The sequence below is a fragment of the Pseudomonas fluorescens genome (assembly GCF_000730425.1).
Lineage (GTDB): Bacteria > Pseudomonadota > Gammaproteobacteria > Pseudomonadales > Pseudomonadaceae > Aquipseudomonas > Aquipseudomonas fluorescens_X.
Genome location: NZ_CP008896.1, coordinates 4,349,995 through 4,580,680 on the forward strand (window position 1 = coordinate 4,349,995; position 230,686 = coordinate 4,580,680).

General features: G+C 61.5%; 185 protein-coding genes, 2 tRNA genes, 5 pseudogenes and 1 riboswitch (1 of these 193 cut by a window edge). Of the genes and pseudogenes, 107 read left to right on the plus strand and 85 right to left on the minus strand.

Annotated elements, in window-relative coordinates; translation table 11 throughout:
- The 18 genes and pseudogenes from hutU to HZ99_RS19540 all read left to right on the plus strand — a co-directional run.
- Positions 1–824 carry the final stretch of a urocanate hydratase gene (hutU, locus tag HZ99_RS19455; protein WP_038445335.1) on the plus strand. 862 nt of this gene lie to the left of the window's left edge, so only the last 824 of its 1,686 coding nucleotides appear in the window; its start codon lies off the left edge, out of view; it ends in the stop codon at positions 822–824.
- A 177-nt stretch (positions 825–1,001) separates the two neighbouring features.
- Positions 1,002–2,471 (plus strand): purine-cytosine permease family protein, encoded by a 1,470-nt coding sequence (locus HZ99_RS19460; protein WP_038445337.1) that lies wholly within the window; start codon positions 1,002–1,004, stop codon positions 2,469–2,471.
- A 68-nt stretch (positions 2,472–2,539) separates the two neighbouring features.
- The gene (locus tag HZ99_RS19465; protein ID WP_038445339.1) at positions 2,540–3,508 is read left to right on the plus strand and encodes an ABC transporter substrate-binding protein; all 969 of its coding nucleotides are present in this window, start codon (positions 2,540–2,542) and stop codon (positions 3,506–3,508) included.
- Positions 3,509–3,580: 72 nt separating this feature from the next.
- Positions 3,581–4,432, plus strand: coding sequence for an ABC transporter permease (locus HZ99_RS19470; protein WP_038445341.1), 852 nt, complete (start codon positions 3,581–3,583; stop codon positions 4,430–4,432).
- On the plus strand, positions 4,429–5,253 hold the full coding sequence (locus HZ99_RS19475) for a quaternary amine ABC transporter ATP-binding protein (protein WP_051903191.1): 825 nt from the start codon (positions 4,429–4,431) through the stop codon (positions 5,251–5,253). The genes HZ99_RS19470 and HZ99_RS19475 overlap by 4 nt, the downstream gene beginning before the upstream one ends.
- Before the next feature lie 136 nt (positions 5,254–5,389).
- On the plus strand, positions 5,390–6,913 hold the full coding sequence (locus HZ99_RS19480) for an HAL/PAL/TAL family ammonia-lyase (protein ID WP_038448126.1): 1,524 nt from the start codon (positions 5,390–5,392) through the stop codon (positions 6,911–6,913).
- A gap of 19 nt (positions 6,914–6,932) precedes the next feature.
- Positions 6,933–8,471 carry a histidine ammonia-lyase gene (gene hutH, locus HZ99_RS19485; RefSeq protein WP_115284001.1) on the plus strand — a complete coding sequence of 513 codons (1,539 nt, stop codon included), beginning with the start codon at positions 6,933–6,935 and terminating at the stop codon, positions 8,469–8,471.
- 110 nt (positions 8,472–8,581) lie between these two features.
- Positions 8,582–9,991: an amino acid permease gene (locus HZ99_RS19490; protein WP_038445343.1), complete on the plus strand. Its 1,410-nt coding sequence runs from the start codon at positions 8,582–8,584 to the stop codon at positions 9,989–9,991.
- 15 nt (positions 9,992–10,006) lie between these two features.
- The gene (gene hutI / locus HZ99_RS19495; protein ID WP_038445345.1) at positions 10,007–11,212 is read left to right on the plus strand and encodes an imidazolonepropionase; all 1,206 of its coding nucleotides are present in this window, start codon (positions 10,007–10,009) and stop codon (positions 11,210–11,212) included.
- An 11-nt stretch (positions 11,213–11,223) separates the two neighbouring features.
- The gene (gene hutG / locus HZ99_RS19500; protein WP_038445347.1) at positions 11,224–12,024 is read left to right on the plus strand and encodes an N-formylglutamate deformylase; all 801 of its coding nucleotides are present in this window, start codon (positions 11,224–11,226) and stop codon (positions 12,022–12,024) included.
- Between the two features lie 192 nt (positions 12,025–12,216).
- A complete protein-coding gene (pip, locus tag HZ99_RS19505; protein WP_038445349.1) occupies positions 12,217–13,188 on the plus strand; it encodes a prolyl aminopeptidase in 972 nt (323 codons plus the stop codon).
- Complete coding sequence (dtd, locus tag HZ99_RS19510; protein ID WP_038445351.1) at positions 13,185–13,622, plus strand: D-aminoacyl-tRNA deacylase; 438 nt, start codon at positions 13,185–13,187, stop codon at positions 13,620–13,622. The genes pip and dtd overlap by 4 nt, the downstream gene beginning before the upstream one ends.
- 267 nt (positions 13,623–13,889) lie before the next feature.
- Positions 13,890–15,626, plus strand: coding sequence for a glucan biosynthesis protein G (locus HZ99_RS19515; RefSeq protein ID WP_038448129.1), 1,737 nt, complete (start codon positions 13,890–13,892; stop codon positions 15,624–15,626).
- Positions 15,619–18,191 (plus strand): annotated as a pseudogene (gene mdoH / locus HZ99_RS19520) (glucans biosynthesis glucosyltransferase MdoH); the annotation flags it as partial. The gene HZ99_RS19515 and the pseudogene mdoH, both read left to right, overlap by 8 nt.
- Before the next feature lie 227 nt (positions 18,192–18,418).
- Positions 18,419–19,219: a transporter substrate-binding domain-containing protein gene (locus tag HZ99_RS19525; RefSeq protein WP_038445355.1), complete on the plus strand. Its 801-nt coding sequence runs from the start codon at positions 18,419–18,421 to the stop codon at positions 19,217–19,219.
- 222 nt (positions 19,220–19,441) lie between these two features.
- Positions 19,442–20,239 (plus strand): transporter substrate-binding domain-containing protein, encoded by a 798-nt coding sequence (locus tag HZ99_RS19530; RefSeq protein ID WP_032862246.1) that lies wholly within the window; start codon positions 19,442–19,444, stop codon positions 20,237–20,239.
- 127 nt (positions 20,240–20,366) lie between these two features.
- A complete protein-coding gene (locus tag HZ99_RS19535) occupies positions 20,367–21,326 on the plus strand; it encodes an amino acid ABC transporter permease (RefSeq protein WP_038445357.1) in 960 nt (319 codons plus the stop codon).
- Entirely contained in the window at positions 21,319–22,053 is a 735-nt protein-coding gene (locus HZ99_RS19540) for an amino acid ABC transporter ATP-binding protein (protein ID WP_038445359.1), read from the plus strand. Before HZ99_RS19535 ends, HZ99_RS19540 begins: the two co-directional genes overlap by 8 nt.
- Before the next feature lie 15 nt (positions 22,054–22,068).
- Here HZ99_RS19540 and HZ99_RS19545 read toward each other — a convergent pair whose 3' ends face one another.
- The 12 genes and pseudogenes from HZ99_RS19545 to ubiE form a co-directional block, all read right to left on the minus strand.
- Positions 22,069–23,976 (minus strand): methyl-accepting chemotaxis protein, encoded by a 1,908-nt coding sequence (locus HZ99_RS19545; RefSeq protein ID WP_038445361.1) that lies wholly within the window; start codon positions 23,974–23,976, stop codon positions 22,069–22,071.
- 169 nt (positions 23,977–24,145) lie between these two features.
- Positions 24,146–25,018 carry a methyl-accepting chemotaxis protein gene (locus HZ99_RS29630; RefSeq protein WP_404942438.1) on the minus strand — a complete coding sequence of 291 codons (873 nt, stop codon included), beginning with the start codon at positions 25,016–25,018 and terminating at the stop codon, positions 24,146–24,148.
- Positions 25,001–26,062: pseudogene (locus tag HZ99_RS29635) on the minus strand (methyl-accepting chemotaxis protein); the annotation flags it as partial. The pseudogene HZ99_RS29635 and the gene HZ99_RS29630, both read right to left, overlap by 18 nt.
- A gap of 181 nt (positions 26,063–26,243) precedes the next feature.
- The gene (locus HZ99_RS19555) at positions 26,244–26,951 is read right to left on the minus strand and encodes a 16S rRNA (uracil(1498)-N(3))-methyltransferase (protein ID WP_038445365.1); all 708 of its coding nucleotides are present in this window, start codon (positions 26,949–26,951) and stop codon (positions 26,244–26,246) included.
- On the minus strand, positions 26,948–27,739 hold the full coding sequence (gene tatC, locus HZ99_RS19560; protein ID WP_038445367.1) for a twin-arginine translocase subunit TatC: 792 nt from the start codon (positions 27,737–27,739) through the stop codon (positions 26,948–26,950). Before tatC ends, HZ99_RS19555 begins: the two co-directional genes overlap by 4 nt.
- Positions 27,736–28,143, minus strand: a complete 408-nt coding sequence (gene tatB / locus HZ99_RS19565) for a Sec-independent protein translocase protein TatB (protein ID WP_038445369.1) — start codon at positions 28,141–28,143, stop codon at positions 27,736–27,738. The genes tatC and tatB overlap by 4 nt, the downstream gene beginning before the upstream one ends.
- A gap of 10 nt (positions 28,144–28,153) precedes the next feature.
- The gene (locus HZ99_RS19570; RefSeq protein WP_038445371.1) at positions 28,154–28,432 is read right to left on the minus strand and encodes a twin-arginine translocase TatA/TatE family subunit; all 279 of its coding nucleotides are present in this window, start codon (positions 28,430–28,432) and stop codon (positions 28,154–28,156) included.
- 29 nt (positions 28,433–28,461) lie between these two features.
- Positions 28,462–28,794 carry a phosphoribosyl-ATP diphosphatase gene (locus HZ99_RS19575; RefSeq protein ID WP_038445373.1) on the minus strand — a complete coding sequence of 111 codons (333 nt, stop codon included), beginning with the start codon at positions 28,792–28,794 and terminating at the stop codon, positions 28,462–28,464.
- Between the two features lie 2 nt (positions 28,795–28,796).
- Positions 28,797–29,189, minus strand: coding sequence for a phosphoribosyl-AMP cyclohydrolase (gene hisI / locus HZ99_RS19580; protein ID WP_029296001.1), 393 nt, complete (start codon positions 29,187–29,189; stop codon positions 28,797–28,799).
- A gap of 63 nt (positions 29,190–29,252) precedes the next feature.
- The gene (gene ubiB, locus HZ99_RS19585) at positions 29,253–30,857 is read right to left on the minus strand and encodes a ubiquinone biosynthesis regulatory protein kinase UbiB (protein WP_038445374.1); all 1,605 of its coding nucleotides are present in this window, start codon (positions 30,855–30,857) and stop codon (positions 29,253–29,255) included.
- Positions 30,854–31,477 (minus strand): ubiquinone biosynthesis accessory factor UbiJ, encoded by a 624-nt coding sequence (locus tag HZ99_RS19590; RefSeq protein ID WP_038445375.1) that lies wholly within the window; start codon positions 31,475–31,477, stop codon positions 30,854–30,856. The genes ubiB and HZ99_RS19590 overlap by 4 nt, the downstream gene beginning before the upstream one ends.
- Entirely contained in the window at positions 31,477–32,247 is a 771-nt protein-coding gene (ubiE, locus tag HZ99_RS19595; RefSeq protein ID WP_038448130.1) for a bifunctional demethylmenaquinone methyltransferase/2-methoxy-6-polyprenyl-1,4-benzoquinol methylase UbiE, read from the minus strand. Before ubiE ends, HZ99_RS19590 begins: the two co-directional genes overlap by 1 nt.
- A gap of 155 nt (positions 32,248–32,402) precedes the next feature.
- Here ubiE and HZ99_RS19600 point away from each other — a divergent pair, with 155 nt between their 5' ends.
- The 3 genes from HZ99_RS19600 (at position 32,403) to HZ99_RS19610 (ending at position 34,123) form a co-directional block, all read left to right on the plus strand.
- The gene (locus HZ99_RS19600; protein WP_038445377.1) at positions 32,403–32,678 is read left to right on the plus strand and encodes a polyhydroxyalkanoic acid system family protein; all 276 of its coding nucleotides are present in this window, start codon (positions 32,403–32,405) and stop codon (positions 32,676–32,678) included.
- A gap of 138 nt (positions 32,679–32,816) precedes the next feature.
- Positions 32,817–33,239: a phasin family protein gene (locus HZ99_RS19605; RefSeq protein ID WP_038445379.1), complete on the plus strand. Its 423-nt coding sequence runs from the start codon at positions 32,817–32,819 to the stop codon at positions 33,237–33,239.
- Between the two features lie 11 nt (positions 33,240–33,250).
- Positions 33,251–34,123: a phasin family protein gene (locus HZ99_RS19610; RefSeq protein ID WP_038445381.1), complete on the plus strand. Its 873-nt coding sequence runs from the start codon at positions 33,251–33,253 to the stop codon at positions 34,121–34,123.
- 89 nt (positions 34,124–34,212) lie between these two features.
- Here HZ99_RS19610 and HZ99_RS19615 read toward each other — a convergent pair whose 3' ends face one another.
- From HZ99_RS19615 to HZ99_RS19640, 6 genes are all read right to left on the minus strand, one after another.
- Complete coding sequence (locus tag HZ99_RS19615) at positions 34,213–35,163, minus strand: fimbrial protein (protein WP_038445383.1); 951 nt, start codon at positions 35,161–35,163, stop codon at positions 34,213–34,215.
- A gap of 70 nt (positions 35,164–35,233) precedes the next feature.
- The gene (locus HZ99_RS19620) at positions 35,234–37,711 is read right to left on the minus strand and encodes a fimbria/pilus outer membrane usher protein (protein ID WP_235205605.1); all 2,478 of its coding nucleotides are present in this window, start codon (positions 37,709–37,711) and stop codon (positions 35,234–35,236) included.
- A gap of 74 nt (positions 37,712–37,785) precedes the next feature.
- Positions 37,786–38,553: a molecular chaperone gene (locus tag HZ99_RS19625; protein ID WP_038445386.1), complete on the minus strand. Its 768-nt coding sequence runs from the start codon at positions 38,551–38,553 to the stop codon at positions 37,786–37,788.
- 20 nt (positions 38,554–38,573) lie between these two features.
- Positions 38,574–39,338: a molecular chaperone gene (locus HZ99_RS19630; protein WP_038445388.1), complete on the minus strand. Its 765-nt coding sequence runs from the start codon at positions 39,336–39,338 to the stop codon at positions 38,574–38,576.
- Between the two features lie 54 nt (positions 39,339–39,392).
- Entirely contained in the window at positions 39,393–39,974 is a 582-nt protein-coding gene (locus tag HZ99_RS19635) for a fimbrial protein (protein ID WP_038445391.1), read from the minus strand.
- A 327-nt stretch (positions 39,975–40,301) separates the two neighbouring features.
- Positions 40,302–41,198: a LysR family transcriptional regulator gene (locus HZ99_RS19640; protein ID WP_038445393.1), complete on the minus strand. Its 897-nt coding sequence runs from the start codon at positions 41,196–41,198 to the stop codon at positions 40,302–40,304.
- A gap of 97 nt (positions 41,199–41,295) precedes the next feature.
- Between HZ99_RS19640 and HZ99_RS19645 the strand changes: the two genes are divergently transcribed.
- Together HZ99_RS19645 and HZ99_RS19650 are read left to right on the plus strand one after the other, a co-directional pair.
- Positions 41,296–41,709, plus strand: coding sequence for a VOC family protein (locus HZ99_RS19645; protein WP_038445397.1), 414 nt, complete (start codon positions 41,296–41,298; stop codon positions 41,707–41,709).
- Positions 41,710–41,740: 31 nt separating this feature from the next.
- Positions 41,741–43,036, plus strand: coding sequence for a cation:dicarboxylate symporter family transporter (locus HZ99_RS19650; RefSeq protein WP_080727732.1), 1,296 nt, complete (start codon positions 41,741–41,743; stop codon positions 43,034–43,036).
- A 7-nt stretch (positions 43,037–43,043) separates the two neighbouring features.
- Here the strand turns inward: HZ99_RS19650 and HZ99_RS19655 are convergent, their stop codons facing one another.
- From HZ99_RS19655 to HZ99_RS19700, 10 genes are all read right to left on the minus strand, one after another.
- On the minus strand, positions 43,044–43,670 hold the full coding sequence (locus HZ99_RS19655; RefSeq protein WP_038445400.1) for a TetR/AcrR family transcriptional regulator: 627 nt from the start codon (positions 43,668–43,670) through the stop codon (positions 43,044–43,046).
- A gap of 32 nt (positions 43,671–43,702) precedes the next feature.
- The gene (gene phaC, locus HZ99_RS19660) at positions 43,703–45,385 is read right to left on the minus strand and encodes a class II poly(R)-hydroxyalkanoic acid synthase (RefSeq protein WP_038445403.1); all 1,683 of its coding nucleotides are present in this window, start codon (positions 45,383–45,385) and stop codon (positions 43,703–43,705) included.
- 101 nt (positions 45,386–45,486) lie between these two features.
- A complete protein-coding gene (gene phaZ / locus HZ99_RS19665) occupies positions 45,487–46,344 on the minus strand; it encodes a poly(3-hydroxyalkanoate) depolymerase (protein ID WP_038448132.1) in 858 nt (285 codons plus the stop codon).
- Between the two features lie 102 nt (positions 46,345–46,446).
- Positions 46,447–48,126, minus strand: coding sequence for a class II poly(R)-hydroxyalkanoic acid synthase (gene phaC, locus HZ99_RS19670; RefSeq protein ID WP_038445406.1), 1,680 nt, complete (start codon positions 48,124–48,126; stop codon positions 46,447–46,449).
- A gap of 249 nt (positions 48,127–48,375) precedes the next feature.
- Complete coding sequence (locus tag HZ99_RS19675; RefSeq protein WP_038445409.1) at positions 48,376–48,753, minus strand: gamma-butyrobetaine hydroxylase-like domain-containing protein; 378 nt, start codon at positions 48,751–48,753, stop codon at positions 48,376–48,378.
- A 162-nt stretch (positions 48,754–48,915) separates the two neighbouring features.
- Positions 48,916–50,253 (minus strand): ATP-dependent protease ATPase subunit HslU, encoded by a 1,338-nt coding sequence (gene hslU / locus HZ99_RS19680; RefSeq protein ID WP_038445413.1) that lies wholly within the window; start codon positions 50,251–50,253, stop codon positions 48,916–48,918.
- Between the two features lie 38 nt (positions 50,254–50,291).
- The gene (gene hslV, locus HZ99_RS19685; protein ID WP_017738857.1) at positions 50,292–50,822 is read right to left on the minus strand and encodes an ATP-dependent protease subunit HslV; all 531 of its coding nucleotides are present in this window, start codon (positions 50,820–50,822) and stop codon (positions 50,292–50,294) included.
- 256 nt (positions 50,823–51,078) lie between these two features.
- The gene (locus HZ99_RS19690) at positions 51,079–51,780 is read right to left on the minus strand and encodes an SPOR domain-containing protein (RefSeq protein WP_038445415.1); all 702 of its coding nucleotides are present in this window, start codon (positions 51,778–51,780) and stop codon (positions 51,079–51,081) included.
- Between the two features lies 1 nt (position 51,781).
- Positions 51,782–53,518 carry an arginine--tRNA ligase gene (gene argS / locus HZ99_RS19695; protein ID WP_038448133.1) on the minus strand — a complete coding sequence of 579 codons (1,737 nt, stop codon included), beginning with the start codon at positions 53,516–53,518 and terminating at the stop codon, positions 51,782–51,784.
- Positions 53,519–53,741: 223 nt separating this feature from the next.
- Entirely contained in the window at positions 53,742–55,961 is a 2,220-nt protein-coding gene (locus HZ99_RS19700; protein WP_038445417.1) for a primosomal protein N', read from the minus strand.
- Between the two features lie 202 nt (positions 55,962–56,163).
- Between HZ99_RS19700 and rpmE the strand changes: the two genes are divergently transcribed.
- The 3 genes from rpmE to HZ99_RS19715 all read left to right on the plus strand — a co-directional run bounded on the left by rpmE (position 56,164) and on the right by HZ99_RS19715 (position 58,667).
- Positions 56,164–56,394 (plus strand): 50S ribosomal protein L31, encoded by a 231-nt coding sequence (rpmE, locus tag HZ99_RS19705; protein ID WP_029296053.1) that lies wholly within the window; start codon positions 56,164–56,166, stop codon positions 56,392–56,394.
- A 14-nt stretch (positions 56,395–56,408) separates the two neighbouring features.
- Positions 56,409–57,215: a thermonuclease family protein gene (locus tag HZ99_RS19710; RefSeq protein WP_038445419.1), complete on the plus strand. Its 807-nt coding sequence runs from the start codon at positions 56,409–56,411 to the stop codon at positions 57,213–57,215.
- A gap of 183 nt (positions 57,216–57,398) precedes the next feature.
- Positions 57,399–58,667 (plus strand): malic enzyme-like NAD(P)-binding protein, encoded by a 1,269-nt coding sequence (locus HZ99_RS19715; protein WP_038445421.1) that lies wholly within the window; start codon positions 57,399–57,401, stop codon positions 58,665–58,667.
- A gap of 96 nt (positions 58,668–58,763) precedes the next feature.
- Here the strand turns inward: HZ99_RS19715 and HZ99_RS19720 are convergent, their stop codons facing one another.
- Positions 58,764–61,205 (minus strand): penicillin-binding protein 1A, encoded by a 2,442-nt coding sequence (locus tag HZ99_RS19720; RefSeq protein WP_181883243.1) that lies wholly within the window; start codon positions 61,203–61,205, stop codon positions 58,764–58,766.
- A gap of 220 nt (positions 61,206–61,425) precedes the next feature.
- On the opposite strand from HZ99_RS19720, the gene pilM reads away from it, so the two are divergent.
- The 11 genes and pseudogenes from pilM (at position 61,426) to hemE (ending at position 76,074) form a co-directional block, all read left to right on the plus strand.
- Positions 61,426–62,079: a type IV pilus biogenesis protein PilM gene (gene pilM, locus HZ99_RS19725; protein ID WP_038445425.1), complete on the plus strand. Its 654-nt coding sequence runs from the start codon at positions 61,426–61,428 to the stop codon at positions 62,077–62,079.
- The gene (locus HZ99_RS19730; RefSeq protein ID WP_038445427.1) at positions 62,079–62,630 is read left to right on the plus strand and encodes a PilN domain-containing protein; all 552 of its coding nucleotides are present in this window, start codon (positions 62,079–62,081) and stop codon (positions 62,628–62,630) included. The genes pilM and HZ99_RS19730 overlap by 1 nt, the downstream gene beginning before the upstream one ends.
- On the plus strand, positions 62,627–63,247 hold the full coding sequence (locus HZ99_RS19735; protein ID WP_051903194.1) for a type 4a pilus biogenesis protein PilO: 621 nt from the start codon (positions 62,627–62,629) through the stop codon (positions 63,245–63,247). Before HZ99_RS19730 ends, HZ99_RS19735 begins: the two co-directional genes overlap by 4 nt.
- A 128-nt stretch (positions 63,248–63,375) precedes the next feature.
- A pseudogene (locus HZ99_RS19740) lies at positions 63,376–63,759 on the plus strand (pilus assembly protein PilP); the annotation flags it as partial.
- Positions 63,760–63,828: 69 nt separating this feature from the next.
- The gene (locus HZ99_RS19745) at positions 63,829–65,160 is read left to right on the plus strand and encodes a type IV pilus secretin PilQ (protein WP_038445429.1); all 1,332 of its coding nucleotides are present in this window, start codon (positions 63,829–63,831) and stop codon (positions 65,158–65,160) included.
- Between the two features lie 4 nt (positions 65,161–65,164).
- Positions 65,165–65,683 (plus strand): shikimate kinase AroK, encoded by a 519-nt coding sequence (gene aroK / locus HZ99_RS19750; protein ID WP_038445430.1) that lies wholly within the window; start codon positions 65,165–65,167, stop codon positions 65,681–65,683.
- A 147-nt stretch (positions 65,684–65,830) separates the two neighbouring features.
- Positions 65,831–66,931: a 3-dehydroquinate synthase gene (gene aroB / locus HZ99_RS19755; RefSeq protein WP_038445432.1), complete on the plus strand. Its 1,101-nt coding sequence runs from the start codon at positions 65,831–65,833 to the stop codon at positions 66,929–66,931.
- Between the two features lie 10 nt (positions 66,932–66,941).
- A complete protein-coding gene (locus HZ99_RS19760) occupies positions 66,942–68,516 on the plus strand; it encodes an SPOR domain-containing protein (protein WP_038445434.1) in 1,575 nt (524 codons plus the stop codon).
- Positions 68,517–68,866: 350 nt separating this feature from the next.
- Positions 68,867–73,312: a glutamate synthase large subunit gene (gltB, locus tag HZ99_RS19765; protein WP_038445436.1), complete on the plus strand. Its 4,446-nt coding sequence runs from the start codon at positions 68,867–68,869 to the stop codon at positions 73,310–73,312.
- A 32-nt stretch (positions 73,313–73,344) separates the two neighbouring features.
- Positions 73,345–74,763, plus strand: a complete 1,419-nt coding sequence (locus tag HZ99_RS19770; RefSeq protein WP_038445438.1) for an FAD-dependent oxidoreductase — start codon at positions 73,345–73,347, stop codon at positions 74,761–74,763.
- 243 nt (positions 74,764–75,006) lie between these two features.
- Complete coding sequence (gene hemE / locus HZ99_RS19775; RefSeq protein ID WP_038445440.1) at positions 75,007–76,074, plus strand: uroporphyrinogen decarboxylase; 1,068 nt, start codon at positions 75,007–75,009, stop codon at positions 76,072–76,074.
- A 119-nt stretch (positions 76,075–76,193) separates the two neighbouring features.
- On the opposite strand, the gene HZ99_RS19780 is transcribed toward hemE, so the two are convergent.
- Positions 76,194–77,468 carry an MFS transporter gene (locus tag HZ99_RS19780; RefSeq protein WP_038445442.1) on the minus strand — a complete coding sequence of 425 codons (1,275 nt, stop codon included), beginning with the start codon at positions 77,466–77,468 and terminating at the stop codon, positions 76,194–76,196.
- Positions 77,469–77,592: 124 nt separating this feature from the next.
- Here HZ99_RS19780 and HZ99_RS19785 point away from each other — a divergent pair, with 124 nt between their 5' ends.
- Positions 77,593–78,486, plus strand: coding sequence for a LysR family transcriptional regulator (locus tag HZ99_RS19785; RefSeq protein ID WP_038445444.1), 894 nt, complete (start codon positions 77,593–77,595; stop codon positions 78,484–78,486).
- 118 nt (positions 78,487–78,604) lie between these two features.
- On the opposite strand, the gene HZ99_RS19790 is transcribed toward HZ99_RS19785, so the two are convergent.
- The 20 genes from HZ99_RS19790 to HZ99_RS19885 all read right to left on the minus strand — a co-directional run bounded on the left by HZ99_RS19790 (position 78,605) and on the right by HZ99_RS19885 (position 96,073).
- Positions 78,605–79,054: a hypothetical protein gene (locus HZ99_RS19790; RefSeq protein ID WP_038445446.1), complete on the minus strand. Its 450-nt coding sequence runs from the start codon at positions 79,052–79,054 to the stop codon at positions 78,605–78,607.
- Between the two features lie 27 nt (positions 79,055–79,081).
- A complete protein-coding gene (locus tag HZ99_RS19795; RefSeq protein WP_038445448.1) occupies positions 79,082–80,308 on the minus strand; it encodes a beta-ketoacyl-ACP synthase in 1,227 nt (408 codons plus the stop codon).
- Entirely contained in the window at positions 80,308–81,036 is a 729-nt protein-coding gene (fabG, locus tag HZ99_RS19800; RefSeq protein WP_038445450.1) for a 3-oxoacyl-ACP reductase FabG, read from the minus strand. Before fabG ends, HZ99_RS19795 begins: the two co-directional genes overlap by 1 nt.
- Positions 81,029–81,493: a hotdog family protein gene (locus HZ99_RS19805; protein ID WP_038445452.1), complete on the minus strand. Its 465-nt coding sequence runs from the start codon at positions 81,491–81,493 to the stop codon at positions 81,029–81,031. The genes fabG and HZ99_RS19805 overlap by 8 nt, the downstream gene beginning before the upstream one ends.
- Positions 81,490–82,656 carry a beta-ketoacyl-[acyl-carrier-protein] synthase family protein gene (locus tag HZ99_RS19810; RefSeq protein ID WP_038445454.1) on the minus strand — a complete coding sequence of 389 codons (1,167 nt, stop codon included), beginning with the start codon at positions 82,654–82,656 and terminating at the stop codon, positions 81,490–81,492. Before HZ99_RS19810 ends, HZ99_RS19805 begins: the two co-directional genes overlap by 4 nt.
- Positions 82,653–83,135, minus strand: a complete 483-nt coding sequence (locus tag HZ99_RS19815) for a hypothetical protein (protein WP_038445456.1) — start codon at positions 83,133–83,135, stop codon at positions 82,653–82,655. The genes HZ99_RS19810 and HZ99_RS19815 overlap by 4 nt, the downstream gene beginning before the upstream one ends.
- The gene (locus HZ99_RS19820) at positions 83,132–83,881 is read right to left on the minus strand and encodes a class I SAM-dependent methyltransferase (RefSeq protein ID WP_038445458.1); all 750 of its coding nucleotides are present in this window, start codon (positions 83,879–83,881) and stop codon (positions 83,132–83,134) included. The genes HZ99_RS19815 and HZ99_RS19820 overlap by 4 nt, the downstream gene beginning before the upstream one ends.
- Positions 83,878–85,125 carry an NAD(P)/FAD-dependent oxidoreductase gene (locus HZ99_RS19825; RefSeq protein ID WP_235205535.1) on the minus strand — a complete coding sequence of 416 codons (1,248 nt, stop codon included), beginning with the start codon at positions 85,123–85,125 and terminating at the stop codon, positions 83,878–83,880. The genes HZ99_RS19820 and HZ99_RS19825 overlap by 4 nt, the downstream gene beginning before the upstream one ends.
- Before the next feature lie 57 nt (positions 85,126–85,182).
- Positions 85,183–87,495 carry an MMPL family transporter gene (locus tag HZ99_RS19830; RefSeq protein WP_038448136.1) on the minus strand — a complete coding sequence of 771 codons (2,313 nt, stop codon included), beginning with the start codon at positions 87,493–87,495 and terminating at the stop codon, positions 85,183–85,185.
- Entirely contained in the window at positions 87,485–88,168 is a 684-nt protein-coding gene (locus tag HZ99_RS19835; RefSeq protein WP_181883195.1) for an outer membrane lipoprotein carrier protein LolA, read from the minus strand. The genes HZ99_RS19830 and HZ99_RS19835 overlap by 11 nt, the downstream gene beginning before the upstream one ends.
- The gene (locus HZ99_RS19840) at positions 88,162–88,590 is read right to left on the minus strand and encodes an acyl-CoA thioesterase (RefSeq protein WP_038445464.1); all 429 of its coding nucleotides are present in this window, start codon (positions 88,588–88,590) and stop codon (positions 88,162–88,164) included. Before HZ99_RS19840 ends, HZ99_RS19835 begins: the two co-directional genes overlap by 7 nt.
- A complete protein-coding gene (locus tag HZ99_RS19845) occupies positions 88,583–90,127 on the minus strand; it encodes an HAL/PAL/TAL family ammonia-lyase (RefSeq protein WP_038445466.1) in 1,545 nt (514 codons plus the stop codon). Before HZ99_RS19845 ends, HZ99_RS19840 begins: the two co-directional genes overlap by 8 nt.
- Entirely contained in the window at positions 90,108–91,046 is a 939-nt protein-coding gene (locus HZ99_RS19850) for a glycosyl transferase (RefSeq protein ID WP_038445468.1), read from the minus strand. The genes HZ99_RS19845 and HZ99_RS19850 overlap by 20 nt, the downstream gene beginning before the upstream one ends.
- A complete protein-coding gene (locus HZ99_RS19855; protein ID WP_038445470.1) occupies positions 91,043–91,777 on the minus strand; it encodes a glycosyltransferase family 2 protein in 735 nt (244 codons plus the stop codon). The genes HZ99_RS19850 and HZ99_RS19855 overlap by 4 nt, the downstream gene beginning before the upstream one ends.
- A gap of 68 nt (positions 91,778–91,845) precedes the next feature.
- Positions 91,846–93,516 carry an acyl-CoA synthetase family protein gene (locus HZ99_RS19860; protein ID WP_038445472.1) on the minus strand — a complete coding sequence of 557 codons (1,671 nt, stop codon included), beginning with the start codon at positions 93,514–93,516 and terminating at the stop codon, positions 91,846–91,848.
- Positions 93,513–94,058: a membrane protein gene (locus HZ99_RS19865; protein WP_038445474.1), complete on the minus strand. Its 546-nt coding sequence runs from the start codon at positions 94,056–94,058 to the stop codon at positions 93,513–93,515. The genes HZ99_RS19860 and HZ99_RS19865 overlap by 4 nt, the downstream gene beginning before the upstream one ends.
- On the minus strand, positions 94,055–94,309 hold the full coding sequence (locus HZ99_RS19870; protein ID WP_005784088.1) for an acyl carrier protein: 255 nt from the start codon (positions 94,307–94,309) through the stop codon (positions 94,055–94,057). The genes HZ99_RS19865 and HZ99_RS19870 overlap by 4 nt, the downstream gene beginning before the upstream one ends.
- 9 nt (positions 94,310–94,318) lie before the next feature.
- The gene (locus tag HZ99_RS19875; RefSeq protein WP_038445478.1) at positions 94,319–94,588 is read right to left on the minus strand and encodes a phosphopantetheine-binding protein; all 270 of its coding nucleotides are present in this window, start codon (positions 94,586–94,588) and stop codon (positions 94,319–94,321) included.
- Positions 94,566–95,378, minus strand: a complete 813-nt coding sequence (locus tag HZ99_RS19880; protein WP_038445480.1) for a lysophospholipid acyltransferase family protein — start codon at positions 95,376–95,378, stop codon at positions 94,566–94,568. The genes HZ99_RS19875 and HZ99_RS19880 overlap by 23 nt, the downstream gene beginning before the upstream one ends.
- Positions 95,354–96,073 (minus strand): beta-ketoacyl synthase chain length factor, encoded by a 720-nt coding sequence (locus HZ99_RS19885; RefSeq protein WP_038445482.1) that lies wholly within the window; start codon positions 96,071–96,073, stop codon positions 95,354–95,356. Before HZ99_RS19885 ends, HZ99_RS19880 begins: the two co-directional genes overlap by 25 nt.
- A 346-nt stretch (positions 96,074–96,419) precedes the next feature.
- Here HZ99_RS19885 and HZ99_RS19890 point away from each other — a divergent pair, with 346 nt between their 5' ends.
- On the plus strand, positions 96,420–97,190 hold the full coding sequence (locus HZ99_RS19890; RefSeq protein WP_038445484.1) for a ParA family protein: 771 nt from the start codon (positions 96,420–96,422) through the stop codon (positions 97,188–97,190).
- Positions 97,191–97,283: 93 nt separating this feature from the next.
- On the opposite strand, the gene trxC is transcribed toward HZ99_RS19890, so the two are convergent.
- The 6 genes and pseudogenes from trxC to HZ99_RS29645 all read right to left on the minus strand — a co-directional run.
- Complete coding sequence (gene trxC / locus HZ99_RS19895) at positions 97,284–97,718, minus strand: thioredoxin TrxC (RefSeq protein ID WP_038445485.1); 435 nt, start codon at positions 97,716–97,718, stop codon at positions 97,284–97,286.
- A 75-nt stretch (positions 97,719–97,793) separates the two neighbouring features.
- The gene (gene selO / locus HZ99_RS19900; RefSeq protein ID WP_038445487.1) at positions 97,794–99,257 is read right to left on the minus strand and encodes a protein adenylyltransferase SelO; all 1,464 of its coding nucleotides are present in this window, start codon (positions 99,255–99,257) and stop codon (positions 97,794–97,796) included.
- A 48-nt stretch (positions 99,258–99,305) separates the two neighbouring features.
- Complete coding sequence (mscK, locus tag HZ99_RS19905; protein ID WP_038445489.1) at positions 99,306–102,644, minus strand: mechanosensitive channel MscK; 3,339 nt, start codon at positions 102,642–102,644, stop codon at positions 99,306–99,308.
- A gap of 70 nt (positions 102,645–102,714) precedes the next feature.
- Positions 102,715–104,457: a potassium/proton antiporter gene (locus HZ99_RS19910; protein WP_038445491.1), complete on the minus strand. Its 1,743-nt coding sequence runs from the start codon at positions 104,455–104,457 to the stop codon at positions 102,715–102,717.
- A gap of 131 nt (positions 104,458–104,588) precedes the next feature.
- Positions 104,589–105,461 (minus strand): methyl-accepting chemotaxis protein, encoded by an 873-nt coding sequence (locus HZ99_RS29640; protein WP_404942439.1) that lies wholly within the window; start codon positions 105,459–105,461, stop codon positions 104,589–104,591.
- Positions 105,462–105,491: 30 nt separating this feature from the next.
- A pseudogene (locus HZ99_RS29645) lies at positions 105,492–106,214 on the minus strand (MCP four helix bundle domain-containing protein); the annotation flags it as partial.
- Positions 106,215–106,488: 274 nt separating this feature from the next.
- Between HZ99_RS29645 and HZ99_RS19920 the strand changes: the two are divergent.
- Both HZ99_RS19920 and HZ99_RS19925 read left to right on the plus strand, forming a co-directional pair.
- Positions 106,489–106,719 carry a hypothetical protein gene (locus tag HZ99_RS19920; RefSeq protein WP_032862136.1) on the plus strand — a complete coding sequence of 77 codons (231 nt, stop codon included), beginning with the start codon at positions 106,489–106,491 and terminating at the stop codon, positions 106,717–106,719.
- Entirely contained in the window at positions 106,716–107,009 is a 294-nt protein-coding gene (locus tag HZ99_RS19925; protein ID WP_038445498.1) for a cell division protein ZapA, read from the plus strand. Before HZ99_RS19920 ends, HZ99_RS19925 begins: the two co-directional genes overlap by 4 nt.
- 40 nt (positions 107,010–107,049) lie before the next feature.
- On the opposite strand, the gene HZ99_RS19930 is transcribed toward HZ99_RS19925, so the two are convergent.
- Positions 107,050–108,852 (minus strand): acyl-CoA dehydrogenase, encoded by a 1,803-nt coding sequence (locus HZ99_RS19930; RefSeq protein ID WP_038445500.1) that lies wholly within the window; start codon positions 108,850–108,852, stop codon positions 107,050–107,052.
- 272 nt (positions 108,853–109,124) lie between these two features.
- Positions 109,125–113,078 (minus strand): trifunctional transcriptional regulator/proline dehydrogenase/L-glutamate gamma-semialdehyde dehydrogenase, encoded by a 3,954-nt coding sequence (gene putA / locus HZ99_RS19935; protein WP_038445501.1) that lies wholly within the window; start codon positions 113,076–113,078, stop codon positions 109,125–109,127.
- Between the two features lie 458 nt (positions 113,079–113,536).
- On the opposite strand from putA, the gene putP reads away from it, so the two are divergent.
- Positions 113,537–115,021 (plus strand): sodium/proline symporter PutP, encoded by a 1,485-nt coding sequence (putP, locus tag HZ99_RS19940; protein WP_038445504.1) that lies wholly within the window; start codon positions 113,537–113,539, stop codon positions 115,019–115,021.
- A 402-nt stretch (positions 115,022–115,423) separates the two neighbouring features.
- Positions 115,424–116,260, plus strand: a complete 837-nt coding sequence (locus HZ99_RS19945) for a 23S rRNA (adenine(2030)-N(6))-methyltransferase RlmJ (RefSeq protein WP_038445506.1) — start codon at positions 115,424–115,426, stop codon at positions 116,258–116,260.
- Positions 116,261–116,380: 120 nt separating this feature from the next.
- Here HZ99_RS19945 and msrA read toward each other — a convergent pair whose 3' ends face one another.
- The 4 genes from msrA to aceE form a co-directional block, all read right to left on the minus strand.
- Positions 116,381–117,028, minus strand: a complete 648-nt coding sequence (msrA, locus tag HZ99_RS19950) for a peptide-methionine (S)-S-oxide reductase MsrA (RefSeq protein WP_038445508.1) — start codon at positions 117,026–117,028, stop codon at positions 116,381–116,383.
- A 67-nt stretch (positions 117,029–117,095) separates the two neighbouring features.
- Positions 117,096–119,786, minus strand: a complete 2,691-nt coding sequence (locus HZ99_RS19955) for a putative bifunctional diguanylate cyclase/phosphodiesterase (protein WP_038445510.1) — start codon at positions 119,784–119,786, stop codon at positions 117,096–117,098.
- A 380-nt stretch (positions 119,787–120,166) separates the two neighbouring features.
- Entirely contained in the window at positions 120,167–121,810 is a 1,644-nt protein-coding gene (gene aceF / locus HZ99_RS19960) for a dihydrolipoyllysine-residue acetyltransferase (RefSeq protein WP_038445512.1), read from the minus strand.
- An 11-nt stretch (positions 121,811–121,821) separates the two neighbouring features.
- A complete protein-coding gene (gene aceE / locus HZ99_RS19965; RefSeq protein WP_029299202.1) occupies positions 121,822–124,467 on the minus strand; it encodes a pyruvate dehydrogenase (acetyl-transferring), homodimeric type in 2,646 nt (881 codons plus the stop codon).
- Between the two features lie 383 nt (positions 124,468–124,850).
- On the opposite strand from aceE, the gene glnE reads away from it, so the two are divergent.
- From glnE to HZ99_RS20005, 8 genes are all read left to right on the plus strand, one after another.
- Positions 124,851–127,790: a bifunctional [glutamate--ammonia ligase]-adenylyl-L-tyrosine phosphorylase/[glutamate--ammonia-ligase] adenylyltransferase gene (gene glnE / locus HZ99_RS19970; protein ID WP_038445513.1), complete on the plus strand. Its 2,940-nt coding sequence runs from the start codon at positions 124,851–124,853 to the stop codon at positions 127,788–127,790.
- Positions 127,791–127,951: 161 nt separating this feature from the next.
- Positions 127,952–128,986 carry a lipopolysaccharide heptosyltransferase II gene (waaF, locus tag HZ99_RS19975; protein ID WP_038445514.1) on the plus strand — a complete coding sequence of 345 codons (1,035 nt, stop codon included), beginning with the start codon at positions 127,952–127,954 and terminating at the stop codon, positions 128,984–128,986.
- A 1-nt stretch (position 128,987) separates the two neighbouring features.
- Positions 128,988–130,049, plus strand: coding sequence for a lipopolysaccharide heptosyltransferase I (gene waaC, locus HZ99_RS19980; RefSeq protein ID WP_038445516.1), 1,062 nt, complete (start codon positions 128,988–128,990; stop codon positions 130,047–130,049).
- Entirely contained in the window at positions 130,049–131,170 is a 1,122-nt protein-coding gene (locus tag HZ99_RS19985; protein WP_038445518.1) for a glycosyltransferase family 4 protein, read from the plus strand. The genes waaC and HZ99_RS19985 overlap by 1 nt, the downstream gene beginning before the upstream one ends.
- Complete coding sequence (gene rfaP, locus HZ99_RS19990; protein WP_038445520.1) at positions 131,170–131,976, plus strand: lipopolysaccharide core heptose(I) kinase RfaP; 807 nt, start codon at positions 131,170–131,172, stop codon at positions 131,974–131,976. Before HZ99_RS19985 ends, rfaP begins: the two co-directional genes overlap by 1 nt.
- Positions 131,976–132,710: a lipopolysaccharide kinase InaA family protein gene (locus HZ99_RS19995; protein ID WP_038445522.1), complete on the plus strand. Its 735-nt coding sequence runs from the start codon at positions 131,976–131,978 to the stop codon at positions 132,708–132,710. The genes rfaP and HZ99_RS19995 overlap by 1 nt, the downstream gene beginning before the upstream one ends.
- Positions 132,707–133,459 (plus strand): lipopolysaccharide kinase InaA family protein, encoded by a 753-nt coding sequence (locus tag HZ99_RS20000; protein WP_038445524.1) that lies wholly within the window; start codon positions 132,707–132,709, stop codon positions 133,457–133,459. Before HZ99_RS19995 ends, HZ99_RS20000 begins: the two co-directional genes overlap by 4 nt.
- Positions 133,459–134,910 (plus strand): lipopolysaccharide kinase InaA family protein, encoded by a 1,452-nt coding sequence (locus HZ99_RS20005; protein ID WP_038445526.1) that lies wholly within the window; start codon positions 133,459–133,461, stop codon positions 134,908–134,910. Before HZ99_RS20000 ends, HZ99_RS20005 begins: the two co-directional genes overlap by 1 nt.
- A 109-nt stretch (positions 134,911–135,019) precedes the next feature.
- On the opposite strand, the pseudogene HZ99_RS20010 reads toward HZ99_RS20005, so the two are convergent.
- Positions 135,020–137,101, minus strand: a pseudogene (locus HZ99_RS20010) (TonB-dependent receptor family protein).
- A gap of 448 nt (positions 137,102–137,549) precedes the next feature.
- Between HZ99_RS20010 and HZ99_RS20015 the strand changes: the two are divergent.
- The 3 genes from HZ99_RS20015 (at position 137,550) to HZ99_RS20025 (ending at position 141,836) form a co-directional block, all read left to right on the plus strand.
- Positions 137,550–139,304: a carbamoyltransferase gene (locus tag HZ99_RS20015; protein ID WP_038445528.1), complete on the plus strand. Its 1,755-nt coding sequence runs from the start codon at positions 137,550–137,552 to the stop codon at positions 139,302–139,304.
- Positions 139,297–140,202 (plus strand): glycosyltransferase family 2 protein, encoded by a 906-nt coding sequence (locus HZ99_RS20020; protein WP_038445529.1) that lies wholly within the window; start codon positions 139,297–139,299, stop codon positions 140,200–140,202. Before HZ99_RS20015 ends, HZ99_RS20020 begins: the two co-directional genes overlap by 8 nt.
- A gap of 197 nt (positions 140,203–140,399) precedes the next feature.
- Positions 140,400–141,836 carry a hypothetical protein gene (locus tag HZ99_RS20025; protein ID WP_235205536.1) on the plus strand — a complete coding sequence of 479 codons (1,437 nt, stop codon included), beginning with the start codon at positions 140,400–140,402 and terminating at the stop codon, positions 141,834–141,836.
- A 2-nt stretch (positions 141,837–141,838) separates the two neighbouring features.
- Here the strand turns inward: HZ99_RS20025 and HZ99_RS20030 are convergent, their stop codons facing one another.
- Positions 141,839–142,495 (minus strand): phosphotransferase, encoded by a 657-nt coding sequence (locus HZ99_RS20030; RefSeq protein ID WP_038445532.1) that lies wholly within the window; start codon positions 142,493–142,495, stop codon positions 141,839–141,841.
- 124 nt (positions 142,496–142,619) lie between these two features.
- Between HZ99_RS20030 and msbA the strand changes: the two genes are divergently transcribed.
- The 3 genes from msbA (at position 142,620) to HZ99_RS20045 (ending at position 146,923) form a co-directional block, all read left to right on the plus strand.
- Positions 142,620–144,440 carry a lipid A export permease/ATP-binding protein MsbA gene (gene msbA / locus HZ99_RS20035; RefSeq protein WP_038445534.1) on the plus strand — a complete coding sequence of 607 codons (1,821 nt, stop codon included), beginning with the start codon at positions 142,620–142,622 and terminating at the stop codon, positions 144,438–144,440.
- 105 nt (positions 144,441–144,545) lie between these two features.
- Positions 144,546–145,982: a bifunctional D-glycero-beta-D-manno-heptose-7-phosphate kinase/D-glycero-beta-D-manno-heptose 1-phosphate adenylyltransferase HldE gene (gene hldE / locus HZ99_RS20040; RefSeq protein WP_038445536.1), complete on the plus strand. Its 1,437-nt coding sequence runs from the start codon at positions 144,546–144,548 to the stop codon at positions 145,980–145,982.
- Between the two features lie 11 nt (positions 145,983–145,993).
- On the plus strand, positions 145,994–146,923 hold the full coding sequence (locus tag HZ99_RS20045) for an NAD-dependent epimerase/dehydratase family protein (RefSeq protein WP_038445538.1): 930 nt from the start codon (positions 145,994–145,996) through the stop codon (positions 146,921–146,923).
- Between the two features lie 41 nt (positions 146,924–146,964).
- Here HZ99_RS20045 and HZ99_RS20050 read toward each other — a convergent pair whose 3' ends face one another.
- The 4 genes from HZ99_RS20050 to HZ99_RS20065 form a co-directional block, all read right to left on the minus strand.
- Positions 146,965–147,930: a hypothetical protein gene (locus HZ99_RS20050; protein WP_038445540.1), complete on the minus strand. Its 966-nt coding sequence runs from the start codon at positions 147,928–147,930 to the stop codon at positions 146,965–146,967.
- Positions 147,931–147,971: 41 nt separating this feature from the next.
- Complete coding sequence (locus HZ99_RS20055) at positions 147,972–148,784, minus strand: aldo/keto reductase (RefSeq protein ID WP_038445542.1); 813 nt, start codon at positions 148,782–148,784, stop codon at positions 147,972–147,974.
- Positions 148,781–149,956 (minus strand): NAD(P)/FAD-dependent oxidoreductase, encoded by a 1,176-nt coding sequence (locus HZ99_RS20060; protein ID WP_038445543.1) that lies wholly within the window; start codon positions 149,954–149,956, stop codon positions 148,781–148,783. Before HZ99_RS20060 ends, HZ99_RS20055 begins: the two co-directional genes overlap by 4 nt.
- A 75-nt stretch (positions 149,957–150,031) precedes the next feature.
- Positions 150,032–150,367: a DMT family transporter gene (locus HZ99_RS20065; RefSeq protein WP_029299169.1), complete on the minus strand. Its 336-nt coding sequence runs from the start codon at positions 150,365–150,367 to the stop codon at positions 150,032–150,034.
- A 104-nt stretch (positions 150,368–150,471) separates the two neighbouring features.
- Here HZ99_RS20065 and HZ99_RS20070 point away from each other — a divergent pair, with 104 nt between their 5' ends.
- Complete coding sequence (locus tag HZ99_RS20070) at positions 150,472–151,362, plus strand: LysR family transcriptional regulator (protein ID WP_038445547.1); 891 nt, start codon at positions 150,472–150,474, stop codon at positions 151,360–151,362.
- Positions 151,363–151,385: 23 nt separating this feature from the next.
- On the plus strand, positions 151,386–152,663 hold the full coding sequence (waaA, locus tag HZ99_RS20075; RefSeq protein ID WP_038445549.1) for a lipid IV(A) 3-deoxy-D-manno-octulosonic acid transferase: 1,278 nt from the start codon (positions 151,386–151,388) through the stop codon (positions 152,661–152,663).
- A 110-nt stretch (positions 152,664–152,773) separates the two neighbouring features.
- On the opposite strand, the gene HZ99_RS20080 is transcribed toward waaA, so the two are convergent.
- Positions 152,774–154,213, minus strand: a complete 1,440-nt coding sequence (locus HZ99_RS20080) for a TolC family outer membrane protein (protein WP_038445551.1) — start codon at positions 154,211–154,213, stop codon at positions 152,774–152,776.
- Between the two features lie 196 nt (positions 154,214–154,409).
- Positions 154,410–154,515: riboswitch (TPP riboswitch) on the plus strand.
- Between the two features lie 150 nt (positions 154,516–154,665).
- Here HZ99_RS20080 and thiC point away from each other — a divergent pair.
- Positions 154,666–156,555, plus strand: coding sequence for a phosphomethylpyrimidine synthase ThiC (thiC, locus tag HZ99_RS20085; RefSeq protein WP_038445553.1), 1,890 nt, complete (start codon positions 154,666–154,668; stop codon positions 156,553–156,555).
- A 185-nt stretch (positions 156,556–156,740) separates the two neighbouring features.
- On the opposite strand, the gene HZ99_RS20090 is transcribed toward thiC, so the two are convergent.
- A complete protein-coding gene (locus tag HZ99_RS20090) occupies positions 156,741–157,487 on the minus strand; it encodes an RsiV family protein (RefSeq protein WP_038445555.1) in 747 nt (248 codons plus the stop codon).
- A 202-nt stretch (positions 157,488–157,689) separates the two neighbouring features.
- Between HZ99_RS20090 and HZ99_RS20095 the strand changes: the two genes are divergently transcribed.
- The 9 genes from HZ99_RS20095 to HZ99_RS20135 all read left to right on the plus strand — a co-directional run bounded on the left by HZ99_RS20095 (position 157,690) and on the right by HZ99_RS20135 (position 167,034).
- On the plus strand, positions 157,690–158,307 hold the full coding sequence (locus tag HZ99_RS20095) for an NUDIX domain-containing protein (protein WP_038445557.1): 618 nt from the start codon (positions 157,690–157,692) through the stop codon (positions 158,305–158,307).
- Positions 158,298–158,747 carry a DUF1249 domain-containing protein gene (locus HZ99_RS20100; protein ID WP_038445559.1) on the plus strand — a complete coding sequence of 150 codons (450 nt, stop codon included), beginning with the start codon at positions 158,298–158,300 and terminating at the stop codon, positions 158,745–158,747. The genes HZ99_RS20095 and HZ99_RS20100 overlap by 10 nt, the downstream gene beginning before the upstream one ends.
- A 97-nt stretch (positions 158,748–158,844) precedes the next feature.
- Entirely contained in the window at positions 158,845–159,660 is an 816-nt protein-coding gene (cpdA, locus tag HZ99_RS20105) for a 3',5'-cyclic-AMP phosphodiesterase (RefSeq protein ID WP_038445561.1), read from the plus strand.
- A 144-nt stretch (positions 159,661–159,804) separates the two neighbouring features.
- Positions 159,805–160,413 carry a YqiA/YcfP family alpha/beta fold hydrolase gene (locus HZ99_RS20110; RefSeq protein ID WP_038445564.1) on the plus strand — a complete coding sequence of 203 codons (609 nt, stop codon included), beginning with the start codon at positions 159,805–159,807 and terminating at the stop codon, positions 160,411–160,413.
- A 44-nt stretch (positions 160,414–160,457) separates the two neighbouring features.
- Complete coding sequence (gene parE, locus HZ99_RS20115; protein WP_038445566.1) at positions 160,458–162,362, plus strand: DNA topoisomerase IV subunit B; 1,905 nt, start codon at positions 160,458–160,460, stop codon at positions 162,360–162,362.
- Positions 162,362–163,357 carry an esterase-like activity of phytase family protein gene (locus HZ99_RS20120; RefSeq protein WP_038445567.1) on the plus strand — a complete coding sequence of 332 codons (996 nt, stop codon included), beginning with the start codon at positions 162,362–162,364 and terminating at the stop codon, positions 163,355–163,357. Before parE ends, HZ99_RS20120 begins: the two co-directional genes overlap by 1 nt.
- Positions 163,354–163,875 (plus strand): retropepsin-like aspartic protease family protein, encoded by a 522-nt coding sequence (locus HZ99_RS20125; protein WP_038445568.1) that lies wholly within the window; start codon positions 163,354–163,356, stop codon positions 163,873–163,875. Before HZ99_RS20120 ends, HZ99_RS20125 begins: the two co-directional genes overlap by 4 nt.
- 10 nt (positions 163,876–163,885) lie before the next feature.
- Positions 163,886–166,150 (plus strand): DNA topoisomerase IV subunit A, encoded by a 2,265-nt coding sequence (gene parC / locus HZ99_RS20130; protein WP_038445570.1) that lies wholly within the window; start codon positions 163,886–163,888, stop codon positions 166,148–166,150.
- Positions 166,151–166,326: 176 nt separating this feature from the next.
- Positions 166,327–167,034, plus strand: coding sequence for a PqiC family protein (locus HZ99_RS20135; protein ID WP_038445572.1), 708 nt, complete (start codon positions 166,327–166,329; stop codon positions 167,032–167,034).
- A gap of 206 nt (positions 167,035–167,240) precedes the next feature.
- Here the strand turns inward: HZ99_RS20135 and HZ99_RS20140 are convergent, their stop codons facing one another.
- The gene (locus HZ99_RS20140; protein ID WP_038445574.1) at positions 167,241–168,773 is read right to left on the minus strand and encodes an AhpA/YtjB family protein; all 1,533 of its coding nucleotides are present in this window, start codon (positions 168,771–168,773) and stop codon (positions 167,241–167,243) included.
- Between the two features lie 133 nt (positions 168,774–168,906).
- On the opposite strand from HZ99_RS20140, the gene serB reads away from it, so the two are divergent.
- Positions 168,907–170,118, plus strand: a complete 1,212-nt coding sequence (gene serB, locus HZ99_RS20145) for a phosphoserine phosphatase SerB (protein ID WP_038445576.1) — start codon at positions 168,907–168,909, stop codon at positions 170,116–170,118.
- A gap of 133 nt (positions 170,119–170,251) precedes the next feature.
- Here the strand turns inward: serB and asd are convergent, their stop codons facing one another.
- The 3 genes from asd to HZ99_RS20160 are packed head-to-tail and all read right to left on the minus strand — an operon-like array spanning position 170,252 to position 173,537.
- Positions 170,252–171,112, minus strand: a complete 861-nt coding sequence (gene asd, locus HZ99_RS20150; protein WP_038445577.1) for an archaetidylserine decarboxylase — start codon at positions 171,110–171,112, stop codon at positions 170,252–170,254.
- A 16-nt stretch (positions 171,113–171,128) separates the two neighbouring features.
- A complete protein-coding gene (locus tag HZ99_RS20155) occupies positions 171,129–171,944 on the minus strand; it encodes a rhodanese-like domain-containing protein (RefSeq protein ID WP_038445578.1) in 816 nt (271 codons plus the stop codon).
- Positions 171,945–172,001: 57 nt separating this feature from the next.
- Positions 172,002–173,537, minus strand: coding sequence for an HDOD domain-containing protein (locus HZ99_RS20160; RefSeq protein WP_038445579.1), 1,536 nt, complete (start codon positions 173,535–173,537; stop codon positions 172,002–172,004).
- A 166-nt stretch (positions 173,538–173,703) separates the two neighbouring features.
- Between HZ99_RS20160 and motA the strand changes: the two genes are divergently transcribed.
- Both motA and motB read left to right on the plus strand, forming a co-directional pair.
- Positions 173,704–174,555 (plus strand): flagellar motor stator protein MotA, encoded by an 852-nt coding sequence (motA, locus tag HZ99_RS20165; protein WP_038445580.1) that lies wholly within the window; start codon positions 173,704–173,706, stop codon positions 174,553–174,555.
- 3 nt (positions 174,556–174,558) lie between these two features.
- A complete protein-coding gene (motB, locus tag HZ99_RS20170) occupies positions 174,559–175,581 on the plus strand; it encodes a flagellar motor protein MotB (protein ID WP_038445581.1) in 1,023 nt (340 codons plus the stop codon).
- Between the two features lie 133 nt (positions 175,582–175,714).
- Here the strand turns inward: motB and rsgA are convergent, their stop codons facing one another.
- Entirely contained in the window at positions 175,715–176,746 is a 1,032-nt protein-coding gene (gene rsgA, locus HZ99_RS20175) for a small ribosomal subunit biogenesis GTPase RsgA (RefSeq protein WP_038445582.1), read from the minus strand.
- 106 nt (positions 176,747–176,852) lie between these two features.
- Between rsgA and orn the strand changes: the two genes are divergently transcribed.
- Positions 176,853–177,395: an oligoribonuclease gene (gene orn / locus HZ99_RS20180; RefSeq protein ID WP_034105723.1), complete on the plus strand. Its 543-nt coding sequence runs from the start codon at positions 176,853–176,855 to the stop codon at positions 177,393–177,395.
- Positions 177,396–177,570: 175 nt separating this feature from the next.
- Positions 177,571–178,185 carry a trimeric intracellular cation channel family protein gene (locus tag HZ99_RS20185; RefSeq protein ID WP_169851492.1) on the plus strand — a complete coding sequence of 205 codons (615 nt, stop codon included), beginning with the start codon at positions 177,571–177,573 and terminating at the stop codon, positions 178,183–178,185.
- Here the strand turns inward: HZ99_RS20185 and queG are convergent.
- Complete coding sequence (gene queG, locus HZ99_RS20190) at positions 178,167–179,246, minus strand: tRNA epoxyqueuosine(34) reductase QueG (RefSeq protein ID WP_038445583.1); 1,080 nt, start codon at positions 179,244–179,246, stop codon at positions 178,167–178,169. The genes HZ99_RS20185 and queG overlap by 19 nt on opposite strands.
- A 63-nt stretch (positions 179,247–179,309) precedes the next feature.
- On the opposite strand from queG, the gene HZ99_RS20195 reads away from it, so the two are divergent.
- The 12 genes from HZ99_RS20195 to HZ99_RS20250 all read left to right on the plus strand — a co-directional run bounded on the left by HZ99_RS20195 (position 179,310) and on the right by HZ99_RS20250 (position 193,661).
- Complete coding sequence (locus HZ99_RS20195) at positions 179,310–180,170, plus strand: NAD(P)H-hydrate dehydratase (protein ID WP_038445584.1); 861 nt, start codon at positions 179,310–179,312, stop codon at positions 180,168–180,170.
- The gene (gene tsaE, locus HZ99_RS20200) at positions 180,158–180,625 is read left to right on the plus strand and encodes a tRNA (adenosine(37)-N6)-threonylcarbamoyltransferase complex ATPase subunit type 1 TsaE (RefSeq protein ID WP_038445585.1); all 468 of its coding nucleotides are present in this window, start codon (positions 180,158–180,160) and stop codon (positions 180,623–180,625) included. The genes HZ99_RS20195 and tsaE overlap by 13 nt, the downstream gene beginning before the upstream one ends.
- A 17-nt stretch (positions 180,626–180,642) precedes the next feature.
- Positions 180,643–182,064, plus strand: coding sequence for an N-acetylmuramoyl-L-alanine amidase (locus tag HZ99_RS20205; protein ID WP_038448137.1), 1,422 nt, complete (start codon positions 180,643–180,645; stop codon positions 182,062–182,064).
- 14 nt (positions 182,065–182,078) lie between these two features.
- Positions 182,079–183,977 carry a DNA mismatch repair endonuclease MutL gene (gene mutL / locus HZ99_RS20210; RefSeq protein ID WP_162473205.1) on the plus strand — a complete coding sequence of 633 codons (1,899 nt, stop codon included), beginning with the start codon at positions 182,079–182,081 and terminating at the stop codon, positions 183,975–183,977.
- Positions 183,977–184,948 (plus strand): tRNA (adenosine(37)-N6)-dimethylallyltransferase MiaA, encoded by a 972-nt coding sequence (gene miaA, locus HZ99_RS20215; protein ID WP_038445587.1) that lies wholly within the window; start codon positions 183,977–183,979, stop codon positions 184,946–184,948. Before mutL ends, miaA begins: the two co-directional genes overlap by 1 nt.
- 95 nt (positions 184,949–185,043) lie before the next feature.
- On the plus strand, positions 185,044–185,304 hold the full coding sequence (gene hfq, locus HZ99_RS20220; protein ID WP_010221594.1) for an RNA chaperone Hfq: 261 nt from the start codon (positions 185,044–185,046) through the stop codon (positions 185,302–185,304).
- A gap of 12 nt (positions 185,305–185,316) precedes the next feature.
- Complete coding sequence (gene hflX, locus HZ99_RS20225) at positions 185,317–186,618, plus strand: ribosome rescue GTPase HflX (RefSeq protein WP_038445588.1); 1,302 nt, start codon at positions 185,317–185,319, stop codon at positions 186,616–186,618.
- Positions 186,619–186,714: 96 nt separating this feature from the next.
- Complete coding sequence (hflK, locus tag HZ99_RS20230; protein WP_038445589.1) at positions 186,715–187,893, plus strand: FtsH protease activity modulator HflK; 1,179 nt, start codon at positions 186,715–186,717, stop codon at positions 187,891–187,893.
- Positions 187,893–188,759: a protease modulator HflC gene (gene hflC, locus HZ99_RS20235; protein WP_010213607.1), complete on the plus strand. Its 867-nt coding sequence runs from the start codon at positions 187,893–187,895 to the stop codon at positions 188,757–188,759. The genes hflK and hflC overlap by 1 nt, the downstream gene beginning before the upstream one ends.
- Before the next feature lie 296 nt (positions 188,760–189,055).
- On the plus strand, positions 189,056–190,243 hold the full coding sequence (locus HZ99_RS20240) for an ATP phosphoribosyltransferase regulatory subunit (protein ID WP_038445590.1): 1,188 nt from the start codon (positions 189,056–189,058) through the stop codon (positions 190,241–190,243).
- A gap of 54 nt (positions 190,244–190,297) precedes the next feature.
- The gene (locus tag HZ99_RS20245; RefSeq protein ID WP_038445591.1) at positions 190,298–191,587 is read left to right on the plus strand and encodes an adenylosuccinate synthase; all 1,290 of its coding nucleotides are present in this window, start codon (positions 190,298–190,300) and stop codon (positions 191,585–191,587) included.
- A 139-nt stretch (positions 191,588–191,726) separates the two neighbouring features.
- Positions 191,727–193,661 carry a methyl-accepting chemotaxis protein gene (locus HZ99_RS20250; protein WP_038445592.1) on the plus strand — a complete coding sequence of 645 codons (1,935 nt, stop codon included), beginning with the start codon at positions 191,727–191,729 and terminating at the stop codon, positions 193,659–193,661.
- A gap of 90 nt (positions 193,662–193,751) precedes the next feature.
- Here the strand turns inward: HZ99_RS20250 and HZ99_RS20255 are convergent, their stop codons facing one another.
- From HZ99_RS20255 to HZ99_RS20270, 4 genes are all read right to left on the minus strand, one after another.
- A complete protein-coding gene (locus tag HZ99_RS20255; RefSeq protein ID WP_038445593.1) occupies positions 193,752–195,317 on the minus strand; it encodes an ABC transporter permease in 1,566 nt (521 codons plus the stop codon).
- Positions 195,317–196,342 carry an extracellular solute-binding protein gene (locus tag HZ99_RS20260; protein ID WP_038445594.1) on the minus strand — a complete coding sequence of 342 codons (1,026 nt, stop codon included), beginning with the start codon at positions 196,340–196,342 and terminating at the stop codon, positions 195,317–195,319. Before HZ99_RS20260 ends, HZ99_RS20255 begins: the two co-directional genes overlap by 1 nt.
- A 146-nt stretch (positions 196,343–196,488) precedes the next feature.
- A tRNA-Leu gene (locus tag HZ99_RS20265) sits at positions 196,489–196,575 on the minus strand.
- 177 nt (positions 196,576–196,752) lie between these two features.
- Positions 196,753–196,839 (minus strand) — tRNA-Leu (locus tag HZ99_RS20270).
- A gap of 224 nt (positions 196,840–197,063) precedes the next feature.
- Here HZ99_RS20270 and rnr point away from each other — a divergent pair.
- The 11 genes from rnr to HZ99_RS20325 all read left to right on the plus strand — a co-directional run bounded on the left by rnr (position 197,064) and on the right by HZ99_RS20325 (position 213,883).
- The gene (rnr, locus tag HZ99_RS20275; protein ID WP_038445595.1) at positions 197,064–199,694 is read left to right on the plus strand and encodes a ribonuclease R; all 2,631 of its coding nucleotides are present in this window, start codon (positions 197,064–197,066) and stop codon (positions 199,692–199,694) included.
- Complete coding sequence (gene rlmB / locus HZ99_RS20280) at positions 199,691–200,446, plus strand: 23S rRNA (guanosine(2251)-2'-O)-methyltransferase RlmB (RefSeq protein WP_032862039.1); 756 nt, start codon at positions 199,691–199,693, stop codon at positions 200,444–200,446. Before rnr ends, rlmB begins: the two co-directional genes overlap by 4 nt.
- Before the next feature lie 307 nt (positions 200,447–200,753).
- On the plus strand, positions 200,754–201,176 hold the full coding sequence (rpsF, locus tag HZ99_RS20285; RefSeq protein ID WP_003217491.1) for a 30S ribosomal protein S6: 423 nt from the start codon (positions 200,754–200,756) through the stop codon (positions 201,174–201,176).
- Positions 201,177–201,205: 29 nt separating this feature from the next.
- The gene (gene rpsR / locus HZ99_RS20290; RefSeq protein WP_003171373.1) at positions 201,206–201,436 is read left to right on the plus strand and encodes a 30S ribosomal protein S18; all 231 of its coding nucleotides are present in this window, start codon (positions 201,206–201,208) and stop codon (positions 201,434–201,436) included.
- A gap of 36 nt (positions 201,437–201,472) precedes the next feature.
- Entirely contained in the window at positions 201,473–202,366 is an 894-nt protein-coding gene (locus HZ99_RS20295) for a hypothetical protein (RefSeq protein ID WP_038445596.1), read from the plus strand.
- 18 nt (positions 202,367–202,384) lie between these two features.
- The gene (gene rplI, locus HZ99_RS20300; protein ID WP_003171376.1) at positions 202,385–202,831 is read left to right on the plus strand and encodes a 50S ribosomal protein L9; all 447 of its coding nucleotides are present in this window, start codon (positions 202,385–202,387) and stop codon (positions 202,829–202,831) included.
- Between the two features lie 108 nt (positions 202,832–202,939).
- Positions 202,940–204,334 carry a replicative DNA helicase gene (dnaB, locus tag HZ99_RS20305; protein WP_038445597.1) on the plus strand — a complete coding sequence of 465 codons (1,395 nt, stop codon included), beginning with the start codon at positions 202,940–202,942 and terminating at the stop codon, positions 204,332–204,334.
- A 179-nt stretch (positions 204,335–204,513) separates the two neighbouring features.
- Positions 204,514–206,817, plus strand: a complete 2,304-nt coding sequence (locus HZ99_RS20310; RefSeq protein WP_038445598.1) for a YgiQ family radical SAM protein — start codon at positions 204,514–204,516, stop codon at positions 206,815–206,817.
- A 307-nt stretch (positions 206,818–207,124) separates the two neighbouring features.
- Positions 207,125–210,421 carry a DUF2126 domain-containing protein gene (locus HZ99_RS20315; protein ID WP_038445599.1) on the plus strand — a complete coding sequence of 1,099 codons (3,297 nt, stop codon included), beginning with the start codon at positions 207,125–207,127 and terminating at the stop codon, positions 210,419–210,421.
- 85 nt (positions 210,422–210,506) lie between these two features.
- The gene (locus HZ99_RS20320; protein WP_038445600.1) at positions 210,507–212,993 is read left to right on the plus strand and encodes a circularly permuted type 2 ATP-grasp protein; all 2,487 of its coding nucleotides are present in this window, start codon (positions 210,507–210,509) and stop codon (positions 212,991–212,993) included.
- Positions 212,993–213,883, plus strand: a complete 891-nt coding sequence (locus HZ99_RS20325) for a transglutaminase family protein (protein ID WP_038445601.1) — start codon at positions 212,993–212,995, stop codon at positions 213,881–213,883. The genes HZ99_RS20320 and HZ99_RS20325 overlap by 1 nt, the downstream gene beginning before the upstream one ends.
- 110 nt (positions 213,884–213,993) lie before the next feature.
- Here the strand turns inward: HZ99_RS20325 and HZ99_RS29025 are convergent, their stop codons facing one another.
- Positions 213,994–214,170 carry a hypothetical protein gene (locus HZ99_RS29025; protein ID WP_181883196.1) on the minus strand — a complete coding sequence of 59 codons (177 nt, stop codon included), beginning with the start codon at positions 214,168–214,170 and terminating at the stop codon, positions 213,994–213,996.
- 383 nt (positions 214,171–214,553) lie between these two features.
- On the opposite strand from HZ99_RS29025, the gene azu reads away from it, so the two are divergent.
- Positions 214,554–215,000, plus strand: coding sequence for an azurin (gene azu, locus HZ99_RS20330; protein WP_038445602.1), 447 nt, complete (start codon positions 214,554–214,556; stop codon positions 214,998–215,000).
- A gap of 110 nt (positions 215,001–215,110) precedes the next feature.
- Here azu and nadE read toward each other — a convergent pair whose 3' ends face one another.
- From nadE to HZ99_RS20345, 3 genes are all read right to left on the minus strand, one after another.
- On the minus strand, positions 215,111–215,938 hold the full coding sequence (nadE, locus tag HZ99_RS20335) for an ammonia-dependent NAD(+) synthetase (RefSeq protein ID WP_038445603.1): 828 nt from the start codon (positions 215,936–215,938) through the stop codon (positions 215,111–215,113).
- Between the two features lie 3 nt (positions 215,939–215,941).
- The gene (gene pncB, locus HZ99_RS20340) at positions 215,942–217,156 is read right to left on the minus strand and encodes a nicotinate phosphoribosyltransferase (protein WP_038445604.1); all 1,215 of its coding nucleotides are present in this window, start codon (positions 217,154–217,156) and stop codon (positions 215,942–215,944) included.
- Positions 217,157–217,281: 125 nt separating this feature from the next.
- The gene (locus HZ99_RS20345; RefSeq protein ID WP_038445605.1) at positions 217,282–218,172 is read right to left on the minus strand and encodes a LysR family transcriptional regulator; all 891 of its coding nucleotides are present in this window, start codon (positions 218,170–218,172) and stop codon (positions 217,282–217,284) included.
- 153 nt (positions 218,173–218,325) lie between these two features.
- On the opposite strand from HZ99_RS20345, the gene HZ99_RS20350 reads away from it, so the two are divergent.
- The 9 genes from HZ99_RS20350 (at position 218,326) to HZ99_RS20390 (ending at position 229,378) form a co-directional block, all read left to right on the plus strand.
- The gene (locus tag HZ99_RS20350) at positions 218,326–219,816 is read left to right on the plus strand and encodes an aldehyde dehydrogenase family protein (RefSeq protein WP_038445606.1); all 1,491 of its coding nucleotides are present in this window, start codon (positions 218,326–218,328) and stop codon (positions 219,814–219,816) included.
- A gap of 146 nt (positions 219,817–219,962) precedes the next feature.
- On the plus strand, positions 219,963–221,246 hold the full coding sequence (locus HZ99_RS20355) for an NAD(P)/FAD-dependent oxidoreductase (RefSeq protein ID WP_038445607.1): 1,284 nt from the start codon (positions 219,963–219,965) through the stop codon (positions 221,244–221,246).
- A gap of 390 nt (positions 221,247–221,636) precedes the next feature.
- The gene (locus tag HZ99_RS20360) at positions 221,637–222,773 is read left to right on the plus strand and encodes a branched-chain amino acid ABC transporter substrate-binding protein (RefSeq protein WP_038445608.1); all 1,137 of its coding nucleotides are present in this window, start codon (positions 221,637–221,639) and stop codon (positions 222,771–222,773) included.
- 222 nt (positions 222,774–222,995) lie between these two features.
- Positions 222,996–223,910 carry an ABC transporter permease subunit gene (locus HZ99_RS20365; RefSeq protein WP_029300506.1) on the plus strand — a complete coding sequence of 305 codons (915 nt, stop codon included), beginning with the start codon at positions 222,996–222,998 and terminating at the stop codon, positions 223,908–223,910.
- Positions 223,911–223,912: 2 nt separating this feature from the next.
- Positions 223,913–225,190 (plus strand): high-affinity branched-chain amino acid ABC transporter permease LivM, encoded by a 1,278-nt coding sequence (gene livM / locus HZ99_RS20370; RefSeq protein ID WP_038445609.1) that lies wholly within the window; start codon positions 223,913–223,915, stop codon positions 225,188–225,190.
- A complete protein-coding gene (locus HZ99_RS20375) occupies positions 225,187–226,062 on the plus strand; it encodes an ABC transporter ATP-binding protein (protein WP_038445610.1) in 876 nt (291 codons plus the stop codon). The genes livM and HZ99_RS20375 overlap by 4 nt, the downstream gene beginning before the upstream one ends.
- On the plus strand, positions 226,059–226,775 hold the full coding sequence (locus HZ99_RS20380; RefSeq protein ID WP_032862008.1) for an ABC transporter ATP-binding protein: 717 nt from the start codon (positions 226,059–226,061) through the stop codon (positions 226,773–226,775). Before HZ99_RS20375 ends, HZ99_RS20380 begins: the two co-directional genes overlap by 4 nt.
- Positions 226,776–227,514: 739 nt before the next feature.
- A complete protein-coding gene (locus HZ99_RS20385) occupies positions 227,515–228,279 on the plus strand; it encodes an SDR family oxidoreductase (protein ID WP_038445611.1) in 765 nt (254 codons plus the stop codon).
- A gap of 193 nt (positions 228,280–228,472) precedes the next feature.
- On the plus strand, positions 228,473–229,378 hold the full coding sequence (locus tag HZ99_RS20390) for a cation diffusion facilitator family transporter (RefSeq protein WP_038445612.1): 906 nt from the start codon (positions 228,473–228,475) through the stop codon (positions 229,376–229,378).
- Between the two features lie 120 nt (positions 229,379–229,498).
- Here HZ99_RS20390 and HZ99_RS20395 read toward each other — a convergent pair whose 3' ends face one another.
- Positions 229,499–230,620, minus strand: coding sequence for an AGE family epimerase/isomerase (locus HZ99_RS20395; protein ID WP_038445613.1), 1,122 nt, complete (start codon positions 230,618–230,620; stop codon positions 229,499–229,501).
- Positions 230,621–230,686: the final 66 nt, after the last annotated feature.

Sequence of the window (230,686 nt, forward strand, 5' to 3'; positions counted from 1 at the left end):
AGTACCGCGCCCGCGCCAAGACCGAGCCCGCCGCCGTGATCAAGGCTGCCAAACAGTCGATGGCCGTGCACGTCAAAGCGATGCTCGCGTTCCAGAAACAAGGCATTCCGACCTTCGACTACGGCAATAACATTCGTCAGATGGCGCAAGAAGAAGGTGTGGAAAATGCCTTCGACTTCCCGGGTTTTGTGCCGGCCTATATCCGCCCGCTGTTCTGCCGTGGCATCGGCCCGTTCCGTTGGGCGGCCCTGTCGGGCGACCCGCAAGATATCTACAAGACCGACGCCAAGGTCAAAGAGCTGATCCCCGACGATGCCCACCTGCACAACTGGCTGGACATGGCCCGTGAGCGCATCAGCTTCCAGGGCCTGCCGGCGCGTATCTGCTGGGTCGGCCTGGGCCAGCGCGCCAAGCTCGGCCTGGCGTTCAACGAAATGGTGCGCAGCGGCGAGTTGTCGGCACCGGTGGTGATCGGTCGTGACCACCTCGACTCCGGCTCGGTGTCGAGCCCGAACCGCGAAACCGAATCCATGCAGGACGGTTCCGATGCCGTGTCCGACTGGCCACTGCTCAACGCCTTGCTCAACACCGCCAGCGGCGCGACCTGGGTTTCGCTGCACCACGGCGGTGGCGTGGGCATGGGCTTCTCCCAGCATTCGGGCATGGTGATCGTGTGTGACGGCACCGACGAAGCTGCCGAGCGGATTGCCCGCGTACTGCACAACGACCCGGCCACTGGGGTGATGCGCCACGCCGATGCGGGCTATCAGATCGCTATCGACTGCGCCAAGGAACAGGGCCTCAATCTCCCGATGATCAAGTAGCGCCTGGCTCGGTTCCTGTGGGAGCCGGGCTTGCCCGCGATGGCATCACTGGGGTCTGCCTGACGGACCACAGTGATGCCATCGCAGGCAAGCCAGCTCCTACATTTGACCGGCTGTGTACACAAGACCTGTTTTATCCGCATCACCGAATAACAATCCATTAGAGGTTGAACACCCATGGCTGCAAAAGACGCGCGTGCAAGCTCCACCCCGTTGATCGAAAGGCGTTCGATCGACTACATCCCGCAAGCGGAAAGACACGGTCGTCTATTTAGCCAGTTCACCCTGTGGATGGGGGCCAACCTGCAAATCACCGCGATTGTCACCGGGGCCCTGGCGGTGGTGCTGGGCGGCGACGTGTTCTGGTCGTTGATCGGTCTGTTGATCGGTCAACTGCTGGGCGGCGGCGTGATGGCGTTGCATGCAGCACAAGGGCCGAAGCTTGGCCTGCCGCAGATGATCTCCAGTCGGGTGCAGTTCGGTGTGTATGGCGCGGCGATTCCGATTGTGCTGGTGTGCTTGATGTACCTCGGTTTCACCGCAACCGGCACCGTGCTTTCCGGCCAGGCCCTGGGCCAGTTGTTTGGAGTCAGCGACAGTGTCGGCATCCTGATCTTCGCCAGCGTCATCGTGCTGGTCACGGTGCTCGGTTATCGGGTGATCCATTTCATTGGCCGTGTCGCCAGCGTCATTGGGGTGATCGCCTTTGTCTACCTGTTCAGCCGCTTGATGAGCCAGACCGACGTTGGCGCGCTCCTGCAAATCCGTCACTTCAACGGGAGCAGCTTCCTGCTGGCGGTGTCGCTCGCGGCGTCCTGGCAAATCGCCTTCGGGCCTTACGTGGCGGACTATTCCCGCTACCTGCCGCGCAAGACGTCCTCGGTGAAAACCTTTCTGGCCGCAGGCGCAGGGTCGGTCATCGGTGCTCAGGTGGCGATGATTCTCGGCGTGTTTGCCGCCGCCATGTCCAACGGGCAATTTGTCGGTAATGAAGTGGCCTACATCGTTGGCCTGGGCGGCACGGGGGCCGCGGCTGCGCTGCTGTACTTCAGCATCGCGTTTGGCAAGGTCACCATCTCCACGCTGAACTCCTACGGCAGCTTCATGTGCATTGCGACCATCGTCAGTGGTTTTCGTGGGCGCCTGGAAGTCACGCGCTTGCAGCGCCTGGTTTTCGTGCTGCTGATTGTCGGTGCTGCGACCCTGATCGCGTTGCTCGGCCAGCACGCGTTCCTCAGTGCGTTCAAGTCCTTCATTCTGTTTTTGCTGGCGTTCTTTACGCCATGGAGTGCGATCAACCTGGTGGACTACTACTGCATCACCCGTGATCGCTATGACGTGCCGGCACTGGCCGATCCGAACGGTCGCTATGGCCGCTGGAACCCGCTGGGTATCAGCGTCTATGTCTTCGGGGTGCTGGTGCAGCTGCCGTTTATCGCCACCAAGTTCTACACCGGTCCTCTGGTCGCCGCCTTGGGTGGGGTGGATATTTCCTGGATCATCGGCCTGGTACTGCCTGCCGCCCTGTATTACGTGTGCGCGAAAAAATGGCATGGCGCGATTCCCGAACGACTGATCCTGCCGGCAGAGCAGGGCGCTACACCCGTAGTTACCCCTAAAAACAATGGGCTGATTGCACAAGCCTGATGGGACGTGGACAAGGCAGGATGCCTTTTGACTGCCGTAATCCATTTCATGATTGGGAGCGTCACCTAATGAGAATGCATAAGACCCTGCTGACCACACTGTTCGCCGCAGGCCTGCTGGCAGGCGCTGGCGCCACCCAGGCGGCCGGTTGGTGCGAGTCGGGCAAGCCGGTGAAGTTCGCCGGCCTGAACTGGGAAAGCGGCATGCTGCTGACCGACGTCCTGCAAGTGGTCCTGGAGAAAGGCTACGACTGCAAAACCGATAGCCTGCCGGGCAATTCCATCACCATGGAGAACGCCCTGGGCAGCAACGATATTCAGGTCTTCGCCGAAGAGTGGGTTGGCCGTAGCGAAGTGTGGAAAAAGGCAGAAAAAGCCGGGAAAGTCGTGGGTGTCGGCGCACCCGTGGTCGGGGCCGTTGAAGGCTGGTACGTGCCGCGCTACGTGATTGAAGGCGACGCCAAGCGCAAGCTCGAAGCCAAGGCCCCGGACCTGAAGAACATTGCCGACCTGGCCAAGTACTCTGCGGTATTCAAGGACCAGGAGGAGCCATCCAAGGGGCGCTTCTACAACTGCCCGGCTGGCTGGACCTGCGAGCTGGACAACAGCGAAATGCTCAAGAGCTATGGGTTGGAAAATTCCTACACCAACTTCCGCCCAGGCACCGGCCCGGCGCTGGATGCGGCGGTGCTGTCGAGCTACAAGCGTGGCGAGCCGATCCTGTTCTACTACTGGTCGCCCACGCCGCTGATGGGCCAGGTGGACCTGGTGAAACTCGACGAAAAACCCGGCGTGGATAAAAGCGTGACCATCAAGATCGGCCTGTCCAAGACCTTCCACGAGCAGGCCCCGGAACTGGTGGCGGTGCTGGAGAAGGTCAACCTGCCGATCGACCTGCTCAACCAGAACCTGGCGCGCATGAGCAAGGAACGCATTGAGTCGTCGAAGTTGGCGAAGATTTTCCTCAAGGAACACCCGGAAGTCTGGCACACCTGGGTCAGTGAAGACGCAGCCAAGAAAATCGACGCGGCCTTGTAGGCACAGTGCTCCCGGCTACCCTGAAAAGGCAGCCGGCCACCCGGCCACACTCCACTGAATCGAGAGCACCCTATGTTTCCTGAGAGTTTTACGTTTTCCATCGCCGACTGGGTCAATGGTTGGGTCGATGGGTTGGTGACCAACTACGGCGATGTGTTCCGGCAGATTTCCGACACCTTGCTGTGGGCCATCGTCAACCTGGAAGGCCTGCTGCGCATGGCGCCCTGGTGGCTGATGCTGGCGATCGTCGGTGGCATTGCCTGGCACGCCACCCGCAAGTTAGTGACCACGGCCGTGATCGTCGGCCTGCTGTTCCTGGTGGGGGCGGTCGGCCTGTGGGACAAGCTGATGCAGACCTTGGCGCTGATGATGGTGGCCACGGTGATCTCGGTGCTGATCGGCATTCCCCTGGGCATCCTCTCGGCACGTAGCAATCGCCTGCGCTCGGTACTGATGCCGTTGCTGGACATCATGCAGACCATGCCCAGCTTCGTGTACCTGATCCCGGTATTGATGCTGTTTGGCCTGGGCAAGGTGCCGGCGATTTTCGCCACGGTGATCTACGCCGCGCCACCGCTGATTCGCCTGACCGACCTGGGCATTCGCCAGGTGGACCGTGAAGTGATGGAAGCCATCAATGCCTTCGGCGCCAACCGCTGGCAGCAACTGTTTGGCGTGCAACTGCCGCTGGCCCTGCCGAGCATCATGGCCGGGATCAACCAGACCACCATGATGGCCCTGTCGATGGTGGTGATCGCCTCGATGATCGGCGCCCGTGGCCTGGGTGAAGATGTACTGGTCGGCATCCAGACCCTTAACGTCGGGCGCGGGCTTGAAGCCGGCCTGGCGATTGTGATTCTCGCAGTGGTCATCGACCGCATTACCCAGGCCTACGGTCGTCCACGGCATGAGGCGAGCAAATGACTATTGTCAGCAAGATTGAAGTGAAAAACGTATTCAAGATTTTCGGTGCACGGGACAAAGAAGCCCTGGCTCTTATCGGCCAGGGCAAGACCAAGGACGAAGTCCTGGCGCAGACCGGTTGTGTGGTGGGGGTCAATGACCTGTCCCTGAGCATCGGCACCGGCGAGATCTTTGTGATCATGGGCCTGTCGGGTTCTGGCAAGTCCACCCTGGTGCGCCACTTCAACCGCCTGATCGACCCCACCAGCGGCGCGATCCTGGTGGACGGCGAAGACATTCTGCAACTGGATATGGGCGCCTTGCGCCAGTTCCGCCGGCACAAGATCAGCATGGTGTTCCAGAGCTTCGGCCTGCTGCCCCACAAGAGCGTGCTGGACAACGTCGCCTATGGCCTGAAAGTGCGCGGCGAAAGCAAGCAGGTGTGTGCCGAGCGCGCCTTGCACTGGATCGCAACCGTGGGCCTGAAGGGTTACGAAAACAAATACCCACACCAGCTGTCGGGTGGCATGCGCCAGCGTGTGGGCCTGGCCCGGGCCCTGGCGGCCGACACCGACATCATCCTGATGGACGAGGCGTTCAGTGCCCTCGACCCGCTGATCCGCGCCGAGATGCAGGACCAATTGCTGGAACTGCAAAAGACTCTGCACAAGACCATCGTGTTTATCACCCACGACCTGGACGAAGCCGTGCGCATCGGCAACCGCATCGCGATCCTCAAGGACGGCAAGCTGATCCAGGTCGGCACGCCGCGGGAAATTTTGCATTCGCCGGCGGATGAATATGTGGATCGGTTTGTCCAGCGGCGGGCGGCGGTGGTCTGAGCCGGGTTTTGTGGTGAGTTGGCTGGCCTCTTCGCGAGCAAGCCCGCTCCCACAGGGGAGCGCATTGCAAATGTGGCCGCGGGCTTGCCCGCGATGAGGCCGACAAGGCTGCACAAGAATTGAAGAAGGTATGAAGATGTCCCAGGCTAGAAAAATCATTATCGCCGACACGCCCCTGCGCTGGCAGGACGTGGTCGCCGTCGCCCGCTTCGGCGCCGAGCTGGAGCTGTCGGGCCAGGCCTGGGCACGCATCGACAATGCCCAGGCCATCGTGCAACGCATCGTCAGCAGCGGCGAGCGCGCCTATGGCGTCAATACCGGCCTGGGCGCCTTGTGCAACGTATCGCTCAAGGGCGAGCAATTGAGCCAGCTGTCGCGCAACACCCTGCTCAGCCATGCCTGTGGCGTCGGTGCGCCGCTGAGTGATGAACAGACCCGCGCCATCATCTGCGCGGCCATCCTCAACTACACCCAGGGTAAGTCCGGCCTGCATCCACAGGTGGTGCATTCGCTGCTGGCGCTGCTCAACCATGGCATCACCCCGCAAGTGCCGTCCCAGGGGTCGGTGGGCTACCTGACCCACATGGCCCATATCGGTATTGCCTTGCTGGGTGTGGGCAATGTCAGCTACCGCGGCCAGATCGTTGCCGCCCAGGCAGCCTTGGCCGCCGAAGGCCTGCAGCCGGTGGTACTCGGCGCCAAGGACGGCCTGTGTCTGGTCAACGGCACGCCGTGCATGAGTGGCCTGAGCTGCCTGGCCCTGGCCGATGCCCACCATTTGCTGCAATGGGCCGATGTGATCGGGGCCATGAGCTTTGAAGCACAGCGCGGCCAGATCGACGCGTTCGACGAGCAGATCATTGCCCTCAAGCCGCACCCGGGCATGCAGCAGGTCGGCAGTAACCTGCGGGCCTTGCTCGACGGCAGTGAGGTCATTGCTGCCAGCAGGGGCATTCGTACCCAGGACGCGCTGAGCATCCGTTCGATTCCCCAGGTCCACGGCGCCGCCCGCGATCAACTGGAACACGCCACCCGGCAGATCGAAACCGAACTCAACGGCGCCACCGACAACCCGTTGCTGCTGGGCACGCCGGACAACTACCGCGTGGTGTCCCAGGCCAACCCCCACGGCCAGTCCGTGGCTCTGGCGGCAGACATGCTGGCCATCGCGCTGGCCGAGATCGGCGCCATCGCCGAGCGCCGCCTCGACCGCCTGATCAACCCCCACGTCAGCGGCCTGCCGGCGTTCCTGGTGAGCAACCCCGGGGTCAACTCGGGGATGATGATTGTGCAGTACGTCGCCGCGTCCCTCTGTGGGCAGAATCGTCAACTGGCACAGCCGGCGGTCCTCGACAATTTCGTCACCTCGGGCCTGCAGGAAGACCATCTGAGCATGGGCACCAATGCCGCGCTCAAGCTGCATGCCGTGCTGGGCAACGTCACCCAGATCCTCGCCATCGAATACCTGCTGGCGGCCCAGGCCTTTGAGTTTTTGAAGGACCAAGGCTTCGGCACCGGTACCGACATTGCTTGGCGCCTGCTGCGCGAGCACGTCCCGGCCTATGAGCAGGACCGCTGGCTGGCGCCGGATATCGCGACCACCGCAACGCTGCTCAAGAACACCGATTTGCTGAATCACGCTTTACCGAATGTGCACTGAACCCTATTTCAAAAGGAGCATGAATGTGACTGCGCTAAATCTGATCCCAGGCCAACTGAGCCTTGCCCAACTGCGTGCCATCTACCAGCAGCCGGTAACCCTCAGCCTGGATGACAGCGCCACGGCGCAGATCGAAGCCAGTGTGGCCTGTGTCGAACAGATCCTCGCCGAGAACCGTACCGCCTATGGCATCAACACCGGTTTCGGCCTGCTGGCCTCGACCCGTATCGCCAGCGAAGACCTGGAAAACCTCCAGCGCTCCCTGGTGTTGTCCCATGCCGCGGGCGTTGGCGAGCCGATCAGCGATGCGCTGGTGCGTCTGGTGATGGTGCTCAAGGTCAACAGCCTGAGCCGGGGTTTTTCCGGGATTCGTCGCCAGGTGATCGACGCGTTGATCGCGCTGGTCAACGCCGAGGTTTACCCGCATATCCCGCTCAAGGGCTCGGTGGGGGCTTCCGGTGACCTGGCGCCGCTGGCCCACATGTCCCTGGTGCTGCTCGGCGAAGGCAAGGCCCGTTACAAAGGGCAATGGCTGGAGGCCACCGAAGCGCTGAAAGTTGCCGGCCTTACGCCTCTGACCCTGGCCGCCAAGGAAGGCCTGGCGCTGCTCAACGGCACCCAAGTCTCCACCGCCTACGCCCTGCGCGGTTTGTTTGAAGGTGAAGACCTGTTCGCCGCCGCCATCGCCTGTGGCGGCCTGACCGTGGAAGCGGTGCTGGGCTCGCGTTCACCGTTCGATGCACGCATTCATGCGGCCCGTGGCCAGCGTGGGCAGATCGATTCGGCGGCGGCTTATCGCGACCTGCTCGGTGACAGCAGCCAGGTGTCCCAGTCCCACCAGAACTGCGACAAGGTACAAGATCCCTACTCCCTGCGTTGCCAGCCACAAGTCATGGGCGCCTGCCTGACCCAGTTCCGCCAGGCGGCAGAGGTGCTGGTGGTCGAAGCCAACGCAGTCTCGGATAACCCGCTGGTCTTCGCCGCTGAAGGCGACGTGATCTCCGGCGGTAACTTCCACGCTGAACCGGTGGCGATGGCCGCTGACAACATGGCCCTGGCCATCGCCGAAATTGGCTCTCTGAGCGAGCGCCGCATCTCGTTGATGATGGACAAGCACATGTCGCAACTGCCGCCGTTCCTGGTAGGCAATGGCGGGGTGAACTCCGGTTTCATGATTGCCCAGGTGACGGCAGCGGCGTTGGCCAGCGAGAACAAGGCGCTGTCCCATCCCCATAGCGTCGACAGCCTGCCTACGTCGGCCAACCAGGAAGATCACGTGTCCATGGCCCCAGCTGCCGGTAAGCGCTTGTGGGAAATGGCTGAAAACACCCGTGGCATTCTCGCGGTGGAATGGCTGGCCGCGTGCCAGGGCCTGGACCTGCGCGATGGCCTGAAAACCTCGCCGAAGCTGGAACAGGCCCGTGGCATCCTGCGCGCCAAAGTAGGGTTCTATGACAAGGACCGCTTCTTCGCCCCGGACATCAACGCCGCCAGCGAACTGTTGGCCAGCCGCTGCCTGAACGAGCTGGTACCCGCCAAGCTGCTGCCAAGCCTCTAAACACTCCCCCGATCCCGTGTGGGAGCTGCCTCGCCAAGGCTCGACAGCTCCCACAGGTGATCGTCCATAGGTTCGGATTCTCTCTGGATAACAATAATTAGGGACGAGAAATGCACCAGCAAGCACAAGGTTTGAAACGCGGACTGACCGCCCGCCATATTCGCTTCATGGCACTGGGGTCGGCGATCGGCACCGGGTTGTTCTACGGCTCTGCCTCGGCTATCCAGATGGCGGGCCCGGCGGTGTTGCTGGCCTACCTGATCGGTGGCGCCGCTGTGTTCATGGTCATGCGCGCCCTCGGCGAAATGGCCGTGCACAATCCGGTGTCCGGTTCCTTTGGCCAGTACGCCAGCACCTACCTGGGGCCGATGGCCGGTTTTATCCTCGGCTGGACCTATGCCTTCGAGATGATCATCGTCTGCCTGGCCGACGTCACCGCCTTCGGCATCTATATGGGCTTCTGGTTTCCCGAGGTCGCACGCTGGGTCTGGGTGCTCGGCATTGTCCTGCTGATCGGCGGGCTGAACCTGTGCAACGTCAAGGTGTTTGGCGAAATGGAGTTCTGGCTGTCGCTGCTCAAGGTCGGCGCGATTGTCGCGATGATCCTCGGTGGCTTCGGCATCATGCTGTTCGGCGTGCATTCGGCCGGTGATGCGCCCGCCAGTGGGTTGAGTAACCTGTGGGCCCATGGCGGCTTCATGCCCAATGGCGTGGGTGGCTTGATCGCCTCGTTTGCGGTGGTGATGTTTGCCTTTGGCGGCATCGAAATCATCGGCATCACGGCCGGTGAAGCCAAGGACCCGCAACGGGTGATCCCCAAGGCGATCAATGCGGTGCCACTGCGCATCCTGCTGTTCTACGTGCTGACCCTGTTTGTGCTGATGGCCATCTATCCATGGCCGCAGATCGGCAGCCAGGGCAGCCCGTTCGTACAGATCTTCAGCAACCTGGGGATTGGCTCGGCGGCGACCATTCTCAATATTGTGGTGATCTCGGCGGCAGTCTCGGCCATCAACAGTGACATCTTCGGCGCAGGCCGCATGATGTACGGCCTGGCCCAGCAAGGGCAGGCGCCCAGGGGCTTTGCGCAACTGTCGCGTCATGGCGTGCCGTGGATGACCGTGGTGGTGATGGGCGCCGCGCTGCTGGGCGGCGTGGTGTTGAACTACCTGATCCCGGAAAACGTATTCCTGGTGATTGCCTCGATTGCCACGTTCGCCACCGTGTGGGTCTGGCTGATGATCCTGGTCACGCAGGTGGCGATGCGCCGCTCGATGAGCAAGGAACAGATCGCCGAACTGAAATTCCCGGTACCGTTCTGGCCCTATGCGCCGGCGGCGGCCATTGTCTTCATGCTGTTTATTTTTGGCGTACTGGGCTATTTCCCGGACACCCAGGCGGCGCTATTGGTGGGGGCGGCGTGGATTGTGCTGCTGGTCGTCGCCTACCTGCTGTGGGTCAAGCCGGCAGCCGGGCAAGCGGCCAAGGTCCATTACGACCCGGCTTTGTCTCATCGATAATTTAGGGAGGCGTTGATGAAAACGCTTTGGCAACACTGCCACATCGCAACCATGGCCCGGGGCGAGTACTCGATCATCGAGGATGGCGCCATCGTCACGGCCGGTACGCTGATCGAGTGGATCGGCCCCCGGGCCGAGCTGCCGGCTGGCGACTACGCGCAGACCCATGACCTGCAAGGTGCGTGGGTCACGCCGGGATTGATCGACTGCCACACCCATACGGTGTTTGGCGGCAACCGCAGCGGTGAATTCGAGCAGCGCTTGCAGGGCGTGAGCTACGCCGAGATCGCCGCGGCCGGTGGTGGCATTGCCAGCACTGTGCGTGCCACCCGCGCGGCGACCGAGGACGAGCTGTTCGACAGCAGCCGCAAGCGCCTGCGCAGTTTGCTGCGCGATGGTGTGACCACGGTAGAGATCAAGTCCGGCTACGGCCTGGACCTGGCCAACGAGCGCAAGATGCTGCGGGTGGCCCGGCGCCTGGGCCAGGAGTTGCCGGTCAGCGTGCGCGCCACGTGCCTGGCGGCCCATGCGTTGCCGCCGGAGTACAAGGACCGCGCCGACGACTACATCGAACATATCTGCAATGAGATGCTGCCAGCCCTGGCCGCTGAAGGGTTGGTGGATGCCGTGGATGCGTTCTGCGAATACCTGGCGTTTTCCACCGAGCAGGTCGAGCGTGTGTTCAAGGTCGCCCAGCGTTTGGGCTTGCCGGTAAAACTGCACGCCGAGCAATTGTCGTCCCTGCACGGCTCCAGCCTCGCCGCGCGGTATCAGGCATTGTCGGCGGATCATCTGGAATTCATGACCGAAGAAGATGCCATCGCCATGGCCGCCTCCGGCACTGTCGCCGTGCTATTGCCGGGGGCGTTCTACTTCCTGCGTGAAACCCAATTGCCACCGATGGACGCCTTGCGCAAGCACGGGGTGAAGATCGCCATCGCCAGCGACCTCAACCCCGGTACCTCGCCCGCCTTGTCACTACGGCTGATGTTGAACATGGCCTGCACGCTGTTTCGCATGACCCCGGAAGAAGCCCTGGCCGGCGCCACCCGGCATGCCGCCACGGCGCTGGGCATGGGCGACACCCACGGTTCGCTGGAAGTGGGCAAGATTGCGGATTTTGTCGCCTGGCAGATCGATCGCCCTGCCGACCTGGCCTACTGGCTGGGCGGCGAGCTGGATAAACGCGTCGTGCGCCATGGCGTCGACGCCACTGTGTAAGGAGTCGTGTTGTGGATAAGGTTCTGAATTTCAAACAAGGCCGCGTGCCACTGCTGGTCAGCATGCCCCACGCCGGCCTGCGCCTGACGCCTGCGGTCGAGTCGGGCCTGATCCCTGAGGCGCAAAGCCTGCCGGATACCGACTGGCATATCCCCACGCTGTACGATTTTGCCCAGGAGTTGGGGGCCAGCACCCTGGCGGCCGAGTATTCGCGGTTTGTCATCGACCTCAATCGGCCCTCGGACGATAAGCCGTTGTATGCCGGTGCGACCACGGGCCTTTATCCCGCAACGCTGTTTGACGGCGTGTCGCTGTTTCGTGAGGGGCTGGAACCGTCGAAGGCGGAGCGGGCAACCTATCTGGAGCAGATCTGGACCCCGTACCACCGCACCCTGCAAGAGGAACTGGCGCGACTCAAGGCCGAGTTCGGCTATGCGCTGCTGTTCGACGCCCACTCCATCCGCTCGGTGATCCCCCATCTGTTCGACGGCAAGCTGCCGGACTTCAATCTCGGCACTTTCAACGGCGCCTCCTGCGACCCGCAACTGGCCAGCCAGCTGGAAGCGATCTGCGCGGCGCACCCGCAGTACAGCCATGTACTGAACGGGCGTTTCAAGGGCGGGCACATCACCCGGCACTATGGCAACCCGGCCGAGCATATCCATGCGGTACAACTGGAGCTTGGGCAGTGTACGTATATGGAGGAGTTCGAGCCGTTCAGGTATCGGCAGGATTTGGCCGAGCCGACGCGGGTGGTGTTGAAGCAGTTGTTGCAAGGATTCCTGGCCTGGGGCCAGAAGCACTACACCTGAGCCAACGAAGATCAACCTGTGGGAGCGGGCAAGCCCGCTCCTACATGTGGTTGCGTGAATCTTCCTGGCGGATGGCTGACACAGATCCAAGCCCTCAAGAACATGCTCATTGCACAATTCGGGTTTATGATGCCAGACGGCAAAATAATAGACGTCCCCCCAGGGATGGAACCGACCCTTACGGAGCGCGCAATGCAGACTTTGTACCCGCAGATCAAACCCTACGCCCGGCACGATCTGGCCGTCGATGAAACCCATACGCTGTATGTCGACGAAAGCGGTTCCCCGCAAGGTTTGCCCGTTGTCTTCATCCATGGTGGCCCCGGCGCCGGCTGTGACGCCAACAGCCGCTGCTATTTCGATCCCAATCTGTACCGCATCGTCACCTTTGACCAGCGCGGTTGTGGGCGTTCCACCCCACGGGCCAACCTGGAAAACAACACCACGTGGGATCTGGTCGCCGACCTTGAGCGGATCCGTGAGCATCTGGGCATCGAGAAGTGGGTGTTGTTCGGCGGCTCCTGGGGCTCGACCCTGGCCCTGGCCTATGCACAGACTCACCCCGAGCGCGTGCATGGCCTGATCGTGCGCGGCATTTTCCTGGCGCGCCCCCAGGATATCCAGTGGTTCTACCAGGCCGGTGCGAGCCGCCTGTTCCCGGATTACTGGCAGGACTACATTGCGCCGATCCCTGTGGAAGAGCGTCACGACATGATCAGCGCCTACCACAAGCGCCTGACCGGCAACGACCAGATCGCCCAGATGCATGCCGCCAAGGCCTGGTCCACCTGGGAAGGCCGCATGCTGGGCCTGTGCCCCAACCCACAGTTGATCGACCGCTTCTCCGAGCCCCAGCGTGCCTTGTCCATTGCACGCATCGAGTGCCACTACTTCACCCATAACTCCTTCCTGGAGCCCGGCCAACTGATTCGCGACATGCACAAGATTGCCCATCTGCCTGGCGTCATCATCCATGGCCGCTACGATATGATCTGCCCGCTGGATAACGCCTGGGAGCTGCATCAAGCTTGGCCGAACAGCGAATTGCAGGTGATCCGCGAGGCGGGGCATTCTGCTGCCGAACCTGGAATCACCGATGCGTTGGTGCGTGCAACGAACGAGATGGCACGGCGCCTGCTTGATCTGCCACCTGAAGAAGCATGAAAGGCCTTTTGCAGCGGGTGCGTGGCGCCCGGGTCGAGGTGGCGGGGGAAGTGGTTGGCGCGATAGACCAGGGTTTGCTGGTGCTGGTGGCCGTCGAACCTTCAGATACAGCCGCCAGTGCCGACAAGCTGTTGCATAAGCTGCTTAACTATCGGGTGTTCAGCGACGACGAGGGCAAGATGAACTTGTCGTTGAAGGACATTGGCGGCGGTTTGCTGCTGGTATCCCAATTCACGCTGGCCGCCGATACCAAGAGTGGCCTGCGTCCCAGCTTCTCCACAGCGGCTGCTCCGGCGTTGGGCGAGGCGCTTTTCGCGCACTTGCTGCTACAAGCGCAACAATTGCATGGCACGGTGGCGTCGGGGCGTTTTGGCGCGGATATGCAGGTGCATTTGGTCAATGACGGGCCGGTCACCTTCCTTTTGCAGACCTGATTGTATGAAAAACGACTTTTAATGCGCAAAAACGCAGGTTTTCGCTACAAATACTTCGCTGCCCCTGCTGCGTTATCTCACGGGCTACTAGATAATCGCGCGCTACGGGGATCAGCGTAAATTGATCCATTTTTGACTTAGGTAGAGACTTGTCCGCTCGCCCATGGGGAATCATTTAGCCCCATCGGAGTCGGAACAATGCTCGCCAACCTGGCATATAGATAGCTGGCCGTTGGTTTTTTGATCTGTTTTCGGCGAGGGTTGCTCGTGATTGTTAGTCCCTGTAATGCACCAAAATTGTCTGCCAAACGGTTACGAAACGCACTGGTGACGGGCTCTGCCCTGTTTTGCCTGTTCGGCGCGGGTCAACTGTGGGCATTCAGTCTGGATGATGTGTCGGCCAAGGCAAAAGAGCTGGCCGGGCAGAAATACGAAGCCCCGCGCAGCAATCTGCCGAACGAATTCCGCGAAATGAAGTTCGCTGACTACCAGAAAATTCGTTTCCGCAATGAAAAAGCCGAGTGGGCCGATCAGAAAACCCCGTTCAAGCTGTCCTTCTATCACCAGGGCATGCACTTCGATACGCCGGTGAAGATCAACGAAGTCACGGCGACCGACGTCAAGGAAATCAAGTACGACCCGACGCGTTTCGATTTCGGCGACGTCAAGTTTGATCCCAAAGCCACCGATCAGTTGGGTTATGCCGGCTTTCGTGTGCTGTACCCGATCAACAAGGACGACAAGCAAGACGAAATCATGACCATGCTCGGCGCCAGCTATTTCCGCGTCGTGGGCAAGGATCAGGTCTACGGCCTGTCCGCCCGTGGCATGGCGATCGATACTGCGTTGCCGTCCGGCGAAGAGTTCCCGCGTTTCACCGAGTTCTGGATCGAGCGTCCAAAGCCGGGCGACAAGCACCTGGTGATCTTTGCCCTGCTGGACTCGCCACGGGCCACCGGCGCGTATCGCCTGATCCTGCGCCCGGGCACCGACACCATTGTTGACGTCAAGTCGCAGATGTTCCTGCGCGACAGGGTCAGCAAACTGGGCGTGGCCCCGTTGACCAGCATGTTCCTGTTCGGCGCGAACCAGCCGTCCAAGGTCCTCAACTACCGCCGTGAACTGCACGATTCCAGCGGTCTGTCGATCCATGCCGGTAACGGCGAGTGGATCTGGCGCCCGCTGAACAACCCCAAACACCTGTCGGTCAGCAACTTCTCGGTAGAAAACCCGCGTGGTTTCGGCCTGTTGCAACGCGGTCGCAACTTCAGCCAGTACGAAGACCTCGACGACAACTACGACAAGCGTCCAAGCGCCTGGATCGAGCCTGAAGGCGACTGGGGCAAGGGTTCGGTCGATCTGGTAGAGATTCCGACCGCCGATGAAACCAACGACAACATCGTTGCGTTCTGGAGCCCGGCCGAACTGCCCAAGCCGGGTGAGCCGCTCAACGTGGCCTACCGTCTGCACTGGACCCTGAACGACGCGCCGTTCCACTCGCCAGAGAGCGCCTGGGTCAAGCAGACCCTGCGTTCTACCGGTGACGTGAAACAATCGAACCTGATCCGCCAACCAGATGGCAGCGTGGCCTACCTGGTGGACTTCGAGGGCCCCTCCCTCAAGGCCCTCAAGCCAGATGCGGCAGTGCGCAGCCAGGTCAGCGTCGGTGAAAACGGCGAAATCGTGGAAAACAGCGTGCGCTACAACCCGCACACCAAAGGCTGGCGTTTGACCCTGCGCTTGAAGATCAAGGATGCAGGCAAGCCGACCGAAATGCGTGCGGCCCTGGTCCAGGACATCGTCAAGGCCGAGCCAGAGCAGGCTTCCACCCAGGTTCTGAAGGCTGACAAGGTCTTGGCCAAGCAGCACGAAAAACAGGCCAAGAAAGACGCCAAGGATAAGCAAGACAAGCAGCCAGAAGCTGCCCCAGCCACCCCGGAACCGGTCAAGACAGAGCAAGTCCTGACCGAAACCTGGAGCAATCAGTTGCCTGCCGATGAGTAACTCTCAAGTCCAGCCAGAGACGCTTGCCGAGTACCTGGCGCACCTTCCGATGACTGATGAGCAGCGCGCCGAACTGGCGGGCTGCAAGTCCTTCTCCGAGCTGCACGAGCGCTTGTCGTCGTCGACCTTTGATGCACCGGTGGACGCCGCGCAGGCGTCGGTTGGTCGTCGGTTGACCCTTAGCACTGCCGAAGAACTGCAAGAAGCCGAAATGCTGGTGCTCGATGCCAGCGGTCGGGTTTGCCTGAAGGCTACGCCGCCGATCCGTCGGACCAAGGTGGTGCCCGAACCTTGGCGTACCAATATCCTGGTGCGCGGCTGGCGCCGGTTGACCGGTCGCAGCAACCCGCCGGAACCGAAAAAAGACGAGCGCGTGCTGCCCGCTGCCCGCTGGCGCACCGTCGGTTCGATCCGCCGCTATATCCTGCTGGTGCTGATGCTTGGCCAGACGATTGTGGCGGGCTGGTACATGAAAGGCATCATGCCGTACCAGGGTTGGTCCTTCGTCGACTTTGACGAGATCCGCAACCAGACCTTGCTGCAAACAGCCACCCAGGTGCTGCCGTACGCCCTGCAAACCAGCATCCTGATCATGTTCGGGATTCTGTTCTGCTGGGTCTCGGCGGGTTTCTGGACCGCGTTGATGGGCTTCCTCGAATTGCTCACCGGCCACGACAAATACCGCATTTCCGGTAAAAGCGCAGGCGACGAGCCGATCCCCAAGGATGCCCGCACTGCGTTGGTCATGCCGATCTGCAACGAAGACGTACCGCGGGTGTTTGCCGGTTTGCGTGCGACCTTCGAGTCGGTGGCCGCTACCGGTGACCTGGATCGTTTCGACTTCTTCGTGCTCAGCGACAGTAACGACGCCGATATTTGCATCGCCGAGCAGCAGGCCTGGCTTGACGTCTGCCGCGAGGCCGGTGGCTTTGGCAAGATTTTCTATCGCCGCCGTCGCCGCCGCGTCAAACGCAAAAGCGGTAACCTTGACGACTTCTGCCGTCGCTGGGGCGGTGACTACAAGTACATGGTGGTCCTCGACGCCGACAGCGTGATGAGCGGCGAATGCCTGACCAGCCTGGTACGCCTGATGGAAGCCACGCCGGACGCCGGGATCATCCAGACCGCGCCACGTGCATCGGGCATGGACACCCTGTATGCGCGCATGCAGCAGTTCGCCACCCGCGTCTACGGTCCGCTGTTCACCGCGGGCCTGCACTTCTGGCAGTTGGGCGAATCCCACTATTGGGGCCACAACGCGATCATCCGCATGAAGCCGTTTATCGAGCACTGCGCCCTGGCGCCATTGCCCGGCAAAGGCGCGTTCGCCGGTTCCATCCTGTCCCACGACTTTGTTGAAGCCGCGCTGATGCGTCGTGCCGGCTGGGGTGTGTGGATTGCCTATGACCTGCCGGGCAGCTACGAAGAACTGCCGCCGAACCTGCTGGACGAACTCAAGCGTGACCGTCGCTGGTGCCACGGTAACCTGATGAACTTCCGCCTGTTCCTGGTCAAGGGCATGCACCCGGTACACCGTGCGGTGTTCCTCACCGGTGTGATGTCGTACCTGTCGGCGCCGTTGTGGTTCCTGTTCCTGGTGCTGTCCACGGCCCTGCTGGCGGTCAACACGCTGATGGAGCCACAGTACTTCATGGCGCCGCGCCAGTTGTACCCGCTGTGGCCGCAATGGCACCCGGACAAGGCCGTGGCACTGTTCTCCACCACGATTGTGCTGCTGTTCCTGCCCAAGCTGCTGAGCATCATCCTGATCTGGGCCAAGGGCGCGAAAGAGTTCGGTGGCAAGTTCAAGGTGACCTTGTCGATGCTGCTGGAGATGCTGTTCTCCATGCTGCTGGCGCCGGTGCGGATGATTTTCCACACCCGCTTCGTACTCGCCGCGTTCCTCGGCTGGGCCGCGACCTGGAACTCGCCGCAACGTGACGACGATTCCACGCCATGGAGCGAGGCGGTCAAGCGCCACGGGCCGCAGACCCTGCTGGGCTTCTTCTGGGCGCTGCTGGTGGTGTGGTTGAACCCCAGCTTCCTGTGGTGGCTGGTGCCGATCGTCGGTTCACTGATGCTGTCGATCCCGGTGTCGGTGATTTCCAGCCGGGTCAAGCTGGGTCTCAAGTCCCGCGACGAAAGCCTGTTCCTGATCCCTGAGGAATACAATCCGCCGCAGGCGCTGCTGTCGACCGACCGCTACACCCACGAAAACCGTTGGCATGCACTTAATGACGGGTTTGTGCGGGCCGTGGTCGACCCGCAGCAGAATGCCCTGGCTTGTGCCCTGGCAACCTCCCGCCATGGCCAGGCTGAGCCGATCGAGTGGCTGCGTACCGATCGCGTGCGGCATGCGTTGAAAGTCGGCCCGGCGGGCCTGAACAACAACGAACGCGTGGCCTTGCTCAGCGACCCTGTGGCCCTGGCGCGCTTGCATGAGCAGGTCTGGAGCGAAGGGCATGCCGAATGGCTTGGCGCCTGGCGTGAATCGGTCAACTCTGACCCCCATGCGCCGTTGCTGCCGCTCCAACCGCTGTCACCCCAGGCTCAACCGGCCTGATTCAGACGCCCCCGAGACCTGTCTCGGGGGCGCTTGATACGCCCTTCCTACAGCGCCTGTCTCTTCTGGGCTGGCCTTCTAACTTCGATACAAAAGACCCTGGCTCAAGGCGTATTGCCGTGCCTGCCAGTGGGTTAGGATCGCCCCCCAAATCTGAACTGACCGCCTCTGGTTTGCGCTAACGCCGCAACGCCCGGTGTGCGGCTGCTTAATGAAAAAGGGGCTTTTCATGATCAAGGGTTATTGGTCGATGCTGTTGCTGGGCATATTCGCATGGGTGCATGTGCAGATGGCACAGGCAGGCGCCATCGATGAGGCCGTGCGGCGCGGGGCACTGAAAGTAGGGACCGATCCCAACTACGTGCCCTTTGAAATGACCGACAAACACGGGCGTGTCATTGGCTTTGAAGCCGACCTGCTGGAAGAAATGAGCAAAGCCCTGGGGGTGACGCTGGAATGGATCCCGGTGGCCTACAACGAACTGATCCCGGGCCTGCTGGCCGGCCGGTTCGACATGATCGGCAGCGGCATGACCGTGACCCAGGAGCGCAACCTGCAGCTCAACTTCAGTGATTCATTCATCATTGTCGGTCAGACTGTCCTGCTCCACCCGCGCCTGGCCGGCAAGGTCAGCAGCGTTGAAGACTTGAACGAAGCCGGCTATCGGATCGCCGCAACGGAAGGCACTACGGGCGAAGCAGCAGCGCGGCGCTTCCTGGGGGCTGCACAGCTGCGCAGCTTTGCCACGGCAGAGGAAGGCGTACGCCAGGTGGTCAGCGGTGAGGTAGATGCGTTTATCCATGATGCGCCCTATAACCTGATCGCCCTGGCCAAGCCGCAAAACCGTGAGCTGCTGGCCCTGGAGCAGCCCTTCACCTATGAGCCCCTGGCGTTCGGGGTGCAGAAGGGCGATTACGACAGCCTGAACTGGATCAACCACTTCCTCAATCAGATTGCCCAGGACGGCACCTACGATCGGCTGCATGACAAGTGGTTCCGGGACACGGACTGGCTCTCGGAGATCGAATGATGGTCACAACTGCTTACATAACTCGTTGGCGCGGACCCTGCGTGGCAAGCCGTCTAACAGCGCTTTTCTCTGGGGTTATGTGGGGTTTTTCTGTCATATCCGCCAACAAATGCCGGCTAGACCTTTGTGCCGGTGGGCGAGTGGGTTAGCATCGCTCCCCGAAGAAATAGTGCAGCCTTGCAAAGGCCTGCATCAAAATAAAATGAGTCAGGGGACTTGGTGATGAAAAAGTATCTTTCGATGCTGATGCTCGGCGTGACGGCCCTGCTGGCAGTCAATACGGCCCAGGCCGGGGCGATTGACGAAGCGGTCAAGCGCGGCACCTTGAAAGTCGGTATGGACCCGACCTATATGCCGTTCGAGATGACCAACAAGCGCGGCGAAATCATTGGTTTCGAAGTCGACCTGCTCAAGGCGATGGCCAAGTCCATGGGCGTCAAGCTGGAGCTGGTCTCCACCGGCTACGACGGCATTATCCCGGCTTTCCTCACCGGCAAGTTCGACATGATCGGCAGCGGCATGACTCTGACCCAGGAGCGCAACCTGCGCCTGAACTTCAGCGAACCGTTCATCGTAGTTGGCCAGACCCTGCTGATTCGCAAGGAGCTGGAAGGCACCATCAAGTCCTACAAAGACTTGAATGACGAGAAATACCGCCTGACCTCCAAGCTCGGCACTACCGGCGAGATGGTGGCCAAGAAACTGATCTCCAAGGCCAAGTACCACGGCTACGACAACGAGCAGGAAGGTGTGCTTGATGTGGTCAACGGCAAGGCCGACGCCTTTGTCTACGACGCGCCGTACAACGTGGTTGCCGAGAAAAAAGTCGGCAATGGCAAGCTGGTGTACCTCGAAGAACCCTTCACCTACGAGCCTTTGGCATTCGGCCTGAAGAAGGGCGACTACGACAGCATCAACTTTATCAACAACTTCCTGCACCAGATCCGTAACGACGGCACCTACGATCGCATCCATGACAAGTGGTTCAAGAGCTCCGAGTGGCTCAAGGACATGGAATAAGCCAGACACCGCGTCGCGCCCATCGCAGGCAAGCCCGCTCCCACATTTAACGGTGTTCACAAAAAATGTGGGAGCGGGCTTGCCCGTGATGGCGGCCTGACAGCCGATACACATCCCGGAACCTGCAATGAAACAGAAAAAAGCCCAATGGCCCTGGCACCTGCTGACGGTGCTGGTGCTGGTCGGCATGGCCGGCGCGTTGTACTACGCTACCTCGCTGATGTCCTACGAATGGCGCTGGAACCGCGTGCCGCAATACTTCGCCTACCAGGCTGAAGAGTCCAAGCGGGCGGCGGACATTTCCACGGTGGTCGAGTTGGTGCGCAAGGGCGACGTGGCTGAAGTCACCCTGCGCAATGACGCGGGCGCCGAGCAGCACCTGACGGTGGCCGAAAACAGCCTGCAAGTGGCCCGTGGCGATGATGTGGCCGAAGGCGATGTGATCGGTGTAACCCGGCATTGGGCACTGGGCCCTTTGATGTGGGGCTTGTGGACCACCCTGTGGTTGTCCCTGGTCTCGGGGGTACTGGGCCTGTTTATCGGCCTGGCGACAGGCCTGTGTCGTTTGTCGAGTAACCCGACTTTGCGTGATCTGTCGACGATCTACGTCGAACTGGTACGCGGTACGCCGCTACTGGTGCAGATCTTCATCTTCTATTTCTTTATCGGCACGGTCCTGAACCTGTCCCGTGAGTTCGCAGGTATCGCTGCGCTGTCGCTGTTTACCGGGGCTTATGTGGCCGAAATTGTGCGCGCCGGTGTGCAGTCGATTGCCCGTGGCCAAGGCGAAGCTGCCCGGTCCCTGGGCTTGAGTGCCAGCCAGTCGATGCGCCACGTGGTATTGCCGCAGGCCTTCAAACGCGTACTGCCGCCGTTGGCCGGGCAATTTATCAGCCTGGTCAAGGACACTTCGCTGGTCTCGGTGATCGCCATTACCGAGCTGCTCAAGAGTGGCCGTGAAGTCATCACCACCTCGTTCTCGCCGTTTGAAATCCTGTTCTGTGTCGCAGGCCTGTACCTGCTGATCAACCTGCCGCTGTCGAAAATGGCCAGCCGGCTTGAGCGGAGGCTCGCCCAAAGTGATTGAAGTCCGCGATCTGGTAAAAGTCTTCGACACCCGTGGGCATGTGGTCCGCGCGGTGGATCACGTCACCACCCAGGTGGCCAAGGGCGAAGTGCTGGTAGTGATCGGTCCGTCCGGTTCCGGCAAGTCGACATTCCTGCGCTGCCTCAATGGCCTGGAAGCGTTCGATTCGGGCTCGGTGAGCATCGATGGCCTGCAACTGGCCGACCCCAAGACTGATGTAAACGCCTATCGTCGTGAAGTCGGCATGGTGTTCCAGCACTTCAACCTGTTCCCGCACATGACCGTGCTGGAGAACCTGTGCCTGGCACAGAAAGTCGTGCGCAAGCGCGGCAAGAAAGAGCGTGAGGCCAAGGCCCTGGCGTTGCTGGAGAAGGTCGGCATTGCACAGAAAGCCAATGAGTTCCCCTCGCGGCTTTCCGGTGGCCAGCAGCAACGTGTGGCGATTGCCCGGGCGTTGGCGATGGAGCCTAAGGTCATGCTGTTTGACGAGCCTACCTCGGCGCTGGACCCGGAAATGGTTGGTGAGGTGCTGGACGTCATGAAGACCCTGGCCCTGGAAGGGATGACCATGGTCTGCGTCACCCACGAAATGGGCTTTGCCCGGGAAGTGGCGGATCGGGTGTTGTTCTTCGATCACGGCAAACTGCTGGAAGATGCTGCGCCCGCGCAGTTCTTCGATGCGCCGAAGGACCCGCGGGCACAGGCGTTTTTGCGTCAGGTTCTGTAAGTGGCATGGGCAGGTTCATACCTTGAACTTGCCCACGCACTGCTGAAGATTGGTTCCCAATCGCGCCAATTCAATACTTGCCGTCGCCGTCTGTTCACTGGCCGTGGCGGTTTGTTCCGATACATCGCGGACTTTCAACACGCTGCGATTGATTTCCTCGGCCACCGCACTTTGTTGTTCGGCGGCGGCGGCGATCTGTGGATTCATTTCCTGGATGACCAGCACGGTGCGCGCGATTTCCGTCAGGGCGTCCCCGGCGTTGCGGGTCAGGCTGACACTGCGATCGGTCAGGGTGCGGCTGTTGTCCATGATATCGGCGACCTGTTGCGTGCCGCTGTGCAGCCCGCCAATCAACTCTTCGATTTCCTCGGCGGACTGCTGGGTACGCTGGGCAAGGCTGCGCACTTCGTCGGCCACCACCGCAAATCCCTGGCCGGCTTCACCGGCACGTGCGGCCTCGATCGCGGCATTGAGCGCCAGCAGGTTGGTTTGCTGGGATACCGACTTGATCACCTCCAGCACACTGCCGATCTTCTGGCTTTCCCGTTGCAGGCCCAGCATCGCCTGGCTGGAGCGCGCCATCTCGTGGGCCAGGTGTTCAATGTGCGTCACCGCATCCGTCACCACCTGGTCGCCCAGTTCGGTCTGTTGATTAGCCTGGCTGGCGGCAATCGAGGCCTGTTCGGCATGCCGGGCGACTTCCTGGGCGGTGGCGAGCATCTGGTTCATGGCGGTCGCCACCTGCTCGGTTTCTTCACGCTGATTATTGACGCCCGTCCGGGTTTGCTCGGTGACGGCCGAAAGCTCCTCGGCGGCGCTGGCGATTTGCCGGGCATTGTCGCTGATGCTGCCAATCAGCCCCCGCAGGTTCAGGGTCATTTGCGCCATGCTGCATTGCAACTGGCCCAGTTCATCTCGGCGCCGGGTCTGGATATCGTGGCTCAGGTCGCCATCGGCAATATGATTGGCCACTGCCAGGGCCCTGCGCAGCGGCTTTACGATCTGCCCTGCGATGGTCCAGGCGGCCAGGGCGCCAAAGAGCAAGGCTGCACCCGTAATGGCCAGGGTCCGGTTGCGGGCTTGTTCGGCTTCCTGGTCGCGGCGTTGGGTTTGGTCCTGGCTCAGCAGATCACTCTGCGCCAGCAATTGATCCAACTGCTGCTCCAGTTGGTTCTGTGAAGTCTCGATGGTGAGCTGGGTCTCCTTGAGACGTGTCAGGTGCGTGCGCAGCCTAAGCACCGCATCGCTTAAGGCAGTGCTGTCTACCGGCAGCTTCGCCACAGTGGCCAGGGCCTGTTCAAGGCTGCGCACTGCATCGCTGACGGTCTGGGCGTATGTGTCCAGGGAGCTGGCAGCCCAGGCGGGACTGCCGGCCCGTTCTGCGGCCTGTTCCATGGCCTGGCGCAGGTTTTCGATGGCATCTAGGGCTTTTTCATCTTCTTGATCAGGCAGGTTGCTGGCCAGTTGCGCGAGGAGGTCGCTGGCCCGGATGGAGCTTTGTCTCAACTGCTCGCGGGCAGTCTCCCGCTGTTTGACCTGCGCGGGGACATCCTTGAGTGTGGTTTTGAAGGTGTCGCCAATACGGGCCATGTTTTGCAGGTATTGGATGGACTTCAGTATTTTGAGGCGGTTTGAAAGCTCGCCCAGGTAGGCTTCGACCTTCTCCATACTCAGGTTCAGCCTGTCGAAATTCTCGGCATCGTCAAGGGTGCGGTAAAGGATTCTGTCTGTGCGCAGTTCTTCACCGGTTACCGCCAGTTGCGACAGAACAGTGAGGGTCTGTGAACGGTACAGCGAGGCGGCGAGCGCCTGCCAACCGGTCAGGGCGATGACAAGACTGAGGGCCAAAACCAAGGCGAAACCCGAGGCCAGTTTGAGGGTGACGCTGGCGTTACCCAGCAGATGACTCATTCGACGGAACATGGTCAACCTCCGACAAGGGGGCACAAGATGCTCAAGGTGCAAGCACATTGAATCAACTTGAACGCTAGTTCCCTTGATCGTCAGGTGTGCCCATCACGGGCTGAAAAACATGTAGGAAGTTTCACAAGATGAAAGCGGCGACCCGGACAGGTCGCCGCGAGGGGAGGTATCAAACCCGGAAGCGACCGACCAGGCTTTGCAGATGGGTACCCAGGCGTGCCAGTTCGGTGCTGGACGCAGCGGTTTCCTCGCTGGCGGCGGCCGTCTGCTCTGAAACATCACGCACGTTCAGGACGCTGCGGTTGATCTCTTCGGCCACGGCACTTTGCTGCTCGGCAGCAGTAGCGATCTGCTGATTCATCGCCTGGATAGCCGAGACCGTGCGGGTGATGTTTTCCAGCGCATGGCCGGCCCGGCGGGTCAGTTCGACACTGCTGTCGGTGAGGCCGCGGCTGTTGTCCATGATGGTGGCGACCTGCTGAGTACCACTTTGCAGGCCGACGATCAGTTCTTCGATTTCTTCAGTGGATTTCTGTGTGCGCTGCGCCAGGCTGCGCACCTCATCGGCCACCACCGCGAAGCCACGACCGGCTTCCCCGGCGCGTGCTGCTTCAATCGCGGCGTTAAGGGCCAGCAGGTTGGTTTGCTGGGCCACGGACTTGATCACATCCAGCACGCTGCCGATCTTATCGCTTTCGCGCTTGAGGTGGCCCATGGCCTCGGTGGAGTTGCCGACTTCGCCGGCCAGGCGCTCGATCTGGGTGATGGCTTCGCTGACTACCCTGTCACCTTCCCGGGCCTGCTGGTCGGCGGCGACGGCGGCTTCCGAGGCTTCCTCGGCGTTGCGAGCCACTTCCTGCACGGTGGCGGCCATTTCGTTCATGGCGGTGGCGACCTGATCGGTCTCGACCTTTTGGCTGTTGACCCCGGCGCTGGTCTGTTCGGTCACGGCCGACAGCTCTTCGGCGGCGCTGGCGATTTGCGTCACGCCGTCGCTGATACCGCCGATCAGGTCACGCAGGCCCATGGTCATGCCTTGCATGGCGCGCTGCAACTGGCCCAGTTCGTCCTGGCGCTGCGAGATCAGGTCGTGGGTCAGGTCACCGGCGGCGACGTGCTCGGCGACCTTGAGGGTCTGGCTCAATGGAATCACGATCTGCCGGGTAATCGCCCAGGCGGCGAACAGACCGAACGCCAGGGCCAGGGCGGTGGCCAGCATCAGCAATTGTTTGGCCTGTGCGGCATCGTTGTCGCGGACTACGGTTTGCGAAGCGGTGAGTTTCTTGCTGCGATCAAACAGCAGGTCGCCTTGTTCGACCATGGCCTTGAGGGCCGCAGCGCTGGCGACTTGTGAGTCGCGAAACTGGCTGACAGCGGCAAGGTAGGCCTTGAGGGAGTCACTGGCCTCTTGCAGGTTGGCACTGTATTGCTCTGGCAATTGACTGCGCAGGCTATCGGCGGCTTTCAGGGCATTGGCGATGGCGTCCAGGGCGGGCTGCTCGGCGTCGGCCTTGGCGCTGTAGGTGTAGCCCCGAACCTGGAAACGCGCCTGCTGGATCAACTTGCTCAAGTCGACCACGCTGTTGAACTGGCTGACGCTGTCACCTTGCAGCAGGATCTTTTCGATCTGTGAAACCTGTGCGACAGCGTTGTCAGCCGTGGCGCCGAGTTTGCTGCGCGCATCTTCGCGATGGGCGCCGGCCTGGACCATGGCACCGAAGGCCTGTCGATACTTGGCGACAGCGGCCAGTTGCTCATCGATGATGGCGACGTCGGCCGGCTGCTCGATCTGGCTGCGCGCGGTCTTCAGGCCGCTGTCGAGTTTGTCCATCAGCTCGTTGACCAGCCCAGGGCCCTGTTCACCGCGGCGCATTTCATAATCCAGGCGGGCCTGGCGCAGGTCTTTGGTCAATTCATTGAGGCTGGAAATAAAGCCCAGCTTGTCGCCACGGCTGATCACGCCACTGAGGCCCGTCCAGCCGGTGAAGGTGATCAGGAGCGTGAGGACCAATACCAGGCCAAAGCCCATGCTCAGCTTGCGATTGACGCTTACATTCCCCAGTTTTTCAGCTAGCCAACGGTACATGCGGTGAACTCCCCTGAACAAGGCTTGGACTTATCTTCGGAGTATCGGCCAGGCGCGGAGAATCTGTAGGCGCCGGCATGCCGGCGATGGCGGTGGGTCAGTCAATAGAGATGTTGGCTGATTGATCGCTATCGCTGGCAAGCCAGCTCCTACAGGGTTTGAGGCGTTTGGCGGGGCGGGGTCAGAAGAGGCGGGCGAGCAGGGCGGTGACGGCGGTTTCGACCCGCAGGATCCGCGCCCCCAGTTGCACCGGCTGCAAGCCGGCCTTGGCCAGCAGGTCCACTTCATAGGGAATCCAGCCGCCTTCCGGGCCGATGGCCAGGGTCACCGGCTCATCCAGGCCGCGTGGGCAGGGCGGGTAATCACCGGGATGACCGACCAGGCCGAGAGTGCCCTGGGCCAGGGCCGGCAGGCGGTCTTCGACGAAGGGCTTGAAGCGTTTTTCGATGTGGATCTCCGGCAGTACGGTATCGCGCGCCTGTTCCAGGCCGAGGATCAGTTGCTCGCGAACCGCCTCCGGCTCCAGGAACGGGGTCTGCCAGAAGCTTTTCTCGACCCGGTAACTGTTGACCAGCACCACCCGCGGCACGCCCATGGACGCTACGGTCTGCAACACCCGGCGCAGCATTTTCGGGCGGGGCAGGGCCAGCAGCAGGGTCAGTGGCAACTTGTCCGGTGGTGGCTGGTCGAGGGTGATTTGCAGCTCTGCCTCGCCCGCCTCCAGGCGCAGCAGTTGGGCATTGCCCATCAGCCCGCCAATACGCCCGACGCGCAAGCTGTCGCCGACCGCCGCGCGATGCACCTCTTGCATGTGCACCAGGCGCCGGTCACGCAAGATCACCCGGTCGGACGCGATAAAGTCGGCCTCCTCAAGCAGCAGCAGGTTCACGGTTGGGTCGCTGGCGGCTGGTCGTCGTCGGCGGGTTGGTCATCCGGGTGTTCGCCACGTTTGCTCACCAGGCTGCCAAACAGGATGCCCACTTCAAACAGCATCCACATCGGCACGGCCAGCAAAGTCTGCGAGAAGATGTCCGGCGGGGTCAGGATCATGCCGACCACGAAGCAGCCGATGATCACGTATGGACGGATCTTGCGCAGGTATTGCACGTCGACCACGCCGATCCACACCAGCAGCACCACCGCCACCGGGATCTCGAAGGCCACGCCAAAGGCAAAGAACAGGGTCATCACGAAGTCGAGGTAGCTGGTGATGTCGGTCATCATCTCCACGCCGGCCGGGGTGGCGGCGGCGAAGAACTTGAAGATCAACGGGAACACCAGGAAGTAGGCGAACGCCATGCCGGTGTAGAACAGCATGATGCTCGACACCAGCAGCGGCACGGCGATGCGTTTCTCATGCTTATACAGGCCGGGTGCGATAAAACCCCAGATCTGGTGCAGGATCACCGGGATCGCCAAAAACAGCGAAACCATCATCGTCAGCTTGAGCGGCGTGAGGAACGGTGAGGAAACGTCGGTGGCGATCATCGTCGCGCCCACCGGCAGGTACTCGCGCAGCGGCGTCGAGACGAAGGTGTAGATCTGCTGGGTAAAGGCAAACAGCCCGGCAAAGATCAAGAAGATCGCCGCGATACACCGCAGCAGGCGGGTGCGCAACTCGGTGAGGTGCGAGACCAGCGGCATATGCTGGTCGTTTTCCGGTTTATCAGCGCTCATGGGACTCGCGGCGGCAATGTAGGGTCGTGGGGGGCGGGCGACGCGGCGGGCGTCGGCACTGGCTCTGCCGGGGGCACGGGCGTGGCGGTCGGAGTGGTTTCGACCACTGGCGCACTGTTCTGCCCGGCCACCGGCTCAACCGGTGTCGGCGTCTGTTGCTGGGGCGCGAGAATTTTGCGCGCCTCCTGCTCCAGGGACAGGATGTGTTCGTTGTGCAGTTGCCGGCGAATCTCGTCGGCGCCGATTTCCCGTTCAACTTCCTGTTTGATGGCGTTGAAACTGCGTTTCAGGCGCCCGACCCACAGGCCGGCCGTGCGCGCGGCGCCGGGTAGGCGTTCAGGCCCCAGCACCAGCAGGGCGACGAGGCCGACGAGCAGCAGTTCAGAGAAGCTGATACCAAACATTAGTCTGTGCTCACGAGTCTTTGCGGGACGGCTCTTCGACTTTCTCGGCCTGCACGTCGAAGGTGCGACGCTCAGTGATCGGCTGTGCCGCCTGCGGGTGTACAGGCTGCGCCGGCGGGACCGGGTTGGCGCCGGTATCGGCCGGTTTTTCGTCGTCGTTCATGGCCTTGCGAAAGCCCTTGATGGATTCGCCGACGTCAGTGCCCAGGTTCTTCAGTTTCTTGGTACCGAACACCAGCACGACCACCACGAGAATGACGATCCAGTGTTTCCAGTCAAAAATGCCCATGCTGCAATTCCTTAAAGTCAGAAAGTTATTCAGGCGGACGGGCGCGAGGCCTTTTCGGCATGCCCGGACAAGCCGAAGCGACGGTCCAGTTCATCCAGCACGGCCTGTGGGTGCTGCCCCAGTTGGGCGAGCATGACCAGGCTATGGAACCATAGGTCGGCGGTCTCATAGATTACATCACTGTAATCTTTGCTGATTTCGGCATCCTTGGCGGCAATGATGGTTTCGACGGATTCTTCGCCGAGTTTTTCCAGAATCTTGTTCAGGCCCTTGTGGTACAGGCTGGCGACATAGGAACTGTCGGCGTCCGCACCTTTGCGGTCCTCCAGTACCTGGGCCACACGGTTCAGGGTATCGCTCATGTTCAATGTCCTGCCGAGTAAATGGCGTGCGGGTCTTTGAGCACCGGCTCGACGGTTTTCCACGCGCCGTTCTCGAACACCCGGTAGAAGCAGCTGTGACGGCCGGTATGGCAGGCGATGTCGCCGATCTGCTCGACCATCAGCACGATCACGTCGGCGTCGCAGTCCAGGCGCATCTCGTGCAGTTTTTGCACATGCCCGGACTCTTCGCCCTTGCGCCACAGTTTGCCACGGGAACGTGACCAGTAGATGGCACGCTGCTCGGCGGCAGTCAGGCTCAGGGCCTCGCGGTTCATCCAGGCCATCATCAGGATACGCCCGGTCTTGTGGTCCTGGGCAATGGCCGGCACCAGGCCGTCACTGTCCCATTTGATCTCGTCCAGCCAGTCTTTCATCTTCGACTCCGACAGCCGTGCATGACCGCCCCGGCAATGTGCAACAGTGTATAACCGGTCGGCCTATCGACGCACGACCAGATAAAGACCCACGGCAACCATGATCCCGGCTGGCCAATGGCCCAGCCCGTTCAGCGGCCCACCGGCTGCGAGCACCGCGCCACCACCCAAGTGCGCTGCACCCAGCAGGCGCAGGAACCAGTCGTCCTTGCGTTGGTGCCAGGGCGGCGTCGGGTCCTTGGCGTGGGGCTGGGACATGCGCTCCAGCAGGTCGCGGGTCATGTTGGCCAGGTGCGGTAGCTGCTCGACCTGGCTTTGCAGGTTGCCCAGCAGGGTTTTTGGGCTGACGCGCTCGCGCATCCAGCGTTCAAGGAAGGGTTGCGCGGTGTTCCACAGGTCCAGGTCCGGGTACAGCTGGCGGCCCAGGCCTTCGATATTGAGCAGGGTCTTCTGCAGCAGCACCAACTGCGGTTGCACTTCCATATTGAAGCGCCGGGCAGTCTGGAACAGACGCATCAGTACCTGGCCGAAGGAAATATCTTTTAACGGTTTTTCGAAGATCGGCTCGCACACGGTGCGGATCGCCGCCTCGAATTCGTTGAGCTTGGTTTCGGCCGGCACCCAGCCCGAATCGATGTGCAGTTGCGCCACGCGGCGGTAGTCACGCTTGAAGAAGGCAAACAGGTTGCGCGCCAGGTAGTCCTGGTCCTCGGGGGTGAGGCTGCCGACGATGCCGCAGTCGATCGCGATGTACTGTGGGCTCCATGGGTTCACCGTGCTGACGAAAATATTGCCGGGGTGCATGTCGGCGTGGAAGAAGCTGTCGCGAAACACCTGGGTGAAGAAAATTTCCACGCCGCGCTCGGCCAGCATCTTCATATCGGTGCGCTGGTCGGCCAGGGTCGCCAGGTCCGTGACCTGCACGCCGTAGATACGCTCCATCACCAGCACTTTTGGCCGGCACCAGTCCCAATGGACCTGCGGCACGTACAGCAGCGGCGAGCCCTCGAAGTTGCGTTTGAGCTGGCTGGCGTTGGCCGCTTCGCGCAACAGGTCGAGTTCGTCGTAGATGGTTTTTTCGTAGTCGGCGACTACGTCCACCGGGTGCAGCAGGCGCGCATCGGCAGAGAAACGCTCGGCGGCGCGGGCGAGGATAAACAGCCACGCCAGGTCCTGGCCGATGATCGGCTTGAGGCCGGGGCGGATCACCTTGACCACCACTTCTTCGCCGGTTTTCAGCTGTGCGGCATGCACTTGGGCAACCGAAGCCGAGGCCAGGGGCTCGACGTCGAAACGGCTGAACACTTCGCTGATTTTCTTGCCCAGCTGTTCTTCGATCAGCTTCATCGATTGCCGGGAATCGAATGGCGGCACGCGGTCCTGCAGCAACATCAGCTCGTCGGCGATATCTTCCGGCAGCAAATCGCGACGGGTGGACAGGATCTGCCCGAACTTGATGAAGATCGGCCCCAGGTCCTGCAAGGCCAGGCGCAGGCGGGCACCACGGCTCAGGTCCAGGGCCCTGCGTGGGAACCAGCGCCACGGCAACACATAGCGCACCGCCAGTAAGAACCATGGCAGTGGCAGGGCGAACAGCAGGTCATCAAGGCGGTAACGGATTACGACGCGCTGGATACGGAACAAACGGCGGACGGCGAGCAGCTTCATGCGTTATCGCTTGGATCAAGGGAGCGGCTCAGGCGCTCGAAGCGCGCCTCAAGCCGATCCAGGTCGAGTTTGGCCTGGTCGAGTTCGCGAAAGCGCGCTTCGGCTTCCCGTTGTCCGACGAGGGTTCGCGATTCTTCGCTCAGGTATTCGGCGAGGTTCTGGTTCAGGCTGGCAAACCCCTGCTGGTACCAGCGCGAACGGCTGCGCAGGTGCCCGCTGATCAGTTGGGTGGCCACCGGGCCGAGCCAACGGGACAGCTCGTATTCCCAGTCCAGCTCCAGGTCTTGCAACACGGCGGCCAGGTCCATCAGCACCGCGCTGTCGCCCTCCAGGGTCACGTCCGGACCATGCAGGATCGCGGTCTTGTCGCGGCTCAGGGCCAGGCGCAGCAGGCTGGCAGCCGGTGCGCGCAGGGTGCAGTCGGCGTCGGCGGCCCAATGCGCGGCGAACATAAGGCCTTCATCGCTGGGCAGGATATACAGCTGCAGGGCCGGGCTGGTGCAGTCGACGGCAATGATCTTGCCGTTCAGGTGCGCCAGCCGCGCCAGGGCGGTGCTGTCCAGGCGCAGGACACGGTTGAGGCCGTGTTCGACACTGGCAAGAAGGCCCGTGAACAACATCAGGGCTTGATGCCGCGATGCAGGGCAACGATACCGGAGGTCATGTTGTGGTAGGTCACGCGGTCGAAACCGGCCTCTACCATCATCGACTTCAGGGTTTCCTGGTTGGGGTGCATGCGGATCGATTCGGCCAGGTAGCGATAGCTCTCGGCGTCATTGGTGATCAGCTTGCCCATCAACGGCATGAAGGCGAACGAGTAGGTGTCGTAGACCTTGGACATCAGCGTGTTGGTCGGCTTGGAGAACTCCAGCACCAGCAGGCGACCGCCCGGCTTGAGCACCCGCAGCATCGAGCGCAGGGCGTCTTCCTTGTGGGTCACGTTGCGCAGGCCGAAGGCGATGGTCACGCAGTCGAAATGGTTGTCGGGGAACGGCAGTTTTTCAGCGTCGGCCTGGACGAACTCGATGTTGCCCGCCACGCCCTTGTCCAGCAGGCGATCGCGACCGACCTTGAGCATCGAACCATTGATGTCGGCCAATACCACCTGGCCGGTCGGGCCCACGAGCTTGGAGAATTTGGCGGCCAGGTCGCCCGTGCCGCCGGCGATATCCAGTACCCGGTTGCCGGTGCGCACGCCCGACAACTCGATGGTGAAGCGTTTCCACAGGCGGTGCATGCCGCCCGACAGTACGTCGTTCATCAGGTCGTACTTGGCGGCCACGGAGTGGAACACCTCAGCGACTTTTTCCGCTTTCTGGCTTTCCGGGACATTCTTGAAACCGAAGTGAGTGGTGGGTTCGGCATCGCTGCCTTTGCGCTGATCAGTCATATCGCTGTCACCAAAAGAGAATGGGGGCATTCTAATCCCCAAGGCATGCTTTGTCTTGGCAAGGCTGAAGGTAAGATAGGCGGTCACCGAGACCTTTTGCCGCATGGCGGGTGAGCAGGGTGCTCAATACGCCTTAATAACGAGGAGTCATTCAAATGGCCCGCATACAGATTGAACGCGCCCATGCACTGGGTAAGGAAGCTGCCAGGGCGAAAGCCGAGAAGTTGGCGCATAAACTCAAGGAACAATATGGCCTGGAGCCTTCATGGTCTGGCGATACGTTGAACCTCAAGCGTTCCGGGGTCAAAGGCACACTGAAAGTGGCCGAGGATTCGTTAAGGATCGACGTGGAACTGGGCCTGCTGATGTCGGCCATGAGTGGCACCATCAAGTCCGAAATCGAGAAGGCCCTGGATAAGGCCCTGGCCTGATCTGCGACTGCGCGCCGCATTGGTTGCCGGCCAATTGCTTTGTTCTTAGGGTGCCGATTCTAATTTTTCTCCCTACTTTGTAGTCAGCCCTCAACTCCTGTGGGCAGTTCCTCCACCCTTTTATGCGTGAGGTGCACCATGGCCAAAGTTATTTTGAAGAAAAAAATCGACACCCAAACCAACGCTCTGAGCGACGTTAAAATCTATGCTCGCAAGATCTGGTTGGCGGGTTTGGGGGCTTACGCAAAGGTCGGCAGCGAAGGTAGCGAATACTTCAAAGAGCTCGTTAAGACTGGTCAACATGTTGAAAGTAAAGGTAAAAAAGTTGTGAATGAACAACTTGATGCCGCCAACAGTCAGATTGATTACGTTAAGAGCAATGTCTCCAGCGTCAAAGGTCGCGTCGAAGTGCAACTGGATAAAGTCGAGAAGGCTTTTGACGCGCGTGTTGCAAGTGCCTTGAATCGAATCGGCATTGCGTCTAAACATGACGTGGAGACACTCTCTGCTAAGCTCGATGAGCTAACGGCATTGCTCGAACGTGTCGCGCGTAAACACTAAGGAGACATCGGATGGCTGTTAAAAAGACTACTCAGAAAGAAGGCAGCTCTTGGGTCGGGAAAGTTGAAGAATACTCCCGCAAGATCTGGCTGGCTGGTTTAGGCGTGTACTCGAAGATCGACAGTGACGGGAGCAAACTCTTCGAGACTTTGGTTAAAGACGGCGAGAAGGCCGAGAAGTTGACCAAGAGCACAGTCGGTAAACAAGTTACTGCGGCCAAGGCAACTGCCGGCTCGCGCATCAGTGATGCGAAGAAGCAGGTGTTGGGTACTTGGGGTGAGCTTGAAGGCGCTCTCGACAAGCGCCTCAACAGTGCCATTTCGCGACTGGGCGTGCCGAGTCGTACTGAAGTGAAGGCGCTGCACAGCAAGGTCGATACCCTGACCAAGCAAATCGAAAAACTCACCGGCGCTAAAGTTGCTCCAGTCAAGGCAGCGGCCAAACCTGCAGCCAAGCCGGCCGCGAAGACGGCTGCGGCCAAGCCTGCGGCGAAAACCGTGGCCAAGCCACTGGTCAAGGCCGCTGCCAAACCCGCAGCTAAACCTGCGGCCAAGGCAGCAGCCAAGCCGGCGGCGAAGAAGCCAGTAGCGGCCAAGCCTGCTGCAAAACCTGCAGCGAAACCCGCCGCCAAACCAGCGGCCAAAACCGCTGCCGCCAAACCCGCTGCCAAACCGGCCGCCGCCAAGCCAGCAGCCAAACCTGTTGCAAAGCCAGCGGCGAAAAAACCGACCGTAGCCAAGAAACCGGCAGCGCCCAAGCCAGCGGTTGCGGCCAAGCCTGCAGTCCCCCCGGCACACGGGACCAACTCGGCCGCCGCGCCGACGCCAGCCGCAGCAACCCCGACTGTAACGCCGGCAACCCCGACGCCTACCAGTCAGTCCTGATTCTTTGGGGCACCCAAGACGCCCGTCCTGCGAAGGTCGGGCGTTTTTTATGCGCACTATTCCAGTCTCGACAGCTGCACCACACTCCGTCAGTTGTAAGTGATCGAAACGGTAACGACGCTGGTCAGGGTGCCTGGGCCAACGGTGCCGTTTTTATGGTAGGCAGCGCCGAGCGGCAAGACTGCCCGATTGCCGGAGACAACTACCGTGCGCGTGTTCTCGGTGCCATTGGCAAAAATGTTCTGGGTGCTCCCATTGATGCGGGAGTACAGCCACAGGGCCACTCCGTCGGCACTGCCGGTGTTGGCGAAGAGCCGATCATTCCCGGGGGCGGGCGTGCCGGAAAAACGGAAGGTAACGTTGGAGGCATCTTTGCAGTGTGCGGTTAACTCGAAGTTGTTTGCACCCGCAGTAGTGGCGCTTTGAAATGTGCTAGCTGGCACGGGATCGAGCAGGATCATGCGGTTGATGTCACCGGCTGCCAGGTCACAGGTGGCAATGGCGGTGACAAAACGCACAGAGGTGTTCAGCAGCAATTGAGAAATTTTTCTGCCGTTCCAACTCAGTTCCTGAAGGTTTCCGCTGGGGAACGTACCCGCCAATACAGGCCCGACTTTGTAAAATTCCGCCGTTATATTGGTTTGGGTATGCTCATAACTCTCAGGGCGAAGCAAAACGCTGCTGTTTTGCAGCGGATGATAATATTTTATGCCGCCGCGGAGCGTTGAGTGAACTAGCATGCCAACCCCCTCAACATTGGTCTGATACACGCTGTGAGGCCCTGGCAGCATTACCAGGGTTGTAAAGCGGCCAATCGCTACCTGTTGGACCGGAGAGGGGCAGATACTCACACCGGAACGTACGGAGCCCGTAAATGACGCGCGGGCGATCAGCCCACCCACAGGCAAATTGTCCGGCACCATGATCGTGTCTGCAAAAGAGACGCTGTTGGTGAAGTCGGGATAGTAATTGCAAGCCTGGACAGCGCTTGGCAGGCAAAGGGCAGTCAGCATCGAAATGAATCCGGTGGAGTATTTCATCTTCAGTCCCGCATCAAAGTAAGGGGGGGCAAGGCGCTTTCAGGGCATGCGGGCCACACTGGGCCCGCTGTCAGTGGGTTCTTGCATCGCCTGCACCTGCTTGTGCTGCGATAGCTGCGTCGGCGTGGCAGGTACCTGCATTCAGGTGATGCAAACGTGAAGCGCCTCCAGTGCCATGCTCCACATCCAGGTCGTAGTGGAGCTGGCACATGGCGCCAGTTTTGGAGCCCCACTTGACGGTCAACTGCCCTTGCTTGTCTGGCACGCGCACAAATGCCTTTCCGCCTTGCCCGACCATACCGACGTTGACGCCTTTCTCATCGAACATATCCGCGCCAAATGGCAGTGGGCTGCCATCTTCACGCACTGCCGTAATCATCAGGGCCTGCCCACTGACCGCGTCGAACCCCAGCATCACCACTGAACCCGCCCGAGGTGCCACGGTCTTTGCGGCCGTCTTGAGTTCCACGTCGACGGGCAGGTTCTTGGGGTCCAGTTCGACAACGTTCTTGCGGTATGGCGTGAGATGGGGCACCACGGCAAAACCGTTGCTCCCTACTTGCGAGCCTTGGCTACCGTTGACCTGTGCCCCCTGTGCGGCGGGTGCCTGGACGATGCCAAGGGTGTCTCCCAGTTCCGGGGCCAGGGTGACGCCACCGGGGTGGGCAACGATGCCTCCTGTCACACCCAGCGAAACCGAGCGGTATGCGTTGCTTTGGCCGTAACCTGCGAAAAGCACACCTTGGCTGGCCTGATACTTCACGTCGGCGCTGGCGGCGCTGCCATTTCCCGGGGAGCGGCTGGTACTGAGGCCGTAGCTGAACTGGCTGCGTTCGCCGGCGGTACCGCCCAGGCTGAGGCGTTCGCCGTGGCCCTGATCACCCTGGTAGGCCGATGCAGTGAGGGTCGGCGAACGGGCACCGCTGCCCAGTGGCATGCTCAAGGTCAGGTCGATTTGTTTGTCGATTTTGTCACTTAACAGGTCACGGATACGCTGGGCGCTGAGGGTGTAGTGAATGCCCTTCCAGGCGCTGCTATAGCCCGTGGTGAACGTCAGGTTGCCGCTCTTGCGGTTCCAGTAGTTTTGCGAGGATCCGGTCAGATAGACCGAACCATTGCTCAATTGCTGGTTGAGGCTGATGTCCATGCGGTCGTGAAGACGCGATACGTTATCGACGTTGAGGCCTTCTATGGCCAGATCGCGCAGTTGTGCTGCGTCACGCACGCTCAGGAAATCCTCCGTGGAATAACGGTATGCACCGAGGGCAAAGTGGGTGCCGGTATTGGTGAAGTTCTTGCTGTAGCGCAACTGCAAGCTTTGCCCCTGATGCGTGCCGTGTTTTGGTATGTGTGCGTTGGAGTTGGTCATGTCGAGCGACAGCGCGCCGAATGAGGTATTGAATGCCGCGCCGAACAGCTGTGAGCGGTAGTCATCGCCGACGACAAACCCGGTGTAGCCCGTGAGCAGATTGCTCAGACCCTGCTGGTAGGTCGCTTGCAGCAGGGTGGGCGGGTGCAGCAGGCCCACCTCATCCAGTTGCCCGGCACTCAATGAGTAGCGGTTGCGGCCAGGGCGCAGCAAGTGGGCATTGGCGGCGAATGGCACAATGAACTGCCGCTGGCGGCCATCGGCTTCAGTGACGGTCACGTTCAGGTCGCCTCCAAAGCCGGTGGGCGATAGGTCATCGAGCACAAACGGGCCAGGCGCTACGGAGAACTCGTCCAGGAGGATACCCCGTTGGCGCACGCTGACCCTGGCGTTGGTCTCCGCGACGCCCCGCACCACTGGCGCAAAACCGTTTTGGGAGTCGGCAAACATGCGCTCATCGCTGGTCAGGCTTGCCCCGCGCAAGCGGACACTGTCGAACAGTTCGCCAGGGGTATAGATCTCGCCTGCCATCAGCTGCGACTGCAATGTGCTCAGTTCGTGTTGCACATAGGTGGCGCTGCTTTGGTAGGTGGAGGTACCACTGGAGTAGCTGTAGCTGCCATTGTGCCGAAAGTGCCAGTCGCCGAGATTGAGCCCGCTGTTCAAGCCCAGGTAGCTGGACGTGAGCGAACGTCCGCCGGTCTGGGAAGTGAAGGTGTTGGCGTTGTAGCGTACAAAAGCCGCATTGACGCCGCTGTCCCATTGCCGGGGGTTGACGTATCCCCTTGCCTGGCGCGTCAGGTACAGCTGCGCGATTTGCAGGTGCAACTGGTTTTCAGCGGGATCGAAGCGAGCACTGGCGCCCGGTATGTAGTTGGCAATATCACCACAGATGGGGAACGGTGGTGCGGGATGGGTGAGGCTGCCCAGGTCGATGCCAACCGTGAGCAACATGTCATGCTCCAGGCACAGCTGCGCGGAGTCCTGGCCTTCGACTGCTGCAAAGGACAGGGTTTGATGCCCCATCCACTGCCCGTTTAGGTAGAGGTCTGAACGGTAGCTGCCGGGCAGGATCACGTTCCCCTGGTTGAACTTCGAAACATCGATTTGCAAGCCCCTGGCTCTATCTGGAAAAAATGCCGGGTCGAACTCGACATGCTCCACACCCAGCGCGGCCATCGCTTGAGCGCCGGTGAGCAGCAACAGCCGACTGACGGTCAGTTTCAGTGGGGTAAGGCGGCGCACTTGGAGGTTCATTGCGAAACACTGGCCTTGTGCGAAACCCTGGTTCCAAAATCGTCGAGGGTCTGGAACTCGACTGCCGTTGCTGTGTACGGTGCCGATTTCAGGCCGGGCAACAGCAAGCGCATGTGGCCATTGGGCTCGACCATGCTATCGGCACCCGATGTACTGGGGGCTCGGGTATGGCGCTGCCCTGCGGCGAGCATGTCGACTTGATCGAAACTTACGTAGTAGGGCGTTGGGTTGTAGAGCTCCAGCCCTTGACCCTGATCGGTCGAAAAGTGCCGCCATTGCAGCTTTGCAGGCGCCGCGTCTGGCGTGTAAGGCAGGTTGTGCGGGCGAAAAAAAACCTTGATCCGTGAACGAAAGGCCAACTGCAAGCGATTGCTCTGCTCCCCACTCACCTGCTGTGAGGGCACCTCCAGAACGTTGAGCCAGAAGAGGCTTTCGCGTTCTGGCGGCAAGGGCTCACCGGTATACGCCAGGCGGATAACCTGTTGTTGTTCTGGCTCCATGCGCAAGATCGGCGGTGTCGCGACGAAAGGGACATCACCCACTTGGGGTGTCGAGTTTTCGTCGCCGTTGTCCAGCCACACCTGGATCAGCACCGGTTTGTGGTTCTTGCTCTCAAGCCTTACGGTCACTTCCCTGTCATTTTGTGGGTAGATCACGCGGGTGCTGCTGATAATCACGCTGGCCTGCGCTGAAATGCAGGCCAGCAGTGTTATCACCAGAGCGATGATTTTCGCCAAGGGGCTTAAAACGCTGGAGGTGTTCATGTAACGGGTTGTCCGGGGTATTAAAGAATGAGGGGGACTGAGTGATGGACACGGGCACCAAAGTCGCTGACGACAGTAAATTCAACCCTCGCCCTGCCAGCGGGCCGGGCTTGCAACTCAGGCAGTGCAAACCATTTGATATCGCCGGCTGGCAGCAGCAGGCTGTCGTTGACATCTTTGTTCACGGCCTTTTTGAAACGTCTGCCTTTGCTCAGTAAGTCCACCGCGGCGAGAGAGAGGTGGTACGGCGTCGGGTTTGTGACTTGCAAGGCATGACCGGTGCCATGAGGTACCAGTTTCCACTGCAGTTTCGAGACCGCATTGTCGATCGGGTAGGGCAAATCCTGTGGTCGCAGGAACACGCGCAAACGCGTACGGAAAGACAATTGGATCTGGTTCTTTTGCGTGGCCTCGGTAGGCGACGGTGGTATTTCCAGAACATTCAACCAGAACAGGCTCTCGCGATCGGATGGGACCGGTGCGCCGGAGTAGCGCAGGCGCAAAGCCTGTTGCTGCTCAGGTTCAATACGAAAAATAGGCGGCGTCAGCGTAAACGGTGCCTGGCTCTTGGCGGGTGTCGATTGCCGGTCTCCGGCATCCAGCCAGGCCTGGACGAGTGTCGGACGGCTGCCCTTGTTCTCCAGGCGCACGATGACTTCCTGCTGCTCTGCGTAATAAACCACACGGGTGCCGTGAATGATGATGCCGGCATCGCAGGGCGGCGTCCGCAGCACGAACAGTACGAAAGCACCACAGGTAAGCGCGAAACGGGCCATGCTTTTCATCGTCCGGGCTCCGTTCTGGGCAAGGTTGAAATGACCTTGCGCAGTGAATGTCCCTCAGTCGGCGTACTCAACCATGAAGCCAACCCGGGTCTTGATCGTGCCTTCGCTGGCGGGACCTGTGGCGTAGATTTGCGCAGCCAGTGAAATCACTGCCTGGTTTTCGGCGATGACCACGCCTGCTGACTTCTCGGTGTAGAGGTGGATCGGGCTGCCATCGCGGTTGGTCACTTCGACCTGGATGTTTTTGGCGGCGGTGGTGTCGGCCGGGTCGTTGTAGCCATCAATGTTCAAACGTCCAGTCGCGACGTCAATCGCCGGGCTGGTGGGGTCGAACGCGACCATGGCGGTGCGCCCATTGGTGCAACCGCCTTCGCCTGGCCCGCCAATGCGAATGCTGAACCCGGTCAGGTTGGCCCGCTCGCCCGCAGTCGTCAGGCGCGAAGCCGAGACCCCGCCCAGCCTTACATCCTTGACCACGGCGCCGGTACCGGGAGCCGAGCCTTCGATGGTGCAGGTCACATCGGTTACCAGGCCGCTGAAATTGATGACACCGTCGTTGCTGGCCAATGCCGGCAGTGATACTGCGAGGGTCAAGGCCAGGGAAGCTGCGAGGGTGGGCCGAGAAATGATCTTCATAAATGTAATCCGTTGCTGCATGTAGGTCGTACGTGATGGTCCGCTCGGTTGCACCAGGAACTCTGCTTGCAAGGCAAAGCTCAGTGAGCACGAGGCTTGATGATCAGTGGTCAAATCTGTTGGCCATGAAAATCATGACTGAATGTTACGAGGCTTTTTCAGCGCGTTAAGTCAGACTGAGCCGATATGGTCTGTGGGAAACTTCCTGAATGCTTTCGTCCACGTTGTGCCGAGCTGGCAAAACTTGCTTGTTTCGGACAAAAAAATGCCCGACCTGCAAAGGTCGAGCGTTTTTTTGGCCGTTTGAAAACCAGCAATGTTGTGCGTCTAGTGGGCTGATTCGCCTGGGGGCTTGGGTTCGCGGCAGGTCTGCATCAGCAGGTTCTTGAGCAGCTTTAAGGCTTGGGGGCGTCTCGGGACGGATCGGTAAAGAAGGACCACATCTCGTTGATAGTCGTTCGTGTGGCTTGCCGGTGTTGCATAGACATCATCGGTCTTCAACCCGGCCCATGCTGGCACCAGGGATACGCCCATGCCTTTGGCGACCATCAGGGAGATCGCCTCCAAGGCATCCAGGTTGCACAGCACATCGGGTCGCAATTGATGGTCTTGAAGGTACTGTTGGGCGATCTGGCCACCCCAGGCATTGGTGTCATAGCTGATCAACGGGTGCGAGAGAATGGTCGACGCGATTTCGGATTGTTCGACAGGCACTTTTGTAAGCAGCATCAGGGACTCCCGCCGCAAAATTTCCAGGCGCAGGGTCTTGGGCAGGGCAAAAGGGGGGCGCACCATAATGCCAGCGTCCAGCTCTGCGGAGACGACCTGTTCATAAAGGTTGCGCGAGTCGCCAGGTGTGATCCGCAGTCGTAACAGTGGGGCAGCGACCAGCAACTGTTCCATGACCTCTGGCAGGATTCCGGTCAATGCCGTGGATACGGCGCCCAGCCGGAGATCGCCGGACAGGCCGCCCGCATCCAGTTCATCGTGTAGTTGCGCGCAGCCCTGTATCAGGGCACGAATGCTCGGCAAGAGTACAAGGCACTGCTCGGAAGGGCCGACGGAATGGGCTGCACGATTGAGCAATTCGCATGAAAGAGAGCGTTCAAGCGCCTGGATACGCTGGCTGATCGCGGGGGCGGTAAGGTTTTCCCTGCGGGCTGCTGCGGCGATTGAGCCTGTCTCGATGACGGCAATCAAACTTTCGAGAAATCTGATGTCCATAAGAATCCCTTTCGCTGAGAGATATGTAATACGTTTTTTTATAATGATGCTACGTCGTTACTCTTGACTCGTCATTATAAAAACAAGGGTATGCCACATGCAGTCAATCTTTCATATTGCCTATCATGTTACCGATCTTGATGCGGCAAGAGCCTTCTATGGTGGCGTCTTGGGGTGTGAAGAAGGGCGGAGCACAGAAACATGGGTCGACTTTAATTTCTTTGGTCATCAGATTTCACTGCACTTGGGCGAGCCGTTCAAAACTACCCGTACCGGTAAAGTCGGTGATCACATGGTATTGATGCCACATATAGGTTTGGTTCTATGCCTGGATGATTGGCTGTTGCTGGCTGATCGCCTGGAGGCTGAGGGAGTTGTATTTGAAATTCCGCCCGTTATTCGCTTTTTTGGAGAGGTGGGTGAGCAACGTACGATGTTTTTTCTGGACCCAAGTGGGAATCCCATTGAGATAAAAGGCTTCAACAGCTTTGGCAATATATTTGCAAGTTGAATGCTGTCCAAAAATAATAATAGGAGGACATATGAATATCCTAAAAAGAACCAGCCTGGTGATGCGAATTCTTATTGGCCTTTTACTCGGTATTGCTGTTGGTGCCTTGCTGAATATCTATCCGGAGTACCGCGCCTGGATGATCGGAAATATACTTCAACCTGCCGGTGATATTTTTATCAAAATGATGAAGATGATCGTTGCGCCGCTTGTCTTTGCCTGTATGGTCGGTGCGATTGCTGGAAGTGCTGATGGCAAAGCGATAGGGCGAATTGGTGTCAAGGCATTGTTCTATTTCTTTGTGGTCACGGGCATTGCGATTTTATGCGGGTTGGTCATCGGCAACATTTCGCAGCCAGGTGTCGGGGCAAACATCACCAGTCTTGCATCCACACAGCCGCTTTCTTTGCCATCTGCATCAAGTAGTGCGGGGCTTGGTCAGGTCATATTGAACATTATTCCCGAGAACATTGTGGAGGCGTTGGCTCAAGGAAAGTTATTGCCGGTCTTGTTCTTCGCCGTCATTTTTGGCGTGGGGCTGGGAGCTCTTGAGAAGGAAAAGAAGGCGCCTTTGATCGCAGTAGTCAATGGTGTGTCGGCGGCCATGTTCAAAGTTACTCATATTGTGATGCACTACTCGCCGATCGGGATTTTCGGGCTTATTGGTGTCACTGTCGCAAACTTTGGATTCACCTCATTGCTCCCGTTGGCGAAATTGATCCTGGTGACATACATCGCCGTGATTTTCTTTGCTGTGGTTGTCTTGGGTGGAATCGCCAAAGCTGTGGGTATTAATATTTTTTCGCTGATCAAGGCTATCAAGGATGAGTTGATCCTGGCTTTCAGTACGGCAAGCTCGGCTACAGTCATGCCGCAATTGATAGAGAAAATGGAAATTTATGGGGCTCCTCGCTCGATTACAACCCTGGTAATACCCGCAGGGTATTCATTCAACCTAGATGGGGCTTCGCTTTTTGTCGGTATTGGAACGCTTTTCATTGCCCAGCTTTATGGAATTCCGCTGGGGTTCGCTGATCAGGCGATGCTGGTACTTATTATGGTGTTGACTTCAAAAGGTGCTGCCGGTGTTCCCGGTTTTATGTTTGTCATTTTAACGGCGACACTGACAAGTGCGGGTCTGCCGCTTGAGGGTATTGCGTTTATCGCCGGCGTATACCGTCTGATGGATATGCCAATCACCGCCCTTAATGTATTAGGCAACGCGTTAGCGCCTCTTGTAATTGCCAAGTGGGAAAAACAATATCGTAAAGTTGCAACAGGAGCAGATGACGAGGTAACCCCGTCAGCGTTGATTGCCGATTCGTAAGTCGAGGCTATAAGGGCTCTGTGTCGTCCAGATAGCGTAGTGCAAAGCGCTCGGTTGCCGAGCGCGCGGGCATCAACAGGTGCGGCGCCACCAGCATCATCACTTGATACACCACCACCCGCACCTCGGCCTCGCGATCAAGAATCCGCTGGTAATCCAGGGAAAACAGCAGGGTCATGGTGATCTGCTCTACCAATTGTCCCAGTGCCTGGGTATCGCTGACCAGTTGCCCCTCGGTCTTGAGCCGTGCCAACAGCGAGGCCAGGGTGCGCTTGAGCGCGGTCAACAGGTTGCGAATGCCTTTGGCGAGCTTGGGCAGTCGCCCGGCCAGGTTCGACAGATCCTGGAACAGGAACCGATAGTGCGCCATGCGCTCGACGATCAAGTGCAGGAACAGCCAGTAATCCTCCGGTGCCAACTGCACATCCGACGGTGGGTCGAGCAGCGGGGTCAACTCTCCCTGGAAACGCTCGAACAGCCCCAGTACCAGGGGCTCCTTGCCATGGAAATGGTAGTAGAGGTTGCCGGGGCTGATCCCCATTTCATTGGCCACCTCCATGGTTGAAACATTTGGCTCGCCCTTTTGGTTGAACAGCAGCAGGGCACATTCAAGGATACGGTCGCGGGTTTTCATCCAGTCTTCTTAGGTATCAATAAGCCAGGGGTTCAGCGAACTCGCACATAGGTGCCGGGCGCCGCTTCCATCGGTGGGTAGTTCTGGTTGCCCAGGGCCGTCAGGGTCTCGCGCTGCACGCCGGAGCGTTGCTGGATCCACGCAAGCCACTGCGGCCACCAACTGCCCTCGATGTGGCTGGCGTCGTAGTACCAGGCGCGTGGGTCACTGCTCAGCTTGAGGTTTTCGACGAAGTTGGCCTTGGGGTTGCCTGGCGGGTTGAGGATGCTTTGGATATGGCCACTGTTGGACAGCACGAAGCGTTTGTCTCCACCCAGCAGCAAGGTCGAACGGTAGACCGCGTCCCACGGCGTGATGTGATCGTTGATCCCGGCCACGCTGAAACTGTCGACCGTGACTTTCTGCAAATCGACGGGGGTGCCGCAGACTTCCAGGCCACCAGGATGGCTCAGCGGGTTGTGCTTGAAGAAGTCCAGCAGATCGCCATGCAGGGCCGCCGGCAGGCGGGTGTTGTCGTTGTTCCAGTACAGGATGTCGAACGCCGGCGGCTCCTTGCCCAGCAAGTAGTTGTTGATCCAGTAGTTCCAGATCAGGTCATTGGGGCGCATCCAGGCGAAGACCTTGGCCATGTCCCGGCCATCCAGCACCCCTTGCTGGTAGGAGCGACGCTTGGCGGCCTCCAGGGTCTGTTCGTCGGCAAACAGCGTGGCGGGGCTGTCGATCTGGCTGTCCAGCAGGCTTACCAGGTACGTGGCACTGGCGACACGGCGCTGCTGGCGCTTGGCTTGCAGGTGGCCTTGCAGGGCGGCGATGGTCAGGCCACCGGCGCAGGCGCCCATCAGGTTCACTTCACGGGCGCCGCTGATCGCCCGGCAAATGTTCAAGGCTTCTTCCAACGCCGCCACGTAGGTGGACAGCCCCCACTCACGATGGCGCACGTCCGGGTTGCGCCAACTGACCATAAATACCTGCAGGCCGTTTTTCAGGGCGTACTGCACGAAGCTGTTGGTGGGGCTCAGGTCGAAAATGTAGTACTTGTTGATCTGCGGCGGCACCACCAGCAGCGGCTTGGCGTACTGTTTTTCGCTCATGGGCTTGTACTGGATCAACTCCAGCAGCTCATTGCGAAACACCACCGAGCCGGGGGTGGTAGCCACGGTCTTGCCGACTTCGAAGGCTTGCTTGGTGACTTGGCGCGGCAGGCCATTGTTATGCAGTAGGTCGTCGAACAGGTTGCCCATGCCGCGTACCACACTGTGACCGCCGGAGTTGAGCAGCTCTTTGATTGCCAATGGGTTGAGCAGGGTGTTGGACGGCGACACTGCATCGTTGAGCAGCGAGAAGGCAAAGTGTGCCCGTGCGCGGTCGTCGTCGCTCAGGCTGCTGTCGTCAATCCAGTGCCGGGCCTGTTTCTGCCAGCTCAAGTACGCTTGCAGGCTGCGCCGGTACAGCGGGTTCAGTTTCCAGGTGGGGTCGGCAAAGCGGCTGTCGCGGGGGTTGGGTTCATGCACGGTTTCGCCCAGTAGTACCCGGCCCAACTGGCCACCGAGCGCCAGGGCATGCCGGGCGCTGTGCAGCGGGTTGCGCAGCCCATGGGCGGCGACGCTGCGCAGGGTCGCCAACAGGTCCCGGCCGCGCAGGCCGGTGATTGCGCTTTGTGCATTGATGAACGCGGCGGGTGTGGGCGCCGGAACGTTTACGGGTCTGTCACGCATGGGTCAACACTCCTTCGTCAATTCGCCAACAAGCACGCCAATTCAGAACCATAGTCGGTTCTGGCCAAGTTGCCCGTAGGGTCGTCCTGACCCGGTACCGCTCAGGTATTGCTAAAGGGCGCCGGCTGCGGATGGATCACCGCACGCAAGCGTTCCTCCTGGAGAAACTTCATGATGATCGGTGCCACTGCTTCGGCCCGGGTGATCAGGAACAGGTGGCCGTCATCAATGATGTGCAACTGCGCGTTGGGAATGCGCCAGGCCAGCATGCGCATGTTGACCAGCGGGATCAGCGGGTCGTCGTCGCCGGCCAGCACCAGGGTTGGCTGCTTGATCTTGTGCAGCCAGTGAATGCTGGTCCAGCCCAGGCCTGCGAACAATTGCCAGTAGTAACCCAGTTTGCCCGCCGAGCGCACTTTGCTCGCGTGCTCGGCAGCCAGTTTCGAGTCCCGGCGGAACGAGCCGCCATAGATCATTGGCGCAATACGCACCACATGGGATGGTTGGATGTAACGCCGGGGGCTGGCCATCAACCACAGTACTTTCGGCTTGCCCGGCACCATGAAGGCGCCGGCCGCGGTGGCGGCGAGGATCAATTTTTTGCAGCGCTCCGGGTAGTCGTAGGCAAACTGCTGCGCCAGGGCACCGCCCCACGAAACCCCGACGGCATTGACCTGGCCATAGTCCAGGTAATCGAGCATGCGCGCGGTGAGCTTGGCCAGGCCGGGAAAGCGGTAGGGGTGGCTGGGTGTCGATGATCCGCCGACACCGGGCACGTCGAAGGCAATCACTTCCAGGTCCGGGTCCAGGGCCTGGACGAACGGGAACACCAGCTCAAGGTTGGCGCCGATGCCGTTGAAAATCAGCAGTGGCGTCAAGTGAGACTTGCCCGGTCGTACCGCCGTGCGGATGGTCTGGCCATCCAGGTCGATGGTACGGAAGATGAACGGTTGCGGCATGCTCAAGCCCTGTGAAGTTTTACTGCTGGAATGCGGCCAATGTAGGAGCTGGCTTGCCTGCTCCCACATTTGATCTCATTTCAATCACACAACAGTGTGGTCTTACCGCTCGTGAACGTATGTCCCTGGTGCAGCTTCCGCCGCAACGTAGGCTTTGTTACCCAAGCTTGTAGGTGACTTCTTTAATTTGCCCGCGCGCTCTCCCAACCAGCCCTGCCAGTGCAGCCACCATGAGTCGGTATGCTTGGTGGCGTTTTCCTGCCAGTCCAGCGCTTTCTCGCCCATGCTTTCGCTGGTCTGGTAACGCGCCTTCGGATTGCCGGGCGGGTTGAGGATGCTCTGGATATGCCCGCTGCTGGACAGCACGAACTCGACCTTGCCGCCAAACAACTGCGCCGACTTGTAGCAGGACTGCCACGGCGTGATGTGGTCGTTGGTGCCTGCCAGCGAGTAGATATCGGCTGTCACCTGCTTGAGATCGATTGGTGTACCGCACACTTCCAGGGCATTGGCTCGCACCAGCGGATTATTCTTGAACAGTTCGATCAGATCGCCATGGAAGGCCGCCGGAAGGCGCGTGGTGTCGTTGTTCCAGAACAGGATATCGAACACCGGCGGTTCATTGCCCAGCAGGTAGTTGTTGACCCAGTAATTCCAGATCAGATCATTGGGGCGCATCCAGGCGAACACCTTGGCCATGTCCCGGCCTTCCAGCACGCCAGCTTGATAGGAGTGGCGCTTGGCCGCTTCCAGGGTCTGCTCGTCGACGAACAGGGCCACCTGGGTGTCGAGGGTGGTGTCCAGCACGCTCACCAGCAACGTCAGGGCGTTGACTTTCTTCTCGCCCAGCGCCGCATAGTGACCCAGCAGCGCGGTGCAGGTGATACCACCGGAGCAAGCCCCCAGCATGTTGACGTCCTTGCTGCCGGTAATGGCCGTCACCACGTCGACCGCCTCTTTCAGCGCTTCGATATAGGTCGACAGGCCCCATTCACGCTGGGCCTTGGTGGGGTTGCGCCAACTGACGATAAAGGTCTGCTGGTTATTGCGCAGGCAGAAGCGCGCCAGACTCTTGTCCGGGCTCAGGTCGAACACATAAAACTTATTGATCTGCGGCGGCACCACCAGCAGCGGGCGCTCGTGGACCTGTTCGGTGATCGGCTTGTATTGGATCAGCTCCAGCACGTCGTTGCGAAACACCACCGCGCCTTCGCTGGTGCCCAGGCTCTTGCCCACTTCAAAGGCGCCCATATTTACCTGGCTCGGCATGCCGCCGTTATGGACCAGGTCCTTGGCAAGGTGCGAAAGCCCGTCCAGCAGGCTCTTGCCACCAGTTTCGAAAAAGCGTTTGACGGCGGCCGGGTTGGCGGCACTGTTGGTCGGTGCCATGGCTTCGGTCATGAGGTTGATGACAAAGTGCCCGCGGCTGATGTCCTGTTCCGACAGATTGCTGTCACCGATCCAGTCGTGCAGCTCCTTGCGCCACGCCAGATAGGTTTGCAGATAGCGTTTGTAGAGCGGGTTCTGGCTCCACGCCGGGTCGTTGAAGCGACGGTCATCGCTTTCGGGGGCAAGCTCGGATTTGCCGAACACCACATTCTTCAATTCGACGCCAAAGTGGGCGACGTGCTTGACGCTGTGCAACGGTTGCTTGATGGCCTGGGTCAGCACCATCCGCGCAGAAGCCAGTAAATCCTTTTTCCGTAACGCGATGATCGGGTTCAGCCCCAAGGTGTTTTCCGAGGCCTGGCGTTTCAAGTCATCGTTATTCTTATTACTCATCTACGACGCTCCATTGTCCGAAAGACGAATACCGGGTACCGCTGTGCCCCCACTAGAGAGGCACAACACAAGCCTGGTACTGCTGCTCGGGTGACCGTTGATACCGCATCGTCAAATGCAGGGAACTTGCCAATTCCATTGGTTACCCGAGTTTTATTTAATGCGCAAGCGGGCCAATCGTTGACCACACGACAGGGCATTCAAGCAGATGAAATTAGAAAATGCCCACTAATGAGCAAGAGGCTTGAGTTAGAGCATCAGCTTGACGACGGACTGGCTCGGGTCACGGGTTTTTCCGGCCGCCTTGAGTTCGGCAAGATAATCGGCCCACAGCTCGTCCTGACGTACGGCGAGTTGGTAGAGGTAGTCCCAGGTGAACAGCCCGCTGTCATGACCGTCGTCGAAGGTCAATTTCAGTGCGTACTGCCCGGCAGGTTCGATCTTGGTCAGGCCGACATTCAGCTTGCCGAATTGCAAGATCGGATTGCCGTGGCCCTGGACCTCGGCGGAAGGCGAGTGTACCCGCAGCAGTTCGGCACCCAAGTGATAGACCTCGTCCGGGCCGTAGGTCAGTGACAGGGTCTTGGAGGCTTTGTGCAGGTTGATGGCGGTGGGGATTTTAGACATTGGGGGAACCGCTCATGGATGATCCTGAAGGAACCGGTTTTAAAATGTGGGAGCGGGCTTGCTCGCGAATGCGGTGGGTCAGTCACAGTTGCATAAACTGACCCACCGCATTCGCGAGCAAGCCCGCTCCCACATTAAAGCAGAGCGGTTCCTGTGTGAGGCTTACAGGATATAACGAGACAAGTCTTCGTTCTGCGCCAATTCGCCCAGGTGGTTGTTGACGTAGTCGGCGTCGATCTTGATCGCTTCGCCGTTCTGCGCGCCGGCCATGTCACCGGCGCTGAAGGAAACTTCTTCCAGCAGGCGCTCAAGCAAGGTATGCAGACGACGGGCACCAATGTTCTCGGTCTTCTCGTTGACCTGCCAGGCAATCTCCGCCAGGCGCTTGATACCGTCCGGCTGGAACTCGATAGCCAGGCCTTCGGTTTTCAGCAGCTCACGGTATTGCTCGGTGAGCGAGGCGTGCGGTTCGCTGAGAATGCGCTCGAAGTCGCCAGGGGTCAGCGCCTTGAGTTCCACGCGAATCGGCAGGCGGCCTTGCAGCTCCGGCACCAGGTCGCTTGGCTTGCTCAGGTGGAATGCACCGGACGCGATAAACAGGATGTGGTCAGTCTTGACCATCCCCAGCTTGGTATTCACCGTGCAGCCTTCGATCAGCGGCAACAGGTCGCGCTGCACGCCTTCGCGGGATACGTCGACGCCGCCGGAATTGCCGCGCTTGGCCACCTTGTCGATCTCGTCGATAAACACGATGCCGTGCTGCTCGACCGCTTCCAGGGCCTTGGCCTTGAGTTCCTCCTCGTTGACCAGGCGCCCGGCCTCTTCGTCACGCACCAGCTTGAGCGCGTCCTTGACCTTGAGCTTGCGGCTTTTCTTCTTGCCCTTGCCCATGTTGGCGAACAGGTTCTGCAGCTGGCTGGTCATTTCTTCCATGCCCGGCGGGGCGGAGATATCGACGCCGGATGTTTCGGCGACTTCGATCTCGATTTCCTTGTCGTCGAGTTGACCTTCACGCAGGCGCTTGCGGAACAACTGGCGGGTGTTGGAATCCTGGGCCGGTGCCGAGTCTTCATTGAAACCCGCGCGTGCCGGTGGCAGCAGGGCGTCGAGGATGCGTTCTTCAGCAGCGTCTTCAGCGCGATGGCTGACCTTGGTCACCTCCTGCTCGCGCAGCATCTTCAGGGCGGCGTCGGCCAGATCACGGATGATCGACTCGACGTCACGGCCCACATAGCCGACTTCGGTGAATTTGGTCGCTTCGACCTTGATAAACGGCGCGTTGGCCAGCTTGGCCAGGCGGCGGGCGATTTCAGTCTTGCCGACACCGGTCGGGCCGATCATCAGGATGTTCTTGGGGGTTACTTCAACGCGCAACTCTTCGGGCAGTTGCATCCGGCGCCAGCGGTTACGCAGGGCGATGGCAACGGCGCGCTTGGCATCGTCCTGGCCGATGATGTGGCGATTGAGTTCGTGGACGATTTCGCGGGGAGTCATGGACATAGTGGTGTGTGGTCCTCAAGCAGGAAAAAGCCGACGGCTTACTCCGCGAGGTCCTGCTCCTCAATGGTCAGGTTGTGGTTGGTGAACACGCAGATATCGCCGGCGATACCCAGGGCGGTCTCGACGATTTCCCGTGCCGACAGGTCGGTTTTTTTCAACAAGGCGCTGGCTGCGGCCTGGGCATAGCCACCACCGGAACCCATGGCGATCAGGCCGTTCTCGGGCTCAACCACGTCACCGTTGCCGGTGATGATCAGGGACGCGTCTTTATTGGCGACAGCGAGCATGGCTTCGAGGCGGCTGAGGGAGCGGTCGGTTCGCCACTCCTTGGCCAGTTCGACAGCGGCGCGAACCAGGTGGCCCTGGTGTTTTTCCAGTTGGCCTTCAAAGCGTTCAAACAAGGTAAAGGCGTCAGCGGTCGCACCTGCAAAGCCGGCGAGGACCTGGCCGTGGTACAGGCGGCGCACTTTTTTGGCGTTGCCTTTCATCACGGTATTGCCAAGGGAAACCTGGCCGTCGCCGCCCATGACGACTTTGCCGTGGCGACGAACTGAAACGATGGTGGTCAAGGGGAGAGTCTCCACGCTGCGGGGCGAAAATGCCCTGATGGAACTCATATGGGGGTGGTGGGGGAGATTTCAACCGTAGGAAGAGTCTGCGGATGAGTGGTGGCTTGCGCTCTGGCATGCCCTTGCGAACACCACAAAACCAAATGTGGGAGCTGGCTTGCCTGCGATAGCGGTGCACCAGTCACTGAAACTATTGACTGATACACCGCTATCGCAGGCAAGCCAGCTCCCACATTTGATTCGTGTTGGTTGTGGTTCAGCGGCTCTGGCGTTGTTGTAACAACAGGTTGCTAAAGCCTGCGCCGGCCAGTTGTTTCTGCGCCACGGTCAGTTGTTCACGGTTGCTGAACGGCCCGACCAAGACGCGATACCAGGTCGCTTCCTTCACGGTCCCGGACTCCACTGTCACCGTCTGCCCCAGCAGGATGATCTGTGCCCGCACCCGGTCTGCATCGGCCTGCTTGGGGAACGAGCCCGCTTGCAGGAAGAACTTGGTCACCGGTGCCGCCTTGGTCGTGGCGACCGGCGGTGCCGGCGGCGGGGTAATCCCGGCCAGTGCCGCCTGGGCCCGCGCGGTGTCGATCTTTGCTGCTTCCGCTGGGGTTACCGGGGTGGTCGGCACTTGCGGCGTCGGCAGGGTTTTTTCCGGCACGGCTTCTTGCGGCACGATCACTTCCGATTCCGGCAGCAGCGTGTAGAAGTCGTACTTCGGCTTCACCGGTGCGGTCGGGCTTGGCGGTGTCTTGTTCGCTTCGGCGATCTTGCTGGCCTTCTGCTGTTCCTGCTTGACCCGCTTGACGTCTTCGCCCTGGCCCGGCTCCAGTTTCATCAGGAACACGATAAACGCACCGACCGACAGGCCGATGGCCAGCCACATCCAGCCTGGAATCGGTTGTTTTGCCGGTGCCTGGTAGCGGCTGGCGCCGCGCTTGGGTGCAGGTTTTTTCTTGGCTGCCAACTTACATGCGCTCCAGAGTTTCCAGGCCCAACAGTTCCAGGCCTTGCTTGAGGGTCCGTCCAGCCAGTGCGGCGAGGCGCAGGCGGCTTTGCTTTTGCGTTTCGTCGTCGGCGCTCAGGATCGGGCAGTTTTCGTAGAAACTGGAGAACAATCCGGCGACTTCATACAGGTAGGTGCACAGAATATGCGGTGTACCTTTCTCGCCCACGCTGTTGAGCACTTCGCTGAATTGCGCGAGCTTGGCGGCCAGGTCGTGTTCTTGTGGTGCTTGCAGGATGATCTGGCCGTCGACTTCGCTGAAATCCTTGCCCAGCTTGCGGAACACGCCCGCTACACGGGTATAGGCATACAGCAGGTACGGCGCGGTGTTGCCTTCGAAGTTGAGCATCAGCTCGAAGTTGAAGCTGTAGTCGCTGGTACGGTGCTTGGACAGGTCGGCGTATTTCACCGCACCGATCCCCACCACCCGGGCGATATTGCGCAGGTCGGCTTCGGCCAACTCCGGGTTTTTTTCCTTCACCAGGTTGTAGGCACGTTCCTGGGCTTCGTTCAACAGGTCGATCAGCTTCACGGTGCCGCCGTCGCGGGTCTTGAACGGACGGCCATCGGCGCCGTTCATGGTGCCGAAGCCCATATGCTCCATGTGCATCGGATGGGTAACGAACCCGGCACGACGTGCCACCTCGAACACTTGCTGGAAGTGCAGGGCCTGGCGCTGGTCGACGAAATACAGGGCACGATCGGCTTTCAGTACGCCGCTGCGGTAGCGCACGGCCGCCAGGTCGGTGGTGGCATACAGATAGCCGCCGTCAGCCTTGACGATGATCACGGGCAGCGGCTCGCCGTCGGCGGTCTTGAATTCGTCGAGGAACACGCACTGGGCGCCGTTGCTCTCAACCAGCAGGCCCTTGGCCTTGAGGTCGTTGACCACATTGATCAGGTCGTCGTTGTAGGCACTTTCGCCCATGACGTCGGCCATGGTCAGCTTGACGTTCAGCAACTCATAGATTTTCTGGCAGTGGGACAGGGAAATATCGCGAAAGCGTGCCCACAGCTCCAGGCATTCCTTGTCGCCGGCCTGCAGCTTGACCACCAGGCCACGGGCGCGGTTGGCGAACTCCTCGGACTCGTCAAAGCGCTTTTTGGCGGCGCGGTAGAAGTTTTCCAGGTCCGACAGCTCATTGCTGGTGATTGGGTTCTCTTGCAGGTACGCCATCAACATGCCGAACTGGGTGCCCCAGTCGCCCACGTGGTTCTGGCGGATCACGGTGTCGCCGAGAAACTCCAGGACCCGCGCCACGCCGTCGCCAATGATGGTCGAGCGCAGGTGGCCGACGTGCATTTCCTTGGCCAGGTTGGGTGCCGACAGGTCGATGGCCACACGCTGCACGGGGCCGGCCTTGCGCACGCCGATCCTGGCGTCGGCCAGGGCTGCGTCCAGGCGCGAAGCCAGGGCCTGGGTGTTCTGGAAAATATTGATAAAGCCGGGGCCGGCGATTTCGGCCTTGCTGACCTGTGGGTCGGCCGGCAGTGCAGCAATGATTTTCTCCGCGAGGTCACGGGGTTTCATGCCGGCTGGCTTGGCCAGCATCATCGCGATGTTGCTGGCGAAGTCGCCGTGGGTCTTGTCTCGAGAGTTTTCCACCTGGATCGCCGGCGTCAGGCCTTCAGGCAACACACCTTCGTTGACGAGTTGGGTGAGGGCTTGTTGGATCAACTGGCGAATTGTGTCTTTCATGGTGTTCTCTTTCGACCGCAAGCGGCGGCGCGCAATGCGCAGGTGGAAAAACTGGACATTATCCGGTGCGAGGGCGGGCTTGCCAACCATTCAGACCGGTTGGCGGACCTGCGGGCCCACATTCCCTTGTAGGAGCCGGCTTGCCGGCGATAGTGGCCTCAAGTGCAGCAGGGAGTCCGGGGGCCTCATCGCCGGCAAGCTGGCTCCTACATTGGGAGGTGCGTCAGTACAAATCGACCGGATCGACATCCAACGACCATCGCACCTGCCGTCCGCTGGGCATTTGCTCCAGAGCAAGTAACCAGCTACTTAATAGCCGATGCAGCGGTGCACGAGCGGTGGCTTGCAAGAGTAGCTGCGCGCGATAACGTCCGGCGCGGCGTTCCATCGGTGCTGGCACCGGGCCCAGCAACTCGATGCCGCTCAGACCCAGTTCACCGAGCAAACGTTCAGCCACGCTGCAGGCCTCATCCAGAAAACCTTCGGCCTGCCCCGGTTTATGGGCCTCGGCGCGCAACAGCGCCAGGTGCGCAAAGGGTGGCAGGCCGGCTGCGCGACGTTCGCTCAAGGCCTGTTCGGCGAAGGCAAAATAGCCTTGTTCTGTCAGTTGAATCAGCAATGGATGGTCGGCCAGGTGGGTCTGGATGATCACTCGGCCAGGCTCCTCGGCACGCCCGGCGCGGCCAGCAACCTGCACGATCAACTGCGCCATGCGTTCGCTGGCGCGAAAGTCGCCGGAGAACAGCCCGCCGTCGGCATCCAGGATCGAGACCAGGGTCACACGTGGAAAGTGGTGCCCTTTGGCAAGCATTTGCGTGCCTACCAAAATGCACGGCTGGCCTTTCTGGATGGTGGCGAACAGTTGGTTCATGGCGTCCTTGCGCGACGTACTGTCGCGGTCTACGCGCAGTACCGGGAAGTCCGGGAACAGAATCCCCAGGCGCTCCTCGGCGCGTTCGGTGCCCGCGCCTACTGGCCGCAGGTCGACTTTGCCGCACTGCGGGCAATGACGCGGGACCCGCTCCACATGGCCGCAGTGATGGCAGCGCAATTCGGCGGAGCGCTGGTGCACGGTCATCCGCGCATCGCAGCGGTTGCACTCGGACATCCAGCCACAGTCGTGGCACAGCAGTGTCGGCGCAAAGCCCCGGCGATTGAGGAACACCAGCACTTGCTGGCCGGCCGCCAGGGTCTGGCCGATGGCCTGTTGCATCGGCCCGGAAATGCCGCTGTCGAGTGGGCGACTTTTTACATCCAGGCGCAGGAAGCGCGGTTGTTTGGCCCCGCCCGCCCGTTCGTTCAGGCGCAGCAGGCCGTAGCGTCCGGTGTACGCGTTATGCAGGCTTTCCAGGGAGGGCGTGGCCGAGCCCAGCACAATCGGAATGTTTTCCTGGCGTGCGCGCACCAGGGCCAGGTCGCGGGCGTGGTAGCGCAGGCCTTCCTGCTGTTTGTAGGAGCCGTCGTGTTCTTCGTCGATGATGATCAGGCCGGGGTTTTTCATCGGCGTGAACAGGGCCGAGCGGGTACCGATAATAATGTCGGCCTCGCCGTCCCGGGCGGCCAGCCAGGATTCCAGGCGCTCGCGGTCATTGACGGCCGAATGCACCAGGGCGATCCGCGCATTGAAGCGTTGTTCGAAGCGCGCCAGGGTCTGGGGGCCGAGGTTAATCTCGGGGATCAGCACCAGGGCCTGCTTGCCGGCTTCCAGGGTTTCGCGGATCAATTGCAAATAGACTTCGGTCTTGCCGCTGCCGGTGACGCCGGCCAGCAGGAATGCGTGGAAGCTGTCGGCGCTGGCGCTGATGGCCTCGAACGCGGCGCGCTGTTCCGGGTTCAGCGGCAGCTCCGGTTGGGCCAGCCAGTGTTCATGGCGCTCGCCGGGGGCGTGGCGGCGGATTTCCACCTGCACCAGGTCCTTGGCCAGCAGCAGGTCGAGGCTGTCCTTGCTCAACATCAGTTTGCTCAGCAGTGGGTGAGCAACGCCATGGGGGTGCTGCGCCAGTGTGGCCAGGACCTCGCGCTGGCGTGGGGCGCGGGCGATACGTGGGTCGTCCAGGCGTGCACCGGGCGTTATCGACCAGAAGCGCTCCTGGCGGGTCTCGGCCAGCTCGCCCTGGCGCAACAGCACCGGCAATGCCCAGCTCAACGTATCGCCCAGGCTGTGCTGGTAATACTGGGAAGTCCACAGGCACAGCTTGAACAGCGACGCCGGCAGCGGCGGCGTGGCGTCCAGGATGGCCAGGGCCGGCTTGAGCTTTTCTGGTGGCACTTCGCTATGATCCGCCACTTCGATCAGGATCCCGATCATCTCCCGTCGGCCGAACGGCACGCGTACGCGCATCCCCGGCTGCAACTGCGACCGCACCACGCCCGCGGGTGCCCGATAGTCGAACAGGCGGCGCAGGGGCGAGGGCAGGGCGAGGCGCAAAATGGCGTCGGGCACGCGGGAGGTTCTCATATGGCAGGCGGTGAAGAAGGGCGCGAGCCTAGCAGACCCGCAGGGGAGTGTCCTGCCACAGTTTCTGATGAAAGGGGGTACGGCGGCGCTTGCGTGATTAAAAAGCTCTGGTAGAATCCGCGGCCTAATTACGTGCGGTATTCGACAATAGTGTCGAGTGGCGGCACGCTAGCCTGAGGAAGACACCATGAAAGCCGATATCCATCCAGCGTACGAAACCATCCAAGTTACTTGCAGCTGCGGCAACAAGTTCGAAACCCGTTCGAACCTGTGCAAGCCACTGGGTACTGACGTATGCAACGAGTGCCACCCGTTCTACACCGGTAAGCAGAAGACTCTGGATACTGGCGGCCGTGTACAGCGCTTCGCAGACCGTTTCGGTGCTTTCGGCAAGAAAGCTCCAGCTGCTGCAGAGTAAGGTTCAAGAGCCTGATGGGCTTTTACCTGCTGATAAGAAAGGCGTCCCTTGTGGGCGCCTTTTTTGTGCCCGCGATTTGGCTGTCGACTGCCCAGGCCGAGGTGTTTTGCCCTGCGCCAACTACCGTCGGCACCTTCGAGGTGCAGCGCGTGGTGGATGGCGATACCGTCCGTCTCAAGGACGGTCGCAGCGTGCGGATGATTGGTGTCAATGCCCCGGAGACCGGCAAGAAAGGCCGCCCGGACGAGCCATTCGCCGTGGCTGCGCGCCAACGCCTGCAAGGGTTGGTGGATGCCAGTGGTGGTCGGGTCGGGGTGGTGCCGGGTCGTGAGGGCAAGGACCGTTACGGGCGGACCCTGGCCCATCTTTATGGGGCAAACGGCGCGAACCTTGAGGCCCAGTTGCTCGCCGAGGGGCTCGGGTTCCTGGTGGCAGTGGTGCCCAATGTCGATCTGGTCGCCTGCCAGCAAGCCGCCGAGCGCAGTGCGCGGGCGGCAAGACTGGGCCTGTGGCGCCAGTCACCGGTACAGAAAGCCACGCAAATCCAGCGGTCGGGCTTTGCCGTGGTCAGTGGCCGCGTAAGCAAGGTGGAGCGCAATCGTGGCGGGATCTGGATCGAATTGCAGGATTCCCTGGTATTACGGGTTGCACCCAATCTTGTCGGGCAATTCGATAACGCCCTGCTCAAGCGCCTGCAAGGCCAGGATATCGAGGCCCGTGGCTGGGTGCTGGACCGCTCCCGGCGTGGGGGGTTGAAAAGTGGCCAGGCACGCTGGCTGCTCCCGTTGACCGATCCCGGCATGCTGCAAATGGCACAATAAGAAAAAATTGTAGACATTTTTTCTGTCGATTGTGAACAGTTGCAGGCCTTGTATCCCGTGGCTCTTGGCCGAAAGTCGTAGGGTAGGGCCCTTGACACCTGTGACTGCTCAGTCTTGTAGGGACTTTGCGAGGCGAGTATCCTCGGCGATCCGTCGTCCAACAGTAAAAAGCGGAATGCCGATATGTCTGATTTGAAAACTGCCGCTCTCGAATATCATGCCCATCCTCGTCCAGGAAAGCTGAGTGTCGAGCTCACCAAAGCCACTGCTACCGCACGCGACCTGTCGCTGGCGTACAGCCCCGGTGTAGCCGAGCCCGTGCGTGAAATCGCCCGCGATCCTGAACTGGCCTACAAATACACCGGCAAGGGCAATCTGGTTGCAGTGATTTCTGATGGCACCGCAATTCTCGGCCTGGGTAACCTCGGCCCATTGGCTTCCAAGCCAGTGATGGAAGGCAAGGGGGTACTGTTCAAGCGCTTTGCCGGCATCGACGTATTCGACATCGAAGTCGACTCCGAAAGCCCACAAGCCTTCATCGACACCGTCAAGCGCATCTCCATCACCTTCGGTGGCATCAACCTGGAAGACATTAAGGCACCTGAGTGCTTCGAGATCGAAAAGGCCCTGATCGAACAGTGCGACATCCCGGTATTCCACGATGACCAGCACGGCACTGCGATCGTGACCGCCGCTGGCATGATCAACGCCCTGGAAATCGCTGGCAAAACCCTGTCCGACGCGAAGATCGTCTGCCTGGGCGCTGGTGCTGCCGCCATCTCGTGCATGAAGCTGATCGTGAGCATGGGCGCCCGTCTTGAAAACATCTACATGGTCGACAGCAAGGGCGTGATCCAGTCCGAGCGTACCGACCTGAACCAGTACAAGGCGATGTTTGCCCATCCGTCCTCCAAGCGCACCCTGGCTGACGCGCTTGACGGTGCTGACGTGTTCGTCGGCCTGTCCGGCCCGAACCTGCTGAGCGCCGAAGGCCTGAAGTCCATGGCGGCCAACCCGATCGTGTTCGCCTGCTCGAACCCCGATCCGGAAATCGCCCCGGAACTGGCTCACAGCACCCGTAACGACGTGATCATGGCCACTGGCCGTTCGGATTACCCGAACCAGGTCAACAACGTACTGGGCTTCCCGTTCATCTTCCGTGGCGCCCTGGACGTTCGTGCCAAGCGCATCAACGAAGAGATGAAAGTGGCCGCTGCCAACGCCCTGCGTGAACTGGCCAAGCTGCCAGTGCCACAGGACGTTTGCGACGCCTACGGTGGTGCCAAGCTGGAGTTCGGCCGTGAGTACATCATCCCCAAACCTATGGACAAGCGCCTGATCACCGTGATCTCCGATGCCGTGGCCAAGGCCGCCATCGAGACAGGTGTTGCTACCCTGCCGTATCCGAAAAACTACCCGCTCAAAAGCGTGGATGATGTGTTCAACGGCTAAGCCGTTGTAGCGCACCAACAAAAAGCCCCGGCTCTTGCGAGTCGGGGCTTTTTTGTGGCTGCACACATAACTCCTTGTGGGAGCGGGCTGTGTTCATCAGAACAGGTCGATCGGCGCCGATTCATCCGCCGGTAGCGGGCTACCCGGTGCCACACCATTGCCCAGCTCATTCATCGACGGCGGCGTGTCTTCGCTCTTGAACAGTTCAAAGTACGCATTCGGTGTGCCGGGTGCGGCGGCGCGGCCACTGATCGGGTCGATGCGTAGGCTGAGGATGCCTTCCGGCTCGGCCTGGGTGTGGGCTGGCTTGTCCTTGAGGGCGCCGCCCATGTAGCTCATCCAGATCGGCAGCGCGACGGTGCCGCCGTATTCGCGGCGACCGAGGCTTTCCGGCTGGTCGTAGCCCGTCCAGACAGTGGTGATGTAGTCGGCGTTGTAGCCGGAGAACCACGCATCCTTGGATTCGTTGGTGGTGCCGGTCTTGCCTGCCAGGTCCGTGCGGCCCAAGGCCAGGGCACGGCGGCCGGTGCCGCGCTTGATCACGTCCTGCAGCATGCTGGTGAGGATGTAGGTGGTACGCCCGTCAACCACGCGCTCTGCCACTGCCGGGGTTGGTGGGGCAGTTGCCGCATCGGTAGGTGCGGCACCAGGTGCCGGCTCGATGGTGATACCGCCGTTGGCGGGGGCGGCCAGGCCATCGCTGGCGGCGACGGTGTTGGGCACGCTCGGCGGGTTGGCGACGAACAGTGTGTCACCGTTGCGGCTCTCGATCTTGTCGATCAGGTACGGCGTGACCTTGTAGCCGCCGTTGGCGAACACGCTCCAGCCGGTGGCGATTTCCATTGGCGTGAGGGTCGCGGTGCCCAGGGCCAGGGACAGGTTTGGCGGCAGGTCCTGCTTGTTGAAGCCGAAGCGGGTCATGTAGTCGATGGTCTTGCCCACGCCCATCGCCTGCAGCAAGCGGATCGACACCAGGTTGCGCGACTTGTACAGCGCCTCGCGCACGCGGATCGGGCCGAGGAAGGTGTTGGTGTCGTTCTTCGGGCGCCAGACCTTGTCCAGGTACTCGTCGACAAACACGATAGGCGCATCGTTGACCAGGCTGGCGGCGGTGTAGCCGTTATCCAGCGCGGCGCTGTAGACGAATGGCTTGAAGCTGGAGCCCGGCTGGCGCTTGGCCTGGGTGGCGCGGTTGTAGTTGCTCTGCTCGAAGGCGAAACCACCGACCAGGGCGCGGATCGCACCGTTCTGCGGGTCCAGGGAGACCAGTGCGCCCTGGGCGACCGGGACCTGGCTGAATTTCAGGCTGTCGTCCTTCTGGCGCTGCACGCGGATCAGGTCGCCGACCTGAGCCACATCCGACGGCTGCTTGGGCATCGGCCCCATGCTGTTGGTATTCAGGAAGGGGCGGGCCCATTTCATGCTGTCCCACGGCACATGCTCTTCACCGCTGCGGGTCAGGACTTGCACGCCATCTTTTTTCACCTGGGTGACGATGGCCGGATCCAGGCCACTGATGGAGCGCTGCTTGCCCAGTTCGACGGTCCAGGCGCTCAGGGTCTTGCCCGGCAGGCGCGATTCCGGCCCGCGATAACCATGGCGCTGGTCGTAGGTGATCAGGCCTTCATGCACCGCGTGGTTGGCGATTTCCTGCAAATTGCTCGGAATGGTCGTCGTGACGCGGAAACCTTCGGTGTAGGCGTCGCTGCCGTAGCGGCCAACCATTTCGGCGCGGGCCATCTCGGCGATATAGGGTGCGCTGACTTCTGGCGTCGGCACGTGGTAGCTGGCGTTCAGCGGTTCGGCCACTGCCGCTTCATAGGCGTTCTGGTCAATCTTGCCCAGCTTGTACATCCGCCCCAGGATCCAGTCGCGACGCTCCTTGCTGCGGGCCGGGTTGGCCAGCGGGTTGAAGCGCGAAGGCGCCTTGGGCAGGCCGGCAATCATTGCCATTTGTGCCAGGCTGGCATCGCGAATCGACTTGCCGTAGTACACCTGGGACGCCGCCTCGATCCCGTAGGCACGGTTGCCCAGGTAGATCTTGTTGACGTACAGCTCAAGGATTTCATCCTTGGTCAGTTGGCGTTCGATCTGCAGCGCCAGGAGGATTTCCGTGGCCTTGCGCGAGAAGCTGCGTTCGCTGGTCAGGAAGAAGTTCTTCGCTACCTGCATGGTGATGGTGCTGCCACCCGATTGGATGTGTCCGCTTTTTACCAACTGCGTGGCCGCACGCACCAGGCTGCTGGGGTCCACGCCGTAGTGGTTGGCAAAGTTATCGTCTTCGGCTGACAGCAGGGCATTGATGAAATTGGGTGGGATGTCGGCGAAACGGATCGGGGTACGGCGCATTTCGCCAAACTCCGCGATCAGCTTTTCATCGCTGCTGTAGACCCGCAAAGGAATCTGCAACTGGATACTTCTCAGGGCCTCTACCGAGGGCAATCCCGGGCTAAGGTAGAGATAGGCGCCGCTGAACACGAGCAGCAGCCCGCAAACGATAGCGACGAAGGAGTATCCGAGAAACTTCAGCAGACGAATCAAGGCTTTTGGATTTCCAGAGAAAAGAATGAGTTAAGTGTCGGGATAGGCATGACTAAGGTTGTATCGACCCGACCTGCAGATAAAAAGCGGGAAAAAACGCTGGGCATTAAAGCATTTTTCGCCTCGGGGCGTCATGGGCGCCGCTCAACCGAGCCGACCGAATGCATCAACCCCAGAACTGGCCAGCCCTGAGACAGGCAAAGCTTTAGGGAGTTTTATGAAAAAGGGATTTTTCAGGCGAAAAGCCGATACCGTACTGGGTGTGGATATCCAGGACAGCGGCGTGAAGATAGTGGAGCTGGCCCGCGCCGGCGATGGCTATGCCATGCGTGCGTATGCGAGCCAGCCTTTGCCGGGTCATGCGGTGATCGACAGTAGTATCGTTGATCTGGAGGTTGTCGCGCAGACCCTTTCCAAGGCATTGTTCCGTGCACAGACCCAGGTCACCCATGCGGCCGTTGCCGTGGCGGGGCCTTCGGTGATCAGCCGGGTGATTGCGCTGGAGGCAGGGCTTGAGGCCGATGAGATGGAGCAGCGCTTGCGCTGCGAAGCTGACCAGTACGTTCCTTATCCGCTGGATGAGGTAGCCATTGATTTTCAGGTCCAGGGCCCATCGGGTCGTGAACCCGGTTATGTTGATGTGCTGCTTGTGGCGTGCCTCAAGGAGCAGGTGGAAGCGCGTGAGGCGGTATTGGCCATGTCTGGCCTGGTTGCGCGAGTGGTGGATGTAGAGGCGTTTGCCTTGGCGCGGGTGACCGATCAGGTGGTCGCTCGCATAGCGCCGGGGAATGGTATCAATAGTGCACAATGGGCTGCCGATGCCCAGGGATTGCGTGTCGCCTGCGGTTTGGCCCTCAGGAGTTTCGATTGATGACAAGAATCAACCTTTTGCCCTGGCGTGAAGAACGGGCGGAGCGCCGTCGCAAGTTTTTCCTGATTTTTCTGTTGGTGATCACCACGATTGCATTGGCCGCCGTATGGCTGGCTGATCGGGTCATCGATCGCGCGATTGATCGACAAGTGGCCCGTAACAACCATTTGAGCAAGCAAGTCACCATCTTGGATTCGCGCATCAAGACCATCGACGATTTGCGCGAACAGCGCCAGCAACTGATGGAGCGGATGAAGGTGGTCGAAGATCTCCAGGGCCATCGCGCGGCAGGCCAGGAGCTGTTCGAGCAGTTGGCCCGTGCGGTGCCGGATGGCGTCCGGTTGCATGAGGTCAGCGTCAGCGGCACCTTGGTGGAGGTCACCGGCACGGCGGTGTCCAGCGACGATGTCGCCCGGTTGATGCGTAGCCTGGAGGCTTCCAGCACGCTACGCGCGCCCAACCTGCGCCATGTCCGGGCCGAGGAGGATGGTGCGGGCAGCGCCTTCCAGTTGATGGTGGATCATGGGGAGCGCCAGGAGATGCAGCGGTGAGTCTATCGTCCAGCCTGTCAGGGCTGGCACTCCCGCAACTCTCCATGCTGTACCGCAACATCGCTCACTGGCCCTTGGCTGGCAGGCTGCTGGTGGGCGCCGCGCTTGCCTTGCTGGTGCTAGTGGCAGGGGATGCTGTGTACCTGGGCGGTGCCCGCGAGGCCTTGCAGCGTCAGGAAGCGGGAGAAATAACACTGCGCCAGCAGTTTGCCGCAAAGGCCCGGCAAGCCGCCCAGCATGACAGGGTGGTGCGCGAGCTTGAGACCCTGCGTATCGCCTTCACCGAACAGTTGCGCCAAATGCCGACGCTGATGCAAATGCCTGGCCTGCTGGAAGACTTCGCCCGTCTGGGGCACGCCAGTGGGGTGTTGGTCGATCAGCTCAGTGTGCTGGACGAGCAGGTGCAGCCGGTGTTCGTCGAGCGGCCGATGCAGCTCAAGCTGCTGGGCACTTACCATGACCTTCTGGCGTTCATTCATGGCGTGGCTGGGTTGTCGCATATCGTTACCCTGCATGACTTTATCATTCGCCCTGTTGACTCCCAGGGTGGTGCATTGCTGAGCCTGACGATGCTTGCCAAGACCTACCGGTACAGCAACCCGGGAGCCTTGCCATGAGCCGCCTCAAGGTCATGGGTTTGAGCCTGGTCTTGCTTGCTGGATGCGAGAATGACCCGCAGTTGCAGGTGTTGAATGACGAGTTGCAAGCGATTCGCCAGCAGGCAGTGCCTCTTGCTCACGAAGCGCCGGCAGTCATGCCAGGGCCAAGGTTTTTCTCCAGCGCGCCACCCCTGCGTGATCCTTTTCAGCCCCCGGACCCGCCTGCCGTTCGTGCCGCCGGCAAGCCCGGACCCGCGCCGGACTTCGACCGCCCCCGGCAGTTTCTCGAAGGGTTTGCCGTCGATCAGTTCCAGATGGTCGGCACCCTTTCACTGGGCGCGCAGACCTTTGCCCTGCTGCGTGGCGTCGCAGGTGTTCATCGCCTGGCGGTGGGGGATTACCTGGGGACCGATCATGGGCGCGTCGTGGCGATCCACGAGGGGCGGTTGGAGCTGGTCGAGCTTTTTCCCGATGGTGAGGGTGCTTGGCTTGAGCGCCCGCGCACTCTGGTGTTGAACGTGAATTCATAACGGAAGCAAAAAATGAAAAGGATTATTTCGTCCTTCGGTGTGGCGCTATGGATAGCGTTCACGGCACCGATGACTGAGGCTGTGCCCAAGAGAATCGACCTGATTCAGTTGCCACCTCCCGGTGCTTCGCCTCTGGGCAATGGGCGTGGCTCCTTTGACGGTGACAGGTTGTCCCTCAATTTCCAGGACATCGAGGTCCGCGCAGTACTGCAGCAGATTGCCGATGTGGCCGGCCTCAACCTGGTGGCCGGCGATGATGTGCAGGGCTCGATTACCTTGCGCCTCAAGGATGTGCCCTGGGATCAAGCCCTGGATCTGGTGCTGCAGGCCAAGGGCCTCGATCAACGCGTGACGGCCAATGTGCTGCTGGTGGCGCCGGCCGAGGAACTGGCCGCGCGCGAGCGGCTGGCCCTGGAATCACGCAAGTTGATGACCGAACTGGCGCCGCTGCGGCGGGAGCTGTTGCAAGTCAATTACGCCAGGGCGGCCGAGTTGGCCAAACTGTTCCAGTCGGTGGGCGGGTCTGAGGGGGTGGCTGATGAGCGTGGTTCGGTGACGGTAGATGACCGGACCAACAACATCATCGCCTACCAGACGGGGGAGCGTTTGGAAGAGTTGCGGCGCATCGTCAACCAACTGGATGTCCCGGTACGCCAGGTGATGATCGAGGCACGAATAGTCGAAGCCAATGTCGACTATGACAAAAGCGTAGGGGTGCGCTGGGGCGGGTTGCTGCGGAATAAAGGCAATTGGAGTGGTGGTGGCGTCGACAACAGCCCGTCAGGTGAGGGCGAGTCGCCCGATAGCTCGCCGTTCGTTGACCTGGGGGTCGTTAACGCAAGCTCTGGCCTGGGTATCGCGTTTGTTACCGATAACGTGTTGCTGGACCTGGAACTCACGGCCATGGAAAAAGGCGGCAATGGTGAAGTGATCTCCCAGCCCAAGGTGGTGACCTCCGACAAGGAGACGGCGCGGATTCTCAAGGGCACTGAGATTCCTTACCAGGAAGCCACGTCCGAAGGGGCGACTTCGGTTTCGTTCAAGGAAGCCTCGCTTTCCTTGGAAGTGACGCCACAAATCACTCCGGATGGCCAGGTCATCATGGAGGTCCGGGTGACCAAGGATGAGCCGGACTACCTGAACAAACTCAACGATGTGCCGCCTATCAAGAAGAATGAGGTCAACGCCAAGGTCCAGGTCAAGGACGGCGAGACCATCGTCCTCGGTGGGGTTTTCTCCAAAAACCAAAGCAAGGTGGTAGATAAAGTGCCATTTTTGGGCGATGTGCCGTATCTTGGCCGCCTTTTCCGGCGTGATGTCGTGGCCCAAAGAAAATCCGAGCTGCTGGTATTCCTGACTCCGCGTATTATGAATAACCAGGCGATTGCTGTGAGTCGTTGATTCTGTGCGAAATTTGATTCTTGTAGGGCCGATGGGGGCTGGAAAAAGCACCATCGGCCGTTTGCTGGCCAAAGAGCTGCGCCTGCCATTCAAAGACTCCGATAAGGAAATTGAATTGCGCACGGGCGCCAATATCCCGTGGATCTTCGATAAGGAAGGCGAACTGGGCTTTCGCGACCGCGAACAGGCGATGATTGCCGAGTTGTGCGGCTGCGATGGCGTGGTATTGGCCACCGGCGGCGGCGCGGTGATGCGTGAGGAAAACCGGCGGGCGCTGCATGCCGGCGGCCGAGTGGTGTATTTGCATGCATCGGTCGAGCAGCAAGTCGGGCGTACCGCTCGCGATCGCAATCGGCCATTGCTGCGCACTGCCAATCCGGAGAAAACCTTGCGCGATTTGCTGACGCTACGCGATCCGCTTTATCGGGAAATCGCCGACCTGGTGGTGGAAACCGATGAGCGGCCACCGCGCATGGTCGTAATCGACATTCTTGAACGCTTGCAGCAGTTGCCGCCCCGTTAAAGCCTGGGCCGAAATGCGCTATTCTCGGCAGCGCGTCACAGCCGTCCGAGTTGTGGCGTAGAGCCATCATGCAGCGTCCGATCTCGACGATGCCGACAACGTTAATACACGGCAGGACGCCTGCTTCTATCTTCAGCGCGGGGACACATGCAGACACTTAAGGTCGATCTTGGCGAGCGTAGCTACCCGATCCATATCGGTGAAGGTTTGTTGGACCAGCCCAAGTTGCTCGCACCGCATATTGCCGGGCGACAAGTGGCAATCATCTCCAACGAGACAGTGGCGCCGCTGTACCTTGAGCGTCTGAGCCGCAGCCTTGCGGCGTATTCGGTGATCTCGGTGATTCTTCCCGACGGCGAAGCCTTCAAGAACTGGGAAACCCTGCAACGGATCTTTGACGGGCTGCTCACCGCGCGCCACGACCGGCGTACCACGGTGATAGCCCTTGGTGGCGGCGTGATCGGCGATATGGCTGGGTTTGCGGCGGCCTGTTACCAGCGAGGCGTGGACTTTATCCAGGTGCCGACCACGTTGCTGTCCCAGGTCGATTCGTCGGTGGGCGGCAAGACCGGCATCAACCATCCCCTGGGCAAGAACATGGTCGGTGCGTTCTACCAGCCCAATGCCGTGCTGATCGATACCGCGACGCTCAATACCTTGCCACCCCGCGAGTTGTCGGCGGGTCTGGCGGAGGTTATCAAGTACGGGTTGATCTGCGATGAGCCGTTCCTGGCCTGGCTTGAAGAACACGTCGATGCCTTGCGCAACCTGGACCAGGTGGCGCTGACCGAGGCGATCTCCCGCTCCTGCGCGGCCAAGGCACTGGTGGTCAACGCCGACGAGCGTGAGTCTGGCGTGCGCGCCACCTTGAACCTGGGCCACACCTTTGGCCATGCGATTGAAACCCATATGGGCTATGGTGTCTGGTTGCATGGGGAGGCCGTGGCGGCTGGCACAGTAATGGCGTTGGAGATGTCGCAACGCCTGGGCTGGATCAGTGTCCAAGAGCGTGACCGCGGTATTCGCCTGTTCCAGCGCGCCGGGTTGCCGGTCATTCCTCCTGAGGAAATGACCGAGGCTGATTTCCTCGAACATATGGCGATAGACAAGAAAGTGATCGATGGTCGTTTGCGTCTGGTGCTGTTGCGCCGAATGGGCGAAGCGGTAGTGACCGACGATTATCCGAAAGAGATTCTACAGGCCACGCTGGGAGCGGATTACCGCGCCCTGGCCCAGCTGAAAGGTTAACCAGATCCCGATGACTAGTTTGCATGCCGACGAGGCGTTCCTCGGCCATTACCAGTTGAGCCATGACCCTTTTGCGCCACGGGTCCCAGGTTTCAAGTTTTTCCCAGCGCAGCGCAAGCCGGTGTTGGGGCAGTTGCACCACCTGGCGCGCTACAGCCAGTTGCTATTGGTGGTCACAGGCCCTTTGGGCAGCGGCAAGACGCTGTTGCGCCAGGCTCTGGTGGCCAGTACCAACAAGCAATCGGTGCAGAGCGTGGTGGTTTCCGCCCGTGGTGCCGGTGATGCGGCGGGTGTGTTGCGCCAGGTTGCCCAGGCGCTGGACGTGGCCAATGCCGAGCCGACTGCAATTCTCAAGCAAGTGGTGCAACTGGGCCTGACCGGCCAGGAAGTCTACCTGCTGGTGGACGATGCCGAGCAGCTCGACGAGTCCGCCCTGGAAGCGTTGCTGGCCCTGGCGGCGGGTACGCCGGAAGGTCGTCCCCATGTGTTCCTGTTTGGTGAGGCGTCGCTGATTGCCGATCTGGAGCAGCTCAGTGGCGAGCAAGAGCTGTTCCATGTCATCGAATTGCAGCCCTACGAAGAAGAGGAAACCCGCGAGTATCTGGCTCAGCGCCTTGAAGGTGCCGGCCAGGGTATCGAACTTTTCTCCGCCCAGCAGATCTCTGATATTCACGAAAGCTCCGACGGCTGGCCTGGCACCATCAACCAGGTGGCCCGGGATGCGATGATCGAAGCCATGATTGCCAGCCGTTCAGCGGTTAAGCGTCCAAAGATGGGGTTCACCATGCCGAAGAAACACGTACTGGCGATTTCTGCTGTTGTCGTGGTTGCCGTTGCCGCCGCCTGGTTGATTCCTGGCCGCAGCAAGGCACCGACCGCGCCAGGCGCGCCTACCGAGCAGGCGCAACTGCCACTGGGCAAGCCCACCACCAATGGCGCGCCTGCCGTTGAGTTCGCCGGTTCCGGCCAGCCTACCAACCTGCCGATGGTCGGCCAGCCGGTCATGCGTGGTCCGTTGGCAGAAGAAGCGGGCGCGATCTCCGAAGGCGACGACGGTGTGCCGGTAGAAGGCTCCAGCGCTACGCCACCCACCGTTACCACCGTGGCCCCGCCTCCCGGCGCAACTGCCAGCCCGGCGCCTGTGCCTGCGGCCAGGCCGACGCCTGCCCCGACCCAGGTCGCCACCGCCAAACCAGCCCCGGCGCCAGTGGTCAAGCCGACGCCAGCGCCTGCGGCCAAGCCAGCACCCGCCGCCAAGCCTGCTGAAAAGCCGGTGACTGTGGCCAAAGCCGCTGCCGGCAGCGGCTGGTACACCAGCCAGCCGGCCAAGAACTACGTAGTGCAGATCCTCGGCACCAGCTCCGAAGCCAACGCTCAGGCGTTCGTCAAAGAGCAGGGTGGCGAGTACCGTTATTTCAAGAAAGTGCTCAACGGCAAGCCTCTCTACGTGATCACCTACGGCAGTTTCCCGAGCCGCGCGGCAGCCGATTCCGCGATCAAGGCCTTGCCAGCGAAGGTTCAGGCTGGTAAACCTTGGCCTCGCACTGTTGCCAGCGTTCAACAAGAACTCGCAACAACTCGCTGAAGATCCGGCGACCTTACCCAGGTCGCCCTCCCAGCACCTCAAAAAAACGACAACAGCGTGCAGCCCTGAAGGCCGCGCGCTTTGTGGTGTCTGCGTCACGGTAGCTTTTGAGTCGTAGCGGTCAAAATTAAAAAAGTTTTGACTAGCACAGCATATCGCTTTAAACCTTTCATAAATGCGACATAGATTTGCGACAGTTCGTCGCCAAATTTGTGGGCGTCTGTGTCGGTGTGTACAATGACCTCCCTTTTGCCCCTGCTAAGCCGGCGTACGTTCGGCGCGGAAGGTAACTGGTTGAATTGAAAAGAAATTTGCCTCGGAATAAGAGGCAGCCTGGTGAGAAAGTGTCTATGAAAGCAGGTCTGTACCAACCCGATGAATTCAAGGATAACTGTGGTTTCGGCCTGATCGCCCATATGCAGGGCGAACCCAGTCATACCCTTCTGCAAACGGCCATCGAGGCCCTGACCTGCATGACCCACCGTGGTGGGATCAACGCCGACGGCAAGACCGGTGACGGTTGTGGCTTGCTGATTCAAAAGCCCGACCTGTTCCTGCGCGCTGTCGCCAAGGAAGCCTTCGGCGCCGATTTGCCCAAGCAATACGCGGTGGGCATGGTGTTCTTCAATCAGGACCCGGTCAAAGCCGAGGCCGCTCGCGAGAACATGAACCGCGAGATCCTCGCCGCCGGCCTGCAACTCGTCGGCTGGCGCAAAGTGCCGATCGACACCAGCGTGCTCGGCCGCCTGGCCCATGAGCGTCTGCCGCAGATCGAGCAAGTGTTTATCGCCGGCGACGGCCTGAGCGACCAGGACATGGCGATCAAGCTGTTCACCTCCCGTCGTCGCTCGTCCGTGGCCAACGCCCTGGACACCGACCACTACATCTGCAGCTTTTCCCACAAGACCATCATTTATAAAGGCCTGATGATGCCGGCGGACTTGACCGCCTTCTATCCAGACCTGAGCGATGAGCGCCTGCAAACCGCGATCTGCGTGTTCCACCAGCGCTTCTCCACCAACACCCTGCCGAAATGGCCGCTGGCCCAGCCATTCCGCTTCCTCGCCCACAACGGCGAGATCAACACCATCACCGGCAACCGCAACTGGGCCGTGGCCCGTCGCACCAAGTTCGCCAACGACCTGATGGACCTCGAAGAACTCGGCCCGCTGGTCAACCGCGTGGGTTCCGACTCCTCGAGCATGGACAACATGCTGGAACTGATGGTCACCGGCGGCATCGACCTTTTCCGTGGCGTGCGCATGATCATTCCGCCAGCGTGGCAGAACGTCGAGACCATGGACCCCGACCTGCGGGCGTTCTATGAGTACAACTCGATGCACATGGAACCGTGGGACGGCCCGGCTGGCGTGGTCATGACCGATGGTCGCTACGCGGTGTGCCTGCTCGACCGTAACGGCCTGCGCCCGGCGCGCTGGGTCACCACCACCAACGGCTTCATCACCCTGGCGTCGGAAGTCGGCGTGTGGAACTACCAGCCGCAGGACGTGATTGCCAAAGGCCGGGTCGGCCCTGGCCAGATCCTCGCCGTGGACACCGAAACCGGGCAGATCCTCGACACCGATGCCATCGACAACCGCCTGAAGTCGCGACACCCGTACAAGCAGTGGCTGCGCAAGAACGCCCTGCGTATCCAGGCGACCATGGAAGACAACGATCACGGTTCGGCGTTCTATGACGTCGACCAGCTCAAGCAGTACATGAAGATGTACCAGGTCACGTTCGAGGAGCGCGACCAGGTGCTGCGCCCGCTCGGCGAGCAAGGCTACGAGGCTGTCGGCTCCATGGGCGACGATACGCCGATGGCCGTGCTGTCCCAGCGCGTGCGCACGCCGTACGACTATTTCCGCCAGCAGTTCGCCCAGGTGACCAACCCACCTATCGACCCGCTGCGTGAAGCCATCGTCATGTCCCTGGAAGTGTGCCTCGGTGCCGAGCGCAACATCTTCCAGGAGTCGCCTGAGCACGCTTCGCGCGTGATCCTCAGCTCGCCGGTGATTTCCCCGGCCAAGTGGCGCTCGTTGATGACCCTGGAGCGTCCAGGCTTCGACCGCCAGATCATCGACCTGAACTACGACGAGAGCCTCGGCCTGGAAGCCGCGGTGCGTAACGTCGCTGATCAGGCTGAAGAAGCCGTGCGTGCCGGTCGCACCCAGATCGTGCTGACCGACCGCCATATCGCCCCGGGCAAGCTGCCGATCCACGCGTCCCTGGCGACCGGTGCGGTACACCACCGCCTGACCGAAAAAGGCCTGCGCTGCGACTCCAACATCCTCGTCGAAACCGCCACCGCTCGCGACCCGCATCACTTCGCCGTACTGATCGGTTTCGGTGCCTCGGCGGTGTACCCGTTCCTGGCCTACGAAGTGCTGGGTGACCTGATCCGTACCGGTGAAGTGCTGGGCGACCTCTACGAGGTGTTCAAGAACTACCGCAAAGGCATCACCAAGGGCCTGCTGAAGATCCTGTCGAAGATGGGCATCTCCACCGTCACGTCGTACCGCGGCGCACAGTTGTTCGAGGCCATCGGCCTGTCGGAAGAAGTCTGCGAGCTGAGCTTCCGTGGCGTGCCGAGCCGTATCAAGGGCGCGCGTTTCGTCGACATCGAAGCCGAGCAGAAAGCCCTGGCAGCCGAAGCCTGGAGCGCACGCAAGCCGATCCAGCAAGGTGGCCTGCTCAAGTTCGTGCACGGTGGCGAATACCACGCCTACAACCCGGACGTGGTCAACACCCTGCAAGCTGCTGTGCAACAGGGCGACTACGCCAAGTTCAAGGAATACACCGCGCTGGTGGATAACCGCCCGGTGTCGATGATCCGTGACCTGTTCCGGGTGAAGACCCTGGACACGCCGATGGACATCGCCCAAGTCGAGCCGCTGGAGTCGATCCTCAAGCGCTTCGACTCCGCCGGTATTTCCCTGGGCGCCTTGTCCCCCGAGGCCCACGAAGCCCTGGCCGAAGCCATGAACCGCCTGGGTGCGCGTTCCAACTCCGGCGAAGGTGGGGAAGACCCGGCGCGCTACGGCACCATCAAAAGCTCGAAAATCAAGCAGGTTGCGACCGGTCGTTTCGGTGTGACCCCGGAATACCTGGTCAACGCCGAAGTGCTGCAGATCAAGGTGGCCCAGGGTGCCAAGCCCGGTGAGGGCGGCCAGCTGCCGGGCGGCAAGGTCAATGGTCTGATCGCCAAGCTGCGTTACGCAGTGCCGGGCGTCACGCTGATTTCGCCTCCGCCGCACCACGACATCTACTCGATCGAAGACTTGTCGCAGCTGATTTTCGACTTGAAACAAGTCAACCCGCAGGCGCTGGTCTCGGTGAAGCTGGTAGCAGAAGCCGGCGTGGGCACCATTGCCGCTGGCGTGGCCAAGGCCTATGCCGACCTGATCACCATCTCCGGCTACGACGGCGGCACCGGCGCTTCGCCGCTGACCTCCATCAAGTACGCCGGCGCACCGTGGGAACTCGGCCTGGCCGAAACCCACCAGACCCTGCGCGGCAACGACCTGCGCGGCAAGGTCCGGGTGCAGACCGACGGCGGCCTGAAAACCGGCCTCGACGTGATCAAGGCCGCGATCCTCGGCGCCGAAAGCTTCGGCTTCGGGACTGCGCCAATGATCGCCCTGGGCTGCAAATACCTGCGCATCTGCCACTTGAACAACTGCGCCACCGGCGTCGCCACTCAGAACGAGAAGCTGCGCAAGGATCACTACATCGGCACCGTCGACATGGTGGTGAATTTCTTCACCTACGTCGCCATCGAGACCCGTGAGTGGCTGGCCAAGCTGGGCGTGCGTTCCCTCGAAGAGCTGATCGGTCGCACCGACCTGTTGGAAATCCTCGAAGGCCAGACCGCCAAGCAACATCACCTGGACCTCACGCCGCTGCTGGGCAGCGATCACATTCCGGCCGACAAACCGCAGTTCTGCGGCGTCGAGCGTAACCCGCCCTTCGACAAAGGCCTGCTGGCCGAGAAGATGGTGGAAATCGCCGGTTCGTCGATCAATGACGCCAGCGGTGGCGAATTCGCCCTGGATATCTGCAACTGCGACCGTTCCATCGGCGCGCGGATCTCCGGCGAAATCGCGCGCAAGCACGGCAACCAGGGCATGGCGAAAGCGCCGATCACCTTCCGCTTCAAGGGCACTGCGGGCCAGAGCTTCGGCGTGTGGAACGCCGGCGGCCTACACATGTACCTCGAAGGCGACGCCAACGACTACGTGGGCAAGGGCATGACCGGCGGCAAGCTGGTGATCGTTCCGCCAGCGGGCAGCATCTACAAGACCCAGGACAGCGCCATCATCGGCAACACCTGCTTGTACGGCGCCACCGGTGGCAAGCTGTTCGCCGCCGGCACTGCCGGTGAGCGTTTCGCCGTGCGTAACTCCGGGGCCCACACCGTGGTGGAAGGCACGGGCGATCACTGCTGCGAGTACATGACCGGGGGCTTTGTCGCGGTACTGGGCAAGACCGGTTACAACTTCGGTTCGGGCATGACCGGCGGTTTCGCCTACGTGCTCGACCAGGACAACACCTTCGTCGACAAGGTCAACCACGAGTTGGTCGAGATCCAGCGGATCAGCGGCGAAGCCATGGAGTCCTACCGGAACCACTTGCAGCACGTGCTGGACGAGTACGTCGAGGAAACCGGCAGCGAATGGGGCCGTAACCTCGCCGAGAACCTCGATGATTACCTGCGTCGTTTCTGGCTGGTCAAGCCCAAGGCTGCCAACCTGAAATCGTTGCTTTCCAGCATCCGTGCCAACCCGCAGTGATATGCGCCTGAACAGTTTGATGAGGTTTTAACATGGCTGAACGTCTGAATAACGACTTCCAGTTCATCGATGTCGGGCGCAAAGATCCGAAGAAGAAACTGTTGCGTCAACGCAAGAAAGAGTTCGTGGAGATCTACGAACCCTTCAAACCCCAGCACTCGGCCGACCAGGCCCACCGCTGCCTGGGGTGCGGTAACCCGTATTGCGAATGGAAGTGCCCGGTGCACAACTTCATTCCCAACTGGCTCAAGCTTGTGGCCGAGGGCAACATCCTCGCCGCCGCCGAGCTGTCGCACCAGACCAATACCCTGCCGGAGGTTTGCGGCAGGGTGTGCCCGCAGGATCGTCTGTGCGAGGGTGCCTGTACCCTCAACGATGGTTTTGGCGCAGTGACCATCGGCTCGGTAGAGAAATACATCACCGACACCGCGTTCGCCATGGGCTGGCGCCCGGACATGTCCAAGGTCAAGCCGACCGGCAAGCGTGTCGCGATCATCGGCGCAGGCCCGGCGGGCCTGGGGTGTGCCGACGTGCTGGTACGTGGCGGCGTGACCCCGGTGGTATTTGACAAGAACCCGGAAATCGGCGGCCTGCTGACCTTCGGCATCCCCGAGTTCAAGCTGGAAAAGACCGTGTTGAGCAATCGCCGCGAAGTCTTCACCGGCATGGGCATCGAGTTCCGCCTGAACACCGAGATCGGCAAAGACGTGACCATGGCGCAACTGCTCGAAGAATACGATGCTGTATTCATGGGCATGGGCACCTACACCTACATGAAGGGCGGTTTTGCCGGTGAGGACCTGCCCGGCGTGTACGACGCGCTCGACTTCCTGATCGCCAACGTCAATCGCAACCTGGGCTTTGAAAAGTCGCCGGAAGATTTCGTCGACATGAAAGGCAAGAAGGTCGTGGTACTCGGTGGTGGCGACACCGCGATGGACTGCAACCGTACCTCGATCCGCCAGGGGGCCAAGTCGGTGACCTGCGCCTATCGCCGTGACGAAGCCAACATGCCGGGCTCGCGCAAAGAGGTGAAGAACGCCAAGGAAGAAGGCGTGAAGTTCCTCTACAACCGCCAGCCGATCGCTATCGTCGGTGAAGATCGCGTCGAAGGCGTGAAGGTGGTCGAGACCCGCCTCGGCGAACCGGACGCCCGTGGCCGCCGCAGCCCCGAGCCGATCCCGGGCTCCGAAGAGATCATCCCGGCGGACGCCGTGGTCATCGCCTTCGGCTTCCGCCCGAGCCCGGCGCCGTGGTTCGAGCAGTTCCAGATCCAGACCGACAGCCAGGGCCGTGTCGTGGCCCCGGAGCAGGGCCAGTACAAACACCAGACCAGCAACCCGAAAATCTTCGCCGGTGGCGATATGGTGCGCGGTTCTGACCTGGTGGTGACGGCAATCTTCGAAGGCCGCAATGCCGCCGAAGGCATCCTGGACTACTTGCAGGTCTAATACGGGTCCCTAGCTGGAATGGGATCAAAAATGTGGGAGCGGGCTTGCTCGCGAATGCGCTGTATCAGTCACTAAATATGTCGACTGAGCCACCGTATTCGCGAGCAAGCCCGCTCCCACATTTGTTTTGCGACGCTCTCATGTCCGCGACAAATTGACCCGATAGACAAAAGGCTGACCTGCAACCGTGCCTTTTGCGTCCGGCTCTGAGAAAATGCCCGCACTTTTTTTGCGGATGCCGACATGACTGCCCTCAAGAACGACCGTTTCCTTCGTGCCCTGCTCAAGCAACCTGTAGACGTCACCCCCGTGTGGATGATGCGTCAAGCCGGCCGCTACCTGCCGGAATACCGCGCCAGCCGCGCCAACGCGGGCGATTTCATGAGCCTGTGCATGAATCCTGCGTTCGCCTGCGAAGTCACGATGCAGCCGCTGGACCGCTATCCACAACTGGATGCGGCCATTCTCTTCTCCGATATCCTGACCATCCCCGATGCCATGGGCCAGGGCCTGTACTTTGAAACCGGCGAAGGCCCACGCTTCAGGAAAGTGGTCAGCACCCTGGCCGATATCGAAGCCCTGCCGATCCCTGATCCACACAAAGACCTTGGCTACGTGATGGACGCGGTCAGCACCATTCGCCGTGAACTCAATGGCCGCGTACCGCTGATCGGCTTCTCCGGCAGCCCGTGGACCCTGGCCACCTACATGGTCGAAGGCGGTTCGTCGAAAGACTTCCGCAAGACCAAGGCTATGCTCTACGACAACCCGCAAGCCATGCACCTGCTGCTGGACAAGCTGGCGCAGTCGGTCATTTCCTACCTCAACGGCCAGATCATGGCCGGCGCGCAAGCGGTGCAGATCTTCGACACCTGGGGTGGCAACCTGTCGGCGGCGGCGTACCAGGAATTTTCCCTGGCCTACATGCGCAAAATCGTCAGCGGCCTGATCCGCGAACACGAAGGCCGTCAAGTGCCCGTGATCATGTTCACCAAGGGCGGCGGCCTGTGGCTGGAAAGCATTGCCGACGCCGGTGCCGATGCACTGGGCCTGGACTGGACGTGCGACCTGGGCGAAGCCCGTCGCCGCGTCGGCAACCAAGTGGCCCTGCAAGGCAACATGGACCCGACCGTGCTCTACGCCAAGCCGCAAGCGATCCGCACTGAAGTGGGCCGCATCCTCGCCAGCTACGGCAAGGGCAGCGGCCACGTATTCAACCTCGGCCACGGCATCACCCCGGAAGTGAACCCGGAGCATGCGGGCGCGTTCCTGCGTGCAGTGCATGAGCTGTCGGCGCAGTATCACGAATAACACGCAAAATACATGTGGGAGCGGGCTTGCTCGCGAATGCGGAGTGTCAGTTCATACATTCATGACTGATACAGCGCATTCGCGAGCAAGCCCGCTCCCACATTTGAAGCAACACCGTATCAGGTATTTCCGTTCCCCAACGGCGCCAGCTTCGCCAGCCTCAACGCCACCAGCAGCGCAACGATCAGCAGCGTGACGATAAACCCGCCAATCCCGTTCCACCCCGCGTAATGCCAGAAAACCCCACCGGCGGTCCCGGCAATACTCGACCCCGCGTAATAGCTGAACAAGTACAACGATGAAGCCTGGCCCTTGGCTTTCAGGGCGCGGCGGCCAATCCAGCTGCTGGCCACCGAGTGGGCGCCGAAGAAGCCGAAGGTGAAGATCAGCATACCGATGATGATCAGTACCAGCGGGCTGAATAGCGTCAGGGTGATGCCGGCGAGCATCAGCACGATCGTGGCCCACAGCATGCGGCGGCGGCCCAGGCGGTCGGCCAGCGAGCCGATCTTTGCCGAGCTGTAGATACCCGACAGGTACACCACCGACAACAAACCCACCACCGCCTGGCTCAGGTCGTAGGGGGCGGCCAGCAAGCGGTAGCCGATGTAGTTGAACAGCGTGACGAAGGCCCCCATCAGCACGAAGGCTTCGAGGAACAACCAGGGCAGGCCGGCATCCTTGAAGTGCATGACAAAACCGTTGAGCAGGTTGCGCGGCTTGAGACTGCTGGAGCGGAAGTTGCGCGACTCGGGGAGGATTTTCCAGAACACCGTTGCGGCAGCCAATGCCAGTGCGCCGATGATCAGCATTGCTGTGTGCCAGCTGACGAAATCGATCAACACGCCGGTGAGAAGACGCCCGCTCATGCCGCCAATCGCATTGCCGCCGATATACAGGCCCATGGCCAGGCCGATGTGCTGCGGGTGGATCTCCTCGCTGAGGTAGGTCATGGCCACGGCCGCCAAACCACTGAGAGACAGGCCCAGCAGTGCGCGCATCCACAGGATGCCTTCCCAGGTGGGCATCAGGCCACTGGCGATGGTGCAGAGCGCCGCGCAGAACAACGAGGTCACCATCACCGGCTTGCGTCCCAGGCGATCGGAAATCGGCCCGGTGATCAGCAGGCCAAACGCGAGCATTGCGGTGGAGACGGAGAGGATCAGGCTGCTTTGCGCGGCATTGATGGAAAACTCGTGGGACAGCGCCGGCATCATCGGCTGTACGCAATACAGCAGGGCAAAGGTGGCAAAGCCGCCGGAAAACAGGGCCAGCACCGTACGCATAAACATCGGTGTGCCTTTTTCGATGTACACATCGTTGAGCTGCGCCACCACCTCATCCAGGGCGGTGGGCGGACGTTCTTGGGCAAGTGGAGCGACAGCAGCTTTCACGCGGGACCTCGGGAAGCAAAGGCAGCCAGGACAGGCCATGCAAAAAAGAATATAGCTGGCTAATGATTCTTTCCAATATATTGTTCGACCTGTTTGATAGCTTTTGCGACCTAATGAGGTTTTTATGGAATTGCGCCATTTGCGCTACTTCATTGCCGTGGCTGAAGAGCTGCATTTCGGTCGGGCCGCCCAGGTCTTGGGCATCTCCCAGCCACCCCTGAGCCAGCAGATTCAGACATTGGAGCAGCACGTGGGCGCGCGTCTGTTTGAACGTACCAACCGTCGGGTCCAATTGAGTGAAGCGGGGCGATTGTTCCTGCATGAGGCACGGCTGGTGCTGGCCCAGGTCGACAAGGCCGCCGATGTGGCGCGTCGTGCGCAATTGGGTGAATTGGGCGAGCTGAAGATCGGCTTCACCTCTTCGGCGCCGTTTAACTCCAGCATCCCACAGGCGATTTTCGCTTTTCGCCAGGCCTTCCCGGCGGTGCATCTGAACCTGCAGGAAATGAGCAGTACCGAAGTGGCAGGTGCGCTGGTGGATGAGTCGATCCAGGTCGGCTTGATGCGCCCGCTGCCGTTGCCGGATTCGCTGAGTGTCGTGGAGTTGATGCGTGAGCCCCTGGTGGCGGTGCTCAGTGCCGGCCATCCATTGGCACAAGGCAGCGAGCGGGGTTTGTACCTCGCACAGTTGGCTGACGAGCCTTTTGTATTTTTCCCACGGGCCTATGGCAGCGGCTTGTACGCCCAGTTGCTCAGCCTGGCCCGTGACGCCGGCTTCAGCCCGCACTTCGCCCAGGAGGCCGGCGAGGCCATGACCATCATCGGCCTGGTGGCAGCGGGGTTGGGGGTGTCGGTGTTGCCGGCGTCGTACCAGCGCATCCGCATCGACGGCGTGGTCTACCGCACCTTGCTCGACCCGGAGGCGGTGACGGCGGTATGGCTGGTACAGCGCAAGGACCAGCAGTCGCCGATGGCCAGGGCGTTTGTCGAGCTGTTGACGCGCAAGGCGTTGGTGTAGTGCTGTGGGAGCCGCCTCGCCCTGTGAGGCGGCGATGATGGCGGCACAGGCGGTAAAAATGTCACCTGGTACGTTGTTATTGCAGCTTCGCAGGGTGACGCGCGGCCTCAGGGTATTTTCAGTTCTGCTTCGACGTCCCCGTCTCCTTGAACAACTGCGCCGCCGTGCCCGCTTGCGCCGCGCCGCTTGCGCGCAGCCCGGCCATGATGTCGCGATCGAGCATGCTCACCCAGCGGTTGTAGTTGCGATGAATCTTGCCGTCCTTGTAGCCCAGTTCCTGGCTGTCGCGGTAGGTGATGGCGTAGTGGGTGCCGGTGTAGCGGATGTCGATTTCGGCGTAGTAGCGGTTGCGCACGTTGATCTGGGCCTGGATCAGGCGTGGGTCGGCGCGTTGCACGCTCCAGTTGCGCTTGTCCAGGGCGGTGAGGATGGCCTGTTTCATTTTTTCTTCGCTGACCTGCTCGCTGGCAGCCAGCGCATGCTGGGTGTTGAGCACCGGCTTGCTGGTACAGCCGGCAACGGCCAGCAGGGTCAGGGCGATGAGGGTGGCGCGTAGCAACGAAGACATTCCGTTCTCTCCAGTCAAATAAAAGGCTTACTGCCAGCGGCGAAAGATCAGCGACGTGTTGACGCCGCCAAAGGCAAAGTTGTTGTTCATCACGTAGTCGTTGTGCATCTGGCGGAACTCGCCGCGCAGGTAGTCCAGTTCGCCGCAGCGCGGGTCGACTTGATCGAGGTTGAAGGTCGGTACGTACTGGTCGCGGTTCATCATCTCGATGCTGAACCACGACTCCAGGGCCCCGCAGGCACCCAGGGTATGGCCCAGGAAACTCTTCTGCGAGCTGATGGGCATGCGGCTGCCGAACAGGCTGCTGGTGGCCAGGGTTTCGGCAATGTCGCCTTGTTCGGTGGCGGTGCCGTGGCCGTTCACGTAGCCGATGGCATCCGGCGTCAGGCCGGCATCTTCCAGGGCCAGTTCCATGGCCCGGCGCATGGTGACCTGCTCGGGACGGGTGGTGTGCTGGCCGTCAGCGTTGCTGCCAAAGCCGACGATCTCGGCATGGATGTGCGCGCCACGGGCCAGGGCGTGTTCCAGCTCCTCAAGTACCAGCATGCCGCCGCCTTCGCCGATCACCAGGCCGTCGCGGCCGCTGTCGTAGGGGCGCGGGCTGGTCTGCGGGGCGTCGTTTTTCAGGCTGGTGGCGTAGAGCGCGTCAAATACCATGGCTTCGGTGGGGCACAGTTCTTCGGCTCCGCCGGCGAGCATCAGTGGCAGGCGGCCGAACTTGATCGCTTCATAGGCATAGCCGATGCCCTGGCTGCCGCTGGTGCATGCGCTGGATGTGGGGATCAGGCGCCCGGTGAGGCCAAAGAAAATGCTGATATTGGCCGCCGTGGTGTGCGGCATCATGCGCACATAGGAGTTGGCGTTCAGGCCCTCGGCCACCGAGTTGAGCAGCATATTGCCGAAGGCCTTGATCTCGTCGGTACTGCCGGTAGATGAGCCGCAGGCCACCCCCATGCGCCCATCCTTGATCGACGCATCGCCCAGCAGGCCGGCGTCCTGTAGCGCCTGTTCCGCGGCCCACACGGCCAGGCGCGAGACCCGGCCCATGCTGCGCAGTTGCTTGCGGGTCCAGTGGGCCGGCACCACAAAATCGTCGATCGGCCCGGCCAAGCGGGTGTTCAGTTCGCTGAAGCGGTCCCACTCATCCATGCGCCGGATGCCGCTGCGCTGGGCGCGGAAGCTGGCGACGATGGTGTCCCAATCGCAGCCCAGGGAGGTCATGCCGGCCATGCCGGTGACTACCACACGTTTCATCAGCACAGGCCCCCGTTCACGGCCAGCACCTGGCGGGTGATGTAGCCGGCCTCGGCCGACATCAGGAAGTTCACCGCACTGGCGACCTCTTCGGGAGTGCCCATGCGCTGGGCGGGGATCATCTTCATCAGTTCTTCCACCGGCACGTTCTCGTCGAGCATCGCGGTGTCGATCAGGCCGGGGGCCACGCAGTTGACGGTGATCTTGCGCTTGCCCAGCTCAATGGCCAGGGCCTTGGCCGCACCGATCAAGCCGGCCTTGGACGCGCTGTAGTTGACCTGGCCACGATTGCCGATCAGCCCCGAGACCGAGGTAATGCACACAATGCGCCCGGCCGCGCGGCGTCGGATCATCGGCATCATCACTGGGTGCAGCACGTTGTAGAAACCATCGAGATTGGTGCGCATCACCTCATCCCAGTCATCCTCCGAGAGCGCCGGGAACGCGCCATCGCGGGTCAGCCCGGCGTTCAGCACCACGCCGTAATAGGCGCCGTGGGCTTGCACGTCGGCCTCAAGGATTTGCTTGCAGGTGGCACGGTCTGCCACATCGAACTGCAGCACCCGGGCCTTGCGTCCCAGGGCCTGGATTTCAATCTGTACGGCATCCGCTTCGGCACGGCCATTGCGGCAATGCAGCACGATGTCATGGCCGGCCTGGGCCAGGCGCAAGGCAATAGCGCGGCCGATACCCCGGCTGGAGCCGGTGACCAGTACGGATTCAGTCATGACGCGTGTCCTTCGATTCAGCTAAATAGTTGGCCGCCTGGGGCGGTCGAAATACGTTCAGGCGCGCGCTGGCCTGGATCCCGTTGCCGGTCAGGTGGCATTCGAACACACCCATGCCGTTGTCGTCTTCCAGGGAGCGCAGGCCGTGGATGGTCAGCTCGGTGCCGACGGGAAAGTGCTCGACGTTGCACTCAAACTTACGGGTGCCCAGCAGGAACCCCAACGCCACCGCTTCGCCGTTCTGGCGTGCACGGCAGCCCGCATAGGCAGCGACGCTTTGCGCCATCAGCTCGACGCCGACCCAGGCCGGCAGGCTGCCGTCAGGGCGGTTGAACAGGCCGCCGGGCCTGACGGTGACGCGAGTGCGGATCTGCTCTTGATCGAACGCCAGCACCTGGTCGATCAGGATCATGTCCCCGGCGTGGGGCAGCAGTTCGGCGAGTGGCCAATCGATCATGGGGCGTCTCCGATAATCAGGCTGACGTTATTGCCGCCGAAGGCAAACGAATTGCTCATCAGGTAGCGTTTTTCCAGGGGATCGCCGACCTTCGCCCAGTGCAGGGCAGGCAGCACCGGGTCGGCTTGACCGTCCCAGATATGCGGCGCCAGCGTGCCCTCGCTCAGGCTCAGCCAGCAGAACGCGGCTTCCAGCGCCCCGGCGGCGCCAAGGGTATGGCCGGTCAGCGGCTTGGTCGAGGAGCAGGCTACGCCCGCGGGAAACAGGGTGGCTACGGCCAGGCTTTCCATGGCGTCGTTATGCGGGGTCGCGGTGCCGTGCAGGTTCAGGTAGCCGATCTGCGCCGGGGCCAACTTTGCACTGGCCAGGGCCTTGCTCATTGCCTGCAGCGCACCTTTGCCGGTGGGCTCCGGCGCGGAGATATGGTGCGCATCGCAACTGGCGCCGCTGCCCAGCAAGGCGATGGGCGCCGGGCTCCTGCTCATCAGGAACAGCACCGCCGCTTCACCAATATTGATGCCATTGCGGTTCACCGAAAACGGGTTGCAGCGTTCGGCAGACACCGCTTCCAGGGAGGTAAAGCCATTGAGGGTCAACTTGCACAGGCTATCGACCCCGCCACACAGCACCGCATCGCACAGGCCCAGGTCCAGCAGGCGGCGTGCGCTCATCATTGCGCGGGCGCTGGAGGTGCAGGCGGTGGAAATCACATAGGCCGGGCCGCTCAGTTGCAGCCAGTCGGCGAGGAAGTTGGCCGGGGCGCCGAGTTCCTGTTGCCGGTAGTCGTAATCCTCGGGGAACTGCCCTTCGCGCAGGTAGTGGGCGATGCCGCGGCTGGCTTCATCGATGCCCGAGGTGCTGGTGCCCAGCACCACCGCGATGCGTGACGCGCCAAAGGTCTGGATCGCTTGGCGGATCGGGCCTTCTATCTGTAACGCAGCCTCCAGCAGCAACTGGTTATTGCGACTGTTCTGTTGTGCCAGGTGCGGCGGCAGCGGTGCCAGTTCACCGAGCACGCTGCCCACCGGCACTCTGCGCTCAGGCACCCAGCCGCGCTCGGCGCGCATGCCGGAGCAATCCCCGGCAAACAGGTTGCGCCGTACTTCGTCCTGGCCACGGCCCAGGGCGCAGATGACCCCCAGGGCATTGAGGTAGGCAGTCATGGGCTGCTCTCAAGCGCGCTGACGCGATAGTTCAGGTGCTGGCCGGGCATGCCCACGCTAAAGCTCAACGGCGCGCGATAGAGCACTTGCCAATGTGGCTTGAGCACCCGCACACCATCGTATTCGCGGGCTTGGGGATAGTTGCCGCGCACCTCGGCGGCAGGCGTCAGGGCAAACAGCAGCGCGGCAAACAATTCACGGGCCTGGGGATTGGGCGGCAGCAGGCCATCCGCCTGCCAGGTGCCGGCCACCAGCTTTTGTCGGGCCTGGGGAATGCCCAGTGGATCCATCAGCGACCAGCGAATGGCCCGACCTTCGCGCTGGATCACCAGCAACCAGTCCTGGCGCTGGCCATCCTGCTCGCGCTCGATATGCAATTGCAGGGGCAAGGCCAGGCTTGGTGTATGCACCGGCAGCGGTGGCTGGCTGGCGCAGGCAGCGAGCAGCAGCAGGCTGGCGATCAGCAACGCGCGGATCATGCTGCCGGGCCTGTAAGTGGCTTGCGCGCGACCACATTCACCAAGGTCTCTTCACGCTCGCCAAACGGCTTGGGCTGGCGCAGGCCCCAGCGCTCCAGCAGGCCGAAGTCAACCGAGCGGCTCCACCACAGGTAGGGGTAGGACACATTCTGCGGGCCGAACTCGAAACCCTGGTCGCGGACCATTTCCAGGTACTCGGCGGCGCTCTTTTGCACATGCATCGGGTGACGGAACAGCCAGCGAATCACCCAGGTATCGATATAGGCTTCGGTGGACTCGGCAAACAGCAGGTAGCCACCCGGCTTGAGCACCCGATAGAACTCGGTGAGTGCCCGTTGCTGCTCCACCAGGTGGTGGAAAGTCTGGTGACAGAACAGGATGTCGACGCTCTCGTCGGCCACGTCGAGGGTTGCACAATCGCTGCCGATCAGCTCGATATCAATGCCCTGGCGCGCGGCTTCGGCACGGCTCAGGTCAAGGCTGTGCGGGTCGGCGTCAAGGCCGATCAGGCGTGCGGGGGCGAACACCTGTTGCAGATAGCGAAACGACTTGCCCTGGCCGCAGCCGGCATCCAGCAGTACTGGCGCCTGGGGCAACGGCTCGCTGAACAGGCCACGCAGGTCGTTGATCGCCACGCGCAGCACATGATGTTGCCAGGTATGGCTGCGCAGGAACCAGAAGCCGAACTTGGTCTCTTCGACGTAATTTTTGCTCAAGTATTCTTTTTGCACAGACGGACTGCTCATACGTTATCCCCGGCACAGATTTGCGAGAGCATCCGCAAGCGGCGCTTGGGTTCGCTGACAAAGGGGTTGCGCTCGTCCCAGGCATAACCGGCGAGGATCGAGCTGATCATGCGGCGGATTTGCGGCGAGCTGCCAGGGTGGTAGATCACATCCTGGAACGTGCCGGCGTACCAGCCTTCGACATAGCAGCGGAAGGTGTCGACCCCGCGCTTGAGCGGCTCGGCGAACTCGGTCTGCCAGTCCACGCTTTCGCCCTTGAGCTGGCGGTGCAAGAGGCCGGCGGCCATGCTGGCCGAACGCATGGCGATGGTCACACCAGAGGAGAATACCGGGTCGAGGAACTCTGCCGCGTTGCCCAGCAGCGCAAAGCCTGGGCCATGCAAGGTGGTGACGTTGGCCGAGTAGCCGCCGATGGCCCGTGCCGGGGTATCCCAGACCGCGTTCGCCAGGACGTTGGACAGGCTCGGGGTTTGCTCGATAAAACCGCGCAGGCAGGCATCGAGATCCCCATCGCAACCGGCAAAATGTTCCTTGGCCGCGACCACGCCCACCGAACAGCGCCCGTTGCTGAACGGGATGGTCCAGAACCAGATATCGCGCTGGGTCGGGTGGGTGGTAATGAGGATTTTGCTGCGGTCGAAGCCCGGGTGTTCGATGCGGTCTTCGACATGGGTGAACACCGCCTGGCGCACCGGGAAGTTCGACGGCGCTTCAAGGTTCAGCAGGCGCGGCAACACGCGACCGTAGCCACTGGCGTCGAGGACGAAACCGGCCTTGATGTGGTATTCGCGGCCATTCTCGCGGCGCACGTGCAGGTAGCGGTGGCCTGCGGCGAAATCCACGCCGACCAGGGTCTGGCCGTAACGGATCTCCACGCCTTGCAACGCGGCCTGATCGGCCAGCAACTTGTCGAAATCGGCGCGCTGGACCTGGAAGGTCGTGGGCTTGCCATCGCTGAAGGTGTCGCCGAAATCGAAGGCACTGTAGCGCTCGCCCCAGGCAAATGCGGCACCGGTTTTCAGCTGGAAGCCGGCGGCGTTGACCGCCTCAAGCATGCCGGCCTCTTCGATAAAGTCGATGCAGTGGGACAGCAGGCTCTCGCCGATGGAAAAACGCGGGAAGTGCTCGCGTTCGATGATCAACACATCATGCCCGTTACGCTTGAGCAACGCGGCCGCAATGGCGCCGGATGGACCGGCACCGATCACCACGACCTGGCGACGTTCCATTTCAACTGTGGGCACTGTGGCTCCTTGCCGGGTTGGCGATTATCACATTCAACTCAAAACAATCAGTGGGCGTCATGGCGCATGTTCCTGGCGGCCGGCCCATGGCGCCAGCATAAAGCTGAAGGCCAGGCCCAGGCTGACCGACAGGCCGAAGTTACTCACCGCCGGCGTGCTGGAGACCGCCAGCAGGCCAAACGACAGCCAGGTGGTGACAGCCGCCAGCAATGTCCCCAGCAGACTGACCGCGGCGCCGCCGATCTGTTCGCGCATGAGGATCGCATAATCGACGCTGATGGCCGTCACCAGCAGCAGGCCGAACAGGCTGAACAGGGTCAGCGGTTGCCCCAGCCAGCCGAGGCTGGCCAGGCTGCACAGGGCGGCCAGCAGTGGCAGGGCGACAATGCGCAACGCGCCACCCAGGCCAAAGGGCAGGACCAGCAGCAAGACGATCAGTACACAGGACAATAATTTCAATTCGGCGGCGCTGACCTGGGTCGCGGCAAAGACCTGGTTCAAGTCGCCAAGGCGATCCACCAGTTGCACGCCAGGCAGGTCCAAGGCCTGGATACGCAGCAGCGCCGGGTTGTTCAAGCCTTGCAGGCTGACCATCGCTGCCACGCCGCCGTCGACATTGCCCAGCCATAACAGGCGCCAGGGCTCGGCCAGCGGGCCGGCGAGGGCCGTATCGATATCTTCGGTGGGCAGCGCCTGCAACTGCGCCAGCTCCGCTTGCAGGGCGCTGGCGGGGATGCCAAGGTCCAGCAGCGGTTGCCACAGCGCCGGCAATTGCTTCAGGGCCTCGCGCACTTGCTGCTGTTCGCCGGGAGTGCTGAGCAATTGATTGAGCGCCAGGTAACCCTGGAGTTTGTCCATATGCACCAGTTGATCCAGGCGCTGGCTCAGCGCCGCCTGGCGTTCCAGCAACTGCTGTTGATTGTCCGCACGCACCAGGAAGAACTGACTGGTGGGCTGATAGCCGGTAATGCGCGCAATGGCCTGGGCTTCCTGGAGCAATTGCGCGGGTGCGCCGATCCACTGGCGAATATCGTTCTTGCTGTTCAACTGCCACAGGCCACCGGCGCAGAACAGCAGGGCCAGCACCAGCAGTGCCTGGCTTGGCAGGCGCTTTTGCAGCGACTCGCGCACCCCCAGCAAAAACTCGGCAACCCGCAGCGGCCATTGTGCCGGGCGCAGGTCCATGCCGTTGAGCAGCGCCGGCAACAGGCACACCGCTGACAAATAGGCGCCCACCAGGCCGGCGGCGGAGAATACGGCGATCTGGGTCAGCGCCGGGAACGGCGTCCAGGCCAGGGCCAGGTAGCCGATGCAACTGGTCGCCAGGCTCAGGCTCAGGCCTGGCAGGGTCAGGCGCAGGGCCGGCCAACTGCGCCAGGGTTGCAGGCTCCAGCTTTTGGACAGGTAGTGCAGCGGGTAGTCGACCGCCACACCGATGAGGCTTGCGCCCAGCACCAGGGTCATCACATGCATATGACCAAACAGCGCCACGCAAGCGGTTGCGCCAAACAGCATGCCCACCAGCACCGGGACAAAGGCCAGCAACACGCGCCAACGGCGGAATACCAGCAGCAACAGCAACAGAATGCCCACGGTTGCGCCGCCGCCGACCCAGGTCATCTCGCGGCTGGCCTGTTGTTGACCGTTGGCCGCGTACAGCAGGCCGCTGGCGGCGAGCAGTTGCACGCCGTGCTCGCTGGCCCGGTCGCGGCTGGCTTGCAGCAGGTCGGCGACGTGCAGCGGCAGTTTCATGTCAAAGGCATTGCCCAGGGTCCGCGCACGCAGCAGTACCCAGCTTTTACCGTCGGCATCGGCGATCAACGCACCGCTGCCGATATCCAACTGCACCGCGCCGTGTTGCGGCTGGCTGTTCTGGATACGCCCGGTCAGGCCCAGCCAATCGTCCTGGCTCGGTACCAGGCTGAAGCCGGTAAAGGGGTCGAACAGGGCCTGCACCCGTTGCGCGATAAATGCCTCGGGTTCGCCGATCAACTGTTCGCGGTCCTTGGCCGACAGCATGGCCAGGCGCCCTTGCAGCAATTGCTGGCGCAGGGCTGGCAGGTCGGCCTGCAGGGTCCAGGTGACCTTTTCAAACAGGCCGCTGGCCTGCCACTGCTCGCCGAGTTGTTGGGCCATATTCAGGGCTTGCTGGCGTTCGGCATGCCCCACCAGCACCAGCATCTCGCGGTTCAGCGGCTCTTGCATGCGTTGCTCGGCCGCCAGCTCCAGCGCATCCGGGGTGTTGCCCGGCACCAGTTCCATGAGGTTGGCCGACAGCGGCGCGCCCTGGCGCCATTGCCAGCCGGCCAGGGCCAGCACGGCCACCAGCAGGATCAGGAACAGGCGCGGCAACCAACGCTCACTGGGCAAAGTCATGTTGCTCCGCGGCGCTCAAGGGTTGTGTGCCGGTACTGTCTTGCATGCGCAGCAGGGTGCTGTCGCCCTGGGTTTCCCGCAGTTCGATGGTGTGTACCAACTCGCTGCCGTCGATGTTGATCTGGGTGAACACTTGCTTGAGCAGTAGCGAGCGCGGGATCAGCGTGAGTTTCCAGGCCTTGGCCTCGCCTTGCAGGTGCAGCTCGAAGTCGCGTTGCAAGCCACTGCTGTCGCCTTGCAGCACGGCAAGGAACAAGCGGTTCTGCTGGGCCCCGGCGCTTTTGTTCGGCAGGGGTTGCCAGCCGTTGGCATCGCGGCGGGCAATGCCTTGGGCGTTGATGCGGTAGTCCTGTTGCAGCGGGGTCTTCAGCAGCCAGAGCAGGCCGTGGTCCTTGGCCAGGACGAAGGTGCCTTTGCTGGTCAGCGGCTGGGGCAGGGCGCGCAGGTGTTTCTCCTGGATGAAGTTGCCGTGGATCACGCTGGGCTTGGCCAGTTGATCGCTCAGTTGTTGCAGGTCGAAGGCATAAGCCCCAAAGCTCAAAAACAACCCAACTCCTGTAGGCGCGAGCTTGCTCGCGAAAAACTTGAGAGCGCCGCGCAGTGCCAGGTGGCCCGGGTTATCGTTGACGGCCATCGCCGGCAAGCCGGCTCCTCCCGGGGTCAGCATTTCAAGGCCCTTTCGACAGCGCTGGTGAAGGCTGTGGGCGAGGCCAGTTGCATCTCGCGGCTGGCGATTTCGACGGCCACTTGCACGGTGCTGGCGCGGGTCAGGCGTTCGCCGCTGGCAAGGTCGGTGATCAGGTAGTTGACCTTCAAGCGGTTCTCCCACTCCACCAGGCTGGCGCGCACATTGAGGGTCTGGCCAAAGGTGGCGCCACGCACGTAGCGCAGTTGCAGGTCGATCACCGGCCACGCATAGCCGGATTCGAGCATCGCCGTGTAGTTGTGGCCGAGTTTGTCCAGCAGCGCGCAGCGGGCGATTTCCAGGTATTTCACGTAGTGGCCGTGCCAGACCACGTTCATCGTGTCGATGTCGAAGAAGGGCACGAGGATTTCAGTGTCGCAATGCAACACACCGGGGCTACGCATGCAGCCTCCAGTGTTGCGCGGCGATGCGTTGCAGGCACAGGCGCAGTTCGCCTTCCAGGGCGCGGTCTTCGATCACTGGCGCAAAGTCCTTGGCCAGCTCGATGTGCATCGCGGCCAGGGCCGGTGGCAGCGGCCGTGCATCCTTGGCCTGGGCGCGCAGCCACACGCCCTGGTTGGCGGCGAGCAAGGTGGCGGCGGCGACCTGTTCGGTCAGCTCCAGCACGCGGATAGCATCGCGGGCGGCGATGGTACCCATGCTGACCTTGTCCTGGTTGTGGCACTCGGTGGAGCGCGAAAACACGCTGGCCGGCATGGTGTTTTTCAAGGCTTCGGCAGTCCAGGCGCTGGTGCCGATCTGCACGGCCTTGAAGCCGTGGTTGATCATCGCGCGATCCGCCGGGGCGCCCGACAGGTTGCTTGGCAAACCGTGGTTGTAGCGCTCATCGACCAGCAGCGCCAGTTGCCGGTCGAGCAGGTCGGCGACGTTGGCCACCAGGTTCTTCAGGCTGTCCATGGCGAAGGCGATATGCCCGCCGTAGAAGTGCCCGCCGTGCAGTACACGTTCGGCCTCGGCATCGATGATCGGGTTGTCGTTGGCGCTGTTGAGCTCGACTTCGATAAACGAACGCAGCCAGTTCAGGCTGTCGGCCAGCACACCGAGGACGTGGGGCGCGCAGCGTAGCGAGTAGCGATCCTGCAGGCGGTGCAAGGGTGCGGTCGGGGCGTCGATGGCCAGGTCCTTGCGCAGCCAGGCTGCAACCTGCATCTGCCCGGGGTGCGGCTTGGCGGCGAACAGGCGCTCGTCAAAGTGTTCCGGGTTACCTTGCAGCGCCACCACGTTCAACGCGCTAATGCGCGTGGCCAGTTGCAGCAGGTAGTCGGCGCGGGCGAAGGCCAGGCAGGCCAGGCCGGTCATCACCGCGGTGCCGTTCATCAAGGCCAGGGCTTCCTTGGGCCGCAGCACCAGCGGGGTCCAGCCCAGTTCGCGGTGTACATCGCCAGCCTGGCGGCGCTCGCCCCGAAACAGCACTTCACGCTCGCCGGACAAGGTGGCGGCCACGTACGACAACGGCGTCAGATCGCCGCTGGCGCCCACCGAGCCTTCTTCCGGGATCAGCGGCAGAATGTCGTGTTCAAGGAATGCCTGCAGGCGTTCCAACAGTTCAACCCGCACCCCGGACACGCCATGGCACAGCGACTGCAAGCGCGCCGCCAGCACCGCACGGGTGGCCTGGGCGTCGAGCAACTTGCCCAGGCCACAGCCGTGAAAGGTGTACAGGTGACGCGGCAATGCCTCGACATGCTGCAACGGCACTGCCACCACGCACGAGTCGCCGTAGCCGGTGGTCACGCCGTAGATCACGCCTTCCTTGTCCAGCAGCGAATCGAGGAACTGCGCGCCCTTGGCGATGCGCTGGCGATACCCGGCATCGTCTTGCAGGCGGGTGGGCGCCTGGCGGTTGGCCAGGGCCAGCACGTCTTCGATGCGCAATGGGAGTTCGCCGAAGGTTACCGGCTCAAGCAGATGCGTCGTCATCGGTCTTCCAGAAAGGGTAAAAGTTGAACCATTGTTGGGGCGCCTGCAGGCAGAACTGGCCCAGGCGCTCGGCGTAGCGGGCGGCCCAGTGGGCAATCACCTGCTGGCGGTCGCTGCGTTTCCATTCGATCAGTTGGGCGAAGGGCTCGATGATCAGCCGGTAGCGCCCCTGGTGCTTGAGGCACATCAGCAGGTTGACCGGGCACTTGAGCAGGCCGGCCAGCAGCCATGGACCCTGGGGGAAGGCGGCGCTGTGGCCGAGAAAATCCACGCGCACCGTGCGCCCGCCATGCAGGGGGATGCGGTCGCCGGCAATCGCCAGCCATTCGCCGTCGTCCAGGCGCTGGCTGAGCAGCAGCATCACCGCCGGGTCCAGCTCGCTGACCTGGATCAGTCGCAGGTTGCTCGCCCCGGCTTCGCCCAGCAGGCGGTTGAACTGTTCGGCGTGCTTGGTGTGCACCAGCACATTCATGGTGACTTGCTCGCCCAGCTCGGCGAGGGCGCGGCACACTTCCAGGTTGCCCAGGTGCGCGCCCACCAGCATCTGCCCGCGCTCGCTGCGCAGTTGCCCACGCAGTTGGGCCGGGTCGATGATCTCGATCTGCTCCAGGCGCAGCTTGCCGTTCCACACGTCGAGCTTGTCCAGCAAGGCGTCGGCGAAGGCCATGAACTGGCTGAAGACCCGGCGGTGGCTGGGGCGAAGCTCGCCACGCCCGCTCCACTCGGCCAGGCGCTGCTGGTATTGCCAGATACTTTGGCGCGCGGCACGGCCAAACAGGAAAAAGTACAGGACGATGCCATACAGCAGTGGACTCAGCACCCGGCGCCCGAGGACTTTGGCGGCAAACGCGGTGAGTTTCATCAGCCAGAAACTGCCGCGCTCCTGGCGGTCGGCCCAGTGCCGGGTGGTCTCGCTCATGCCTGCCACCGTCGCCAGAGGATCAGCGGCGCACGCAGCAACATGCCGAAAAACAGCCGGGTGTGCATGGATGAAATCAGCACATTGTCGTGGACCAGGCGAAAGTGCGACAGGCCATCGGCCGGGTAGTGCACCTTGGTCGGCAGCCAGCGCATCGGCTGGTTGCGCCACGACAGGCGCACGAGGATGTCGGAGTCGAAATCCATGCGCTTGCCGATCCGCGCCGAGTCCATCAAAGCCAGCACCGGTGCCAGGGGGTAGAGGCGAAAGCCACACATCGAATCGCGGATCTGCAGCGACAGGCTGTTGATCCATACCCAGACGTGGGTCAGGTAGCGCGCATAGAGGCGGCCCTTGGGCACGCTGTCATCGTATTCGGGGTAGCCGCAGATCACGGCGTCGGGATGGGCGCGCGAGGCGTCGAGAAACAGCGCGACTTCGCGCAGGTCGTGCTGGCCATCGGCGTCCACTTGCAGGGCATGGGTGAAACCCAGGCGCGCGGCTTCGCGAAAACCTGCCATGACCGCTGCGCCCTTGCCTTGGTTGATGGGCAGGCTTAGCAGCGACACATTGTCCAGGCTGGCCAGTTGCGCCAGCACGGCGGCACAGGCCGGGCTGCTGCCATCGTCTACCAGCAGGCAGGGCAGGCCGCGCTCCAGCAGGCTACGCACCACAGTGGGCACGGCGGCTTCGTGGTTGTAGACCGGGATCAGGGCGCAGGGGTTATGCATGGTCGGGCTTCCCTGTGAGACCGAGCGGCCTGCATCGCAGGCAAGCCAGCTCCCACCCTTCACCCAACTTATGCATGGGAGTTCTCCAGCAGAATCCGCCCACTGGAACACGCCGCACTGTCATTGCGATAAGCGAAATACAACTTGCCCCGCTCACGATCAAAACGCAGGTGCAGTTCGATTTCGTCCCCAGGGCGTATCAGTTGCTGGAACTTGAGCACTTCCATGCCGGCAAAGGCCGGCGGCAGGTCGAGCAGTTGCTGGCCCAGATTGAACGCCCATTCCACCTGCACCACCCCCGGCAACACCGGCGTGTGGGGGAAGTGGCCGCTGAAATAGGCCAGGTCCGGCGCAATGCTCAGTTGCAGGGTCCATTCGCCATTCGCCTCGACTTGCGCCAGCACGTGTGGCGCCTTGGGGCGTGGCGCCAGCAGCAGGGCTTCGATTGCGGCCTGGGGCAGTTTGCCCTGGGGGTTGAGCGGCAACTGCCGCAACAAGCGCCAGCGGCGGGGCAGGGCCAGGGCTTCGCAGTGTTGGCTCAGGTGTTGGCGCAGGGTTTGGGTGACGCTGCGTCGGCCTTGATTGCGCAAGGCGTGCAGGCCATCGCTGCTGAGCACCACCAGGGCCCCGAGGGAGGCGCGGTTTTCCTGGATCACCCCCAGACGTGCCTCGGCGACCCAGGCATGCTCCGCCAGGGCCTGTTCGAGCATCGGCAGGGAAATGCGCTTTTCTTCCAGCTTGACGATCCGATCCAGACGCCCGAGCAGTTCAAAGCGGCCGTCGGCGTGGATCCGGGCGGCGTCGGCAGTCTGCTCGACATGCCCGGCTGGCAGGTACGGCGAAGCAATGCGCAAGGCGCCGTCGGCATCCTGAGTCAGGCGTACACCGGCAAACGGCTGCCATGGCGTGTGGCCCTGGCGCCAGGCAATGCCGCCGGTTTCCGAGCTGCCGAGGATCTCGGTCGGCCACTGTTGCAGGCGTCGGTGCAGGCTGTCGGCGGCGTCGGCGGGCAGCGCGCCACCGGAAGAGAACACGCGCTTGACCGTACTCAACGCCAGCCAGTCGAGGTTGTCGCCCATGCGTTTGAGCAGGGCCGGGCTGGTCACCCAGGCGAAATGCGGGTGCTGGCGGCTGACGCGCTGCAAGTCTTCGGGAAACGGCAGTTGCTGGCGCACAAAACCGCGCCCGGCGCACAGCGGCCACAACACGCGAAACAGCAGGCCATAGATATGCTGGGTGGCGACGCTGCCGATGATGCACGCCTGGCCCAGGTCGGCGCCCCACAGGGCTTCCAGGGCCTGCACCTCGTTGGCCAGCTGGCGCAGGGTTTTGTCGATGCGCTTGGGCTCGCCGCTGGAGCCGGAGGTACACAGGCTCAGTTGGCAGGTGTCCAGGTCGAGGGCTGCGGCAGCGAGCGGCGGTTGGTAGAGCGTATCCAGGTCGCCCGTTTCGGTCAGCCAGGCATCAACCGCAGTGGCCCAGCGTTGACGGGTCTGGGGTTGCAGGTCGGCGGGCAGCAACACACTGACCCCGGCACGCCAGGCACCGAGCAGGGCAATCGCCAGCTCGCCGGCGTCGTTCAGGTGCACGGCCAGGCGCCGGATGCCACGGGCTTGCAGCCCGGCCGCGAGGCTCAGGGCCCGTTCGCACAGCTGTGCGTGGTTCATCACAGGTTCAGTGGTGACCGAACGCAGCTCCACAGGCTCAAGCAACAGATGCTCAAGATTGACCCAATTCATACGCGGCCTCGAACCCTTTGTCGTATCAGCCATTCCACGGCAAACAACAACCCCATCAGCCCATAGGCGATCAGGCCGTTGTACAACGTCCACCAGCTCAGTGGTGCCCACAGGGTGAGCGCGGCGGCGAGCAGGCCGTTACACAAGAAAAACACACTCCATACCACCGTGACCTGGCGTGTGTACGCAATGGCCTGTTCAGGCAAGTGCGGGTCGCTCAGGCGCGCCAGGCGCTCGACCATCGGCGGGCCGTATTTCAGGCTCAGGCCGAACAGCGCCAGCATCAGGAGGCTGACCAGGCTCGGGTACCAGCGCAGCCATTGCGGGTTGTCGAACCAGGCCAGTAGCAGGCAAAACACAATCGCAACCGTGGCCATCCAGGCGTTGCCGGGGCGCCGTGCGCCGGTCAGCGCGCGCAGCAGCCAGAGGCTGGCCAGCAGCAGGCCGAATTGCCACGGTGCGAAGTGCTCCGTGCCGTAATACACCGCAAACGGATACAGCAGCCCTACCAGCAACAGGCCAAGGCCGATCAGCCGGCTCATGCGGCCGGTTGGACCAGGCGGTAGACCGCCTCGACCACGTCATTGACCGTACGCACGGCCTTGAACTCTTCGGCGGCGATTTTCTTGCCGGTCTGACGCTTGATATGGTCGATCAGGTCCACCGCATCAATGCTGTCGATTTCCAGGTCCTGGTACAGGTTGGCGTCGAGGGTGACCCGCGCCGGCTCCAGTTCAAACAGTTCCACCAGGGCGTCGCGCAGGGTGTTGAAGATATCGTCACGAGTTTGCATGGTCGGGTCTCAAGCTGCCTGTCTGGCCGTGACGAATGCCGCGAGGCTGGCCACGTTGATAAAGTGATTGCGGGTGTCCTTGGCGTCGGCATCGATCTTGATACCGTACTTTTTCTGGATCGCCAGGCCCAACTCCAGGGCGTCTACCGAATCCAGGCCCAGGCCTTCGCCGAACAGGGTTTGCTCGCTGCCGATGTCGCAGGCGTCGATGTCTTCCAGGCCCAGGGCCTCGATGATCAGGGTTTTGATGTCGTGCTCAAGGCTGTTTGGGTTGCTCATCTTCGGCGAGCTCCTTAATGAAATAGTGATGCAGGTAATCGTTGAGCTTGCGTGAGGCCTGGGGTGCGGGCCCTTGTGAGGCAAACACCTGTGGGTCTATATCGGCACCCACCTGCAAACTGAAGTGAAAGCGGCGGTGGGGGATGCGATACCAGGGCTCGGCCTTGGTCAGCGTGGTCGGGCTGACCTTGAGCACCACGGGGGTAACGAGTGTCGCACCGCGCAGGGCGATGGCGGCGGCCCCTCGATGGAAGGCCGGCGCCGCGCCTGGCACGGTGCGGGTGCCTTCGGGAAAGATAATCAGGGTCTGGCCGCCCTGCAGGGCGCCGGCGGCGGCATCGAGCATGTCGATGCTGCCGTCATTGCTGATATAGCCGGCATCGCTCACCGGGCCACGGGTGAAGGGGTTCTGCCACAGGCTTTGCTTGACCACGCAATTGGCCTGGGGCACCAGGCCGATCAGCACCACCACGTCTATCAGCGATGGGTGGTTGGCGATGATCATCTGCCCGGGGCGCCCGAGTTTTTCGGCACCTTCGATGCTGTAGGTCAGGATGCCGGCGCGGTACATCAGGTTAATAAAGAACCAGAACAACCGCCCAACGGTCAGGCGCGCACGGCGCTGGTGCTGACGCCCATCCCCGGGCAGGCAACTGAGCAGCGGAAACACCAGCAGGCGCAGGCACAAGCCGCCCAGGCCGAACAGCACGAAGCTGGCCGCCGTGGCGAACAGGCGCCAGTAGTAGGCGTCCCTGGGCTTGTCGGTCAGTGTTTGCGTTGCCAGTTCCATACTCGGTTCTTCCAGGCATGTTGGCAGGCACCCTGCTCGGTGAGCAGGGTACGCAGCAGGTTCAGGGCGTGGGGCCACTGTGTGTCGGTGGGTTGGACAGCCGCGGTATGCAGCGCCAGTTGCCATTCGTCGCCTGGGGTCAGCAGCAGGCCCAGGGCATAGGGAAACGGCACGTCGTCGATCCAGCGCGCGTAGGCGTGGGGAGGCTGTTCTTCGGCAATCACCAGCAGTACGGCCGGCGCGCCTTCGTTGAGCAGGGCCGCAGCCTCCAGCATGCCATGCTCCAGGCCGTCGCCCGCTGCCGCCAGGGCCGTCATTTCGCTGGTTTCATTGCGCAGGATCGACCACAGGCCAATCACCGCGTTGTGTACCGAGAGGCTGAACTGGGTCGGCGACAGGGGCTGGTCCGTGGCCAGGTCGCTGAGAATAGCCAGGGTGCGCGGGGTTTCTCCATGGCGCGAGACAAACACCAGCGGCAGGTCCTGCAAGCCTTCGGCCAGGGGCCAGCCGACGCTGAAGGCCATCCGGGCCAGGCGGCTCAGGCGCCGGCGCTGCATGGCCGGCAGGAACGACACATCGGGTGCGGCATCGCTTTGGGCCAGCAACACCGGGGCCTGGCACCAGTCGCGCCAGGCATCCACGCTGTCGAGCCCAGGGGCCCAGGCGCGCCATTGGGCGATGTTGAAGTTGATCACTGAGAAGATTTCCCGCCCCTGCGGGCTTCCTTGTGCTGCAAATTGCCCATGAAACCGGGACATGGCGCGATGGCCGAGTGGCGCGCATTATCCCGGTGCGGTGGGGTTCTAGCAAACTTTGGTAAAGAATTGTTCACGAGATATTACAAAATCGGCGAAAAGAATCATCGATTGTCCGCCAATGCCTACAGGGGCCGGTGTCAGGCAACTCTTTATTGGTTGGCGTAATACGAGATAGTTAGGCGGGATCGGTCTTCAGGTGCTGCAGTACAAGCTTGATCAAGGTAGCGAGCGGGCGCTTTTGCCCTCTACACTCGGGCATTCATTGATACACGGAGGTTTTTCCATGCGGCGCGTGGTGTTCAATCAAAAAGGTGGCGTTGGCAAATCCAGCATCGCCTGCAACCTGGCGGCGGTCAGCGCCAGCGAAGGCTATCGAACCCTGTTGGTGGACCTCGATGCACAGGCCAACTCGACCCAGTACCTGACGGGGCTGACGGGTGACGATATTCCCATGGGCATTGCCGATTTCTTCAAGCAGACCCTGTCATCCGGGCCGTTTTCGAAGAAAAACCAGGTGGATATCTACGAAACCCCGTTCGACAACCTGCACGTCATCACCGCCACCGCAGAGTTGGCGGACCTGCAGCCCAAGCTTGAGGCCAAGCACAAGATCAACAAGCTGCGAAAGCTGCTCGATGAGCTGGGCGAGGATTACGACCGGATTTACCTGGATACACCGCCGGCCCTGAATTTTTATGCGGTTTCCGCGCTGATCGCTGCTGATCGTGTGTTGATCCCGTTCGATTGCGACAGCTTTTCGCGCCAGGCACTGTACGGCCTGCTGGCGGAAATCGAAGAGCTCAAGGACGACCATAACGAAGGCCTTGAAGTGGAAGGCATTGTGGTCAACCAGTTCCAGGCCCGGGCGAGCCTGCCACAGCAGATGCTTGACGAGTTGATTGCCGAAGGCCTGCCGGTGCTGCCGGTGTACCTGGCCAGCTCGGTACGCATGCGCGAATCCCACCAGGAAAGCAAACCGCTGATCCACCTGGACCCGCGCCACAAGCTGACCCGACAGTTCGTGGAACTGCATAACCTGCTGGAAAACAGCTGATGCAGGAGCCGGCTTGCCGGCGATGGCGGCCGCAAGACCAGTGCAAGGCTCACGGGTCTCATTGCTGGCAAGCCAGCTCCTACAGTGAGGGAGTCATATTCCTTGGCTGCGCAACCAGCTCATCAACTGCGGCAAAGGAAACGCCCCGCTCTGGCGCGCCACTTCCCGGCCATTCTTGAACAGGATCAGGCTGGGAATCGAGCGAATCCCCAGTTGCGCCGAAAGCTGCTGGTTGGCTTCGCTGTCGAGCTTGGCCAGGCGGCACTTGCCGGCCAACTGCCCGGCTGCTTGTTCAAACACCGGTGCGAACGACTTGCACGGTCCGCACCACTCGGCCCATACGTCCACCAGTAGTGGCAAATCGCCTTTGATTTGGCTGGAATAAGCGCCCTGGTTCAATTCAAACGGTTTGCTCAGCAATACCGGCTGTTTGCAGCGCCCGCACTTCGGGGTATCACCCAGGCGTTCGTGGGGGATGCGGTTCAGGCCGTTGCAGTGTGGGCAAGGAATTACAAGAGAGTCGGACATCGCGGGCTCCGTTGGTGAGGTTGCCAATGGCTCCTAATTGGAGCCGTTGCCCAGACTTATCAAGGATCAGTGCTCTCAAGAAGAACAACTGATCTCCAAATGCTTGCCCCAATCGGGCGGCCTTTGCGCGTACTGCTCCATCCCTGGCTGTTCTTCAAATGGCCTGCTCAATACGTCATGCAGCCTTCGCACTTCACTGTAGTCGCCTGACTCGGCGGCGGTGATGGCGTTTTGTGCAAGGTAGTTGCGCAGGATGTACAGCGGGTTGACCGCGTGCATCCGTTCGCGGCGCTCTGCCTCGCTGCCATTGCCATCACGTTCAACCCGGGCCTTGTAATCGTCAGCCCAGGCATCAAAGCCTTTGAGGTCAACAAAGTCGTCGCGCAGCCGCGCCACGGCCAGTGCCGCGGGCTCATCCCCCAGGCGGCGGAAGAACAAGGTGTAGTCCACGCCGCTGTTTTGCATCAGTTGAAGCAAGTGTTCCACCAATTTCTGGTCATCGTCTTCGGCGCGGGTCAAGCCCAAGCGGCGGCGCATCAGGTCCAGGTAGTGGGCCTGGTACAGCGGCAGGTACAGGCCCAGGGTTTCACGCAGGGCCTCAACGCTGATATACGGTGTCAAGGCCTGGGCCAGGGCGCTGAGGTTCCATTGGCCAATCGGCACCTGATTGCTGAAGGAGTAGCGGCCTTCGTGATCGGAGTGGTTGCAGATGAAATGGGCGTCGAAGTCATCGAGGAAGGCAAACGGCCCGAAGTCGAAGGTAATACCCAGGATCGACATGTTGTCGGTGTTCATTACCCCGTGGCAAAAGCCATAGGCCTGCCACTTGGCGATCAGTTCGGCATTGCGCTCGACGATCTCGCGGAACATCGCCAGGTACGGCTCGGGTTGCTCCTGACATGGGGCAAAGTGCAGTTTCAGCACGTGCTCGGCCAGTTGTCGGTGCAGCTCGGTTTTCTGGGTGTAATAGAAGTACTCAAAGTGACCAAAGCGGATATGGCTGGGCGCCAGGCGCAGCACCATGGCGGCGCGCTCCTGTTTTTCACGCCAGACCGGCGTGTTGGAGCCGATCACGCACAAGGCGCGGCTGCTGGGGATGCCCAGGGCGTGCAAGGCTTCGCTGGCGAGAAACTCGCGGATCGACGAGCGCAGCACCGCGCGGCCATCGCCCATGCGCGAGTAAGGCGTTTGCCCCGCGCCCTTGAGGTGCAAGTCCCAGTGTTCGCCCGCAGTGTTGTACACCTCGCCCAGCAGCAAGCCACGACCATCTCCCAGTTGCGGGTTGTAGGAGCCAAACTGGTGCCCGGAATAGACCATCGCCCGTGGCTCGGCCTCGGCCCACAGCTTGTGGCCGCCGAACAGTTCGGCGAACACTGGCGTGTCAGCGACGGCCGGGTCGAGGTCCAGCAAGGCCATGGCGGCATTGCTCGCCACCACCAGCCGGGGTTCGTCGATGGGCTCGGGCAATACGTGGGTTGAGAAACCATCGCCCAGGCGGGCGAAGCGGTTGTCGAAGGTCAGGTCGTCGAGGGCTTTCACCGGCCATCTCCAGCAGAATGTCCGAGCATTCTGCTGGGGATAGTGCGGTTAGTCGAGTTTGGCCGGCGGCGTGGGTTGCGGCGAGCCGTCGTTGGCCGGCTTGCTCAGGGGTTCGATTTCCACCAGTTTGTATTCCTGGCCATGCAGGTTCTTCAGGTAAACCTCCATCTGCCGGAACGAAATGTTGATGCTCTGCTTCTTGAACTCACGGTTGATGAAGCGGTTGACCTCATCGAGCACCGGGTTGCGGTCGCCCAGGTCGCGCACATGCATGCGCAATTCGTGGTCGAGGGTGCTTTCGCCGAAGTTGAGGAAGTACACGTGGGGTTCCGGGTCTTTCAGTACCCGAGGGTTATCCCTGGCGGCCTTGAGCAGCAATTCCTTCACCAGGTCCAGGTCGGAGCCGTAGTCCACGCCGAGCTTGAGGGTGACCCGGGTGATGGTGTCGGTCAGCGACCAGTTGATCAACTGCCCGGTGATGAAGGTTTTGTTCGGGACAATGATGTCCTTGCGGTCGAAGTCAGTAATGGTGGTGGCACGGATGCGGATCTTGCTCACCGTGCCGGACAGGTTGCCGATGGTAATGGTGTCGCCGATCCGCACCGGGCGCTCGAACAGGATCATGATGCCGGAGATGAAGTTGGCGAAGATCTCCTGCATGCCGAAACCCAGGCCCACCGACAGCGCGGCCACCAGCCACTGCAACTTGTCCCAGCTCACCCCGAGGGTCGACAGGGTCGTTACAAAACCCACACCGGCGATCACATACGACAGCAGCGTGGTAGTGGCGTAGGCGCTGCCCTGGGCCAGGTCCAGTTTCGACAGCACCAGCACTTCCAGCAGGCCTGGCAGGTTGCGCGCCAGGGCAAAGGTGATACCGATGATGATCAGTGCGCCCAGCATGTCGCCGATACTGATGGGCACCATGCTGATGTTGGCGCCGGTGCCGCTGGTGTATTCGTAGAGGGTGATGTTGTCCAGGTAGGAAAATACCGAGATCAAGTCCGACCAGACCCAGTACAGCGCCGCGATAAAGCCGCCGAGCAAGGCCAGGCGAATCAGGCGCATGGATTGTTCGTTGACCTGCTCGATATCCAGGGTCGGTTCTTCGATCACCACTTCGCCGTCACCGGCTTCCTTGGCCGCCTGGCGCTTGGCCAGCGCCCGGGAATAGGCCAGGCGCCGTGCGGCAACGCCCAGGCCACGGACGAAGGTGGCTTCGATCACCAGCCAGAACATCAGCAGGTACAGGGTGTTGATCAGGCGGTCGCTGAGTTTGAGCGCGGTGTAGTAATAGCCAAAACACACCGCGATAAACAGCGCGATGGGCAGCGCGGTAAACGCCACGCCGACGACTTTGCGAAACAGCGAGGCTTTTTCATGGGTCGGGCTGTTGAGCAGCAGGCGGCTGAGCAGCCAAGCCATCAGCCCATAGCAGGTGAGGACCACGGCGATACCCAGCACATCATCGGCCAGGGCTGCCGGTTGATGCTCGGCGATGGACACCACGGCCACCAGCGCCAGCACCACCAGCCCCAGTTTGCGGACCCAGCCCTGGAGGAATTCGACCTGGGGTTTTTCCCAGCGGAAATGCAATTCGGCCACGCCGCCCGGCGCCAGGATGCGATAGGCGGTGTAGAACACCAGCCACGCCTGTGCGATCTGCACCAGGGCCATGCCCAGGTTGGCGTTCTGCCCGCGTGCGTCGATTTGCAGGGCGTAGCCGCACAGCGCCAGGCCGAGGGTCACGGGCAAGGCCAGCAGGATATTCACCAGGATCGCGACCGGGGTATGCCACTGGCTGTCACGTTTGAAGTGACCGATATCCAGATGGATTTTTTTCAGGCGCTCGTAGAGGCTGTTGCGCCGCCACAGCAGCGCGCCGATCAAGAGCAGCAGGGGCAGGAACAGCAGCGGGCGCTGGGCCAGGCCGTCGTACAGTTCGCTGAGGCTGGAGGCCCAGGGCAGGGTATCGACCTGTTTGCCCAGGCGGGTGGGCACGCTTTCCAGCCATTCGACATCCAGCGGTTTGTTGCTGGGGATCCAGAACATTTGCTCGTCGAGCGTCGCGCGCAGGCTGGCGGCGGTGCTGAGCAGTTGCTTCTGGTTCAGTTGCAGGGTGATGGACTCATTGAGCAGCGCGCTCAACTCCCGGCTCAGGCGTTCGAGCAGGTCGCTGCGGGTCACCGCCAGTTCCAGCAGGGTACGGCGCAGCTGTGGCGTGACCTGGTCTTCAGGCTGGTTCGCCAGCAGGTTGTCGACGTAGGTGCTCGGTGAACTGATCAGTTCGCGTTGCTGGTTGACCTCGAACTGGTACAGGCGAATGTTGGCAATATCGTCCGCCAGGTCGCGGTCGACCTTCAGGCGCGGCAAGGCCTGTTTCTGCTTGTAGAGGATCTTCGACAGCAACAGGCTGCCCTTGAGCACGTTGATCTGCTCGTCCAGGGCCGAGTCGCTCTGGGTCACGTTGTCCAGCAGTTGTTTGGTTTGCAGGTTCTGCTGGGTCAGTTCATTGAGGCGGTCAGTGCTTTTGAGCAGGTAGTCGGAGAGTTTCAGGTTGGCCGCGCTTTCCGTGGCCAGCAGGCTGCTGCCGCCGGCCTTTTGGGCTTCGATGGACTGCTGGGTCACGGTTTCCTGGGACTGGGCCAGGCGTTTCTGGTTGATCAGGGTTTGCAGGTCCTGGATTTCCTGCTCCAGGCGCGCGGTTTTTTCCACCGCCAGGTCATGCTGGCTGTTGCCCAGGTCTTGCAACTGGCTGTTGCCCGCCAGTTCCTGGCGGCGCAACGGGATCAAGGCATTGAGCGCTGCCAGTTCGGCATTCAGCAGGTTGCGCTGGTCGCCATTGAGCGGTTTGCCATTGTCCTTGCCGGCCTTGAGGATGCCGTTGATCTGCTGGATGCGCGTCTGGCTGTTGCTGATTTCGGTCTGGGCGCGCTCGGGGCGGGTCTGGGCGGCAATGCTCAGGCTGTTGGCGTCGGCCAGTTCCTTTTGCAGGTCACCTTGCTGGGTGGTGCGTTGCACCAGCAGTTGTTCGAGCTGCGGCACCGGCAGGCTGGCGTAGCGTTGGGCGACCGGGACGACCTTGCTGGCCTTGAGCCGGGCCAGTTCACGGGCGTTTTCCGTGGTCTGGCGTGGCGCATCCTGCAATTGGCGCTTGAGATCGCTCAGGCGCTGCTCGTAATCCTGTTTGTTACCCAGCAATGTCAGGGTCTGCTGCAATACGTTTTGCAGCGCCTTCATGTCGGCGTCGGGCAGTTTGCGGTCCGGCAGCTTGTCCAGGGTCTGTTGCACGCTCTCGACGCTGGGTGGGTCGGCGGCGAACACTGGGCTGACGCAGAGACTCAGGCCCAGCAGGGCGGTGGCTAAAAAGGTGCGCAGGATTGTCATAGAGACCGGTCGAACAAGGTGAAGAATAGGGGGCGCGCTGATGGCCAATGGCACGCCGTCGCCCCGCAGTTTAGAGGAAGAGTCCGGGGGCCGGGCGACTTCCTTCGGGGAATCTGACGCCGACTTTGCCGATCTTGTTCCCGTCCATCACGGCGACGGTCCAAATGGTGTTGTTCCACTCCACCTGGTCGCCGACAACCGGCGCGCCGCCGACTTTCTGGGTGATGAACTGGCCCAGGGGCATGTCCGGGTCGATGCCGTCGAGCTTGAGCCCGTACAGCGCCGACACCGCGCCCAGCTGGGCGTCGCCTTCGAGTACGAAGTCGCCGAAGAAGCGCAGGTCCAGGCCCCGTTGCGGCGCCTGGCTGAACAGCTTGCCCAGGGCCGCGAGGTTGTGTTCATGGCCGATCACGCACAGCAAATCATCGGCTTCCAGCACCGTGCTACCCGACGGATGGAGCAGCTGCTGGCCGCGAAAGAGTGCGGCAATCCGCGTGCCTTCGGGCATTTTCAGCTCGCGCAGGGCGGCGCCGATACACCATTTTTCGGCGCCCAGGCGGTAGACGAACAGCTCCCACTCGCTGGTGACGTGCACTTCCAGGGCGGCCCGGGATATGGGGGCAGGCTCGGGCGGTACCGTCACTTTCAGCAACTTGGCGACCCACGGCAGGCTGGTACCCTGCACCAGCAACGACACCAGCACGATAAAGAACGCCAGGTTGAAATACAGCTGGGCGTGGGGCAGGCCGGCCATCAGCGGGAACACCGCAAGAATGATCGGTACCGCACCGCGCAGGCCGACCCAGGCGATAAACACTTTTTCGCGGCCATGGAACGCCTTGAACGGCAACAGGCCAACCGCCACTGACAGTGGCCGCGCAAACAGGATCATCCACAGCGCCAGGCCCAGGGCCGGCAGGGCGATGGGCAGCAGGTCGTGGGGCGTGACCAGCAGCCCCAGCACCAGGAACATACCGATCTGTGCCAGCCAGGCCATGCCGTCGAGCATGTGCAGGATGCCGTGGCGGCTGCGCACCGGACGGTTGCCGATCACCAGGCCGCACAGGTACACGGCGAGGAAGCCGCTGCCGTGCAGGGCGTTGGTCAGGGCGAAGACGAACAGGCCACCGGCGATCACCAGGATCGGGTACAGGCCGTTGGCCAGGTTGATCCGGTTGACCAGTTGCAACATCAACCAGCCACCGCCCAGGCCGATAACGCCGCCAATGCCGAATTCGCGGATCAGTTGGGTCAACAGGCTCCAGTGCAGGCCGGTCTGGCCGCTGGCGAGCATGTCGATCAGGGTCACGGTGAGAAACACCGCCATGGGATCGTTACTGCCGGATTCGATCTCCAGGCTGGCGCTGACCCGTTCGTTCAGGCCCTTGCCCCCCAGCAGCGAGAACACGGCGGCGGCATCGGTGGAACCGACAATGGCGCCGATCAGCAGGCCCTGGATGAGGTTGAGGTCAAACAGCCAGGCCGCCGCCATCCCGGTGAGGCCGGTGGTTATCAATACCCCCACGGTCGCCAGCGACAGGGCTGGCCACAGTGCCACGCGAAAGCTCGCGACCCGGGTACGCAAGCCGCCATCGAGCAGGATCACGGCCAAGGCCAGGTTGCCCACCAGGTACGCGGTCGGGTAGTTATCGAAAATGATCCCGCCGCCATCGACGCCGGCGATCATGCCCACGGCCAGGATGATCACCAGGATCGGGATGCCCAGGCGGGATGAAAGAGAACTCACCAGAATGCTCGCACTTACCAGCAACGCGCCGATCAAGAACAGGCTGTTGATGGTCGTCGCATTCAAAGGCAGTACTCCGGAAATAAGGCGAGGCGCAAGCTGACCATGCAGCCTGCGTGCCAGCGATTCTAACCTGTGCAATTGCTGCACTGTCAAAAAGCTTTTCAGGTTTACACAGAACCAATGTGAGGTGTCTGTTAGAGGCGGAACCTGCCCACCATCCCATTCAAGTCCACCGCCAGGCGCGACAACTCGCTGCTGGCCGCGCTGGTCTGGCTGGCACCCGTGGCCGATTGCACCGACAAGTCGCGGATGTTCACCAGGTTGCGGTCCACTTCCCGAGCTACTTGCGCCTGTTCTTCTGCGGCGCTGGCGATCACCAGGTTGCGCTCGTTGATCTCGATAACTGCGCTGTTGATGGTATCCAGGGACATCCCGGCGCCTTTGGCGATATTGAGTGTCGACTCGGCGCGCTCGGTGCTGTTGCGCATCGAGTCCACGGCCTGTTCGGTGCCGGCCTGGATACTGCCGATCATCCGCTCGATTTCACTGGTCGACTGCTGGGTGCGATGGGCCAGGGCCCGCACTTCATCGGCCACCACGGCAAACCCGCGCCCGGCTTCCCCGGCGCGCGCGGCTTCGATGGCGGCGTTCAGTGCCAGCAGGTTGGTCTGGTCGGCCAGGCCGCGAATCACGTCCAGCACCTTGCCGATATCCCGCGACTCTTCGGCCAGGTTGCCGATCAGGGTAGCGGTGCCCTGCACATCGGCGCTCATGCGTTCGATGGCGCTGACGGTTTCCTGCACCAGGTCGCGGCCATCGCCCGCCGAGGCCGTGGCGTTTTTCGAGGCTTCGGAGGTGCTGACCGCATTGCGCGCGACTTCTTCGACGGCACTGGTCATCTCGTTGACGGCGGTGGCCGCCTGCTCGATCTCGTTGTTCTGCTGGGTCAGGCCACGGGCGCTTTCGTCGGTGACGGCATTCAACTCTTCGGCCGCCGAGGCCAGTTGGGTGGCGGAGCCGGAAATGCGCTGCAGGGTGTCGCGCAACTTCTCCTGCATTTTGTTCATCGCGCGCAACAGGCGGCCGGCTTCGTCATCGCCATCGACTTTGATCGGCTGGGTCAGGTTGCCTTCGGCAATGTTCTCGGCGGCGCCCAGGGCCTGGGCGATGGGCAGGGTGATGCTGCGGGTCAGCAGCCAGGCAAACAGCACGGTCAGCGCCGTGGCCAGCACCAGCAGGGCCACCACCAGGTCAAAGGCCGAGTCGTATTGATCGGCGGCTTTCTGGTTGCTGTCGTTGGCCATCGAATTGTTGATGTCCAGCAAGCGTGTCAGGACCGCGTTGACCGCCTCGGAGTTGCTCAGCAGTTCGGTGTTGAGCAAGGTGCGCAGCTCTTCGATCTGGTTGTTGCGCGACAGGCTCTTCATCCGCTCTTCGATCTGCCGGTATTGGCCCAGCAGGCGCACATAATCGTCGTAGGCCGAGCGTTCCTCGGGGCTGTCGATCAGCTTTTCATACACGCTCTGGGCGGCACGAATCTGTTGGTTGCGCAGCTCGAAGGCTTCCAGGGTCTTTTGTTGTACCTGTGGCTCGCGGTTGGTCAGCAAGCGGTAGGACAGCACCCGCAGGCGCAGGGTCAATTGGGTGAAATCGTCCAGTGCGCGAATACTCGGCACGCTGCGCAGGGTGATGTTTTCGGTGGCACCACGGATTTTGCTCATCTGGTTCAGCGCAAAAATACCGAGAAACAACATCAGCGCACCAATGCACGCGAAGCCGAGAAACGCGCGCGGCGCGATATTCATATTACGAAGAGACATGCAATGGTCCTGGGAGAGGCGCGATCCGTGCGGCGTTGAGGCGGGCTAAGCATGACCTATCGGACGTACGACTAAAGTCTTGAGGGGCTGCGCGCTTTTGTCGCACCCTGTGCCGATTGGAATGGATTCAGGAACCAGATGGCGTAAATGCAGTCACTAAGGCTCCACAGCGTGGCCTGACCCATGAAATCAGGGCTGCGCGCCAGGTATCCCTGGCTTCCACGGTGAATTTTCTTTATCGTCACCGCCCCTTGAAAAAGCCCGAGAATTCAAAATGTTAGAAACATCCCTCAGCCAACTGGAACAACTGGTCAGTGACCTGGTGCAGCAGAATCAAGAACTTTTGGGCACCAACGAATCCCTCAAGGCGGAACTGGCCCGTGCCAAGGATGAAAACGACAGCCTGCAACTGAACCTGATGGAACAGGAAGAAAAGCAGGGCGCCACCGCCGCCCGTATCCAGGCGTTGGTTGAGCGTGTGAGCGCAGGTCCTGTCAGCGCATGAATGAAGGGATAAAGGTCGTTTCGATTCTCGGTGAGGATTACTCGATCAAGGCACCGGATGGCGAAGACAACACCCTGCTCAAAGCCGTGACCCTGCTCAAGGCGTCCCTGGCCACCACCAAGCAGAAGTACCCGACCTTGATCGGTGACAAGCTGCTGGTGCTGGCGGCGCTGAACCTGTGCGCCGAGCAGATCGACATGCAACAGCGTCACCAGCAGGAACTCGACCGTTACCAAGAGCAAGTCAGCGCCACGGTCGACGTGATTTCCAAGGCCATCGGCCAACCTTGACGATGTGTAGGCGCCGGTAAGCCGGCCCCTACAGGGGGAGTCAGAACCATTCATCCTGCATGGCCAGGCACGTATCGTCCCGTGTTTCCAGGATCGACAATGCATGATGGCAGCCCGGCACTTCCCAGGTCAGGAAGTACCGGGCCGCTTGCAGCTTGCCTTTATAGAAGGCCGTATCCGTCGCATTGCCCCTGGCCAAGCCTTCTTCGGCGCGAATTGCCTGCTCCAGCCAGCGCCAGCCAATCACCGTATGCCCAAACACTTTCAGGTACAGCGCCGAGTTCGCCAGGCTGCTGTTGACCTTGCCTTGGGCGAGATCCGTCAACAGTCCCAGGGTCACGCTTTGCAGGCGTGCCACCAGGTGTTCCAGCGGCTCGCGCAATGCCGTGAGTGACGGATGCTCCTGGGCCCGTGCGCCGGTCTCGGCGATCAGGCGGATCAGTTGCTTCAAGCCCGCGCCGCCATTTTGCGCGAGCTTGCGCCCCAGCAGGTCCAGGGACTGGATGCCATGGGTGCCTTCATGGATCGGGTTCAGACGGTTGTCGCGATAGTACTGCTCCACCGGGTACTCGCGGGTGTAGCCGTGGCCGCCGAGAATCTGGATCGCCAGTTCGTTGGCCTTCAGGCAGAACTGCGAGGGCCAGGACTTGACGATCGGGGTCAGCAGGTCGAGCAATTCATGGGCCTGTCTGCGCCCGGTTTCGCTGTCCAGGGTGGTGGTGTCATCGAACAGCCGCGCGGCATACAGGCCCAAGTCGAAGGCGCCTTCTACATAGGCTTTTTGTGTGAGCAGCATGCGCTTGATATCGGCGTGCTGGATGATCGACACCGGTGCGGTGTTCGGGTCCTTGCTGTCGGGCAGGCGGCCTTGCGGGCGTTCCCGGGCGTATTCCAGGGAATACAGGTAACCGGCGTAGCCCAGCATCACCGCGCCCATGCCGACCCCAATCCGCGCCTCGTTCATCATTTGGAACATGCAGGCCAGGCCCTGGTGCGGCTTGCCCACCAGATAGCCAACACACTCGCCGTTATCGCCGAAATTCAGCGCGGTGGAGGTGGTGCCGCGCCAGCCCATCTTGTGGAATAGCCCGGCCAGCAGCACATCATTGCGCCGGCCCAGGCTGCCGTCATCGTTGACCAGGAACTTGGGCACGATAAACAGCGAAATACCCTTCACCCCAGCGGGCGCGTCTGGCAGTTTGGCCAGGACCATATGCACGATATTTTCCGACAGCGGGTGGTCGCCACCGGAGATAAAAATCTTGTTGCCCTTGAGCCGGTAGGTACCGTCCGCCGCCGGTTCGGCGCGGGTGCGGATATCCGATAGCGATGAGCCGGCATGGGGTTCGGTCAAGGCCATGGTGCCGAAGAACCGGCCTTCGATCATCGGTTGCAGGAAACGCTGCTTCTGCTCCTCGGTGCCAAAACTCTCGATCAGATTGGCCGCCCCCATGGTCAGGAACGGGTACGAGGTGGACGCCGCATTGGCTGACTGAAAGTGCGCAAAACAGGCCTGGGACAGCAGCGTCGGCAGTTGCATGCCGCCGGCTTCGAAACTGCGGGCGGCATTGAGAAAGCCTGCTTCGAGGAACGCGTCCACGGCAGGTTTTACTTCCGGGATCAGGATCGCCTGGCCGTCTTCGTAGCGCGGTTCGTTCTCGTCGCCCTTGCGGTTGTGCGGGGCGAAGTACTTCTCGGCAATGCTGCGCGCAGTGCCGATGGCGGCATCGAAAGTTTCGCGATTGTGTTCGGCAAACCGCTCGCGCTGGGTCAGGCCCTCGGCATCGAGGACTTCATACAGCTCGAAAGCCAGATTGCGGGAACTGAGGAGCGTCTCGGACATGGCGGCTTACCTATGTGGGAATAGGCCGCAGTCTAAGTGCGCAAATAGAGGTTCGATAGCAAGATTGATCTGAGTGATGCAGCAGCAAAACACAGCGTGAAGGTATGGTGCGGTCAATGTAGGAGCTGGCTTGCCAGCGATGGCGATGTATCAGTCACCACCTGGGTGGCTGGTCGACCGCTATCGCTGGCAAGCCAGCTCCTACAGTTATCCGGTGTAGGCAGCCTTAATGCAGTGGGGCACCCATTGCGGGTGCCCCACTTTGGCATTGATCAGCCGATGGTCATCAAGCTGGCATTGCCCCCCGCCGCAGCGGTGTTGACGCTCAGCGCGCGCTCGATCACCAGGCGCTCCAACGCGATGTTGGTTTCGCCCGAAGACAAGCCGTTGACCCCGACAATCGCGCCGCTACGCTGGGCCACTTGCTGGCAAACCCCGCGCAGTTGGTCGGAATCGCCATGGTGCAGGACCGCATCGAAGATCACTTCGTCCTTGGTCCAGTCGGCCACGCGCTGGATCTTCGCCTGAACTTCCTTCGGCAGCCGTGGGAACAGCGCTTTGGTCAGGTCAGATTCCGGCCACACCGCCGAGCTGCCTACGGCCAACACCGCCGCCAGCTGCGCGAGCAGGTCGCCTTCCACCTCGGCCAGGCACAGTACGTGCTCGCGGGGCAGGATGGCGTAGCTGTTGCGCTCGCCGGTCGGGCCGGCCAGCAGGCGGGTGATGCCGCTTTGGGATTGTGCGGCGAACTGGCTGCACAGCACGCTCAGGTCGCTGAACTTATTGCTGTCGGCCCAGGTTTTCAGGGCAGTCAGCGGTTGGCTCATGGCTTCACGCAGGCGTACATCCGGGGCCGCCAGGGCATCACCACGCACGAAGGATTGCTCGATCGCATCGGTAGGACGGGTCGACAGCAAGCGGTACAGGTACAGCGGGCCACCGGCTTTCGGGCCGGTGCCCGACAAGCCTTCGCCGCCGAACGGCTGCACGCCGACCACGGCGCCGACGATGTTACGGTTGACGTAGACGTTACCGGCATGGACGTTGTCGATCACCTTGGCGATGGTCTCGTCGATGCGGGTGTGTACGCCCAGGGTCAGGCCGTAGCCCGAAGCATTGATCTGGCCGATCAATTGGTCGATTTCCTTGCGCTTGTAGCGCACCACGTGCAGCACCGGGCCGAAGATCTCCCGTTGCAGCTCATCGAAGCTTTCCAACTCGATCAGGGTGGGCATCACGAAGGTGCCGCGCTTGATTTCTTCGCTGTCGGCAATTGCCACCTGGTACACGGTGCGGCCTTTGTCGCGCATGGCCTGGATGTGTTTCTCGATACCTGCCTTGGCTTCGGCGTCGATCACCGGGCCGATATCCACGGACAGGCGCTCCGGATTGCCCAGGCGGCATTCCGCCATGGCGCCCTTGAGCATTTCGATGACGCGGTCGGCCGAATCTTCCTGCAGGCACAGCACGCGCAGGGCCGAGCAACGCTGGCCGGCACTGTCGAAGGCCGAAGAGACGACGTCGATCACCACTTGCTCAGTCAGGGCCGAGGAGTCGACGATCATCGCGTTCTGCCCACCGGTCTCGGCGATCAACGGAATCGGGCGTCCCTGGGCATCCAGGCGACCGGCGACGTTGCGTTGCAGCAGGCGCGCCACTTCGGTGGAACCGGTGAACATCACGCCTTTGACGCGATCATCACCGACCAGGCGGGCACCAACGCTTTCGCCCTGGCCTGGCAGCAGTTGCAGCACGCCTTGCGGAATACCGGCTTCCAGCAGCAGGCGCACGGCTTGTGCGGCGACCAGCGGGGTCTGTTCGGCCGGTTTGGCCAGGACCGGGTTACCGGCAGCCAGGGCGGCGGCGACTTGGCCGCTGAAAATCGCCAGCGGGAAGTTCCATGGGCTGATGCAGACCACCGGGCCCAGTGGGCGGTGGGCATCGTTGGTGAAATCGTTGCGTGCCTGCACGGCGTAGTAGCGCAGGAAGTCCACGGCTTCACGCACTTCAGCGATGGCGTTGGCGAAGGTCTTGCCGGCTTCACGGGCCAGCAGGCCCATCAGTGGCTGGATCTCGCCTTCCATCAAGTCGGCGGCACGTTCCAGGATCGCGGCGCGTTCGGCCGGCGGAGTGGCCTGCCAGATCGGTGCCGCGTTGAGGGCGCACTGGATCGCGTTGTCGACGTCTTCGACGGTGGCTTCCTGGACATGGCCGACCACATCACGCAGGTCGGACGGGTTCAGCACCGGCGTCGCGGCTTCATTGCTCGACGCGCAGCCGAGCATCGGCGCGGCTTTCCAGTTGTTGTGCGCGGTGGCCAGCAAGGCGCAGGACAGCGAAGCCAGGCGATGTTCGTTGGCCAGGTCGATACCGGCCGAGTTGGCGCGCTCGCTGCCATACAGGTCACGCGGCAGCGGGATACGCGGGTGCGGCAGGCCGAAGCCGCCTTCCAGCGTCGCCATCTGCTCGATGCTGGCCACCGGATCGGCCACCAGTTCCTGGATCGAGATGGATTGGTCGGCGATACGGTTGACGAACGAGGTGTTGGCGCCGTTTTCCAGCAGGCGGCGCACCAGGTAGGCCAGCAGTGTTTCGTGGGTGCCGACTGGAGCGTACACGCGGCACGGACGGTTCAGCTTGCCTTCGGAAACTTTGCCTACAACCTGTTCGTACAGTGGTTCGCCCATGCCGTGCAGGCATTGGAACTCGTACTGGCCGGGGTAATAGTTCTGGCCAGCAATATGGTAGATGGCCGACAGAGTGTGGGCGTTGTGCGTGGCGAACTGCGGGTAGATGACTTCCGGTACCGACAGCAGCTTGCGTGCGCAGGCGATGTAGGAAACGTCGGTGTACACCTTGCGGGTGTACACCGGGTAGCCTTCCAGGCCTTCGACCTGGGCGCGCTTGATTTCGCTGTCCCAGTACGCGCCTTTTACCAGGCGGATCATCAGGCGGTGACGGCTGCGGCGCGCCAGGTCGATCACGTAGTCGATCACGTACGGGCAGCGTTTCTGGTAGGCCTGGATCACGAAACCGATACCGTTCCAGCCGGTCAGTTGCGGCTCGAAGCATAGGCGTTCGAGCAGGTCCAGGGACAGTTCCAGGCGGTCGGCTTCTTCGGCATCGATGTTCAGGCCGATGTCATATTGCTTGGCCAGCAGGGTCAGGGACAGCAGGCGTGGGTACAACTCGTCCATCACGCGCTCGTACTGGGCGCGGCTGTAGCGAGGGTGCAGGGCCGACAGCTTGATGGAAATGCCCGGGCCTTCATAAATCCCACGGCCGTGGGAGGCTTTGCCGATGGAGTGAATGGCTTGTTCGTACGAGGCCAGGTATTTCTGCGCGTCGTGTTCAGTCAGCGCAGCTTCACCCAGCATGTCGTAGGAGTAGCGGAAGCCCTTGGCTTCGAACTTGCTCGCATTGGCCAGGGCCTCGGCAATGGTTTCGCCGGTGACGAACTGCTCGCCCATCAGGCGCATGGCCATGTCGACGCCCTTGCGGATCATCGGCTCGCCGCTCTTGCCGATGATGCGGCTCAGGGACGAGGTCAGGCCGGCCTCGTTATGGGTGGCGACCAGTTTGCCGGTCAGCAGCAGGCCCCAGGTGGCGGCGTTGACGAACAGCGACGGGCTGTTGCCCAGGTGCGGCTGCCAGTTGCCGGTGCTGATCTTGTCGCGAATCAGTGCGTCACGGGTGCCCTTGTCGGGGATACGCAGCAGGGCTTCGGCCAGGCACATCAGCGCCACGCCTTCCTGGGACGACAGGGAAAACTCCTGCAGCAGGCCCTGGACGATACCGGCACGGCCACCGGCACTCTTCTGATTGCGCAGTTTTTCGGCAATCGAGGCGGCCAGCTTGTTGGTGGCTTCGGCCATTTGGGCCGGCAGGCGCGCCTGCTCGATCAGCATGGGCACCACTTCCGGCTCGGGGCGGCGGTAAGCGGCGGTGATCGAGGCGCGCAGCACCGATTGCGGCAGGATGCTTTCGGCAAATTCGAGGAAGCACTGGTGGGCGTGGTCGTTTTGCACCTCGCCGGCATCGTCTGCGTCCTTGAGGCCAGAGCCATTGAGTTCGGTCAGGGTTGCACCACCCTCCAGTTTCTCCAGGTAATTGAAAATTGCCTGCTTGATCAGCCAGTGCGGCGTGCGATCAATGGAGGTCGCGGCGGCCTTCAGGCGTTCGCGGGTCGGGTCATCGAGTTTGACCCCAAGGGTGGTCGTAGCCATATTTTTATCCTCATGGGTGCCACTACTGCGTGGCATCAGCTGGCGGCAAGATTAGCTTTGCGCCGTAAGAGGTGCAACCGGGTGCAACCCATTTTCTTCATGAAATCCGCGCTGCTCGTCAGAAATCATTTTCACTCGACGGAATCGGCTTGTTATTGGTGCATTTACTTCTGGATTTGGCTGTTCTTGCTCCGAAAAGGAGCAAAAAACCACCGTTTGCCGAAAAACACGCGCAGGTGCAACTAATTCTCACGAAACTGGTTGCACCTTATTTGCTTTGTTGAATAGCATTCGCGCCCAAGGTGCAACCATCTGCAAGGGTCGGTTCATCGGCTGATGGCTTTCCTGGGGAAACGTCAGTCATAAATGCGCGGTACGCCGCTTCGTCTACAAACGACTCCTTTGTAGATGGGCTGACAGACCGCCGCTACATAAAAACAAAGCCAGGGCGTAACTCAATGAGCGTAAGTAATCCAACCTTGATCACATTTGTGATCTACATCGCGGCAATGGTGCTGATCGGTCTCATGGCCTATCGCTCCACCAATAACCTTTCCGATTACATCCTCGGTGGTCGCAGCCTCGGCAGCGTCGTCACTGCACTCTCGGCTGGCGCCTCGGATATGAGCGGCTGGTTGTTGATGGGCCTGCCAGGTGCCATCTACATGTCGGGCCTGTCGGAAAGCTGGATCGCCATCGGCCTGATCGTCGGTGCTTACCTGAACTGGCTGTTTGTGGCTGGCCGCCTGCGCGTGCAGACCGAACACAACGGCGACGCCCTGACCCTGCCGGACTACTTCTCCAGCCGCTTTGAAGACAAAAGCGGCCTGCTGCGGATTATCTCGGCCGTGGTGATCCTGGTGTTCTTTACCATCTACTGCGCTTCCGGCATTGTTGCCGGTGCCCGTCTGTTCGAAAGCACCTTCGGCATGTCCTACGGGACGGCGCTGTGGGCCGGTGCTGCGGCGACCATTGCCTACACCTTCATCGGTGGTTTCCTGGCAGTAAGCTGGACAGATACCGTACAAGCCACCCTGATGATCTTCGCGTTGATCCTCACGCCAATCATCGTGCTGCTGGCCACAGGCGGTGTCGATACCACGTTCCTGGCCATCGAAGCGAACGATCCCACCAACTTCGACATGCTGAAAAACACCACCTTCATCGGCATTATTTCGCTGATGGGCTGGGGCCTGGGCTACTTCGGCCAGCCGCATATCCTCGCGCGTTTCATGGCGGCGGATTCGGTCAAGTCGATTGCCAATGCACGTCGTATCTCCATGACCTGGATGATCCTGTGCCTGGGCGGCACCGTGGCTGTAGGCTTCTTCGGTATTGCCTACTTCTCGGCACACCCTGAAGTCGCCGGCCCCGTGACCGAAAACCCTGAGCGTGTGTTCATCGAACTGGCCAAGCTGCTCTTCAACCCATGGATCGCGGGCGTGCTGCTGTCGGCCATTCTGGCTGCCGTGATGAGCACCCTGAGCTGCCAGTTGCTGGTGTGTTCCAGCGCCCTGACCGAAGACTTCTACAAGGCTTTCCTGCGCAAGGGCGCGTCCCAGATTGAGCTGGTCTGGGTCGGCCGCATCATGGTGCTGGTGGTTGCGTTGATTGCTATCGCGATGGCCGCCAACCCGGAAAACCGTGTGCTGGGTCTGGTGAGCTACGCCTGGGCAGGCTTCGGTGCTGCGTTCGGCCCAGTGGTGCTGATCTCGGTACTGTGGAAAGGCATGACCCGTAACGGCGCACTGGCCGGTATTCTGGTCGGCGCGATCACTGTGATTGTGTGGAAGCACTTCGAGCTACTGGGTCTGTACGAAATCATTCCAGGCTTCCTGTTCGCCAGCCTGGCGATCTACTTCGTGAGCAAGATGGGCGCCCCGACTGCCGGCATGGTTGAACGCTTCACGGCTGCCGAGAAAGACTACAACCTCAACAAGTGAGGTGTTCATGTTGGCCTTGATGGCCAGGTGAACTGAAAAAAGGCCCGCATCCTTGGATGGCGGGCCTTTTTTTGCCCAAAGTCTATTTAGTCAAAGTCAGTGATGAGCAGCCCTGCCATACGGCTCATACCTGGAAGGCGCGAATGGCGGGCCCATGAGCGCCCCGACCTGCATGACGCCTTCACAAGGTCGCGTAGTTTGTGCGCCAGCCCTACGCCGTGGTGCAGGGCGAGGGTGGCGTCTTTCATGGTGCTGTTTTGACCTCCTTGGATTCCATGGGCTTCCCCGCATAACCCGCTAGACCGTTTTCGGTGCTGTTTGCGGCATCAGTACCGCCCGGCATGCAGCCCTGCACCTTTGCCTGCGTAAAAGGTAAACTTCGCGCCCTGCGCAGGAGCAACCATGAATTATCGTCACGCCTTTCACGCCGGCAACCACGCCGATGTCTTCAAACACTTGACCTTGACCCGCCTCATCGCCCTGATGTCGCGCAAGGAGCAGCCGTTTGCCTATCTCGACACCCACGCCGGGATCGGTCTGTACGACCTGCAAGGCGACCAGGCCAACCGCACCGGTGAGTACCTGGAAGGCATTGCCCGTTTGTGGGGCGAGGCGGACCTGCCGGCGCTGACCGCTGACTACATGCAGGTGCTGCACGAGATGAACCCGGATGGCCAGTTGCGCTATTACCCAGGCTCGCCGGAGCTGGCGCGGCGCCTGACCCGGCCCCAGGACCGTGTGTTGCTCAACGAAAAACACCCGCAAGACGGCGTGCTGCTCAAGGACAACATGAAGGGCGACCGCCGCGTGAAGGTGCATCTGGGAGAAGGCTGGCATGTGCCGCGGGCCTTGCTGCCCGTGCCGGAAAAGCGCGCCTTGATGCTGATCGACCCGCCGTTCGAGAAACTCGACGAGATGCAGCGTTGCGCCGCCTCCCTCAAGGAAGCGGTGGGCCGCATGCGCCAGACGGTCGCGGCGATCTGGTATCCGGTGAAGGACCAGCGCATGTTGCGCCGTTTCTACCAGGACCTGGCGGGCACCGGCGCACCGAAGCTGTTGCGGGTGGAGTTGCTGGTGCACCCGCTGGACACCCCCAACACCCTGACCGGCTCGGGCCTGGCGATTGCCAACCCGCCGTGGGGGCTGGAGGAAGAGTTGCGTGAGCTGCTGCCGTGGTTGTCGAGGAAACTGGGGCAGACCCAGGGTGGCTGGCAGATGGATTGGCTGATCGCCGAATAACGGGATCTCAAGTCGGTTACAGAACCAATGTGGGAGCGGGCTTGCTCGCGATAGCGGAGTGTCAGTTGATGCATTTCTGACCGATCCACCGCTATCGCGAGCAAGCCCGCTCCCACAGTTTTAGATCGGGCAGGTCACGCCAGTCCCGCCGATCCCGCAGTAACCCTGCGGGTTTTTCGCCAGGTACTGCTGGTGGTAGGCCTCGGCGAAGTACACCGTCGGCGCCTGCTCGATTTCGGTGGTGATTTGGCCCAGGCCGGCCTTGCTCAGCTCTTCCTGGTAAGCCTGTGCACTGGCCTTCGCTGCGTCCAGTTGTTCAGGCGTGGTGGCGTAGATCACCGAGCGATACTGGCTGCCGATATCATTGCCCTGGCGCATGCCCTGGGTCGGGTTGTGCAGTTCCCAGAACATTTTCAGCAGGTCTTCGTACTTGAGTTTGGCCTGGTCATACACCACCAGCACCACTTCGCTGTGGCCGGTCAGGCCTGAGCAGACTTCTTCATAGGTTGGGTTTGGCGTGAAGCCGCCAGCGTAGCCGACCACGGTGCTGACGACGCCATCGCGTTGCCAGAACTTGCGTTCGGCGCCCCAGAAACAGCCCAGGCCAAAGATCGCAAACCCCACGTCGTCGAGGAACGGGCCCAGCAGCGGGTTACCGTTGACGAAGTGCGTCTCGGGCAGCGTCATCGGGGTGTCACGACCCGGCAGGGCTTGTTCGGCGGTAGGCAGCACGTTTTTATTCACCAGGATTTCCGAGCGCAAGACCATGATCAGTCCTCTCGTCAGGTTGAGTTAACAGTTCAGACCGCCAGTGTGCCCGAGTGTTACAGCGCTGTCAGGCGATTGGCCCACGGGGGTAGCGTTTGAGCTTGTCCAGCAGCTCGCCGCCGGGGATTGGCCGGTCGAACAGGTAGCCCTGGCCGACGTCGCAGCGATGGCGGCGTAGGAACGCCAGCTGTTCGGCGGTCTCGATGCCTTCGGCGACCACCTTGAGCTTGAGGTTGTGCGCCATGGCAATCACCGCCGAGGTGATTTCCATGTCGTCCTGGTTGTCCGGGATCTCATGGATAAAGCTGCGGTCGATCTTGATGATGTCGATGGGGAATTTCTTCAGGTAACTCAGGGACGAGTAACCGGTGCCGAAATCATCCATGGCCAGGGTCAGGCCGAAGCTCTTCAACTGGTCCAGCTGCAGGCGTGTGTCTTCGGTGGCTTCCAGCAGCAGGCCCTCGGTCAGCTCCAGCTCCAGCAGGTTGGCCGGCAGTTGTTCTTCCTTGAGGATGCTGGCGATGGACGCCACCAGGTCCGGGTCGGAAAACTGCTTGGGCGACAGGTTGATCGCCACCTGCAAGTTGCCCATGCCGGCGGCGCTCAATTGCTTGCTCATGCGGCAGGCCTGGCGCGCGATCCATTTGCCAATGGGAATGATCAGGCCGGTCTCTTCGGCGACGCTGATGAACTGATCCGGGCGGATCATGCCCTTTTCCGGGTGGTTCCAGCGCAGCAGCGCTTCCATGCCCAGCAGGCGCCCGCTGCGCAGGCACAGCTTGGGTTGGTAGAACACGTCCAGCTCGTTCTGGGTCAGGGCGCGGCGCAGGTTGTTCTCGACGAACAGTTTGTAACTGGCCTCGGCATTCAGGGCCTCGGTGAACACTTGCACCTGGTGCTTGCCGTTGGCTTTGGCCTTGTGCAGTGCCAGGCCGGCGTTGCGCATCAGGGTCTGTGGGTCGCGGCCATGCAGCGGCGCGCAGGCCAGGCCCACGGAGCCGGTGACACTGATCAATTGGTTATCGACGAACATCGGTTTGTCGAGGGTCATCAACAGCTGGGAGGCCATTTGCTGGCCGACCTCAAGGTCGGCGTTGTCGAGCAGTACCGCAAATTCGTTACTGGCAAAGCGCGCCAGGCTACCGCCGGCATTGAGGCTGTTGCGCAGGCGCCGGGCCAGGCTGATCAGCAACTTGTCGCCGGTCTGGTGGCCGAGGCTGTCGTTGATGCGCTTGAAGTTGTCGATATCGACCAGTAGCAGGCTGATGGGGGCGTCGCTGTCGCGGGCGAAGCGTTCATCGAGATTGCGGATAAACGCTGGACGGTTACCCAGGTTGGTCAGGTTATCGGTGTAGGCCAGGCGTTCGATGCGCTGCTGGGCCAGCTTGGTCTGGGTGATGTCTTCGTAGATGCCGATGTAGTGGGTCAGTTCGCGGTTGTCGCCGTAGACCTTGGAGATCGACAGCTGGCCCCAGTACGGTTCTAGGTTTTTGCGTCGGCTCTTGAACTCGCCCTGCCAGCTGTTGCTCTTGGCCAGGCTGGAGGGCGCGTCGAACAACAGTTCGCTGAGGTTTTCCAGGGCTGGCAACTGGGCCAGGCGATGGCCGTGGACTTCTTCGGTGCTGTACTGGGTGATGGCGGTGAAGCTGGGGTTGACGTACTCCACCACGCCGTCGCAATTGACCAGCAGGAAGGCATTGGCACTTTGCTCCACGGCGCGCTGGAACAGATGCAGGGCGCTGGTGGCAGTACGGCGGTTGTGGTTGTTGATGACCTGGGCGAACTGGTCGGCCAATTCGCCAGCAAAGGCGATTTCATCGGACAGCCAATCCCGGGTGCCGGCGCTTTGCTCCAGGCACAGCACGCCCACCACCTGGCCATCGACACGGATACTGGCATCGAGCATCGCGTGGATGTCCATGGGCCGCAGGCTTTCGACCATTTCCCGGGTGCGCGGGTCGCGCATGGCATTGCTGGCGTCGATGGCGCGGCTGCTGTGCAGGGCTTCGAGGTAATCCGGGAAGCCACTGGCGTCGATCGGCTGGGGCAGATGGTGCTGTTGGTCGGCGCGCTGAAAGGCGGAGATCGGCACCAGTTGCTGGCCTTCGAGGTTCCAGATGCTGGCGCAGTCGATCTGGTAGATATCACAGGCGGTGCGGGTGATCAGTTCGGCGGCTTCTTGCAGGGAGTTGTTGGTGCTGTAGCGCTGGCGGGCCAGCAGCAGGATCAGTTCCTGCTGGGCGCGCACCCGCTCCAGGTGCTGCAATTGCTCCTGCTGGGCGCGCTGGTTGAGCTCCAGGGCGATCTGCAACCGGCTGTTCTGGTCTTCCAGGTCGGCGGCGGGCATTGGTGTCAGGTTGTTGAACAAGCCATCCACTACCATCAGGTAACCGCGCAGCAGGTGGCGATTGTGCTGTTTGTAAGCCTCGCCGACCTCCAGCAGGCTCAGCGGGCCGTCGTTGGTGTGCAGGGTGTAGCGCACCAGGTAATGGGGGCTGGCGGTCAGTTGCTGTTGGATCGCGTCATGCAGCTGATAGCGCGCCTGGGGCTCCATCAGGCTGGCGTAGGGCGAGCCGATCAGCGAGCACAGCTCTACCGCGGGCAAGCCGAATTGGCGTTCACAATTGGGGTCGAGGTACAGCAGTGCCCAGCTTGCCTCATTCAGCCGCTCGAAACGCAGCATACCGAGGCGCGAAGGCACCGGTAATTGCGTCACGACCTCGGCCGCCGTTCGGGCGACATCGGGTTGGCTTTTCATGGGGAGCTCGCTTGGAAAAATGCGCATTGCGCCGGGCTATCGCCCTCTTTACTGCCGTCTGCGGCAAGGTTGCATCATGCAGCACGGACTGACAAGAGAGGATGAAGGCTAAGTGCTATAAGTGGGTTATCGGCCGCGCAGCGGTTTTCTACAGTCGGGATGATGGATGGTCAATCGATTCTCTGCAGGAGCCGGCTTGCCGGCGATTGCGATCTATCTGTTATTGCGTCACCGGATGACACACCGCTATCGCCGGCAAGCCGGCGGCTACAAACAACAGGCAAAAAAAGCCCCGCCAAATTGGCGGGGTTGAGGTACGAGCGTGGCGCTCGGAAATCGTTGCAGCCAGGCCTCCCCGCAAAGAGGGAGGCCGCTGCGGCTTACAGCAGGATGGTGCGGATATCGTTCAGCAACTGGCTCAGGCGCTGAGTGAAACGTGCGGCAGCCGCGCCATTGATCACGCGGTGATCGTAGGACAACGACAGCGGCAGCATCAGCTTCGGCTGGAAGGCCTTGCCGTCCCACACAGGCTGGATGGTGGCCTTGGAAACACCCAGGATCGCCACTTCCGGCGCGTTGACGATTGGCGTGAAGCCAGTGCCGCCAATGTGCCCGAGGCTGGAGATGGTGAAGCAGGCGCCTTGCATGTCGTCCGGCGTCAGCTTCTTGTCGCGGGCCTTGGCAGCCAGTGCAGCCGCTTCGCCAGCAAGCTGCAGCAGGCTCTTCTGGTCGACGTTCTTGATCACAGGTACCAGCAGGCCATCCGGGGTGTCGACCGCAAAGCCGATGTGCACGTATTTCTTGCGAATGATCGCCTTGCCGCTGGGGGCCAGCGAACTGTTGAAGTCCGGCAGTTCCTTGAGCAGGTGCGCGCAGGCCTTGAGCAACAGTGGCAGTACGGTCAGTTTCACGCCGGCCTTCTCGGCCACGGCTTTCTGCGCTACGCGGAAAGCTTCCAGGTCGGTGATATCGGCCTGGTCGAACTGAGTCACGTGGGGAATGTTCAACCAGCTGGCGTGCAGACCGGCTGCGCCGATTTGCATCAGGCGGGTCATCGGCACTTCTTCGGTTTCGCCGAAGCGGCTGAAGTCCACGGTGCGGATCGGCGGAATGCCCGAGCCACCGGTAGCAGCGCCGGCAGCCGGAGCTTCCTTGGCTTTTTGCATCATGGACTTGACGTAGACCTGCACGTCTTCCTTGAGCACGCGACCATGCGGGCCGGTAGGGCTGACAGCGCTCAGCTCGACGCCGAATTCACGGGCCAGCTGACGCACGGCAGGGCCGGCGTGAGCCTTGGCACCGCTTGGCGCTGGGGCAGCAGCCGGGGCCGGAGCGGCCTCGGCTTTTGCCGCAGGCGCAGGAGCCGGGGCGGCGGCCGGTGCAGCTTCAGCCTTGGCCGCTGGAGCGGCGGCCGGGGCTGGGGCTGCAGCAGGTGCAGTGCCTTGTACTTTCAGCTTGAGGATGAAGTCGCCAGTGCCGACTTCGTCTTCGAGCTTGACTGCGATGCTTTCCACCACGCCGGCAGCCGGCGACGGGATTTCCATGGAGGCCTTGTCGGACTCCAGGGTGATCAGCGACTGGTCGGCTTCGACGGTGTCGCCGACCTTGACCAGCAGTTCGATGATCTTGGCCTTGCCCGACGAGCCGATGTCCGGGACATGAATGTCCTGGACCGTCGCGGCGGCAGGTGCAGCAGCCGGAGCGGCAGGCGCTTCGGCTGGTTTTTCAGCAGGTGCAGGTGCAGGTGCAGCAGCGGCAGCAGGCGCCGCCGCAGGAGCTGCATCGGCAGCACCTTCGATTTCCAGCTCCAGCAGTTCGTCGCCTTCTTTCAGGCGGTCGCCCAGCTTCACTTTCAGGCTCTTGACCACGCCGGCCTTGGGAGCAGGGATTTCCATGCTCGCCTTGTCCGATTCCAGGGTCAGGATGCTCTGGTCGGCTTCGACGGTGTCGCCGACCTTCACAAACAGCTCGATTACTTCACCTTCACCGCTGCCGATGTCAGGTACGCGAATGAGTTCGCTCACAGATAGTCTCCTCAGCAGTCCAGTGGGTTGCGTTTTTCCGGGTTGATCCCGAACTTGACGATGGCGTCAGCCACCACCTTCGGTTCGATCTCACCACGGTCAGCCAAGGCTTCCAGGGCTGCCAACACCACGAAGTGACGGTCGACCTCGAAGAAGTGACGCAGCTTCTTGCGGCTGTCACTGCGGCCAAAACCGTCGGTGCCCAGGACTTTGAATTCCTTGGACGGGACCCACTGGCGAATTTGTTCAGCAAACAGTTTCATGTAGTCGGTAGAGGCGATCACCGGACCCTTGCGGCCAGCCAGGCACTCTTCGACGTAGCTCAGTGCAGGCTTCTGGCCTGGGTGCAGGCGGTTGCTGCGTTCCACGGCCAGGCCATCGCGACGCAGTTCGTTGAAGCTGGTAACGCTCCACACGTCAGCGCCGACGTTGAACTCTTCACGCAGGATCTTCGCCGCTTCACGCACTTCGCGCAGGATGGTGCCGGAGCCCATCAGCTGTACGTGGTGTGCCGCTTCCTTGGTGTCTTCTTCGAGCAGGTACATGCCCTTGATGATGCCTTCTTCAACACCGGCCGGCATGGCAGGTTGCTGGTAGGACTCGTTCATCACGGTGATGTAGTAGAAAACGTCCTGCTGTTCTTCAGTCATTTTCTTCATGCCGTCCTGGATGATCACCGCCAGCTCGTAGCCGTAGGTTGGATCAAAGGTGCGGCAGTTCGGGATGGTGGCCGCCAGGATGTGGCTGTGACCGTCTTCGTGTTGCAGGCCTTCGCCGTTGAGCGTGGTCCGCCCGGCGGTACCGCCGATCAGGAAGCCACGGGTACGGCTGTCGCCGGCAGCCCAGGCCAGGTCGCCAATGCGCTGGAAGCCGAACATCGAGTAGAAGATGTAGAACGGCAGCATCGGCTGGTTGTGGCTGGAGTACGAAGTACCGGCAGCGATGAAGGAGCTCATGGCGCCCGCTTCGTTGATGCCTTCTTCGAGGATCTGGCCCTTCTTGTCTTCCTTGTAGAACATCACCTGGTCTTTATCGACTGGCTCGTAGAGCTGGCCGACGGAGGAGTAGATGCCCAACTGGCGGAACATGCCTTCCATACCGAAGGTACGGGCTTCGTCCGGGATTATCGGGACGATGCGCGGGCCGATTTCCTTGTCCTTGACCAGCTGCGCGAGGATCCGCACGAAGGCCATGGTGGTGGAAATTTCACGGTCGCCCGAGCCGTCGAGGATTGCCTTGAGGGTGCTCAGGTCCGGCGTCGGTACGCTGAAGCTCTGTGCGCGTCGCTGTGGCACGAAACCACCCAGTGCAGTGCGACGCTCGCTCAGGTAGCGGGCTTCGGCGCTGTTTGGCTCCGGCTTGAAGAACGGCAGGTTCTCCAGCTCTTCGTCCTTGACCGGGATGTCGAAGCGGTCGCGGAACAACTTCAAGCTGTCGACATCGACTTTCTTGGTGTTGTGCGCAGTGTTCTTCGCTTCGCCGGCACCGGTGCCATAACCCTTGATGGTCTTGGCCAGGATGACGGTAGGTTGTTCTTTGTGGTTGACCGCTTCGTGGTACGCCGCATAGACCTTGTACGGGTCGTGGCCGCCACGGTTGAGTTTCCAGATCTCGTCGTCGGACAGGTCGGCAACCATCGCCTTGAGTTCAGGCGTGTTGAAGAAGTGCTCACGCACGAACGCGCCGTCTTTGGCCTTGTAGTTCTGGTACTCGCCGTCGATGACTTCGTCCATCCGGCGTTGCAGGATACCGTCGACGTCCTTGGCCAGCAGTGGGTCCCAGAAACGGCCCCAGATGACTTTGGTCACGTTCCATTGGGCACCGCGGAACACGCCTTCGAGTTCCTGGATGATCTTGCCGTTGCCGCGAACCGGGCCGTCGAGGCGCTGCAGGTTGCAGTTGATGACGAAGATCAGGTTGTCCAGCTTTTCGCGGCCGGCCAGGGAGATGGCGCCCAGGGATTCCGGCTCGTCGCACTCGCCGTCGCCCAGGAAGCACCAGACCTTCTGCTTGCCTTCGGGGATGAAGCCACGGGCTTCCAGGTACTTCATGAAGCGCGCCTGGTAGATCGCCTGGATCGGGCCCAGGCCCATGGATACGGTCGGGAACTGCCAGAAGTCAGGCATCAGCCAAGGGTGCGGGTACGACGACAGGCCGCCACCGTCGACTTCCTGGCGGAAGTTGTTCATCTGGTCTTCGGTGATGCGCCCTTCCATGAACGCGCGGGCGTAGACGCCTGGCGAGGTGTGGCCCTGGAAGTAGATCAGGTCGCCGCCGTGTTCGTCGGTCGGGGCCTGGAAGAAGTAGTTGAAGCCGATGTCATACAGGGTTGCGCTGGAAGCGAAGCTGGAGATGTGACCGCCCAGGTCAGAATCTTTCAAGTTCGTGCGCATCACCATTGCCATCGCGTTCCAGCGTACCAGCGAGCGAATGCGGCGTTCCATGAACAGGTCGCCAGGCATGCGTGCTTCGTGGGTAACGGGGATGGTATTGCGGTATGGCGTGGTGATGGCGTAGGGCAGTTGCGAGCCGCTGCGGGTCGCGAGTTCACCCATACGGGTCATCAGGTAATGCGCACGGTCTTCGCCTTCTTTGTCGAGAACCGATTCCAGGGCGTCCAGCCATTCCTGGGTTTCGACGGGATCGAGGTCTTGCATGGCTTGCTCCAGGGCGGAAAGGCTACCAGAATCGGTTGCCTGAAGTTTGCGACTGGCCTTGTGGGCAGACGACATAAATTCTTGGATGGCCGAAGGTTGCTTCGGCGTCCTGTAGTTTTACTACAAATCGTCGGCCATTTCAGCCTTTCGAATGTATATACGAGTAGTAAAACTACACAAGACTGAGCGTATGACTCGGTCTGGCTGGTGAGCATAATCGTTATTGTTGATCTTTTGCGAACAAGAAAAGGTAGAAGTTTAATGTTGCCTGCCAAAATTAATGTTTTTTCAGCTATTTCTAACTTTTGTTCGACAGTCCTTCATCGAGCGTGGTTCTTGCGTTCATCGCCACAAGCCATTTACGCGCCGATCAAGGATAGACCATGAGCCTTCCAATGCGGGTTGAACTCCCAGCCGTTCTGTTGCCATTTGCCAGCCGGGCCGAGCAGTCATTTCGTGACGCAGCGGCCATGCTGGATGCCGATCATGGCCTGTCTGCGTGGACGCCGCAACGCTGGGCTGACTTTGCGCGGGTGTGCGCCGCCAGTGATTTTGTGATTGAACAGAGTGTTCGTGACCCTTTGATGTTGCTGGAACTGGTGGCCTGGGGAGAGCTGGACCGCGGCTTTGCACCCGATGAGCTGTGTGGGCAGATTGCCGCAGCCGTGCAACAGGCTGAAACGGAAGACGAGTTGGGGCGTGTACTGCGCCGTCAGCGCACCCGCCAGCAAGTGCGGATTATCTGGCGCGACCTGACCCGACAGGCGGACCTGGTGCAGACCTGCCGCGACCTGTCGGACATGGCCGATGCCTGCATCGATCAGGCCTACCAGTGGTTGTACCAGCGCCACTGCGTGCAATTCGGCACCCCCACTGGCGGGCGTAGCGGCGAGCCGCAGCAGATGGTCATCCTCGGCATGGGCAAGTTGGGTGCGGTGGAGTTGAACCTGTCGTCGGATATCGACCTGATCTTCGCCTACCCCGAGGGCGGCGAGACCGTGGGGGCCAAGCGCGCCCTGGACAACCAGGAGTTCTTTATCCGCCTGGGCCAGAAGCTGATCAAGGCCCTGGACCCGATGACCGTCGACGGCTTTGTATTCCGGGTCGACATGCGCCTGCGGCCCTACGGTTCAGCCGGGGCGCTGGTGCTGAGTTTCAATGCATTGGAGCAGTACTATCAGGATCAGGGCCGCGACTGGGAACGCTACGCGATGATCAAGGCGCGGGTGGTGGCCGGCGACCAGGTGGCCGGCGCGCAATTGCTCGACTTGCTGCGCCCGTTCGTCTATCGGCGCTACCTGGATTTTTCCGCCATCGAAGCGCTGCGCACCATGAAGCAGTTGATCCAGCAGGAGGTAAGGCGCAAGGGCATGGCCGACAATATCAAGCTGGGCGCGGGCGGCATCCGCGAGGTGGAGTTTATCGCCCAGGCGTTCCAACTGATTCACGGTGGTCGCGATCTGAGCCTGCAGCAACGGCCCTTGCTGAAGGTGCTGGGCACCCTGGAAGGCCAGGGCTACCTGCCGCCGGCGGTGGTTGCCGAGTTGCGCAATGGCTATGAGTTCCTGCGCTACACCGAACATGCGATCCAGGCCATCGCCGACCGCCAGACACAGATGTTGCCTAACAGCGATGAAGACCAGGCACGGATCGCGTTCATGATGGGCTTTGCCGACTGGAGTGCGTTCCATGAACAATTGATGTACTGGCGTGGCCGGGTGGATTGGCATTTTCGTCAGGTGATTGCCGATCCTGACGAAGAAGAGGGTGCCGAAAGCGAATTGGTGGTCGGCGGCGAGTGGTTGCCCTTGTGGGAAGAATCCCAAGATGAAGAGGCCGCCTGTCGTCAATTGGCCGAAGGTGGCTTTGCAGATGCACCCAAGGCCCTGAAAGCCCTGGCCGGCCTGCGCGGCAGTCCGCAATTGCGGGCGATGCAGCGCCTTGGGCGTGAGCGGCTGGATGCATTTATCCCGCGCCTGCTGGCCCAGGCCGTCGAGCACGCCAACCCGGACCTTGTACTGGAGCGCGTACTGCCGTTGGTCGAAGCCGTTGCGCGGCGTTCCGCTTATCTGGTGCTCTTGACGGAAAACCCTGACGCCCTGCGGCGGCTGTTGACCCTGTGCGCCGCCAGCCCATGGATTGCCGAGCAGATCACCCGCTTCCCGCTGTTGCTGGACGAGTTGCTCAATGAAGGCCGCCTGTTCAAGCCGCCGCTGGCGCCCGAGTTGGCCGCCGAATTGCGCGAGCGCCTCACGCGCATCCCCGAGGATGACCTTGAGCAGCAGATGGAGGCCTTGCGTCACTTCAAGCTGGCCCACCGCCTGCGGGTTGCCGCCTCGGAAATCGCTGGCAGCCTGCCACTGATGAAGGTCAGTGACTACCTGACCTGGCTTGCCGAGGCCATTCTGGAGCAGGTGCTGGCCCTGGCCTGGCGCCAGACCGTGGCTCGCCACGGTACGCCGCAGCGTCTGGACGGTACCTTGTGCGATCCCGGGTTTATCATCGTCGGCTATGGCAAGGTCGGCGGCATCGAACTGGGGCATGGCTCGGACCTGGACCTGGTGTTTATCCACGACGGTGATCCGCAGGCCGAGACCGATGGCGCCAAGCCGATCGATGGCGCGCAGTTCTTTACCCGCCTGGGCCAGCGGATCATTCACCTGCTGACCACCCAGACCAACTCCGGGCAATTGTACGAAGTGGATATGCGCCTGCGACCTTCTGGCGCATCGGGGCTGCTGGTCAGTTCCCTGGGGGCCTTTGCCCGTTACCAGGAAAACGAGGCCTGGACCTGGGAGCACCAGGCCCTGGTGCGGGCGCGGGTCCTGGTCGGCAGTCAGGACGTGGGCCGTGCGTTTGAAGGCGTGCGCGCACAGGTATTGGGGCGCGCGCAGGACCTGGCGAAGCTGCGCCAGGAGGTCAGCGAGATGCGCGCCAAGATGCGCGACAACCTGGGCACCAAGTCAACCGGGGCCGGTACGGCGGCGAATGCCTTCGAGCCTACGGCGTCGTTCGATCTCAAGCAGGACGCCGGAGGTATCGTCGATATTGAATTTATGGTGCAATACGCCGCTTTGGCGTGGTCTGCGCAACATCCATCGTTGCTGCGCTACACCGACAATATCCGCATTCTGGAAGGCCTGGAGCAGGTCGGGCTGATGCCCGCCGCCGATGCCCACCTGTTGCGCGAGGTATATAAGGCCTACCGCTCGGCGGCCCATCGCCAGGCCTTGCAGAACGAGGCGGGCGTGGTGGCAGGGGATCAGTTTGCTGACGAACGGCGCCAGGTGAAACGGATCTGGAAAGAACTGGGGTTAAGTTGAGTCAACTGTAGGAGCCGGCTTGCCGGCGATGAGGCCCTTGGAATCCATGGGGATCTTTCGGACGTTATCGCTGGCAAGCCAGCTCCTACAATTGTTCGTCTCCTACAGAAATTTTCGAGGCGGGGAGGCATGAGCCTCCCCGAATCGTTTGTGGAAACTACATGAATATTCTGATCGTTGGGCCCAGTTGGGTCGGTGACATGGTGATGGCGCAGACACTGTTCCAGTGCCTGAAACAGCGTCATCCCGACTGCCAAATCGACGTGCTCGCACCCGAGTGGAGCCGGCCGATCCTGGAACGCATGCCCGAGGTGCGGCAGGCCTTGAGCTTCCCGCTCGGCCATGGCGCGCTGGAACTGGCGACCCGACGGCGTATCGGCAAGTCCCTGGCCGGCCAGTATGACCAGGCGATCCTGCTGCCCAACTCGATGAAGTCGGCGCTGGTGCCGTTCTTTGCCGGCATCCCCAAGCGCACCGGCTGGCGCGGCGAATTTCGCTACGGCCTGCTCAATGATGTGCGCAAGCTCGACAAGGCCCGCTACCCGCTGATGATCGAGCGCTTCATGGCCCTGGCCTACGCGCCTGATGCCGAGTTGCCGACGCCGTACCCGCGGCCGAGCCTGCGAATCGACCCGGTTACTCGCGATGCGGCGCTGGCCAAGTTCGGCCTGAGCCTGGACCGGCCGGTGCTGGCGCTGTGTCCGGGCGCCGAGTTTGGCGAGTCCAAGCGCTGGCCGTCGGAGCATTACGCGAAGGTCGCCGAGCTGAAAATCCGCGAAGGCTGGCAAGTCTGGCTGTTTGGCTCGAAAAACGATCACTCGGTGGGTGAAGACATTCGCCAACGCCTGATCCCCGGTCTGCGCGAAGAAGCGGTCAACCTCAGTGGCGATACGTCGCTGGCCGAGGCGATCGACCTGTTGTCCTGCGCCGATTCGGTGGTGTCCAACGACTCCGGCCTGATGCACGTAGCCGCTGCGCTGAACCGCCCGCTGGTGGCGGTGTATGGCTCCACGTCGCCAGGCTTTACGCCGCCGTTGGCCGACAAGGTCGAAGTGGTGCGCCTGGGCCTGGATTGCAGCCCGTGCTTTGAGCGCACCTGCCGTTTCGGCCACTACAACTGCTTGCGCCAGTTGTTGCCCGATTCGGTAGCCGAGGCTTTGCAGCGCTTGCAAGGCAACGTGGTCGAGGTTCATTGAGTTGCGGGTACTGGTAATCAAGACCTCATCCCTGGGCGATGTGATCCACGCCTTGCCGGCATTGACCGACGCGGCCCGGGCCATTCCGGGGATTCGCTTCGACTGGGTGGTGGAAGAGGGTTTCGCCGAGATCCCCACCTGGCATCCGGCGGTGGACAAGGTGATCCCCGTGGCGATTCGTCGCTGGCGCAAGAACCTCTGGCAGACCTTCAAGAGTGGCGAATGGCGCCGCTTCAAGCAGCAGATCCAGTCCACCAAATATGACCTGGTGATCGACGCCCAGGGCTTGCTGAAAAGCGCCTGGCTGACCCGCTATGTGCGGGCGCCGGTGGCGGGTTTCGACCAGCAATCGGCCCGTGAGCCCATCGCCGCGCGCTTCTACTCCCGACGCCTGGCGGTTGCCCGTGGCCAGCATGCGGTAGAGCGCTTGCGCCAGTTGTTCGCCGTGGCCCTGGGCTATGACCTGCCCAAGGGCCTGGGGGATTACGGCCTGAGCACCGAAAAACTGCTGGGCCTGCCGCCGAAAAAACCCTTCGTACTGCTGCTCCACGGCACCACCTGGGACACCAAGCACTGGCCCGAAGCCTACTGGCGCGACCTGGCCGAACGCATGGGCAGCCTGGGGGTGGATGTGAAGTTGCCGTGGGGCAACGCCGCCGAAAAAGCTCGGGCCGAGCGCCTGGCCCAAGGCCTGGCCAACGCCGAAGTGTTGCCCAGGCTGAACCTGGCGGGTGTGGCGCGGGTATTGGCCGGCGCCCGGGCCTGTGTGGCCGTGGATACTGGCCTTGGGCACCTGGCTGCTGCGCTGGATGTGCCGACGATCTCCCTGTTCGGCCCGACCAACCCCGGCCTGACGGGGGCCTACGGCAAGGCGCAGATCCATCTGGGCAGCGACTTCCCCTGTGCGCCCTGCCTGCAAAAGAAATGCACCTACCAACCGACGGCTGAAGACCAGCGCCGGTTTGATCTCAAGCGCGAGTGGCCGTTGTGCTTTACTCGCCTGAACCCTGAGCGTGTGGCCAGCCGACTGAGCACGTTGTTATTGGCTGAGGAGCTGCACTGATGCAACTGGCATTTGTACTGTACAAATATTTCCCCTTTGGCGGCTTGCAGCGCGACTTCATGCGCATCGCCCTGGAGTGCCAGCGGCGCGGCCACCAGATTCGTGTCTACACCCTGATCTGGGAGGGCGACGTGCCTCCCGGCTTCGAAGTGCTGGTGGCGCCGGTCAAGGCGTTCTTCAACCATCGGCGCAACGAGAAATTGACCGACTGGATGCAGGCCGACCTGGCCAAGCGCCCAGTGGACCGCTTGATCGGCTTCAACAAGATGCCTGGCCTGGACGTGTACTACGCCGCCGACGGCTGTTTTGAGGACAAGGCGCAGAACCTGCGGCATTCGCTGTATCGCCGCTTTGGCCGCTACCGGCACTTTGCCGAGTACGAGCGCGCGGTGTTTGCCAGGGAGGCCAAGACCGAAGTACTGATGATCTCCGAGGTCCAGCAGCCGCTGTTTATCAAACACTACGACACGCCGCTGGCGCGCTTCCACCTGTTGCCACCGGGCATCGCCCAGGACCGTCGGGCGCCGCCGAATGCGGTCGAGATCCGCGCCGGGTTCCGCGCCGAATTCAACCTCGCTGACGACGATCTGCTGCTGGTGCAGATCGGGTCGGGCTTCAAGACCAAGGGCGTGGACCGCAGCCTCAAGGCACTGGCCGCGCTGCCGCCCGACCTGAAACAGCGCACCCGCCTGTTTGTAATTGGCCAGGACGACCCCAAAGTATTCCAACTACAGAGTGCTACCCTTGGCCTGGGCGACAATGTGCAGTTCCTCAAGGGGCGCAGTGATATCCCGCGTTTTCTGCTGGGCGCCGACCTGTTGATCCACCCGGCGTACAACGAAAACACCGGGACCGTGCTGCTCGAAGCGCTGGTGGCCGGGTTGCCGGTATTGGTCACGGCGGTGTGTGGGTATGCCCATTACATCAGTGAGGCCGATTGCGGGCGGGTGCTGGACGAGCCTTTCGAACAGGCCCAGCTCAACCAGTCCCTGGCGGGGATACTCAGCGATCAGCAGCAACGTGCGGCCTGGAGCCGCAATGGTCTGGCCTTCGCCGAGACGGCCGACCTCTATAGCATGCCGCAGCGCGCTGCGGATGTAATTCTGGCGGAGCAACACTGATGAAGTTGATTCTTGCCGAACCGTTCAAGAGCCTTTGGGCCGGACGCGACGCGTTCGCCGAAGTCGAGCTGTTGGACGGTGAGGTTTACCGTGAACTGGAAGCCCGTCGCACCTTGCGCACCGAGGTAGAGGGGCGCGGCTACTTTGTGAAAATCCACCGTGGCATCGGCTGGGGCGAAATCTTCAAGAACCTGCTCACCGCCAAGCTGCCAGTGCTGGGCGCCGGCCAGGAGTGGCAGGCAATCGAGCGCCTGCAACAAGTCGGCGTACCGACCATGACCGCCGTCGCCTACGGCGAGCGCGGTGCCAATCCGGCCGACCAGCATTCCTTTATTGTCACTGAGGAACTGGCGCCGACCATCAGCCTGGAAGACTTCAGCATGGATTGGCTCAAGCAGCCGCCCGAGCCGCGCCTCAAGCGCGCGCTGATTGCCGAGGTGGCCCGCATGACCGGGATGATGCATCGCGCTGGCGTCAACCACCGTGACTGCTACATCTGTCACTTCCTGCTGCACACCGACAAGCCGGTGACCGCCGATGACTTCAAGCTGTCGGTGATCGACCTGCACCGTGCCCAGGTGCGGCCGCGCATCAGTCAGCGCTGGCGCAACAAGGACCTGGCGGCCCTGTATTTCTCGATATTGGATATTGGCCTGACCCGTCGCGACACGTTGCGCTTCCTCAAGGTCTACTTCCAGCAGCCCCTGCGCCAGATCCTGGCCGAGGAAGGCCCGTTGCTGCAGTGGCTGGAGCGCAAGGCCAACAAGCTCTATGACCGCAAAGTCCGGTACGGAGGCGCGCTCTGATGGCGGGTTGGAACCTGGAACCTGCCTACTCGGAGCTTGTGGATGATTTTGGTAGCCTCGAGGCAGTGTTCGCCCTGCAGGGCGAGCGGCTGACCCGTGATCCGCTGTCCGAAGTCATTCGTGTGGAGCGCGGCGGGGTCAACTATTACGTCAAGCGCTACACCGGCGCCGGCAAAGGCTTGCGGCGTTACCTGGGCAAGCCGCGGGTCAAGTCCGAGTGGCAGAACCTCAAGCGCTTCGCCAAGTGGGGCATCCCAACGGCTGAAGTCGTGGCCTGGGGCCTGGAGCGTAACGGCCTGGCCTATGACCGTGGGGCGATGATCACCCGCGAGTTGCCCCGCACCGAAGACCTGGCGGCCCTGGCTGAACGCAAGGACCCGCAATTGTCCGACCCGGTATGGGTCGACAAGGTCAGCCGCCAGCTCGCCGAATATACCCGGACCATGCACGACCACCGGTTTACCCACAACGATTTGAAGTGGCGCAACCTGTTGATCGACGATCAGCAGACCCTGTACCTGATCGACTGCCCCAACGGCGACTTCTGGCGCGGGTTCTGGCTCAAGTACCGGATCACCAAGGACTTGGCCTGCCTGGACAAAGTCGCCAAATACCATCTGTCGGCCACCCAGCGCTTGCGCTTCTACCTGCAATATCGTCGGCGCAAACACCTGAGCGCATCGGATAAACAGCGGATTCGCCATGTGCTGAAGTTTTTCGAGGGACGTGAATGAATGACTTCCTGGCAACTGAAGACCGGGCCTTGCTGGAACGCAATGGCCTGGCTGACTTCGACGCCCTGTGGGCCAGGCAACTGGACGCCGTGGATGAGCCCAACACCAGCCGCGGCGGCTGGAGCAGCGTGTTCCGCCTGGAGCTGGAGGGCCGTGGTTTTTACCTCAAGCGCCAGAGCAACTACCTGACGCGCACCCTGCACCGGCCGTTTGGCGAGCCGACCTTTGCCCGCGAGTTTCGCAATATCAGCCGCTATCGGCAGAAAGCGATCCCGGCCTTGCAGGCCGCTTTCTACGGCGAACGCAAAGTTGCCGGCGAATATCGTGCCTTGCTGCTGACCCGCGCGCTGGATGGCTGGAACGATCTGGATTCGCTGCTTGAACAATGGCCTGCCCTGGGTGAGGCCCAGCACCATGCGATCCTCGTGGCCTGCGGCCAATTGGCGCGCACACTCCATGGCGTCGGCCAGGTGCATGGTTGTTTTTACCCCAAGCATATCTTCCTGCAGGCCACCGGCGACGGTTACGCCGCGCAGTTGATCGACCTGGAAAAAACCCGGCCGCTGTTGCTGGGCCGGCGTGACCGGGTCAAGGACCTGGAGCCACTGCTGCGCCGTGCCGGGGCATGGACAGCAGAGCAGGTGCGAGAATTTTTGGCGGCCTACCTCGACCAGCCAGTGGACAGTTCACTGGTGGATACCTGGGCGCAGTATCTGGCTGGGCGCCGCAGTCACAAGGAGGCCCGCTGATGCGGCTGTCTGAACTCAAAAACGCCGGGCGCACGCCTATGCTGCCTTTGAGTATTGAGTTGGCCGATGCGGCAGGCCCGGGGCAGTTGCAACTGTTGAGTTTGCTGCGGGTACTGCCGGGCCAGCGTTATGTCGGTGCGGCGATCTGGCGTGGCCGGCCGGTGTTGGCCAAATTGCTGGTGGGCCGCAGTGCCGCCCGGCAGTTCCAGCGTGAACTCCAGGGCGTGCGCCTGTTGGCCGAACAAGGCCTGGTCACTCCGCTGTTGCTCGCCGATGGCCTGCAGGACGGCGAGGGCGGCTGGTTGCTGTTTGAGTTTCTCGAAGGGGCCCAGAGCCTGGGCGATGCCTGGTCCGCCGTCGAGGCATTGCCACCCCTGGCCGATGAGCAACAGGCGGTATTGGCGCAAGCGCTGGGTGCGATTGCACAGATGCACGCCAAGGGCCTGTGGCAGGAAGACCTGCATCTGGACAACCTGATGCGTCAGGGCGACAAGCTGTATCTGATCGATGGAGGGGGCGTTTGCGTCGAACAGGCGGGCAAACCCCTGTCACGCAACCGGGTATTGGAAAACCTCGGGGTGTTTTTTGCCCAGTTGCCGAGCGACCTTGAACCGTTCACCGAAGAATTGCTGGTGTACTACCTGTTAAGCAACGGTGAGCACGCGTTGCCCCTCGAAGCCCTGCAAAAGCAGGTGCACAAAGTGCGGGCCTGGCGCCTGAAAGACTTCCTGGGCAAGGTCGGCCGCGAGTGCACCTTGTTCAGCGTGGTGCGCGGGGCCTTTGGGCTGCGGGTGATCCGCCGGGAAGAGGAGGCGACCCTGCTGCCGGTACTGGCAAACGTCGATGGGCTTGTCGGCCAAGGCCAGATGTACAAGGCCGGCGCCTCGGCCACGGTGGCCCGAGTGGATGTGGCCGAGAGACCATTGGTGATCAAACGCTACAACATCAAGGGTTTTGTGCACTGGCTCAAGCGCTTCTGGCGGCCAAGCCGCGCCTGGCACGCCTGGTACGAAGGCAATCGCCTGACGTTCCTGGGGATCGCGACGCCCAAGCCCCTGGCACTTCTGGAGCGGCGCTTTTTCTGGCTGCGCAGCCGGGCTTACCTGGTCACCGAGCATTTGGCCGGGCCAGACCTGATTGAGCATCTGGCCCCTTATGTCGAAAGCGGCGAGGTACCCGAGCCCGAACTGTTGGCCCTGGAGCGCCTGTTTGGCGAACTGATTCGCGAGCGGATCAGTCATGGCGATTTCAAGGGGCGCAACCTGTTCTGGCAGGGCGGGCGCTGGGTGCTGATCGATCTGGATTCGATGTGCCAGCACCGCTCGCTGAGTAGCTTTGCACCGGCGTTTGCCAAGGATCGTGCGCGATTTATGCGCAACTGGCCGGTCGACAGCGCGCTGTATCGCGTGATCGATCAGCGCCTGCCTAAAAGGGTCGACACTGGCGCTTGAATCGAGCCTTTGGCCCATCGCTGGCAAGCCAGCTCCCGCAGGTAGTCGCGGTCCTCTGTGGGAGCAGGCTTGGCCGCGATGGCGTCAGGCGTGACGCCGCAATATCCGATCAGAACTGGTATTCGGCCCCAGCGCCGGCATACCAGGACCGCCCCGGTGCCGCCTCGTAATAGCGCCCATTGCTGTCGCCAACAATCACCGATCCCACGTATTGGCGATCCAGCAAATTATCCAGGCGCAAGGTCTGGTGAAAGGTCCAGTGCTCTACCTTCTGCTCAAACCGCGCACGCCAGTTGAACACGCTATAGCCCGGCGCCGCGTGCGCCTGGTTGGTGTCTTCGACATAGATCTTGCTGCGGTACATGCCTTCGACGGCGGTGCTGACCCAGTCCCGTGGTTTCCAGTTCAACTCGGCAAAGAGCAGGGTTTGCGGGACGCCGGGTAGGTAGTTGCCCTTTTTCACGTTGCTGAAGTCACTGTCGTAGGTAGCTTGCAGGCGGGTGTAGGCGAGGTTGGCGCTCCATTGTTCGCTCAGTTGGCTTTCCACGCCCAGTTCAAAGCCGCGGCGTAGGGTGCGGCCGGCGTTTTGGTAGCTGGTGCGCCCGCCATTGGACTGTGCGACTACCAACTCATCCTCGGTGGTGATCTGGAATACGGCAGCGTTGAGCCGCGTACTGTTGTTCACCTGCGCCTTCAAACCCACTTCATATTGAGTGCTTTCTGAGGGCTTCAGGCCAAAGTTGAAACCTTCGATGGCACCCGGGGCATAGGCCATTTCTGCCTGTGTCGGCGTTTCAAAGCCCTTGCCGGCGCTGACGTAGCCATGCAGGTCAGGGGTGAAGGCGTACATCACGCTCATCGAGGGCGTGTTCTTCTGGTAGGTCTTGTTGCCGCTGGCATCGCCATTGCTCAGGAACTGGTCATCGACGTCCATCTCCATCGTGCTGTGGCGCAGCCCGGCTTGCAGGGTCCAGCGCTCGATGGCCCAGTTGGCCTGGACATACGGGTCGAGGCTACGGGCGGTGTCGATTTCATTGCGACGCAACTCACCTTTCACGCCCAGGGTATTGCCGCTGTAGTTCTGGTAGCCGTGGCGGCTGTCTTCGCTCTGGTCGAAGTCCAGGCCGGTGATGATCATCAGCTCGCCCGGTGCGCTGTCGATAGGCTGCATCCAGCGCACGCCACCGCCGTAGAACTTGCGGTCGAATTGCACCACGCCGCCGCCGCGTTCGTTGCTCGGGACGCCCTTGGGAATCGACAAATACTGAATCACACTCCGCCGCCCGGTATAGGCATTCACCTGCAACGTCGCATCGCCAATATAGCGCTCGTAATTCATCCCCAACTGCTGGTGGTCAATGCTCTTGCGCGTGTTGTACGCCAGGGCATTGCTGCTGACCGAGCGTGGGTCGGCCTTGTAGCCTGCTCAGGTCTGCCCCAGCGGATCCTGGGTGCCGTTCTGCTCCAGGCTGCTGTAGATCAGGGCCAGCTTGCTGTCGTCATCGGGCTCGACGTTGAGCTTGGCGAACGTCTGGTCGCGACGGGCGCTGCTGTGGTCGCGGTAGCCGTCGGTGTCCATGCGCGAGGCGTCGAGGACAAACCCCGCGCCTTGAACCGCGCCTTCGGCGCTGAGGTGGTTTTTGTTCAGGCCGTCGCTGCCGACCAGGGTTTCGGCGCCGATACGGGGCGGGCCTTCACCGTTGCGCGAGAACATCTGGATCACCCCGCCGGCGTTGCTGCCATACAGGGTGGCGGCCGGGCCGCGCAGGACTTCGATGCGGTCCGCCGTGTCGAGGTTGAAGGTGGCGGCCTGGCCCTGGCCATCCGGGGTGCTGGCGGGGATGCCATCGGCAATCAGCTTGATCCCGCGCACGCCAAACGCCGAGCGCGCGCCAAAGCCGCGGGAAGAAACCTGCAGGTCCTGGGCATAGTTCTGGCGGTTCTGCACCACCAGCCCCGGTACGCGGGACAGGGCTTCGGAGGCATTGATGCCCAACTGGCCGTCGCTGATCTGCTCACGGCTGATGCTGTCCACCGAGTAGGGCAGGTCGAAGCTGCGGCTGGCGCTGCGCGAGCCCGTCACCACGCTGGGATCGAGGATCAGCGGGGCATCTTCTGCCAGGGCGCTTTGCTGCAGGCCCAGCAGGCCAGGGAGCAACATCGCAAAACAGGTGGGTACAACGACTTTCATGAGCAAACCAACTTCCATGATGCGCAGCGCGGGCGCGGAAAAAAGGGCGCGAGTTTAACGATTTTGCGAGACGTTTTTGAAGAATATTCCTGCACAATGCCGGCATATTCGTCTTACACGGCTTTGGGTTAGGCTATCGGCCCCATACTCAGGAGGGTTGCCAGCGAATCCTACAAATATTCTGCTGCTTGCCGCCATTGTCCTTTCGACCACGGTCTGTGGCACCTTCGATACTTTGGTACTGCCCCGCGCCGTTTACCCGTAGAACCACGATGGTAGTATCGAGACTTTCCAATGATGTCTCTTGTTTCTCCGTGCCATTTGCGGCTAGAGGCGTTTTGCCGCTTTTAAGCTATAATCCCGCCCTTTAGCTTTTCTCGCTGAGGCGAGAGGCACACATTTTTCGGGCGCAAGCGCCTGCATGCAGACTAAAAGAGGCTAGACCCCAGTGGCATTGACGATTCTTGGCCTGTCCGGCGCCCTTAGCCATGATCCTTCCGCAGCGTTGTATATCGACGGCAAGTTGATCGCGGCCGCCGAAGAAGAGCGCTTCGTACGCGATAAACATGCAAAGAACCGCATGCCCTACGAGTCAGCGAAGTTCTGCCTGGAGCAGGCCGGTATCAAACCTGGCGACGTTGATGTGGTGGCGATCCCGTTTGCCCCGATCAGCCTGTTCGGCGAAGCCCGCTGGCACTACGCCAAGCGTTACTGGTACGCGCCGGACCGCGCCCTTGACGCGATCCTGATGGGCAACCGTCGCTACAAGCGCTACCGCAACAAGATTGTCTGGTGCCTGGAGCAGTTGGGTTTTGATCCGAAGAAGATCAAGATCGAGCCGGTTGAACACCACCTGGCCCACGCCTCCAGCGCCTATCACTGCTCCGGTTTCCAGGAGAAGACCGCGATCCTCGGGATCGACGGCAAGGGCGAGTACGCCACGACCTTCTTCGGTTATGGCGAGAACGGCAAGATCCACAAGATCAAGGAATTCTTTGACCCGGACTCCCTGGGTGGCCTGTACGGCGCAATCACCGAGTTCCTGGGCTTCGAGATGCTCGACGGCGAGTTCAAGGTCATGGGCATGGCGCCGTATGGCGATGCCAGCAAGTACGACTTCTCGCGCCTGGCTTCCTTTGAAAACGGCGAATTGGTGATCAACACCGACTACGCCAACGTCATTGGCCTGCGCCGCTATAAAGAGAAGGGCAAGGGGTTCTACTTCTCGCCAAAACTGATCGAGTGGCTGGGTCCCAAGCGCGAAGGCGACATCGCCGACGAACCGTACATCCACTACGCAGCAAGCATGCAGGCCCTGTTCGAGAAGCTGGCCTTGCAGATGATCGACCACTACCTGGGCGATATCCTCAAGGAAACCGGCAAGCTGGCCTTTGCCGGTGGCTGCGCGCTGAACGTCAAGTTGAACCAGAAGATCATTGCCCGTGACGACGTCAAGGAGCTGTTCGTACAGCCGGCGTCCGGCGATGCCGGCACCGCCGTGGGCGCGGCGGCTTATGTGTCCCATGCCCGTGGTGTGCCGGTGGAGAAGATGGAGCATGTCTATCTCGGCCCGTCCTACAGCAACGAAGAAGTGATTGCTGCCTGCGCCAAGCACCCGAGCAAGCCAAAGTGGCGCCAGATCGACGACATGCCCAAGCGTATCGCCCAGATCATGGTCGACGGCAACCCGGTGGCCTGGTTCCAGGGGCGCATGGAGTTCGGTCCGCGCGCCCTGGGCGGTCGTTCGATCATCGGTTGCCCGAGCGCCGTGGGCGTGGCTGACCGGATCAACCATCAGATCAAGTTCCGCGAGCGCTGGAGGCCTTTCTGCCCGTCGATGCTCGACACCGTCGCCCCGCAGATGATCAAGGTCGATCACCCGGCCCCGTTCATGACCTTCACCTTTGAAGTGGCGCAAGAATGGAAAACCCGCGTGCCGGAAGTGGTCCATGAAGATGGCACTTCCCGCGCCCAGGTGCTCAAGCGCGAGTACAACCCGCGCTACTACGACATGATGAAAGAGCTGGAAGTGCTGACCGGTAACGGTGTGTCCCTGAACACCTCGCTCAACCGTCGTGGCGAAGCGATGATCTGCTCGCCGACCGATGCGTTGAATATGTTCTTCGGCTCCGACCTGCAGTACCTGATCATGGAAGACATCCTGGTCGTCAAAGACGGTGTGGAAGGGCAAGTCATTGACTGAAGCACTGATTGGCGTCGTCATCCCCGCCTACAACTATGCGCGCACCCTGGGGCGTGCGGTTGAATCGGTGCTGGCGCAACTCGACGAAGCCGATGCGCAGTTGCTGGTGATTGATGACGGCTCTACCGACGAGACGCCTCAGGTGTTGCAGGCGCTGCTGGCCAAGCACCCCGGGCGTTTCCAGGCGCTACGCAAGCCCAATGGCGGCCTGGCCTCGGTGCGCAATCGCGGGATTGAAGAGTCTGCGGGTCGGTACCTGATGTTCCTGGACGCCGATGATGAGATGGCGCCAGGTGCCCTGGCCCTGGTCGCGCAGCATATTGCCACGCACCCGGACAGCCGCCTGATCATCGGTGGCCACTGGTCGGTGTTCGAGGATGGCAAGCGTCGCCTGCACACCGTCAAGCCGCTGCCTGCGACCCCATACCAGCGGGTGCGCGGGTATTTGCTGGACAAGACCATTGCGATTTCCAATGGTGCCTGCGCCATGCACCGGGACATCTTCGTGGTAGGCAACTACCCGGAGCGCATGCGCAATGCCGAGGATATCCCGGTGTTCGCCCAGGCCCTGGCGCGCGTGCCCTGCACGGTTATCGACCAGCCACTGGCGTTGATCTACAAGCATGCAGACAGCTTGCGACATGACATCAATCACAGTATCGCGGCGGGCGTGAGCCTGGTTGACGAGGTGTTCTCGCCAGTGCGCATGCCCGCAGAGCTGCAAGGCCTGCGCAGGGCTTTTATGGCGCAGCGCTGCCTGTCGCTGTTTCGCAATTGCTTCAGTGCTGGGGAATACACGCTTGCCAGGCAGTTTTACTGCCAGGCAGTGCGCACGGATTGGCGCGCCCTGACGCGCTGGTCATATACACGCAAAGCGCTTCAGCTATTGTTCAAGTAAGGGTTTTATAGCCTGTTACGCTACGCCGCAAATCACCGATACAGCGCCTGAGTTGATTGTCATGACCGGGCGTTTGGTTTTTGCGGCGCGATGATTTTTCTGGAATGTCTGTTTTCCAAACCTTGTGCGCGCAATGTGACACCAGGTTTTAAGGGGGGGGTGTGGTTGGTATAGGCAGCAAGGTGTGGACACGGGTTTTGAATGTTGTCGTCGAGCATCCCGTTCGAGTGGCATTTTTCGGGAGCCTGCTGCTATCCCTGATCGCTGTATGGGGCGCAGCGACTGTTGGGCGTGATGCTGCTTTCTACCTGACCATTGCCCAGGACGTTCAGGTCCATGGCTCGAAAGCGGCCTTTGAAACCTTCAACTGGCCCTGGTTCTCCCTGCTCCTGGCGGGCACCCATGCGGTTTTGGCGCTGCCCATCGAACTGAGTGCTTATTTGTGGTGTTCGCTGTTTGCCGCCGGGACCTGTGCGCTGCTGGTTGACTGCGTGCGCCAGCGTTCGGTGCAGGTTGCGCCATGGGCCTGCCTGGTGGTGTTGGCGATGCCGGCGTTCAACCAGTTCCGTGGCGAGATCCTGCGTGAGTTCGGCTTCTGGTTCTTCTGCAGCCTGACATTCTGGCTGGCCATGCGTTGGCAGGCCCGTGGGGGATGGTTGCGGGCGGCCACCCTCCACCTGGCGATTGTCGCAGCGGCAGCCTTCCGGCTGGAGGCATTGTTGCTGTTACCGGCGCTGGGCTTATGGCAGTTGCCTGGCCTGTGGCTGCGCGAGCGGCGCCTGGCGCTCGCGCAGTTTGTTGCACTGCCACTGCTGGGTGTGGTGACGGGGCTGGTGCTGGTCTCGGTGACGGGTGGTTTTTCGTCGGCGCGCGTTGCCTACTATCTGGATTTGATCAACCCGAGCAGTGTGCTGGCGTCGTTTGAGCTGCTGCGTGAGCAGTTTGCCAACTCGCTGATCAACAAGTACTCCCAGGACGAAGCAGGACGAATCATCTTTTTTGGCATCCTGGCGGCCATGGCAATCGGGTTTGTGAATATTTGCGGACCGTTTGCCGTGCCGTTCTTGCTGGGCCGCAACTGGCAGTCGATAAAGCGCTATTGGCATGAGTACCGGCCCTTTGCCTGGGCGGCGGCGTTGTACCTGTTGGTACTGCTGCTGTTCTTTATCAAGCAGCAGTTCATGAACCTGCGCTACATGAGCTTCTTGAACTTGCTGTTTGTGCCGGCCTTGGCGCTGGCCTTGCAGATGTTCGCCCAACAGTTCCCGCGCCTGGGCAAGGTTCTGGTAGCGGTAGGCCTGTTGGTGATGCTGTCCAATGTGGTGTCCAGCGGGCCGGGCAAGGTCCAGTACGTCGATGCCGGGCGCTGGATGGCGGCGAATGTCGAGCCGGATGTCCCGGCGTATTTCGACGACGGGCGGATCGGCTATTACGCCGGGCGCGGTTATCAGCTCAAGCAATTGACCCGGGAAGCCGCCATGTCGCCGGCCCATGTGGACCAATTCCGCTACTTCCTGATTGAGGCCCGTGGCAACGAGCCGTGGCTCACCCGCTGGCTGGCCGAGCGCGACCTGCGCATCGTCGAGCGCTTCGCCAATCGCCGAGGCGCCACGGTACTGATCATCACCCGGTGAGATCAGTCCAGCAGTTGCCGCAGACGCTCGATCAGCGGCGCCTGCTGGCTACCTGTTGGCAAGCCCTGGCGATAGCCCTCGAAGAAGGCTTGCCCGGCATCATCGCCCAGCAGCCACTGGCGATCCTCCTGGTAGCGCCGCAGATGGCTGAAGTTACGCAGCCGTTTGCTTTGGCTCAGTGGGGCGCTCTGGCAGCTCAGGTCGGCAATGTCGATCAGCCCCAGGGTGTTTTCCGGTGTCAGGACCACGTTGCCAAAGTGCAGCGAGCGAAAGTACACGCCTTTCTCATGCAGTTGCGCAATGAAGTAGCCAAGGCGCCCTCGCAGGGCGTCGGCGTCTTGCTTGGCGAGCTTGAGCTGGCGGATGGTTTCCCCGGCCAGCGGGCTGTAGTACACCGCATCCCGCGCAATGCTGGGGATGCGATACACCGCGATGATGCGCGGGCAGGGGATGCCCCGTTGCTGTAGCGCACGGGTATTGTTGGCGAAGCGTTGTGCATAGGGGTAGAACAGCGCCGAACTGAGCAGGCGCTTGCGCCGGAACAGTTTGAGCATGCAGCCATCGGTCAACCGGAGCACCTTGTCGCCAGAACCATCGGCTTCCAGCACCTGCGCGCCGGCGCGCAATGCTTCATAGGTGTTGTGATCGATTACTTGCATGCCTGACTCCCATCAATAGCCGGTTATCTTAACCGACTTGGTGCAAGGCTGGCCCCTGCTCATGTTTTTTGGGGCGAAGAGGCCTGTGATATGATCCGCGCCTTACTGATTTGCGCGGATTCCCATGAGCAGTCCTGAACCGAAAACCCAGTCGACGCTGGCGATTTACTTTCGCCTGCTGACTTACGTACGGCCTTATGTGGGTCTGTTCATCCTGAGTATCGTCGGGTTCCTGATCTTCGCATCGACCCAGCCGATGCTCGCTTACATCCTCAAGTATTTCGTCGATGGCCTGGCGAACCCCGAGGCCAGTCTGTTTCCCGGCAACCCGTATCTGGGCAAGTTGCAACTGCTGGAAACCGTGCCGCTGATGATCGTGCTGATCGCAGCCTGGCAGGGTGTGGGTTCTTTCCTCGGTAACTTCTTCCTGGCCCGGGTTTCCCTGGGGCTGGTCCACGACCTGCGCGTGGTGCTGTTCAACAAGCTGCTGGAGTTGCCGAACCGTTTCTTTGACAAGAACAACTCCGGCCACCTGATTTCCCGCATTACCTTCAACGTCACCATGGTCACCGGTGCGGCCACCGATGCGATCAAGGTGGTTATCCGTGAAGGCATGACCGTGATTTTCCTGTTCTGCACCCTGGTCTGGATGAACTGGAAACTGACCCTGGTAATGCTGGCGATCCTGCCGGTGATCGGCATGATGGTGAACAGCACCAGCCGTAAATTCCGCAAGCAAAGCAAGAAAATCCAGGTGTCCATGGGCGATGTGACCCATGTGGCCTCCGAGACGATCCACGGCTACCGCGTGGTCCGCAGCTTTGGCGGCGAGCAGTATGAAAAGGTGCGCTTCGAACAGGCGAGTCTGAGCAATACCGAGAAGCAACTGGCGATGACCAAGACCGGCGCGGTGTACACGCCGATGTTGCAGTTGGTGACCTACAGTGCAATGGCCGTGGTCATGTTCCTGGTCCTGTATCTGCGTGGCGATGCGTCGCCGGGCGACCTGGTGGCCTATATCACCATGGCCGGCCTGTTGCCCAAGCCCATTCGCCAGCTCTCCGAAGTCAGCTCGACTATCCAGAAAGGCGTGGCAGGGGCCGAAAGCATTTTCGAGCAACTGGATGAGCCGGTAGAGGTCGACCAGGGCGTGATTGAACATGAGCGTCTGGCTGGGCGTATCGAGGTGCGCAACCTCAGCTTCCAGTACCCGGAAAGCGACAAGAAGGTGCTCAACGACATCAGCTTTATCGTCGAGCCAGGGCAAATGGTCGCGCTGGTGGGGCGTTCGGGCAGCGGCAAGTCGACCCTGGCGGGCTTGATCCCGCGCTTCTATCAGCATGAGCACGGGCAGATCCTGCTCGATGGCGTACGTGTCCAGGATTTCACCCTGCGCAACCTGCGCCGGCAAATCGCCCTGGTGACCCAGCAGGTCACCTTGTTCAACGACACCGTGACCAACAACATCGCCTACGGCGACCTGGCCGGCGCGCCAACCGAGGCGGTGCACCATGCCGCTCGCGAAGCGTATGCCGATGAGTTCATCGTGAAGATGCCCCAGGGCTATGAAACCCTGGTAGGCGAGAACGGCGTGCTGCTGTCCGGCGGCCAGCGCCAGCGCATCGCGATTGCCCGGGCCTTGCTCAAGGATGCACCGCTGCTGATCCTCGACGAGGCAACCTCGGCCCTGGATACCGAGTCCGAGCGTCATATCCAGGCGGCCCTGGATCATGTGGTGAAAAACCGCACGACCCTGGTAATTGCCCACCGCTTGAGCACCATCGAGAAAGCCGACCTGATCCTGGTGATGGACGACGGCCAGATCGTCGAGCGCGGCACCCATGTCGAGTTGCTGGCGAAGAATGGCTACTACGCCCGTTTGCACGCCAAGGAGTTCGAAGAGGGCGACGCAGTGGCGCCTTCCCACGTGACGGATGCCTATTGAGGCGCCATTGCCGCCGGGCTGGGATCGACCGTCAGGATTGAATCGGTCGATGCTTTTCCCTGTGCTAATATCGCGCCCCTGTTCATTTTGTATGTGGGTTGCTCCATGAAGTTGTCCATGCCGCGATTCGATCAAGCCCCTGTCTTGGTGGTCGGCGATGTCATGCTCGACCGTTACTGGCATGGCGGTACCTCACGGATTTCCCCTGAGGCACCGGTACCGGTAGTCAAGGTCGAGCAAATCGAAGACCGCCCGGGCGGCGCTGCCAACGTCGCCCTTAACATCGCCGCACTGGGCGCCCCGGCCTCCCTGGTCGGCGTGACCGGCGACGACGAAGCCGCCGACAGCCTGACCAACAGCCTGCGCGGCGCTGGCGTGCGTGCCCTGTTCCAGCGCATTGCCCACCAGCCGACCATCGTCAAGCTGCGGGTCATGAGCCGTCACCAGCAATTGCTGCGTATCGACTTTGAAGAGCCCTTCGCCACCGACGCCCTGGCCCTCAGTGATCAGGTCGACGCGTTGCTCGAAGGTATCAAGGTGCTGGTGCTGTCGGACTACGGCAAAGGCGCGTTGAAAAACCACCAGGTGTTGATCCAGGCGGCCAAGGCCCGTGGCATTCCCGTGCTGGCCGATCCCAAGGGCAAGGACTTCTCGGTCTACCGGGGCGCGAGCCTGATCACGCCGAATCTCAGCGAATTTGAAACCATCGTCGGCGGCTGCGCCGATGAGCATGAGCTGGTGAGCAAAGGCGCAAGCCTGATGGCTGACCTCGACCTTGGCGCCTTGCTGGTGACCCGTGGCGAACATGGCATGACCCTGCTGCGCCCCGATCATCCGGCGATGCACTTGCCAGCGCGGGCGCGGGAAGTGTTCGACGTCACTGGCGCCGGCGACACCGTGATCTCCACCCTGGCGGCGGCAATCGCGGCGGGCGAGGAATTGCCCCATGCGGTGGCCCTGGCCAACCTCGCGGCGAGCATCGTTGTCGGCAAGCTGGGTACGGCGTCCATCAGCGCTCCGGAACTGCGTCGCGCGATCCAGCGCGAGGAAGGCTCGGAGCGTGGCGTGTTGAGTCTTGAGCAATTGCTGCTGGCGATTGACGATGCCCGCGCCCATAACGAAAGCATCGTCTTTACCAACGGTTGCTTCGATATCCTGCACGCCGGCCATGTGACTTACCTGGAACAGGCACGTGCCCAGGGCGATCGCCTGATCGTGGCGATCAACGACGATGCGTCGGTCAGCCGCCTGAAAGGGCCGGGCCGGCCCATCAACAGTGTGGACCGGCGCATGGCGGTCCTGGCGGGTTTGGGTGCGGTGGACTGGGTTATCAGCTTTTCCGAGGGGACCCCGGAAAACCTGCTGGCCCAGGTCAAGCCAGATGTGTTGGTCAAGGGCGGTGATTACTCGGTCGACCAGGTGGTCGGCGCCGATATCGTCAATGCCTACGGTGGCAAGGTCAAAGTCCTGGGGTTGGTGGAGAACAGCTCGACCACCGCGATTGTCGAAAAAATCCGCCAAACCAACGATGCCGCTCAATAGGTTTTACCGCTATGTCTGATGCTCTCGTACTGATTACCGGCGGTGCTGGCTTTATCGGTTCCAATCTGGTCGATGCGCTGCTAGCCAAGGGCTATGCGGTACGCGTGCTGGATAACCTGTCCACCGGCAAGCGCAGCAACCTGCCCCTGGATAACCCGCGCCTGCAACTGCTGCAAGGCGACGTGGCCGATGCGGCCCTGGTGGCCCGAGCAGCGGTGGGGGCGACAGCGGTAGTGCACCTGGCGGCAGTCGCCTCGGTGCAGGCGTCGGTGGATGACCCGGTCAGTACGCACCAGAGCAACTTCGTGGGTAGCCTGAATGTCTGCGAAGCCATGCGCCAGGCTGGAGTCAAGCGCGTAGTGTTTGCCTCCAGTGCGGCGGTGTATGGCAACAACGGTGAAGGGGACTCCATCGATGAGCAAACTGCCAAGGCCCCGTTGACGCCTTACGCTTCGGACAAGCTGGCCAGTGAGCACTACTTTGATTTCTACCGTCGCCAGCATGGCCTGGAGCCGGTGATTTTCCGCTTTTTCAATATTTTTGGCCCGCGCCAGGATCCTTCATCCCCGTATTCCGGGGTGATCAGTATCTTCAGCGAGCGCGCGCAAAAAGGCCTGCCGATTGCGGTATTCGGCGACGGTGAGCAAACCCGGGACTTCATGTACGTCGGGGATCTGGTGGCCGTGCTGGTGCAGGCCCTGGAAATGCCTGAAGCACCCCTGGGCGCAATCAATGTCGGCTGGAACCGCACCACCACCCTCAAGCAGTTGCTGCAGGCGCTATCGGAAATCGTCGGCGCGTTGCCGGCCGTCAGCTACACGGCGCCGCGCTCGGGGGATATCCGGCACTCAAGGGCCAATAACCAGCGCTTGGCGGCGAGCTTCACGTTGCCTGAGCCAACGCCGTTGAAGGTTGGCCTGGAAAAGCTGCTCCACGGCTGAGCCCTTATTCCCTGTAGGAGCCGGCTCCTACAGGGGAGGCGTCAGCGTCCTGCTTTTTTTGGCACCATCTTGCGCAAGATCTGCCGGGCCCGCCCGGTCAGTTGTTTCAACTTCGATTCTTTCTCCGGCGCGCTCAGGCCCTGTTGCCTGAGCCAGTCCTTCCAGCGGATCCGCTCATCGCGCACCAGCCAGCCCTCCTGCTGGGCAAAGCTCTCGGCCAGGTACAACCCGCGCGTGCTTGCCGGGATCAATTGATCCTTTTTCAGGGTATATAGCTCGGCGCAAGGCTGGCCGTCCTTCAGGGGCATCAGGTACAGGTCCGGGCGCTGGCGGTCCAGGCGCGCCACCAGTTGGTCGCCTTCCAGGCGTTCGTCCACATGGAACAGGCTCAGGGACTTGGCTTCCTTCGGCACTTCCAGGCGCAGGTCATAGATCAATTGCAGCGAGGCCGTGGGCAGGTGCACATAGGCCCGAGGGCGTTCGATCAACTGCATGCTGGCGCAGCGCACCGGGCGGGCCGCGCCGGACAGCGGCGACAGGCGAAACGGCAAGGCCTCGCGGTAATGCAGTGCGCTGGAGTAGGGCGCCGGCAGCCAGGTGTCGTTGAACCGCCCGCCCAGCCAGCCTTCCGGGGTTTCCAGCAGGCATTCCTCGGCAATTTCCTGGATGGCCGTGTGCAGCGGCAGGTTCAGTTCGTGGGCCGGCACGTAGCCGGAAATCAGCTTGAGCACCACATCGCCACGGTCCTGGCGACGCTGGCGCACCAGCACCCAATAATCGCGGTTTTGCCAGTGCAGTGTCAGGCGCACGGATACGCCGAGATTGGCCAGTTCCAGGGCGAAACGCTCGGCATCCGCCACCTCCACCGGCTTGCGTCGTTGCAAGGTCTGGGCAAAGTTGAGCGGCATGCCCACGCTCTGGTAGCTCAGGCCTTCGGGAGCGGCTTCGACGTACAGCGGCAGTGTTTTAAAGTTACTGGGGTTTTTTCTTATGAGCGTTCGCGGCATGTCGGCTCCTTCTTGCGTCGGGGTCGGCCGCGTCGGCGGCATCAGGATTGGCGAATGATCTTGGCAGCGGTTGCCACGTTATGGGCAAGGTGCAGCGGGTTGATGGTCCCGACAATAGCACTGGCCACGCCCGTTTGCGCAAACAACAAGACGAAACTGGCATGAATTGGATCCACTCCTGGCTCAAGGCAGGCATGCCCACTGGCCAGGGCCTTTTTCACCAGAATGCCTTTGCCGTGGGCAGCGGCATAATCAATCACGGCCTTTTCGTTCTGCTCGGTCAGATTGTAGGTGACCATCGCGCAATCGCCTTGTTCCAGAGCCTTCACGCCGCCTTCGACGGTTTTGCCGGAGAAGCCGAAACCGCGAATCTTGCCCTCGGCCTTGAGCTGCGCCAGGGTCTGGTAGACCTCGCAGTCATTGAGGATATGCAAGTCGTTGCCGTCGGAATGCACCAGCACCAGGTCGATAAAGTCCGTTTCCAGGCGTTTGAGGCTGCGCTCCACGGACAACCGGGTGTGGGCTGCACTGAAATCGTGATGGGACACACCGTCGGCAAACTCTTCGCCGACCTTGCTGACAATCACCCAGTCCTGGCGCTGGCCACGCAGCAGCGGCCCCAGGCGTTCTTCGCTGTGGCCGTAGGCGGGGGCGGTGTCGATCAGGTTGATCCCCAGCTCGCGCGCCTGGCGCAGCAACATCCGCGCCTCTTCATCATTGGGGATCTGGAAACCATTGGGGTATTTCACGCCCTGGTCACGCCCCAGCTTCACGGTGCCCAGGCCCAGCGGCGACACCAGCAGGCCGGTGCTGCCCAAGGGGCGATGAAGGTCATGCAGGGTCGGCAGGCTCATGGCAATAATTGCTCCCAGACAGGTTGGGCGATGGCTGGGCGCGGCAGTTCAGGCAGCGGTGCGCTGGGTGCTGGCTGGATGCCGTCGCGTTCGAGGGCGCTGAGCACCCGGTCAGCGAAGTCCGGGGCCAGGGCCAGCTTGGTTGGCCAGCCCACCAACAGGCGGCCCTGTTCGGCGAGGAACGCGTTGTCCGGTCGGGTCAGGCCTGTTTGCAGGGGTTCGGCGCGATCCACTCGCAGGGTCGCCCATTGGGTCTGGCTCATGTCGATCCACGGCAGCAGTTGCGCCAGCTCCTTTTGCGCGGTGGCGATCTGCTCGGCGGGCGTGCGGTGTACGCCTTCGGTCTCGGCGATATCGCCGCCCATGTACCACACCCAACTGCCATCGGCGGCCGGGTGCGTGGTGATGGTGAGCCGTGGCTTGGTGCCGCCGCCCAGGCAGTGCGCGTACAGCGGTTTGAGGCCGGGGCCCTTGGCGATGATCATATGCAGCGGGCGTTTTTGCATGGCCGGTTGGCTCAGGCCCAGGGCCGTCAGCAACTCGGCGGTGCCGCCACCGGCACTGAGCACGATGCGCTGGGCGCGGATCGCGCGGCCATCGACTTTCAGGCCGACCAGGATGCCACCCTCGAGCAGCGGCTCGATCTGTTGCCCGGCGAGCAGGCCGTCGCCGGCCAGTTGTGCCAGGCGCTCGATCAGGCTCGGCACGTCCACCACCAGTTCGGCCAGGCGATAGACCTTGCCCTTGAAGCGGCGATCTTGCAGGGCCGGCGGCAGATCGTCGCCCTTGACCTGGTCGACGCGACCGCGCACTGCCTTGCTGGCGAAGAAACTGGTGAGGTTGCCCGCCAGGGTGCCGGGCGACCACAGGTAATGGGCCTGGGACAGCAGGCGCACGCCCGTCAGGTCCAGCTCACCGGTGCCCGCCAGCGCTTCGCGCCAGCGTCGCGGCATGTCGGCAATGGCTTCGGAGGCGCCGGTCAGGGCGCCGTGCAAGGCGTATTTCGCACCGCCGTGAATGATCCCCTGGGACTTCACGCTCTGCCCGCCGCCCAGGGTTGCGTTCTCCACCACAATCGTGGAAAACCCCTGGCTGCGCAGGCGCGCATTGAGCCAGAGGCCGGCAACCCCGGCGCCGACAATCAGGACGTCGGTGGAAATAACGGATGGCATGGGGCGACCTCAGTGTTCAGAACAAGAGGCGCAGTATACAGGGATCACTATTTGTAGGAGCCCGGAGGGCGGCGGTCAGTGGCCGGCGGTTTTTGAAAACAACTGAATCACCACCACCCCCAACACAATCAAGCCCATTCCCAGCATCGCCGGCAGGTCGAGTTTCTGCCCATAGATAAACAGCGCAGCGATGCTGACCATGACGATCCCCATTCCCGCCCATACCGCATAGGCCACGCCCACCGGGACGGTGCGCACCACCAGGGTCAGCATCCAGAAGGCCACGCCATAGCCGACGATAACCAGCAGCAGGGGGATCGGCGTGCTCCAGCCCTTGATCGCTTTCATGGAAACGGTGGCGATCACTTCCGAGCAAATGGCAATGGCCAGGTAGTAGTAGGCGACATTCATGGGGTGTTCCTCGGAAATAGGGGCGCGTAGCAAGGCCGGCATTCTAGAGAATCCGTAGATGGGGTAAAGTCATTACCTATCCGAATTCAAGATGGGTTGAGCCAATGAGCGTGCAATGGAACCTGGAGCAGATGCGCCTGTTTGTCAGCGTCGCTGAGCAGCGCTCGTTTTCGGCGGTGGCGCGGGACCAGCGCAAGGCGCAGTCGGCGGTGAGCAATGGCATTGCCTTGCTGGAAGCCGATCTGGGCGTGAGCCTGTTTGAGCGTAGCAGCGGTCGCCAGCCACGTCTGACCGAGGCCGGTGCGGTGTTGCTGGAGGAAGCCCGGGAAGTGTTACGCCAGTGCGAACGCCTCAACGGTCGGGCGTTGTCCTTGATGCGCGGTGAGGAAGCGCGGCTGCGGCTGGCCCAGGACGAGGCCATGTTGTATCAGCCGGTACTCGATAGCCTTGAGGCGCTGGCCGGGAAATTTCCCAACCTGGAGGTGCAGTTGTCCAGCACGGCCCAGGGCGATGTCGCCCGCAAGCTGGTGGAGCGCAAGGCCGACCTGGGGTTGTTGTTCTATCACGACCAGATCCCCGAAGCCCTTGAGCGGCGGGTGGTCGGCAGTGTGGAGATGGTCACGGTGTGCGGGGTCGACCATCCGTTGGCCAGGGGCGGGTTTGTCGATTGCCAGCGCCTGGCGCAGTTTCGCCAATTGCTGATGTCGACCCAGACCAGCGTCTACCCCGGCAGTGAGGCGGCCAGCCCGCAGGTGTGGCGTGCCGACAGTTTCTACGTGTTGGCCGAATGGTTGGCCCGTGGCCTGGGCTGGGCCTGGTTGCCTCGGCACGTGGTGCAATACCCGACCTATCAGGGGCAGATGGTCGAGTTGGACAGCGAATGGACGCCGCCGGCCCTGGTGGTGGAACTGGTGTGGCGGCGCGATGAGCCCCTGGGCCCGGCCGCGCGCTTTCTGGCTGAACGGTTTACTGCCTGTTTGCAGGCGATCGGCTGAAAAAGCCGATAAACTCCGCCGCCATGAATAGAACTCTCTACAGCTGTCTGTTTTACCTGGCGCTGCCGTTGGTGGCCTTACGTCTATGGCTGCGGGCCCGCAAGGCGCCGGCCTACGCCACGCGCGTCAGCGAGCGCTTTTCCTATGGCTTGCCGGTACTCAAGCCCGGCGGGATCTGGGTGCACGCGGTGTCGGTGGGTGAGAGCATCGCTGCGGCGCCAATGATCCGCGGCTTGCTGGAGCGTCATCCACAGGTGCCGATCACCGTCACCTGCATGACGCCCACCGGTTCCGAGCGGATCCAGGCACTGTTTGCCAATGAACCACGCATCCAGCATTGCTACCTGCCCTACGATTTGCCTTGTGCTGCCAAGCGTTTTCTGGACCGGGTCCAGCCTGAGCTTGCAGTCATCATGGAAACCGAGCTGTGGCCCAACCATATCCACCAGTGTGCCAAACGCGGGATTCCCGTGGCCCTGGCCAATGCACGGCTGTCGGCGCGATCGGCCAAGGGCTACGCCCGGTTTGCCAGACTGACTGCGCCGATGCTGGCAGAAATGAGCCTGTTTGCCGTGCAGACCGCTGCCGAGGCCGAGCGCTTTCGCAGCCTGGGCGCGCGCCCGGAAACGGTCGAAGTCACTGGCTCGATCAAGTTTGACCTGAGCATTGACCCACAACTGCTGGCGCGCGCTGCTGCGCTGCGTGAGCAGTGGCAGGCCAGCGAACGCCCGGTGTGGATCGCCGCCAGCACCCACGCGGGCGAGGATGAAGTGGTGCTGGCTGCCCATCGGCAGTTGCTCGCCAGCTACCCCAACGCCTTGTTGATCCTGGTTCCCCGGCATCCGGAGCGTTTCGACACGATGTTTGAGCTGTGCCAGCAGCAGGGTTTTGCCACGATACGGCGCTCCAGCGGCGCGCCGGTCAGTGCCGATACCTCGGTACTGCTAGGCGACACCATGGGCGAGTTGCTGTTTCTCTATGCCTTGGCCGATAGCGCCTTTGTCGGCGGCAGCCTGGTGCCCAATGGCGGGCACAACCTGCTGGAGCCCGCTGCGCTGGCCAAACCGGTGATCAGTGGCCCGCACCTGTTCAACTTCCTCGAAATCGCCGCGATGATGCGCGAGGCCGGGGCGTTGCGGGAGGTGGAGGATGCCCAAGGGTTGGCCGAGGCGGTACGGCAACTGTTCGAGCTGCCGCAGGATGCGCAGAAAATGGCGCAGGCAGGGCTCAAGGTGATGCAGGCCAATCAGGGGGCGTTGAAGCGTTTGCTCGATGGTCTCGACCGCTTGATTAACCGCTGATCTTGTGGGAGCGGGCTTGCTCGCGAAGACGGTGTGTCAGGCGACACATGTATTGACTGACACACCGTCTTCGCGAGCAAGCCCGCTCCCACATTTGTTATGCGGTGGGTTTAGTTGCCGGGGCGGGCCTTCAGTTGTTCGGCCGCTGCCTTGGCCAGGTCTGGCGGCAGGAAGTCCTTGTCGGGGTTGTAGTCTGCCTTGAGGTACCGCGCCAGGTCCTGCAAGTCCCCCGGGTTCAACGTCCCCGCTGCCTGTTTCAGGCGCAGGTTGTCGAGGATGTAGTCGTAGCGGCTGTTGTTGTAGTTGCGCACCGAGGTGTACAGCTGGCGCTGGGCGTCGAGCACGTCGACGATATTGCGTGTGCCCACCTGGTAACCGATTTCCGTGGCTTCCACTGCGCTCTGGTTGGAGATGATCGACTGGCGGCGCGCCTGTACCTGTTCCACATCGGTATTGACCGCACGGTGCAGGTTGCGGGTGTTTTCCACCACCTGGCGGCGCAGGCCTTCGCGCTGCTGTTCGGTCTGGCCCAGGCGCGAATAGGATTCACGCACCTGGGAGCTGGTGAGGCCGCCGCTGTACAGCGGGATATTCAGGCGCAGGCCGATGGTGCGTCGTTCCACATCGCCACCATAAGGCCGGCCGAACGCGTTGGGGTTGCTGAACCCGAGGGCGTCGTTGTCGCCTTTCTCGTATTGCGCCACCGCGTCCAGGGTTGGTGCATGGCCAGCCTTGCGCTGCTTGAGGGTTTCTTCGGCGGCGGTGACCGCATAGTTGCTGGCCAGCAGATTCAGGTTCTGCCGCCCGGCGGTGTCGACCCAGGCCTTGGCGTCGTTGGGCGCCGGCGGCAACACCGGCAGGGTGTGGACAATCCCCTGGATCGCGTTGTACTGGCGGTTGGTCAGGGTGATCAGCGCTTCAAACGCGTCATCCACCTGGCGCTGGGCGAGGATCCGGTTGGCCCGCGCCGTGTCGTAGCTGGCCTGGGATTGCAGCACGTCGGTCTTGTCCGACAGGCCGACGTCGAAACGCTCGTTGGACTGGTCCAGCTGGCGCTTGAAGGCCGCTTCCTCGGCCTTGGTCGAGGCCAGGTTGTCCTGGGCGCGCAGTACGGCGAAGTAGTTTTCCGCGCTTTGCAGGATCAGTTCCTGCTCGGTGGCCGAGAGTTGCAGCGCAGCCTGTTCATTGACCGCTTCGGCGGCCTGCAACTGGAACCAGCGATCGGCACGGAACAACGGCTGGCTCAGGGTTGCACGCCAGGTGTGGGCGTCGCGATTGGCGGTGGCCGAGGGGCTGTCGATCTGGGTGCGTACATTGTTCACGTCGGCACCGGCCGAGAGGTTGGGCAGCAAGCCGGCACGGGCCTGGGGCACCACTTCTTTCTGCGCGCCGTATTGGGCACGGGCGGCGGCCAGGTCGGCGTTGTTGTCCACGGCTTCCTGGTAGACGCTGACCAGGTCGGTTTTGGTCGACAAGGGCGCTTCTGCTGCCCAGACCATTCCATTGGTCGCACAAGACACGGCAAGAGCCAGTGAAAGTTTGCGCAGCATGAGGCGATCCCTAGATAAATATTACGGCGATAATTTAGCGCCCAAGGCTACGACGAGCGATCCATAGCGTCAAGGCGTTGAGGCAGTAGCCGAGTGTAGTGGCCACACCCCGGCACAACAATCCTGTAATTGCGCCATTCATCACGCTGAATGCACCGCTATTGGCAATTTGCCTGCTCCATGGTCTAGACTGGTTGCGTTCTTGTCGGGGTGCCTTGCTATGAGGCTGAGATCGGTAAATACCGGATCCCGTTGAACCTGATCAGGTTAGCGCCTGCGTAGGGAACAAGATTTCTCGTCACCCGGCGAGTCCTCTTGTGCTTCGTCCGGGATGTTGTTCGACAATCGAACAGCCCTCGTGCGCCAAGCACAGCACTGCTTCCAGTGCGTCCGTCCGTCACAGGTTCGCTCCGACAAAAATCCACTGCCTGGATGTGTCTGGAGAGCCCGTGATGAGTACAAAACTAAAAAACACCGTGCATTTGAGTGAGTCGGCCAAGGTTGACTCGGGATCCGTGCAGCCGTTTACCCGTTCGCAAAAAGTCTATGTGCAGGGCACTCGCCCGGATATTCGCGTGCCGATGCGCGAAGTCAGCCTTGACGTGACCCCCACCGATTTCGGTGGCGAGATCAATGCGCCCGTGGTGGTCTACGACACCTCCGGCCCGTACACCGACCCCAACGTGATTATTGACGTGCGCAAAGGCCTGGGCGATGTGCGCTCGCCGTGGATCGAATCCCGTGGCGACACCGAGCGCCTGCCGGGCCTGAGTTCGCACTTCGGCCAACAGCGCCTGAGCGACGCCGAGCTGACCGCCTTGCGCTTTGCCCACGTGAAAAACCCGCGCCGCGCCAAGGCTGGGGCCAACGTCACGCAAATGCATTACGCGCGCCAGGGCATCATCACCGCCGAGATGGAATACGTCGCCATCCGCGAAAACATGAAACTTGAAGAAGCCCGCGCCGCCGGCCTGCTGACCCAGCAACACGCCGGCCACAGCTTTGGCGCCAGCGTGCCGAAAATCATCACCCCGGAATTCGTGCGCGAAGAAATCGCCCGTGGCCGCGCCATCATCCCGGCCAACATCAACCACACCGAACTGGAACCGATGATCATCGGCCGTAACTTCCTGGTGAAGATCAACGGCAACATCGGCAACAGCGCCCTGGGTTCGTCCATCGAAGAAGAAGTGGCGAAACTGACCTGGGGCATTCGCTGGGGCTCGGACACGGTGATGGACCTGTCCACCGGCAAGCACATCCACGAAACCCGCGAGTGGATCATCCGCAACTCGCCGGTACCGATCGGCACGGTGCCGATCTACCAGGCCCTGGAGAAAGTCGGCGGCGCTGCAGAAGACCTGACCTGGGAGCTGTTTCGCGACACCCTGATCGAACAGGCCGAGCAGGGCGTCGATTACTTCACCATCCACGCCGGCGTGTTGCTGCGCTATGTGCCGCTGACCGCCAAACGCGTCACCGGCATTGTGTCCCGTGGCGGCTCGATCATGGCCAAGTGGTGCCTGGCGCATCACAAAGAGAACTTCACCTACACCCATTTCGACGAAATCTGCGAAATCATGAAGGCCTATGATGTCAGCTTCTCCCTCGGCGACGGCTTGCGCCCGGGCTCGATTGCCGACGCCAACGACGCGGCGCAGTTCGGTGAGCTGGAAACCCTCGGCGAGCTGACCAAGATCGCCTGGAAGCACGATGTGCAAACCATGATCGAAGGCCCTGGCCATGTGCCGATGCAACTGATCAAAGAGAACATGGACAAACAGCTGGAGTGCTGCGACGAAGCGCCGTTCTACACCCTGGGCCCGCTGACCACCGATATTGCACCGGGCTACGACCACATCACCTCGGGCATCGGCGCGGCGATGATCGGCTGGTTCGGTTGCGCCATGCTGTGCTACGTCACGCCCAAGGAACACCTGGGCCTGCCGAACAAGGATGATGTGAAGACCGGGATTATCACCTACAAGATTGCGGCCCACGCGGCGGATTTGGCCAAGGGCCATCCAGGTGCGCAGATCCGCGACAATGCCTTGAGCAAGGCGCGGTTCGAGTTCCGTTGGGAAGACCAGTTCAACCTCGGCCTGGACCCGGATACCGCGCGCTCCTACCACGACGAAACCCTGCCCAAGGATTCGGCCAAGGTCGCGCATTTCTGTTCGATGTGCGGGCCGAAGTTCTGCTCGATGAAGATTACCCAGGAAGTGCGCGAGTACGCGGCCAACCAGCGTATTGAAGCGGTGGATGTGGATGTGGCCAAGGGCTTGGCCGAGCAGGCGCAGCGGTTCAAGCAGGAAGGCAGCCAGCTCTACAAAAAGGTCTGATGCTCCCCTGTAGGGGCCGGCTTGCCGGCGATGAGGCCCTCAGGCCTTGCGGCGGTCTTGCGGCCGCCATCTCCGGCAAGCCGGCTCCTACAAGGGATTTGTACCCAGCCGAATAATAAAGTCCCTCAGAGAGAGCCCTCTTAAGCATTCCCGCCGGCACTGGCAGGTTAGCCTCGGGCGCGCCTTCAGCGGCGCGCGGGCACCAGCTCAGGCTTGATGATGCCGTCGAGGCGCGCATAGGGAATCTGCAACTCCACGTGGCCCATGGCGTAGGGCGCAATGGTGGTCGTAGGGTACTTGAGCACCACGGCGCCATAGGTCAGCGCCACGTTCGGGGTTTTCTGGAAGGGCCAGCTTTTCACGTAGTCCGGTTCCAGGCTCAGGCGGGTGCTGATCAGCCAACTGTTGTGGGCCACCTGGGCGGCTTTCCAGAACGCGTCTTCCTTGCCGGGGCGCAGCATGTCCGCCAGGGTCAGGTTTTTCTGCTGTTGGCGCGAGTAGTTGATGAAGCCGCGGCCCGGTTCGCCATGGGCGCCGCCGGTGTCCAGGTAGCTGGACAGTTCGATGATCACCAAGCCGTCATGCTGCTCCCGTACCTTGGCCTGCAAGTACATGCTGTTGCGAGGATCGGACTCGCGCAGGAATTTTTCCCGATAGGCATTCAGTGATGCTGGCAGTGGCGTGCCGGGAGAAGTGCGGGTCATTTCCAGCAGGCGTTGCTCGATCAATGCATCGAGCTTGGGTTCGTTGGCGAAATGCACCGTATCGATATTCACCAGTGGGCAATCGGCAGTGGTGCAGCCCGGTTGCACGACTTCGGATGCGTCGCGGGTGGCTTCCAGCGGCGCACGGTAGCTGGGTTGGAACAGGCTCTGGCAAGCGCCGAGCGTCAAGGCAATACAGGCCACGGAGGCGACTTTTAACAGCGACATGGGCGTCCTTCATAAAGCGGAGAAGAGCGAAAGAGATGGGGCTTGGACTGTCGGCATCCCAGTCAGTTCGCCACTAAGCTGATTACAGTGAGTTTGACCGTCGCCGCCTGTCCCGGCAACAGGAAAGGGGCTGCACCGAGGCACGCGGGCGCTGTAGGATGGCGCGATGCCAAGACACACAACGCAATAAACGAGGGTTGATATGACCGACAGTGCTAAATCGACGCCGAACAGAATTGAAGTGGTTCAGCGCGACAATGCCTACCAGGGCTTCTACAAGCTCGATCGTGTACAGCTGCGCCACGAGCTGTTCGACGGCGGCATGAGCCCGGTGATCAACCGAGAAGTCTTTGTGCGCCACGATGCCGTTTGCGTCCTGCCCTATGATCCGCAACGCGATGAAGTGGTCTTGATCGAGCAGTTCCGTGTGGGTGCCATGGGCCGCACCGACAACCCTTGGCTGGTGGAAATGGTCGCCGGCCTGATCGACAAGGACGAGCAACCGGAGGAGGTTGCGCACCGCGAAGCCGAGGAGGAAGCTGGGCTGACCTTCTGCGCGCTGTGGCCGATCACCAAGTATTTTCCGTCGCCGGGGGGCAGCACCGAATTCGTCCACCTGTTTTTGGGCCGTTGCGACAGTAGCGGTGCTGGCGGCATTCATGGCCTGGCCGAAGAAGCAGAAGATATCCGTGTCACCGCCTGGGCCTTCGAAGATGCCCTGCAAGCGGTACGCGACGGTAAGATTTCCAACGCAGCCAGCATTATCGCCCTGCAATGGCTTGCGCTTAATCGCGCGGAAGTGAGGGGGTTATGGCAGTAAAGGCACGGGAACGCTACCGGGTTGACCTGATCGGGCTGCAAGCCGCCTGCGAGGCCAACTATGCACGGCTGATGCGCCTGTTGCCGGACATGCGCCACATGCCTGAGGCGCGGCGCATTGCCGTGACCCATGGCGACCAGATGCTCGGCGTGCTGACCCTGGAAGTCATCCTCACCTGCCCATACACCAGCACCCTGCGCGTGCGCCAGGAACACAGCCTGCCGTGGTTGCCGGTGCCACAGCTGGAAGTGCAGGTGTATCACGATGCGCGGATGGCCGAAGTGGTCAGCGCCGAACATGCGCGGCGCTTTCGCAGCATCTATCCGTACCCCAATGTGTTCATGCACCAGCCCGATGAAAAAGCCCAGCTCAATGTGTTCCTCGGTGAATGGCTGAGCCATTGTCTGGCTCTGGGCCATGAGTTTGAAGTGGTTCGATAGTGTTCGACAGCGTGCGCTTCACGGCTTTCCTCTTTGTGTCCTGCCCCAGCATAATTGCGCCCATTGTCCATTTATGTGATTGCCCTGGGAGAGCGCCTTGCCGAGCGTAGCCACCGTGAACCCCGAGGCGCCGGCGTTGCTGGTGCAACTGTCCGACAGCCACCTGTTTGCCGAGGCCTGCGGCACGCTGTTGGGCATGAATACCCGTGACAGCTTGCAACGGGTGATTGACCTGGTCCGTGCCCGGCAGCCGCAGATTGATTTGCTGTTGGCTACCGGCGATCTGTCCCAGGACGGGACGCTTGAGTCCTACCAGCTGTTTCGCGACCTGACCCAGTCAATCGGCGCCCCGGCGCGCTGGATTCCGGGCAATCACGATGAACCACAGGTCATGGCCCGGGCGACCATGGGCAGTGCGTTGCTGGAGCCGGTGGTGGATGTGGGGAACTGGCGTATTACCTTGCTGGACTCCGCCGTCCCGGGCTCGGTGCCGGGTTATCTGGCCGAGCCGCAACTGCAGTTGCTGGCGCAGGCCCTGAGCGAAGCGCCGAGCCGTCATCATCTGGTGTGCTTCCATCATCATCCTGTGCCTATTGGCTGCGCCTGGATGGAACCCATCGGCCTGCGCAACCCCGAGGCGCTGTTTGCCGTGCTCGACCGCTTTCCCCAGGTGCGGGCGGTGCTGTGGGGGCACGTACACCAGGAAATCGACCGTGAGCGCAATGGCGTGCGCCTGCTGGCGTCGCCGTCGACCTGCATCCAGTTCGCCCCGGGCAGTGAGGATTTCAAGGTCAGTGAACAGGCTCCTGGCTATCGCTGGCTGCGTTTGCACCCGGATGGGCTGCTGGAAACTGGGGTAGAGCGGATCGAAGGCTTCACCTTTACCGTGGATTACGGCAGCAACGGCTACTAAACCTGAGAACACACATCAAAATGTAGGAGCGGGCAAGCCCGCTCCCACCCCCTTGGTACGCCGCGTTCGGCAGTCGCCCTGCTCACGCCGCGTCATTCCCTGTAAACTGCGCCCCTTTGGTCGATAACGCACGGAGAGCCCGGCATGTCCGCTTCGATCTTGTATCTCCACGGTTTCAACAGCGCGCCGGCCTCGACCAAGGCCAGCCAACTGATGGGTGTGATGGACAGTCTCGGCCTGGCCGGTCAACTGCGGGTGCCGGCCCTGCATCACCACCCGCGCCAGGCGATTGCCCAGCTGGAACAGGCGATCGCTGAGCTGGGGCGGCCGCTGCTGGTCGGCAGCTCACTCGGCGGCTACTATGCAACCCATCTTGCCGAACGCCATGGTCTCAAGGCCCTGCTGGTCAACCCGGCTGTCAGCCCCCATCGGATGTTCGACGGTTACCTGGGCACCCAGAAGAACCTCTACACCGATGAAACCTGGGAGTTGACCCATGATCACGTCGCGGCCCTGGCTGAACTTGAGGTTGCGGCGCCCCAGGATGCACAGCGCTATCAGGTGTGGTTGCAGACCGGGGACGAAACGCTGGATTATCGCCTCGCCGAGCAGTATTACCGGGCCTGTGCCTTGCGTATCCAGGCCGGTGGCGACCACAGTTACCAGGGCTTTGGCCGACAATTGCCGGCCTTGTTGAGTTTTGCCGGCATTGGCGCAGATCAGTACCAATCCTTCGATTTCACCGCATTGTGAAATCGCAGGTTATTTTTTAATCGAACGACTCACGACGAGACCCCATGGCCACTCCCAGCGCTAGCTCTTATAACGCCGACGCCATCGAAGTCCTCTCGGGCCTCGACCCGGTGCGCAAACGCCCCGGCATGTACACCGACACCAGTCGGCCGAACCACCTTGCCCAGGAAGTCATCGACAACAGCGTCGACGAAGCCTTGGCCGGGCACGCCAAGTCGGTACAGGTCATTTTGCACGCCGACCATTCCCTGGAAGTGTCCGACGACGGGCGCGGCATGCCGGTGGACATCCACCCCGAGGAGGGCGTGTCGGGTGTCGAGTTGATCCTCACCAAGCTGCACGCCGGCGGCAAGTTCTCCAACAAGAACTACCAATTTTCCGGTGGCTTGCACGGTGTGGGTATTTCCGTGGTCAACGCCTTGTCGACGCAGGTCCGGGTCAAGGTCAAGCGCGATGGCAACGAATACCAGATGACCTTTGCCGATGGCTACAAGTCCACCGAACTGGAAGTGGTCGGTACCGTCGGCAAGCGCAACACCGGGACCAGCGTGTACTTTGCGCCGGACCCGAAATACTTCGATTCCCCCAAGTTCTCCATCAGCCGCCTCAAGCACGTACTCAAGGCCAAGGCCGTACTGTGCCCGGGACTGCTGGTCAGTTTTGAAGACAAAGGCACTGGAGAGAAGGTCGAGTGGCACTACGAAGACGGCCTGCGCTCCTACCTGGAAGACTCGGTCAGCGACTTCGAGCGCCTGCCCGATGAGCCGTTCTGCGGCAGCCTGGCCGGAAACAAAGAAGCCGTGGACTGGGCCCTGCTGTGGTTGCCCGAGGGAGGCGACAGCGTCCAGGAAAGCTACGTCAACCTGATCCCCACCGCCCAGGGCGGGACTCACGTCAACGGTCTGCGCCAGGGCTTGCTGGATGCCATGCGCGAATTCTGCGAATACCGCAGCCTGTTGCCGCGTGGGGTGAAGCTGGCGCCGGAAGACGTCTGGGAACGCATCGCCTTTGTGCTGTCGATGAAAATGCAGGAGCCGCAATTCTCCGGCCAGACCAAGGAGCGCCTGTCGTCCCGTGAAGCTGCGGCCTTTGTCTCGGGTGTGGTCAAGGATGCCTTCAGCCTGTGGCTCAACGAGCACCCGGAACTGGGCCTGGCCCTGGCAGAGCTGGCGATCAACAACGCCGGCCGTCGCCTCAAGGCCAGCAAAAAGGTCGAGCGCAAGCGCATCACCCAGGGCCCGGCATTGCCCGGCAAACTGGCCGATTGCGCCGGGCAAGACCCAATGCGCTCCGAACTGTTCCTGGTGGAAGGTGATTCCGCCGGTGGTTCGGCCAAGCAGGCACGGGACAAGGAATTCCAGGCGATCCTGCCGCTGCGCGGCAAGATCCTCAATACCTGGGAGGTCGATGGCAGCGAAGTCCTGGCCAGCCAGGAAGTGCACAACATCGCCGTGGCCATTGGTGTTGATCCAGGCGCCGAGGACATGAGCCAGCTGCGCTACGGCAAGATCTGCATCCTCGCCGACGCCGACTCCGACGGCTTGCACATTGCTACTTTGCTTTGCGCACTGTTCGTCCAGCATTTCCGCCCGCTGGTGGATGCCGGCCACGTCTACGTGGCCATGCCGCCGCTGTACCGTATCGACCTGGGCAAAGAAATCTACTACGCCCTGGATGAAGCCGAGCGCGACGGGATTCTTGACCGCCTGGTGGCCGAGAAGAAGCGTGGCAAGCCACAGGTCACCCGATTCAAAGGCCTGGGTGAAATGAACCCGCCGCAACTGCGGGAAACCACCATGGACCCGAACACCCGGCGCCTGGTGCAGTTGACCCTGGAAGACTACGCCGCCACCTCGGAAATGATGGACATGCTGCTGGCCAAGAAGCGCGCCGGCGACCGCAAGGCCTGGCTGGAATCCAAAGGCAACCTGGCCGAGGTATTGGGCTGATGCGCAGCGGTTTCGCCCTGGCGATACTGTTGGTGAGCGGGTTGGCAGCGACCCAGGTCGTTGCCCAGCCTGCGGTCGAGCTCAAGTTGCTGTCCGAACACCCGGTAGATGGCATGCGCGGTGGCAACCTGTCGGGCCTGGCCTTGTGTGGCAAGGAGTTGTGGACGGTCTCTGACCGTGACGATGACCAGATCTACCGCCTCGATACCCGTGCCGACACCTGGCAGGCCGAGACGGTAGCGATCGAAGTCCCGCCGGTGCCCGAATCGGGCCTGCCATGGGGTTTGCGCGCGCGTACCACGGCGGCGGCGGTGATTCGTGGCGGTGACCTGGATTTTGAAGGCATCAGCTGTGACGCCGCAGGCAATCGCTATATCGTCAGTGAAGCCCATGCGGCAGTGCTGCAGGTGCCGGTCAGCGGTGATCCAGAGTGGTTGAAGATTGCCCCCGGCATGGTTCGCGAGGCGCGGGCCAGTGGCCTGTTGCTGCACTTCAATGCCTTGTTTGAAGGGTTGGCGATCAACCCCGAGGGCAACCAGATCTGGCTGGCGGCCGAGCGTGAGCGGCGCGGGCTGATTTCGATCAGGCGTGGGCAAAGCGTTTGGGATTGTGACGGGCCGTGTGTCCTGCTGAGCGAAGCCGGCCAGGAAATGCAGCCGGCGCAGTTTCCGGGGGCCAAGGCGGTGTCCAAGGACTTTGCCGACCTGGCGTTGTTCAACGGCAAGCTGTTTACCCTGGAGCGCAATGGGTTTCAGATTTGCCGGCGCGATAGCACCACGGCCAAGGTCGAGCTGTGCTGGTCGTACGCTGATGAAGCCCTGGTGCCGAATCGGCGTTACCCCCAAAGCTATGGCCTGGCGGAAGCCTTGCTGATTGACGCCGACGGCGCCTGGATTGGCATCGACAATAATTTCGGCGCCAGGGATGACGGTGAAAAGCGCCCGATGGTCTATCGTTTTGCCGCCCCGGCCGGTGGCTGGAGCGCCCAGCCGTGAGCACGCAACCGCCCGGCAAGCGCGCCGGACGCCTATTGATGTTCGTGGCGTGGGGCGCCGGGCTGTTCCTGGCCACGCGGTTTTTCGGGCAATGGGAAGCGCGTCAGGAAAACCCCAATGCCGTGGTCACCTCGCAGCAACATGCGGGTTATATAGAAGTGAAACTGGTCGGCAACGGCCAGGGGCATTTTGTCGCCACTGGCCAGATCAACGGCCAGCCGGTGGATTTCATGCTCGATACCGGCGCCACCGACGTGGCGGTGCCGGCCGAGCTGGCTGAACGCCTGGGGCTCAAGCGCGGTTTGCCGGTGACCCTGAGCACCGCCAACGGCCGCAGCCAGGGCTATCGCACCCAGCTCGACCGCCTGCAACTGGGCGATATCGTCCTGCAGGACGTGCGCGCCCTGGTGGCGCCGGGCCTGGGTGGCGAACAAGTGCTGTTGGGCATGAGCGCATTGAAACAACTTGAATTTACCCAGCGTGGCGGCACCTTGCTGCTGCGCCAGACCAGACAATGATGAGGCCCGCATGAGTGACATCCTTGCAGACAGCTTAGACGGCGTAGAGCGCCGGTCGCTGGCTGACTTCACCGAAAATGCCTACCTCAACTACTCCATGTACGTGATCATGGACCGCGCCCTGCCGCATATCGGCGACGGCCTGAAACCGGTACAGCGGCGCATTATCTACGCCATGAGTGAGTTGGGCCTGGACGCAGACTCCAAGCACAAGAAGTCGGCGCGTACCGTTGGTGACGTGCTCGGCAAGTTCCACCCCCACGGCGACTCGGCGTGCTACGAAGCCATGGTGCTGATGGCCCAGCCATTCAGCTACCGCTACACCCTCGTCGATGGCCAGGGCAACTGGGGGGCGCCGGATGATCCCAAGTCGTTCGCCGCCATGCGTTACACCGAAGCGCGGCTGTCGCGGTATTCCGAAGTGCTGCTCAGCGAGCTGGGCCAGGGCACCGCCGATTGGGGCCCGAACTTCGACGGCACCCTCGACGAGCCGCTGGTCTTGCCGGCGCGCCTGCCGAATATCCTGCTCAACGGCACCACCGGCATTGCCGTGGGCATGGCCACCGACGTGCCGCCGCACAACCTGCGCGAAGTTGCCACGGCCTGCGTGCGCCTGCTCGATGAGCCCAAGGCTACGGTCGAGCAGCTGTGTGAGCATATCCAGGGCCCGGATTACCCGACCGAAGCGGAAATCATCACGCCACGTGCCGACCTGCTGAAAATGTACGAGACCGGCAAGGGCTCGGTGCGCATGCGTGCGGTGTACCACGTCGAAGATGGCGACATCATTGTCACCGCCTTGCCGCACCAGGTCTCCGGCGCCAAGGTGCTGGAACAGATTGCCGCGCTGATGCAGGCCAAACCGTCGAAGTTGCCGCAAGTGGCTGACCTGCGTGACGAGTCCGACCACGAAAATCCCTGCCGTATCGTGATCATCCCGACCAACAGCCGGGTCGATCACGAAGTGCTGATGCAACATCTGTTCGCCAGCACGGACCTGGAGTCCAGCTACCGGGTCAACGTCAACATCATCGGCCTGGACGGCAAGCCGCAGCTGAAAAACCTGCGCAACCTGCTGGTGGAGTGGCTGGAGTTCCGGGTGCAGACTGTGCGCCGCCGCCTGCAATTCCGCCTGGACAAGGTCGAGCGTCGCCTGCACCTGTTGGACGGCTTGTTGATTGCCTACCTCAACCTGGATGAAGTGATCCACATCATCCGCACCGCCGAGCACCCGAAAGCCGAGTTGATCGCGCGTTTCGAGCTGAGCGAGATCCAGGCCGACTACATCCTCGATACCCGCCTGCGCCAGTTGGCGCGTCTGGAAGAGATGAAGTTGCGCGACGAGCAGGATGCGTTGCTCAAGGAACAAGCCAAGCTGCAAGCGCTGCTGGGCAGCGAGGCCAAGCTCAAGAAGCTGGTGCGCAGCGAACTGATCAAAGATGCAGAAACCTATGGCGATGATCGCCGTTCGCCGATTGTCGAGCGTGCCGAAGCCAAGGCCCTTACCGAAACCGAGTTGTTGCCCAACGAGAAAATTACCGTCGTTCTGTCGGAAAAGGGTTGGGTTCGTTCCGCCAAGGGGCATGATATTGACGCCACCGGCTTGTCGTACAAGGCTGGCGATGGGTTCAAGACCTCTGCGGCCGGGCGCTCCAACCAGTTTGCGGTGTTTATCGACTCCACCGGACGCAGTTATTCGGTGCCGGCTCATACCTTGCCGTCTGCACGAGGCCAGGGCGAACCGTTGACCGGGCGCCTGACGCCGCCACCAGGGGCAAATTTTGAATGTGTGCTGTTGCCTGATGATGACTCGCTGTATGTCATCGCCTCCGACGCCGGCTACGGCTTCGTGGTCAAGGGCGAGGACTTGCAGGCCAAGAACAAGGCGGGCAAGGCCCTGTTGAGCCTGCCCAACAACGCCAAGGTGATCCTGCCGCGTCCGGTCGAGGACCGCGAAAGCAATTGGCTGGCATCGGTGACCACCGAAGGGCGCTTGCTGGTGTTCAAGATCAGCGACCTGCCGCAGCTGGGCAAGGGCAAGGGCAACAAGATCATTGGGATTCCAGGGGAGCGGGTGGCCAGTCGCGAAGAGTATGTGACCGACATCGCGGTGATCCCGGAAGGTTCGACCCTGGTGCTCCAGGCCGGTAAACGGACGCTGTCCCTGCGTCCCGACGACCTTGAGCACTACAAGGGCGAGCGTGGGCGCCGAGGGAATAAGCTGCCCCGTGGTTTCCAGCGGGTGGATGCATTGTTGGTCGAAACACCTGCTTAAAGCGATGTAGAGCACCCGATCTACGATTTAACCCGTAGATCGGCGCTTTCGCGCTGGAGTCATGGCGCATATTCACGGATGATATGGCCTTTCCAGCGCCGGCGTGGCTGAGCGCGTATAGGTTATTTTTAGTATTACATTGTGGTTTGCCTTGTGGCAGCCACCTGGATGGGATGATGACTGCTCCACGCCTTCCTTTATTTTTGATGCTCGCTGGCCTTTTGGGGTTGGCGGGTTGCACCACGCATCAACCGGTGTCGCTGTACCAGTTGGACAGCGGAAGTCCGGCCCAGCCTGCGCAAAGTGCTGGTATGGCGGTGTTGCTCGGGCCGGTCGTGGTTGCCGATTATCTGCAGCGTGAGACCCTGCTGCAGCGCCAGGACGATGGCAGCCTGCAAGGCTCCATCGACGGCCGTTGGGCCGGTAGCCTGTCGTCGGATATCAATCAATTGATGTTGCGCCAGGTAGCTGGCCACCTGGACAGCCAACGTGTAGTGCTGTCGCCGGCGCCCACCAGCTTTGCACCGGATGTGCAGGTGTTGCTGACCATCACGCGCCTGGACTCCGGGGCTACGCAGCCGGCCATCCTTGATGCGCAATGGCGCCTGATCGACCGCCGCGGCCAGGTGCGGGACAACCGCATCGTGCATCTGCAGGAGCAGCATGCGGGCAGTACTGCTTCCCAGGTCCAGGCCCAGGGTGTGTTGTTGCAGCGTCTGGCCGAACAGCTGTCGGTTGCTCTCAAGCCGTTGGCCAACCAGCCACCGATTGCCGAAGCCCCGCGCAAGCAGGCCCCGGCGCCTGCCAAGCCGGCAGCACCGGAAAAGCCGAAGATCCCGATGGCTTCGCCGATTCGCACGGACATGGAGGTGTATCGCTTCTGATCAAAGTTGCAGACAAACAAAGGCCCGCTGAGTAAGCGGGCCTTTTTTGTGTGTCCGTGATTTAAGCCACGATGAAGATCAACTGTGGGAGCGGGCTTGCCCGCGATGACGGTGTGCCAGTCCATACATGTGGTGGCTGATCCACCGCGATCGCGAGCAAGCTCGCTCCCACACAAACCGCACCTACATTGGCTGCGCGGTGTGCTTTAGGGTTTGTTCCGAGTCTCATGCATCCGCGCCAGCTGGCGTTCGAGCATCGACGGATAAGGCTCCATCAACCGCTCTACACAGCACGCGCCTTCCGGGCTGGCAATCGGGCGAATGCGTGCGCGTTGGCGAATCAGCGTGTCGTCGCTGATCTTGCGCTCCACCAGCAGCAGGTTGCGGCTGTGTTGCGACAAGGCCAGGGCATCCTGGGCGTTTTCGGTGAGCAGCAGATCGATCTGGCTCATGCCATACAGATCGTCGCCCAATGTCAGGCCCAGTTGCAGCTGCAGGGTGATGCCGCTATCAGCGACTTCGATCTGCAATGCATGGCCCAAGGCGCGCAGCAACTCACCGCAGCAGATGGCATTGGTCAGGTAATCTTCGCCGCTGTCTTCGCTGTGGAACAGCATCAACGTGCTGCCATCGTTCAGAGTGTGCAGCTCGCTTTGGTATAGCGAGGCCGCCTGGTCGAGGCAGTCGCGATAGCGCTCCAGCAGTTCGGTCAGGCGTGCGCGGGGCAGGCGGCGCAGCTGTTCCTGGGCGCCCAGTTGCACGGCCAGCACCGCGCTGTGTTGTGGCTGGCTGTTGTGTACGGCCGCAGGCTTGGGCACGGCTACCTGGCTGGGGGCCGAATCGTCGCGCAAGTCGGCAAATGGATCTTCATCCTCCAGATCGTCCTCGTCTGCCTTGATTGCCGTGCGCGGGGCCGGCTTGAGGCCGGCGACCGGGGCCGACTCGTCGAAGCGCGGATCGCGCAGGTTGCGTACCTCGAACTCGGGTTCGTCGTCGTAATCGGCGTCATCCAGCGCCGGTTCAGGCTCGACGTGCTTCACGGCGGGCTCCGGGGCAAAACTGGTGTGCAACTGGCGGGCAAGGTCGCCGATCTCATCCTGGCGGTCGGTGGCCGGGGTGTGCTCGTCGATGTCGCGCAGCCAGATACGCAGTTGCATCAGGGGCGTGGAGATATGCCGGCCCAGACGCAGGCTCAAGGCGAGGGCCAAGGCCAGCAGGATCGCACTGAGGATGCCCATGCTTTGCAGGCTGATGGTCATTGGCTGCTGGAACTGTTGCATGTCCAGGCTGATGCGCAACTGGCCGGCTTTTACATCCTGAAACGTGATATTGCTCTGGTACAGGCCTTCGGCCTCACCCAGCAGGCCGTTTTTCGGGCGCTGCCCGGCTTCGGCCATGATCCGGTTGTCCACGCTGTAGATGGCGGCGTGGGCCACCAGCGGGTTCTTGGTCAGGTTGTTGAGCAGCACGTTGAGGCTGAGGATGTCATTGGACACCAACAGCTCGGTCGCCGAGGTGGCGGTCTGGGTCGTCAAGCTCTCGCCCAGGGCGTCGGCTTGCTCGTGCATGGCCTGTTTGAACTGCAAACCCATCACGCAGGCATAGATCACCAGGGCCAGGGCGACCAGGATCACGTTATGGCTGGCAATGCGTAATGCAATCGGTACACGGCGGTGGCGCAGTGCCCGGAAGATCAGCAGGAAGAAGTTATCGGTTTTTACTGGCGTGGGCCGGTTCACTTGCGCTCGGCTCTTGGTCCGTGAAGTTGACGCGCAGTATAGCGACAGGCCCAAGGCCGGCAAAGCGCTGGCTGTGCCCGATGGTCACTGAAAGTGGGTAGAATGCGGTTTTTTTCCAGCTCGGGGGTGCGCTTTGCGCGAAATTGTCCTGATTAACATCACCGGTGAGGACCGTCCGGGTCTTACCGCAGCCATTACCGGTGTTCTGGCCCAGGGTGGTGTGAGCATTCTCGACATCGGCCAGGCCGTGATCCACGACACCCTGTCGTTTGGCATCCTGGTAGAGATTCCGAGCACCGAGCAGGCCTCGTCTGTGCTCAAGGACATCCTGTTTACGGCCTATAAGTTGGATCAGCAGGTGCGCTTCACCCCGGTCTCCGAAGAGGATTACCAGCACTGGGTGACCGGCCAAGGCAAGAAGCGCCATATCGTCACGCTGTTGACGCGCAAAGTGACGGCTGAACAACTGCAGCGGGTCAGTTCGATCACCGCTCAATATGGCTTGAACATCGACCATATCGACCGTCTGTCGGGTCGTATGCCGCTGGACACTCCCGCTGACCAGGGCAAGGGCTGTATCGAGTTCTCGGTGCGCGGCGAACCGGCGGATCCGCAGGCTTTGCGCGCCGAGTTCCTCAGCGTGGCCCAGGAGCTGAACGTGGATATCGCCTTCCAGGAAGACTCGCTGTTTCGCCGCAATCGCCGTCTGGCGGTATTCGACATGGACTCGACGCTGATCGAAGCCGAAGTCATCGACGAGTTGGCCAAGGCCGCCGGAGTGGGCGAGCAAGTGTCCGAGATCACTGAACGCGCGATGGCGGGCGAGTTGGACTTTCGCGCCAGCTTCAAGGAACGCCTGGCGCTGCTCAAGGGCCTGGACGTCAATGTGCTGGACTCCATCGGCGCCTCCCTGCGCTTGACCGAAGGCGCTGAAACCCTGTTTGCCGAACTCAAGCGCCTGGGCTACAAGACCGCGATCCTGTCGGGTGGCTTTACCTACTTCGCCAAGCAATTGCAGGCCAAGCTGGGCATCGACTATGTGTTCGCCAACGAGTTGGAAGTGGTGGACGGCAAGGTGACGGGCGTGGCGGTGGAGCCGATTGTCGACGCGCAACGCAAAGCCGACCTGCTGCGGGAACTGGCACACAAGGAAGGTTTGCGCCTGGAGCAGACGATTGCGGTCGGCGATGGCGCCAATGACCTGCCGATGTTGGCAATCGCCGGTTTGGGCGTGGCATTCCGTGCCAAGCCACTGGTCAAGCAATCGGCCAAGCAGGCGATTTCGACGCTGGGGCTGGACGGTGTGCTGTATCTGTTGGGCTTTCGCGACCGCGACGGCCAATAACGACAGAAACGCGGTCAAAAATGTGGGAGCGGGCTTGTTCGCGAAGGCGGTGTGTCAGTCAACTAAGGTGTCTGCTGTCACACCGCCTTCGCGAGCAAGCCCGCTCCCACATTTGATTTTCGCTGTATTCGGATCAGGCTTTCGGCAGCGCGATAGCCTGGCCCATCTGCACCGGCGTACCTGCCGTCAGTTCTTGCGCCCACTGCACCTGATCCGGCCCAAACAATACGATAGCGGTCGAACCCAGTTTGAAACGCCCCAGTTCCGCACCTTTTTCCAGGTGGATCGGTGCGCGGGCGGCTTCGTCGTAACGGAAGGTTTTCAGCTCGCGCTTGGGCGGCGTCACCAGCCCGGCCCATACGGTCTCAATCGACGCCACAATCATCGCGCCGACCAATACCACAGCCATCGGGCCGCGCTCGGTATCGAACAGGCAGACAACACGCTCGTTACGCGCAAACAACTCCGGCACGTTTTCGGCTGTGGTCTGGTTGACCGAGAAAATTCGTCCAGGCACGTAGACCATTTCCCGTAGGGTGCCAGCCAGTGGCATGTGTACGCGGTGGTAGTCCTTCGGTGACAGGTAGATGGTGGCAAAGTCGCCGCCCATGAACGGTGCAGCAACGGCGGCGTCGCCACCGAGCAATTCCAGCACGCTGAAACTGTGGCCCTTGGCCTGGAACACGCGACCGTGCTCGATCGGGCCGAGCTGGCTGACGGCGCCGTCTGCCGGGCTCAGCACTGCGCCCGGGGTTGGGTCCAGTGGGCGGGCGCCGTCTTTCAGGGCGCGGGTGAAGAAGGCGTTGAAGTGCTCGTAAGCGGTCACGTCTTCCACCAGGGCCTGGGACATATCCACCTGATAGCGCTTGGCAAACCAGGTGGTGAAGGCATTTTTGAACCAGCGCACGCGGCATTCGGCAATGCAGCCGGCCAGGCGCGACAGCAGATGGTGGGGCAGCAGGTACTGGCTGAGGATAAACAAACGCTTTTTCATGAACTGTCCTTAAACCTTAAATCTCGACGGGGGTGTCAGGGTGGTTGCCCCATTCGCCCCAGGAACCGGCATAACCTTTGACTCGCGGATAACCGAGCGCCTTGGCCACCAGGTAGGTGAAGCCAGAACGGTGGTGAGTCTGGCAGTGGGTAATGATTTCTTTGTCTTTGGTCAGGCCCAGGCCTTCGAGGATCTGCGGCATGTCACGGCGGATCCGCAGGTTGCGCGCCTTGTCCATGCCGGCGGTCCACTCGAAGTGCACTGCGCCGGGGATATGCCCACCCTTGGCGGCGAGGACTTTTTCACCGGTGTATTCCAGCGGGCCACGGGCATCCCAGATGCCCAGGTCGGCGGCGCCGAGGCGGCTTTGCAGGTACTCGCGGGTAGCGGTGGGCTCGTCGTGCAGGGTCAGGCTGACCGGCCCACCGACAGGGGCGGCCACCTCGGTGGAGACGGGATGCTGTTCATCCAGCCACGCCAGCAGGCCACCATCGAGGTAGTGATACTTTTTGTGGCCGATCACGTCGAGCAACCAGATAAACCGTCCGGCCCAGCCGCCGCCTTCGTCGTCATACACCACGTAGGTGGCATCCGGGGAGTGACCCAGTTCGCCGAACAACTTCTCCAGGTCGGCCTTGGCCGGCAGCAGCCCCGGTGCCGGTGGCTGGCCCAGTTGGGTGCGCTTGGGATCAACGAAGTGCGCGCCGGGGATATGCCCCTGGGCATAGCGGGGGGCGCTGGTCAGGTCCACCAGAATCAACTGTTCGGCGGCGAGACGGCCAAGCAGGTCGCTGGGCTCGATCACCAGCGGCAAGCCAGAAAAGTCAGGCATGTGAGATCTCCCGGGCACTCGGTTGGGCAATAGAAGAGGGCGATTGTAACGCAAGCATCAGGCGCTGCGGTTGGTAAAGCAGTGCAGGGCTTTCTCGATGCATTGGGCGGTCTTGCCGAAGGCCTGCACGGTGGTTTCGGAAAGCGGCCCGCCACCCTGGTCAGCAATCATCAGCATTACCACCCGGCCATTACAGCTCAGGGAGCGCAACAGCAGGTGCTCGCCCATGAACAGGCGCCGCAACGGGGCAGGCAGCAGCGCTGCGAATTGTGCGTGATTGTCCGGGTTGAGTCGCACTTGCGCAGACTTCTCCAGCAAGCGTTGCAGCAGTGTGCTTTGTGCGGCTTCAAGCGTCAGGTTGGCAGCATCCTTGGGCAGACCATCGACCTGATGCACCCGCAACGTGGCCAAGGCCTTGTCGGCCATCAGCAGCATGATGCGCTGCATGCCGCTGGCCACCAGGGCCTCCTTGGCGCAGGTGGTCAAGTGCATGGCGTTGGCGAAGCGGCTGGGCTCCACCAGCAGCTCGCTGCAACGCTTGCGCCAGATCGCCAGGGCTTCGGCGGTCGGTGGTGGTGCTGGCAGAAGGCCATGATGGACGCGCTGCACATGCCACGGCCAGATCAGTGCCAACGCTGGATGCCAGAGGCCGGCAGTCAAGGTATGGCGGGCGCTGATCACGGCTTGTTGGTGCACCTGTTGCTGCACGTCGGCCAACGGTTGCTGCAGGTACAGTGCGGTGAGGTATTGCCAGCGCTGGGTGTGCGGGCAGGTCCAGGATTCCTGGGCGGCCAGCGCCATGCCATTGGCCAGCAGCACGGTGTTGGCCGGTTGGTTCAGCCAGCGGCGCAATGCCGGATCATCATCGAGTTTTTGCTGCTGGCTCAAGGGCACTTCATCGCGGGCGATGTGCAGTGCCTTGACCAGCAAGCGTTGTTCCTTGAGCAGCAATTGGTAGCCCTGGGACACCCAGATCGGCAGGCGCCAGGCCTCGGTCAACCCCAGGCACAGTTCCAGCAGGCGCACGCCAAACAGTTCCAGCTCGACCTTGCGTGCCGATTGGCCCTTGTGGATGACCCGCAGCTCCCATTCTTCCAGGAGCTTGGGGTAGGCAACGGCCATCGGCCACAGCGGCGAGAGAAACAGCAGGCTGCCCCAATGAATATCCTGCCACAGGCGCGCCAGGCGGCTGGCGAACAGGCCGCTGGCTTGCTGCGAGGCGTGCTGGCTGACCAGTTGCAGTTGGCGCAGGGCCGCGGGGATTTCAGTGAGGGGCACTGACGGCAGGCGCGCGAGCAATTCTTCGGTGCGCTTCAGGCCGAGACGGTTGATTGCCACTTCAAGGTTTTCTGCGGGCTCTGCCAGGCTGTCGTGAGCCTGGTTGTTGGCTTCGCGCATGACGCTCAGGACCAGTGCCGGGCTGTCTTGCATCAGCTCTGCAATATCTCGCAACGAACGGCGGCTGTCGCCGATGGCCTTGCACACCGCAACGTGGCTCGCTTGCGGGACGGGCAGGTGTACCGCGTCCAGATGCTTGATCCAGCCAGCCAGGGAGTTGGGTTTTGCCGTTGGGATTGTCGTTTCGTTTGCCATGATTGGGGCGCGATCATCACTTGCGGTCAACACGCCCGGAGTGGGCCGAACTGGCTTTTCGCCTTAACGGGCTATAGTCTGGCGCAGTTTTGCCGATAAGTAGAAGAAGAGTTTTTAGATCTTCCGAATATGTCCATGAACCCGACGGCGCAAGTACTCATCTCCTATGGCTAAAATTATCGGCATCATCGTCGTCATCGCAAGCGTGCTCGGCGGATACGTTCTGTCCCACGGTAAAATCGCTGCGCTGATCCAGCCCTTCGAAGTGCTGATCATCGGCGGTGCGGCGTTTGGCGCTTTCCTGCAGGCTAACCCAAGCTACATGACCATGCATGTGGTCAAAAAGTCGCTGGGCATGTTCGGTTCGCGTTTTTCCCACACCTTCTACCTGGAAGTGCTGGGCCTGGTCTACGAGATCCTCAACAAGAGCCGCCGCGAAGGCATGATGGCCATCGAGGCTGATATCGAGGACGCCGCGGCGAGCCCGATCTTCGCCAAGTACCCGGCCGTGCTCAAAGACGATCGCATGACCGCTTACATCTGTGACTACTTGCGCATCATGTCCTCCGGCAACATGGCCCCGCACGAGCTGGAAGGCCTGTTCGACATGGAGTTGTTCAGCCTCAAGGAAGAACTTGAACACCCCTCCCATGCCGTGACCGGCATCGCCGACGGCATGCCCGGTTTCGGTATTGTCGCGGCGGTACTGGGGATTGTGGTGACCATGGCGTCCCTGGGTGAGGGCGATCAGGCCGCAATCGGCATGCACGTGGGGGCGGCGTTGGTGGGGACCTTCTTCGGTATCCTCGCGGCCTACGGCTTCTTTGGTCCGCTGGCCACTTCCCTGGCCCATGATGCCAAGGAAGAGCTGAATATCTACGAGGCGATCAAGGCGTCGCTGGTGGCTTCGGCTTCCGGTATGCCGCCCTCCCTGGCGGTGGAATTCGGGCGCAAGGTGCTGTATCCGAAGCACCGTCCGAGCTTTGCCGAGCTGGAACAAGCAGTCCGCGGTCGCTAAGCCATGGAAAACAACCAGCCAATTATCATCAAGCGCGTCAAGCGCTTCGCTGCCGGGCACCACGGTGGTGCCTGGAAAATCGCGTTCGCTGACTTTGCGACGGCAATGATGGCGTTCTTCCTGGTGCTGTGGCTGATGTCCACCGCGACGCCGGAACAGAAAATCGCCATTGCCGGTTATTTCAAGGACCCCATCGGTTTCTCCGAAAGTGGTACGCCGTTTGTGATCGACCTGGGTGGCTCGCCAGAGTTGGCTCCTGAGCGCACCATCAACCCGGAAGTCCAGACCGAATCTCCCCAGGAAAACATCCCGATCGAACGCCAGACCGTCGAGAACCTGGCTGAACAGGTCGAGCAGGAGCGCCTGGAGTTGTTGCTGCAAGAGCTGCAGAACAAGGTCGACGAGAACCCGCAACTGCAGAAGTTCAAGGATCAGATCCACTTCCAGATCACCCCGGATGGCTTGCGTATCCAGATCATGGATGCTGCCAATCGGCCGATGTTCGATTCTGGCAGTGCGCGCCTGAAGCCCTACTTTGAAGACATCCTGCTGGCCATGGCCGATACCATCAAGGCGGTGCCGAACAAGATCAGCGTCAGCGGCCACACCGATGCCAAGCCGTATTCGGGCCTGGGGGATTTCGGTAACTGGGAGCTGTCCGCCAACCGCGCCAACGCCGCCCGCCGTGCCCTGGTGGCTGGCAGTTATCCGGACACCCAGGTAGCGCGTGTGGTGGGTTTTGCTTCATCACAGCTGTTTGATGCCCAGGACCCGTTCAACCCGGTCAACCGGCGCATCGATATCGTGGTGCTGACCAAAAAGGCCCAGCGTGCCATTGAAGGTGATCAGGGTGCCCCCGCGCCAGTGCCAACCCAGGGCGATGGCGCTCCGGGTGAAGTCCCGGTGGACCCGAATGCCCTGCCACCAGAGCAGGAGCCGTTGCCGGCCCATGAGTTGCGGCAGAAGCTGAATCTGTTTGATGAGGGAGGGGTGAAGGCTCCCGGAGAAGCCCCGGCCGGGAGCTGAAGCGGTTTGTGCAGGAGCGGGCTTGTGTGGGAGCGGGCTTGCTCGCGAAAGCGGTGGGTCAGCCAACCTGAATGTTTGCTGGGCCGACGTCTTCGCGAGCAAGCCCGCTCCCACACAAGCGTGTGCCTACAGCTTAATAGCTGCTTTCTGGCAAGCTGGCGATGATCGAGCGGTAGCTGTTCATGCGTTGCTGTTGTACGCGCCCATCTTCCAGGGCCTTGAGCAAGGCACAGCCGGGTTCGCGGTCATGCTTGCAGTCGCGGAAACGGCAGGTACCGATCAAGTCGTTGAACTCGATGAAACCTGCTTCCACATCGCTACGGCTGACGTGGCCCAGGCCGAATTCACGGATACCGGGTGAGTCGATCAACTCGCCGCCGCCCGGGAAGTGAAACAGGCGTGCGGTGGTGGTGGTGTGCGTGCCCTGGCCGGACAGTTCCGACAGCGGGCCGACGCGGGTCTCGACTTCCGGTAGCAGGCTGTTGACCAGCGACGACTTGCCCACGCCCGACTGGCCGACGAACACGCTGATGCGCCCATCCAGTTGTTGTTGCAACTGTTCCATGCCATTGCCATGGTGCGCCGAGACTTCCAGCACCGGGTAACCCAACTGCCGATAAACCGCGAGCAGCGCATTCAGCGCCGGGGCGTTCTGTTCGTCAATCAGGTCGAATTTGTTCAGCAGCAACAGCGGGCGGATGCCGGCGTGTTCGGCGGCCACCAGGTAGCGGTCGATCAGGTTGGCGTGGGGCTCAGGCAGTGGAGCGAAGACGATGACAATCATGTCGACGTTGGCCGCCACCGGCTTGAGTTGGCCGCGGCTGTCGGGGCGACGCAGTTCGGTGGTGCGCGGCAGTTGCGCGACGATCACCCCGATGCCCTGGTTGCCGGCACGCCAGACCACTTTGTCGCCGGTTACCAGCGCAGGCAGGTTGGCGCGCAGGTGGCAGCGGAACACTTCGCCGGCCAGCTCGCCTTCCAGGGCCTCGACTTCGACCTGCACTCCAAAGTGCGCGATCACCAGGCCCGTTTGCTCGGGGCCCAGGTCGCCACCCTCCAGCGCTTCCACGGCAGAGGATTCACGTTTGGCGGCGCGGGCAGCGCGTTCACCCTGGATTTTTTCGATGCGCCAGTTTTGGCGGCGGTTGAGCTGGCGTTTGGCCATTGGTGTTCCGTGTCGATAATGCAAAGGTTGGATAAAACGGTCGCGAGTCTAGCACGCCCCGCCTGCTAAACTGCGCAGCTACGCCAAGGTGCCAAGGAACCACGACATGCAAAACCCACAGAACCTGATTTGGATCGATCTGGAAATGACCGGTCTGAACCCAGACACCGACGTCATCATCGAGATGGCGACCATTGTCACCGACAGCAACCTCAACACCTTGGCCGAAGGTCCGGTGATCGCCATCCACCACAGCGACGCGGTGCTGGCCACCATGGATGAGTGGAACACCCGCACCCACGGCAACTCGGGCTTGACCCAGCGCGTGCGCGACAGTCGCATCAGCATGGCCGAGGCTGAGGCGCAGACCATCGCTTTCCTGGAAAAGTGGGTGCCCAAGGGCAAGTCGCCGATCTGTGGCAACAGCATCTGCCAGGATCGCCGCTTCCTCTATACCCACATGAAGGCGCTGGAAAGCTACTTCCACTACCGCAACCTTGATGTGTCGACTTTGAAAGAACTGGCCGCGCGCTGGGCGCCGGAGGTCAAGGACAGCTTCCACAAGGGCAGCACTCACCTGGCCCTGGACGATATCCGCGAGTCGATTGCCGAGTTGCAGCATTACCGCAAGCATTTCATCAAGGCTTGAATTGGAGCGGGGCGGCGTCCCTTGTAGGCGTCCGGCTTGCCGGCGATGGCATCCTCAAGGGCCCTGTCGCCGGCAAGCCGGGCTCCTGCAGGGATGCTCGCGTGGGTTTTCTGAGCGCCCCCTTTTGGTGCCCTTGCCAAATGATTAGACTGCGCGCCTCTTTGCAAGGATCGCCATCATGTTGCTGATGCTCTACCTCATCGCCATCACCGCCGAAGCCATGACCGGCGCCTTGTCGGCTGGCCGGCGCGGCATGGACTGGTTTGGCGTGGTGCTGATTGCCTGCGTGACGGCGCTGGGTGGTGGTTCAGTGCGTGACGTGCTGCTCGGCCATTACCCGCTGACCTGGGTCAAGCACCCGGAATACCTGGTGCTGACCTCGGTGGCGGCCTTGGTGACGATCTTTATCGCCCCGCTGATGCGCCACCTGCGTTCCCTGTTTTTGGCCCTGGATGCCGTGGGCCTGGTGGCCTTTACCCTGATTGGCTGCATGACCGCACTGGAGATGGGCCACGGCATGCTGGTGGCCTCGGTCAGTGGCGTCATCACTGGGGTATTCGGTGGAATCCTGCGGGATATTTTCTGCAACGACATCCCGCTGATCTTCCGTCGCGAGCTGTACGCCAGCGTGTCGTTCCTCGCCGCCTGGTGCTACATGCTGTGCATCTATCTGGAACTGCCCAGCGAGCAAGCGATCCTGTTGACCCTGTTCAGCGGTTTCCTGTTGCGTCTGTTGGCAATCCGTTTTCACTGGGAAATGCCCAAGTTCGTCTACAACGACGAGCACTGACGCGTCGCATGCTGGTTCAGCGCCCATTCCACATGTTCGCGGACCAGTTCGGAGGGGTAATCCCGGCGCGCCTTCAAGGCCTCCAGCACGGGAATGCTGGAGGGCGCATTCCCCAGTCCCACCGCCAGGTTGCGCAACCAGCGTTCATAACCGGCGCGGCGCAGCGGCGAGCCCTCGGTGCTGCTGAGGAATTTATCCTCATCCCACATAAATAACTCGGCCAGTGCGGCGTTATCCAGATTGTGGCGTGGCTTGAAATCGCTTTCTCCTGAGGGGCGGGCGAAACGATTCCACGGGCAAACGATCTGACAGTCATCACAGCCAAACACGCGGTTGCCGATCAGCGGTCGCAGATCCTCGGGGATGGCGCTCTTGAGTTCAATGGTCAGGTAGGAAATGCAGCGCCGGGCGTCCAGCACATAGGGCCCGACGAAGGCATTGGTCGGGCAGATATCCAGGCAGGCCGTGCAGCGGCCGCAGTGTTCGGTACTGTGAGGCGGGTCGATGGGCAGCGGCAGGTCGACAAACAGTTCACTGAGGAAGAAGTAGCTGCCGGCCTTGCGGTTGAGGACCAGGGTGTTTTTGCCGATCCAGCCCAGCCCGGCCTTTTCAGCAATGGCTTTTTCCAGCACCGGGGCGCTGTCGACAAAGGCGCGAAAACCAAACGGGCCGATCTGGGCCTGGATGCGGTCGGCCAGTTGCTGCACACGCTTGCGGATCAGCTTGTGGTAGTCGCGGCCCAAGGCGTAGCGGGAGATATAGGCTTTTTCGGGTTGGGCCAGCAGTTGCGCCATTTGTGTGTCGCCAGGCAGGTAGTCCATGCGCAGGGACACCACGCGTAAGGTGCCGGGCACCAGTTCGTCCGGGTGCGAGCGTTTGCTGCCATGGGCGCCCATGTAGTCCATCTCGCCGTGATAGCCCGCGTCGAGCCAGCGCTGCAGGTGCTGTTCATGCTCGGCCAGGTCCAGGCCGCTGATGCCGACTTGTTGAAAGCCCAACTCGCGGCCCCAGTCTTTGATCGATTGGGCGAGGGCAGGCAGATCGGTGGTAATAGCAGGCATGAGACGAGAGAAACCGCAGGTTAGATGCGTATAATTCTGCCAGACATCGGAGCTTGAAGACGCATGCCGCAGACAAAACACGAAATAACCGACGTTCAGCCCCTGTTGCCCGGCCATTTGCCGCAACTGGCTGCGCGCTCCCCAGCGGCCCACAAGGGCCAGTTTGGCCACGTCCTGGTGATTGGCGGCGACCATGGTTTTGGCGGCGCGGCGCTGCTGAGTGCCGAAAGTGCCCTGCGCAGTGGTGCTGGCCTAGTGTCCCTGGCGATCCGCAGTGAACACGTTCCGGCCGCCCTGGCTCGGTTGCCGGAAGTCATGGCGCGGGGCGTGCATTCGGCCAATCAGTTGATGGGCTTGCTGGAAAAAGTCTCGGTGATCGTTATCGGCCCAGGCCTGGGCGACATGGCGTGGGGCAAAAGCCTGCTGTCGGTGGCGGCCAATGCCCGGCAACCCCAGGTCTGGGATGCTGACGCTTTGAACCTGCTGGCTGCAGGCCATGTCAATCTGCCGGCCGATTGCGTGATCACTCCGCACCCGGGGGAAGCGGCGCGGCTGATGGGGATCTCGACAGCCGAGGTTCAGGCCGACCGGCTTAAGGTGGCGCGCGCGCTGAGCCAGAAATTCAATGCAGTCACGGTGCTCAAGGGGGCTGCTAGCCTGATCGCCAGCCCGGATGGACGTGTGGCGCGTTGTGATCAGGGGCATCCGGCCATGGCTTCGGCGGGCCTGGGTGATGTGCTCGCGGGCCTTGTCGGTGCATTGCTGGCCCAAGGCATGCCGGGGTTCGAGGCCGCCAGCCTGGCGGTGTGGTTGCATGCCGCGGCGGGCGATCGCCAGGGCGCCTTTGGCCGAGGCCTGGCTGCCAGCGACCTGATTCCCGCCATTCGTCAGTTGTTGGAGGAGCAGTCACCGTGTCTGAAGTAACGCTGTTTATTGCGGATGAAGAGGCCATGGTGGCTTTTGGCAAACGCATTGCCGAAATCACCCGGGGCGCGGGCCTGATTTTTCTGCAAGGGGATCTTGGAGCCGGCAAAACCACGCTGTCGCGCGGCATCATTCGCGGGCTTGGGCATACCGGCGCGGTGAAAAGTCCGACCTTCACCCTGGTAGAACCTTACGAGATCGGTGACGTGCGGGCGTTCCATTTCGACCTGTATCGCCTGGTGGATCCTGAGGAATTGGAGTACATGGGCATCCGTGATTACTTCGACGGCGACGCTTTATGCCTGATCGAGTGGCCGGACAAAGGCACAGGCTTTTTGCCAAAGCCCGACCTGACCATTACCATTACCCCGCATGAGCATGGACGTCAGTTGAAATTGTTGTCCCAGAGCGCGCGCAGTGAGTCCTGGTGTGCCGCTTTGGCTTTGGAATTCTAATAATGGGTGGGTTAGGTATGCGCTTTCGCGCGTTGGTTGCTGTCGTGGGGGTGTTGCTTGCGGCAATGACTGTCAATGCTCTGGCCGTTTCACAGGTAAAAAGTGTGCGCCTGTGGCGAGCACCGGATAACACGCGACTGGTGTTCGACCTGTCTGGCCCCGTCCAGCACAGCGTCTTTACCCTGACGGCCCCTGATCGCCTGGTGATCGACATCAACGGTGCGACCCTGGCCGCGCCCTTGAAGGTCTCCACTGCCAACACGCCGATTACCGCGATGCGTTCGGCCCAGCGCACACCGACCGACCTGCGGGTGGTCATCGACCTGAAGAAGGTCGTCACGCCCAAGAGTTTTTCCCTCGCGCCGAATGCCCAGTATGGCAACCGTCTGGTGGTCGATCTGTTTGACAATCCGGCCGACGCCGCGCCAACCCCGGCGCCGACCCCTGCTGTTGCCACGACACCTGCCGTGCCGGTCAACCCCGCCCAGCCCCAGGTCAAGTTGCCACCGCTGCCGCCAGCGCCGGCCGGCAAGCGTGACGTGATCGTGGTGATCGACGCCGGCCATGGCGGTGAAGACCCGGGCGCTTCCGGCTCCCGTGGCCAGCACGAAAAAGACGTGGTCCTGGCCATCGCCCGTGAACTGCAGCGCCAGATCAACGGGATGAAAGGCTACCGCGCCGAATTGACCCGTACCGGTGACTACTTCATCCCATTGCGTGGGCGCACTGAAATCGCCCGTAAGAAGGGCGCCGACCTGTTTGTCTCGATCCACGCCGACGCCGCACCGTCCAAGGCGGCCTTTGGCGCTTCGGTGTTTGCCCTGTCGGATCGCGGTGCCACATCCGAGACCGCACGCTGGCTGGCCGACAGCGAAAACCGTTCCGACTTGATCGGTGGTGCCGGCAACGTGTCCCTGGATGACAAGGACCGCATGCTTGCAGGTGTGTTGCTGGATTTGTCGATGACCGCCTCGCTGACCTCCAGCCTGAACGTCGGGCAGAAAGTGCTGAGCAACATGGGCCGGGTCACGCCGCTGCACAAGCAACGGGTGGAGCAGGCCGGGTTTATGGTGCTCAAGTCGCCGGATATCCCGTCGATCCTGGTCGAAACCGGTTTTATCTCCAACGCCAACGAAGCCAACAAGCTGGCCAGTGCCAGCCACCAGCAGGCGCTGGCACGCTCGATCAGCGCTGGCGTGCGCCAGTTCTTCCAGCAGAACCCGCCACCGGGCACCTATATCGCCTGGCTGCGGGACTCCGGGAAGATTGCCCAGGGCCCGCGTGACCACCGGGTGCAGCCTGGCGACACCCTGGCCATGCTGGCGGTACGCTTCCAGGTGTCGGCCGCTACATTGCGTAGCGCCAACAGCCTGAAAACCGACGAACTGAAAGTCGGCCAGGTGTTGACCATCCCTGGCACTGAATTGGCAGCACAGTAATGAGCGAATCGGTATTGAACAGCGCCTCACGCATCGAACTGCTCAGCCCGCGGCTGGCCAACCAGATCGCAGCGGGTGAAGTCGTCGAGCGGCCAGCCTCGGTGATCAAGGAGCTGCTGGAAAACAGCCTCGACTCCGGTGCCAGGCGCGTTGACGTGGATGTGGAACAGGGCGGGGTCAAGCTGCTACGGGTGCGTGACGACGGTAGCGGGATTTCTTCCGATGACCTGCCACTGGCGCTGGCGCGCCATGCCACCAGCAAGATCCGTGACCTGGAAGACCTTGAGCGGGTGATGAGCCTGGGCTTTCGGGGGGAGGCGCTGGCGTCGATCAGCTCGGTGGCACGCCTGACCTTGACCTCCCGCACCCGAGGCGCCGAACAGGCCTGGCAGGTAGAGACCGAGGGCCGCGACATGGCCCCTCGGGTTCAGCCAGCGGCCCATCCGGTAGGCACTTCGGTGGAAGTGCGCGACCTGTTCTTCAATACCCCGGCGCGGCGCAAATTCCTCAAGGCTGAAAAGACCGAATTCGATCACCTGCAAGAAGTCATCAAGCGCCTGGCCCTGGCCCGTTTCGATGTGGCTTTCCATCTTCGCCACAACGGCAAGACCATCCTCAGCCTGCACGAAGCCAACGACGATGCCGCGCGCGCCCGACGCGTGTCGGCAATCTGCGGTGCGGGCTTCCTGGAACAAGCGCTGCCGATTGAAATTGAGCGCAATGGCCTGCATTTGTGGGGCTGGGTCGGCCTGCCGACGTTCTCCCGCAGCCAGGCAGACCTGCAGTACTTCTTTGTGAATGGCCGCGCGGTGCGCGACAAGCTGGTGGCCCATGCGGTGCGCCAGGCCTATCGCGACGTGCTGTTTAATGGCCGGCATCCAACCTTTGTGCTGTTTTTTGAAGTGGACCCGGCAGTAGTCGACGTCAACGTACACCCGACCAAGCACGAGGTGCGCTTTCGTGACGGGCGCATGGTCCACGACTTCCTCTATGGCACCTTGCACCGCGCCCTGGGCGATGTGCGTCCGGATGATCAGCTGGCCGCGCCGATTGCTACGGCCGTCGTCCGCCCGACAGGGCCCCAGGCTGGCGAGTTCGGGCCCCAGGGCGAAATGAGCCTGGCGGCCAACCTGCTGCAATCGCCGCAGGCCCAGCCAAGCTACCCGGCGGCGGGTTCCGGCGCGGGGGCGGGGTATCAATATCAGTACACCCCGCGTCCGCAATCGGCGGTGCCGGTGGCCGAGGCGCAGGCGGCCTATCGTGAGTTCTTTGCGCCGCTGCCCGGTGCCGAGCCGGGTGCAGTGGCCCTGCCGGAAGGTGGCGGTGATATTCCGCCCCTGGGTTATGCCCTGGCCCAGCTCAAGGGTATCTATATCCTTGCGGAAAACGCCCACGGCCTGGTGCTGGTGGACATGCACGCGGCCCACGAGCGGATCATGTATGAACGCCTGAAGATCGCCATGGCCAGTGAAGGTCTGAGCGGTCAGCCATTGCTGGTGCCAGAATCCCTGGCCGTCAGCCAGCGTGAAGCCGATTGTGCCGAGGAGCATCTGGCGGTGTTCCAGACGCTGGGTTTTGAATTGCAGCGCCTGGGCCCGGAGACCCTGGCGATCCGCCAGATCCCGGCCTTGCTCAAGCAGGCCGAGGCCAACCGGCTGGTGGCCGACGTGCTGGCCGACCTGATGGAGTACGGCACCAGTGACCGGATCCAGGCGCATATCAACGAACTGCTCGGCACCATGGCCTGCCACGGCGCAATCCGCGCCAACCGGCGCCTGGCACTGCCGGAAATGAATGGCCTGCTGCGGGACATGGAAAACACCGAACGCAGCGGCCAGTGCAACCACGGCCGCCCGACCTGGACCCAGATGGGCCTGGATGATCTGGACAAACTATTCCTGCGCGGCCGTTGATGAGCTCTCTACCTCCCGCCATCTTCCTGATGGGGCCGACGGCCGCTGGCAAGACCGACCTGGCTATCGAGCTGACCAAGGTGCTGCCCTGCGAGTTGATCAGCGTCGATTCAGCCCTGGTTTATCGGGATATGGATATTGGTACGGCCAAACCGTCCAAAGAGTTGTTGGCTGCTCATCCCCATCGTTTAATCGACATTATCGATCCGTCACAAAGCTACTCGGCGGCGGACTTTCGTAGTGATGCCCTTGCCGCCATGGCGCAAATCACTGCGCGGGGTAATATCCCGCTGCTGGTGGGCGGCACGATGCTCTATTACAAGGCGCTGCAGGACGGCCTTGCGGACATGCCGCCCGCCGATCCACAGGTGCGCGCCGAAATCGAAGAAGAGGCTGCACGTCTTGGCTGGCAGGCCCTGCATGACCAATTGGCAGCGATTGACCCGGTGTCTGCCGCGCGTATTCACCCCAACGACCCCCAGCGCCTGAGCCGGGCCCTGGAAGTCTGGCGCGTGAGTGGCCAGACGATGACGGCCCATCGCCTCAGACAATCTGCGCAAAGTACTGACGCAGGCACCTCTGGACCGGGACAATTGCCCTATACTGTCGCCAATCTGGCTATTGCTCCGGCGAATCGTCAGGTGCTGCATGAGCGAATTGCACAAAGATTCACAATTATGTTGGAACAGGGGTTCGTGGAGGAGGTCGTAGCACTGCGTTCAAGAGGTGATCTGCATCCGGGATTGCCTTCGATACGTGCTGTAGGCTACCGCCAAGTCTGGGATCACCTGGATGGCAAGCTGACGTCAGCCGAAATGCAGGAACGCGGCATTATTGCCACGCGCCAATTGGCAAAGCGCCAGTTCACTTGGCTACGCAGCTGGACTGACTTGCATTGGCTGGACAGTCTGGATTGCGACAATCTGTCACGCGCCTTGAAATACTTGGGAACGGTCTCCATATTGAGCTGAGTCCTTGCAATTGCCGTCTATCCTTGGGGGTGTGACGGTTACAAACTATCTATTTTTCCGATTTTTTATTATTGATCCTTAAAGGAGTGCGGCACATGTCAAAAGGGCATTCGCTACAAGACCCTTACTTGAATACTTTACGTAAAGAGAAAGTTGGGGTTTCCATCTATCTGGTCAACGGCATCAAGCTGCAAGGTACGATCGAGTCTTTCGACCAGTTCGTTATCCTGCTGAAAAACACCGTCAGCCAGATGGTCTACAAACACGCTATCTCGACAGTAGTGCCGGTTCGTCCAATTCGTCTGCCTAGCGCAACCGAATCCGAACAGGGTGACGCTGAGCCAGGTAACGCCTGATAGGAGTCTCCTTTGTTCTTTGAGCGCCACGGTGGTGGTGAGCGAGTAATCCTCGTTCACTTGGATGGACAGGACCCTGAGGCGCGCGAAGATCCGCAGGAGTTTCAGGAGCTGGCAAATTCGGCCGGCGCCGAGACCGTCGCGTTTTTTAACGTGCCGCGTCATCGGCCAACCGCCAAATTTCTGATTGGCAGCGGCAAGGTCGAAGAACTACGCGACCTGGTCCATGCCGAAGAAGCCGATCTGGTGATCTTCAATCACATCCTCACGCCCAGTCAGGAACGTAACCTCGAACGTGTCTTCGAGTGTCGCGTGATTGACCGCACCGGTCTGATTCTCGATATTTTCGCCCAGCGCGCCCGTACCCATGAAGGCAAGCTCCAGGTTGAACTGGCCCAGCTTGACCACATGAGCACCCGCCTGGTTCGCGGCTGGACTCACCTTGAGCGTCAGGGTGGTGGTATCGGCATGCGTGGCCCGGGTGAAACCCAGCTTGAAACCGACCGGCGCCTGCTGCGGGTTCGCCTGCGCCAGATCAAGGGCCGCCTGGAGAAAGTACGCAGCCAGCGCGAGCAATCACGCCGTGGTCGGACTCGTGCGGATATCCCTACCGTGTCCCTGGTGGGCTATACCAACGCCGGTAAATCCACGCTGTTCAACAACGTGACTAAATCGGACGTGTACGCGGCGGACCAACTGTTCGCCACCCTCGACCCGACCTTGCGCCGCCTGGAGCTGGGCGACCTGGGGCCGATTGTGCTGGCCGACACCGTGGGCTTCATTCGCCACTTGCCCCACAAGCTGGTCGAGGCATTCCGGTCTACGCTCGAAGAGTCGAGCAACTCCGACCTGCTGCTGCACGTTATCGATGCGGCCGAGCCTGACCGGATGTTGCAGATCGAGCAGGTCATGGTGGTACTGGGCGAGATTGGTGCCCAGGACTTGCCGATCCTCGAGGTCTATAACAAACTCGATTTGCTTGAGGGTGTAGAGCCGCAGATCCAGCGCGACGAAAACGGCAGGCCCCAGCGGGTCTGGCTTTCGGCGCGGGACGGTAGCGGCCTGGAACTGCTTGAGCAGGCGATCGCAGAGTTGCTGGGTGGCGATTTGTTTGTTGGCACCTTGCGCTTGCCGCAGCGTTTTGCTCGACTGCGTGCTCAATTTTTTGAGTTGGGCGCCGTACAGAAAGAAGAACACGACGACGAAGGTGTCAGCCTGCTGGCTGTTCGTTTGCCCCGTTCGGAGCTCAATCGGCTGGTGAGTCGTGAAGGCGTTGTACCGACAGAGTTCCTCGAACAACACACTTTGCAATAAAAGCCTGAGAAAGCGGTTGTGCCGCTGTGGCAGGCATTCTGTAGCATTGGTCGGCGCGCCGTGGGTGCGTCTTTGCTTTATCAGATGGAGAGCGCTATGGCTTGGAATGAGCCGGGTGGCAACTCGAATAATCAGGATCCTTGGGGTGGTAAACGCCGCAATAATGGCGACCGCAAGGGGCCACCAGATCTCGACGAGGCCTTCCGAAAGCTGCAGGAAAGCCTGAATGGGTTGTTCGGTGGTGGAAAAAAACGTGGTGGTGACGACGGCGGTCGCACGAGCAAGGGCGGCGGCTACGGCTTGCTTGGCCTCGGCCTCGTGGCATTGGCGGCTGTCTGGCTGTACAGCGCGGTCTATGTAGTCGACGAGCAGGAGCAAGCTGTGGTGCTGCGCTTCGGCAAGTACTACGAGACGGTCGGTCCAGGCTTGAACATCTACTTCCCGCCGATCGACAAGAAGTACATGGAGAACGTCACGCGTGAGCGTGCCTACACCAAGCAGGGCCAGATGCTGACCGAAGACGAGAACATCGTCGAAGTACCGCTGACCGTGCAGTACAAGATCAGCAACCTGCAGGACTTCGTGCTTAACGTCGACCAGCCGGAAATCAGCCTGCAGCACGCGACCGAAAGCGCCCTGCGCCACGTGGTGGGTTCCACTGCGATGGACCAGGTGCTGACCGAAGGCCGTGAGCTGATGGCCAGCGAGATCAAGGAGCGCCTGCAACGGTTCCTCGATACCTATCGCACCGGTATCACCGTTACCCAGGTCAACGTACAGAGCGCAGCTGCACCGCGCGAAGTGCAGGAAGCCTTCGATGACGTGATTCGTGCCCGTGAAGACGAGCAGCGTTCGCGCAACCAGGCTGAAACCTATGCCAACGGCGTCGTGCCGGAAGCCCGTGGTCAGGCCCAGCGCATCCTTGAAGATGCCAACGGTTACCGCGACGAAGTCGTGTCCCGCGCCAAGGGTGAGGCCGACCGCTTCACCAAACTGGTGGCCGAGTACCGCAAGGCACCGGAAGTCACCCGTGAGCGTCTTTACCTGGACACCATGCAGGAAGTCTTCAGCAATACCAGCAAGGTTCTCGTGACCGGCAACAAGGGTGGGCAGAACAACCTGCTGTACCTGCCGCTGGACAAGATGATCGACGGTGGCCGTAGCGCCGGTACTACTTCGTCTTCCGCCAGTTCGACTGCCGCTGCCAATGAAGCGAGCGCCCGTGCGGCGGCTGACTTGCAGCAACAGCAAACACGTTCCAGGGAGAGTCGTTGATGAGCAATAAATCGCTGACCGCCCTGATTGTGGGCGTCGTCGTGGTCATCGCTGCCTGGAACTGCTTCTACATCGTGGCTCAGACCGAGCGTGCGGTGTTGCTGCAATTCGGGCGTGTGGTCCAGGCGGATGTCCAGCCGGGCCTGCATGTGAAAGTCCCCTACGTCAACCAGGTGCGCAAGTTCGACGCCCGCCTGATGACCTTGGATGCACCGACACAGCGCTTCCTGACCCTGGAAAAGAAAGCCGTGATGGTGGATGCCTACGCCAAGTGGCGCGTCAAGGATGCCGAGCGTTTCTATACCGCGACTTCCGGCCTCAAGCAGATTGCCGACGAGCGTCTGTCCCGTCGTCTGGAATCGGGCCTGCGTGACCAGTTTGGTAAGCGCACCCTGCACGAGGTGGTATCCGGTGAGCGTGATGCGCTGATGGCTGACATCACGCGTTCGTTGAACACCATGGCGGAAAAAGAGCTGGGTATCGAAGTGGTCGATGTCCGGGTCAAGGCCATTGACCTGCCCAAGGAAGTGAACCGCAGCGTGTTCGAGCGTATGAGCACCGAGCGTGAGCGTGAGGCTCGTGAGCACCGCGCCAAGGGTAACGAGCTGGCTGAAGGTATCCGTGCGGATGCCGACCGTCAGCGTCGTGTACTGTTGGCAGAGGCCTATCGTGAGTCTGAAGAGGCTCGCGGTGATGGTGATGCTCAAGCCGCGGCGATCTACGCCAAGGCTTACGGCCAGGACCAGGAGTTCTACGCGTTCTACCGTAGCCTGCGTGCTTACCGTGAAAGCTTTGCGAATAAAACCGACGTCATGGTGTTGGACCCAAGCAGCGATTTCTTCCGCTACCTGGAAAAGTCCAAGTAACCCGCTGACTGGTTGGTTCCACTCCGTCGGGCGGCTAAAACGCTCGGCGGGGTGATCCTTTCGGAAAACGGGTGTATGATGCGGCAGCCGGGAAATTCCCGGCTTTTTTGCGTCTGCATGTTTGATTGTTGTTGTGCGTTGCAGGCGCGACAGGTTTTTCGAGGAAAGTGCCCGACGAGGCCGGTTACAGGCCATTCGTCACGTCGCTCTTGCGCGTGGTTTATGCAGGGGCCGGGTATTTTCTGCTTCACTCAAGGCTCGCCCAAGGGCAGGCCGGGTCATAGGGGAATGGCGTAATGGCAACGGTAGACCGCTGGCTGCTGCCAGATGGCATCGAAGAAGTACTGCCACCAGAGGCTGCGCGTATTGAAGTCGCGCGCCGCCAGGTGTTGGATCTGTTCCAGAGCTGGGGTTACGAGTTTGTCGTGACTCCCCATATCGAGTACCTGGAATCCCTGCTGACCGGCGCGGGCCAGGACTTGGATCTGCGCACCTTCAAGGTCATCGACCCGCAATCGGGCCGGCAAATGGGGTTTCGTGCCGACATCACACCGCAAGTGGCGCGCATCGATGCGCATACCCTGCGCCGTGAAGGGCCGAGCCGCTTGTGCTACGCCGGCAGCGTGCTGCATGCGCAACCGCGCGCCTTGTCATCTTCCCGTAGCCCGATCCAGCTGGGCGCCGAGTTGTACGGCGATGCGAGCCCGAGCAGCGATGTCGAAGTCATCAGCCTGATGTTGGCGATGCTGCAACTGGCTGACGTGCCGGATGTGCACATGGACCTGGGGCACGTCGGTATCTACCGTGGTCTGGCCCGTGCAGCCGGTTTGTCTGGCGAAGTGGAGCAACAGCTGTTCGATGCCCTGCAACGCAAGGCCATCGATGAGGTGGTTGCCCTGACCGAAGGTGTGCCTGCCGATCTGGCTGGCATGCTGCGTGCGCTGGTGGATCTGTGTGGTGGTCGTGAAGTGCTGGCCGCCGCCCGTGATCGCCTGGCCAATGCTCCGGCCCCGGTGTTGGCGGCCCTGGACGACGTTCAGGTGATTGCCGAACAGTTGTCGGCGCGCTTCCCGCAACTGCCGTTGTATTTTGACCTGGGCGAACTGCGCGGCTACCACTACCACACCGGTGTGGTGTTCGCGGTCTTTGTTCCGGGTGTTGGCCAAGCTATCGCCCAGGGCGGTCGTTATGACGATATCGGCGCTGACTTCGGCCGTGCCCGTCCGGCAACCGGCTTTTCTACCGATTTGAAAACCCTGGTGACCCTGGGGCGTGCTGAAGTCGAGCTACCGTCTGGCGGTATCTGGATGCCAGACAGTACGGACGCGGCACTCTGGCAGCAGGTCTGCCAGTTGCGCAGCGAGGGTCAGCGTGTCGTCCAGGCCTTGCCTGGGCAGCCATTGGCCGCCGCCCGTGAAGCGGACTGCGACCGGCAATTGATTCAGCAGAACGGGCTTTGGCAAGTATCGCCACTGGCTTCTTGAGTTTTCCTGCCGGCCAACGCCGGCACCAAGTTTGCGCGAATGAGGACAAGTGTTATGGGTAAGAATGTCGTAGTCCTGGGCACCCAATGGGGTGATGAGGGCAAAGGCAAGATCGTTGATCTGCTGACCGAACATGCTGCCGCCGTAGTGCGCTACCAAGGTGGCCACAATGCTGGCCACACCCTGGTCATCGATGGCGAAAAAACCGTCTTGCACCTGATCCCGTCGGGCGTCCTGCGCGAAGGCGTGCAGTGCCTGATCGGCAATGGCGTGGTGGTTGCACCTGACGCCCTGTTGCGCGAGATCACCAAGCTGGAAGAGAAAGGCGTACCGGTGCGCGAGCGCCTGCGTATCAGCCCGTCCTGCCCGCTGATCCTGTCCTTCCACGTCGCCCTGGACCAGGCCCGTGAAAAGGCCCGTGGCGAGCTGAAGATCGGTACCACCGGTCGCGGCATCGGCCCGGCCTACGAAGACAAGGTTGCACGTCGTGGCCTGCGTGTGGGCGACTTGCTCAACATGCCGCGCTTTGAAGACAAGCTGCGTGAACTGGTGGATTACCACAACTTCATGCTGGTCGGTTACTACAAAGAGCCGGCCATTGAGTTCGACAAGACCCTGGCAGAGTGCAAAGAGTACGCTGAGCTGCTCAAGCCGCTGATGCTGGACGTGACTGCCGAGCTGCACGACCTGCGTCGCGCCGGCAAAGACATCATGTTCGAAGGCGCCCAGGGCTCGTTGCTGGACATCGACCACGGTACCTACCCGTACGTGACCAGCTCCAACACCACCGCTGGTGGCGTGGCGACCGGTTCGGGTGTTGGCCCGATGTTCCTGGACTACATCCTGGGCATCACCAAGGCCTACACCACTCGCGTAGGTTCGGGTCCATTCCCGACTGAGCTGTTTGACGACGTCGGTGCGCACCTGGCCAAGCAAGGCCACGAGTTCGGCGCGACTACCGGTCGTGCTCGTCGTTGTGGCTGGTTCGACGCCGTTATCCTGCGTCGCGCTATCGATGTGAACAGCATCTCGGGCATCTGCCTGACCAAGCTGGACGTGCTCGACGGCCTGGAAACCATCAACATCTGCGTCGGCTACAAAGATGCAGACGGTAACGATGTTGCCCCGACTGACGCCGACAGCTACGTGGGCCTGCAGCCGGTGTACGAAGAAGTGCCGGGTTGGACCGAATCGACCGTGGGTGCCAAGACCCTGGAAGAACTGCCAGCCAACGCCCGAGCCTACATCAAGCGTGTTGAAGAGCTGATCGGCGCGCCGATTGACATTATTTCGACGGGCCCGGACCGCAACGAGACCATCGTTCTGCGTCATCCGTTCGCTTAATAAGCTGTTGATGTAAAAAGCAAAGGGTCCCTTCGGGGGCCCTTTGTCGTTTCTGCCTGATGCACGGCACGACCCTTGCTATGTTTCTCTCTTTCGGGGTGCCATCAATTTAATGGCACCCGTGGTGGAGGGATTCCCGATGTCTGCCGTTCTCTCATTGTTACAAAGCCGGCTGTTGCGGCCGGTGTTCGTTACCCTTGGTATCGCTCTTTTGGTGCAAGTGCTGGTGGCGGTCGCCCTGACCCGGAGCACGGTCACGGCCCTGGAAGCCGATTTGGACAAGCGCCTGGGGGTGGACAGTCAGAAACTGTCTGGCGAGTTGAGCCAGGCGGGCAAGGAGGTTATGTCCAGCCTGGACAGCCTGTCGACCAGCACCAGCGACCGGCTGACTGCGGGGCTTTCTGCGCGTTTGAAGCAAGAACAGCAGCAACTGCGTACGACCCTGGAAAAGGACCTGAAGGACTCGGCCAATGACATGGCGCAGCTGCTGGCCTCGGTTGCACCGCGTGCTATGTGGGACAGTGATGTTCCGGCGCTGTCGGAATTCGCCCGGCGCGCCCAGCGCAATCCCAATGTGCTGTTTGTGGTGTATGACGATGCCACCGGCCAGCATTTGACGCGTTATCTGAATCGGGAAAACCCGATCAACAAGGCGCTGTTGGAGAAAGGCGAGGGTGATCGTGCACTGGATAAAGTGTTGAACGCCGCAAAAAACGACCCTTCGGTTTACTACGTCGAAGCGCCCATCAGCCCCAATGGCGTGGAGATCGGCAAGGTGCTGATGGGGGTTTCCACTGCCGCGGTAGAGGCCGACCTGGCGGCGCTGGATCAGCGTTTTGCTGCGCTGATTGCCAGTGGCGGCCAATTGGTGGGAGATAGCCTCAAGGGGGCGGCGGCGGACAGTGCGGCAGCCATGGGCGCCCGCTTGCAGTCGGCACAGGCCACGGCCACCGAAATGACCGCTAATACCTCCAGTGCCGTACAAGAGGCCGCGCAGGCGCTGCGCTGGCGCATCGGGCTGGGTTTGGCGCTGGTCGGCCTGGGCGTCCTGTTGCTGATTGCCGTAGTGCTGGGGCGGCAGGTGGTCAATCGCCTGAAGCTGCTGATCGCTGCGATGGATGACTTGGCGGCTGGCGAAGGTGACCTGACCAAGCGCGTACAGATCAACAGCCGGGATGAAATCGGCGCCATGGCCTCGGCAGTCAATCGGTTTGTGGATAAGTTGCAGCCAATCGTGCGCGAGGCGGGCGATGTGGCCCAGCGCACTGGCGTGGAAATCGGCGCGATGACCCTGCGCAATGCCGGTGCCGATGCGGCGGCGGGTTTGCAGCGCGATGAAGTCGCCGAGAGCCTGCGAGCGCTGTCGCAAATGGCCGACGAGGCCCAGGCCGAAAGCCATGCTATGCAGGCGGCGTTGCAGCAGGTGGTGGATATCCGCCAGGCGACCGATGAAAATTCGCGGACCTCGGCTGAGGTCGGCAGTCTGATCGAAGCCTTGGCAGGCCAGGTGCAGGCCGGCTCCAAGGTGATCGAGCGTCTGGCCCAGCAAAGTGAGCAGATTGAAGTGGTGCTGACGGTTATCCACGGCATTGCCGAGCAGACCAACCTGCTGGCCCTGAACGCGGCTATCGAAGCGGCGCGGGCCGGTGAGACCGGGCGTGGTTTTGCGGTGGTGGCGGACGAAGTGCGCGCGCTGGCCAGTAAAACCCAAAGCTCCACTGGCGATATCCAGGCGCATATCGTGGCCTTGCAGCAAGGCGCGCGTGAGGCGGTGGAAACCATCGGCAAGGCCGGGCGCCAGGCCAACGAGGGATTGCTGGTGCTGCGTGACAGCGTGCGTTTGCAGCAGTCGGTACAAGCCTCGGTGGAGCAGGTGCATACGGCGATTGGCCTGGCGACCCGGGCTGCCGAGCATCAGGCTCAGGGCGCGCATGCGGTGCGTGGCCGGGTCGAGGTGATCCACGCCCAGGCCGAGCGTGCGGCGCAGGCGGTGGTGGAAACCACAGCCAGTGGCAAGGTGCTGGATGGGTTGGCGGCGCAGTTGAAGGCGAGCCTGGGGCAGTTTCGGGCCTGAGGTTGGCTGCTCGGGCCTCATCGCGGGCAAGCCCGCTCCCACAGGTAATCGCGTTCCAATGTGGGAGCTGGCTTGCCTGCGATAGCGCTCTCAGCGGCTCAGATACATCCGCGTCGTGAGCAAATAGACGGGCAGCCCCGACACCACAATCAACAGCGCCGCATAAGGCGCCGCCGCCGCAAACTCCACATTCGAGGTATGCGCCCATACGGCCGTGGCCAAGGTATTCAACCCGGTGGGGCTAAGCAGCAAGGTCGCCGTCAACTCCTTCATCGCATCAAGGAGCACCAGCGCAAACGCCGCGCCCAATGCCGGAAAGATAATCGGCAGGGTTACCCGGCAAAACGCGCTGAAGGACGATGCGCCCAGCGTGCGCGCAGCCTCTTCCAGTTGCGGTGCGGCCTTGTTCAGCGCGGTGCGGATCGGCGCCTGGGCCAGTGGCAGGAACAGCAACGCATAGGCAATCAGCAGCAGCGTCGAGGTCTGATACAGCGCCGGTACGTAATGCAGGGCGAAATACACCAGAGTCAGGGCAATCACCAGGCCGGGCAGGGCGTGCAGCAGGTAGGGCAGGCGTTCGGCCCACAGCGCCAGATGGCCCTTGTAGCGCACTACCAACAGGCCTACCGGCACTGCCAGTGCCAGGCAGAGGGCGCCGCCGCCCAGGGACAGGGCCAGGGAGGACAGCAGCGCCTCGCTGATTTGCGCAACCGGGAAGGCCGCCGAAGAACCCACAGCCAGCCAGTAAGCGAGCATCCCCAATGGAATACCACTGCCGATGATCGCCAGTATCAGGCAATAAAGCTGCCCCAGTGGCGCCCATTTACCCAGACGAACCTGCTCGGCATGCCGCGCCGCGCCTTGCCCGGTGCGCACATGTCGGCCCTTGCCGCGCGCGCGCAACTCCAGCCACAGCAGGGTCAGGCACATCACCAGCAGCACCGCAGACAGCATCGCCGCGTTGGCATTGCTGAATTCCAGCTCGAACTGTTGGTAGATCGCCGTGGTGAAGGTTTGCAGGCCGATGATCGACAAGGCGCCGAACTCTACCAGCATATGCAGGGCGATCAGCAGTGCGCCGGCCAGCAGTGACGGCCACAGCAGCGGCAGGGTGATGCGAAAGAAAACGCCCCAGCGATTCAAGCCCAGTGTGCGGGCCGACTCTTCCAGGGATGGGTCCAGGTTGCGCAGGGTGGCTGCCACCGGCAGGAACACCAGGGGGTACTTGGACAGGGTCATGACCAGGATTGCGCCGCCCAGGCCCTCGAACTGGGCGCTCAGCGACACCCAGGTAAAGCTGCTGACAAACGCCGGCACGGCAAACGGCAGGCACAGAATCACCCCCCAGATCCGGCGGCCGGGCAGGTTGCTGCGCTCCAGCAGCCAGGCCAGGGACAGGCCGATCACTGCGCAGGCTGCGGTCACCCCGACCATCAGTGCCAAGGTGTTGCGCAGCAACCCGAACACGTATGGCCGCCACAGCAGATGCACGGCCTCGGCCCAGCCGGCCTGCCAGGCCTTGAGACCGACATAGGCCAAGGGCAGGAGGCTCAGGCCCACCAACAGCAGGACCGGCAGCAGTAGCCAGATTGAGGGGCGCTTGTGCCGTGGACTAAACCCTTCGCGCAAGGCGGGGGGCGATAGCGATGGGTTCATCAGTTCAGGCCAACCTCACGTTCCAGCTCCAGGGCTTCTTCGGCATTGCCCAGGTCGGCGGGAGTGATTTTCGGTGGTTGCAGCTCGCTAAATGGCTTGAGGCCACGATTGGATTCCATGCCTTTGCGCAACGGATACTCGGCGGACGTATTGGTGATCACACGCTGGCCTTCTTCGCTGGCCATAAACGCCAGCAGTTGCTGGGCTTCCTTGGGGTGCTTGCTCGATTTCAAGGCTGCCGCTGCCGAGACGGTGATCAGGCCACCGGCATCGCCATCAGTGAAGTAGTGCAGTTGCGAGTCCAGGTTGGTTTTTTCCTTTTTCAGGGCAAACCAGTAGTAGTTATTCACCAGTACCGTCGCGACTTCACCGTTTTCCACGGCCTTGAGGGCGACCATATTGTTGCTGTAGACCTTGCCGAACGCGCGCAGGCCAGTCAGCCACTCCTCTGCGGCTTCGCGACCATGCAGCTTGATGATTGCCACGGCCTGTTCCTGGAAGGCGCCGCTGGTGGGGACGAAACCGACCTTGCCTTGCCATTCGGGGCTGGCAAAATCCAGTACCGACTTGGGCAGCTCTGCTTCCTTGATCAGTTTCGGGTTGAAGGCCACGACCCGGGTGCGTGCGGTCACGCCCATCCAGGCGCCATTGGCGGCGACATATTCCTTGGGCAATACATCAAGCGTGCTGGCATCGATGGTCGCCAGCAGGCCTTGTTCGCCGAGCTTGTTCAGAGGTGGGGATTCTTCGGTGTAGATCACATCGGCAGGGGAGCGCTCGCCCTCTTCGACGACCTGGCTGGCCAACTGGTTGCTGCTGCCCTTGCGTACATTCACGTGAATGCCGGTCTTGGCTTCGAAAGCCTTGGCCAGTTCATCGCCGACTTCCTTGTGCTGGCCGTTGTACAGGGTCAACTCAACCTTGTCGGCGGCATGGGCGGTGGGCGTGAGCAGGGTCAGGCCGAGCAGAGTGATGGTCAGGCCACGCAGAAGGGATGTCTTGAGACGGGTATCGCGGATCATCATCCGGGGTTTTCCTCACTTGAGTGCAACAAATTATTGCAAGGATAAACGATAAAACTTCTCAAGTGCGGACGGGGGGCAGGAATTGCAGGCGGGCTTTTTAAACCCCGGAAACGAAAAAACCCGCTTTCGCGGGTTTGATCTGAATTTGGTGCCCAGGAGAAGACTCGAACTTCCACGACCTTGCGATCACCAGCACCTGAAGCTGGCGTGTCTACCAATTTCACCACCTGGGCATTATCAAGCAACGTTGCCGCTGTTGATGGGGCGAACTATACGGCGGGCTTTTTGATCTGTAAACCCCTGATTTGATTTTATAAATCAATTTTTGGGTTAAAAATCAAAGGCCTATAACGCAAAAACCCGCTTTCGCGGGTTTTTGTGAGACTCAAGGCCAGCCTTGAGTTTTGAATTGGTGCCCAGAAGAAGACTCGAACTTCCACGGCCTTGCGGCCACCAGCACCTGAAGCTGGCGTGTCTACCAATTTCACCATCTGGGCAGTATCTTCAACGTTGCCGTCGTCGATGGCGCGCACTATACGGAGTGACTTTTAAGCTGTAAACCCCCGTCATCAAAAAAGCCTGGGAAATTTCGCGGGCGGTCGCGCAAGGTGGTTTCTTGGGGCTATAAAACGCATTTCCTGGCTAGTTATTGCTGGAAATTTCCCGTTTCAATACGCGTATGCCAAACTAACCCACATATAGACAAGGTGAAAACTCTCTAATGGCCGATTGGCAGTCCCTCGATCCCGAGGCCGCTCGTGAAGCGGAAAAATATGAAAACCCTATTCCTAGCCGTGAACTGATCCTGGCGCATCTCGCCGATCGGGGTTCGCCTGCTAGCCGCGAGCAGCTGGTTGAAGAATTCGGTCTGACCACCGAAGACCAACTCGAAGCACTGCGCCGCCGCCTGCGTGCCATGGAGCGCGATGCACAGTTGATCTATACCCGTCGCGGCACCTACGCGCCGGTGGACAAGCTCGACCTGATCCTGGGCCGCATTGCCGGTCACCGTGATGGTTTCGGCTTCCTGATCCCTGACGATGGCAGCGATGACCTGTTCATGAGCCCGGCGCAAATGCGCCTGGTGTTCGATGGCGACCGTGCCCTGGCGCGTGTATCCGGCCTGGATCGTCGCGGCCGTCGCGAAGGCGTCATCGTCGAAGTGGTATCCCGTGCCCACGAGTCCATCGTCGGTCGTTACTTCGAAGAAGGCGGCATCGGCTTCGTGATCCCAGATAACCCGAAGGTCCAGCAGGAAGTGCTGGTGACGCCGGGTCGCAATGGCGCCGCCAAGGTCGGTCAGTTCGTCGAGGTGAAAATCACTCACTGGCCAACCCCGCGCTTCCAGCCACAGGGCGATATCGTTGAAGTGGTCGGCAATTACATGGCGCCGGGCATGGAAATCGATGTGGCGCTGCGCACCTACGATATTCCACACGTCTGGCCCGAGGCTGTGCTCAAGGAAGCCGCCAAGCTCAAGCCGGAAGTTGAAGAAAAAGACAAAGAGAAACGCATCGACCTGCGCCATCTGCCGTTCGTCACCATTGACGGCGAAGATGCCCGTGACTTCGACGATGCGGTCTACTGCGAAGCCAAGCCCGGCAAGCTGCGCCTGTTCTCCGGTGGCTGGAAGTTGTTCGTCGCGATTGCCGACGTGTCCAGCTACGTGAAGATCGGTTCGGCCCTGGATAACGAGGCCCAGGTACGCGGTAACTCCGTGTACTTCCCTGAGCGCGTGATTCCGATGCTGCCTGAGCAGTTGTCCAACGGCCTGTGCTCCCTGAACCCGAAAGTCGACCGTTTGGCCATGGTGTGCGAGATGACTATCTCGAAAACCGGCGAAATGACCGACTACCAGTTCTACGAGGCGGTGATCCACTCCCAGGCACGCCTGACGTACAACAAGGTCAGCACCATCCTGGAAGCGCCGAAGACCAGCGAAGCCAAGGCGCTGCGCAGTCAATACGCAGACGTGGTCCCGCACCTCAAGCAGCTCTATTCGCTGTACAAGGTGCTGCTGGGTGCACGCCATGTGCGTGGCGCGATCGATTTTGAAACCCAGGAAACCCGGATCATCTTCGGTTCCGAGCGAAAAATCGCCGAAATCACGCCGACTACCCGCAATGACGCGCACAAGCTGATCGAGGAATGCATGCTGGCGGCCAACGTGGCCACCGCCGAATTCCTGAAAAAACACGAAATTCCTGCGCTGTACCGGGTCCACGATGGTCCGCCACCGGAGCGCCTGGAAAAACTGCGGGCCTTCCTTGGCGAGCTTGGCCTGTCCCTGCACAAAGGCAAGGATGGCCCATCGCCGAAGGACTACCAGGCTCTGCTGGCCAGCATCAAGGACCGTCCGGATTTCCACCTGATCCAGACTGTGATGCTGCGCTCCCTCAGTCAGGCGGTGTACAGCGCCGACAACCAGGGCCACTTCGGTCTGAATTACGAAGCCTACACCCACTTCACCTCGCCAATCCGTCGCTACCCGGACCTGCTCACGCACCGCGCGATCCGCAGTGTGATCCATTCCAAGCTGAACACCCCGCACGTCAAGCGCGCCGGTGCCATGACGATTCCGAAGGCACGGATCTATCCGTACGACGAAGCGGCCCTGGAGCAACTGGGCGAGCAATGCTCCATGAGCGAGCGCCGCGCCGACGAAGCCACCCGCGACGTAGTGAACTGGCTCAAGTGCGAGTTCATGAAAGACCGCGTGGGCGAGTCCTTCCCGGGCGTGATCACCGCCGTGACCGGCTTTGGCCTGTTCGTCGAGTTGACCGATATCTATGTCGAAGGCCTGGTACATGTCACTGCCTTGCCGGGTGACTACTACCACTTCGACCCTGTGCATCACCGCCTGGCGGGCGAGCGTACCGGGCGCAGCTTCCGTTTGGGCGATACCGTCGAAGTGCGGGTTATGCGCGTTGATCTCGACGAACGCAAGATCGACTTCGAGATGGCCGAGAAAACCATCGACGCGCCTATCGGCCGTAAAAAGCGTGGTGCCGAAACAACTGCGCCAGCGAAGAAAGGTGCTCCGGCAAAGGCTGCGGTCGCAGCCGAACCGGCGGCCAAGCCTGCTCGTCGTTCGTCGAGCAAGGAAAAAGTCAGCGACGCTTATCGCCCCAGTGATGCTGCGGCGAAGAACGCGGAGCTGCGCAAGAGTCGCGAGCTGAAGCAGCAGTTGCTCAATGAGGCCAAGAGCGGTGGTAAAGCGGCGTCTGGGGGAAAGTCCCAGGGCGCCGACAAACCGTCGAGCAAACCGAGTAAACACCGTAAAGGCCCGCCCAAGGCGGGTTCGGCCCCTGCGAAAAGCGGCGGGTCGCGCAAACCTAAGGCCAAGTCATGAGTCTGGAAAAAATCTACGGCGTTCACGCCGTAGAAGCGTTGCTGCGTCACCATCCCAAGCGCGTCAAGCAAGTATGGTTGGCCGAAGGTCGCAGTGAGCCGCGCGTGCAGGCGCTGGTCGAGCTGGCCAACCAGAACAAGGTTGCCATCGGCCAGGCCGAGCGTCGCGAAATGGATGTCTGGGTCGAAGGTGTGCACCAGGGCGTGGTAGCGGACGTGAGTCCGAGCCAGGTCTGGGGCGAGGCGATGCTCGATGAGCTGCTCGATCGCACGGAAGGCGCGCCGTTGCTGCTGGTGCTCGACGGCGTGACCGATCCGCACAACCTCGGCGCCTGCTTGCGTTCGGCGGATGCTGCCGGTGCGCTGGCGGTGATTGTGCCTAAAGATAAGTCGGCTACCTTGACGCCGGTTGTGCGTAAAGTCGCCTGCGGTGCAGCGGAAGTGATTCCGCTGGTGGCCGTGACCAACCTGGCGCGCACCCTGGAAAAGCTCCAGCAGCGCGGCCTGTGGGTCGTGGGTACGGCGGGGGAGGCTGAGGTCAGCATTTATGACCAGGACCTCACGGGCCCGACCATCCTGATCATGGGGGCTGAAGGCAAGGGCATGCGCCGCCTGACCCGTGAGCATTGCGACTACCTGGTGCACTTGCCGATGGCCGGTAGCGTCAGCAGCCTCAACGTTTCAGTCGCAACGGGCGTCTGCCTGTTCGAAGCCCAGCGCCAGCGTGGCGCCAAGGCCAAGACCAAGAAGTAATCAGGCCTGACGCAGGTCCAAATGTGGGAGCGGGCTTGCTCGCGAATGCGCAGTGTCAGTCGCCATCAATGTTGGCTGGCCTAACGTATTCGCGAGCAAGCCCGCTCCCGCACTGGTTTTGCATCGCCTGAAAGGTTGTTCAAATAATCACCAATTGCCTTGCGCCCTTTCTCCCCCTTCTCTACAATTGCGCCCCTTGCCTTCCTGGCGGGTGCTTATGTGCCTCCCTTCGGCAAGATTCCTAAGTGTCATTCACTCCTTGTCTGACCGTTTTTGAGCGGCAGGCTACAACCCGTAAGGAGCATTCATGCGTCATTACGAAATCATCTTTTTGGTCCACCCGGATCAAAGCGAGCAAGTCGGCGGCATGGTTGAGCGTTACACCAAGCTGATCGAAGAAGACGGCGGCAAAATCCACCGTCTGGAAGATTGGGGCCGTCGTCAACTGGCCTACGCAATCAACAATGTTCACAAGGCTCACTACGTGATGCTGAACGTTGAGTGCACTGGCAAGGCCCTGGCCGAGCTGGAAGACAACTTCCGCTACAACGATGCAGTGATCCGTAACCTGGTCATCCGTCGCGAAGAAGCCGTTACCGGCCAATCCGAGATGCTCAAGGCTGAAGAAAACCGCAGTGAGCGCCGTGAGCGTCGCGACCGTCCTGAGCACGAAGGCGCTGAAAGCGCTGATAGTGATGACAGCGACAACAGCGATAACGCTGACGAGTAATCCACGGACCTTATTAAGGAGCCTATCAAATGGCACGTTTCTTCCGTCGTCGTAAGTTTTGCCGCTTCACCGCTGAAGAAGTGAAGGAGATCGACTACAAAGATCTCAACACTCTGAAAGCCTACGTATCCGAGACCGGCAAAATTGTTCCAAGCCGTATCACCGGTACCAAAGCTCGTTATCAGCGTCAGCTGGCCACCGCTATCAAGCGCGCCCGCTTCCTGGCCCTGCTGGCCTACACCGACAGCCACGGCCGCTGAGACCGGGCAGTCGACAAGTGGTAAGGGATTGAATGCATGCGCGCCTTAGCTGAGTTCATCATGCGCGGTCGTGTGCAGGCCACTCTGGTAGTGGCTGGATGTGCTGCATTGCCGTTGTTGTATTGGTTGGGTGCTGCCGCGGGAAGCCTTGTGCTGCTGCGGCGCGGTTTGAAGGACGCCCTGGGCGTCCTTGCCCTGGGGTTGTTGCCGGCCTTGATCTGGTGGCTGCAATTCGGTGATCCACGGGTGCTTCTGGTACTGGTGGGGTCTTCGAGCCTTGCGTTGGTTTTGCGCGCAAGTGAGTCCTGGGTCCGTACGCTGCTGGTCAGCGTGGCATTGGGAGTGGTGTATTCGGTGGTGCTTGGCGCGGCTTTCCGCCCGCAAATCGAGGCGCTGTCGCAGGAGTTGGTAAAAATCCTGCCACTGGCCCTCGGGGATCTCTACCAGCAATTGTCGGTAGATGAGCGAGCGCGCATGGCCACACTGATTGCTCCGGTTCTTACCGGCCTGATAGCGGCACTGTTGCAGATCGTCAGTGTGCTGAGCCTGATTCTTGGGCGCTACTGGCAGGCGTTGTTGTATAACCCGGGTGGTTTTGGTCGCGAGTTTCGCAGTATCAGAATCCCCGCAGGCCCAGCGATGTTGCTGCTGGCGTGCATGCTTGTAGGGCCGAACTTCGGTCCGCAAATGGCCATGTTGACGCCGTTGTGCAGCGTACCGCTGGTGATTGCCGGGCTGGCCCTGATGCACGGGCTGGTGGCGCAAAAGCGCCTGGCCAAGTTCTGGCTGGTGGGGTTGTACGTGACGCTGTTGCTGTTTATGCAACTGATCTATCCGTTACTCGTGGTCTTGGCCATTGTCGACGGCCTGATTGATTTTCGCGGTCGTCTGGCGCCGAAAGACGCCGATAACGCGAACGGTGAAGGTTAAAAGTTAGAGGATTTTCACATGCAACTGATCCTTCTGGAAAAAGTCGCCAACCTGGGCAACCTGGGCGACAAAGTAAACGTTAAGGCCGGCTACGGTCGTAACTACCTGCTGCCATACGGCAAAGCCACCGCTGCAACCGCTGCCAACCTGGCCGCGTTTGAAGAGCGTCGCGCTGAGCTGGAAAAAGCTGCAGCAGACAAGAAAGCTTCGGCTGAAACCCGTGCTGCCCAACTGGCCGAGCTGGAAGTGACTATCACTGCCACTGCTGGCGACGAAGGCAAGCTGTTCGGTTCGATCGGTACTCACGACATCGCTGACGCACTGACCGCCTCCGGCGTTGAAGTGCAGAAGAGCGAAGTTCGTCTGCCGAACGGCACCATCCGCAACGTAGGCGAATTCGACGTAGCCGTGCACCTGCACGCTGAAGTTGAAGCCACCGTACGCGTTGTCGTGGTAGCAGCTTAAAGCACCTAACTGACTGGCACCGCGCGTGTCAGGCAGTTAACATCGGGCACGATCCTGTTTACAGGTCGTGCCTTTTGTTTTTCTACACCCCCCTAATTCCAAGTGGCCATGAACGATATTTCAGCTCCCGAGCAATACGATCTGCAAACCGCTGCCCTGAAGGTGCCGCCGCATTCCATCGAGGCCGAACAGGCCGTGCTCGGTGGCTTGATGCTGGACAACAACGCCTGGGAACGTGTGCTCGATCAAGTCTCGGATGGTGATTTCTATCGGCATGACCACCGCCTGATCTTTCGCGCCATTGCCAAGCTGGCCGACCTTAACTCCCCCATCGATGTCGTGACCCTTGCCGAGCAATTGGACAAGGAAGGTCAGACTTCGCAGGTGGGGGGGCTCGGTTACCTGGGAGAGCTGGCGAAAAACACGCCTTCCGTCGCTAACATCAAGGCGTACGCGCAGATCGTCCGTGCACGGGCAACCTTGCGGCAGCTGATTGGTATCGCCACGGAAATCGCCGATAGCGCCTTCAACCCCGAAGGCCGCACGGCGGAAGAAATCCTTGATGAGGCCGAGCGGCAGATCTTCCAGATCGCCGAAGCGCGGCCCAAGACCGGCGGCCCGGTCAGTGTCAACGACCTGTTGACCAAGGCTATCGACCGCATCGACACGCTGTTTAACACCGACAACGCCATCACCGGCCTGTCCACTGGCTACACCGACCTCGACGGCATGACCAGCGGCCTGCAACCGGCTGACTTGATTATCGTCGCTGGTCGTCCGTCCATGGGTAAGACCACCTTCGCCATGAACCTGGTGGAGAACGCGGTGCTGCGTAGTGAGAAGGCGGTACTGGTCTATTCCCTGGAGATGCCAGGTGAATCGCTGATCATGCGTATGCTCTCGTCCCTGGGGCGGATCGACCAGACCAAGGTGCGGGCCGGCCGCCTGGAAGACGACGATTGGCCGCGCCTGACCTCGGCGGTCAACCTGCTCAACGACCGTAAGCTGTTCATCGATGACACCGCAGGTATCAGCCCCTCGGAAATGCGCGCCCGAACCCGTCGCCTGGTGCGTGAACACGGTGACGTCGGCCTGATCATGATCGACTACCTGCAATTGATGCAGATCCCTGGTTCCGGCGGTGATAACCGGACCAACGAGATTTCCGAAATCTCGCGCTCCCTCAAGGCCCTGGCCAAGGAATTCAACTGCCCGGTGGTTGCGCTGTCGCAGCTCAACCGTTCCTTGGAGCAGCGTCCGAATAAACGCCCGATCAACTCCGACTTGCGGGAATCCGGAGCGATCGAGCAGGATGCTGATGTGATCATGTTTGTTTACCGGGACGAGGTCTATCACCCGGAGACCGAACACAAAGGCATTGCCGAGATCATTATCGGCAAGCAGCGGAACGGGCCCATCGGCACCACGCGCCTGGCGTTTATCGGTAAATACACACGTTTCGAAAACCTCGCGCCGGGCAGCTATAACTTCGAGGACGAGTAACCTTGTGGGAGCGGGCTTGCCCGCGAATGCGGTATCACATTCCCCCTTTTGCTGAATGACACACTGCTTTCGCGAGCAAGCCCGCTCCCACATTAATTCCGACCATAGCCGTCGGAATTGGTCAAAATTTGTGCTATATTCCGCGCCCGCGATTTTTCATCTCAACACCGGTCACCGTCATGCAAACAGCCAAGCCGTTATTTGACTATCCCAAGTACTGGGCCGAATGTTTCGGTCCTGCGCCATTCCTGCCCATGAGCAGGGAGGAGATGGATCAGCTTGGCTGGGATTCATGCGACATCATCATCGTCACGGGTGATGCCTACGTTGACCATCCGTCGTTCGGCATGGCGATCATCGGCCGGCTGCTGGAGTCCCAGGGCTTTCGCGTCGGGATCATTGCCCAGCCGAACTGGCAGTCCAAAGACGACTTCATGAAGCTTGGCGAACCGAACCTGTTCTTCGGCGTCGCGGCCGGCAACATGGACTCGATGATCAACCGCTACACCGCTGACAAAAAAATCCGTTCCGACGACGCCTACACCCCTGGCGGCATGGCCGGCAAACGCCCGGACCGTGCGAGCCTGGTGTACAGCCAGCGCTGCAAGGAAGCCTACAAGAACGTGCCGATCGTGCTTGGCGGTATCGAGGCTTCCCTGCGCCGTATCGCCCACTACGACTACTGGCAGGACCGGGTGCGCAATTCGATCCTGATCGACGCCACCGCCGATATCCTGCTGTACGGCAACGCCGAGCGGGCGATTGTCGAAGTCGCCCAGCGCCTGTCGTGGGGCCACAAGATCGAAGACATCACCGACGTGCGCGGCACGGCGTTCATTCGCCGTGACACACCCGCCGGCTGGTACGAAGTGGACTCCACCCGTATCGACCGCCCGGGCAAGATCGATAAGATCATCAACCCATACGTGAATACCCAGGACACCCAGGCCTGCGCCATCGAGCAAGAGAAAGGCCCGGTTGATGACCCGCAAGAAGCCAAGGTCGTACAGATCCTTGCCAGCCCGCGCATGACCCGCGACAAGACCGTGATCCGCCTGCCATCGGTGGAAAAGGTTCGTGGCGACGCCGTGCTGTATGCCCACGCCAACCGCGTGCTGCACCTGGAAACCAACCCCGGCAACGCCCGCGCCCTGGTGCAGAAGCATGGCGAAGTGGACGTGTGGTTCAACCCGCCGCCCATTCCCATGACTACCGAAGAAATGGACTACGTGTTTGGCATGCCTTACGCACGTGTTCCCCATCCTGTGTATGGCAAGGAGAAGATCCCGGCCTACGACATGATCCGCTTCTCGGTGAACATCATGCGTGGCTGCTTCGGCGGCTGTACCTTCTGCTCGATCACCGAGCACGAAGGCCGGATCATCCAGAACCGTTCCGAAGAGTCGATCATTCGCGAGATCGAAGAGATCCGCGACAAGGTCCCGGGCTTTACCGGCGTGATCTCTGACCTCGGCGGCCCGACCGCGAACATGTACCGCATCGCCTGCAAGAGCCCGGAAATCGAATCTGCGTGCCGCAAGCCATCGTGCGTGTTTCCCGGTATCTGCCCGAACCTGAACACCGACCACTCGTCGTTGATCCAGCTGTATCGCAGCGCCCGTGCGTTGCCGGGTGTGAAGAAGATTTTGATTGCTTCCGGCCTGCGCTATGACCTGGCCGTCGAGTCGCCGGAGTACGTCAAGGAGCTGGTGACCCACCACGTCGGTGGCTACCTGAAGATCGCCCCGGAACACACCGAGGAAGGTCCGCTCAACCAGATGATGAAGCCGGGCATCGGCAGCTATGACAAGTTCAAGCGCATGTTCGAGAAGTACACCAAGGAAGCGGGCAAGGAGCAGTACCTGATCCCGTACTTCATCGCCGCCCACCCAGGCACCACCGATGAAGACATGATGAACCTGGCCCTGTGGCTCAAGGGCAATGGATTCCGTGCCGACCAGGTGCAGGCGTTCTACCCCTCGCCAATGGCCACCGCCACCGCGATGTACCACTCGGGCAAGAACCCGCTGCGCAAGGTCACCTACAAGAGCGACGCGGTGACCATCGTCAAGAGCGAAGACCAGCGTCGCCTGCACAAGGCCTTCCTGCGCTACCACGACCCGAAAGGCTGGCCGATGCTGCGTGAGGCATTGACCCGCATGGGCCGCGCCGACCTGATCGGGTCGGGCAAGGACCAGTTGATCCCGCTGCACCAGCCGTCCACTGACAGCTACCAGAGCGCCCGTCGCAAGAACTCGACGCCGGCGGGCAGCCATAAGGTCGCCAAGGAAACCACCACCAGGATCCTCACCCAGCATACCGGCCTGCCACCCCGTGGCAGCGACGGCAGCAACCCGTGGGACAAGCGCGAACAAGCCAAGGCCGCGGCCCAGGCGCGTAACAAGCAGGCTGCCAAGGAACGCAGCGATGCGGCCAAGGGCAAGGGCGGCAAGCCTGCGCGCAAGCCGGTGGTACCGCGTTGATCGTGGCCTGAATATGCAAAACGCCAGCCTCGTGCTGGCGTTTTGCTTTCAATGCGGTGGTTGGCCTGTTTGTTAAGGTGGCGCGGACTCGGACGCTATCGCCGGCAAGCCGGCTCCTACAGGGGAATGCATGTTCATTGTAGGAGCCGGCTTGCCACAAATATGTGCAACGCTTGCACCATCGTGCCCACGCCAGCGCCGTTTTGGTGCTGTACTGCACCGGGCCCCACGATAAAGCGCAATGGCCGCCGCTCTGGCATAAGTCTTGCGCGCATCAAGCCCATGCCCTGGCTCGCAGGAGGCCGCCGTGTCGATTCATGTCGCGTTGCACCACGTTACGCATTACCGCTACGACCGCGCTGTCGAACTCGGCCCGCAGATTGTGCGGTTGCGCCCGGCGGCCCATAGCCGCACGCGGATTCTGTCCTACGCGCTGAAAGTGCTGCCCGAGCAGCATTTCATCAACTGGCAGCAGGACCCCCAGGGCAATTACCTGGCGCGGTTGGTATTCCCGGAAAAGACCGACGAGCTGCGCATCGAAGTCGACCTGGTCGCCGAGATGGCCGTATTCAATCCGTTCGACTTTTTCCTCGAACCCTACGCCGAAAAAATCCCTTTCAGCTACGCCGCCGATGAGCAGCGCGAGCTGGCGCCGTACCTGGAAACCCTGCCGCTGACGCCAAAGTTCGCCGCGTACCTGGCCGGTATTGACCGCACGCCATTGCCGGCCGTGGACTTTCTGGTGAGCCTCAACCAGCGTCTGGCTGCCGATATCGGCTACCTGATCCGCATGGAGCCCGGTGTACAAACCCCGGAGTTCACCCTGGAAAACGCCTGCGGCTCATGCCGCGACTCAGCCTGGTTGCTGGTGCAGACCCTGCGCAACCTGGGGCTGGCAGCACGTTTCGTGTCTGGTTACCTGATTCAACTCACCGCCGACGTCAAAGCCCTTGATGGCCCCTCCGGCACCGAAGTGGACTTCACCGACCTGCACGCCTGGTGCGAGGTGTACTTGCCCGGCGCCGGCTGGATCGGCCTGGATGCCACCTCTGGCCTGTTTGCCGGTGAAGGCCATATCCCGTTGGCCTGTAGTCCCGATCCATCGTCCGCCGCCCCGATCAGCGGCCTGGTGGAACCGTGCGAGTGCGAATTTACCCACGAAATGTCGGTGGAGCGCATCTGGGAAGCACCGCGTGTCACCAAGCCCTATACCGAAGAACAATGGCTGGCGATCCAGGCGCTGGGCCGGCAGATCGATGGTGACCTGCTCAAGGACGATGTGCGCCTGACCATGGGCGGCGAGCCGACCTTTGTCTCTATCGACGACCCTGACGGCGCCGAGTGGAACACCGCAGCCCTCGGCCCGGACAAGCGCCGACTGTCTGCCGAGCTGTTCCGGCGTATGCGCAAGCACTATGCGCCCAAGGGCCTGGTGCACTTCGGCCAGGGCAAGTGGTATCCCGGCGAGCAACTGCCGCGCTGGTCCCTCAACTGCCACTGGCGCCGGGATGGGGTGCCGGTCTGGCACAACGACGCGTTGATTGCCGACGAGCAGCAAGACTACGGCGCAGATGAGGTGATGGCCGGGCGCTTCCTGGCGAGCATCGCCGAGCGCCTCAAATTGCCGGCGCGCTTTGTATTCCCGGCCTTTGAGGACAATTTCTATTACCTGTGGCGCGAAGGCGCCCTGGCGCAGAATGTCAGCGCCCAGGATTCACGCCTGGACGATGAACTGGAGCGCGAGCGCCTGCGCAAGGTGTTCAGTCAGGGCCTGGATAAAGTCATCGGCCATGTGCTGCCCCTGGCGCGCACGGCGGCCAATGACCGTTGGCAGAGTGGCCGGTGGTACCTGCGCGACACCCATTGCCGGTTGGTGCCTGGTGACTCACCGCTGGGCTATCGCTTGCCCCTGGCCTCGCAGCCGTGGGTGACGGCGGCAGATTATCCCTTTGTTCATCCGACAGACCCCAATCAGGACTTGCCGGAGCTTCCCTCCACTGCGTCAACGCCTGGCGAGCCCGCCCTCATCGACGAGCGCGTGCCCGGGATCGACGAGTCCGCCGACTGGCTGACCCGCACCGCCCTGTGCGCCGAAGCGCGGGGAGGGCGGCTCTACGTGTTCATGCCGCCCCTGGAGCGGGTCGAGGATTACCTGCAATTGGTGGCCGCCATCGAGGCCACTGCCCAGGAACTGCATTGCCCGGTGTTGCTGGAAGGCTACGAGCCTGCGAGTGATCCGCGCCTGAGCAACTTCCGGGTGACGCCAGACCCAGGTGTGATCGAAGTCAACGTGCAGCCATCGGCGACCTGGGATGAATTGGTGGAGCGCACCGAGTTCCTCTATGAAGAGGCCAGGCAAACCCGCCTGACCACCGAAAAATTCATGATCGACGGGCGCCACACCGGCACCGGCGGCGGTAACCACTTTGTGCTGGGTGGGGCCACGCCCAAGGACTCGCCGTTCCTGCGCCGCCCGGACCTGCTGCGCAGCCTGATCAGCTACTGGCATAACCACCCGTCCTTGTCGTACCTGTTTTCCGGGCTGTTTATCGGGCCGACCTCCCAGGCACCGCGGGTGGATGAGGCGCGCAACGATGCGCTGTATGAGCTGGAAATCGCCTTCGCGCAGATGCCTGCGCCGGGCGAAGAATGCCCGCCGTGGCGGGTGGACCGCTTGCTGCGCAACCTGCTGATCGACGTCACCGGCAACACCCATCGCGCCGAGTTCTGTATCGACAAACTCTACTCCCCCGACGGTGCCACTGGCCGCCTGGGCCTGCTGGAGTTGCGGGCCTTTGAAATGCCGCCCCACGCACGCATGAGCCTGACCCAGCAGTTGCTGTTGCGGGCCCTGGTGGCACGCTTCTGGCGTGAGCCCTACGCGCCGCCAAAGCTGGCGCGCTGGGGCACGGAGCTGCATGACCGGTTCCTGCTGCCGCATTTTATCGAGCAGGACTTTGCCGACGTGATCGTCGAACTCAACGCGGCCGGCTACCCGCTGCGCGCCGAATGGTTTGCCGCACACCTGGAGTTCCGTTTTCCCAAGGTCGGCGACTATGCCGTCAGCGGTATCGAACTGGAACTGCGCCAGGCCCTGGAGCCCTGGCATGTGCTGGGCGAGGAGGGGGCGGCGGGCGGTACGGTGCGCTATGTGGACTCATCCCTTGAGCGCTTGCAGGTCAAACTCAACGGCCTGGCGCCGCAGCGCTATATGCTGACCTGCAACGGCGTGGCCGTGCCGCTGCACGCCACCGGCCGGGTGGGTGAGTTCGTCGCGGGCGTGCGCTATCGCGCCTGGCAACCGGCCAACTGCTTGCAGCCGACCATTCCCGTGCATGCACCGTTGGTATTCGATCTGCTGGATACCTGGATGCAGCGTTCCCTGGGCGGTTGCCAGTACCACGTGGCCCATCCGGGTGGACGCAATTACGACTGCTTGCCGGTGAATGCCAACGAAGCGGAAAGCCGGCGCATGGCGCGCTTCTTCCGCCTGGGCCACAGCCCTGGGAAACTGCCGGTGCCGACGGTGGTCGTGAGCGATGAGTTGCCAATGACCCTGGATCTGCGGCGCTTCCCCCATAAAAATGACGCAGCCCAGCCCTAATGTAGAGGCCGGCAAGCCAGCGCCTACAGTAGATTTGCAGTGTTTGTGAGTTAATCTGACTTCCCTTGCCCCTGCCGAGCGTTCCATGTCCGACTTGCTCGACCGTTACCCGCTGACTGCGGGTACTTATCACGAACTGCTGGATGACAGCGGCGCCGTGCGCGCTCATTGGCAGCGCCTGCTCGACCATCTGCAACGCAGCACACCGGCGCAACTGGCCCAGCGCCAGGCGTTGCTGACCCGGCAGATGCAGGAAAACGGCGTGACCTACAACGTTTACGCCGACCCCAAGGGTGCCGACCGTCCCTGGGAGCTGGACTTGCTGCCCCACGTATTGGCGGCGGATGAGTGGGCGCATTTGTCGGCGGGTATCGCCCAGCGTGCACGGTTGCTCAATGCCGTGCTGGCCGACCTGTATGGCCCGCAACGCCTGATTGCCGAAGGCTTGCTGCCGGCAGAGCTGGTGTTTGGCCATAACAACTTCCTCTGGCCGTGCCAGGGCATCCAGCCGCCCGATGGGGTGTTCCTGCACCTGTACGCGGTGGACCTGGCGCGCACCCCGGATGGCCGCTGGTGGGTCACGGCGGACCGCACCCAGGCGCCGTCCGGGGCCGGTTATGCCCTGGAAAACCGTACCATCGTCTCCCGTGCCTTCCCGGATTTGTATCGTGACCTGCAGGTACAGCACCTCACCGGTTTCTTCCGCACCCTGCAGGAAACCCTGGCCCGTCAGGCACCCGGCGATGACCAGCCGCCGCTGATCGTGCTGCTGACGCCGGGACGGTTCAATGAAAGCTATTTCGAACACCTGTACCTTGCCCGCCAGCTCGGCTACCCATTGGTAGAAGGCGGCGACCTGACCGTGCGCGACAGCACCGTGTACCTCAAGACCCTCAGCGGCCTGCGTCGTGTACACGCGATCATGCGGCGGCTGGACGATGATTTTTGCGACCCCCTGGAGCTGCGCACTGACTCGGCCCTGGGCGTGCCCGGCCTGCTGGACGCAGTGCGTCAGGGCAATGTGCTGGTGGCCAACGCCCTGGGTGCCGGCGTGCTGGAGTCCCCCGGATTGCTGGGTTTTTTGCCGCGGATCAATCAGTTTCTGTTTGGCGAAGAGCTGATCCTGCCGTCCATCGCCACCTGGTGGTGCGGCGAAGCGCCGGTGCTGGCCGACGCCCTGGAGAAACTGCCGGAATTGTTGATCAAACCGGCCTTCCCGTCGCAAAGTTTTGCCCCGGTGTTTGGCCGCGACCTGGACGACGCACAGCGCCAGGCCCTGGCCGAGCGCATGCAGGCGCGCCCATATGCCTACGTGGCCCAGGAGTTGGCGCAACTGTCCCAGGCGCCGGTGTGGCATACGGTGGATGACCATCTGCAACATCGCGCCATCGGCATGCGTGTGTACGCGGTGGCTGGCGACGATGGCTACCGGGTGCTGCCCGGTGGCCTGACCCGTGTGGCTGCGCAGGCCGACGCTGAAGTGGTGTCGATGCAGCGCGGCGGGGCGAGCAAGGACACCTGGGTGCTGGGCGAGCGAGCCCCCGGTGGCGAGCAATGGCGCGCGCAAAGGGTGATCGGCACCCATGACCTGGTGCGTCGCGATCCATACCTGCCTTCGCGGGTGGTAGAAAACCTGTTCTGGTTCGGCCGTTACTGCGAGCGCTGTGATGACAGTGCGCGCTGGCTGCGCATCGTGCTCGCCCGTTATGTCGACGGCGACGACCCCCTGGCCTTGCAGGCTGCCGTGGAGCTTGGGGAAAGCCTGCGCCTGCTGCCGGAGGAGGGCGAGTTGCCCGAGCGCCTGCTGCAAGCCCTGCTCGGTGAGGACTGGCCGTCGAGCCTGCGTGCCAACCTGCAACGTTTGCAGTGGGCGGCATCCCAAGTGCGCGGCAAGCTTTCCCGGGAGAATTGGCAAGCCCTGGTGGAGTTGCAGCGTGAGGCCATGGAGCTGGAAAGCGAGGCGCCGGATTTCGGCGAGTTGCTGGACTTTCTCAACCGCCTGGTGATGTCCCTGGCGGCCCTGTCCGGCTTTGCCCTCGACGACATGACCCGCGACGAAGGCTGGCGCTTCTTGATGATGGGCCGGCGCATCGAGCGCCTGCAGTTTCTCAGCAGCAGCCTGGCGGCCTTCCTGCGCGGGGTCGCGGTGTTCGACCAGGCCGGGCTGGAGTGGCTGCTGGAGCTGGGCAACAGCAGCATCACCTATCGGTCGCGCTACCTGGCGGTGCCGCAGTTGATTCCGGTGCTGGACCTGTTGCTGCTGGATGAGCAGAACCCTCACGCCGTGGTGTTCCAGCTCAAGCTGGTGAGCCGTACCTTGCGCCGGCTCAACGATGACTTCGGCGTACCCCGGGAGACCGGGCTGGCACCGCTGGTGGAGCGCCTGGCGCGTTTTGACCTGGGTTGCCTGGAGAATCCGTTGTTTGGCGACGCCAGCGTGCGCGCGGCCCTCGATGGCCTGGCGGACCTGTTGCAGGCGGTGGCCGATGAAAGCGGGCAAGTCTCCGATCGCCTGGCCCTGCGCCATTTTGCCCATGTGGATGATGTCAGCCAGCAAACGGTGTCGGTGTGATGAGCGCGCGTTACCAGATTTTCCACGATACCCATTACCACTACGACAGTCCGGTGTCCCTGGCCCAGCAGCTGGCGCACTTGTGGCCGCGCCCGTGTGCCTGGCAGCGCTGCACCTCGCGGCAATTGCAGATCAGCCCCGAGCCGACGGCACGTCGCGATGAGCTGGATGTATTCGGCAACCCGATCACCCGGCTGGCATTCGAGCGGCCCCACGATGAGTTGCTGGTCAACGCCGGCTTGACCGTGGAAGTGCTGGCCCGGCCTGTGCTGGACTTCAGTCAGTCACCGCCCTGGGACCAGACCCGCAACAGCCTCACCTATAGTGGCCTGCCGTTGTCGTTGGAGGCCATCGAGGCGTGCCGCTATCGTTTCGAATCGCCCTACGTGCATTTGAAGAAAAACTTCGTCGACTTCTCCGAGAGCTGCTTTGCGGCCGGCCGTCCTCTGTTGTTGGGCGTGCAGGCATTGATGGAGAAGATTTTCAGCGAGTTCACCTTCGATGCCGAAGCCACCCAGGTCGCCACGCCACTGGTGGAGGTGCTGGAGCGCCGACGGGGGGTATGCCAGGACTTTGCCCACCTGATGCTCGCCTGCCTGCGCTCACGGGGCCTGGCGGCGCGTTACGTCAGTGGTTACCTGCTGACCCAGCCGCCGCCCGGCCAGCCACGGCTGATCGGCGCCGACGCGTCGCACGCATGGGTGTCGGTATTTTGCCCGCTGTCGGGTTGGGTGGATTTTGATCCGACGAACAACGTGCAGCCGGCACTGGAGCACATCACCCTGGCCTGGGGCCGGGATTTTTCCGATGTGTCGCCGTTGCGTGGGGTGATCCTGGGGGGCGGGAGCCATGACCCGGAAGTGCGGGTAACGGTCATGCCGCTGATGTAGGCGCTGTAGAAGCCCGCTTGCCGGCGATAGCGAGTTGCCTGTTGGCGCATCATCGGCTGATGCGCCGCCATCGCTGGCAAGCCGGCTCCTACACGAACCTGTGTCTATGCTCAGGCGTCTTTCGCAGTCTCGGTGTCATCAGCCGCCACTTCACCTTCGGCATCCGGGTTCAGTGCGCCTGCTTCTTCGTCGGCTGCGGCTTTCTTGCGTTGCAGCTTTTCCTCTTTCTTCTGTTCCTTGGCCAAGTCTCTCTGACGTTTGGCGAAGGAGTAGTTGGGTTTTGCCATGGGCGATCCTCTGGGGTCGAAGGTGAGGTTGAGCGGCGGGTATTCTGCCTTTAAACGTGCCCCAAGGGTTAATCGGGTTTCAGAATCGCCTCTCCAGGTTAAACGTTAGTCGACATTAACCGTTTCGTAAGTACCGCTGGCGCCACAGGCGTAAGCGGCGAGCAAGCTGCGCAACAGGCTGTTGAGGTGCATGGCTCGGACTCCAGGAAAGTAAAGACGAGCCGATCATAGGCCGCGTGCGGCACTTTGGCTGGTTGATTCTGTCGATCAGTCTGATAGCCTAAAGTTGTATACAATTTGTTGATTCAGATCATTGGAACATCTGCCTGCCTCAGGCACCCTTGTCGCACATGCGTTTTTTAAACCCTGCCTTGGAGATTCACATGTTTGCCAAAATCGTTGCTGTTTCCCTGCTGACTCTGGCCAGCGGCCAGTTGCTTGCTGCAGAGTGCAAGGTCACCGTCGACTCCACTGACCAGATGTCCTTCGACACCAAGGCCATTGAAATCGACAAGAGCTGCAAGACGTTCACCGTTGAACTGAAACACTCCGGCAAGCTGCCAAAGAACGTCATGGGCCATAACTGGGTGCTGACCACTGCTGCCGACATGCAGCCGGTTGCAACCGATGGCATGGCCGCCGGCATCGACAACAACTATCTGAAAAAAGACGACACGCGCATCATCGCCCATACCAAAATTATTGGTGCTGGCGAGACTGATTCGGTGACTTTCGATGTGTCCAAGCTGACTGCTGGCACCGACTACATGTTCTTCTGCTCGTTCCCAGGCCACATCTCGATGATGAAAGGCACTGTGACCCTGAAGTAAGGCTCGAACCGCGTTATCGTTCATCGCCGGCAAGCCAGCTCCTACAGGGGAACGCATTCCAAATGCAGGAGCCGGCTTGCCGGCGATGGCGGTCCAGAACTCTTTACATCTCAAGGCGCAAACGGCATCACCCGTTTGTGCTCCGTCTTGCGATAGGTATCGCAGATAATCCTGAACGCTTCCTCGCGCACCGGCTCGCCGTGCAGGAACGCATCGATCTCGGTATAGGTCACGCCATGGGACGCTTCATCCGGCTTGCCCGGTGACAGGTCTTCCAGGTCGGCCGTGGGGATCTTCTCCACCAGCGACTCCGGCGCACCAAAGTGCCGTGCAATTGCCCGCACCTGGTTTTTCACCAGCCCGCTCAGCGGTGCCAGATCGCAGGCGCCATCACCGAACTTGGTGAAAAAACCCATCACGGCTTCTGCCGCATGGTCCGTCCCGAGCACCAGGCCACTTGCCGCGCCGGCGATGGTGTATTGCGCCACCATGCGCATCCGCGCCTTGGTATTGCCCAGCACAAAGTCACGGGACACCGCAGCCTTGCCTTCGAAGGCCGCCACTTCATTGGCCAGGGCCTTGACCGCCGGGCCGATATTGACCGTGTGGCGCTCGTCGGGGTTGATAAAGTCCACGCTGGCCTGGGCGTCGTGTTCGTCGAACTGGGTCTCGTAAGGCAGGCGCACGGCAATGAAACGGTAAGCCTCATCGCCCTTGATGGCGCGCAGTTCTTTCATCGCCCGTTGGGCCAAAAGGCCTGCGGTCAGGGAGTCGACACCGCCGCTGATGCCCAGCACCAGGGTCTTGAGCCCCGAATTGAGCAGGCAGTCCTGGATAAAGGTAATTCGCCGGGCGACTTCCGCCTCAAGGGCGGCGTGGTCCTGGAACGGCGGTTGGACCTTGAGCTGTTGGGCAATCTCACGCTGTACGGCTTGCATGATTCACTCCTCGCTAGAGATGGCAGGTACTTTGAAAACGTGGCGCAAATAGGCGACGAAGTTCGGATCCGTGCAGTGGGTCTTGCCCGCTTCATCAGAGATCTTCGCCACGGGCTGGCCATTGCAGGCGGTCATTTTAAGCACGATGCTCATGGGTTCTACACCTGGAATGTCACAGGTCAGGTTGGTGCCGATGCCAAAACTGACATTGATCCGACCGCGCAGCGCCCGGAAAATCTCCAGGGCCTTGGGCAGCGTCAGGCTGTCGGAGAACACCAGGGTCTTGCTCATCGGCTCAATGCCCAGCTTGTGGTAATGGGCAATGGCTTTTTCGGCCCACTGCACCGGGTCGCCGGAGTCATGGCGCAGGCCGTCGAACAGTTTGGCGAAGTACAGATCGAAATCGCTGAGGAAGGCATCGGTGGTGATGCAATCGGTCAGGGCGATGCCCAGCAGGCCACGGTACTCGCGAACCCAGCAATCGAGGGCGGCGATCTGGCTGTCGATCAGCCGCGGGCCCAGTTGCTGGTGGGCCATGATCCATTCATGGGCCATGGTGCCCAGAGGCTTCATGTCCAGCTCGCGGGCCAGATGCACGTTGCTGGTGCCGACGAAACGGCCGGGGAAGTCGTGCTTGAGCACATTCACCACTTCCTCCTGCACGCGGTAGGAGAAGCGCCGACGGGTGCCGAAGTCCGCCACCTGCAACTCGGCCAGCTCATCGCTGCCGGCATTGGCGCTCAGCCAGTCGAACTTGCGATACAACTGCTCACGGGCCTGTTCCAGGATGATGGTCTGGTAGCGATAGCGGTTGCGCACTTCACTGACGATGGCCAGCAGCGGCACTTCAAACAGGATCACATGCAGCCAGGGGCCGCGCAGGCGGATAAACAATTCGCCGTTCTCGATCCCGGTCTGCACATAGCGCAGGTTGAAACGGAACAAGCCGAGGAAGCGCAGGAAATCCGGCTTCATAAAGCTGATACGTTCCAGGAAGCCCAACTGGTCGGGGCTCAGGCTCAACTCGGCCAGGCGCTCGATCTGGTAGCGGATTTCTGCCAGGTAGGGGCGCAGGTCCTCGCTGTTACGGCAACGGAACTCCCATTCAACTTCCACGTTGGGGTAGTTGTGCAGCACCGCCTGCATCATGGTCAGCTTGTAGAAGTCGGTGTCGAGCAGGTTCTGCACGATGCGATCGGCAAACACGCTCTCGCTCATAACGGGAATCTCCAAACAAGAATGGCGCTAGTGGCGCATAGACCTGTGTTGTTTTGCCAGAGGTTTTTTTGTTAAGGCGCACTGGCGCCATCGCTGGCTTGCCAGCGATGGCGGTATCCCTGGTGCTAGACAACCTGCTCCATCATCCACTTCACAAAATCCCGCACCTTGGGCACCTCCGCCGCATGCTCCGGGTAGGCCAGGTAATACGCATCCTGGCTGGGCATCCCATGTTGCCAGGGGATCACCAACTTGCCGTCGGCCAGTTCCTCCTCCACCAGAAAGCGCGGCAAAAGCGCCACCCCGCAACCCACCTGCGCGGCGCGGATGCACATATAGAACGTGTCAAATCGCGGCCCGTGATAGCTGTGCTCGGTCTGGTAACCGAGGCTGGCGAACCAGTCGTGCCAGCCCTGGGGGCGCGAGGCATTTTGCAGCAGCACCAGTTCGCTCAGTTGTGTGGGGTCGCGCAAGGGCTGGGCCGGCAGGCTCTCGGGTGCGCACACTGGCACCAGTTCTTCGCTGAACAGCTTGAGGCTTTCGGTGCCCGGCCTGGAGCCGGCACCGAAGTAGAAAGCCAGGTCGGCCTTGCCTTGCAGCAACTCGTCCGGGGACTGCTCGTTGCACAGGTCCAGGTGGATCTGCGGGTGGCGCAGGCGCCAGCCCTTGAGCCGTGGCACCAACCAGCGCGCACCGAAGGTGTAGGGCGTGGATACCCGCAGTACCTCGGTCTCGCCGCCGTAGGAGCGCAGGTAATGGGTCGACATCTCCACCTGGCTGAGGATCTTGCGCACTTGCACCAGGTACAGATCGCCCGCCGGAGTCATCTGCAAACGGCGACGTACCCGGCGAAACAGCAGGTGCTGCAGCAACTCCTCCAATTGCGCGACCTGTTTGCTGACGGCGCTCTGGGTGAGGTTCAGCTCTGCGGCGGCGCGGGTGAAGCTCAGATGGCGGGTCACGGCCTCGAAGCACTGCAGGGCGGTGATCGAAGGCAAATGTCTTTTATTGAGCACGGCACGCCTCTTTTTTTGTTTTGCATGAATAAACGGAATGATATCTCGCCTAAACGTCGTTTGTTGGCAAGTCCTGGGCCGGCTACAAATAAGGCCTGGATCGTCGTGCGGGCCGCGGCGCAATTTTTTGTTGGTGGATTGAAGGAGTGACCCATGGTTGCTGCATTGCTTGATCGTCTCGGTGTAGACCCGGCGTTGTACCAGGCGGGGAAACAGCCCGTGCATTCACCCATCGACGGTAGCCGCATTGCCAGTGTGCACTGGGAAGGCGCCGCCGAGGTCGAGCAGCAGGTCAGTCGCGCCGAGCATGCATTCGATGCCTGGCGCAACGTACCGGCGCCCCGGCGCGGCGAGCTGGTGCGCCAGTTTGGCGACCTGCTGCGTGAGTACAAGGCCGACCTGGGCGAGCTGGTTTCCTGGGAAGCCGGCAAGATCACCCAGGAAGGCCTGGGTGAAGTGCAGGAAATGATCGACATCTGTGACTTCGCCGTGGGCCTGTCGCGCCAGTTGTACGGCCTGACCATTGCCTCCGAGCGCCCTGGCCACCATATGCGGGAAACCTGGCACCCACTGGGTGTGGTGGGCGTGATCAGCGCCTTCAACTTCCCGGTGGCGGTGTGGGCGTGGAACACCGCGCTGGCGCTGGTGTGCGGCAATGCGGTGATCTGGAAACCCTCGGAAAAGACCCCGCTCACCGCCCTGGCCTGCCAGGCCCTGTTCGAGCGGGTCGCGAAGCGCTTCAGCGATGCGCCGCCGTACCTCAGCCAGGTGGTCATTGGCGGGCGTGACGCCGGCGCCGCCCTGGTGGATGACCCGCGTGTGGCGCTGATCAGCGCCACTGGCAGTACGCGCATGGGGCGCGAAGTGGCGCCCAAGGTCGCCGCGCGGTTTGCCCGCAGCATTCTGGAGCTGGGCGGCAACAACGCGATGATCCTCGGCCCCAGTGCCGACCTGGACATGGCCGTGCGCGCCATCCTGTTCAGTGCGGTGGGTACCGCTGGCCAGCGCTGTACCAGCCTGCGCCGGCTGATCGCCCATGAGTCGGTCAAGGAAGAAATCGTCACACGCCTCAAGGCCGCCTATTCCAAGGTGCGCATCGGCCACCCGCTGCAAGGCAACCTGGTCGGCCCGCTGATCGACAAGCACAGCTTCGAAAACATGCAGGACGCCCTGGAGCAGGCCCTGAGCGAAGGCGGCAAGGTGTTTGGCGGCAAGCGTCAGTTGCAGGAGCAGTTCCCCAACGCTTACTACGTGTCGCCGGCCATCGTCGAAATGCCCGAGCAAAGCGATGTGGTGTGCAGCGAAACCTTTGCGCCGATTCTGTATGTGGTCGGCTACAACGACTTCAGCGAAGCGCTGCGCCTGAACAACGCAGTGCCGCAGGGTTTGTCGTCGTGCATCTTCACCACTGATGTGCGCGAGGCCGAGCAGTTCATGTCGGCGGTGGGCAGTGATTGCGGGATTGCCAATGTCAACATCGGGCCCAGTGGTGCGGAGATCGGCGGGGCGTTTGGCGGTGAGAAAGAAACCGGTGGCGGGCGTGAGTCGGGCTCGGATGCCTGGCGCGGGTACATGCGCCGCCAGACCAACACGGTGAACTATTCGCTGGAACTGCCGTTGGCCCAGGGCATCACCTTCGACTGAGTCAGGTGCGGCCAATGTGGGAGCTGGCTTGCCTGCGATAGCGGTGTTGGATTCACCATCGTCATCGCCGGCAAGCCGGCTCCTACAGGGGGATGTGTTGGCAGTTCCAAAGCGTTGTTTGTTAGGTCTTGGCCCGGAGTCTGGCAATGGCATTACGCGAAGCGTGTTTGTGGGAACAACTGACCCCAGGGCGGCCGGATCGCGCCGCGCTCACGGGCGAGGTCAAGGTGGATGTGTGTGTGATTGGCGCCGGCATCACCGGTTTGTCGGCGGCCATCCATTTGCTGGAGCAAGGTAAAAGTGTCTGCGTGCTGGAGGCCCACCGCACCGGCCACGGCGGTTCGGGGCGCAACGTTGGCTTGGTCAACGCCGGGATGTGGATCCCCCCGGATGAGATCGAGGCCGGCTTCGGCACGGCGGTGGGCAGCCAGCTCAACCGTATGCTCGGCGCGGCGCCGTCCCTGGTGTTCAACTTGATCGACAAGTACAACATCGATTGCCAGCTGCGCCGCGAGGGCACATTGCACATGGCGCACAACGCCCGTGGCGAAGCCGACCTGCGCAGCCGCGAGGAGCAATGGAAGCGCCGTGGCGCGCCCGTGGAGCTGTTGACCGGTGCCGCGTGCGAGCAGGCCACCGGCACCCAAAAGATCGCCGCCGCCTTGCTTGACCGGCGTGCCGGCACCTTGAACCCGATGGCCTACACCAGCGGCCTGGCCAATGCCGCAGTGGGCCTGGGTGGGCAGTTGTTCGACCATTCCCCGGTGAGCCAACTGGAGCGCCAGGGCTCCCGCTGGTCTGTGCAAACTGCCCAGGGGGCGGTCCAGGCTGAGCACGTGGTGATCGCTTCCAACGCCTACACCGAAGGTGAATGGACTGACCTGCGGCGCAGTTTTTTCCCCGGTTATTACTACCAGGTGGCGTCGGCTCCGTTGAGCGATCAGGCCGCGCAACACATCCTGCCCGGCGGCCAGGGCTCCTGGGATACCCGCCAGGTGTTGAGCAGTATCCGCCGCGATGCCGATGGCCGTTTGCTGCTGGGCAGCCTGGGCAATGGCAACCAGAAGCCTGTGTGGTTCCTCAAGGCATGGGCCGACCGCGTACAGCAGCACTATTTCCCCTTCCTCAAGGCGGTGGACTGGGAATACACCTGGACCGGTTGCATCGCCTTCACCCCGGACCACTTGATGCGTCTTTTCGAGCCCGCGCCCGGGCTGGTGGCCGTCACCGGCTACAACGGGCGTGGCGTGACCACCGGCAGCGTGGTGGGCAAGGCATTTGCCGAGTACGTGTGTCACCAGGATCCCCAGGCCTTGCCGATTCCGTTTGCACCGATGCAGCCGCTGGCCGGGGTGGGCCTGCGCAGTTGTCTGTACGAGGCCGGATTTTCGCTGTATCACGCCGGTCAATGCCTGCGTATTGTCATCTGATCAGCGAAATAGCGCTCAGAAGCCGGCATTTTCTTAGCCGGCTACTAATCTGTATTGGTGCGAGTCGTAGCAGTGACGCACTGTAAATGTGCACTTCCGTTACGCACAGGGTTACAGATGCTTGGAGGGGCGCTTGATGGCTGGCTGACATCAACTCATCGAGCGGGTTTTACCTTTTTTCTCTCTCTGGTTGCACCTCTTGAAGCCAGAGGGTTGCACGTCCCGCCAAAAAGGCACCGAAACACCTGTAATAACAATGACACCGTGTCTTTCTGAAATAAAAAAACGCAATGGCACGCCGCTTGCTCTCAGCTTTCCAGTGAAGGTTTCAAGTGAAAGTTTGAAGTGAAATTGCAGTGCCCATTCAATAAAAAACTCGGAGCACCACTCATGTCCCAGACGTTTTACAAGAAAGGTTTCCTGGCCCTCGCGGTAGCTGCCGCGCTGGGCGTTTCTACGTTTGTTCAAGCTGATGTGAAGATTGGCGTGGCGGGGCCGATGACGGGCGCCAACGCCGCCTTCGGTGAGCAGTACATGAAGGGTGCCCAGGCGGCGGCCGATGTGATCAACAAGGCCGGCGGGATCAACGGCGAGCAGATCAAGCTGGTGGCTGGCGACGATGCCTGCGAACCCAAGCAGGCCGTGGCCGTGGCCAACCGCCTGGCCGACCAGGACAAAGTGATCGGCGTGGTCGGGCACTTCTGTTCGTCGAACACCATTCCAGCCTCCGAGGTGTACGACGAAGCGGGCATCATCGCAATCACCCCAGGCTCCACCAACCCACAAGTGACCGAGCGTGGCCTGGGCGCCATGTTCCGTATGTGCGGGCGTGACGACCAGCAGGGCATTGTGGCCGGCGACTACATCGTCGACGTGCTCAAGGGCAAGAAAGTCGCGGTCATCAACGACAAGGACACCTACGGCAAAGGCCTGGCCGATGCCACCGCCGCCCAGTTGACCAAGCGCGGCGTCAAGCCGGTGCTGGAAGAAGGCCTGACCCGCGGCGAGAAAGACTTCAGCGCCCTGGTCACCAAGATTCGCTCCCTGGGCGCCGACGTCGTGTACTTCGGCGGCCTGCATCCGGAAGCCGGTCCACTGGTGCGTCAGATCCGTGAAGCGGGTCTCAAGGACGTCAAGTTCATGTCCGACGATGGCGTGGTGACCGACGAACTGGTGGCGACCGCCGGCGGTGCGCAGTACGTCGATGGCGTCTACATGACCTTCGGCGCCGACCCGCGCCTGCTGCCAGACAGCAAGGCTGTGGTCGAAGAGTTCCGCAAGCAGGGCACCGAGCCTGAAGGCTACACCCTGTATGCCTACGCTTCGATCCAGGCCCTGGCGGCCGGTTTCAACGGCGCCAAGTCCAACAAGGGCGAGGACGCGGCCAAGTGGCTCAAGGCCAACCCGGTGCAAACCGTGATGGGCATCAAGGAGTGGGATGCCAAGGGTGACCTGAAGGTCTCCGACTACGTGGTTTACCAATGGGACAAGGATGGCAAGTACCACCAGTTGGAAAAGCAGAAGTAATCAACCAGCCACCACCGACTCCTTGTGGGAACCGGGCTTGCCCGCGATGACGGACTGACAGCCAACACCTGTGTTGAATGTGAAGCCGCTATCGCTGGCAAGCCGGCTCCTGCATTGGATCGAGGTTGCCCGGGCCATTGCGTCCGGCACCCAATCTGTCTTTTCCTCCAGAAGGGCCGCACACCTGATGGTGTGCAGGTCCTCACCGCGTGAGATTGCGTTATGGATGGTATTTTCCTGCAGCAACTGGTCAACGGCCTGACCCTCGGGTCGGTCTATGGCCTGATCGCCATCGGCTACACAATGGTCTATGGCATCATTGGCATGATCAACTTCGCCCACGGCGAGGTTTATATGATTTCCGCTTACCTCGCGGCGATCAGTCTGGCACTGCTGGCTTATTTCGGCCTCGAATCCTTCCCGCTGCTCATTCTCGGCACCTTGATATTCACCGTCGTCGTGACCGGCGTCTACGGTTGGGTCATCGAGCGTGTCGCCTACAAACCATTGCGCAACTCCACGCGCCTGGCCCCGCTGATCAGTGCCATCGGGATCTCGTTGATCCTGCAGAACTACGCGCAGATCGCCCAGGGCGCCAAGCAACAAGGGATTCCCACCCTGCTGGCCGGCGCCTGGCGCGTCGATATCGGCACCGGGTTCGTACAGTTGACCTACACCAAGGTCTTTATCCTGGTCGCGGCCTTTGCCGGTATGGCGCTGCTGACCTACATCATCAAGTACACCAAGCTCGGCCGCATGTGCCGTGCGACCCAGCAAGACCGCAAGATGGCCTCGATCCTGGGGATCAACACCGACCGCGTGATCTCCTACGTGTTTGTCATCGGTGCCGCGATGGCGGCCCTGGCCGGTGTGCTGATCACCCTGAACTACGGCACGTTCGACTTCTATGCCGGCTTTATCATCGGCATCAAGGCATTTACCGCAGCGGTACTCGGCGGCATCGGCTCACTGCCTGGGGCGATGCTGGGCGGGATCATCCTGGGGATTTCCGAGTCGCTGTTCTCGGGGTTGATCAACTCTGACTACAAAGACGTGTTCAGTTTCTCACTGCTGGTGGTGATTCTGATTTTCCGTCCCCAGGGCCTGCTTGGTCGCCCGCTCGTGGCGAAGGTGTAAACATGTCTGCTGCCAAATCTATCGATATCAAGAAAAGTGTGGTCGATGCGGTCCTTGCCGGGCTGATTTCCCTGATCGTGTTCGGGCCCATCGTCGGCGTGGTCCTGGACGGCTACAGCTTCAACCTGGAGCCAGCTCGCGTCGGCTTGCTGGTGGCCATTGTCATGGCCGGGCGCCTGGCCATGAGCCTGTTCCTGCAAACGCCCAAGGGCCTGAAGATTCTCCAGGGTTTTGAAAGCTCGGGTTCGGGCGTGCATGTGCTGGCGCCGGACTACAAGTCGCGGCTGCGCTGGATCATCCCGGCGTTGATCGTGATCGCCATTGTCTTTCCGTTCTTCGCCAACAAGTACCTGTTGACCGTGGTGATCCTGGGGCTGATCTATGTGTTGTTGGGCCTGGGCCTGAACATCGTGGTCGGCCTGGCCGGGCTGCTCGACCTGGGTTACGTGGCGTTCTACGCCATCGGCGCCTATGGCCTGGCCCTGGGTTATCAATACCTAGGCTTGGGGTTCTGGACGGTACTGCCGCTGGCAGCCATCGCTGCGGCATTGGCGGGATGCATCCTAGGGTTCCCGGTGTTGCGAATGCACGGTGACTACCTGGCCATCGTGACCCTGGGTTTTGGTGAAATCATCCGTCTGGTGCTCAACAACTGGCTGTCGTTTACCGGCGGGCCGAACGGTATGCCGGTGCCATCGCCGACGTTCCTCGGCCTGGAGTTCGGCCGGCGTGCCAAGGAAGGCGGGGTGCCGTTCCATGAGTTCTTCGGCATCGCCTACAACCCCAACGTGAAGTTCCTGTTCATCTACATCGTGCTGTTCTTGGTGGTGTTGCTGGTGCTGTACATCAAGCATCGCCTGACCCGCATGCCGGTGGGCCGCGCCTGGGAAGCCTTGCGCGAAGATGAGATCGCCTGCCGTTCCATGGGCCTGAACCATGTGCTGGTCAAGCTCTCGGCCTTCACTATTGGTGCCTCGACGGCCGGCCTGGCGGGTGTGTTCTTTGCCAGTTACCAGGGTTTCGTCAACCCGTCTTCTTTCACCTTCTTCGAGTCGGCGCTGATCCTTGCCATTGTGGTGCTGGGGGGCATGGGCTCGACGGTGGGCGTGGTCATTGCCGCATTCGTGCTGACGGTGGCGCCTGAACTGTTGCGCAGTTTCTCCGAGTACCGGGTGTTGCTGTTTGGCGTATTGATGGTGGTGATGATGATCTGGCGGCCACGCGGCCTGATCCGGATCAGCCGCACCGGAGTGACGCCACGCAAGGGGGTAGCGCCATGAGCAAGGAAGTGGTCCTCAACGTGGAACACCTGATGATGCACTTTGGTGGCATCAAGGCCTTGAGCGATGTGAGCCTCAAGGTCGAGCGCAACTCGATCTTCGCCCTGATCGGCCCCAACGGCGCCGGCAAGACCACCGTGTTCAACTGCCTGACCGGCTTTTACACGGCCAGTGGCGGCAAGATCGAACTCAACATCCGTGGCAAGCAGACCAACGTGATCCAGTTGCTCGGCGAGCGCTTCAAGCCGGCCGACTTCGTTTCGCCCAAGGGTTTTTTCAGCCGGGTGTACTACAAGATGTTCGGCGGCACTCACCTGGTGAACCGCGCAGGCCTGGCCCGCACGTTCCAGAACATCCGCCTGTTCAAGGAAATGTCGGTGGTGGAAAACCTGCTGGTGGCCCAGCACATGTGGGTCAACCGCAACATGCTGGCGGGCATCCTCAACACCAAGGGCTACCGCAAGGCGGAAAGCGATGCGCTGGACCATGCCTTTTACTGGCTGGAGGTGGTGGACCTGGTGGACTGTGCCAACCGCCTGGCTGGCGAGCTCTCCTACGGCCAGCAGCGCCGCCTGGAAATCGCCCGGGCCATGTGTACCCGGCCACAGATCATCTGCCTGGATGAACCGGCAGCAGGCCTCAACCCCCAGGAAACCGAAGCCCTCAGTGCGATGATTCGCCTGCTGCGCGACGAACATGACCTCACGGTGGTGCTGATTGAACACGACATGGGCATGGTGATGAGTATTTCCGACCACATCGTGGTGCTGGACCACGGCAACGTCATCGCCGAGGGCGGGCCGGAAGCGATCCGCAACGACCCGAAAGTGATCGCGGCCTACCTGGGCGCCGATGAAGAGGAGCTGGTATGAGTACGCCTATCCTCGAAATGAAGGACCTGGACGTGTTCTACGGTCCGATCCAGGCTCTCAAGAAAGTCTCGCTGCACATCGACGAAGGCGAGACGGTGAGCCTGATCGGTTCCAACGGCGCGGGCAAATCCACGCTGCTGATGTCGATCTTTGGCCAGCCGCGCGCCGAGTCCGGGCAGATCCTGTACCAGGGCGTGGACATCACCCACAAGTCATCCCACTACATCGCTTCCAACGGTATTGCCCAGTCACCGGAAGGGCGGCGGGTGTTCCCCGACATGACCGTCGAGGAAAACCTGCTGATGGGCACCATCCCCATTGGCGACAAGCACGCCAGTGAGGATATGCAGCGCATGTTCGAGCTGTTTCCGCGGCTCAAGGAGCGGCGTAACCAGCGGGCCATGACCATGTCCGGTGGCGAGCAGCAAATGCTCGCCATCGCCCGGGCGCTGATGAGCCGGCCCAAGCTGCTGCTGCTCGATGAGCCGAGCCTGGGGCTGGCGCCGATCGTGGTGAAGCAGATCTTTGCCACGCTGCGCGAACTGGCCGCCACCGGGATGACGATCTTCCTGGTGGAGCAGAACGCCAACCACGCGTTGCGCCTGTCTGACCGGGCGTACGTGATGGTCAACGGCGAAATCCGCCTGACAGGCAGCGGCAAGGAGTTGTTGGTGAACGAGGAAGTGCGCAACGCCTACCTCGGCGGGCACTGAATTGTAGGAACCGGCTTGCCGGCGATGGCGATCCCTAGGGCGCCATCGCCGGCAAGCTGGTTCCTACAGGTTTTGCATATCCATAGACCGTTCTGGAAATTGTGGAAAACAAATCTGGCTCTCCTCCAAAGCGCGACATATAGCCGCCGCAAATCCCTGTTTTGTCACACAAATGACTTGTCCCCATCCACTGTGGAACCGGCTGTGGGTAACATGGGAGTAGCTGGCTGCAAGCCTTTGTTTACGTGGCCTGTAGCGAGGTGTTTGTTTTTTGATCAGCAGCTTTTTCGTGGGCTTGCGCAGGGTTTGTCAACCTGTTCATAGACACAGGTATATGGCCGAAAGATGACGAACAGGCCTGTGGATAAGTCTGTGGTTAAACTCTGGAAAGACGTGCGCAGAGGCCGGTTTTACTGGCCTGGAGCCATGTCCCTCGACACGTCCCTTTGCACAGGCCTACATATGGCCGTTCCAAGGTCAAGCAAAAAACTTTTTGAATCGCGCTGAAAGCCTTGTGTACAGCGGCCTGGAGGGTTTTGAACTTGCCCCCAAAGACTGTGGGCGCAGCTGTGGATAACCTGCGCGCATATGGCTGCAAGCCACGGTTTATATAGCGCTGCTCGAAGTGGTCAAAAATTGATCAGGCGTGTGCCGGGTTGTGCGCATAGCGGTTGCCGGGACGGCGGGGTAAGGGCATTCTGCTGGCTGATTTTTTCTCGATGCCCGCAAGGAGAACACCATGTCCGACACGCTGTTTATTACTGGCGCAACTTCAGGTTTCGGCGAAGCCTGTGCTCGTCGCTTTGCCGAGGCAGGCTGGAAACTGGTGCTCACCGGTCGTCGTGCCGAACGCTTGAATGCCCTGGTCGAAGAGCTTTCCAAGCAGACCGAGGTGCATGGGCTGGTGGTGGACGTGCGTGACCGCAAGGGAATGGAAGAGGCGATTGCCAACCTGCCATCGTCGTTCAGCACGCTGCGCGGGCTGATCAACAACGCCGGCCTGGCGGTGGGCACCGACCCGGCGCCCAAATGCAGCCTCGACGATTGGGAAACCATGGTCGATACCAATATCAAGGGCCTGCTGACCACCACCAGCCTGCTGCTGCCGCGCCTGATCGCCCATGGCCGTGGCGCCGGGATCATCAACCTGGGCTCCATCGCCGGCAACTACCCGTACCCGGGCAGCCATGTGTATGGCGGCTCCAAGGCGTTCGTCAAACAGTTTTCCCTGAACCTGCGCTGCGATCTGCAAGGCACCGGTGTGCGTGTGACCAACATCGAACCGGGCCTGTGCGAAAGCGAGTTCTCCCTGGTGCGCTTCGGCGGTGACCAGGCGCGTTACGACGCCACTTACGCCGGTGCCGAGCCGATCCAGCCGCAGGACATTGCCGACACCATCTTCTGGGTGATGAACACGCCGGCCCACGTGAACATCAACCGTCTGGAGTTGATGCCGGTGAGCCAGACCTGGGCTGGGTTTGCGATTGAGCGTGGGGCCAAGTAAGGATTAAGACCGCGTCGCCTGTTTCGCGAGCAAGTCGCACCGCCGCTCCCACACTTGGATTTGTGGACACCGTCAAATGTGGGGGCGGGTTGTTCGCGATGGCGGCAAATCGGCCAAAATGCGGCATAAGGTACACTTCACTCCTGAAAACCCCACCGCACCCAGCGGTTTAAAGGTTTTGACAGGAGGATATGTGAGTAACCGAGGTGAGCAGGCACTGCTCAAACAATCGACCATCCTGATGTTCGCCGTAGCGATCGCGGGGATTGTCACGGGTGTGATATCTGGCGCCCAATCCATTTTATTCGACGGCTTTTTCTCGCTGATTGCGACCTTTATCAAGGTGCTGATGCTGATCACGGCCAAGCTGATCGCCAAGAAAAGCAACGACCGCTTCCAGTTCGGCTACTGGCACCTGGAACCTATGGTGTTGCTGATCGAGGGCAGTTTCCTGCTGTTGATCGCCATCTATGCGTTTCTCAACGGTGTGTTCGGCATTATCAATGGCGGGCGTGAGATCGAGCTGGGGTTGGTGATCATCTACGCGGCAGTGTTTACGGTGGTCGAGTTCGCCTATTTCTTCTATGTGCGCCACCGCAACCGCACGTTGCAGTCGTCGCTGATCCAGTTCGACAACATCAGTTGGCTGGTGGACGCGATGCTCTCCGTGGGCCTGCTGGTGAGCTTCCTGGCCGCGTTGCTGCTCAAGTCCCAGGGCTATGGCGAGTGGGCGGTGTATGTCGACCCCATGATCCTGATCCTGCTGGCCCTGAGCATGCTGGCGCCGGCCTTGAAAATCCTGCGCCCGGCCTTGCGCGATGTGCTGGGCATAGCCCCGGACCAGTTGGACGACAAGGTGCGCGAAGTGATGGACGCGGCCCAGGCCCGGCATGGTTTCGAGGACTACGTGTCCTACGTGCAGAAACACGGGCGGGCGCGGTTTATCGAGATTCATGTGGTGTTGCCGGCTGACTACCCGGTGGATAAGGTCGCGACGCTCGATGGGCTGCGTGAAGAGATATCCACAGGGCTGGGTGCGGCGGACAAGGCGCGCTGGTTGACCATCAGCTTTACCGGCGATCGCAAGTGGATTGCCTGATAGTCAGTTAGACCGCGGTGAGGCTATCGCAGGCAAGCCAGCTCCCACATTCGACCGCATTCCAAAGATGGAACTCGGTCAAGTGTGGGAGCTGGCTTGCCTGCGAAGGGGCCGCAAAGATCAGCCGAAAAATTCGATCAGGCCCTGATAACACGTCGCCAAATGGTAGGGCGTAGTCGACGGCATATCCCGCCGGCTCACCTCGCCCTTGGCATCCAGGCACTCATTCCAGCCCCGGGCATGCAAGAAATGCTGCTGCAACGCCAGCAATTGGCGCTCCAGCACCGCTGCGCTGCCCGCACGCAAAGTCAGTGCCCGCAGGTACTCGGCCTGGGCCCAGATGCGTTGGGTGCCATCACGCACGGTACCGTCCAGCGCCAACATGCCACTGACGGCGCCGCTCACGTTATCCACACCCATCTGCTCGGCATAGGCAAATGCCCGGCTCAGCGAGGCATGCAGCGCAGTGCCGCGCAGTACGGGTGAGGACTCCAGCAGGAAGAACCATTCGAACTGGTGCCCTGGCTCGAACCAGTTATCCACAGCGCCCAGGGGCTTTTCCATCATCACGCCATGCTGGCGTTCGATGAAACGCTGCTGCATGGCCGTCGCCAATGCCAGCAGGGCCTGTTGCACCGCTGCGTCTTCACGCACCGCGAGGGTGGCGAGGAAACCTTCGGCCAGATGCATCAGCGGGTTCTGCAGCGGGCCGGATTTGAGGGACGACCAGTTACGTTCCAACACCGCTTCATACAGGCCGTCGCCTGTGGCAAAGCGTTCGGCGACCACTTCCAGGGCGGCATTGAGCACCGACTCCACCAACGGCTCGCGGACCTTGGCCCAGTAATGGGCGCACGCAAAAATGATGAAAGCGTGGGTGTAGAGGTCTTTGCGCTTGTCCAGCGGCTTGCCGTGGGGGTCGATGCTGTAGAACCAGCCGCCGTGCTCGGCGTCGTGGAAGTGCCGTTGCAGCGAGCGAAACAGCGCCGCGGCGCGTTCTTCGGCAAAATCCTTGCCAGGCGTACCGATCAGGCTGGCAAACACGTACAACTGCCGGGCACAGGCCATGGCGCGGTAGCGTTGCGGGGGCAAAGGGCGGTGGTCGGCGTCCAGCGCCTCATAGGGCAGCGCCAACTCGGCATTCCAGCCTGGGCCCTGCCAGAGCGGCACGATCAGGTCGTTGAAGTGCGTGAGCACGGCGTTCAATTGAGGCTTGTTGGCAGAGCTTGGAGCGATGGGCATCGGCTGGCGTCGTCACGGCAGGGGTGTTTGCCGCGCATGTTAGCAGGCTTGGGGGCAGCGGTGGTT

Coding starts and splice junctions, on each gene's coding strand:
- HZ99_RS19460 (WP_038445337.1), top strand. CDS start 1,002: ATGGCTGCAAAAGACGCGCGTGCAAGCTCCACCCCGTTGATCGAAAGG.
- HZ99_RS19465 (WP_038445339.1), top strand. CDS start 2,540: ATGAGAATGCATAAGACCCTGCTGACCACACTGTTCGCCGCAGGCCTG.
- HZ99_RS19470 (WP_038445341.1), top strand. CDS start 3,581: ATGTTTCCTGAGAGTTTTACGTTTTCCATCGCCGACTGGGTCAATGGT.
- HZ99_RS19475 (WP_051903191.1), top strand. CDS start 4,429: ATGACTATTGTCAGCAAGATTGAAGTGAAAAACGTATTCAAGATTTTC.
- HZ99_RS19480 (WP_038448126.1), top strand. CDS start 5,390: ATGTCCCAGGCTAGAAAAATCATTATCGCCGACACGCCCCTGCGCTGG.
- hutH (WP_115284001.1), top strand. CDS start 6,933: ATGAATGTGACTGCGCTAAATCTGATCCCAGGCCAACTGAGCCTTGCC.
- HZ99_RS19490 (WP_038445343.1), top strand. CDS start 8,582: ATGCACCAGCAAGCACAAGGTTTGAAACGCGGACTGACCGCCCGCCAT.
- hutI (WP_038445345.1), top strand. CDS start 10,007: ATGAAAACGCTTTGGCAACACTGCCACATCGCAACCATGGCCCGGGGC.
- pip (WP_038445349.1), top strand. CDS start 12,217: ATGCAGACTTTGTACCCGCAGATCAAACCCTACGCCCGGCACGATCTG.
- dtd (WP_038445351.1), top strand. CDS start 13,185: ATGAAAGGCCTTTTGCAGCGGGTGCGTGGCGCCCGGGTCGAGGTGGCG.
- HZ99_RS19525 (WP_038445355.1), top strand. CDS start 18,419: ATGATCAAGGGTTATTGGTCGATGCTGTTGCTGGGCATATTCGCATGG.
- HZ99_RS19530 (WP_032862246.1), top strand. CDS start 19,442: ATGAAAAAGTATCTTTCGATGCTGATGCTCGGCGTGACGGCCCTGCTG.
- HZ99_RS19535 (WP_038445357.1), top strand. CDS start 20,367: ATGAAACAGAAAAAAGCCCAATGGCCCTGGCACCTGCTGACGGTGCTG.
- HZ99_RS19545 (WP_038445361.1), bottom strand. CDS start 23,976: ATGTTCCGTCGAATGAGTCATCTGCTGGGTAACGCCAGCGTCACCCTC.
- HZ99_RS29630 (WP_404942438.1), bottom strand. CDS start 25,018: ATGCAAGGCATGACCATGGGCCTGCGTGACCTGATCGGCGGTATCAGC.
- tatC (WP_038445367.1), bottom strand. CDS start 27,739: ATGAGCGCTGATAAACCGGAAAACGACCAGCATATGCCGCTGGTCTCG.
- tatB (WP_038445369.1), bottom strand. CDS start 28,143: ATGTTTGGTATCAGCTTCTCTGAACTGCTGCTCGTCGGCCTCGTCGCC.
- HZ99_RS19570 (WP_038445371.1), bottom strand. CDS start 28,432: ATGGGCATTTTTGACTGGAAACACTGGATCGTCATTCTCGTGGTGGTC.
- HZ99_RS19575 (WP_038445373.1), bottom strand. CDS start 28,794: ATGAGCGATACCCTGAACCGTGTGGCCCAGGTACTGGAGGACCGCAAA.
- hisI (WP_029296001.1), bottom strand. CDS start 29,189: ATGAAAGACTGGCTGGACGAGATCAAATGGGACAGTGACGGCCTGGTG.
- ubiB (WP_038445374.1), bottom strand. CDS start 30,857: ATGAAGCTGCTCGCCGTCCGCCGTTTGTTCCGTATCCAGCGCGTCGTA.
- HZ99_RS19590 (WP_038445375.1), bottom strand. CDS start 31,477: ATGTTGTTCACGGGCCTTCTTGCCAGTGTCGAACACGGCCTCAACCGT.
- ubiE (WP_038448130.1), bottom strand. CDS start 32,247: ATGACTGATCAGCGCAAAGGCAGCGATGCCGAACCCACCACTCACTTC.
- HZ99_RS19600 (WP_038445377.1), top strand. CDS start 32,403: ATGGCCCGCATACAGATTGAACGCGCCCATGCACTGGGTAAGGAAGCT.
- HZ99_RS19605 (WP_038445379.1), top strand. CDS start 32,817: ATGGCCAAAGTTATTTTGAAGAAAAAAATCGACACCCAAACCAACGCT.
- HZ99_RS19610 (WP_038445381.1), top strand. CDS start 33,251: ATGGCTGTTAAAAAGACTACTCAGAAAGAAGGCAGCTCTTGGGTCGGG.
- HZ99_RS19615 (WP_038445383.1), bottom strand. CDS start 35,163: ATGAAATACTCCACCGGATTCATTTCGATGCTGACTGCCCTTTGCCTG.
- HZ99_RS19620 (WP_235205605.1), bottom strand. CDS start 37,711: ATGGCCGCGCTGGGTGTGGAGCATGTCGAGTTCGACCCGGCATTTTTT.
- HZ99_RS19625 (WP_038445386.1), bottom strand. CDS start 38,553: ATGAACACCTCCAGCGTTTTAAGCCCCTTGGCGAAAATCATCGCTCTG.
- HZ99_RS19630 (WP_038445388.1), bottom strand. CDS start 39,338: ATGAAAAGCATGGCCCGTTTCGCGCTTACCTGTGGTGCTTTCGTACTG.
- HZ99_RS19635 (WP_038445391.1), bottom strand. CDS start 39,974: ATGAAGATCATTTCTCGGCCCACCCTCGCAGCTTCCCTGGCCTTGACC.
- HZ99_RS19640 (WP_038445393.1), bottom strand. CDS start 41,198: ATGGACATCAGATTTCTCGAAAGTTTGATTGCCGTCATCGAGACAGGC.
- HZ99_RS19645 (WP_038445397.1), top strand. CDS start 41,296: ATGCAGTCAATCTTTCATATTGCCTATCATGTTACCGATCTTGATGCG.
- HZ99_RS19650 (WP_080727732.1), top strand. CDS start 41,741: ATGAATATCCTAAAAAGAACCAGCCTGGTGATGCGAATTCTTATTGGC.
- HZ99_RS19655 (WP_038445400.1), bottom strand. CDS start 43,670: ATGAAAACCCGCGACCGTATCCTTGAATGTGCCCTGCTGCTGTTCAAC.
- phaC (WP_038445403.1), bottom strand. CDS start 45,385: ATGCGTGACAGACCCGTAAACGTTCCGGCGCCCACACCCGCCGCGTTC.
- phaZ (WP_038448132.1), bottom strand. CDS start 46,344: ATGCCGCAACCGTTCATCTTCCGTACCATCGACCTGGATGGCCAGACC.
- phaC (WP_038445406.1), bottom strand. CDS start 48,126: ATGAGTAATAAGAATAACGATGACTTGAAACGCCAGGCCTCGGAAAAC.
- HZ99_RS19675 (WP_038445409.1), bottom strand. CDS start 48,753: ATGTCTAAAATCCCCACCGCCATCAACCTGCACAAAGCCTCCAAGACC.
- hslU (WP_038445413.1), bottom strand. CDS start 50,253: ATGTCCATGACTCCCCGCGAAATCGTCCACGAACTCAATCGCCACATC.
- argS (WP_038448133.1), bottom strand. CDS start 53,518: ATGAAAGACACAATTCGCCAGTTGATCCAACAAGCCCTCACCCAACTC.
- rpmE (WP_029296053.1), top strand. CDS start 56,164: ATGAAAGCCGATATCCATCCAGCGTACGAAACCATCCAAGTTACTTGC.
- HZ99_RS19710 (WP_038445419.1), top strand. CDS start 56,409: ATGGGCTTTTACCTGCTGATAAGAAAGGCGTCCCTTGTGGGCGCCTTT.
- HZ99_RS19715 (WP_038445421.1), top strand. CDS start 57,399: ATGTCTGATTTGAAAACTGCCGCTCTCGAATATCATGCCCATCCTCGT.
- pilM (WP_038445425.1), top strand. CDS start 61,426: ATGAAAAAGGGATTTTTCAGGCGAAAAGCCGATACCGTACTGGGTGTG.
- HZ99_RS19730 (WP_038445427.1), top strand. CDS start 62,079: ATGACAAGAATCAACCTTTTGCCCTGGCGTGAAGAACGGGCGGAGCGC.
- HZ99_RS19745 (WP_038445429.1), top strand. CDS start 63,829: ATGACTGAGGCTGTGCCCAAGAGAATCGACCTGATTCAGTTGCCACCT.
- aroB (WP_038445432.1), top strand. CDS start 65,831: ATGCAGACACTTAAGGTCGATCTTGGCGAGCGTAGCTACCCGATCCAT.
- HZ99_RS19760 (WP_038445434.1), top strand. CDS start 66,942: ATGACTAGTTTGCATGCCGACGAGGCGTTCCTCGGCCATTACCAGTTG.
- gltB (WP_038445436.1), top strand. CDS start 68,867: ATGAAAGCAGGTCTGTACCAACCCGATGAATTCAAGGATAACTGTGGT.
- HZ99_RS19770 (WP_038445438.1), top strand. CDS start 73,345: ATGGCTGAACGTCTGAATAACGACTTCCAGTTCATCGATGTCGGGCGC.
- hemE (WP_038445440.1), top strand. CDS start 75,007: ATGACTGCCCTCAAGAACGACCGTTTCCTTCGTGCCCTGCTCAAGCAA.
- HZ99_RS19785 (WP_038445444.1), top strand. CDS start 77,593: ATGGAATTGCGCCATTTGCGCTACTTCATTGCCGTGGCTGAAGAGCTG.
- HZ99_RS19790 (WP_038445446.1), bottom strand. CDS start 79,054: ATGTCTTCGTTGCTACGCGCCACCCTCATCGCCCTGACCCTGCTGGCC.
- HZ99_RS19795 (WP_038445448.1), bottom strand. CDS start 80,308: ATGAAACGTGTGGTAGTCACCGGCATGGCCGGCATGACCTCCCTGGGC.
- fabG (WP_038445450.1), bottom strand. CDS start 81,036: ATGACTGAATCCGTACTGGTCACCGGCTCCAGCCGGGGTATCGGCCGC.
- HZ99_RS19805 (WP_038445452.1), bottom strand. CDS start 81,493: ATGATCGATTGGCCACTCGCCGAACTGCTGCCCCACGCCGGGGACATG.
- HZ99_RS19810 (WP_038445454.1), bottom strand. CDS start 82,656: ATGACTGCCTACCTCAATGCCCTGGGGGTCATCTGCGCCCTGGGCCGT.
- HZ99_RS19815 (WP_038445456.1), bottom strand. CDS start 83,135: ATGATCCGCGCGTTGCTGATCGCCAGCCTGCTGCTGCTCGCTGCCTGC.
- HZ99_RS19820 (WP_038445458.1), bottom strand. CDS start 83,881: ATGAGCAGTCCGTCTGTGCAAAAAGAATACTTGAGCAAAAATTACGTC.
- HZ99_RS19835 (WP_181883195.1), bottom strand. CDS start 88,168: ATGCTGACCCCGGGAGGAGCCGGCTTGCCGGCGATGGCCGTCAACGAT.
- HZ99_RS19840 (WP_038445464.1), bottom strand. CDS start 88,590: ATGCGTAGCCCCGGTGTGTTGCATTGCGACACTGAAATCCTCGTGCCC.
- HZ99_RS19845 (WP_038445466.1), bottom strand. CDS start 90,127: ATGACGACGCATCTGCTTGAGCCGGTAACCTTCGGCGAACTCCCATTG.
- HZ99_RS19850 (WP_038445468.1), bottom strand. CDS start 91,046: ATGAGCGAGACCACCCGGCACTGGGCCGACCGCCAGGAGCGCGGCAGT.
- HZ99_RS19855 (WP_038445470.1), bottom strand. CDS start 91,777: ATGCATAACCCCTGCGCCCTGATCCCGGTCTACAACCACGAAGCCGCC.
- HZ99_RS19860 (WP_038445472.1), bottom strand. CDS start 93,516: ATGAATTGGGTCAATCTTGAGCATCTGTTGCTTGAGCCTGTGGAGCTG.
- HZ99_RS19865 (WP_038445474.1), bottom strand. CDS start 94,058: ATGAGCCGGCTGATCGGCCTTGGCCTGTTGCTGGTAGGGCTGCTGTAT.
- HZ99_RS19870 (WP_005784088.1), bottom strand. CDS start 94,309: ATGCAAACTCGTGACGATATCTTCAACACCCTGCGCGACGCCCTGGTG.
- HZ99_RS19875 (WP_038445478.1), bottom strand. CDS start 94,588: ATGAGCAACCCAAACAGCCTTGAGCACGACATCAAAACCCTGATCATC.
- HZ99_RS19880 (WP_038445480.1), bottom strand. CDS start 95,378: ATGGAACTGGCAACGCAAACACTGACCGACAAGCCCAGGGACGCCTAC.
- HZ99_RS19890 (WP_038445484.1), top strand. CDS start 96,420: ATGCGGCGCGTGGTGTTCAATCAAAAAGGTGGCGTTGGCAAATCCAGC.
- trxC (WP_038445485.1), bottom strand. CDS start 97,718: ATGTCCGACTCTCTTGTAATTCCTTGCCCACACTGCAACGGCCTGAAC.
- mscK (WP_038445489.1), bottom strand. CDS start 102,644: ATGACAATCCTGCGCACCTTTTTAGCCACCGCCCTGCTGGGCCTGAGT.
- HZ99_RS29640 (WP_404942439.1), bottom strand. CDS start 105,461: ATGAACAAAATGCAGGAGAAGTTGCGCGACACCCTGCAGCGCATTTCC.
- HZ99_RS19920 (WP_032862136.1), top strand. CDS start 106,489: ATGTTAGAAACATCCCTCAGCCAACTGGAACAACTGGTCAGTGACCTG.
- HZ99_RS19925 (WP_038445498.1), top strand. CDS start 106,716: ATGAATGAAGGGATAAAGGTCGTTTCGATTCTCGGTGAGGATTACTCG.
- HZ99_RS19930 (WP_038445500.1), bottom strand. CDS start 108,852: ATGTCCGAGACGCTCCTCAGTTCCCGCAATCTGGCTTTCGAGCTGTAT.
- putA (WP_038445501.1), bottom strand. CDS start 113,078: ATGGCTACGACCACCCTTGGGGTCAAACTCGATGACCCGACCCGCGAA.
- putP (WP_038445504.1), top strand. CDS start 113,537: ATGAGCGTAAGTAATCCAACCTTGATCACATTTGTGATCTACATCGCG.
- HZ99_RS19945 (WP_038445506.1), top strand. CDS start 115,424: ATGAATTATCGTCACGCCTTTCACGCCGGCAACCACGCCGATGTCTTC.
- msrA (WP_038445508.1), bottom strand. CDS start 117,028: ATGGTCTTGCGCTCGGAAATCCTGGTGAATAAAAACGTGCTGCCTACC.
- HZ99_RS19955 (WP_038445510.1), bottom strand. CDS start 119,786: ATGAAAAGCCAACCCGATGTCGCCCGAACGGCGGCCGAGGTCGTGACG.
- aceE (WP_029299202.1), bottom strand. CDS start 124,467: ATGCAAGACCTCGATCCCGTCGAAACCCAGGAATGGCTGGACGCCCTG.
- glnE (WP_038445513.1), top strand. CDS start 124,851: ATGAGCCTTCCAATGCGGGTTGAACTCCCAGCCGTTCTGTTGCCATTT.
- waaF (WP_038445514.1), top strand. CDS start 127,952: ATGAATATTCTGATCGTTGGGCCCAGTTGGGTCGGTGACATGGTGATG.
- HZ99_RS19985 (WP_038445518.1), top strand. CDS start 130,049: ATGCAACTGGCATTTGTACTGTACAAATATTTCCCCTTTGGCGGCTTG.
- rfaP (WP_038445520.1), top strand. CDS start 131,170: ATGAAGTTGATTCTTGCCGAACCGTTCAAGAGCCTTTGGGCCGGACGC.
- HZ99_RS19995 (WP_038445522.1), top strand. CDS start 131,976: ATGGCGGGTTGGAACCTGGAACCTGCCTACTCGGAGCTTGTGGATGAT.
- HZ99_RS20000 (WP_038445524.1), top strand. CDS start 132,707: ATGAATGACTTCCTGGCAACTGAAGACCGGGCCTTGCTGGAACGCAAT.
- HZ99_RS20005 (WP_038445526.1), top strand. CDS start 133,459: ATGCGGCTGTCTGAACTCAAAAACGCCGGGCGCACGCCTATGCTGCCT.
- HZ99_RS20030 (WP_038445532.1), bottom strand. CDS start 142,495: ATGCAAGTAATCGATCACAACACCTATGAAGCATTGCGCGCCGGCGCG.
- msbA (WP_038445534.1), top strand. CDS start 142,620: ATGAGCAGTCCTGAACCGAAAACCCAGTCGACGCTGGCGATTTACTTT.
- hldE (WP_038445536.1), top strand. CDS start 144,546: ATGAAGTTGTCCATGCCGCGATTCGATCAAGCCCCTGTCTTGGTGGTC.
- HZ99_RS20045 (WP_038445538.1), top strand. CDS start 145,994: ATGTCTGATGCTCTCGTACTGATTACCGGCGGTGCTGGCTTTATCGGT.
- HZ99_RS20050 (WP_038445540.1), bottom strand. CDS start 147,930: ATGCCGCGAACGCTCATAAGAAAAAACCCCAGTAACTTTAAAACACTG.
- HZ99_RS20055 (WP_038445542.1), bottom strand. CDS start 148,784: ATGAGCCTGCCGACCCTGCATGACCTTCATCGCCCCTTGGGCAGCACC.
- HZ99_RS20060 (WP_038445543.1), bottom strand. CDS start 149,956: ATGCCATCCGTTATTTCCACCGACGTCCTGATTGTCGGCGCCGGGGTT.
- HZ99_RS20065 (WP_029299169.1), bottom strand. CDS start 150,367: ATGAATGTCGCCTACTACTACCTGGCCATTGCCATTTGCTCGGAAGTG.
- HZ99_RS20070 (WP_038445547.1), top strand. CDS start 150,472: ATGAGCGTGCAATGGAACCTGGAGCAGATGCGCCTGTTTGTCAGCGTC.
- waaA (WP_038445549.1), top strand. CDS start 151,386: ATGAATAGAACTCTCTACAGCTGTCTGTTTTACCTGGCGCTGCCGTTG.
- HZ99_RS20080 (WP_038445551.1), bottom strand. CDS start 154,213: ATGCTGCGCAAACTTTCACTGGCTCTTGCCGTGTCTTGTGCGACCAAT.
- thiC (WP_038445553.1), top strand. CDS start 154,666: ATGAGTACAAAACTAAAAAACACCGTGCATTTGAGTGAGTCGGCCAAG.
- HZ99_RS20090 (WP_038445555.1), bottom strand. CDS start 157,487: ATGTCGCTGTTAAAAGTCGCCTCCGTGGCCTGTATTGCCTTGACGCTC.
- HZ99_RS20095 (WP_038445557.1), top strand. CDS start 157,690: ATGACCGACAGTGCTAAATCGACGCCGAACAGAATTGAAGTGGTTCAG.
- HZ99_RS20100 (WP_038445559.1), top strand. CDS start 158,298: ATGGCAGTAAAGGCACGGGAACGCTACCGGGTTGACCTGATCGGGCTG.
- HZ99_RS20110 (WP_038445564.1), top strand. CDS start 159,805: ATGTCCGCTTCGATCTTGTATCTCCACGGTTTCAACAGCGCGCCGGCC.
- parE (WP_038445566.1), top strand. CDS start 160,458: ATGGCCACTCCCAGCGCTAGCTCTTATAACGCCGACGCCATCGAAGTC.
- HZ99_RS20120 (WP_038445567.1), top strand. CDS start 162,362: ATGCGCAGCGGTTTCGCCCTGGCGATACTGTTGGTGAGCGGGTTGGCA.
- parC (WP_038445570.1), top strand. CDS start 163,886: ATGAGTGACATCCTTGCAGACAGCTTAGACGGCGTAGAGCGCCGGTCG.
- HZ99_RS20135 (WP_038445572.1), top strand. CDS start 166,327: ATGACTGCTCCACGCCTTCCTTTATTTTTGATGCTCGCTGGCCTTTTG.
- asd (WP_038445577.1), bottom strand. CDS start 171,112: ATGAAAAAGCGTTTGTTTATCCTCAGCCAGTACCTGCTGCCCCACCAT.
- HZ99_RS20155 (WP_038445578.1), bottom strand. CDS start 171,944: ATGCCTGACTTTTCTGGCTTGCCGCTGGTGATCGAGCCCAGCGACCTG.
- HZ99_RS20160 (WP_038445579.1), bottom strand. CDS start 173,537: ATGGCAAACGAAACGACAATCCCAACGGCAAAACCCAACTCCCTGGCT.
- motA (WP_038445580.1), top strand. CDS start 173,704: ATGGCTAAAATTATCGGCATCATCGTCGTCATCGCAAGCGTGCTCGGC.
- motB (WP_038445581.1), top strand. CDS start 174,559: ATGGAAAACAACCAGCCAATTATCATCAAGCGCGTCAAGCGCTTCGCT.
- rsgA (WP_038445582.1), bottom strand. CDS start 176,746: ATGGCCAAACGCCAGCTCAACCGCCGCCAAAACTGGCGCATCGAAAAA.
- orn (WP_034105723.1), top strand. CDS start 176,853: ATGCAAAACCCACAGAACCTGATTTGGATCGATCTGGAAATGACCGGT.
- queG (WP_038445583.1), bottom strand. CDS start 179,246: ATGCCTGCTATTACCACCGATCTGCCTGCCCTCGCCCAATCGATCAAA.
- HZ99_RS20195 (WP_038445584.1), top strand. CDS start 179,310: ATGCCGCAGACAAAACACGAAATAACCGACGTTCAGCCCCTGTTGCCC.
- HZ99_RS20205 (WP_038448137.1), top strand. CDS start 180,643: ATGCGCTTTCGCGCGTTGGTTGCTGTCGTGGGGGTGTTGCTTGCGGCA.
- miaA (WP_038445587.1), top strand. CDS start 183,977: ATGAGCTCTCTACCTCCCGCCATCTTCCTGATGGGGCCGACGGCCGCT.
- hfq (WP_010221594.1), top strand. CDS start 185,044: ATGTCAAAAGGGCATTCGCTACAAGACCCTTACTTGAATACTTTACGT.
- hflK (WP_038445589.1), top strand. CDS start 186,715: ATGGCTTGGAATGAGCCGGGTGGCAACTCGAATAATCAGGATCCTTGG.
- hflC (WP_010213607.1), top strand. CDS start 187,893: ATGAGCAATAAATCGCTGACCGCCCTGATTGTGGGCGTCGTCGTGGTC.
- HZ99_RS20240 (WP_038445590.1), top strand. CDS start 189,056: ATGGCAACGGTAGACCGCTGGCTGCTGCCAGATGGCATCGAAGAAGTA.
- HZ99_RS20245 (WP_038445591.1), top strand. CDS start 190,298: ATGGGTAAGAATGTCGTAGTCCTGGGCACCCAATGGGGTGATGAGGGC.
- HZ99_RS20250 (WP_038445592.1), top strand. CDS start 191,727: ATGTCTGCCGTTCTCTCATTGTTACAAAGCCGGCTGTTGCGGCCGGTG.
- HZ99_RS20255 (WP_038445593.1), bottom strand. CDS start 195,317: ATGAACCCATCGCTATCGCCCCCCGCCTTGCGCGAAGGGTTTAGTCCA.
- HZ99_RS20260 (WP_038445594.1), bottom strand. CDS start 196,342: ATGATGATCCGCGATACCCGTCTCAAGACATCCCTTCTGCGTGGCCTG.
- rnr (WP_038445595.1), top strand. CDS start 197,064: ATGGCCGATTGGCAGTCCCTCGATCCCGAGGCCGCTCGTGAAGCGGAA.
- rlmB (WP_032862039.1), top strand. CDS start 199,691: ATGAGTCTGGAAAAAATCTACGGCGTTCACGCCGTAGAAGCGTTGCTG.
- rpsF (WP_003217491.1), top strand. CDS start 200,754: ATGCGTCATTACGAAATCATCTTTTTGGTCCACCCGGATCAAAGCGAG.
- rpsR (WP_003171373.1), top strand. CDS start 201,206: ATGGCACGTTTCTTCCGTCGTCGTAAGTTTTGCCGCTTCACCGCTGAA.
- HZ99_RS20295 (WP_038445596.1), top strand. CDS start 201,473: ATGCGCGCCTTAGCTGAGTTCATCATGCGCGGTCGTGTGCAGGCCACT.
- rplI (WP_003171376.1), top strand. CDS start 202,385: ATGCAACTGATCCTTCTGGAAAAAGTCGCCAACCTGGGCAACCTGGGC.
- dnaB (WP_038445597.1), top strand. CDS start 202,940: ATGAACGATATTTCAGCTCCCGAGCAATACGATCTGCAAACCGCTGCC.
- HZ99_RS20310 (WP_038445598.1), top strand. CDS start 204,514: ATGCAAACAGCCAAGCCGTTATTTGACTATCCCAAGTACTGGGCCGAA.
- HZ99_RS20320 (WP_038445600.1), top strand. CDS start 210,507: ATGTCCGACTTGCTCGACCGTTACCCGCTGACTGCGGGTACTTATCAC.
- HZ99_RS20325 (WP_038445601.1), top strand. CDS start 212,993: ATGAGCGCGCGTTACCAGATTTTCCACGATACCCATTACCACTACGAC.
- HZ99_RS29025 (WP_181883196.1), bottom strand. CDS start 214,170: ATGGCAAAACCCAACTACTCCTTCGCCAAACGTCAGAGAGACTTGGCC.
- azu (WP_038445602.1), top strand. CDS start 214,554: ATGTTTGCCAAAATCGTTGCTGTTTCCCTGCTGACTCTGGCCAGCGGC.
- nadE (WP_038445603.1), bottom strand. CDS start 215,938: ATGCAAGCCGTACAGCGTGAGATTGCCCAACAGCTCAAGGTCCAACCG.
- pncB (WP_038445604.1), bottom strand. CDS start 217,156: ATGAGCGAGAGCGTGTTTGCCGATCGCATCGTGCAGAACCTGCTCGAC.
- HZ99_RS20350 (WP_038445606.1), top strand. CDS start 218,326: ATGGTTGCTGCATTGCTTGATCGTCTCGGTGTAGACCCGGCGTTGTAC.
- HZ99_RS20355 (WP_038445607.1), top strand. CDS start 219,963: ATGGCATTACGCGAAGCGTGTTTGTGGGAACAACTGACCCCAGGGCGG.
- HZ99_RS20360 (WP_038445608.1), top strand. CDS start 221,637: ATGTCCCAGACGTTTTACAAGAAAGGTTTCCTGGCCCTCGCGGTAGCT.
- HZ99_RS20365 (WP_029300506.1), top strand. CDS start 222,996: ATGGATGGTATTTTCCTGCAGCAACTGGTCAACGGCCTGACCCTCGGG.
- livM (WP_038445609.1), top strand. CDS start 223,913: ATGTCTGCTGCCAAATCTATCGATATCAAGAAAAGTGTGGTCGATGCG.
- HZ99_RS20375 (WP_038445610.1), top strand. CDS start 225,187: ATGAGCAAGGAAGTGGTCCTCAACGTGGAACACCTGATGATGCACTTT.
- HZ99_RS20380 (WP_032862008.1), top strand. CDS start 226,059: ATGAGTACGCCTATCCTCGAAATGAAGGACCTGGACGTGTTCTACGGT.
- HZ99_RS20385 (WP_038445611.1), top strand. CDS start 227,515: ATGTCCGACACGCTGTTTATTACTGGCGCAACTTCAGGTTTCGGCGAA.
- HZ99_RS20395 (WP_038445613.1), bottom strand. CDS start 230,620: ATGCCCATCGCTCCAAGCTCTGCCAACAAGCCTCAATTGAACGCCGTG.